Here is a 225,000-nt window from a genome sequence, read left to right as displayed (position 1 = left end):
CTGATCGACGAGCACTACTACCTGGCACCGTCCGCCGCCCAGGCGGCCACCCACAAGTACGACAACCGGGACCGCAACTCGACCAAGGTCTTCGTCGGGGAATGGGCCGCCCAGGAGGGCCGCCCCACACCCGACCTCAACGCGGCGCTCGGTGACGCCGCCTGGCTGGCCGGACTGATCCGCAACTCGGACCAGGTCCTCATGGAGTGCTATGCGCCGCTCTTCTCGCACGTCAAGAACAACGTCTGGGCCACCAACCTGATCGCCTACGACAACCTCAACAGCTATGTGTCGCCCAGTTACTGGGCCCAGCACATGCTGACGAGCAGGCTCGGCAGGACAGTTCTGCCGGCCACCGCACGTGCGCTGCCCGGCCTCGCCACCGTGGCCACCCGCTCCGGGAACCGCCTCTACCTCGCGGTCGTCAACTCCGGGACGCAGAAGCTGAACGTGCCGGTCGAACTCAAGGGGCTGGCCAAGGGGGTCAAGCGGCAGGCCACCGCGACGGTCCTGACCGGCACCTCGCGCACGGCCACCAACACGCTGACGGACCCCGACACACTGGCGCCCAGAACAAGCACCGTTACGGGCGCAGCAGCATCCTTCACCAGCATCGTGCCACCACTCTCGGTCACCGTACTCGAGCTCGTCCTGACCTGAGCGCACACTGCCCGGCGCCTGTGGGGCGCCGGGCAGTGCTGAGTTGCCCCGTCCTTGCGGCGTGGTCCAGGAGGTCGTGCCGCAGTTCCCGGGAGTGCCCGCGATGAGACCTGTCCTCCATCAGCCGGATCGTACGGTTGAGGATCGGCCGGCTCGGAACGGCGTCCCCTTGCCAGCGATCCGCGCCTCGTACGACATCACGCCGACCGGGCGGGCGGACCTGCTGCGCTCGATGCCCCGAGTCGCCGCGGTCGCCGGCTCCGGTGTGTGGATCACAGTGAGGTTCGCCCCGAAGTGTGGGGCGGCCTCGCTCACGGAGGGCGCGGCCCTGATTGTCATGGCAGAGCGGAAAGGTTGGCGGGCTGTGGCCTCGGAACGGTCCGGATCTGATTCCAGACGTGATCCGGCCGAGGGGTCGGTCTGCAGGGCCGCGGGGACGGCACAGCTTCAACCGGCCGTCCCCGCCCCGCCGCTCCTGGGCTTCCCGCCCGGCCGGAGCATCTGACTGGCGGCCAGTTCGCGGTAGAGGGGGCTGTCGGCCAGCAGTTCCTCGTGGTGTCCGCCGGCGGCGATGCGGCCGTCGTCCAGCACGATGATGTGGTCTGCGTGCTGCACGGTGGAGAGACGGTGGGCGATGACCAGCAAAGCGCACTCCTGGGCGACGTCCTTCATGACGGCGGTGAGCGCCGATTCATTGATCGCGTCGAGGTGGGAGGTGGGTTCGTCCAGCAGGAGCAGCGCAGGGCGGGCCAGCAATGCGCGGGCGAGGGCGACGCGTTGGCGTTCGCCGCCGGACAGGGTGCTGCCGCGTTCCCCGATGACGGCGCTCAGGCCGCCGGGCAGCCGGTCGACGACTTCCTCGAGTCGGGCCAGTTCCGTGACGCGCCGGATCTCCGCTTCCGTCGCGTCGGGCACGGCGTAGCCGATGTTGTCGCGCAGAGTGCCGTGGACGATGTGCGTGTTCTGGTCGACGATGGCGATGCGTCGGCGGCATGCGGCACGGGTGAGTTCGGTCGCGGACCGCCCGTCGAAGAGGACGTGGCCCGCGTCCGGCTCGTAGAACCTTGCCACGAGGGCGAACACCGTGCTCTTGCCGGCTCCGGAGCGACCCACCAGGGCTACGTGCTGCCGGTGCGCGACGTCGAACGAGACGCCGCGCAGGACCGGCCTGCCGGGGGCGTAGCCGAAGTGGACGTCGTGAAGAGCGAGGGCGGACTGCGTGGGAGCGGGCCGAGTGGGGGGCGCGGAAAGTACGGCCGGCCGGCGGCCGTGCGTGCGGTCTCCTGTGCTCCGGGGTGCGGTGGGTTCGACCGGCAGACGGAGCGCCTCGTCGATGCGCCGGTAGGCGCCCATCCCGCGTTGGATGAGGCCCACGGCACGGAAGACGGAGGACAGTGGCAGGACGAGAAACGAGGCGTACAGCAGGAAGGCGACGAGGTCGCCCAGAGAGCCGTCCCGGCTGTTGACGCGCAGCCCGCCGACGACCAGGACGATGAGGAAGGAGCCCTGGACGGCGAGTTCGACGGCGGGGCTCATGACGGAGGCGAGCTTCGCGGTGCGGACCCCCGCGCCGTAGGCCGCCTCGACACGTGCGCCGATGACCGCCGCTTCACGCTCCTCGGCTCGGTGCACTCGGACCATCGGCAGGGCGCCGAGGGCTCGTTCCAGGGCGGCGGCGATGGCGCCGACCGAGTCCTGCATCTGTTCGGACGCACACCTGATCCCGGTGAGCAGCGATGCCACGACCAGGGTCGCCCCGGCCACGGTGACCGAGACCAGGAGCAGCAACAGAGGGTCGAGCCACGCCATGAGGACGACCGCCCCGGCCGCGACGAGGCTGCCCGTCACCAGATCGACGAGGGCCTGCGACACGACTTCCCGGAGCAGTGTGGTGTCGGCCGTCACCCGGGAGATGAGGTCGCCGCACCGGCGGCGTTCGTATTCCCTCATCTCCAGCCGGAGCAGCCGCCCCACCAGTCCGTGCCTGAGCTGCCGGACGACGCCTTCTCCCATCCGCTCCAGAAGGAAGCGTCCCGCTGCTCCCGTCGCCGCCTCCGTGACGAACAGCGCGCCGAGGAGGGCCAACAGCGGCCAGATGACCTGCCCGTGGCCGCTCGCGTCCACGACGCGCTTGGCGACGAGCGGCTGGGCCAGTCCCAGGGCGGAGCCCACGAGGGTCAGTGCCGTGGCGACCGCGACGGCGCTGCGGTGGCCGGCGGTGAGCCGGTACATCGTGGCCACGGCCGCCCGAGTGGACTTGTTGCCCTCGGCGGCCGCGGCCCGGCCCCCCTTCACCGCCGCCGCGCCGGTCATCGGTCCGTCGGCCGTGGCCGTGGGTGGACGGCCACCAGCCGCGCGAAGTAGTCCTCCGGTACACCTTCGCCGACGGGACGGCCCTCCGCCTCGACCCAGGCGTGCGCGGTGAAGGGCGGGACGATGCGTACGCCGGTGCACCAGGTCGGCCATGTTCCGCCGAGCCGGCACAGCAGTGCCGCCCCCAGCGAGCGCGGCAGGCACCCTTTCGGTCCGGCGCAGCGCAGGCTGGCCGCGCACATGGCATCGCGCGCGTTCTGGGTCTGCGCTGCGGTGGCCGGGGCGGCGCCGCGCCGCAGGACGCCGAGCACCGCGCGGATCCGGCGGGGCGGCAGGAGGGCGAGGGCGATGGCGGGGAGCAGGACGAGGCGGGCGGCCAGACGCCGGACCAGGGGAACACCGGTGGGTCGTTGCAGCGCGCTGGGCGTCGTCATGAGGCGAGCCCCGACTTCCGCAGCTCCCGTACGAGCGCCTCGACGTCCTGCAGGGCCTGCTCCTGGTCGATGGCGAACTCCCGGACCAGGGCGGCGGCCGCGTCCGACTCCTCGCCGCCGTCGAGCAGGGTCCGTACGACCAGGGTGGCGGTCGGATTCAACTCCCAGTAGGCGCCGGCCCGTTCGTCCAGCAGCACCGTGCCGTAGTCGGTCTCGGCCGTGGAGACGTCGTCGCCGAACCGCAGGGGCATGTGGGGACCTTTCTGATGAGGGGGAGGTGGTCAGGGGTGTGGGACATGGATACGGCCGCGGGCAAGTCCCCGCAGCCACACCTCGGCGGCGATCGTGGAGTAGAGGATGGCGTCCGACAGTCCCGGAGAGGCCGGCCGCCGGGCGAGGCGGCGGAGTTCGGCGCCGTCCACCAGGCCCAGCTCCTCCAGCCGCGAGTCCTCCCACAGGGCCAGCAGGTCGGCGCGGTGTTCTCGCAGTCCGTTGGAGGCGTCCATGGCGGCCGTGGCCTTGTTGGCCCGCCGCAGACAGGCCTCGGGCGCGATCCCGCGCATCGCGGCGCTCAGGACGGGCTTGTACGCCCAGGGCGTGACGCGCTCGCTCGGACGTACGGCGAGACACGCCTCGATGACGCGGTCGTCGAGGAAGGGAGAGGCCATCGGCAGGCCGGCGCGGGCCGCCATCCGGTCCCACTGCCGGATGACGCGGGTGCACGAGCGGATCTGCTCCAGGTCGGCGTGCAGGCCACGGTCCGGATGCAGCGGCGAGACCGTCGCCGCGGCCGCGAGCAGCGCCCGACGGGCCATCCGTTCGGCGTCGGGGGTCACCCAGCCGAACAGACGCGGGGTCATCCCCCAGCCGAGACCCGTCGCGACGGACGGGGGCAACGGGCCACGCAGGTGACCGGCCGCGTCGGCGAGCCACTTCCCGTACGGCCGGGAGTCGGCGAGAGCGCGGGCCGTGCCGACGAGCGGCCACTGCCACAGTGCCCGGAACCCGCGCAGTTGGCGCAGAGCGAAGAACGGACGGGTGCGCAGCAGGCGGTGGTAGTACGCCTCGGAGCACCACGCCACGTGGTCGCCGCCGATGCCGGTCATGTGCAACCTGCTGCCGCGTGCGGCGAGGCCGGGCAGATGGTGCAGGACCCGGGAGCGGTCCATGACGCCGATGGTGGGCTCGTCGAGGAGGTCGTCGATGTCGAGCAGGTCCTCGTAGACCAGCGGCGATGCGTCGGCGTCCCAGACCACGTGCTCGACGTCCGGGAGATGGACCATCGCCTGTTCGGCCCAGTACAGGTCGGTGTCCGCCGGATCACGTCCCGGCCAGGTACTGGCCACCACGCGGGCGGGGGAGCGGTCGGCCAGGAAGCAGACGGAGGTGGAGTCCAGGCCGCCGGACAGGTCGCAGCTCACCACGCCGCCCTGCCGGGTACGCGCGCCGACGGCCTCCTCCAGCGCGGTCCGGATCAGGGGCGCCGCTTCGGCGAGCGGCCGGACCGGCTCCGGCGGGGTCCACCACCGGGTGTGCCGTACGTGGCGCCCGTCCGCGGCGACGATCACGGCGTCCTGCGGAGGAACGGCGGTGACCGCACGCCACAGAGACGTCTCGAACAGCGGATACGGGGCGGGCCACAGCAGCCTCACGGCCAGCTCTTCCGCGTCGGGGTCGACGCCCAGGACGGCGGCGAGTGTGTCGGCACGGGTCGCGGCCACCCGTACACCGTCGATCTGTGCGTGGAAGACCAGCCGCAGTCCGGAGGCGGTGCCCTGAACCCTGATCTGTCCGTCGAGGGCACCGATGAGGTGGAAACTGCCGGGCAGGGACCGGGCCAGCGCGTCGAGTTCCGTGAGATCGCGCAACCGACCGGCCTGGCGGCGCAGTTCTTCGGCGTCGACGGGGCAGCAGCCGACGACGGCGACGGCGGTGCCGCCGGCGGTCGCCGTGACCATGTCGTCGTCGTGCCAGCGGCCGACCAGCCAGGGCCGGCCCGACGCATGCGCGAGGATCCGGCTTCCGGGGTGGGCGAAGGAGCGGGCCACGGCGGCCGCGTCCGCATGGTCGGTGAAGACCGCGAAGTGCGCGTCGCCGGGGCCCGTCCCCGCACTTTCGTGCAGTTCAGTCATGACGTCGGGTCAAGGACCGTCGGACGTCAGTTCTTGCTCAGGATCAGCCGGTCGTTGCCGTGGCGCTGAAGCAGCCCCGTTTCCTTCCGGAAGGTGCCGAGCCTGACGAGCGTCGGTGCCTCGTATGCCTTTTTCATGACCACTCCTCGCGTGCGGGTTTCCCGACCACCTCCCTGACCGACGACCCAGGAACTGCCGGTCGGTCTGCCCAGGGTTCATCGGGAGCCCCGGGCGGAAGTGGGCGCAGTAACCAGGTAGGCGCAGAACGTGAGCACATGGGAAGGACATCTATAAAGGTCGTATAATGCGTTAAATCAAAATTCTTTGGAGTGCTTGCACCTCGCCTGGTTCTTCTCTTTGGCGCTGCGCTGTCGAGCGGCTCACCGGTGCACTGGCTGGAAGAAACGTTAGGAGCTGTGTTCCGGCAACTACCGGGCACTCCTCCCGGACGGGCCTGATGACAGCCACGGGCGAGCGCCGCCGGGCGCACTCCGCGCCCGTGGTCGTGCGCCGCTTCCCATGCCGGAACGGATGCGCGGCACCGCGGGCGGCGAAGGCGCGGGTTCGGTCGCGATGTCCCGGCCACCGAGCCGCACCGCGTTCCGGCGCTCTCTGCCCGACGAGGAGCGAGGGAAGCCAGGCCAGGCGCCGCTGCCCGTGCCTCTGGAAGAAGCCCAGCTTCTTCGGCGAGTGCGACACCAGCAGGTTCTTGGTCTGCTGGTCGTACGGCGCTTGCGAGCCCCTGAACTGCGGTGATGGCGGAAGAGGTGGTTATTGTGGCTAGATTGGTCCGGGTATGGTCTGGATCTTGCCTGTCCCCGTGCCTACGTGGCACCGGTCGTAACGGCCCTCCATCGGCGTCCAGTCCTTCCATCTCGAGCACGAAACCGCAGGTCATGGCCTTCACGTCCGGGAGGCGCCGCCCAGTGGGTGACAGCTGTGTGCCGGCGAGTGATACGGCGGAGCCCCGTCGGGAACCCATCCCGAAGGGGCTTTTGCGGGGTTCGTCGTGGCCGCCGTTGACCTGTCGGCCTACGCGGACGCCGGTCACCTGGCCTGCCGAGGCCGAGGCCGACGCCCGCGCCTTTCCCGGGAGCGGTGCAGGAGCGTCTGCGGGAGCAGCCGACCCGCCGCACGAAGGCACTCCCCGGTGCGAAATACTCTCCCGATGAGTTCACGCACTTCCCCGGTCAGCCAGCCGATCACGATCCGGAGGGCCGTCGCGCGGGATGCCAAACGGCTCACGAGGCTCGTGCGTGGCTCAGGCGCCTACGCGGGGAAGTATGCAGCCGCAGTCGCGGGCTACCGGGTCGGTCCTGATTACATCGAGGCCCACCGGGCCTTCGTGGCCGTCGGCGCCGACGAGCACGGCGGCCGGATCCTCGGGTTCTACTCGCTCGTCCTCGCTCCACCGGAGCTCGACCTGCTGTTCGTCGCCGACGACGTGCAAGGGCGGGGTATTGGACGGCTGCTCGTCGCGCACATGCAGTCCGAGGCCCGTGCCGCCGGGATCGACCGTCTCAAGGTCGTGTCACACCTTCCCGCCGCGGATTTCTACCACCGCGTCGGTGCGGTGCGGACCGGGACCGCGTTCGCGAACCCGCCCGCCGTGCCGTGGGACCGTCCCGAATTCGAGTTCCGCATTGCTTCGCGATGACGCGAGCCCAGCATCGAGGACCGTGTCGTCACGTGGCGAGTCCCGCTCGGCGAGGAATCCGTTCCGCACGCCGCTCTTGAAGACTGCGGATTCCATGTCCGTCGGCTCTTCGACAATCCGCAGCGGGCCGACGGCATGGACCTCGAAGCCGCCATCGAACACATGACCTGCACCGATATGGCTGCGGCATTCGAGAAGGTCACCGGGCATCCGGCGCAGTACATCGACACCGATCTGGACCTGGACGCGGTCACCGCCGTTTTCACCACCGACTGGAGCTCGGGAATCGTCGAAGGGCGCGTCAGCGAACTCAAGATGCTGAAGCGGCAGATGTTCAACCGGGCCGGCCTCCCGCTGCTGATAAAACGTGTCCTGCTCGTCGCTGCCTCCCGACGCTCACACACCGTGTCATACACACGAGCCGCGTGATCGCCTTCACGGAATGGGTGCCAGGACCGTCATTTGGGACCACGGAGGTGCCTCGAATCGGCCCTGCCTGGTGAAGATCGCTCCTCGTGAAGGAGGGCGGTTACGTGTCGATCAATTCCGCAGCGAAGACGTCTTCGATCCTCCACTGCCGGCTGGTCAGGCCCTGCTGCTGGTGATGGCGCAGGCAGGTGTCGAGGGCTGCGCGGTTGGCCGCGATGCCGTAGGGCCACCAGTCCTCGGGGAACTCTTCACCGTTGCGATCCACCAGGGCGTTCATCCAGGGAATCATGGTCTGGACCTGGTAGAGCCTGCGGCTTTGGCGGTAGCGTTCGGCAGCGGCGTCCTTCGCCCGGGAGAAGGCACGGTAGACGCCGTGCGCGAGTTCAGGATGGTCCCGCAGCAGTTCTTGCCGGATGACGATGGTGTGCATCATCGGGAAGATGCCGGTTCGCCGGTAGTAGTCGCGTTCCAGCGGCTCGAAGTCGGGGAAGAGCCGGATGACGTTCGGGGATCCGTCGAGCACGCACTGCGGGACGTTCGCCGAGAACAGCGCGTCGATCTCACCGGCGTCGAGCATCGCGCTCAGTGTCTTTCCCTCAGGCGCGACAGCCACGTCGACTTCGGCCGGATGCGGATGGGGGATGAAGTCGAAGGGGGGCGCGGGGTGTTCGAGGCCGCCGATCACCCAACGGCTCTCCTCGGGTTTGAAACCGTACTCGTCCATCAGGATCCCCTTGGCCCACACACCGGAGTCCTGACCGTAGACGCCGAACTCGCCGATGGTCCGGCCCGCGAGATCGCTCGGCTCCCTGATCCCGCTGTGGGTATTGACGAAGATGCACGAATGACGGAACACGCGGTTCGGGAAGACCGGCAACGCTACGTACGGCAGGCCGGTCTCCAGCAGCCGCAGGTAGAACGTGAGACCGAGTTCGGCGACGTCGAACTCGTTTCCGCGGATCAGCCGGTCGAAGAGCTCCGGCAGGGTCGCTGCGGTTTTCATTGTGATGCCGATGCCGTCGGTGCTTACGGTTCCATCGAACAGTGCCCGCGTCGTGTCGTACGGGAAGCACCCGACCGTGAGGGCAGGGGCGGCCATGAATACTCCTTCTCGTCGGCTCTGCTGTTTCCATCGTTGGCCGTCGCGCTGTCGGCTGTCCAAGACCCGTTGGGAACGTCCGATACCGCACGGGTATCGTGCTTGAGGTGGACCTTCGCTCGCTGCGGTATTTCGTCGCCGTCGCCGAGGAGTGTCACATCGGCCGGGCGGCGAACCGCCTGCACATGACGCAGCCGCCACTGAGCCGCGCGATCCGGCAGCTTGAGGACGAACTCGGCGTCCTGCTGTTCGAACGCACTCCCAAGGGCGTCACTCTCACGCCCGCTGGAGAGGTTCTGTACGGCGAAACGGGGGCGTTGTTGGGGCGAGTGGACGGGCTCCGCAGGCGAGTGGCCGCTGCGGCGGGTACGGCGCTCCTCGCCGTCGGGACCCTGGCGGACGCGGCCGAACAGGTCGGCGGCCGACTGGTCTCGCTCTTCCGGGCCCGCTATCCGCACGTCCACGTCACCATCCACGAATCCGACCTCGGCGACCCGACAGCCGGGCTCCGCGCCGGACTGGTCGATGTGGCCATCACCCGAACTCCCTTCGACGACACCGGCATCAGCACCCACGTCCTGCGCTCGGTACCCGTCGGCGTAGTCATGCGTGGCGATGATCCGCTCGCCGCCCATGCCTCTCTCTCGTCGACCGACCTCGCCGGCCGCCGATGGGTCCGGCTGCCGGAGGGCGCCGATCCGGCGTGGACGTCGTACTGGACCGGCAGCGGAGACAACGACGCATCGCCGGTCATGCGAACGATCCAGGAGTGCCTGCAAGCGGTCCTGTGGAACAACACATCAGCTCTCGCTCCCATCGGCCAACCGATGCCCGACGGCCTGGTCGTCGTCCCGCTCAGTGACCGCCCGCCCAGTGATCTCGTCGTGGCCTGGCCGAGGACAGCACGCAGCCCACTGGTACGTGGCTTCATCCAAGTCGCAGAGAACTGCCGGCAAACCTGACACAGGTACCGGTTGCTCCTGGACCCAGCTCCACCGCTGATGGCCGACTGCTGCACCGGGCGCGCCACCTGCCTGGGGGCGGGTGATCCAATCGACGACGGCGCGTACGGACGGCGTTGCGGCGGCGGGCTGCGGTGAGTCGGGCCGTTCCAGGTGGCTGCGGGCCGGATTCGGCGCCGGATTGACGGTGAACGCCTGCCCGTTCAGCGCGATGTACAGGCTCGCCGACTCCGGCGCGGTGGTCAGTTCCTTGACGTGCTCGATCTGACCGTCCGCCACGTCCCCGTCGGACGCGACCGTGGAGTAGGCCGTCCTGCCCTCCTTGCTGATCTGCGCCCGCCCGACCGCCGTGTAGGGGCTGATCACGGAGACGACACCCGGAGCGCGGGCGATCTTCCCGAGCGCGCCGGCCATCGCCCGCTCGGCCGCGGGCTCGGTGACCTTGCCGCCCGTCAGCTGCCAGACGACCCGGCCGCTCTTGCCAGCCGCGCTGTTCGAGGCGTGCTGCAACGGGTCCGGGGGAGTTGGCGACGCGCCGGAACGCATCGCCGGATTCTCGACGCGCTGCCCGAACGGTCGCGCGCGATCCTCGAACTGCGGTTCCTGCGGGGCTGCACGATCCGCCGGGCGGCCGCCGAACTCGGGGTTCCGTGGCGAACGCGAAGGTCCTGCAGCATCGCGTCCTGCACCATGCCGCGGGCCTGGGCAAGGAGAACGACCTGGAAGGGGACGCTGATGAAGTCCGCGGTGGACCGCTACGTCGAGCGCCTGCTCGGGCCGGCGCCGGCCCAAGCCGTTCGCCGTTCGCCCCCTCCCAGGAGGAACTGGCGATCACCCGCACGGCGATCGAGCTGCGGGCTGCGAGCCCGGACGCCGCCGGGCCACGGGAGGAATTCGTACAGGATCTGCAGCGTCGTATCGCAACTCTCGACACCACTGCCGAGCCGGCTCCCTCGCGCCCGGCGGCGTGGACTGCCCCAGGACCAGGCAGGTTCCTGGCGGCCACCGCGCTTGCGGCCACCGGCACCGCCGCCGGAGCGGCCGTCGATCATGCATTCACCGGACCTGTCCGTACAGCCAGCCGTCGAACCCCTTGACCAGGCCGTGTTCGCGCCGGCGGCGGAAGAACGCAACCACCCGGTCCCACGGCGGAAGTCTGCGGGCATCGCGCGCGGATGGGTTGGCCCGCCCTGTCCTACGGCGAGGTGGGCAGGTGCGGGGAGCGGAGCACGAGCAGGGTGATCTCGCTGGGGGCGAAGACGCGGAACGGCGGGCCCCAGAAGCCGGTGCCGCGGCTGGTGTAGAGGAGAGTGCGGGTGCCGTGGCGGCTGAGACCGGCGAGGGCGGGCTGGTCGATGCGGACCAGATGGTGGAAGGGCCAGATCTGGCCGCCGTGGGTGTGGCCGGAGAGCTGGAGGTCGATGCCGGCGGCTGCGGCCCGGTCGACGAACTTGGGCTGGTGTGCCAGGAGCAGGACCGGAAGGTCGGGGTCGGCGCCGTCCAAGGCTCCGGCGAGGTGGGCGCGGTGGCCTGCCAGGCCGGAGGACTCGGCGGTGACGTCATCCACGCCGGCGACCACGAGGGTGTCGCCTCCGCGCTCGAGCAGCAGATGGCGGTTGCGCAGCGGCTCCCAGCCCAGCTCGTCCATCAGGTCGACCCAGCCCTGGGCCTCGCTGTAGTACTCGTGGTTGCCGGTGACGTAGACCCTGGCGTGGGTGGCTCGCACGGTTCCGAGTGGGACGGCCTGGGCGCGGCGGCGTTCGGCGGTGCCGTCCGCGATGTCGCCGGTGTGGCAGACCAGGTCGGCTTCCAGGGTGTTCACCGTCTCGCACACCCGTGCCGACCAGCGGGCGCGATCGAGGGGGCCGTAGTGGGTGTCGGTGATGAGGGCGACGCGGGTGCCGTCCAATCCGGCGCCCAGCCGCGGGAGTTGCACGTCGAGTCGGCGCACGCGTGGCACGCGGCGGGCCTCGGCGTACCCCCAGGCGAGTAGGAGGGCTGTTACGCCGAGGACGGCCCACGTGACGATCCGGGCCCGGTCCTGGCTCTCGCCGACGCCGGCCACGGTCAGGGCGAGCCGCAAGAGGACACCGAGCAGGACAGCCCAGGTGAACAGAACCCAGCTCGTGCCCAGCAGGGCGTCACCGACGATCGCCGCCCCGTCCTGCTGGCGCCGGCCGTGGCCGCGCACCATCGCGAGCGGCATACCGGCGAGGCCGAGGACGAACAGGCCGGTGCCGACCAGCGTGACGGGCAGCGGCCAGCCCTGGCCGGTGTACAGGAGCACCCAGCAGGGCACGGTCCACAGCAGGACGGGGGCGACCAGGGGGAGGTAGCGCATCAGACGGTGCACTCGGCTCTGCCGCGGAGCTTGTACTTCGCGGTCGGCGGGTCGGGTGTTGCTGGTGTCGGTCATGCTTCCCCCATTTGACCAGGCTGCCGTCTCGCGCACTGTATCCGGTCGCTCTGGGGCCGGCCGGACCGGAGTTCATGGAAGTGGCCCGCCCCAACGTCTCCCACTACATGAATGAGGTGCACGGCACAGGGAACCATGCTGGCGTCCGGCGCCTCCTCCGGGTAGGCCGAGGGTCCGGGTGCCGTCTCGGGTCGACGCCGGATTCCACTGCGACCTCGCGGGTCCATGGCCACCTGCTGTGCCTGCGCCGGGCCATCGACGGGGCGGCACCGGGCACCGTCGTCCCCGTCACCGCCACCGACCTCGCCGCACCACTCGACCTGCCCGCCATGGGCCATCTGACCGGAGACCCGTGCCTCGGGCCCCTTTCCGCCGCCGATCGGGCCGGTCATCCCCGGTCAGCCATCCGCTGGTTGTCGGGAACGGCGGCAGGCACCCTGATCGAGGCCGGATCGACATGGGCGCTGCTCATGCCGGCGGGAGCGCCTTACCGATCGCACCGTACGATCACTGATCTCAGTTGCCGCACGTGACGTCGGTCCTCGGCAGGTGCCCGTCCGTGAGGTAGGCGTCGACGGTGCGGGTGACGCAGGGCGGGCCGCCGGGGAGGGCGTAGACGGTATGGCCGCGGCCGCCGCGGACGTACACCAGGCGTGACACGCGAGGGGTGGTCCGTGGCAGTGGGCCGGGCGGTGTGCACGGTTGCCCCATGGGCGACGGGCAGGGCGATGGCGGCGAGCACACCGGCGGCCGCCAGAGCGACCAGGCGGGAGGCACGGGGCATGAAGGCGTCCTTCTCGGGTACGGACCGCTGCGGACAGGAGGGGCGACGGCGCCGTCCCCCACTCTCCGATCACCCGGACCGGCGGCGCCTCGGCCGAACGGTCACAGCCCCCGGCGAAGTCCTCGGCCGAACGGCTGACCTCGTGCCCGTCACCTGCCGCTCACGACCTCAACGACCACGAAGAACCCGAACACCGCGCCGGGCCTTCGCCATGCCGTGAGGCAGAACGCAGGCGATGGGATGTTTGAGAGCCGCCCTCCGGAAATTCCCGGCTTCCGCCACGAGCGCGGAGATAACCTCAGCACGGTCGTCGTCCAACGGGGAGGGGCAGGGCATGCCAGGGCAGGACTGGATCGAACAGACGGGTGAGCTGTTCGAAGTGGCGATGTTCGGTGGGGACACCTCCGCGCTGGACCGCTCCGATGACGTGCTGGACGCGATCGAGGCGCCGCTTTCCATGGCGCGGGGCAAGGTCTTGCACGTCCGCTTCCTGAACGACCGTGAAGAGAACAGCCAGGAACTGGTGCTGTTCGAGCGGGCGGCCGAGTTGTACCGGCGTCTGGGGGACGCGTCGGGGGAGGCGGACGCGTTGTTCTGGATCGGCTGCTGGCACCAGGTGGTCAAGGGCGACGGCGCCGCCGCAAGCCCCTACCTGGAGAGGTCATACGCGCTGGCGAAATCCGTCGAGGACCGGATGACGATGTCCTATGCGATCCGCCATCTCGGCTTCGCCGACAAGGACGCAGGCCACTTCGATCTGGCCCGTGACCGGTTGACCGAATCGGTGACGCTGCGCCGGGCGATCGGATTCCGGCCCGGTGAAGCGGCCGGCCTGGTGGCGCTGGCCTACCTCGCGGCAGAGACCGGCGACCCCTCGACGGCGCTGCACCACCTCGACGAGGCTCAGTCGGTCGCTGAAAGCTGCGGTGCCAAGGCCGTTTCGGGGTGGATCGAGCAAGCCCGCACGCACATCCGCTCCTAGGCTCTGGCGGGAGGCTGCTGGTGACAGCCACTCGTTGAGGACTGCGACCACTACGGTCGCCTCGTAGCACGGTTGCGCCCTCACGGAGTTCCTCAGCCCCCGCGGCCTGCGGCCGGATGACAGCCGCGTAGTACCGCGGTACCACGTGCCCCGCCCGGGTCGGCCTCCCGGTACCACGGGATCGGGCGGATCGGCTCCTAGCGTTCCGGTGAGGCGTCGGAAGCGACGGACGCCGCAGGCCGACAGAGAGAACGCGCATGATCGACGCACGGCAGTTGACCAAGAGGTACGGCGACAAGACGGCCGTCTACGGGCTGGACTTCGTCGTGAAGCCGGGAACGGTGACCGGCTTCCTGGGACCCAACGGCGCGGGGAAGTCCACGACCATGCGGATGATCGTCGGGCTTGACGCCCCGACGAGCGGCTCAGTCACCGTCAACGGCCACCCCTACGCCCGCCACCGCGCCCCGCTCCAGGAGGTCGGGGCCCTGCTGGAGGCGAAGTCGATCCACCCGGGCCGCTCGGCTTACAACCACCTCCGGGCCCTCGCGCTGACCCACGGCATTCCGCGCGGCCGGGTCGACGAGGTCATCGACCTTGCCGGCCTTGCCAGTGTGGCGAAGAAGCGGGCCGGTGCCTTCTCCCTCGGGATGGGCCAGCGGCTGGGCATCGCGGCGGCGCTGCTGGGCGATCCGCAGACGGTCATGCTGGACGAGCCGGTCAACGGTCTGGACCCGGAGGGCGTGCTCTGGATCCGAAACCTGCTCAAGGCGCTCGCCGGAGAGGGCCGCACGGTGTTCGTCTCCTCGCATCTGATGAGCGAGATGGCCCTGGTGGCGGATCATCTGATCATCGTGGGGCGGGGCCGGCTGCTGGCCGACACGACCGTGGGGGAGCTGATCCGTGAGGCGGGCGGCGACACGGTGAAGGTCGCGACCCAGGACCCGGCGCGGCTGCGGGACGTACTGGCGGGACCGGGCGTCGACATCACGGGACGCGTCGGCAGCGAGGAACTGCAGGTGACCGGACTGACTGCCCGTCAGATCGGGCTGAAGGCGGCCGAGCACCAGATCCCGCTGTTCGAGCTGAGCGCGCGGACGGTGTCGCTGGAGGAGGCATTCATGGACCTGACCAGGGAGGCCGTGGAGTACCACGGATCCACCACCGGGATCGAGACCCTCGGGAGGCCGGCATGAGCACCCTCACCGCAACCGCCGAGGAACCCCGCACCGCCCAGGCTCGCCCTGCCTACCGGGTGACCGGACGGCGCGTGCTGTCCTCGGAGTGGGCCAAGCTGTGGTCCCTGCGCTCGACCTGGATCACCCTGGGGCTCGGCCTGCTGTTCCTGGTGGCGTTCGGGCTGATCGCCGCAAGCCGCTACAAGTCGGGGATCGATTCCGGCCACATCGACCGGGACTTCGCCGATTCGACGGCCGTGAGCCTGTCTCTGTTCGGCACGAACTTCGCCCAGCTGGCCCTGGGCGTACTCGGCGTGCTGGTCACGGCGGGGGAGTACTCGACCGGCATGATCCGGTCCACGCTGGCGGCGGTGCCCCGCCGGCTGCCGGTGCTGTGGTCCAAGGCGGCCGTGTTCGGGTTGGTCGCGCTGGCGGTGGGGACGCTGGGCGCGTTCGTCGCCTTCGGGTTCGGCAGCGGGATCGTCTCGGGCACTCCCGCGGCCATGGGCCTCTCGCACGCGGGTGTGCTGCGCAGTCTGCTGGGGGCCGGGCTGTATCTCGGCCTGGTAGGGGTGATCGGCACCGCGCTGGGCGCGCTGCTGCGCTCCGTGGCCGGCGGGATCTCGGTGCTGGTGGCCACCTTCATGCTGATCCCGGGACTGATCTCGCTGCTGCCGAGTTCCTGGCAGGACAACATCAGCCCCTACCTGCCGTCCAACGCAGGAGAGTCGATGTTCGCCCTGACCCACGACTCGACGACGCTGTCACCCAGCGCCGGGCTGCTGGTCTTCCTGTGCTGGACGGCGCTGGCCCTGGGCGGCGCGGCCTACCGGCTCGCGCGCAGCGACGTCTGACGCACCATGGACAGGTGACGTCCGTGACCACCGATGACATCAGCGGGATGGGACCGCTGGTCGCCCGCCTGTCCCGGGGCGGCCAGCGGCTCAGGCAGGCCGACCGGAACCGTCCGTGGGTGCTGGACACCGCGGTCGTGGTCCTGGTCTTCCTGATGTTCTGCCTGCCCGACCTGATCCACGACGGGGCCGGCGACGGCGACGGCCCGCCCCGCTTCCGGGTCGCCTTCACCCACCTGCCCGTCGCGGGCATGCTCGCGCTGCAGGCCGGACTCGTACTGCCCCTGCTGTGGCGGCGGCGCAGGCCCCTGGCGGCCTTCGGGGTCATCGCCGCGGTGTTCGTCCTGCAGTGGTCCCTGGACGCGGTGCTGCGCGCGGACATCGCCCTCTTCATCGCCCTGTACAGCCTGGCCCTGCACGGACGGCTGAAGCAGCTGCCCTGGGCCTGCGCCGCCATGGCGGGTGCCATGGTGCTGGTCGCCGTACGGGTGTCCGCGGCCATGTCCGTCTGGGACGCGCTGTTCTTCCTGCTGAGCACCACGACCGCGGCGCTCGCGCTCGGCCTGATGGTCCGCATCCGCCGGGCCCAGCTGGCCGGACTGCGCGAGCGGGCCGCCCGGCTGGAGATCGAGCGGGACCAGCGCAGCAGGCTGGCCACGGCCACCGAACGCACCCGCGTCGCCCGCGAGATGCACGACATCGTCGGCCACAACCTGTCCGTCATGATCACGCTCGCCGACGCGGGCGCCTACGCCACCGACCTCGCGCCCGAACGCGGCAAGGAGGCCCTCCAGCTCATCGGCGACACCGGACGCCAGGCCCTGGGTGAGCTGCGGCGCGTACTCGGTGTCCTGCGCGAGGCGGCGGACGGCCCTTGGACCGGGCCCGAGCTCAGTCCGCAGCCCGGCATCGCGGACATCGACGCCCTGTGCGCCAAGGTGCGCGCCGCCGGACTGGAGGTCGTCTACCGGACCTCCGGCGACGTGGACGCCCTGGACAGCGGGGTGCAGCTGACGGCGTATCGCATCGTCCAGGAAGCCCTCACCAACACCCTCAAACATGCCGACGCCGACACCCGGGTACACCTGGCGATCATCGAGGCGGACACCCGGCTGACCATCCGGGTCCAGGACACCGGCCCGGCGACGCCGCCGGGACTGCACGAAGAAGGGCACGGACTGGTGGGCATGCGGGAGAGGGCGGCGCTTTATGGCGGGACCGTCAGCGCGGGACCGGCGGGCGGCGGAGGCTGGAGCGTCGAGGCCGTCCTCGACCTCACGCCCCAAGGCGGTGTCCGGTGACCACGGTGCTCGTCGTGGACGACCAGCCGCTGCAGCGCTACGGATTCCGTATCCTCCTGGACTCCGTCCCCGAGACCGAGGTCGTCGGGGAGGCCGCCCACGGCGCCGAGGCCGTCCGCAAGGCGGCCGAACTGCGCCCGGACGTCGTCCTGATGGACATCCGGATGCCCGGCATGGACGGCATCGAGGCCACCCGCCGCATCGTCGCCGCCGGCGAGCGTTCGCGCGTCCTGGTGCTCACCACCTTCGACCTCGACGAGTACGTCCACGCCGCCCTGCGCGCCGGTGCCAGCGGCTTCCTCCTCAAGGACGCGCGCCCCGAGGAGCTGCTCGCGGGCATTCGTGCTGTCGCGCTCGGCGACGCGGTGATCGCGCCCGCGCTCACCCGCCGCCTCCTGGACGAGTTCACCCAGTACGTCCCCGCGCACCGAGGTGACCTCGCCGAGGACAAGAGGCTGAGCTCCCTCACCGACCGCGAGCGCGAGATCCTCGTCGCCGTCGGCAAGGGCTGGACCAACGGCGAGATCGCCGCACACTTCGTCCTGTCCGAGTCCACCGTCAAGACCCATGTGGGCCGCGTCCTCGCCAAGATCGGTGCCCGGGACCGCATCCAGGCCGTGATCTTCGCCTACGACCTCGGTCTCGCCCGGCCCAGCACGGACTGAACGAGCCCGGGGCCGCCCGGGCGACAGCCGCCCGGGCGGACCTCCACGGAGTCGATGTAGCCGCCGGGCCAGACGTCGGACATCCGCCACGGCGTGAGTGACTCGGGCGGGGCGAGACGGTCCTCGGGGCCACCCGCGACCGCGCTCGTGTCGAGGGCGGCCAGGTACCAGGCGCGGGCCCGGACGACCGGGCGGCCGGCGATCCGTACGACGGCTTCGAGGGGCTCGACGGTCCGGCCGGGGCGGACGCTCTCCACTTCGATCTCGCACTCGTCGAGGGCGAGCCGGCCCAGGATGTCGTAGCTGATCCGGGAGAGAACCAGCCCGTCGTCCGGGCGGCGGGCCCGGTGACGGTCGAGGGCGTGCACCACGAGCCCGCCCAGCGGACTGAAGTGCTGCTCGTCCGGGGCCCACGCTCCGCCTGCATGCGTCGTCGGCTTGTAACGGTGGTCGGCGACGGGCTCGTAGTAGCTGTCGGGGCTCAACGGGTGTTTCTCCTCGAGGAGTTCAGAAGGTACGGCGGATTCAAAGAGAGTTGAGCAGCACGACGTACACGGCCGTGCCGGCGCCGACGCTGAGGATGGTGCGACGGCCGAAGGCCAGATGCACGCCGATGGTGACGGCGACGGCGAGCAGCGCGTACCAGGCGCCTGCCAGCCGCCGCACGATCACCGAGCCGCGCAGCCGGCCCAGCACGGCGAAGGGCACGGCCCGCAGGGCGAGCGTGATGCTGAAGGCGATCGCCAGGACAGCGACGAGATACGAGGTGCCAGGCACCGGCGGCCTCCTGGACCGTGCGGCGGGCGGTGACGGCATGGCGGGCCAGCAGCAGGCCCACGAACAACAGCAGTGCGGTGAACATGGCCATGCCCGGGGTGACGACCAGGGCGACGGCGGCGCTCGCACCTGCAAGCAGCAGGGACGTCAGCTCCTTGCGGGAGCGGAACGCGTCCAACGTCAGCACGGTGAACAACGCGCACAGCGCGAACTCCAGGCCCTTGACGGGCGCCGGGAGAGCCGCGCCGAGGGCGACGCCGACCAGTCCGCCGCCGACCCAGTACGTCTCGCAGGCGATCTGCATGGCCAGCAGCCGGGGCGCCGACCGCTCCTGCTCGGGCAGGGAGGAGCTCACGGCGTACGCCTCGTCGATCATCGCGTAGACGGCGTACGCCTTGGCCACCGGATGCCTGACCAGGTGGAGCGGGAACGAGAAGGCGTAGAAGACATGCCGGAAGTTGACCACGAGCACGGTCAGGGCGACCGCGGCGAGCGGGGTGACGGTGGCCATCATGCCCACCAGCAGCAGTTCCAGTGAGCCGGCGAACGCGGCCAGGGACAGGGCGGGGGCGAGCCACCAGGGCAGTCCGGCCTGGATGATCAGCAGGCCGAGGGCTATGCGCAAGGCAATCATTGCCGAGCTGGAGCGGGACGGGCGGCTGACCAACGTGGAACTGGCCCAGCGTGTCGGGCTGACGACCGGGCCGTGTCTGCGCCGGGTCCAGCGGCTGGAGGCCGACGGCGTCATCCGGGGCTACCGGGCCGTGGTCGACCCGGCTTCCGTGGGGCGTTCGTTCGAGGTCCTGATCGACCTGAGTCTCGAAGCGCAGGACGCGGAGACGGTCGAGCGCTTCGAGGAGACCCTGGCGCAGGCGGAGGAAGTGCTGGAGTTGCGGAGGCTGTTCGGCAGCCCCGACTATTTCGTCCGCGTGGCCGTCGCCGATCTGCCCGCCTACGAGGCCTTCCTCAGCCGGCGGGTCATGACCATCCCCCGGATCAAGAACGTGACGTCGCATTTCACGATGAAGACCATCAAGCCGGGGTCGTAGCGGAGGACGGGCCGGCATGGTCTGGCTCAACGGTGGTCGGTGCCGGCACCTGCGGAGGCGGGCCCTGGGTCCACGCCACCCGCAGGCTCGAGGCGGAGATCCGCCAACCCTCGGCCGTCCTGACCAGCACGGCGTCGGCATGGCCGGCGGAGATGAAGACGGTGCCGGTGCCGTCTGCGAGGACGTGGGTGCTCAGCTGTGCGCCACGGGTGGTTGCCCGATCACCGTCGATCTCGATGACGGCGTTGGTGCCCAGATGCACGGTCCGGTCGAACAGCGCCATGCCTTGCCGGACCCGGGCCAGCAGAGCATCGCGACCATGGACGGTGCCGATGGGCATCTCCGCGGTGACGTCTTCGGTGTGGAACGCACGAGCCCATTCCTCGTCGAACACCCCCTCGTCCAGGGAACGCAGGTAGCGGTCCAACAGATCGGTGATCTCGGCGCGGTCGGTCAGGGCCTGCACCTGTTGCTGCATCTCTTCGATGTCCATGCCTGAAGGCTCCACCCTCAAGCGCACTTGAGGTCAACGTGTCTGATGGGATGCCGTGATGACGATGAGTCCTTCTCCTCAAAGGTGGGCGCGTGCCGAGCGGCTCGATGCCGCCCGCATGGTGGACGCCCTTCACGCGCGGGCCGGCGTCCGTTTGACTCTCGAAGGAGCCTGCCCGGGTGGACAGGTCGGTGCCGCCTACGTGCGCTGGACGGACGGTCACCGGTCCGTTCTGAAGTGGCGGCCCCACAGCCGGGCTGAAGAGATGCGGGCCGGACCCCTCGCCGTGACCGAGGCCCTGCGGCCGGCGGGCTATCCGGCTCCGGCCACCGAACTGGTGGCCCAGGTCGGCCACGCGGTGGTCATGGTGCAAGAGCTGCTGCCAGGACGGAAGATCGGCCGTCTCGACCACCGGAGCCTGGACCAGGTGCTTCAACTCAACGAGTTGCAGGCCGGCCGGCTTTGCGAGCGGCCGGACATCCCCGCCGTGGACCTCCACCTGCACGACGACGGCGCCGGGTACTGCCTGCACGGGCCATTGCGTGATCACAACCGCCGCAGTGCGGCGCTGGAACGCTGGATCACCGCCGTCGGTGCCGACAGCCCGCCCCGGTTGGCCGGGCCCGACGCGGTGCACATGGACTTCCATCCGGGAAACATGCTGGCGAGCGGCGGGGCGATCACCGGGATCGTGGACTGGGACGGCGCCGCCCGCGGTGATCGTCGCTTCGACCTGGTCACCCTGCGCTTCGGCATCCACGCGCAGGAAACCGACCCGGGGGTGACACGGCGTCTCGACGCCGTTCTCGACTCGCTGCCCAAGGACATCCTGCGGCCCGCATGGGCTCACATGAGCCTTCGCATGGTCGACTGGGCCATCAGGCACTTCACCCCCAGCGAAGTGGAGCACTGGCTTGACCTGGCCGAACAACGCGTGAGCTGAGGTTCCCGAGCGGGTCTGCGTAAGATCATGCAGTCCTGTTTCGTGTCGATGAGGAGGGCCAACGGCCATGACTGACAAGCGCGTTGTGGTGGTCACCGGCGGAGGTACCGGCATCGGCGCCGCAACCGCCCGGCTGCTGCGGGCCGGCGGACACGACGTCGTCATCGGTGGACGACGGCCCGAGCCGCTGCAGCGCGTTGCCGACGAGACCGGCGCCCTGCCGCACGCCGCCGATCTCACGGATGCGACCGCCGTGGGTGAGCTCGTCGAGGCCACGGTCTCGCGCTACGGCAGGCTCGACGGACTGGTCCTCAACGCGGGCGTCGGACGCAGCGGCGCGGTGGGAGATCTCTCGGACGAGACATGGGAGTTGGTGATGCGCACCAACCTGACGGGCCCCTTCCTGCTGCTGCGCGCCGCACTCCCGCACCTGTTGAAGACCCGCGGTTCGGTCGTTGCCGTCGCCTCCGTCGCGGCACTGCGCAACGGGGTCGGCAACGCCGCGTACGCCACCTCCAAGGCCGCGCTGCTTCAGCTGTGCCGCTCGTTGGCCGTCGACTACGGCAGCCAGGGGCTGCGCGCCAACACGGTGTGCCCCACCTGGGTACGCACCGAGATGGCTGATCGTCGTATGGCCCGCTTCGCCGAGGAATCCGGACTGGGCAACGGCGTGGACGAGGCCTACGAAGAGGCGACGAAGCTGGTGCCCGCGGGGCGCCCCGGCGACCCGTCCGAGGTCGCCGAGGCGATTGCCTGGCTGCTTTCGCCCGCCGCGTCGTTCGTCAACGGTGCGGTACTCACGGTGGACGGCGGAGTCTCGGCACGCGACGCGGGAACCCTGGCGTTCGACTTCAGCGTCGAGCGCCGCGACGCCGGTCGGTGACCGACAGGGCTTTCGCGTTCCATGGGGTCGCTGGTCGACCGGGCGAAGTCCATGAGGACCAGCCGGTCAGGATCTCTCCGTCGTCGCGCTCACCCGACCCGCACCGCCTCTGGAACGCTGGTGGTGATGGGTACGGCTCCCGTGGAGCAAGGTTCTCGTGAGCGGGACGATCAGTGAGGAGGGTGCGTGAGCACTCAGGACAACGCGCCGGACGGACGGTCCGGCGTTCTCGGCGGAGCCGGGCGTGGCGCGCTGGAGGGTCTGCGCATCGCCGACTTCTCCCGGGTCCTCGCGGGGCCCTACGCCACCATGCTGCTCGCCGATCTCGGCGCCGACGTGGTGAAGGTGGAGCGGCCGGGCACGGGGGACGACACCCGGGCCTGGCAGCCCCCGACGGACCAGGACGGCACGTCGACGTACTTCCTGAGCGTCAACCGCAACAAGAAGTCCGTCACCCTGGACCTCACGACCGAGGCCGGCCTCGAGCAGGCCCGTGCCCTGGTCGCCGAGTCCGACGTCCTGGTGGAGAACTTCCGTCCCGGCACGATGGAACGGCTCGGGCTCGGCCATCGCGAACTCCTCGCCCGGCACCCGGAGTTGGTCTACTGCTCGATCAGCGGCTTCGGGGCCGGTGCCGGCGCGACGATCCCCGGATACGACCTGCTCGTGCAGGCCGTCGGCGGTCTGATGAGCGTGACCGGGGACGCGGAGGGAGAGCCGACGAAGGCGGGCGTGGCACTCGTCGACGTGATCACCGGCCTGCACGCCACGCTCGGCATCCTGGCCGCCCTCCGGCACCGCGACGCCACCGGGGAAGGACAGCGGGTCGAGGTCAATCTGCTCGGCTCGCTGCTGTCGGCCATGGTCAACCAGGCGTCGGCGTTCGCCGTCGCCGGTGTGGTTCCGGGCCGCCTGGGCAACGCGCATCCGAGCATCGCGCCGTACGAGACCTTCCCGACCGCCGACCGTCCCCTCGCGATCGCGGTGGGCAACGACCGCCAGTTCGCGGCGCTCGCCGAGATCGTCGGCGAGCCCGGTCTCGCTCTCGACGACCGCTTCCGCACCAATGCCGACCGGGTCGCCCATCGCACCGAACTGAGGGACATCCTGAGCGAACGGCTGCACGCCGCCGGCGCAGACCACTGGTCGTCGGTCCTGCTGGCCGCGGGCGTGCCCGCCGGACCCGTCAACACCCTTGACGAGGCCTTCGATTTCGCCCGGAAACTCGGTCTTCCCGGCATCGTCGATGTTCCTGCCCCACCCGCCCAGGGGGCCGAGGGCACGCCCTCCCGTCAGATCGCGAACCCCATCGCACTGAGCAGGACACCCGCCCAGTACCGCCTGCCGCCACCGCGCCTGGGGCAGCACACCGAGGAAATTCTCCACCGCACTGCCGCCGGAGCCTCCACGCCGGACGAATCGGCCACCTGACGGTTCCCGGCGCAGGCGCCCACTCGGCCCGCGACGGCCACGACTTGACGTCCAACCGGTTCAGACGGCGCTGGGACGTGGAGAGCCCCGGAAGACCTGGCGGGTGTGCCAGGAGCGGTGGCCCGGCGCGACGGGCCGGACGCCGGGTTGCGGGCCGATGAGCGGACGGCCCGCGAGCGCGGTGACGTGCTCGCGGGCGACGGTGCTGCGGCCGACGAAGTGCTGTGAGACCAGGATGCGGTGGCCGTCGCCCATGCCGAGGACGCCCTTGTCGAAGAGCTTGTGATGGAGCGAGCACAGGCACAGCCCGTTGTCGACGTCGTCCGGGCCGTCGAACGCCCACCAGCGCACATGCGCGGCCTCCAGCCCGACGGGCACCGTGCCGATCATGCCGTCGTAGCCGCAGAAGGCGCATTGGTACTCGTAGGCGGTCAGCACCATCTCCCGCATTCGCCGGTCCCGCTGCCGCCGCTCGGGCGTCGCCAGGGCTGCTGTCTCCGCCAGCTCCAGTTCCAGGCCCACCGCGTCGCACAGGTCCTGGTGCAGCGACGGAGGGAAGTGCAGATCCAGCAGCACCCTGGCCATGCGGCCCAGCATCGAGGGCTCCCGCCGCAGCGCGGCCCGCAGGTCCGGGACCAGCCGCCCGGTGGCCCGGCCGGCCCGCAGTTCCCGCACCCCGGTCCCGGGGCTGCCGACGCCGTGATCGGTCCGCACCTCCCACACCCCGTCACTGACCAGATGGTGGAAGGGGTAGGCGGGCGTGCTCCCGCGGGCCGGACCGTACTCCGCCAGCAGCTGCTTCAGATCCCCTTCCACCTCGCTGTACCGCAACTCGCCCCCGGCATCCGCCTGAAACCGGCCCAGCGCGTACAGCAGCAGCAACGGCTTGTGCGGCGCCCGGACCCCGTCCCGACTCCACTGCCTCAGCTTCGCGGCACGCTCCAGCCAGTCCATGACCATGATCGTAGTCACGCCTCGCCGCACATCACCCGGTCCGGGCTGCGGCTCCCGCTGCACCGGCCGCGAGCGCACCGCCTTCTGCCATGCGTTGGCCGGCCCGCCATTCCAACGCCTGGGGTTCCTCGGTGAATTCGATCAGATGCTGTCCGGCGAAACGCTGCAGCGCGTCCCGTACCTCGGCCGGGGTGGCATAGAAGAATTCCTTGCGGTTGTTCACTTGATTGACCCGCTGCGAAGCGAACTGCCGGTGCAGTTCCGTCTCCAGGCCGACCGCGTCCTTGCTGAAGATCAGCGCGTGGACGTCGAAGCGGAAGGGGACCGCGGCTCCACTCAACTCATAGATGCGTTCCAGCGGTTCGAGCCGACGCGTCATGCCGATCTTCACCATGCGATCGCCGAAGGCGCCGATGTTCGAGATGACGTACACATAGCCGGTGCGGACGTTGGCTGCGCGGGACTCTACGTCCTGCAGCGCGTTCTCGATCTCGGCCAGTTTGGCCTGCATCTCCGCGACGCCCGCCTCGTCACCGCGCTCGCGCAGACGGTCGAGCGCCGCCTGGTAGTGGCTGAGCTCTTTGTTGAGTTTCTCGCGCTGCCGGTCGAGCTCCCGCTGGACCGCGGCCTCCTCGCGTTCCCGGGCACGTGCCTCGCGCTGGGCCTCCTTCTCCTCGTCCTTCTTCTGGAGATAGTCGGCGGTGAGTTCCAACTCCCGTACCCGCGCGTTGTGGTATTCGTCCGTGATGCGGATGTGCATGGTGGCGCCGAGCCGGGCGATCGTCTCGCGGCTCTTGTAGAGCCGGTCGACCAGGGAGCTCAGCCGGTGCGGCCGCATCGACCGCACCGCATAGTCGGCCTCGGCGTTGTAGGCGCGCAGCATGAGCTTGGAGAAGTCGCGGACCATCTTCTGGCCCTCGCGCTTGGAGCCGTTGACGGTCCAGTCGGTGGCCGCGTGGACGGCCCGGCCCGCGCGGGCGAGCGTCTTGATCTCGTTCTGCAGGGAGTCGAGCCGGCTGCGGTAGGCGATCGCGTCCTGCAGCGCATGCCGGTACGCATAGATCCCGGCCTCCTGCAGCAGGGCGGTCTCGTCGGTGACGACGATCCGGGCCTGGAGTTCGGCCAGCCGCCGCTCAGTGTCGAAGACGTCCTTGCGGCGACGCTCGGCCTCCCTGCGTATCCGCTCGGTCTCCTTCGCCGTCCGGCGCGCGTCGTCGAGGATCTCTTTTGCCGTCTCGCGCGCGTCCCTCAGGATCCCGTCGGCCTCTTCGGCGGCTTCGGCCGCCGCCTTCTCGCGCAGCGCCGCTGCCTCCGCTTCGACCTGCCGTACGAGGCCGGCGACCCGCTCGGCATCCAGCCCCTGCGTCCTGGTGATCCACGCCCGCAGTTCTTCGGCCTCGGAGACGGCATCCGCACGCCGCCGCCCGAACAGCCCGCCCTTGCGCGGCGCCGGCACCGCCGTCGTGCTCCCAGCAACCGTCGCGTCCGGCACCGGGAAGGCTCCTGCGGTGGCGCCGGTGGCGATTGCATCGGCGGAGGGTTCGGCCTCCGGAACCCACAACTGCCATCCCGCCGGCAGCGGAGGCCACGACGGATCGGGCCGCCAGTCCGGTGGCGGCATCCATCCCGCAGGCGGCACGGGCCAACCCGGCGGCGGATTGAAGCGATATGCAGTCATTCCCCATCCCCCCTTGCCCCTGGAGCGTCCCCAGCACCCAGGCCGCCGGACAAGTCCGGCAAAAAACGGAGAGCGACATTCTGTTCTTGATCCGTCACCGGGGGCACCCGCATATTCCACCTCGTGACCCGTTTGTGACCATCGGTCAGGTCGCCCTTGCGGTCAAGTGCACTCCAAGTCCTAGAGTCACGCTTCCGACCCGCCCCCGCCTGCGACGGAGCATCCCCATGCGCTATCGAGTCCTCGGCAAGACCGGCATCGAGGTCAGCACCCACTGCCTCGGCACGATGATGTTCGGTGCCGTCGGCAATCCCGACCACGAGGACGGCGCCCGCATCATCCATGCGGCGCTCGACGCCGGCATCAACTTCGTGGACACCGCCGACATGTACTCGGCCGGCGAATGCGAGGAGATCGTCGGCAAGGCTCTCAAGGGCAGACGCGACGACGTCGTGCTCGCCACGAAGGTGCACTTTCCCCTCGGGGAGGGACGCAACCGCAGCGGCAATTCGCGCCGCTGGATCCTCAATGCCGTCGAGGACAGCCTGCGGCGCCTGGACACCGACTGGATCGACCTCTACCAGGTGCACCGCCCCGACCACACCACCGACATCGAGGAGACGCTGTCCGTCCTCACCGATCTGGTGAGGGCGGGCAAGATCCGGACATTCGGCTGCTCCACGTTCCCGGCCGAGGACCTCGTCGAGGCCGATCATGTGGCGGAGCGGCGCGGGCTGATGCGGATGCGTACGGAGCAGCCGCCGTACTCGCTCCTCGCGCGCGGCATCGAACGGGCCGTGCTGCCCACCGCGCAGCGCCTGGGCATGGGCGTGCTGACCTGGTCGCCGCTGGCCTCGGGATTCCTGTCCGGCGCCTACCGCGCGGGCCGCCCCGTCGACCTCACGACCGGTCGCGCCAGACTGACCCCGCACCGCTTCGACCCCGACGCCCCGGGCAACCCGGCGAAGTTCGCCGCCGTCGAGCAACTCGTCGCCCTCGCCGAGGAGATGGGCCGCACCCTGCCGGAACTGGCCGTGGCCTTCCCGCTGGTTCATCCAGCCGTCACGTCGGTGATCATCGGTCCGCGCACCATGGACCAGCTCACCTCGCTGCTCGAGGGGGCCGACCTGCTGCTCGACGACGCGGTCCTCGACCGTATCGACGAGATCGTGGCGCCCGGCACCGATCTCTACAAGGCCGACGGCGTGTGGCAGCCGCCGTCGCTCACCGAGAGCGCGCTGCGCAGGCGCCCGGCCGGGGAGCGGGCGGCCGCGGACTGAGCCTGTCGTCCGAGGGCCGGAGCATGCCTTTGTCTGGACGGCTCCTGAGTGCATGCAGTCGTCCCGTACGCCACCTACCTGGAGGGTCGGGCGTGATCGACCTCGGACGCATCCACCTGTTCTGCATGAGCCTGGGGCCCGTTGCCGCCCCCGCCCTGCTGCTGGTGCACGGCTGGGGCGGCGGCGGCCGGGAGTGGTCGGTCCATGCCGAGACGCTGGCCGACCGCTTCCGTGTGATCGTCCCCGATCTGCGCGGCCACGGCCGCTCCGAGGTGCCGGAACAGGGCAACACACCGCGGGAGATGGCGGACGACCTGGCCGCCCTCGTCGAGGCCCTCGGTAACGGCCCGGTGATGGCCGTCGGCCACTCCATGGGCGGACAGGTGGTCAACCTGCTCGCCGTACGGCACCCGCAACTGGTCCGGTCGGTCGGCGCATTCGACCCCGCGCACGGCGCGCACGGCGTCGAAGTGGACGAGATCCCGGGGCGGTCGGCCGCCTACCGGGAGCAGGGCGCCCGGGCGGCCGCGGACTTCGTCGCCGCAGCGTTCTCTGCGCAGGCGCCGCCCGGGCTGCGCACCGCCCGCCTCCGCACCCTGCTCGGCACCCCGGACCACGTCATCGCCCAGGCGTACGCGGGCATGTACACCGACCCCGGCGCCGTCGGCATCCGCGCGCACAGCGAGGCGTACCTGCGTCGGCGACCGCATCCGGCCCTGACGGTGTGGACCTCGGCGGAGGCCGCCGACTGGGAGCGAAACACCCTGCATGTGCCCGGTTCGCGTGTGGATCACTGGCCCGGCGTCGGGCACTACCTCCACGAGGAATGTCCCGAGCGCGCCACGCGGCTCATCGGGGAGTGGTCGGGCACTGCATGACCGCCGCGCAGCGATCTAGTGGGCCCCGCCCGGGGACGATGACTGCGGCGTGCCGGGAAGCCGAATCGTGACGACGAGGCCGCCGCTGGGGCGGGGTGTGAGCTTGAGGGTTCCGTCGTGTGCCCGCACGATGCTGTGCACGATGGCCAGGCCGAGGCCGACGCCGGCATGCTCGTCGGTGCGCACGCGTTCCGTTCCGCGCTGGAAGGGTTCGGTGAGGGTCGGTACCAGCTCCGGCGGGAGCGCAGGGCCCGAGTTCTCGACCCGTAGCACGCTCGCGTCCTGCTGCGGTTCGGTGTGGACCGTCACGGTGCCCCCGGCGGGGAGGTTGTGGACGATGGCGTTCTGGACGAGGTTCGTCACCATCCGCAGGAGGAGCGCCGCGGAGCCGACGGTCTGCGTCGCCTCGCCGGTGACGTCGAGCGTGATCCCGCGCCTTTCGGCGAGAGGAAGCAGTGTTTCTGCGGCTTCTTCGGCCATGAGGGAGAGATCGACGGGCTCGCGGGTGAAGCTTTTGCCGTCGGCGCGGCTGAGCAGCAGGAGTGACTCGGTGAGGTTGATGGCCCGCGAGTTGACGGTGTGGAGGCGCTCGATCAGTTCGCCCTGGTCCCGCGTGGGGTCGTTGCGGGCGGCGTCGAGGAGTGTCTGGGAGATCGCCAGCGGGGTGCGCAGTTCGTGGGAGGCGTTCGCGGCGAACCTCTGCTGCTCGCCGACGTGGGACTCGAGTTGTTCGAGCATGGTGTCGAACGCGTCGGCGAGCTCGCGGAACTCGTCTTCGCGGCCTTCCATGTGGATCCGGTGGGACAGCGATCCGCTCGCGGCCATCCGTGCCGCGTCCGCGATCCGTGTCAGTGGTACGAGCATCCGGCCGGCGAGGATCCATCCTCCCAGGAGACCGAAGACGAGGAGGAAGGCCAGTGCCGCGGCCGCGGCGGGGACGAAGCCGCGCAGGGCATCGGAGCGGTCGAAGCCGGTGATGATCACGGCGCCGACTTTGTGCTGGATGGCTTTGGGGTCGTCGGTCCGGAGCCAGCGCAGCACGAAAACCCACACCACGGCCAGCAGGAGAGCACCGGCGAAGAGGAGGAATCCGGCGTAGCTGAGGGTCAGTTTCAGTCGGGCGCTGAGCCCTGGGCGTCTATTCATGAGGGCCGCCCGGGTGGGTGGCGGTGTCGATGCGGTAGCCGACGCCCGGCACCGTGGCGATGAGCCATGGTTCGCCAAGTCGTTTGCGCAGGGCGGAGACGGTGATGCGGACGGCGTTGGTGAAGGGGTCGGCGTTGTTGTCCCAGGCCCGCTCGAGTAGCTCTTCGGCGCTGACGACACCGCCTTCGGCGGCGACGAGGACCTCGAGCACGGCGAACTGTTTGCGGGTGAGCGCGACGTAGCGTCCGTCGCGGAAGACCTCCCGGCGGAAGGGGTCCAGGCGCAGGCCCGCGATCTCGCGGACCGGGGGCCGGGCGTGCGCGCGTCTGCGGTCGAGCGCCCGCAGCCGCATGACGAGCTCCCGCAGCTCGAACGGCTTGGTGAGGTAGTCGTCGGCGCCGAGCGCGAACCCGGAAGCCTTGTCGTCGATCCGGTCGGCAGCGGTGAGCATGAGGATCGGGATACCGCTGCCGGAAGCGACGATGCGCCGGGCGACCTCGTCACCGGACGGGCCCGGGATGTCCCGGTCGAGCACCGCGAGGTCGTAGGAGTTGACGCTGAGCAGCTCCAGGGCGGAGTCTCCGTCGCCGGCGATGTCGGCGGCGATGGCCTCCAGCCGCAGACCGTCACGGACGGCTTCGGCCAGGTAGGGCTCGTCCTCCACGATCAGCACACGCATGTGCGCAGCCTAAGCAGCGCAACATATCGCCCACGTATGCAAAGACGTGCCCACACGGGTCAAGCGTCCCGGCCCGCGGGCGCCGGCGCGGGGCCAGCCCGGTCCGACGGAGCTTCTGTCATGGCGCCACGGCACGGACGCCGACGCCGACAGCACGCCGTCGGCCGGCTGGCACCCGCACCCCCGCATCAAGGAACCGGCGCAAGCCGGCAGTAGCCGGGACCGACGGCTACAGCAGGACCTGTAGGGCACCGAAAGGCAGTAACAGCGTGGGGGCACCGAGGACGAGGCACGATTCCTGGACCGCTCGCGGACGCGTTCCTGGACGGTCGAAGTACGCGTCAGCCGACCTGGAGACCGACCGCCAGCGTCAGTTCAAGGACCCGGTGCGGCGATGCGAGATCCGGAAACAGCTCCCGCAGCTGCGACATCCGGTAGCGGACGGTCTGGGGATGGACGAACAACGCCGCCGCCACCTCGTCCCGCCTGCCCTGGTGCAGCAGCCACGCCCGCAACGTCTCCTCCAGCCGCCGCGCGGTCGCGACAGGCAAGGTCCGCAACGGTGCCAGGGCTCGGGCACGCAGGTCTGCGAACGCGTCCACGTCGGCGCTGAGCACCAGCTCGGGCAGATGGTCCTCGGTGTCGCGGATATCGCAGGAGAGGGAGCGCGCGCGTACGGCTCGTGCGTACGAGGCGGACGCACGAGTCCATGGCCGGGCCGGGCCGACCACGGCGGTGCGGTCGGTCAGCTGCCGCAGGAGATGTGATCGGTCGGCATCGGGGACGAGCAGCACACCGGTGGCGTCCGGCAGATCGTCGAGGACGAGGGTGCTCGGGTCGAGCGCACGGTAGGCAGGCCGGGCCTGGGCGGCGGGCAGCAGGACCGCGGTCAGCGAAACCGGAGGCTGCCACCCGGCCCGTTGCGTAGAGGCCAGCAGCACGTCCGGGCTCGCGCCGGCGAGGAGGTCGCGGGCCAGCTGTTCCAGGTGGCGCTCCTGGGCCCGGCCCTGGGCGGCCAGTTCGTCGGCGTGGCCCGCGGCGCTCGCGGCGGAGAGCTCGTCGATGTAGGCGAAGGTCAGCTCGGCGAACTTGGCGACCTCGGCGGCGGGCAGACCTGCGGGTACGGCACCCGCTGCCAGGCATCGCCAGGCCACGCGGGCGCCGACGCGGTAGGCGCTGAGCAGGGCGTCCATCGAACGGCCGTCGCGCACCTCGCCGCGGCCCAGCTCGTAGGCTGCGTCACCGGCGTCGCCGCCTGTGGCGTTCCCGCTCGCGAGGTCCAGGTAGTGCCCCAGGGCGGTGCGGACGGCTCGGCGGATGGTGGCGCCCATGTGGCCCGACAGGGCGTTGGCGTAGGGAGGGACCTCGTCGATGATCGCCTGGACGACCTCGTCGGCGGTGGTCTTCAGCGCGGCCCGCAGTGCGGTGACCGTCGTCTCGTCCAGGGTCAGTTCGCTGGCCCTTCGGATTGCATGGCTCATGTTTTTGTTCCCTGCGAACAATTCAGCCGACCAGATTCACATCCTGCGGTCAGGACTTTACGCCTCGAGGCACAGCAAGCTGGAGTCATGACGAGTGCAGCCCTCCGCAGCAGGGCGTGGAAAGTGCTGGAGATGGTCACGACGCCGCTGCTGCCGTCGGACTACCTCGACCTGATCAGCCCGCTGCGTGCGGGCGCTGACCTGCGGGGGCGCATCGAGGCCGTGCACCCCGAGACGGCTGACGCCGCGACCATCGTGATCAGGCCGGGACGGGGCTGGCGCGGCCACACGGCCGGTCAGTACGTGCGGATCGGGGTCGACGTCGACGGGGTGCGCCTGTGGCGTGCGTACTCGCTCACCTCACCGGCCAACCGCCAGGATGGCCGCGTCACGATCACCGTGAAGGCGATCCCGGACGGCAAGGTCAGCAACCACCTGGTCCGCAGGGCGAAACCGGGCACGCTGATCCAGCTCGACCAGGCGACCGGTGACTTCGTGCTGCCGCAGGCCAAGCCCGCCAAGGTGCTCTACCTGACGGCCGGCAGCGGCATCACGCCCGTCATGGGCATGCTGCGCGACACCGAGTTCAACGACGTCGTCATGGTCCACTGCGCGCCACGGCCGCAAGACGTGATCTTCCGCAACGAGCTGCACGACCTGGTCGCGGACAAGAAGCTGCAGCTCACCGAGGTGCACACCGACACCGACGGCATGCTCGACATCGCCCGTCTCGACGAACTCGTGCCCGACTGGGCCGAGCGCGAGACCTGGGCCTGCGGGCCCGCGGGCCTGCTCGACGCCGCCGAAAAGCACTGGAACGAGCACGGCATCCCAGAGCGCCTGCACACCGAACGCTTCCGCCCCAGCATCGTCGTCGCCGGCGACGGCGGCGAGGTCACATTCAGCGCCACCGGCAAGACAGTCGACGCGGACGGCGCCACGCCGTTGCTGGACGTCGGCGAGGAGGCCGGTGTGCTCATGCCCTCCGGGTGCCGTATGGGCATCTGCTTCGGCTGCGTCTCGCCGCTCAAGGCGGGCGCCGTCCGCGATCTGCGCACCGGCGAGATCACCGAGGCCGAGCCGGGCGTCCTCATCCAGACCTGCGTGTCCGCCGCGGCGGGCCCCTGCGACATCGAACGGTAGGAGCACCTTGACCGCCATCGACCCCACCGCCCACCTGACCGCGGAGCAGATCGAGGAGCTCGGCCGCGAGCTGGACGCGATCCGCGACGAGGTGATCGCCGGCCGCGGCGAGAAAGACGCCGCCTACATCCGTAAGGTCATCTCGGCGCAGCGCAAGCTCGAGCTGGTCAGCAGGGGCGTGCTGCTGTTCTCGATCTTCCCGCCCGCGTGGCTGATCGGCACCGCCGGTCTGTCCGTGGCGAAGATCATGGACAACATGGAGATCGGCCACAACATCCTGCACGGCCAGTGGGACTGGATGCGGGACCCGAAGATCCACTCCACCACCTGGGAGTGGGATCACGTCTCGCCGGCCGAGCAGTGGAAGCACTCGCACAACGAGCTGCACCATACGTACACCAACGTGATCGGCAAGGACAACGACCTCGGCTACGGCATCATGCGCGTCGACGAGGACCAGAAGTGGCACCCGTTCCACCTGGGCCAGCCGCTGTGGAACTTCATCAACGCCTGCTTCTTCGAGTACGGCATCGCAGCGTACGACCTGGAGCTCGGCAAGAACCTGCACAAGCGCCGCCGCAAGAACCCGGAGTTCCGCGCCCGGGCCAAGGAGGTGGGCCGCAAGATCCGCAAGCAGGTGCTCAAGGACTACGTGATCCACCCGCTGCTGTCGGGCCCGTCGTTCCTCCCCACGCTCGCCGCCACGTTCACCGCGAACCTGGTCCGCAACATCTGGTCCCACTCGGTGATCATGTGCGGGCACTTCCCCGAGGGCGTGCAGGTCTTCGAGCGCCGGTCGATCAAGGGCGAGACGCGCGGCCAGTGGTACCTGCGCCAGATGATGGGCTCGGCGAACATCAGCGGCAGCAAGGCCATGCACTTCATGACCGGCAACCTGTCGCACCAGATCGAGCACCACCTCTTCCCGGACCTGCCGAGCAACCGGTACGCCGAGGTCGCGGTGAAGGTGCGCGCGTTGTTCGAGAAGTACGAGCTGGAGTACGTCACCGGGTCGCTGCCCAAGCAGGTGTTCTCCGCGTGGCACAAGGTCTTCCGGCTCTCGCTGCCGAACAAGAAGCCCAAGGTCAAAACGCCGGCCCGCGAGCAGGAGCTCGTCGCGGCCTGATTCCCGGTATCGGTTCAGATCTGGCGCTGGGCCCCATCGAAGACGAGGCTGAACTGCCGGGCCAGCAGGTCGCGATCGCCCGCGCGGCCTCTGGCGGCCCCGGCGCGGAAGAAGCCCGCTGGATCCTCCTCGACCCGGTGGTCCACTCGGCCCGCTGGACGGCTCGGATACTTGAGCTCGATGAGCACAGCAAGGTACTGGCAGCCCTGGAACTCGGGCGCGCCCGCCTGCAACTCGACCTGCTCGAAGACGTGCAGAATCCGCTCCCGTGGCGAGCGTCCGCCGCGGGAACTGGATCGCCCAGTTCAAGCCGTGTTCACAAATCCTTTGTGGGAGGCCGGGGTCAGACCGACCTGCGTGTCCACAGAGCCAGATCGCTGCTCGTCGCAACGGCAATGGTCTGACCGGAGGGAGAAAAGCCGGCGGCTCGGAACTCGGAGTAGTCGGCGTGGATCGAACACCGTGCGGGTCACGGCGAGGATGCGTTCACGGTTGTCCCGGGCGTCAGGTGAGTTCCAGCAGGCCCCGGCGGACGGCCTCGGCGACCGCAGCCGCCCTGTTGTCGACGCCGAGCTTCCGGTAGATGCGCACCAGGTGTGTTTTGACGGTCGCCTCTGCCAGGTACAGAGCATCCGCGATGGAGCGGTTGCTGTACCCGTCGGCCATCAACCGGACGACCTCTCTCTCCCGATGCGTCAACTCCGGCGCGGGGCTGACAACCTGCCCCACGAGGTCGCCGACCACCTCCGGCGCGAGGCCCAGACCGCCCTCGGCGGCGCTGCGCACGGCCCGGAACAGGTCCTCGGGCGGACCCGCCTTGAGGACGTAGCCGCGCGCGCCGGCCTCCAACGCGCGCACGACGTCGGCCCGTCCGGAATAACTCGTCAGCATCACCACAGGCATGCCCGGAGCCTCGTCGGCCAGCCGGCGGATCGCCTCGACCCCGTCGATGCCAGAGATCGTCCCAGCGAACCGCAGGTCCATCAGCACCACATCGGGTACCAGCTCGAGGGCCAGCCGCACGGCTTCCTCCCCGCTGCCTGCCTCCGCGACCACGTCAAGATCGGATGCGCCCTCCAGCAGGGCCCGCAGCCCGGCCCGTACGACCGGATGGTCATCGGCGATCAGAACGCGCCGTGCTGCGCCGGTCATCGGGCCATCGCCACCGACAGTGGCACCTGCGGGCCGGGCCGCGACGGGTGGAAGGGGACGCTGGCCCGAATCCGCGTGCCCCGCCCCGGGGTGCTGTCGACAGCCAGGTCGCCGCCCTCTTGGCGCAGCCGCTCCCGGGCCGAGGGCAGACCGAACCCCCGGCCCGACCGGACCGACCCGCCGAGGCAGGCGGGATCGAAGCCGACACCGTCGTCGCACACCTCCAGCTCGACCCGGTCCGCGAGATGGCGCAGCGTCACCGACACGCTGGACGCTTGGGCGTGCTCGCGGACGTTCGCCAGCGTGCTCTGCGCCACCCGGAAGAAGGTGGTGGCGGCCTGTTCGTCCAGACCGAGGGCCGGGGTTCCCACCGTGTGGAACCGCACGGGCCCGGCCCCGCCCAGCTGCTGGGCCCGGGCACACAGCAACCGGAGGGAAGCCGCCAGGCCGTCTTCGGTGACCGTGGGCGGGGCAAGGTCCTGGATGATCCGCCGGGTTTCGGCGAGCCCCGCGTCCAGGCCGTCGGCGACGGCGCGCACGCGGGCCCGGGCGACCTCGGGCCGTTCCTCCCAGTCCCGCTCGGCCGCCTGCAGCAGCATCAGGCTCCCGGACAGTTCCTGGGCGAGCGTGTCGTGCAGGTCCCGTGCGATGCGCGCGCGTTCCTCGAGCGCACCGCTGCGGTGCCGCTCGTCCGCCAGTACGTCCCGCGTACTGCGCAGTTCCTCGACCAGCCGCTGACGCTGCGCGACGTTCCGCTGCTGTGTGCGGTACAGAGCCGCCGTGCCCCAGACGGCCGCCACCGGGATCAGCACCATCTCCGGGTCGAACCCGCCAGCGGTCCGGGTCAGCTGACCGGCGAGCAGGGCCGTGATGGCGGCCAGTGCCACACCGGCGGCACGGTCCCCGAGCGTGTACAGGGCCACGCACGCCAGCGGCACGGCGCACCAGACGTAGGCACCGGTCAGGGGTGGCGGGGTGAGCATGACGAGGATCGTCCACAGCAGGAGGAGGACGGCGACCCAGGCGTACCGGGCGCGCCGGTCCAGCCTGGGACGCAGCGCCAGCCCGGCCGCGTAGGTCACGGCCAGCAGCCCGCTGACGGTCACGATGTCCCAGCACAGCGAGATGTTCAGCCGGGCAAGACGGACCAGCGCGGCGCCGACCACGAGGAAGAACAACAGGTGCGGTATCTGCCTCGGAGCGAACCGTCTGCGGCCGGACGCCATGGAAGCGCGGACGGGGCCGGGGTCGGACACGACAAACCCCCTGGATGAAAGATCCATTGGGACAGGGGTTCGAGTCTATCCACGGTCTGTATGGCTCATGTGAAGAGCGGGGCTTCGCTTCCGCCCGCGAGGCGTACGGAGACGGCAGCCCCGCCGGCGGTCAGGCTCCCGGGTGCAGGCCGAGCCAGCCCGGTGTGGGGTCGCCCTTGACCTCGCCGAAGTACAGCGCGAACGTCTGCTTCCAGCGCTCGACCTCGGCGCGGTCCGCCATGAAGCGGGGGAAGCCGTCCACGTGCGCGTTGGGGTATTCCCAGATCTGCTTCAGACCGGCCGGGGGAGTGACGTCGGTACGTACCGACCAGCCGTTGAAGGACCCCTGCTGGTGCTCCTTGGACAACTGCCAGTTGAGGAACAGCTTGGCGGCCGTGGAGTTCCTGGCCTGCTCGAGGATCGCCGTCCGCTGGCCCCAGGCCATGAAGGGGTGCTGTGCGTCGATCACGAACTTCACCGGGGACGACCCGGCTGCCGACCCCGCGGTGCCGATGCCGATCGGCTTCTGGCCGCCGAAGACCGCGTCACCGGGGGAGTTGCTGCCGCGCGCGAACTGCACGTCCTGCGCGGCGAGTTCGGCCACCCACTCCCATCCGTACTTCTGGGCATACAGCGTGTAGAGGTACAGGACGGCGTCGTCGTCGTGCGGGTACGACGAGGCGATCCGGCCCTTCCACTTCGGGTCGATCAGGTCGCGCGGGGTGAGCTCGACGTCCGAGCCGAGCGCCGCTGTGCTGTACAGGAAGCTGAAGGCGATCGCACCCGTGGCAACCCAGGCGCCCTGCGGGTCCTTGAACTTGTCGTAGACCTTGGAGAACCCGGCGGGCTTGTAGTGCAGCAGGCGCCCCTGCTGCTTCCAGCGGTCGAAGTCCTGGAGGGTCTGGAACTGCACCACGTCCGGAACGAGGGTGCCGGTGGCGAACTGGTTGTCCACCCGCACGTCGTGGTACTTGCTGTAGTCGACGATCAGCGTCAGGTCGATGTCCGGGAAGCGGTCCTTGAAGGCGGCCTTGGTGCCGTCCTGCTGAGTCGGTGTGTCACCGCCGGCATAGACGACGAGCTTCCCGCCCTCTGCCAGAGCGGCCCGGTAGAGCTCGTCGAGCGACCTCGTCTCCTCCCGCCGGGACGATCGCCCCGACGCAGCGGGGGAGGCCGACGCCGGAAGCGCCGAGGCTCCGAAGGCACCGGCGCCGAGGGCGGCACCGGCACCCACGGCGAGGACACGTCGTCTGCTGGGGAAACTGGGCATGCCAGGAGACCTCTCTCAGGGGGTGGCGTAAAGGGCCCGGTGCGCGCCACGAGCCGTCGTCATTCTTGTGCGGCCCGACGAGGCTTCGCGTCGTCCGTGTGGACCGATGAGCTCTCTCAGAGATGGAAGCTGCGTTCAATCGATCGGTTGAACGCAGCTTCCAAGCCCAGCGGTTGCCGTGCCGTTGAGCGGGTCGGATCAGGGGCGCCTCGGGGCCGGGCCAGGTCGGGCCCGGTGGCGGGTGGACCGTGAGGGCTTGAGCAGGGTCTTGAATGTCCCCCAAAGGTTGTGCACTCTCTTGACGGCAGTAATAAAAGGGCCCTGCATTCCTCGACGCGTTCGCTCAGTGCGCTGAGCATCTGCTCCGGCCCCGCCCCGCACGCCCGCATCCGCCCTCAAGGAGCCGCACCATGCCTGCCGGAACCCGCACCCGCATTCCCCGCACTCGTCTGCGCATCGCCCTGACCGCCCTGGTCACGCTGGCCTCCGCGGCGCTCACCACCCTCCCGTCACCGGCCGCCCAGGCGGACACCCCGGCCACGACCCATCTCACCGGCATCCTCGCCGACGGTGCCACCTGGATCGCGGACGTACCCGAGCGCTGGAACGGCACGCTGCTGCTGTTCAGCCACGGCTTCGGCCCCACCGTCGCCAGGGACGCCCCCACCGACGCCGTACGCACCGAGCTGCTCGCCCAGGGCTACGCGATGGCCGGTTCGTCGTACGACCCCCACGGCTCGATGTGGGCCCTGAACAGCGCCGAACGCGACCAGTTCGCCACGCTCGGCGCCGTCACCGCGAAGATCGGAGCGCCGCGGCGCACCCTGGCCATCGGCCAGTCCATGGGCGGTCTCGTCAATGCGCAGCTCGCCCGCGACGGCGGCGGGCGCATCGACGGTGCGCTCGGCCAGTGCGGTCTGGTCGCGGGCGGCACGGATCTGGACAACTACCAACTGGACGCCGAGTACACCATTGCCCGCCTGCTGCTGCCTGAACAGGACGTGAAGCTGGTGCGGTTCGGCACCTCCGCCGAGGCGTCCGCCACCGCCGACCTGCTCACCAAGGCGGTCACCGCCGCGCAGTCCACCCCGCAGGGCCGGGCCCGGGTCGCGCTGGCCGCCGCCTTCCTCAACCTGCCGGCCTGGTCGCCGGGAAAGGACCGGCCCGCCGCGACCGACTGGGCGGGTCAGGAGGAGCAGCAGTACGACTGGTTCGCGCAGGGCATCCTGTCGTTCGTCGAGGGCGGCCGGTACGCCGTCGAGCAGTCCGTCGGCGGCAACAACTCCTGGAACCGCGGCGTGGATTACGCCCGTCTGCTGGCCGGCTCGGAACACGCCTCTCAGGTGCGTGCCCTCTACCGGGCAGCCGGTCTCGACCTGCGTGCCGAACTGCGCACGCTGACCGACGGCGCCACCATCACCGCCGACCCTGCCGCTGTCAGCACCGCGCAGCGGACGTCCTCCGCGGGCCAGGGACTTCAGGTGCCCTTGCTCGACGTGCACACCACCGCCGACAACCTGGTCCCGGTGCAGCAGGAGAACCGCTTCGCCGCCCGCGTGCGTGCCTCCGGCGACGGCGCGCTGCTGCGGCAGGCGTACGTCGAGCGGCAGGGCCACTGCACGTTCACCACCGCCGAGACCGTGGCCGCCCTGCATGCTCTCGAACACCGCGTCACCACCGGTCGTTGGGACGACGCGGCGACCCCGGCAGCGCTCCAGCGGTCCGCCACGGCGCTCGGTCTGGACGGGGCGGCATACGCCCCGTACCGCCCGGCCCGGCTGACGGTCGGCCGCGACCGCCCGTCGTACCCCACCGACCACTGACGTCGGGACCGCTCATGACGCTCGGGGCACGGCCGTGCCCCGAGCGACGCGCCGTGCCGAAATCCCTCGCACACGCGCCGGGAACCCCGGAAGCGAGCGGTCAGAGTCGTAGGCGGGCGTTGAGGCGGGCGGCCTGGCGGGTCAGATGGTCGCGTTCGGCGAGGTTGGATGCCTTGTGGGCCGCCTCGGCGTACAGCCGTGCCGCCGTCGCCAGGTCGCCGTCGCGCTCGTGGAGGTAGGCCGCCACCGCGGCGTGGCGGGGCAGCGCGGCGTCCAGCTCCGCCAGCGCGGCCAGGCCTGCGCGCGGGCCGTCGGCCTCGCCGACGGCCACCGCTCGGTTGAGACGGACGACGGGACTGTCGGTCAGGGCCGTGAGCTCGTCGTACCACTCGACGATCTGCACCCAGTCGGTCTCCTCGGCGGCGGGCGCATCCGCGTGGAGGGCCGCGATGGCGGCCTGGGCCTGATACGGGCCCAGCCGGTCGCGGGCGAGGGCGGCCTGCAGGATTGCCACGCCCTCGGCGATCATTTTCGTGTCCCACCGGTTACGGTCCTGCTCGGCGAGCGGCACCAGGCTGCCGTCGGGCGCGGTCCGGGCGCCGCGCCGGGCGTGGTGGAGCAGCATGAGAGCGAGCAGCCCGGCCACCTCCGGATGGTCCACCCGGGCCCTGAGCTGCCGGGTGAGCCGGATGGCCTCGGCGGCGAGGTCGACGTCGCCGGAGTAGCCCTCGTTGAAGACGAGGTAGAGGACGCGCAGCACGGTGGTCACGTCGCCAGGCCGGTCGAAGCGCACGCCGGAGACGGTGCGCTTGGCCCGGCTGATCCGCTGCGCCATGGTCGCCTCGGGCACCAGGTAGGCCTCGGCGATCTGGCGGGTGGTGAGCCCGCCGACGGCGCGGAGCGTGAGCGCGACCGCCGACGACGGTGTGAGCGAGGGATGGGCGCACAGGAAGTAGAGCTGGAGCGTGTCGTCCACCGCGGGCGCCGGCCCGGGCACCGGCTCCTCCTCGACGCGGTCCTCACGCCGGCGGCGGGCGGCGTCTGCGCGCGTGGCGTCGAGGAACTTGCGCCAGGCCACGGTGACCAGCCAGCCCTTGGCATCCCGCGGCGGATCGGCCGGCCACACGCGCAGTGCCTCGACGAGCGCGTCCTGTACGGCGTCCTCGGCCGCCGCGAAGTCGGCTCCGCGGCGGACGAGGACGCTGAGCACACTCGGCGTGAGGCTCCTGAGCAGGACCTCGTTCATCGATGAGGGCACTCCGTGGTGCTCGGGTTCGCGGCCAGGAACGGGCGCACCTCCAGCCACTCGTGGATCGGCTTGCCGCCCGCCCCAGGGGCGGCCGACAGCTCCCCGGCCAGCTCCACGGCGCGCTCGTAGCTGTCGACGTCGATCACCATCCACCCGGCGATCAGGTCCTTGGTCTCCGCGAACGGTCCGTCGGTGACCGGCGGGCGCCCCTCACCGTCGTAGCGGACCCACGCTCCCTCGGGGGCGAGCGCCTGGCCGCCGACGAACTCGCCGGTCTTCTCCAGCCGGGCCGCGAAGTCGTTCATGTACTGCAGATGCGCCGAGATCTCCTCCGGGGTCCACTGGTCCATCGGCACGTCGTTCACCGCAGCCGGGGCTCCGCGGTAGTGCTTCAGCAGCAGGTACTTGGCCATCGTGAATCTCCTCGGTGCTCGTGCGACCCATTGTGGTCGCGTTCACCCCGGGGACGGAGCCCGGCACGGGTTCTCGACACCGCCGTCCAATCTTTTTTCTGGCGGGTGGACAGTCCGCCCGGCGTGGCAGAGCGGATGCCCAGGATCGCCGGCATGGCACTGCGACCTGTTCAGGTGAACATCAAGGCTGTCGACGCCCCGGCGGTCGGCCGGTCCTGGGCGGAGGCGCTCGGCTGGAGTGCCTACAGCCCCGGCGTGACCACCTACGTCGGACCCGCCGGCGCCCTCGTCTGGCCGCACCCGGTCGCCGTCGGCATCGACGTCGTTCCTGTCCCGGAACCCAAGACGGCAACGAAGAACCGTGTACACCTCGACCTCGCCACCACGTCCACGGCCCATCGGGCGGAGCTGGCCGCGCGCCTGACGGCCCTCGGTGCGACGGACGCCCACGTGGGCCAGGGCCAGCTCCCGTGGACGGTCCTCGCCGACCCGGAGGGAAACGAGTTCTCCGTGCTGGAACCCCTGGACACTTACCGCGACACGGGGCCGATCGCCGCGGTGGTGGTCGACTGCGCGGACCCGCGGGCCATGGCCCGGTTCTGGGCTGAGGTGTTGGACTGGACCCTGCACGAGGTGAGCGACGACCATGCGTCGTTGCGCTCCGCCGAGGGTGTCGGCCCGTTTCTCGAGTTCCTCCGCACGCCCGACGTGAAAACCGTGCCGGACCGCGTCCACCTCGACCTGCTGCCATACGCCGGTGACGACAAGTCAGCGGAGGTGGCCCGGCTGCGGACCCTCGGCGCCACCGACCTCGACGTCGGCCAGGGTGACGTCCCGTGGACGTGCCTGGCCGACCCGGAGGGCCACGAGTTCTGCGTCCTCGCCCTGTCCTGACGCTGAGCCCTGACGACAGGCTGAGCCCTGACGACAGGGTGTGTGCAGCTCGTGGTCGGCCCTTGCCGTTGGGCGGTGGCGGTCTAGCTCGTCGGGCCGGGCTTCCAGTCCTGGACGAGAAGCCCGAGCAGCACCTCGTCCAGGAACTCGCCCATCACCCAGGCCGAGGAGCGCAGGACGCCCTCGCGGACGAAGCCGTTGCGCTCGGCCGAGCGCAGCATCGCGGCGTTGTCCGACAGCGTCTCGATCTGCAGTCGCTGCAGGCTACGCACGACGAAACCGTAGTGGCACAGCACCGCGACCACGTCGGTGCCGTAGCCCTTGCCGCGGGAGCACGGCAGCAGGCCCAGCCCGATGTGTGCGGACCGGTTGTGGTTGTCGATGCCCCACAGCGTCGCCGTGCCGACCAGGGCGTAACCCTCCAGCTCCACCACGGAGAACTGGACGCTTCCCTCATTCGTGTCGTCCACGAAGAGCCGCGGGTCCTTCGAACCGGGCGTGATCGGCCGCCACGGCCCGCTTTCGGCCCGCGAGGCGTTGACCACGTCGTCGTAGAGTTCGGCCCGCAGTATCGGGATGTCGTCCTCGTGCCGGGCCCTGAGCCCGACTTTGCTCCCTCTAAGCACGCAAGCTTCCTATCCGACCGGGCCGACCGGCGGCAAACCAATTACAGATCGCCTCAGTTGGTGGGGAGCGGTGAAGGTGCTCATGGGCCTTCTCCCCGCCGCCCGGCGAGCGGTTGCCATCGCGAACTCTGCCATGGTCAGCCGAGGGCCGAGGAGGGCGACAGGTCCTGGTCGGCGGCCCAGGAGGCGAGGATGCGCAGCCGCTCGTGGGTGGGGGAGCCGGGGGCTGCGGTCCACATGGTCAGGTGCTGGTCGGGGTCGGTGTTGGCGGTTTAGGTGTCCCAGTCCAGGACGAGTTCGCCGACGACCGGATGGTGGAGGGTCTTCGTGCTCACGGTGCGGGCGGCGACCTTGTGGTCTCCCCACCACTTGGCGAACTGCTCGTCGCGCGTGCACAGTTCAGCGACCAGCTCGATCAGACGCGGGTCTTCCGGGTACTTGGCGGCCTCCATGCGCAGCTGCGCCACGGAGATCTGCGAGGTCTCCCAGTCGGCGTACAAGGTGCGCATCGCCGGCTCGGTGAACTGGATGCGCGGGTAGTTGCGGTGCTTTTCCGGGATGCGGGAGAAATCGATGACGAGAGCGGCGGACAGCGCATTCCAGGCCAGGATGTCCCCCCGCCCGCCCTGCACGATGGCCGGGGTGGCGGTTAGGTCGTCCAGGACGCGCTGCAGCTGCGGCGGCCCTGGCCTCCCCGCTCGGCCTCACCGGCCCGCCCCTGGTCGGCACCACCCCGCGCGTCCCCCGCATCGTGGCCCGGCGCACCGCCCCAGCCCCGGCGCGGCCTGAGGAATCCGCCCAGGCCCCGGCACAGCGCTGAACCGGTCCCACAGGAGGAGACAGCCCGGCAAACGGAGAGCAGAAGACCAGCAGACTGCCAGACTTCCGCCGCACCACGTGGACCTCGTCGGTGCCGGTGGGCGTGAGCCGTCGTCGCTGGGGCCGTGTCAGTCGGCAGGCAGCGTCGGCTGGATGCGGCGCAGGAACGTCGCGTTGTCGGGGGTGTCCCGCATGCGCTCCAGCAGGGTTTCCAGGCCGGCCTGGCCGTCGCGGGTCTGCAGGGCGCGGCGCAGGCCGCGCATGGCGGTCAACTCGGCCGGGGGCAGCAGGAGTTCCTCGCGGCGGGTGCCGGACGGGTTGATGTCGACGGCCGGGAAGACGCGGCGCGCGGCGAGGTCGCGGCTGAGGCGGAGCTCCATGTTGCCGGTGCTCTTGAGCTCCTCGAAGAAGTAGTCGTCGGCGCGGGAGCCGGTCTCGACCAGCGCGGTGGCGAGGATCGTGAGTGAGCCGCCCTCTTCGGCCAGCCTGGCGGCGCCGAAGAACCGCTTGGGTCCGAGCAGCGCGGTCGCGTCGACGCCGCCGGTGAGTGTGCGGCCACCGGCGGCGGCCGCGTTGTTGTGCGCCCGGCACAGCCGGGTCAGTGAGTCGAGCAGGATGACGACGTCCTCGCCGGCTTCGACGAGGCGCTTGGCCCGCTCCACGACGAGCTCGGCCAGGGCGATGTGCTGCTTGGCCGGTCGGTCGAAGGTCGAGGCGTACACCTCGCCGCGCACGGAGCGCCGCATGTCGGTGACTTCCTCGGGGCGTTCGTCGAGCAGCACCACCATCAGGCGGCACTCGGGGTGGTTGCCGGCGACGGCGGCCGCGATCTGCTGAAGCAGCACCGTCTTGCCGGTTTTGGGCGGGGCAACGAGCAGGCCGCGCTGGCCCTTGCCGACGGGCGCGATCAGGTCGGCGACGCGCCCGGTCAGGCCGGCCGCGGGGTGTTCCAGGCGGAGCCGGTCGCGCGGATGCAGCGGTGTGAGGTCGCGGAAGTGAGGGCGGCCGCGCAGTTCGTCGGGCGTGCGCCCGTCGACCCGTACGACCTCGGTCAGGGCGCGTCGGCCGTCGCGTACGCCTTCGACGAAGTCGCCCTTGCGCAGGCCGTGACGGCGGATCAGCGCGGGCGAGACCGAGACGTCGGACGGCGAGGCCAGCAGGCCGGCGGCGCGCAGGTGCCCCTTCCCGCCCGCATCGATGTCGAGGACACCGGTGGCTACCTGGGTCGTGGGCTCCTGCTTGACAGGGGGGTGTTCGAGAGTGGTGGTCATGGGGATCGGTCCTTTCGAGGACGGATGGCATGAGACATGCGGAAGGAAGGGGTGGGAGGCCGCGGAACGGAGGCGGACAAAGCGCCTTCGGCGGCGGGAACAGCACCTCGGAGAGGGCACAGCCGTGCCGGTCGCGAGGCGGTGCTGGAAAGCCGGTGCGCCGACCGCGGACGGTGGGCGATACGGCGAACTGAAGAGGAACTGGCACCGGCGCCCTCAAGGGGGGCGTACACAAGTGCTGATTGGACGGTACCACAGCATGTACGGCGCCAAACCACTCTTCTGCAGCGGCCAACGCGGTGATGGCCTCGCTTATTCCGCGCTTCCGGCGGAACTCGACGAGATGCAGTCGGCCGCCGTCCTGCGCAGGCGGGAAGAACTCCGGATCGGTCACAGTTGGCGTGGGACGAGTGTCCGACGATGAGAAGGGCAAGTCATGCGCGCACTGATCGTGGACCCCGAGGCACCCGGACGGCTGCGCCTGGGGGAGGCCCCTGACCCGCGACCCGCACCGGGCCAGGTCCTCGTCGAGGTCCGGCACACCTCGCTGAACGCGGCCGAGCTGTGGTTCGCGCAGCAGGCGGCGCCGGGCGAGGTGATCGGCTTCGATGCGGCCGGCGTCGTAGTGGGCGCCGCGGCGGACGGCACCGGGCCGGCGCCCGGCAGCCGGGTCGTGGGATTCGCGGAGGGCGGCGGATTCGGGGCACTGCGGGCGATGGACGTGGCCGATGTCGCCGTCGTTCCGGCTGGCGTCGACCTCGGCGAGGCCGCCGCGCTGCCGGTCGCCGCGGGCACCGCGCTGCGGGCGCTCGACCAGGCGGGGGCGGTGCTGGGCCGCCGGGTACTGGTGACCGGGGCCTCCGGCGGGGTGGGCGGGTTCGCGGTCCAGTTCGCGAGGCTGGGCGGGGCGCAGGTCGTCGCGGTGGCCGGTTCCGAGGACGGGCGGCGGTGGGTTGCCGAGCTCGGGGCGGACGAGGTGGTGGGCGCGGCCGGTGAGGTGACCGGGCCGGTCGACGTGGTCATCGACACCGTGGGCGGTGACCAACTGTCCGCCGCCTACGGCCTGTTGGCGTCGGGCGGCAGCGTACAGAGCATCGGCTGGGCCTCCGGGCGGGAGGCCGTGCTGCCCGTCGGGTCGACGCTCGGCAGCCCGGCGCCCAAGACGATCGTGTCGGTCTACAACGGCGGCGGACTCACCGACCGGCAGGCGCAGTTGGAGCGGCTGCTGACCCTGGTCGCCGCCGGGAAACTGCGCGTGCCGGTCGGCTGGCGGGGCCCCTGGGACAAGATCGCGGATGCCGTGGAGGCACTCGGCAGCCGCAGTCTGCGCGGGAAGGCGATCCTCGACATCTTGTGAGTTCCGTCCGTCCCGCATACCAGCCGTACGAAGCCGTACGAACCCCCGATGGCCCTTCACTGACCTGTTTCTTGTTCCGGCACAGGCCCCTAGCTACGCTGCCACCACCGCACGTCGGCGGGCATGGGACAAGGGGCTTGGGCAATCATGGGTCGACTGGCCGGCGTGGTGATCTGCGGCTGCGCCTCCCTGCCGGCCGCCCTGGTCACGCTCCTGCTGGTTCGCAGGAACACCGGACGCCCGGCGGTGGGCGCGGGCGAGCCGACGGTGCGGACAGCGTCGGCATGACGGGCATGGTGGGGGAGAGGCCGGGATCCGTGACCCCGCCGATTCTCGTGAACGGGACTTGTCGCTCAGGCGTTGGGGTCGAACGGGATCCCGGCAGGCATGGAATGCGCAAGGGCGTAGGAGAAATCAGCGTCCTTGATCTTGATCGTGGCGGCTCCGAAGTCGGCGCTCAGGAGCTTGTCGCGGAAGCCGTCGGGATAGCCGTTCCAGCCGACCAGACGGGGGTAGAACCAGCCGCCGGTGGCGTTCTCCGGCGGCTCGTCGTTGGTGTTGGCGAAGCGGAAGCAGTGCGTCGAGACGCCGTCCTTGTGGTAGACGATCTTCGGGTGGGTGCCGTCGAAGCGAACGGATGAGCGGGCGGCCACCTGGTAACCGCTGTGCTGCGACACCGACACGTACTGGACCTCGTTGTTGCTGATCCACACCACGACGTGCTCCCAGTCGTGCCTGTGCCCGATGGCGGCCGGCCCCAGGGTGGCCTGGTCCTTCTCGAAGTAGCTGGCGTACATCACGGCGCACCAGCCGTTGTTGCACTTCTCGCGTGAGTAGGTGTTGGCGTTGGCCAGCTGGGCCATGTCGTGGCAGTGGCCGTTGACGTCACCGCCCAGCTTCAGCCCGGCGTTGACGGTGCCGTCGGCGCCGATGGCGGCCGTGGCGTAACACCCGTCGCCGTCGTAGTCGTAGGCCGGGGAGAAGGTCTGCTCCAGGCCGTCGGCGTTCTGCGGCAGCAGTTGCAGGACGTTCGCGTGGGCACTCGCCGGGATCGCCACGACGAGTGTCAGCGCGCCGAGAGTGCCGACGACGGCCTTCGTGAGGTCCTTGAGTGAGGTCGACTTGCCCATGGCAGCTCCTGGTTGGACGGTTTCGCGTCAGCAGTAGAGGTTGTTGCCGGGGGCGACGCCGAGGGCGGCGGTGATGCGTTGGTAGGCGTCGACGCGGCTTTGGACCTGGGCGGGGTTTTTGCCGTCACATTCCAGGGAGCCGTTGATGGAGCGGATGGTCTGGCCGAAGCCGGCGCCGTCGACCATGGCGTTGTGGGGGGTCATGGTGCCGGGGCCGGACTGGGTGTTCCAGTACCACAGGCCGGTCTTCCAGGCCACGGAGGCGTCGTTCTGCACCAGGTAGGGGTTGTCGAGGAGGTCGATGCCGAGGGCGTCGCCGGCGGCCTTGTAGTTGAAGTTCCAGGACAGCTGGAGGGGGCCGCGGCCGTAGTAGGCGGCCTGGCCGGCCGGGCAGCCGTAGGGCCGGCTCCAGTCGCAGTAGGTGGGGTAGTTGGCGGTGTTCTGCTCGACGACGTAGACCAGGCCGCCGGTCTCGTGGCTGACGTTGGCCAGGAAGGCGGCGGCCTCCTGCTTCTTGACGGTGTCGCTGCCGGTGGTGGCGAAGCCTGGGTAGGCGGCCAGCGCGGCGGTCAGTCCGCTGTAGGTGTAGAACGAATTCCGGTTCGGGAACATCTGGTTGAACTGCGACTCGCTCACCACGAAGCCTGACGGTGTGCCTCCGCCACCGCCGCTCGCGGGAGCGTTCCACTTCTGGTTCGCGGCACCCGAACAGGTCCAGATCTGCAGACGAGTGCCGTTGGCGCTGTTGTTGTCCCGCACGTCCAGGCACTTGTTCGCGGCCGGGTTCACGATGTCGTGCGCGCCGGTGACCACCCACTGCTGGTTGGCGCCGCCCGAGCAGTCCCAGAGCTGGACGGCGGCCCCGTCGGCGGTGCTCCGGTCGACCACGTCGAGGCACTTGCCGAGCGCCCGCAGGGTGCCGTCGCCCGGGTCGGACCAGAGTTGGGCGTTGGTGCCGTTGCAGTCGTAGAGCTGGACGGCGGTTCCGTTGGCGCTGTTGGCTCCCGCTACGTCGACGCACTTTCCAGCGAGGCCCGTGATCTGGCCGTCCGCCGCCGAGGCGGGCGTGACGTTCAGCAAGGCGGTGAGGAGGGCGGCGAGCACGGCCGCAAGGGTGAGGCGCTGGACGGTGGCATGTCTGTGACGGAACCAACGGGGGTGGGGGGTGGCCATGGTGGACCTCGCTCCTTGGCAGGTGCTGCGGAAGGGGAGAGTGATGCGAGCTGGTCCAGACCATGACAGGGTGGATGATGGCCGTCAATACTTAAGGAAAGAGGTGAAGTTGATGGCTGAAACCCTGGGTCTCATCGTGAGACTGGCTATCGTGAGGACATGAAACGGACGTCGTTCTCGAACTGGCCGTGCTCCATAGCCAGAACCATGGACCTGGTGGGTGACGCGTGGACACCCCTCGTGCTGCGCGAGGCCTTCTACGGGATCCGCCGTTTCGACGAGTTCCAGAAGGAGCTGGGCGTCGCCCGCAACACGCTGGCCGACCGGCTGCGCCTCCTCGTGGACGAAGGTCTGCTCGACAAGCGGCCGTACCAGGACGAACCCCTGCGCCACGACTACGTGTTGACTGAAAAGGGACGGGACTTCTTCGGCGTGCTCGCGGCGATGTCCCGGTGGGGCGACCGGTGGCTGGCGCAGGAGGCGGGCGCCCCGGTCGTCTTCCATCACGACCTGTGCGGCCACGACACGGAGGCCGAGGTGGTCTGCGCCGAGTGCCGGGAGCCCCTGCGGGCGGAGGACACCTCCATGCGGATGGGCCCCGGCTATCCCGAACGGCTTCGGCAACGGCCTGACATCCAGCGCCGGTTCGGCGCGGCCTGACGGCGCCGGCAGTGCCGGCGGCCCCCCGGTCACTCTTGACAGCCCAAGTTCTATAAAGCAACCCTGGTGGTCAGACCCCTTAATGGCGAGGAGGCTGACCGGTGTGAAGTGGACCGGCGCGCACTACACGGACAAACCCACCGTCGAGGTCCGGACCTGGATCGGTGCCCCGCCGGAGCGGGTGTGGGCGCTGGTCACCGACATCGGGCTGATGCCCAGCCTGAGCGACGAACTCCAGTCGGTCGAATGGCTCGACGGCGCCACCGGGCCGGTGGTCGGCGCCCGGTTCCTCGGCCGCAGCAAGCACCCCGCCTTCGGCGAGTGGTCCACCACCTCGTACGTCATCGAGTACGAGCCGGAGCGCGGCTTCGCCTGGGCCGTGCAGGATCCCGCGGAGCCCTCCGCGATCTGGCGCTTCCGGCTGCACCCGGGAGGCGGCGGCACCGAGCTCTCGCAGTGGATGCAGCTGGGACCCGGCCGCTCCGGTCTGTCCGTGGCGATCGACCGGATGCCGGAGAAGGAACAGAAGATCGTGTTCGTGCGGATGCGGGAGTTCGAGCACAACATGACCGTCACCCTCGAGCACATCAAGAAGCTGGCGGAGGCCCACTGATGCGTACCGCGACCACGATCGAGGCCTCCGCCGGTGAACACTGGTCGGGGCAGGCCGACTTCGTCGTCGAGGCCGAGAAGCTCGGCCTCGACATCTGCTGGGTGGCCGAGGCGTGGGGCTCGGACGCGCCCTCCGCCCTCGGGTACTACGCGGCCCGCACCGACCGGATGCTGCTGGGATCCGGCGTCATACAGGTGGGCACCCGCACCCCGGTGGCCGTCGCACAGACCGCGATCACACTGTCCAACCTCTCCGGCGGACGATTCCTGCTGGGCCTCGGGGCATCCGGCCCGCAGGTGATGGAAGGGCTGCACGGGGTCCCCTTCGCCCGGCCGCTGTCCCGTGTGCGGGAGACCGTGGAGATCGTGAGCCGGGTGCTCGACGGCAGCAAACTCTCCTATTCCGGAAGGGAGTTCACCATCCCGCTGCCCGGCGGCGACGCCGTCCCCATGCGCCTGTCGACGCGGGCCGAACACGACATCCCGCTCTACCTCGCCGCCCTGTCGCCGGCCATGCTGCGGCTGACCGGCGAGATCGCCGACGGCTGGCTCGGCACCAGCTTCGTACCCGAGGGTGCGGCGGGGGCGTACTTCGCACACCTCGACGAAGGTCTGGCCCTCGGCGGCCGCAGCCGCAGCGACCTGGACGTCTGCCAGGGCGCCGAGGTCGCCTTCGCCCCCGACGAGGAGGCACTCGGCGCGATGGTGACGGGCCGCAAGAAGGAACTGGCCTTCAGCCTCGGCGGCATGGGCTCGGCGTCGACCAACTTCTACAACCATGCCTACAGCCGCCAGGGCTGGGCGGCGGTGGCCGCCGAGGTGCGCGAGCGGTGGCAGGCGGGCGACCGGGACGGTGCCGCCGACCTGGTCAGCGACGAGATGGTGCTCGGTACGACACTGATCGGCACCGAGTCCATGGTCCGCGCACGACTGCGGGTGTGGCGGGAGGCGGGCGTGAACACCGTTCGTCTCTATCCCGCCGGGCAGACCCTGGACGACCGGCTCGCCACCCTGGGCCGGGCCATCGAACTCGTGCGGGAGCTCGACGGCCCTGAGTGAGCCCGTCCAGGGATGGTTCACCCGGGCTGTCGATTGCGGCGGCCCCCGTTCGTCGGTGGGGTGTAGGAAGCTCATGACGACCGGGAGGACCCATGAAGTACATGCTGCTCGTCTGCGGCGACGACACCGCCGACGCCTCGGGCATGGCACCCGTCGAACCCTGGGTGGAAGAGCTCGGCGACCGCAGCGTTCGGCTGCACGGCCACCGGCTGGCACTGCCCTCGGAGGCGGTCACCGTGCGGGTGCGCGGCGGTGAGGTGCTGCGCACCGACGGCCCGTTCGCGGAGACCAAGGAGTACGTCGCCGGATTCGACGTCCTCGAGTGCGACAGCCTGGAGGAGGCCGTCGAGGCCGCCGCCAAGCACCCGGTGGCCACCATCGGGGCCATGGAGGTACGCCCCTTCTGGCCGATGTGGGACGAGGAGGACGAGGAAACGTCGGTCCGTCGGCTCGACGCGGAGCTGACCGAGGCGGCCCGCGAGCGCGACGTGGAGCGGATGCTGGCCTGCTACGCACCGGACGTCGAGATCTTCCACCTTGCCGACGGCGGACAGCGGCAGGGCCTCGACGCCTTCCGCAAGGCGGTGGAGGACGAGTTCGCCACCGTCACCGGCCCCGTGACCCGCGAGGTCCTGGAGTTGCGGATCCACGTCGACGAGAGCATCGCGTTCGCCCACGCCCTCGTGCGGACGCGGGCCACCCGCACGGACGGCACCCACCTGGACGACGTGCTGCGCGTGACCACCGGCTACCGCAACGCAGGCCTGCGCTGGCTGATCACCCACGAGCACGTCTCGCCCGCCCCGGACGCCTACCCGGCGAAGGACAGGCCGTGAAGTACGTGCTGTTCGTCTGCGCCCCCGCGGACGAGGAGGAGCCCGCCCCCACACGGGTCACGGCCCGCCTTCGTCCGCCCGCCGATGCCACCACCGTGCGCGTCGCGGGCGACGAAGTCCTCCTCGGCGACGGGCCGTTCGCCCGCACCGAGGAGTACATCGCGGGCGTGGACCTCGTGGAGGCCGACGACCTCGACGAGGCCATCGCCCTCGCCGCCAAGCACTCCGCCGCCCTCGGCGGCGGCACCGTCGAGGTGAGGCCGGTCCGGGAATGAACGTGCCCGATGTCGAGGAGGCCGTCGCCGCCGCCTTCCACGAGGAGTGGGGCCAGGTCGTCGCCACCCTGATCCGGGTGACCGGCGACTGGGACCTCGCCGAGGAATGCGCGCAGGACGCCTTCGCTCAGGCCCTGGACCGGTGGCGGCGTGACGGAGTGCCGCGCCGCCCCGGGGCCTGGCTGACCACGACCGCCCGCCACCGCGCCCTCGACGTGCTGCGCCGGGAGGCGGTGGGGGCGGCGAAACTGCGGGAGGCGGCAGTGCTGGCGCGCGACGAGGGACCGTACGACCCGGACTACGACGGCGACGACAGCGGCGTCCAGGACGACCGGCTGCGGCTGATCTTCACGTGCTGTCATCCGGCGCTGGCCATCGAGGCGCGAGTCGCCCTGACCCTGCGCACCCTCGCGGGACTGACCACACCTGAGATCGCCCGCGCCTTCCTGGTCCCCGAGGCGACCATGGCGCAGCGCCTGGTGCGCGCCAAGAAGAAGATCCGCAACGCCGGCATCCCCTACCGGGTGCCGCCCGCGCACCTCCTGCCCGAACGCACCACGGGCGTACTCGGCGTGCTCTACCTGCTGTTCAACGAGGGGTACGCGGCCACGACCGGCGCCGACCTCGTCCGTACCAACCTGTGCGCCGAGGCCATCCGCCTCGCGCGCGTGCTGGCCCGCCTGATGCCCGACGAGCCCGAGACTCTGGGCCTGCTCGCCCTCCTGCTGCTGCACGACGCCCGCAGACACACGCGCGTGGACGCTGCCGGCGAGCTGGTGACCCTGGAGGACCAGGACCGCAGCGCCTGGGACCGCGCCGAGATCGACGAGGGCGCCGCCCTGCTGGAGACGGCACTGCGCCGCGGCAGCCCCGGCCCGTACCAGATCCAGGCCGCCATCGCCGCCTGCCACACCACCGCCGCCACGGCCGAGGACACCGACTGGGCCGATATCGCGGGCCTGTACGGCGAGTTGGCCCGCTTCGTGCCCTCCGCCGTGGTCCGCCTCAACCGGGCCGTGGCCGTCGGCATGTCCGAGGGCCCCGACGCGGGCCTCGCCCTGGTCACCGAACTGGAAGACGAAGGCGACCTGGACGGCTACCACCTGCTGCCCGCCACCCGCGCCGACCTGCTGCGCCGCAGCGGACGCAGGACGGAGGCCGCTGAGGCGTACGAGCGGGCGCTGGAACTCGTGGAGAACGACGCCGAGCGGAGGTTTCTGGAGAAGCGGCTCGCGGAGTGTCGATCCGCGTAGGGGCCGTTCGTCGGTGGGGTGAAAGCATCCTTACGACACTGGAGAACCCCGATGACGGCTCACCGGCATCCGCGCCGCACCACCAGGCTTCGCAAGGCACTCGCAGCGCTGCTGCGCAAACCCAGGACGCCCGGGGGCACACCGGACGTGTGGCTGGCCGGCCTCCGCCTGGGAGGCTGACCATGCCCGCCACCGACGCCCGCCGCTGGTATGCCCTCGCCCTGCTCTGTGTCGCCGGGTTCATGGTCATCCTCGATGCGCAGATCGTCCTCCTCGCCCTGCCATCGATCGCCGAGGGGCTCGACCTGTCGGCGGACGGCGCCCAGTGGGTGATGAGCGCCTACCTGCTCACCTTCGGCGGGCTGCTGCTCCTCGGGGGCCGCACCGCCGACCTGCTGGGCCGCCGCCGCGTGTTCATGACCGGAACGCTCCTGTTCGGGCTGTCCTCGCTGCTGTGCGGATGCGCCTGGAGTGCCGGAGTGCTGATTGCGGCACGCGCCGTCCAGGGCGTGTCGGCCGCCGTCATGGCGCCCAGCGCGCTCTCCCTCCTGGTGGACACCTTCGAGGAGGGCCACGACCGCAACAAGGCGCTCGCAATCTGGTCCGGCAGCGGCGGCTTCGGTGCCACCGCCGCCCTGCTGATCGGCGGACCCCTCACCGACGTCCTCGGCTGGGAATGGGTCTTCTTCCTCAACGTTCCGGTCGCACTGCTCCTGCTGGCCCTCAGCCCCCTCCTGCTGCGCGAGAGCCGTACCGGGACCCGCTCCCGCGCATACGACCCTGCCGGCGCACTCACCGCCACCGCCGCGCTCGTCGCCTGCGTGTACGCCGTCGTCGAGGCGCCCCGCGCCGGATGGCTGTCGGTGCGCACGACGGGCCTGCTGGCCGCGGCCGTGCTGCTCGCCGCGCTCTTCATCCGTGTCGAGGCCCGGTCCACGGCGCCCCTCGTCCCCCTGCGCCTGCTGCGTGCGCGCACGGTCAGCGGCGGCAACCTGGTCGTCTTCCTGCTCGGCGCCGCCGCCTTCGGGATGTCGTACACGCTGTCCCAGTACGGGCAGGGTGTCCTCGGCTATTCGCCGCTGCAGTTCGGTCTCGCCAACGTGGTGATGCCGGCCGGCGCCGTCGTCGGCTCCTACGCCGGCCAGGCCCTGGTGACCCGTATCGGCTCCCGCCCGGTCGCCGTCGGCGGACTCGCCCTGGTCGGCGCCGGCAGCCTGCTGCTGACCGGCGTTCCGGTGCACGGGGGCTTCGTCCGTGACCTGCTGCCCGGGCTGCTGCTCTTCGGGCCGGGCCTCGGTGCCTGCGCGGTGGCCGGTTCCATCGCCGCCCTGACCGGCGTGGGGGAGCGGGAATCCGGGGTTGCCGCCGGCATCAACACCGCGGCCTTCCAGATCGGCGGCGCCTTCGGGGTCGCCGTCGTCACCTCCGTCGCCGTTTCCTGGACCGATGGCCCGGAGCACCTCGTCGCCCTGACCAGGGGCTACCGCACCGCGTTCTCCGCCTGCGCGGCACTCGCGGCGACGGGGCTGGCGTGCGCCCTGGTCCTCCTGCACCGAGCGCGAGAGCAGTCGACGAAGGACCGGGCGCTCGTGGAGCACCGAGTGCGCACGTAATGGTAGTGCCGGAAGGGCAGGGACATGGTCCTGACCTTCGAGAGGAACCTCGTATCTAACCGCACTCAACCTCGCCTCCGACGCCGCCGTGAGGGTGCCGCGCGGAAGTCGGTGAAGATGAGGGTCGACGGCACCGAGACGGCCGTCAGCCTCCGGCAAGACGTACACGGGGGCGATCACCCTGGCCGTCGCCTGCCTCGACGGACCGGCCGGGGCCCGGTCGCCTCGGGTGCCCGCCGCTCCGGTCGGCACGCGGTGCTTGCCGTGGTGGATTTGCGGCTATATCTCCGGTGCGGGACTCGATCCGAGGAAGGCGGGCAGCATGGATCGCACGGATCCCTTCACCGGCGATGTGGTGGTCAAGGCGACGGTGGCCGGAAAGCGATGGGAGCTCCGGCAGGAGTTCTGCTACAACAACCCGGAGCATCTCGAACACGGGGGAAAGACCGACCGCATTACGGTCGCCGCCCACCTCGACACCGACTTCGCGTCGGTGCCGCGTGCCTTCGTCTGGCTGTTTCCGCGCTACGGGGTGTACACCCGCTCGGCCATCCTGCACGACTCCCTGTGCACGGACGAGTCGGTGCAGCGAGCGGAAGCCGACAGGATCTTCCGCGTCTCGATGAGGGAACTCGACGTGGCAGTCGTCCGCCGGTGGGTGATGTGGGCCGGGGTCCGTGCGGGTGGCATGTGGAAGGTCGTGCGAGCAGGTGGAATGTGGCGGGCGGTCCGCTCGCCTGCGGTCTTGAAGAGGGTCGCGGGATGGCTCCTGGTCGCCGTACCGGCCGCGGTGTTCCTGGCCGTCCCGGCCGTCGTGATCAGTGTCTGGCTCGTCCTGTTCTGGCTGATCGAGAAGTTCCTCTACCTGCTGCTGAAGGCCTTCAGGAAGGAACCGAACCACCCCAAGCTGCTCTTCAAGACGAGCTGAGCCGTCAGGACCGCGCCTGCGCCTCCTTCGCGATCCGGTCGAACTGTGCGCCCATGGCCGCTGCCAAAGCCTGCGCGGCGGACAGCGGGCGCACCATGACGGTCAGTTCGTCGATCAGGCCCTCCTCGTCGACATGGATGAAGTCGCAGCCGCTCAGCTCGCGGTCGCCCACCCGTGCCGCGAACACCAGCGCGTGGTCGCGGCCGTCGGCCCCGGCGAGCTCGCGCTCGTAGCGGAAGTCCTCGAAGACCTGCGAGACCGCGCGCAGGATCGCCGCGGTGATCGCCTTGCCCGGGTAGGGCTTGAACACCACCGGGCTGGTGAAGACGACGTCCTCCGCCAGCAGTGCCTCGACGGCGTCCATGTCGCCTGCCTCGACCGCCTCGCGGAACGCACGCATCCGATCACCTCATAGTGAATTAGTTGAGTAGGTGCCGATGAGAATAATCAGCCATGGAGGGCGTGTCCAGCGACGGTTCCCCTAAGCTGACGCTGATGTTCAGCCCCGAAGGTCCCAGTCTGCGCGAGCTCGCCGTCCAGGCGCTCTCGTCCGTCGAGCACGGCTACGACCTGCTCGCCCCGAAGTTCGACCACACCCCCTTCCGGACCCCCGACGCGGTGCTCGACGCCGTCGCCTCGGCGTTGGCGCGGACGGGGTCCTTCGACGCGGGGCTCGACCTGTGCTGCGGCACCGGTGCGGGAGTCGACGTGCTGGCCCGGGTGTGCCGGCGGAGCGTCACGGGGGTCGACTTCAGCGCGGGCATGCTCGGCATGGCCCGGCAGGGCGTACGGCCGGCCGGGCCGACCGTCTCCTGGGTGCGGGGGGATGCCCGCGCGCTCCCGTTCGCTCCCGGCGCCTTCGACCTGGTGGTGAGCTTCGGGGCGTTCGGGCACTTCGTGCTGGGGGAACTGCCGGGGCTGTTCGCCCAGGTCCACTCCGTGCTGCGTCGCGGCGGCCGCTTCGCCTTCCCCGTCCTGGCCCCGCCGAGGCCCACCTCCCCGGCGTACTGGACGCTGCTCGGCTTCGACACCGTCATGCGGGTGCGCAACGCCCTGTGGCGGCCGCCGTTCGTCATGTACTACCGGGCCTTCCGGCTCGGGGACGTGCGACGGGAGCTGGAGTGGGCCGGGTTCCGGGTGGGCCTTCAGGAGCTGCCGGAGTTCGGGCGGCGCGGCGACGGCAGCCCGCGCGTGCGGATGGTCACGGCCGTGCGGTCCTGACCGAGGCGAGGAGAGCGGTCACAGGCCGGAGACGTCGGCCACGCCGCCCAGCGCCAGTGCGATCGCCGCGTCCGGCCCCAACTCCCGCCCCTCGCGCACCGCTTCGGTGAACCGGGCGTCCCCCAGCGAGGCGCGCAGACGGCGCTCGAACTCGCGGTGGAAGACCGTGCGGTCGGGCCTGCCGAGCTGCGGCAGGCCCGCCGCGTGCCACAGGCGCCTGCTGATGCCCAGCAGGCGGGCGGCGAGCTCCTCCTCGCCCCGCGAGGCCTGCGCCACCACCAGAAGGTCGGCGACCGCCGCGGCGCCGATCCGGTCGTGCACCCGCCACTTGGCGGCCAGTGCCTCGCGCGCCGAGAGCACCGCCTCGTCCGGGTGTCCGAGACCGATCCCGGCGAGCGAGACGAAGAAGTCGCCCCAGGCCCGCATCCACAGCTCCCCGCGCTTGGCGCACTCGGCACGCAGCCGCTCCGCGACCGCCGCGCACCGCTCGAAGGCGGCCTGGCCGGCCAGCAGATACGCCTGCACGGCGAGCGTCAGCAGCTGGAAGAACTCGGCGCCCCCGTCCCCGGCAGGCGCCTGCCGGGCACTTCCGTACAGCACCGCCGACCGCGCCGACTCCCCCCGCACGGCCAGGCTCGCCCCGGTCAACGGCAGCGCGGGCACCGGCAGTCGACGCTCCTCGGCCAGCCACACATAGGCGGCGCTCACCGACTCGGCAGCCTCCAGGTCGTCCGGGACGACGGTGACCAGCCGGTGCGCCCACACCGCCAGGGTGTGCTCGGGCCCGCCACCCTCGGGGGAGTGGCGCAACGCCCGCTCCAGATAGGTGCGGCCCTCCTCGGCGAACCCGCAGGCGAACCAGAAGAACCAGAGCGTGCCGGTGAGTTCCAGCGCCGTCTCGGGCTCGGGCGCTGTCAGGCACTCCTCGATCGCCAGACGCAGGTTGGCGTGGTCCGCGGTCAGCCGTTCCGCCCACATCCGCTGGCCGGGCCCGAGCCACTCCGCCTCGCCCTGGCGGGCGATCCAGCGGAAGTAGTCCCGGTGGCGGCGGCGCACCGCCTCCGCCTCGCCCAGCCCGGTCAGCCATTCGGCGCCGAACGAGCGGACCGTGTCCAGCATCCGGTAGCGCACCGCCGCCCCCTCGCCGTCCCGGGTGACGATGGACTTCTCGGTGAGCGAGGCGAGCAGGGCGAGGATCTCCTCGGCGTCCAGGGGGCCGCCGTGGCACACGAATTCGGCCGCCTCCGCGTCCCAGCCGCCCGCGAACACCGAGAGCCGGGCCCAGAGCAGCCGTTCCAGCGGCGTGCACAGCTCATGGCTCCAGCCGATCGCGGTGCGCAGTGTCTGGTGCCGGGCAAGACGTGGCCGGGCGGGCGAGACGAGCAGGTCGAAGCGGGAGTCCAGGCCCTCCAGGAGCCGGTGCAGCGGGAAGCCGCGCAACCGTACGGCGGCCAGCTCCAGCGCCAGCGGGATCCCGTCGAGGCGGGCGCAGACCGCGGCCACATGCGCCCGGTTGGCGTCGGTGAGCGCGAACGACGGCACGGCGGCCGCCGCCCGGGCCGTGAACAGCGCCACCGCGTCGTCGGCTTCCCCGAGCGGCAGCGGCGCCACCGTCAGCAGATGCTCGCCCGGCACGCCCAGCGGCTGCCGGCTGGTGGCCAGAATGCGCAACTCCGGAACGCTCGCGAGCAGTTCCTGCGCGACCCGCGCGCACTCGTCGAGGACGTGCTCACAGGTGTCCAGCACGAGCAGCACGGGCGCCCCCGCGAGGTGTTCGCAGATCGCCTGCAGCAGTGGCCGCAGTGTCTGCTCGGTCAGCCGGGTCGCCTGCGCCACGGTGTTCGTCAGCAGATCCGGATCACTGAGCTCCGACAGCTCCACCAGCCATGTCCCGCCCGGGAAGCCGGCCTTCGCGGCGTGTGCGGCCCGCAGCGCCAGCCGGGACTTGCCCACACCTCCCGGCCCCGTCAGCGTCACCAGCCGCTCGGTCCCCAACAGCCCCGCGATCTGGGCGAGTTCGAGCCGACGGCCGACGAACGTGTTCGCCTCGGCGGGAAGGTTGCCGATCCTGCCGCCCTGCACAGAGGCCGCCATCGTCCCCCCTCACCCGGAACCGATGGCGGACACGATAACCCCTCACGGCAGGACTGCTTCCGGCGTAGCGTGGAAGCGGTCCGTCCACCGAGGGAGGTAGGGGGATGGCCGTCACACCCACCCTGAAAACCGTGGGGCAGATGCGCCAGGGCGACCACCTGTTCCTCGGCTACGACACGGACGAGGAGCGCGAGACCGTCCTCGTCGCCTTCCTGCTGGACGGCCTGGCCAGCGGGCAGCGCGGACTCCTGCTGCCGCCCGCCGACATCCCGGCCGGCGTAGCCCTGTCCTTCCTGGAGGCGCACGGCTGCCGGGTCGACGAGGAGCTCGCGGCCGGCCGACTGTGCGTCGACCCGCACCTCGCGGACGCCGAGGGACTGTGGGACCTGGACGAGGTGATCCGCCGTGAAACCCGCCGCGCCGTCGGCGACGGCTACCTCGGTCTGCGTGTGTGCACGGAGATCCTGCGCTCCCAGGCCGGCAAGGAACTCAAGACACTGCACGACAGCGAGCTGCTGCTCGACCCCGTCTTCTCCTCGCTGCCGGTCCTCGGCATCTGCCAGTACGACCGCCGCAACTTCGACGAGACGGAACTCGCCCCGCTCGCCGGGCTGCACCACGGCCGGGTCGGCGCCGACGACGTGTGGCGCGACGACCTCCTCACCATCACCCGCACCTTCGCACCCCCCGGCCTCGCCCTCGCCGGAGAGGTCGACGACACCAACGTCACGGCCGTTGCCCGCGCCCTGCGCGCCGAGACGGCCCGCGCCCGGGCACGCGCCGCGGACGGCGCCCGCACCCATCTCGACCTGCACGAGCTGCGTTTCATCGACGTCGGAGCGCTGCGCCTGCTGGTGTTCACGGCGCTCGGCCTGTACGCGGCGGGCGGCACCCTCGAACTGTCCGGCGTCGCCCCGCACGTCCGGCGGGTGATGCGGGTGACCGGCTGGGACCGGGTCCCGGGACTGCACATCGAGCCGGAAGGACAGGAAGGAGAAGGACCGTGACGGCCCGGCCCCCTCCTGCCCGCCGCCGCAGCCGGCATCCCCTTCGCCCGCGGCCGCACCGCCGCCGTTCGGCGCGCCCTCGCCGCGTACACCGGCCGCCTGGGCCTGACCGAGCAGCGGACGTACGACCTGGTGACGGCGGTGCACGAGACCGTCGTCAACGCCGTCAGCTACGGCGGCGGACACGGCGTGGTGCGGCTGCACAGCGACGGCGACCATGTGATCTGCGAGGTCTGCGACGGCGCTGCGCGCACCGCGCCGCCCCGCCCGCCCTTCCCCGGTCATCTGCCGCCCGAGCCGGCCGCCGTGAGCGGGCCCGGCATGTGGCTGGTACGGCAGTTGAGCGACCTGGTCGTCGACGGCCTCGATTCCTCGGGCTCTGTCGTACGGCTGTACTTCCGGCGTCCGGGGATGGTCATCCCGCGGCGGGCAGCGTGAACTCATAGACCAGGGCGTCCGGTTGGGCGTCCACCACCAGGTCGGTGATCTCCAGCGGCCGCGCGTACTGGTCGTGCACGCGCCGTCTGACCCGCACCGAGGGTGCGTCCGCCAGTGGGGTGATGGAGTCCCGATGGTGCAGGGTCAGGCCCGCCCTGCGCATCCAGTCGTAGGCGCGGCGCAGCTGGGCCGAGGCGGCGCCGTCGGCGCGGTCGCGGTAGCGGGCCAGCTCTTCGACCTCGGAGAGGGCCACGGCGGAGAACGAGGTCACGGCCGTGCGGCGCCCGCCTCCGTCGGCGCCGGCCGACTCGTAGCGGTGCACGAGCGTCTGCCGGTGCGGGGCGAGCCCCAGGGCCTCGGCATGCTCGGGCGGGGGAGTCTCCCAGGTGACCGTGGTCCGGTCGACGGCGTACGCGTCCGTGCTCCGGGCGCCGACCGGGAAGGTCAGCGAGGACGCCGTCTCCACCGGCAGGCCGGGCAGCGTGGCGTGGCTGCCCCGCCGGTCGGTGGCGACCAGACCGTCCCGGCGCAGCACCTCCAGCGCCTGCCGGACGGTCTCCCTGCTGACACCGAAGTGCCCGGCCAGCTGCCGTTCGCCCGGCAGCCGTTCACCGGGCGGGACCGTGCCGTCGCGCAGCTCGCCGAGCAGCCGTGTCGCGACGCGCCAGTACAGCGGATCCCCTCCGTGTTCGCTTTCGGGCAGGGGAAGGTCGTGCGGGGTGGTGCGGGCCATGCCGCGCCTCCTGTTGGTGACGGAACGTAGCCGTGCGGGCTCATTGCGCCACCAGATCTAGCATTGGTCTAAACCACCAGGGAAGACCGACCCGGTGGTTCGGCCGAAACCGGTCCGCGCCGAGCGGCGCTCACAGCGCCTGGTACACGGCCTCGATCAGGGCCATCTTCCGCGGGTCGTCCGCGATATGAGGCCCCATCCGGTTCATCACATACCCCACCGACACCCCCGCCTCAGGGTCGGCGAGCCCGCAGGAGCCGCCGAAGCCGTCATGTCCGAAAGCCCGCGGGTTGGGCCCGTACGATCCGTTCGGCCCGCTCAGCCACAGGCCCAGCCCGATCTCCGTCTCGTGCGCGAGCCCGGCGCCGAGCACCAGGTCCCGGCAGCTGCCCTGCCCCTCACGCACCCGTTCGGCGGCCTGGGGGGACAGGATGCGGCGGCCGTCGTAGGTCCCCCGGCCCGCGAAGATCCCGTACAGTGCGGCGACCGCCCGTGCGGTGCCGTGCCCGTTCGCGGCCGGGATCTCGGCGGCCCGCCACTTGGGAGTGTTGGCCTCGCTCGCGCCCACCAGGGGATTGGCCAGCGCGGCGATCGCCTCCGGCCCCAACTGGCCGAAGATCGCCGCCTGTTCGCTGCTGGACGCGGCCGGTGGATGGACCAGCTCGGCTGCCCGTACGGCGGCCTTCTCCGGCAGCCCGACGGTGAAGTCGATCCCCAGCGGCCCGGTCACCTCCCGCTCCAGAAAGGCACCCGGCAGCAGCCCCGAGACGCGTCGCACCACCTCACCCACGAGGAATCCGTAGGTGAGCGCGTGGTACCCCGACCGCGTCCCTGGCTCCCACCAGGGCTCCGTCGCCGCGAGCCGTTGCGTGGTCAACTCCCAGTCGTAGAGCTGCTCCAGCGAGTGCGGCTCCCGCAGCCCGGACAATCCCGCCCGGTGCGAGAGCAGATGCCGTACGAGGACCTTGTCCTTGCCGGCCGCGGCGAACTCGGGCCAGTAGGCGGCCACCGGCGCGTCGAAGTCCAGCAGCCCCCGGTCGGCGAGGATGTGCGCGCACAGCGCGACCGGGCCCTTGGTCGTCGACCACACATTGACCAGCGTGTCGCGCTCCCAGGGCCGGGTGCGCGCCGCGTCGGCCCACCCGGCCCACAGATCCACGACGGTCGTGCCGCCGACGGTGACGGCGACCGCGGCGCCGAGCTCCGCCCGGTCCCGGAAGTTCTCCTCCAGCGCCGTCCGTACCGCGGCGAACCGCTCGTCGCAGTAACCGTGCACCTCGGGCTCGTGCTCCGCCATGGGCCCTCCGTCGTCCGCCGGAAACCCGGCCGCGACACTGCGGCCCGGGCAACCTGAACGTACCGACTGGTCGGACTGGAGGGAAGGTCAGAGGAGGAACAGCTTCCCGGCGGGCTCCTGGTGACCGTCGGCCGTATGCCAGTAGTCCCGCGTCTCGACGGCCAGGCCCGCCCCGTCGAACCGCACGAACACGCAGCCTGCGAGGGCCGAGGCGACGCCGCCCTCCTCGGCCAGGACACGGAACTCGGCCACCGCCACCCCGTCCTGGCCGACGACCGGCGGCGAGAACCGCACGTCCGTCACCCGCTCCTGGGCGAACGACCACCGCAGATACCCGGCCAGCTGGCTCCGCCCCCGGTGCGGCTCGCGGAACGGCATCGAGCGGTGGACGCACTCCTCGGCATACAACTCCAGCAGCGCGTCCACGTCGTGCGCGGCCCATGCCCGCTCCCAGACACGCACGAAGCGTTCTGCGGCCTCACGCGTGTCCATGCCGCTCTCTCCTCACACGTACGACCGCAGCCACTTCAGCTTGGCCGCCTCCTGGAAAGGCCCACCGCCCTCGTGGTCGTTGAAGTCGTACACCTCGATCGCCTTGTCGTCGTGCGCCCAGGCGTTGAACGCGGCGAAGACGGTGGAGGGCGGGCAGGTCTGGTCCTCCAGGGCCGCCGAGAACAGGGCGGCGGCGCGGCCGCGGGAGGCGAAGTGGACGCCGTCGAAGTAGGACAGGGTGCGCAGGGCGTCCTCGGTGCGGCCGCGGTGGGTCTTGAGGAACAGGCCGATCTCACGGTACGGGTGCCGGTCCGTCACCGTCGCGGCGCGTGGGTAGTCGCACAGGAACGGCACGTCCGGGGCGATCGCGGTCAGGTCCGGGACCAGACCGCCCACTGCGATGGTGATGCCGCCGCCCTGACTGCCGCCGAGGGCGACCGTGCGGGCCGCGTCGGTCAGGGGGTGCGAGCGGGCCGCCTCGACGGCACGCACCGCGTCCGTGAACACCCGCCGGTAGTAGTAGTTCTCGGGCGCGTCGATGCCGCGGGTCATGAAACCCGGGTATGCGGGCGCACCGCCCACCGGGTCCGCGGTGCCGCCGCCCCCGCCCCAGCCGCTGCCCTGCCCGCGCGTGTCCATCACGAAGTGCGCCCGGCCCGTGGATGCCCACAGCAGGTGCTCGTGCGGGAGGCCGCGCCCGCCGCCGTATCCGATGAACTCCACGACCAGCGGTATCGGCTCCTCGGCCGCGGCGGGCAGCGTCAGCCAGCCCTTCACCGGGTGCCCGCCGAAGCCCGCGAACGTCACGTCGTACACGTCCACCGTCGTCAGGCCCGTGTCGACCGGTTCGAATCGGGCGTCCAGGTCGTGCTCGCGGGCCTCCTGCAGGGTCTTGGACCAGAAGGCGTCGAAGTCCTCGGGCTCGACGGAGGCGCTGCGGTACTCGCGGAGCTCGTCGAGGGGGAGGTCGAACAGGGCCATGTAGGACCGCCTTTGCGAAGTGACAGTTACCAAGGGGCAGTGCGGTGATCACACCGTACGTGGGTGGTCGGACGACTCGCCAGGTCTTTCCGGCCGTACCTGTCTACGATGGGCGCCATGACGTCAGCCGTGGATCTGCTGGTCAAGGACGCCGGTCTGCTGGTCGTCGACGGGGAGAGCGAGATCCCTGGCGGCTGGGTGGCCGTCACCAGTGGTCGGGTCACCGCGGTGGGTACTGCCGGGACCGAGCCCGAGGCCCGTACGACGGTCTCCGCGGCCGGACGACTGGTCACCCCAGGCCTGATCAACACGCACCACCACATCTACCAGAACCTCACCCGCGCCTATGCGCCCGCCGTGAGCGGCACCCTCTTCGACTGGCTGACCATCCTCTACCCGCTGTGGTCCGCTCTTGACGAAGAGGCCGCCTACGTTTCGGCGTACGTCGGCATGGCCGAGCTGCTGATGGGCGGCTGCACCACGTCCTGCGACCACCTCTACGTCCACCCCCGCCCGCACCTTGTCGACGCCGAGATCCGCGCCGCCCGTGACATCGGCTTCCGCTTCCACGCGACCCGCGGCTCCATGACCCGCTCCGTCGAGGACGGCGGACTGCCGCCCAGGAGCGTCACCCAGACCCTCGACGAGGTGCTCGCCGACAGCGAGCGGCTGATCAAGGCCCACCACGACCCGAAGCCGGGCGCACTGATCCGGGTCGCGCTCGCGCCCTGCTCGCCGTTCTCGGTGACCAAGGAGGTCATGACGGCGACCGCCGAACTCGCCGAGCACCACGACGTACGCCTGCACACTCACCTCGCCGAGGACCACGACGAGGACACCTATTGTCTCGAGACCTACGGCTGCCGGCCCGTGGAGCACTTCGAGGACTGCGGCTGGATGAGCGACCGCACCTGGGTCGCCCACTGCATCTACCCGAACGACGACGAGCTCGGCCGGCTCGCGGCAGCGGGCGTCGGCGTCGCGCACTGCCCCAGCTCCAACATGCTCATCGGCGGCGGCACCGCGCGCGTCAAGGAGATGCGCGAACTCGGCCTGCCCGTCGGCATCGGCTGCGACGGCTCCGCCTCCACGGACCACGCCTCCCTCTGGATGGAGACGCGCGGTGCCCTGCTGCTGGGCCGCTACCGCGGCGGACCCGGCGCGATGACCGCACGCGACGCCCTCGACATCGCCACCCGCGGCTCCGCCCGCTGCCTCGGCCGCGCCGACGAGTTGGGGCATCTGCGCCCGGGCGCCTGCGCCGACCTGGTCGTCTGGGATCTCCATGAGGTCGCCCTCGCGGGGGCGTTGAGCGACCCCGTCGAGGCGTGGCTGCGCTGCGGGCCGGCCCGTGCCTGGACGACAGTGGTCGGGGGCCGGGTCCTCGTCGACCGGGGCGAGCCGGTGCTGCCGGGGCTGGCGGAGGCACTGCGGGACCACGGGCGGATCGCGCGGAGGATGCAGCAGGAGGCGTAGCCCGCAAGCCCGGCTTGCTGCGACGGAGCCGGACAAGGGGGGCCGGAAACAGGCGGGGCGTGGACGACTTGGAGCGCCTGGGGCCGGCCGTACACAAAGCGGCGCCGGGCGACCGGCGGGAGTGGCGGCTGAGCCGCCGGCTGATCCTTCGCCCGCCGAACTGGGGCCTGTCGGACCTGAGTTGCCGACGACTGTGCCCGCCCGGTTGGCGCGCGCCGAGGCCGGTGGGGGCTGACGCGTTCCCCCGCGATCGGGGCGGGGGCGAAGCAGGCGTGGTGCCGGCTCGCCGGATCGCCGTCCTGGCAGGATGGCGGCATGGAACGTGTGCTTGGAATCGGTGGTTACTTCCTGCGCGCCGCCGATCCGGCGGCCCTGAGCGCTTGGTATCGCGACAGCCTGGGCCTCGACGCCGACGAGAACGGTCTGTGGCGTCCGGAGGCCGGGCCGACGGTGTTCGCGGCGTTCGAGTCCGAGACCGACTACTTCGGGTCCCGCACCCAGCAGACCATGCTCAACTTCCGGGTCCGCGACCTGGATGCGATGCTCGCTCAACTGCGCGCCAAGGGAGCGGTCGTGGCCGAGGAGACACAGGACATGGAGGGTGTCGGCCGATTCGGCTGGGTCACCGATCCTGAGGGCAACCGGATCGAGCTGTGGCAGCCCGAATGAGTGCGAGCGCGTCGTGTCCCTGAGGCCGGGCTGTGCATGAGGCCGGGACGGGGGCCGGATCTTTGTGGCTTCTGTCAGTACGACGGTCCGTCGGGGGCCTGGAGACTGCCGGTCGGTGGCTGCGGCGTGCCCAGGGCGCGGGGGGCCGGGGCCCACGGACATGACCAAGCACAGGGGAGAACAGCAACGTGAGTGTCCAGCAGTACGACAAGATCGGTGAGGCCTTCGAGGGCTTCAAGTCCCTGCCGCTGACGCAGTATGCGGAAGCGGCTTTCTCTGCGAACCGACCGGCGAGGAGACCGAGACCGGCCCGCGCGTCCGGGTCACAGCGCTGCTCGACCCGCCGATCGAGATCGTCTCCACCGCCCCGCGCCGCGAGGTCTACGAACACTGTCTGCGGACGGCCGGATTCGGCGAGCCGACCTGGGTCCCGCTGAAGGTGTCCGACGCCGGTGTACGCGCGTTCGGTGCGGACTTCTGGGCGGACTTCACCGCCAACGCCCCACTCGAGATGCTGCGCTGCCGCGCCTGACCACCGACCGGAGACCCGGTGGCCCTGCCCCCGTATGTCACCCGAAGGGGGCCGGGCCGCCGGCGGCAGCCACATCCGGACCTGCGGGTGCAGCCGCCGGCTGAACCCGAGAAGCGTGCCGCTCGATGAGACGGTCACGTCCGTCCACGGCTCCTGACATCGCCTGCCCTCGGCCGAATGGGGCTCGTGCTCTGTCGCGTCCGCCTGGCGGGGCATAGATCGCATTGCGCGCATGTCCCCGACGAGAGGCGTGTCATGAAGTTCGCAGTCATCGGCGGTACCGGGCTGATCGGTTCACAGGTCGTGAAGAACCTGAATGCCGTCGGGCACGAGGCAGTACCGCACTCGCAGTCCACCGGCGTCGACGTCATCAGCGGCCGGGGGCTGGACGAGGCCGTCGCGGGATCCGACGTCGTGGTCAACCTGACGAATTCCCCGACCTTCGACGGCGCCTCCCCGGCCTTCTTCCAGACCTCGATGGACAACCTGCTGGCCGCGGCCCACAAGGGCGGCGTCGGCCACTTCGTCATCCTCTCGATCGTCGGCACCGACCAGGTGCCGGAGCTGGACTACTACCGGGCCAAGGCGCTCCAGGAGAACATCCTCGAGGCCGGGCCGATCCCCTACTCGATCGTCCGGGCAACGCAGTTCATGGAGTTCATGGACGCCGTCCTGTCCTGGACCGCCGACGGCGACACCGTCCGGCTGCCCGCCACGCCCATCCAGCCGATCGCCGCCAAGGACGTGGCCGCCGCGGTGGCGGAGGTCGCCGTGGGCACCCCGCTGAAGGGCATTCGCAACATCGGCGGCCCCGAGATCTTCAGCCTGGACGAACTGGGCCGGATCACTCTGTCCCACAAGGGGGACAACCGCATCGTCGTCACCGACCCCACCGCCGGCATGTTCGCCGTCGTCAAGGGCGATGTCCTCACCGACAAGGAAGCTCACCTCGCGCCCACGCGCTACACCGACTGGCTCTCCGCCTGATACAGGCCATCACGCCCGACGCCGTGTCCACTCCGGCTCGGTCCGTGCCCACTCCCGCTCCCACTCGACCAGCCGGTGCCCGGTGGACACACGGCGTACGACCGTGCGCGCCAGCAGCACCCCGGCGACCGCTCCGCCTGCGGCGCAGATGCCGATGGTCACGGTGTGCTGCCAGACCTGCGTCTCGCCCGGCGGCGGTTGAACGGCCCTGCCCCCGGCGTCGAACCAGACGTCGACCCTGTCGCCGTGCTTGGAGCCCGCCGGGACGCGTGCGTTCGCGGTGTGGGTGCCGGTGGCGTCCGTCCAGCGGACATCCACGCGGTATGTGTGGTCCCGGCCGCCCTGCACCGACGGCAGCCTCTCGGGTGTCCTGCCGACGATCTCGGCCCGCACCCGGTGACGTTCGGCGCGCTGTGCCGCCGCCACGGCCCGCGCCTCGTCATGGGCCCACCAGCCCGCGACCGCCCCCGCCAGTGGCGCGCCCACGAACAACAGGACGGCCACGACCAGCGCCGTCCACGCCTCGACCACGTCCGACCGGCGCCGCAGCGGATTGCGCCGCCAGCGCCAGCCGTGCACCCGGGTTCGCATGTCGACCTCCTCGCCGTCGCCGGAGCCGGAGGGGCCGTATCGCTTTCGGTCCGTATTGTCCCTCCGCGCCGCGTATGCGCGCGAGTGCCCAGGAGGATCGAGTACCCCGCACACGGGAGATCGCTCCATCCGCCCGGTCCCCTTGTCGTGTCGGCAACATCGCGGGAGACAGACAGCCCCTTCGGAGCGTCAGCCGAAGCGTTCGATCCGGATCCGCTCCACCGGCTGGCCCGCCTCGACGAGCAGCTGCGAGGCGTGCTCGGCGAAGGCGTTCGAACCGCACACATAGGCCTCCCACCCACCGGGTGGCTGCTCGGCCAGGAGCGGCGCCACATGTGCGGCCGCCATACGTCCCACGGGCCCACCCGCCGGTGCGCGCCGCGTGAACACGGGCGTCGTCTCCGCGCCGAACTCCCGCGCGTAGATGAGCTCCTCGGGACTGCGCGCGGACACCAGCAGCCGCAGCGGCACATCCAGCCCGCGCGCCCGGTGGTGCCGCACCATCGACATCAGCGGTACGACCCCGGAGCCGGCCCCGACCAGCAGCGCGGGCCGGTCGCCCGGCCAGGCGAAGAAGCCGCTGAGCGGGCCGCGCACCTCGACCCGGTCGCCGGGCTCGGCCACGGTGTGGAACCAGCCCGAGACCTCGCCGCCCTCCACATGGTCCAGGGTCAGCTCGATGTGCCCCGGGTCGTCGGGCGCGGACGCGATCGAATAGTGGCGCTGGGCCACATAGCCGTCCTGTGCGGTCAGCCGCAGCATCAGGTGCTGGCCGGGCAGATGCCCCGCCCAGGCGGGCACCGCGAACCGGAAGGTGGCCGCGTGCGTGGTCTCCCGCCGGATCTCGGTGAGCGTGGCGGTCTGCCACTCGGCGGCCGCCCGGCTGCTCACGGCGATCCGGCCGGGCACGGCGAAGCGGGCCGGGGGAGTGAACCCGGGGGAAGGGGAGAGCTGCGTCAGTTGCTCAGTCACCGGAGTACCGCTGCTCCTGCCAGGGGTTGCCGCGCGCGTGGTAGCCGTTCTGTTCCCAGAAGCCCGGCTCGTCGTGGTCGAGGAGCGTCAGGCCCGCGATCCACTTGGCGCTCTTCCAGAAGTACAGGTGCGGCACCAGCAGCCGGGCGGGTCCGCCGTGCTCGGGGGCAAGGGGCTGCCCGTCGTACTCCCAGGCGATCCAGGCCCGCCCGCCGGTCAGGTCAGCGAGGGGGAGGTTGGTGGTGTAGCCGGTGTGCGAGTAGGCGACGGCATGGGTGGCCGAGCCGTGGGGCCGTGCCACGTCGAGGAAGGCGTCCAGGGACACGCCCGCGAACCGCACCCCGAACTTCGACCAGCTCGTCACGCAGTGGATGTCGCCCTCGTACGCCGATGCCGGCAGTGTGTGCGCCTGCTCCCAGTCCCAGGTGTGCGGGCGTTCCACCAGCCCGTCGACACGGAAGGTCCAGTCGGCGGGCGCCAGTTCGGGAGTGACCTCGGCGGACAGGACGGGCCAGTCGTCGCCCGCGTCGTACTGGCCGGGCGGCAGGCCCGGATTGTCGACGCGGGCGCGCCCGGTGAAGCCTCGGGTGACGTTCATAGGGATCCAGCGGGACGGAAGTGGTTGCTTACGCATTCAACCGTACGTGCTCGTCAGGCGTGCTCCGGCCCCGGGCCGGCCCGGGATCATTAAGGCCGTATGAAGACTCCGGCGGCCCGGGAATAGCCGGCCGCTGATCCTCCTTGCCGACTGGTGCCGGAACCGGTGCCCCGTACAACCGGTGACCAGCGGCAGCGAAGGAGAGTGGGAGCAGATGCCCAAGGCGTACGTCTTCACGCGCTACGGCGGACCGGAGGCCGAGGCCCTCGTCGACGTGGACCGGCCGAGCCCCGGCCCCGGTCAGGTGCTCGTCGCGGTGCGTGCCGCGGGGGTGAACCCCGTCGACTGGAAGCAGCGCACCGGCTACCGCCGCCCCGGCGAGAGCGGCGAGCGCGACTTCCCCTCCTTTTTCGGCAACGAGGTCTCGGGCGTCGTTGAGGAGGTCGGTGAAGGCGTCGAGGGGTTCACCGTGGGGGACGCGGTCTTCGGCCGCCCCGTCGTCGGCGGGTACTCCGAGTACGCGCTGCTGTCGGTCGACCTGATCGCGCACAAGCCCGCCGAGCTGTCCTTCACCGACGCCGCCACTCTGCCCGTGGCGGCCGTGACGGCGTACGACGGAATCCGCCAGCTCGGCCTGCCGGATGGCGCGACCGTTCTCGTGACCGGCGCGGGCGGCGGGGTCGGGGTCGCGGCGGTGCAGATCGCCCGCGCGCTCGGTCTGCGGGTCGCGGGCCTGGCGAGCGAGGCCAAGAAGGACTTCGTCGAATCGCTGGGAGCCGAGCACGTGGCGTCCGGACCGGGCTGGACCGGGCGGGTGCCGGGCGGTGTGGACGGCGTGTACGACCTGGTGGGCGGCGACGTCCTCGAGGAGGCGGCGACGCTGCTCACCGACCGGACCAGGCTCATCACGGCCGGGGCCCCGCCCGAGGTCGTGGAGAAGCTGGGTGGCTCCCGCGTCGCGCGGGTACGCACCTCCGACCGCCTCGCGGCAGTGGCCGACCTCGTGGTCCGCGGCGACCTGGACCCGCACGTGACGCAGACCTTCCCGCTGGAGCGGGCCGGCGAGGCGCTGCGCACCGTCGAGGAGGGCCACGCCCGCGGCAAGCTCGTGATCGAGGTCGCCCGGTGAGCCACGTCCTGGACAACCCCGCCCTCGCCTCGCTGACCGGACCGCACGCGCACTTCGCCGAACGGCGCGGCCGGGTGCTGCGCTATCCCGTCGACGTGTCGCCGTGGCTGGCCCTGCCCGAGGAGCTCGACGCCGGGGACTGGGCCGACCTGGCGGCCCTCGCGGGCCCCGGGGGCGAGGTCCCGCTGCTCGGCTTCCGCGGCGAGATACCCGACGACTGGGAGGTCACCTTCCAGATCGAGGGCGTGCAGTTCGTCGACGACGGCCTGGCCGCGGAGCCGGAGCCGGAGGCGGTCCGCCTCGGCCCCGCCGACGTGCCGGAGATGCTCGACCTGGTCGCGCGCACCCAGCCCGGCCCGTTCCTGCCCCGCACCATCGAAATGGGCACCTATCTGGGCATCCGGCGGGAGGGCGCGTTGATAGCGATGGCGGGGGAGCGGCTGCACCCGCCGGGCTGGACCGAGATCAGCGCCGTCTGCACCGACCCCGCCTTCCGCGGCGAGGGCCTCGCGACCCGGCTGATCCTGGCGGTGGCCCACGGCATCCGTGAGCGCGGCGAGACCCCGTTCCTGCACACCGGCGCGGGCAACACCAACGCCATCCGCCTCTACGAGTCCCTCGGCTTCCGGCTGCGCCGCACCACCGTCTTCGGCGGGGCCCGCGCACCCGAACACCTCACGGACGAGCGGGAGTTGGCCGTCCCCTAGTCCTCGCCCTCCGGCCGTACCCAGGCGTTGTACCGCACGAGATAGTCGGCGAACCGCTCCAGATCGTCCGCCGGCCAGTCCGCAAGCCGCTCCCGGAAGGCCGCTCGGCGGCTGTCGGTGACCTGGGCGAGGATCTGGCGCCCGGCCTCGGTCAGGTGCAGGACCTGGACGCGGTGGTCGTCCGGGTCCAGGCGCCGCTCGATGAGCCGGGCCTGCTCCAGGGCGGCCACCTGGCGGCTGACCGTGGACTTGTCCAGGGCGTAGTGCGCCGCCAGGTCGGTGGCCCGGCAGCCGCCGCTCTCCTCCAGATGCCCGAGCAGCGTGTACGAGACCAGCGACAGCTCGGGGTGCATACGGCCCGCCGAGGCACGGGCGCGGCGGGCGAAGGCCGTCATCTCGCGCTGGATCGTCTCCACGGTTTCGTCTGCTTCCACCGGACCTCCCTCATTCACCATGGAATACCACCCCACCCCGTTTGGTTGTATAGTACAACTTGAAGTGAGAGTTGTATAAGCCAACCATCTGGAGGTTGTGAGCGATGAGGTCCCCGGCCCTGCGCCATGTGATCACGCACCTGATCACCCCGCTGCTGATGTGCATCGGCATGGGACTCGCGTACATGGGGGCGTTTGTCACCCCGGAGCCCCACCACCTGCCCGTCGCCGTCGTCGGCTCCGGCCCGCAGGCGAAGGTGTTCGCGCAGACCGTCAAGGACAAGGCGGGGGACAGGCTCGACGTCCGCACGGTCGCCACCCGCTCCGAGGCCGTCGGGCTGCTCGACTCCCGTGACATCACGGGCGCCTACGTGCCCAGTGCGAAGACGCCGGAGCTGGTGGTCGCCAGCGCCGCCTCCGACATGGACGCCACGGCCGTCGAGAAGGTCTTCACACCCATCGCCGCCGGGCAGGGTGTCGCACTCAAGGTCACCGACGTGGCCGCACCGGTCGACGACGACCCCACCGGGCAGGGCCTGTTCTTCCTGCTGATCGCGCTGAGCATCGGCTCCTACGCCTCCGTCGCCGCGCTCGGCGCCGCCGGCGCGGGCCTGCCCATCCGGCTGCGTGCCCTGCTGGCACTCGGCGTCTCCGCCGTCGTCAGCGGTATCGGCGCGCTGCTCGCCGGGCCGGTCTTCCACCTCGCCCACCACGACCTCGCGAGCCTGTGGGGGATGGCCTGGCTCTACTCCGCGGGCATCCTCTTCGTCGGCGTCGGCCTGCACACCTTCCTCAAGCGCTGGACCACCCTCGCCATGATGGTGCTGTTCGTCATGCTCAACTTCACCAGCTCCGGCGGTCTGTTCCGCCCCGACCTGCAGAACGGCTTCTTCGGCACCCTGCACGCCTTCTGGAACGGTGCCGGATTCGTCGAGGGGGCCCGCAGCCTCCTGTACTTCCACAGCGACGGCCTGTCCCGCAACGTATGGACGCTCACCGCGTGGCTGCTGCTGGGTCTCGTCGTCACGGCGATCGCCGCCGCGTACGAGCGGGCGCGGGGCCGGGCCGAGACGCCCGTGGCCGCCGCCGCGGCAGTCCGTACGGCCGAGGAGCAGAAGCCCGGACTGAAGGCCGAGGAGGAAGCAGAGGAGGAGGTCGAGGAGACGGTCGGCGTCTGAAGCGTTGCGGTAGTGTTGGCGCCCGGCCGTGGAATCTCCAGGCCACCGAAGACCGAGGAGGTGAGACCCATTACCGCTGTGTCAGGTCGGGTGCTCACGCCTCGAGTCGACGCGGGCCGCCGGCAGTAGGCGACCGCGAGAGCGCCCTTCGACTTACCGAAAGGCTCTCGGCTTTCATGCCTCCCTTGTCTCCTTCACCTTCCTCCCTGCCGTCGTCCTCCATCCGTGAGGCCGTCGTCTCCGCGCTGCGCGCCGCGGGCTGTGTCTTCGCCGAGGACGAGGCGGAGTTGATCCTCGCCGCCGCGCGCACGCCGGAGGAACTTGCCGCCCTGGTCGACCTCCGAGTGACCGGGCTGCCGCTCGAACTCGTCGTCGGCTGGGCCGAGTTCCGGGGGCTGCGCATCGCGGTGGAACCCGGCGTGTTCGTGCCCCGGCGCCGTACCGAGTTCCTCGTCGAACAGGGCCTCGCCCAGGCCCCCGACGCATCCGTCGTCGTGGACCTGTGCTGCGGCTCGGGCGCCGTCGGCGTGGCCCTGGCCACCGCACTCGGCCAGGTCGAGCTGCACGCCGCCGACATCGATCCGGCCGCGGTGCGGTGCGCCCGCCGCAATGTCGGCGCCGTCGGCGGCCGGGTCCACGAGGGCGACCTGTTCGCGGCGCTGCCGGACGAACTGCGTGGCCGTGTCGACATCCTCGCGGCCAATGTGCCCTACGTTCCCACCGGCGAGGTCGGCCTGCTGCCCGCGGAGGCCCGCGACCACGAACCGCTGGTCGCGCTCGACGGCGGCGCTGACGGACTCGACGTCCTGCGCCGGGTCGCCGCCGAGGCGTCCCGCTGGCTCGCCCCTGGCGGCTGCCTCCTGGTCGAGACGAGTGAACGGCAGGCCGCGTCCGCCGTCGACGCCTTCACCACCGGCGGGTTGAGGGTACGGCTGGCGGCCTCCGAGGAGCTGTACACCAATGTCGTGATCGGCGTCCGCCCCTGAGCTCGCCTTTGCGGGCTGGACACCGCTCCCGGTCACGCGGAAGGTGAGAGCTGTTCGCGCACCCATTCCGGATCGGGGTTGACATGCGGCCGGCCCGCCACGAGGACAGTCGGTACGGTCTCGTTGCCGTCGTTGGCCGCCCTCACCGCCGCCGCACCGGCCGGGTCACGCCAGATGTCGACCCAGTGCAACTGACGGGCGCTGCGGCCCAGTCGGAGGCGCAGTCGCAGACAGTACTTGCAGCCGGAGCGCCAGAAGACGACCGGTCGGCCGTCTACCGCGCTGCGGCGTCGTGCCTCCACCGCACCGATCGACTTCGGGAAGGCCAGGGGCGAGTGCACGCCTGCGAGCACCACGAAGACCAGCAGGAGGGCTACTGCTGCGACCGGGCTGCCCCTGAGGAGCAGGGCAGTCGCAGCGACTGAGCCGCAGAGCACCAGCAGAAGCGACAGGTTCCAAGGGCGCATCATGATGACGCAGGTTATCGCTGCGTCAGGTAGTCGCGCCGCTGCCCGTCGGGCTCGGGGGACGACGTGGGGCATGCGCTGCGCCGCCGGGGGCGGTTCGGTGTCCGGTGATTGCACGCTTGCTCAGGCCCTGGGCCCGCTTGAGCCGGGGCTGATGACGTCGTGCGCCGATGCGGGCGGTGAGGTGCCCAAGACCCCGGGACGGCCCCGTGGAGCCGGCAGCCGGGTCACGTTGTCGCGCGCCATTGCCCGACGGGCTCGGTGATGGCGTATGGCATGCGCTGTGCCGCCGGGGGCGGTTTGGCGCGCGGTGATTGCATGTTCGCTCAGCCCTGGGTTCGTTCGAGCCGGGGCTCATGATCGTGCGCCGATCCGGCCGGTGACGTGCGCAAGACCCCAGGACAGCGCCGCGGAGCCTGCAGCCGGGTCAGGTTGTCGCGCCGTTGCCCGTCGGGCTCGGGGACGGTGGGTGGTTACGCCAGTCCCTGTTGCCTGGGCCCCGGAACCTGTCGTGCCGGTCGTCGGGTCCCTTGCGGTCGAAGGCGCCGGAGATCGCGCGGGAGGCGGTCCGGGTTCCGTCGTCGGAGCGGGTGCCGGCCAGGAGGGCCGTCTCGCCCTTCTTGAGGTCGCCGGCGCCCGAACCCTTCGTACCGTCGCGGAAGACCGTCGTGTCGGAGCTCACGGTCCAGGTCCACCGGGCGCCGTCTTCGCTCTTGAGCGTGACCTGGTCGCCGTCGATCTTCTCGACGGTGCCGCGCTGCCAGATCCGTACGACCCACTTGCCGGTGTCCTGGTCCTTGACCGTCGTCTCGCCGTGCACACCCATGCCGCCGAGGCCGAAACCGAACCAGGGGCCGACACCGTGCCGGCCGCCGGGGTGGTCCGGTGACGGGGAGGCGGTCCCGGACGCGGAGGGCGTGGCGCCCTGGCCGGAGCCGCCAGAGGTGGCGGCGTAGGCGACCGTGCCGCCGAGGGCGAGCACGGCGACCGTGGCTGCCGCGGCCACGGCGCGCGCCCGGCGGGACCGCCATCGCCCCGGCTCGCGGTCCGGGCCGCCCGGACCGGTCATGACTTCCATTCCCGGGGTCGTCTCGGAGTGCCCGTCAGGCCGCTCGCCCCCGGCAGTGGGTTCCTGTTCCGGCTCGTGCATCACGGCTCGCTCCCATCGGCCACGGCAGGCGGAGCCTGCATGCCATGCCTTGCTGTGATTGTCGAACGCGGACGATAAGGAACCCGTAATCAGAAGCTGTGAGAGCCCGGGCGCCACCCGTTGCCGCCCCGGGCGGTCAGCTCGGCTGCTGCACTCGCGCGATGAGCAGTGCCACGTCGTCGGAGTTGTCGGGCTGGTGCAGGGTCCGCAGCAGGAGGTCGCAGACCTCTTCCAAGGGGCGGTCGGGCCCTTCGAGGAGGGACAGCAGGGCATCCAGGCGCTCGTCGAGGGGATGCTGCCGGGTTTCGACCAGGCCGTCGGTGTAGAACACGAGACGGTCGCCGGGTTCCAGGTCGACCGTGGTGGTCGAGAAGGCGACCCCGCCCACGCCCAGCGGTACGCCCGTGGGCAGTTCCAGCAGCTCCGGGGGGCGCCCGGGCCGCAGCCGGGCCGGCGGCAGGTGCCCGGCATTGGCGATCCGGCACTGCCGCAGCTGAGGGTCGTGGACGGCGTACACACAGGTCGCGATCGAGTGGTCAAGGCCCTCGGTGATCTTGTCGAGGTGTTCGAGGAGCCGGGCCGGATCGAGGTCGAGGGAGGCCAGCGTGTTGGTCGCGGTACGCAGCCGGCCCATGGTCGCGGCCGCGTTGATGCCGCTGCCCATCACATCGCCGACCACCAGCGCCGTCTTGCCGCCCTCCAGCGGGATCACGTCGAACCAGTCGCCGCCGACCTCGCTGGTGGCTCCCGCGGGCTGGTAGCGGGAGGCGACCTCGAGACCGCCGGTCACCGGCGGGTGACTGGGCAGCAGGCTGCGCTGGAGGGTGAGGGCGGTGTCGCGGGCGTTCTGGTACCAGCGGGCGTTGTCGATCTGCACGGCCGCGCGGGATGCCAGCTCGCGGGCGAGCAGCAGGTCGTCCTCGCTGAACGGCTCCGGGTTGTGCGTGCGCTTGAGGTCGAGGGCGCCGAGCACCTCCCCGCGGGCGATCAGCGGGACGGCCAGATAGGAGTGCACGCCGGCGCGGGCCAGCAGCTCCGCCGCCTCAGGGGAGCGGGCGATGCGCGGCAGATCCGCGTTCTCGACCTCAGCCACCAGGACCGGCTCCCCCGTGCGCACGCACTCGGTGACCAGGCGGTCGGGGCCGTAGCGGGCGACCTGCCCCGGCGCGTCGGCCGCCCGCAGCGCCTCCGGGGCGTTGTGGGCCCGTACGGCCAGGGCCCGGATCACGGCCGGTTCCGTGGGGCCCAGGCTGCTGCGTCTGCCCTCCACCACCGCGTCGAGCAGGTCCACGGCCGCGATGTCGGCGAGCTCCGGCACGGCGACGTCGGCCAGCTCGAGCGCGGTGCGGTCCAGCTCCAGAGTGGTGCCGATCCGGGCGGAGGCGTCCGCGATGAGGGCCAGCCGCCGCCGCGCGGTCTCCGCTTCGATGCTCGCCCGGTGCTGTTCGGTGACGTCCACGACCGAGCCCGCGATGCCGAGGACGGTCCCGGTGGCGTCTTCCAGCCGGTAGAGCGAGATCGTCCAGGCGTGCTCGTCCTCCAGATCGGCAGGGGTCCGGCCGATGGTCTGCTGGTCGACGAGGGGATGTCCGGTCTCCAGTACGTGACGCATGGCGGACTCGATGGCGTCGACGTCGAGGTGCGGCAGGACCTCGCGGACGGAGCGGCCGATGTGGTCCTTGGCGGGGATGCCGTTGAGCCGCTCCAGTGCCGGATTGACCGACACGTACCGCAGATCGGTGTCCAGAACGGCCAGACCGATCGGGGACTGGGCGATGACCTGCGTGGACAGTGCCACGTCCCGCTCCAGCCGCCGTACGGTCGAGCGGTCGGCGCACAGCCCCAGCGCGTAGACGTCGCCGTGGTCGTCCAGCAGCCGCATGTTGCGGAACTCCACCAGGCGCGTGCTGCCGTCCTTGCGCCGAATGGGGAAGGCCCCGGCCCAGCTCTGACCGGTGACCATGACATCGGCGAACAGTTTGACCACCAGGTCGAGATGCTGCTCGTGCACCATGATCCGGGCCGCGAACTGTCCGAGGGCCTCCTGCGCGGGATAGCCGAACAGCTCCTCGGCCTGCGGGCTCCACAGCACGATGCGTCCCTCGGCATCCAGCACCACCGAGGCCACGCCGAGCACGTCGAGCAGCCCGCTCGGCCGTACCGACTCCTCGCCCTCGGCCACCGGAAACCCAGGTGCACTCATTCCACGCACCGCCTTCGCCCGCTCACGCGGCACGCCGTCCCCCGTGCCGACTCCCCAAGTTCTACCGCGCTCAACCGTCCCTGTGACGACCCCGTCGCCCACCTCCACCATCCCTCAACACGGCGGCGGCCGTCCCCCCGGAGCCGTGACGACAGTACCCGGTACGGACCGTCACCGAGCCGACAGCCCCCGTTACCGATTTGGTCTGTACATGACTACGTCACGGGGCCAGACTGTCCGCCGAGCACGCCCGCCCCCCATGGAGGAGCCCCCATGCCCCTACGCGCCCGGCAACGTTGTCACGCGGCCCTGACCGCGGCCCTCGCCCTCGCGGCCGCCACGATCCTGTCCGCCGCTCCGCCCGCGTCGGCGGCCGACACCTGGACGGAAGTGGGCTCGGACCGCGCCGATCCGCTGACCGAGAGCCAGGGCCTGACCTCCGTCGAGGTCCCGGCGAACAGCCCCAACCGGTACACCGGCATCGGCACGATCCCCGCCGGCGTCTCCAGCCGCGGCTGGAACCACGTCGGCGACCCCGACGCCTCCTACAACGGCTACTACGTCGAGCCCTACCAGGCGGACTCGGGCAACGCGAAGATGTTCCGGGTGCAGGCGCCGGGCGGGACCTGGTCGGAGTACGTCCACATGCTCAGCTCCGGCGAGGCACTGAACAACTCCTGGGTCGCGATCTCGCCCGACGGGCAGTGGATGCTGGCCGGCGAGTACGGCACCATGAGCCGCTTCCTGGTGTTCCCGACCCCGGGCGTCAACGCGAGCACCTCACCCGCGGCGAACCTCCCGCAGGCCTCCACCGTGAATCTCGACCACGCCGTGCGCGACGTGCAGGGCTGCGACTTCTCCGGCCCGACCACGCTGCTGTGCTCCTCCGACGACCCGGCCGGCTCGCTGTTCGGCATGACCAAGCCGCTCCTCCAGGTCGACCTGTCCGCCCGGCCGAACGGCACGTCGGACGTCTCCGGCCATGTCACGGCCCTGCGGCAGCTTCCGCTGCGCAGCTCCTGCTCGGGCACCTTCGAGGCCGAGGGCATCGACTACGACCGCCGGGACGGCACCCTGCGCGTGATCGTCGTGTCGCCGGGCTTCTGCGTCCTGACGGACAGCAAGACGTACCGCTTCACACGGAGCTGAGCCGCTCGCTGGTCCGGCCCGCGCAGTGGTGCTTTTCTAGGGATGTGGCGCGGTTCGCGGGAAATCCGTGGCGCCGCGCCGCCGCCACGAGAGGAGCGATCACGATGGACCGTGTGCGACCGCACGAGGAGCCCGTATCCCTCGAGATCAGCGGATGCAGCAAGGAGGACGCCCGCATCGTGTTCGACACCCTGTGTGCGTGTTTCGAGTCCGACCGGACCCCCGAAGAGGTGCCGCAGCAGCTCCACGAGACCCGGCCGATGGTGTGGCTCGGCACCTTCGAGGTGACCGACGCCCATGAGTGCCCGCCTCCTGCTGTTCTGTCGTCCTCGGTCGAGGTTGACGCGCAGGGCGGTTACTGGGCGATCGAGCGGCTGCGCAGCACGCTGGATCCCCTGTTCACGGTGCGTGACCTTGCGTCGGCATCGGGGGACCAGGAGCGGGAGTTGCACGTACGGCTCGAAAGCCGGTGAGTTTGTCGTCTGCGGCGCTGTTGTGGCTGGTCGCGCCCACGCGGCGGTAGCCGCATATTCAACACAGCCCGGCGCCCCTCAGAGGAGTGCAGGGCCGTCAGTCAGTAGCCGCAGCAGGGCCTTGCGGTAGACAGCGTGGACTATGGGCAGGTCCGCCAGATATGCACGCTCGTCCGTGCCGTGCAGGCCTTCGTACCGTACGCCGAAGCCCGCCGTGGCCGGGATGCCCTCGGCTGCCAGTAGGTTGCCGATGTTCGAGGGGCCCGCGGTCTTTGGCCGGACCGTGAGGCCCTCGCCGGTGGCGGCGGCCAGTAGTGCGGCGGCGGGCTGCTCGTCCTCCGCCAGGCGGTACGGCGGCCAGGAGGCCACCTGGGTGATGGCCGTCGGGGTCGGGCCGGGCAGCCGCCGGTCGAGTTCGGCCGAAGCCGCGCGGACCAGGTTCTCCGCCGCGCGGGCGTCGAAAGCCGGGGTGGTGCGGATGTCGACGCCCAGCTCGCACAGGCCGGGCACCACCGAGAAGCCCTCGCCGCCGTGGCAGGAGGTAACCGTCAGTTTCGGCGGGAGCGGAAACTCGCCTTCCACTCCTGGGAGTTGGGACTCCTCCAGCAGCTGCACCAGCCGCGCCGCCCGGGAGACGGCACCGAGCGCCGTGCGTCTCGACCCGGAGTGCCCTGACTCCGCGTGCACCGCGATCGTGGCCCGCCACAGCCCCCGCCCGCCGACCACCACCTCGTCCGGGCCGGGATAGCCGATCATCACTCCCGCCGGGCGCACCGCGGCCGTGTCCGCGAGATAGGCCCGGGCTCCGCCGAACCCGCCGGTGTGCTCGTCGGCGTCCAGCAGGACGGCGAGCCCGCCGCTCAGGTCCTGCGCCCGGGCGCGCAGCTCCGCCGCGATCCGGCAGAACATCGCCGCCGCCAGCTTGGAATCGGCCGCGCCGCGCCCCCGCAGCCACCCGTCCACGACGTCCCCGCAGTCCGGCGGGAACGACCAGGCGCCCTGGTCGCCGTAGGGGGCGGTGTCCACGCAGGCATCCAGCGCCCACCACGGCCCAGGCCGGCCACCCGCCACCTCCACCAGCAGGGCGACCGGCCGGCCCGCGTCGTCGTAAAGGCGGCGATAGGGCAGGTCACGGGTGCCGAGCCAGTCTTCGAGGACGGCGAGGACGGGACCGTAGTCGTCGATCCCGGCCCGGCTCGGGCGGCGGACCAGTGCCTGTGCGAGCTCGATCACCTCGGTGTCTTCGGGGCTCATGAGGCCACTGTGCCCGTGGGTGGTCCGTGTCACCCCTTCCCGCTTATGCAACTAGTTGCAAAACATGGCCGGGGTCCTCTACAACAGAGGCATCACACCGCGCATGGAGGGCCCGATGAGCCGTTACCCGCACCTGCTGAACCCGCTCGACCTGGGCTTCACCACGCTGCCCAACCGCGTCCTCATGGGGTCCATGCACGTTGGCCTGGAGGAGGCCGAGCGCGGCTTCGAGCGGATGGCGGAGTTCTACGCCGCCCGGGCGCGCGGGGGAGTGGGGCTCATCGTCACCGGCGGCATCGCCCCCAACGACGAGGGGCGCCCGGGCGAGGGCGGCGCCAAGCTCACCACCGACGCGGAGGCCGAGCAGCACCGGCAGATCACCGAGGCCGTGCACCGTGAGGGCGGCCGGATCGCCATGCAGATCCTGCACTTCGGCCGGTACGCCTATCACCAGGACCTGGTCGCCCCGAGCCCCCTCCAGGCACCGATCAGCCCCTTCCCGCCCCGCGAACTCACCGACGCCGACGTCGAGCGGACCATCGACGACTACGCCCGCGCCGCCCGCCTCGCCAGGCAGGCCGGCTACGACGGTGTCGAGATCATGGGCTCCGAGGGCTACCTCATCAACGAGTTCATCGCCGCCCAGACCAACCAGCGCACCGACCGCTGGGGCGGCTCGTACGAGAACCGCATGCGCTTCCCCGTCGAGATCGTGCGGAGGGTGCGCGAGGCCGTCGGTGAGGACTTCATCATCGTCTACCGGCTGTCCATGCTCGACCTGGTCCCCGGCGGCTCCACCCTCGACGAGGTGATCACCCTCGCCAAGGCCGTCGAGGCGGCCGGTGCGACGATCATCAACACCGGAATCGGCTGGCACGAGGCGCGCATCCCCACCATCGCCACCTCCGTGCCGCGCGGCGCCTACACCTGGGTCACCAAGAGGCTCATGGGCGAGGTGTCCGTCCCGCTCGTGACCACCAACCGCATCAACACCCCGGAACTGGCCGAGGAGTTGCTCGCCGAGGGGTATGCGGACATGGTCTCCATGGCCCGCCCGATGCTCGCCGACCCCGACTTCGTCAACAAGGCCGCCGAGGGCAAGCCGGAGGCCATCAACACCTGCATCGGCTGCAACCAGGCCTGCCTGGACCACACCTTCAGCCTCAAGATCACCTCCTGCCTGGTCAACCCGCGCGCCTGCCACGAGACCGAACTGGTCCTCTCGCCCACCCGGCTGAAGAAGCGCGTCGCCGTCGTCGGGGCCGGCCCGGCCGGGCTCGCCTGTGCGGTCTCGGCGGCCGAGCGCGGCCACGAGGTCACCCTGTACGACGCCGCTGGCGAGGTCGGCGGCCAGCTCAACGTGGCCCGCAAGGTCCCCGGCAAGCAGGAGTTCGACGAGACCCTGCGCTACTTCCGCCACCAGCTCGATGCGCACGGCGTGGACGTCCGCCTCAACACGCTGGTGACAGCAGGTGACTTGGCGGGCTACGACGAGGTCGTCGTCGCCACCGGCGTCACCCCGCGGACCCCCGACATCCCGGGTGTCGACCACCCGAGCGTCGTCGGCTACCTCGATGTGCTGCGCGACAACGCGCCCGTCGGCGACCGGGTGGCGATCCTCGGCGCGGGCGGCATCGGCTTCGACGTCGCGGAGTTCCTGACCGACGGCGGGGACAAGGCGAGCGAGGACCCGGCGACGTACTTCCGCCAGTGGGGCGTCGACATGGACTACCAGGCGCCCGGCGGACTCGCCGCCCCCGAGCGGCCCGCCCCGCCGCGCACCGTCCACTTGCTGCAGCGCAAGACCAGCAAGGTCGGCGCGGGCCTGGGCAAGACCACCGGCTGGATCCACCGCGCCGAGCTCAAGCACCGGGGCGTCACCATGGTCCCGGGCGTCCGCTACGACCGCATCGACGACGCCGGGCTGCACGTCACCGTCGGCGAGGAGAGCACGGTCCTGCCGGTCGACACGATCGTGCTGTGCACCGGACAGGAACCGCGCCGCGGCCTGTACGAGGAACTGGTCGCCGCCGGAGTCGGCGCCCATCTGATCGGCGGTGCCGACGTGGCCGCCGAACTGGACGCCAAGCGTGCCATCAAGCAGGGCACGGAGCTGGCGGCGGCCCTCTAGGGGGCCCTGCGGCCGTCCCTAGGATGACTCCATGTCACTCCCGCACGCGATCCTCACCGCCCTGCTCGAAAAGCCGTCCTCGGGGCTGGAGCTGACCCGCCGGTTCGACAAGTCGATCGGCTACTTCTGGTCGGCGACGCATCAGCAGATCTATCGCGAGCTGGGAAGACTGGAGGCCGACGGCCAGATCCGGGCGCTGCCGTCCGAGCAGCCGGCCCGCGGACAGAAGAAGAGCTACGAGGTCCTGCCCGCGGGCCGCGCCGAACTGGCCCGCTGGACCGCCGCGTCCCAGGACCCCAAGCCGCACCGCGATGTGATGCTGCTGCGGCTGCGGGCGGCGGCCGTGGTGGGCACCGCCGGCCTGGAGGCGGACCTGCGTCGCCATCTCGACCTGCACCGGCTGCAGTTGGCCGAGTACCAGGAGATCGAGCAGCGCGACTTCCCGCCAGGGAAGGACGCTCCCCAGGACCGGCTGCGGCACCTGGTGCTGCGAGCCGGCATCGACCTGGAGACCTTCTGGACGCAGTGGCTCACGCACGCCCTGGAGGAGTTCGCCGAACTGCCCGGTTCCGAACCGGCGTGAGCCATGGCTCGTGGGTCGGCCGCCTTCAGAGCCGGTTCGGCCGCGCACGCCGGCGCAGGTACCAGCCCGTCGCGATGACGCCCGTGCCCACCAGGGCGGCGCCCACCCCGACCGTCAGCGGGCCGTAGTCCTGGACGGCGCCGCCGACACCGCCCCTGACGCCGAGCGAGGGCGAGGGCCTGGTGGTGGCCGAGATGGTGGCCGTGGGCGTGGCGGTGGGAGTCGAGGCAGAGGAGACGACGACGCTCTGGGTGCCCGCAGGGGTGCCGTTCGCGCAGACCACCGTCACGGTGTACGTCCCGGGGCTCACATTCGACCAGGCCGCCGACTGCAGGGCGGCGGTGCCCGTCAGTGCCGTCTGACGGGCCGGCTGGCTGCTGCTGAGCAGCGTGGCGGTGCCCAGTGCCCCGCCGCCGCGTGGGGGGCACGCGCTCGTGGTCACCGAAACAGTGGACCCGCTGGTACTCACGGAGATCCCCGTCCCCTGCGCCGCGGCCGGCACGGCGGCCAGGGCGAGCGGGAGCGCGGCGGCGGCTGCCGCGGTCAGGGCGGAGCGAACGACTTGCTGAGAGTTGCGCATTGGACTGCCCTCCGACGGCACGGTTGGCGGTACATCCCTTGCGCCGCCGAAGTCGGGAAACGCCCGTGCTGCCTCAGGGGCAGCCAACGTCTCCGCGGCGCTCCCCGCATGCGGACCGCCTCCGGGCAGGTGACGGATTCCTCCGTCCGGCCCATGACGCAGGCCTGTCACGGCCGTCAGCCGCCGGCCGCCCCGGTGGTCACCGTCCGCTCGACCGAGAAGCCGCCCCAGGTGCCGTCGGGCAGTCTGGCCCGGATCCGTACGCGGAGGCGCACGCCGGGATCCCGCCCGACGTAGAAGGAGTACGACGCCCGGTCGCGCGGCGCGTCTCCGCCGTAGACCAGGGAGGTGGCCGCGCTGCCGTCGAGGCGGACCTGGTACTCCGTGACCACGCCGTCGGTGCGTGGTGGGATCCAGCGCAGGTCGAGGTAGTACGCCCCGCCGGCGCGGTGGCTCGTCGCCCGGAAGGCGGTGGGTGCCGTGCTGTGCCCGTCGTCGGAGCCCGGCGTGGTGAGGCGGACGGGGGTGCCGGGAGGCGAGAGGTTGTCGGCGGCGTCGCGGGCGCGGACGGTGAAGGCGTAGCGGGCGCCCGGCCGCAGCCCGGTGACCACGGTCGCCGTCTGTGCTCCGCCCACACTGTGGATCTTGGCGGTGCCCTGGTAGACGTCGTACGACACCACGGCCCGGTCGTCCCTCGACGCGGACCAGGACAGCTCGACGGCCCTGCTGCCGAGCGCCCGGCCGCGCACCTTTCCCGGCCGGGTCGGTGCCATGTCGTCGGCCGCCACGGTCGCCGGGGTCGCCGCCCGGACCGGGCGGCCGGGCGGCCCGAGCCGGCCCTCGCTGTTCCTGGCCCGCACGGTGAAGACGTACGAGGTGGACGGCCTGAGCCTGGTGACGTCCACCATGTGCCGGGAACCGGGCACCTCGTCGACCTTGGTGGTGCCGCGATACACCTCGTAGAGGCTGACGCGCGGGGCCGCGCGTACCGCGTTCCACATCACGTGGACGCTGGTCGAACTGCCCGCCGCCGCGGTCACTCCCGTGGGGGCCGCCGGCAGCCCGCCGTCGTCCTCCCCGGCGCCGCTCCCGCCGCAGGATGCGGCCAGGGCCAGTGCGGCACAGAGTGCGAGGGACCGGCACACGAGCACGGTGTCGTGACGCACTGCTCCCTCCCCGCACGGCACGGCGGTAATGGTCCGGACCAATATGGCGCGGCTGACGTGATCGCATCAAGGGGTTGGTTGCGGGCCGACAGCATGGGTGACGGCGTTGCGGACCGCCCGCCGGAGTTACGTATGCTGAAGCTCCTCACGGCTGAACTCTCCCTGAGGAACGGCGAGTTCATGCCGGTGGCGCGGACCGCTGTCGTCGCTGTTCCCGCGCCGGACGCGGGTGGCCGGGCCGCCGGAGCCGATACGGGCTCAGGCGCCCGGCACCCTGCCGGACGTCCGACGACACGCCACGCCGTGAGCTGCCTGGAGCTGTGCGCCGCCAGGTCCGCCTACGGTGGCCCCATGATCGCTACGGCGCCCGCCCGGGCTGAATGCCCGTCAGGGCCCCTTCGGGAAAGGGCTTCTCATGGTGCGTGTCCAGTCGCTGACCCTGGCCGTGGCCGGCGCCGTCTTACTGGCCCCGCCGATGCTGTCCGACGCCGCGACCCGCGGCCGGGCGGAGCCGGTGGCCTGGCGCGAGGGCGACGTCCGTGCCGCCGATCTGCTGGCCAGGGTGCGTGACTGCACCCGGATCTCCCGCGGCCGCTTCCGCAGCGACGCCGGCAGACCGGCCACGATTGCGGTGTGCGGCACCCGGCGCGCCGTCTTCTGGAAGGCCGACATGGACATCGACTGTGACGGACAGCCCGGTCCGCGCTGCAACCGCCGCACCGATCCTTCGTTCTCCGAGGCCACCGCCTACCAGCAGTCCGACGGGCGCTACCTGAGCGCCGAACGCCTCCCGTACATCGTCGTGCCCGCCCCGAGCCGCATCTGGGACCACCTGGACGACGGCGTCCGCGGCGGATCGGTCGCCGCCGTCGTCTACCGGGGCAGGGTGCAGTACGCGGTCGTGGGCGACATCGGCCCGGACGACATCATCGGCGAGGCGTCCTACGCCACCGCCAAGGGCCTCGGCATCCGCCCGGGCGCGAACGGCGGAACGCCCTCGGGCGTCACCTACATCGTCTTCAAGTACTCGCAGGTCAAACCGATCGAGAGCCATGCCGCCGCCGTCGCGGTGGGCCGGCGGCTGGCACAGCAGTTCGTGCGTGGCGGATAGACGCCCGGGGCGTCGTCAGACGGCCGCCCACCCGTTGTCGACCGGCAGGATCACACCGTTGACGTTGCTCGCCGCGTCCGAGGCGAGGAACACGATCGCGGCGGCCTGCTCCTCCGGCTGGGACACGCGTCCGACATTGCCCATGTACGGGCCGAGAGCCGCCGGGCCGTGGGCGCTCCCGTCGATGTCGGGGATCATTCCCGTGGCGGTGCCGCCCGGGGCGATGGCGTTGGTGCGGATGCCCTGGTTGCGGTACATCACCGCGAGGGACTTGGTCAGGCCCACCACTCCGTGCTTCGAGGCCGTGTACGCCGCGCCCGCCGCGCTGCCCCGGATGCCGGCCTCGGAGGCGGTGTTCACGATCGCGCCCCTGCCCGCCTGAAGCATGTGTGGCAGCACCGCTCGGGTGAGCAGGAAGGGAGCCGTGAGATTGACCCGTATGACCCGCTCCCACTCGGCGTCGCCGACGTCCGCGAGCGCCGACATCCGGTCCATGATCCCGGCGTTGTTCACCAGGACGTCCACGCCGCCGAAGCTCTCCACGGCCGTCCGGACCGCCTGGTCGACCACGGCCTGCTCACTCAGGTCGCCCACCACGGCGACCGCGGCGCCGCCCGCCTGCTCGATCTCCTTGACGACCGCGTCCGCGCCCTCGGCGTTGAGGTCTGCGACCACGACCCGCGCCCCCTGTGCCGCCAAGGCCAGAGCGGCGGCGCGCCCGATGCCCGAGCCCGCTCCGGTGACGATGACGCTGCGCCCGTCGAGTCCACTGGCCATGAGGTGCTCCTGTCCATGCGTACGAGGACCCGCGCAGATGCCCGCGAGCCCGGTGTGGGCACACCCTACGATTTAATGTCTGCGAGTGACATAAATGGGTGGGGGAGAATTCCGGGAGAGTGATCACCGGAGCCCGGAGGGACACATGACCGCAGCCCGCGGACGGACGGGACGACCGCCCCTGACCGAGGAGCGCAAGGCCGAGATCCGGCTGGAGATCGCCCGGGCCGCGGTGGACCTGTTCGTCACCCAGGGCGTCGCGGCGACCACCGGCGAGCAGATCGGGCAGGCCGTCGGCGTCTCCGCGCGCACCGTGTGGCGCTACTTCCCCAGCAAAGAGGCCTGCGTACGGCCGCTGTTCACGGCAGGCATCGACATGATCGCCGCCCGGCTGCGGGAATGGGCGAGCGGACAGCCCCTCGATGACATCTTCGCGCCGGAGTTGACCGCGGACCTGGGCGTCGTCGCCGGGCCCGACCGCGCGACCGTCGGTGCCCTGGTACGGCTGACCCGCACCGAGCCGGACCTGCGCGCCGTCTGGCTCCAGACCTACGACGAGGCGGAACCGGCGTTCGCCCGCGCCCTCGCCGAGCGCGCCGGGCTGCCTGCGGAGGACCTGAGGCCCACGATCCAGGCGGCGATGTTCAACGCGGCCCTGCGCGCGGCCGTCGAGCACTACGCGTGGCGCACCGCAGACGCGGAGACCGACCGCGTGACGGCGCAAGCCGAGCTGACGGCAACCATGCGCTCGGCCCTCGCCGTCGCTGCGGAGGGACTCGGGTGAGAGGTCTTCTCGGACCTTTCGGTGGCTTCAGACCTTCCGGTACGTGTACGCCTCCGCGGCGGCCGCCTCCACGGCCGCGAGGTCCGCGCCCGTGGCCGCCGTGACCACCGCGGCCACCGCCCCCTCCACGAACGGGGCGTCCACCAGCCGTGTCTGGTCGGGGAGTTCGTCGCCCTCGGCCAGCAGCGCCTTCACCGTGAGCACCGCACTGCCGAGGTCGGTGAGCACGGCAACCCCCGCGCCCCGGTCCACGGACGCGGCCGCGGCGGCGATCAGCTCCGCGCTCGTGCCGAGCTCGCCGCCCTCGGTGCCGCCCGCCGCGGCGACCGGCACCGAGACCCCGCCGCCCGCCAGCCCCTTCGCCAACTCGGCCACGGAGGAGGCCACTTCGGCGCTGTGCGACACCAGCACGATCCCGACCTGTTTCCCGTCACTCACCGTCGGCCTCCGCGAGGGCGGCGACGAGCAGCGCCGACGAGGTGGCGCCGGGATCCTGGTGCCCGATGCTGCGCTCTCCGAGATAGCTGGCCCTGCCCTTGCGAGCCTGCAACGGCGTGGTCGCGAGGGCGCCCTCTTCGGCGGCGGTGCGGGCCGCGGCGAACCCGCCGGCGTCGAGCGCGTCCACGGCCGGCACCAGCGCGTCGATCATGGTCTTGTCGCCGGGTGCGGCGCCGCCGAGCGTCATCACCGCCTCCACCCCGGCCCGCAGCGCCTCGGCGAACTGCGCCTCCGTGACCTCGCCGGCGTCCCCGAGCGCCTTGCCCGTACGGCGCAGCAGCGTGCCGTAGAGGGGCCCCGACGCACCGCCGACGGTCGAGATCAGCTGCCGCCCGGCCAGCGTCAGGACGGCACCGGGCGTGTCCGGCGCCTCCTTCTCCAGCGTCGCGGCCACGGCCCGGAACCCGCGCTGCAGATTGCTGCCGTGGTCGGCGTCCCCGATGGGCGAGTCGAGGGCGGTGAGCCGTTCCGCCTCGCGGTCCACGGACGCGGCGGTCGCCGTCATCCAACGGCGGAAGAAGTCGGCGTCGAGCACTGGATCTCCTTGCGTGGTAGGTACGTTGACACCTCGGCCCGCCGGTCTACATGCCCCAGCGCAGCCCGGGCGTCTTGACCGGCGCGTCCCACAGCCGCAGCAGCTCCTCGTCGATCTGGCACAGGGTGACCGAGGCACCGGCCATGTCGAGCGAGGTGACGTAGTTGCCCACCAGCGTCCGGGCGACCGCGACACCGCGCTCGGCGAGCACCCGCTGCACCTCGGCGTTGAACCCGTACAGCTCCAGCAGCGGAGTCGCACCCATGCCGTTGACCAGGACGAGGACCGGGTTGCGCGGGGGCATGTCCTCCAGGATCGCGTTCACCGCGTACTCGGCGATCTCACCCGAGGTCATCATCGCCCGCCGCTGCCGGCCGGGCTCGCCGTGGATGCCGATGCCCAACTCCAGCTCGCCGGAGGGCAGATCGAAGGTGGGGCTGCCCTTGGCGGGTGTGGTGCAGGCGCTGAGCGCGACGCCGAAACTGCGGGAGTTCTCGTTGACCTGCCGGCCGATCGCCTCCACCTGCTCCAGCGGCTGCCCCTCGTCCGCCGCCGCGCCCGCGATCTTCTCCACGAACAGCGTGCCGCCGACACCGCGCCGCCCGGCCGTGTAGAGGCTGTCGGTGACCGCCACGTCATCGTTGACCAGCACCTTGGCGACCTGGATGCCCTCGTCCTCGGCGAGCTCGGCCGCCATGTCGAAGTTCAGCACGTCGCCGGTGTAGTTCTTCACGATGAACAGCACGCCCGCCCCGCTGTCCACGGCCGCCGCGGCGCGCGCCATCTGATCGGGAACCGGGGAGGTGAACACCTCGCCCGGACAGGCCGCCGACAGCATGCCGGGACCCACGAATCCGCCGTGCAGCGGCTCGTGCCCCGAGCCGCCCCCGGAGATCAGGGCGACCTTTCCGGCGACCGGGGCGTCCCGCCGTACGATCACCCGGTTCTCCACGTCGACGGTCAGCTCGGGATGGGCGGCGGCCATGCCCCGCAGGGCGTCCGCGACCACGCTCTCCGGCACATTGATCAGCATCTTCATGGGTTCCTCCAGTTCCGCTCAGCGAACAGATCCGCAGCCACAGTCCGAAGTATCCGTTCTCGGGCGGCGCAGGTCACGTGTCCGGAGGATCGCGGCGCGGAGCGCACCGCTGCTTGGGCCGCGGATCGTTGTCTTTCGTCTGCGGCGCCGTTGTGGTCGGTCGCTCCCCCACTCCCGACTTCGCTCGAGCGGGGGACCCCCATCGCGGCGGAGCCGCTGATGTCACAGCCCCGCGCCCCTTTGGGGGCGCCGTCGAACCGCAGCAGACATCGCGCACCCTGCTCAGGCGTCCGTCGGCTCCGGTACGGTCGGTCGTCAGCCCGTCTTGTGCCCCCACCGCGGGCCGACCAGGTCCCACTCCCTGCCCCACTCGTCGATGCGCCGCCGGTCGAGCCACCAGCGTGCGGCGCCTCCGGCTCCGAACACGAGGCCGGTCACGGCGAGCGCCGACGCGGCTCCCAGGAGTCCCGCTTCCACTGCCGCATCGGTGCGGTTCGGCGGTCGGGTGGTGAGGTTCCCCTGCCTGTCGGTCCAGAGCACCGTCGTGGATCCGGCCCTGAGCCCGCCGTCCACCAGCGTCCTGCCGGTGCGGGCAGATCCGTCCCTTCCGGTCCAGCGGACCTGCGTGAACGCCCGGTAGCTCTTCGCCTCCGAGGGCGGGGTGTCCGTGAGGAGTACGGCCCTTACGGGGTTACGCTCGGCGCGCTGCTCCGTGAAGGCGTCGTCGGCGGCCCGGGCCGTCAGCACACCGGCGAGCGTTCCGCCCACGGCCACCAGCGTCCAGAGGGCCAGCACGAGCCAGGCCTCGAGAACGTCGTCGCGCCTGCGCAGCGGGTTGGCCCGCCACCTCCACAGCCACCTCTTGGTTCGCCTGCGGGTCCGCATCGGTCCGCACCTCCTCGTCGTCACTCCGAGCAAGGTGACAGCCGGGTGCGGGTCGTGGCATGGGCCGGGCAGAGGGAGTCATGGGGCCGACCGGGACCAAGTCTGCGACGGCCGTGGGCCCTTCAGCCCTGCGGCCGCCCGCCGGCCCGCAGCAGCCGTCCGTCCGTGCGCGGAGCGCTCCGTCCCCACGGCCGTCGTCATCGGTGGCCTGACCGGCCACCTGCCCGGGACCATCGGCCCCTCACCCGGAGGCCGCCGGGCGCCCACCCTCGAAGGACAACCACCTGTTCCGAAACCCGTGCGGGAGGAGGGCACCATGCCATCCGTGCCTCTCGACGCCGAGACCCTGGAAGCCTGCGTGGCGGCCGCCGTGGCCGCGCCCTCGTTCTTCAACACGCAGCCCTGGCGCTTCAGGCTGGACCCCGACACCGTCGCCTTCGAGGTGCGCGCGGACCCGCAGCGCGGCCTGCGGCATGCCGATCCGGCCGGCCGTGCCCTGCATCTGTCGGTGGGTGCCTCCGTCTTCAACCTCCGCATCGCGGTGTCCCACTTCGGCTGGACACCCGTCGTCCGGCTGCTGCCCCGCCCCGACGACCCCGGCCTGCTCGCCGTCGTCCGGCCCACCGGAGCCAGGGGCGGCCACGACACGGAACACCGCGGCGACCTCTACCCGGCGATCTGGCGCAGGCACAGCAGCCGCTTCCCGTTCTCCGCCAGGCCGCTGCCGCCGCAGGCACGCGCCGAACTCACCGAGGCCGCCCACGCGGAAGGCGCCTCACTGGTCTTCCCGGAGGCCGCCGAGACGGTCCGGCTGCTGCGGGTGACCGCGGAGGCCGAGCAGCGCAACCGCGCCGACGCCGACCGCGGCACAGAGAGCCGCCGCTGGGTGCACCGGGACCCGGACAGCCCGTTCGCCGCGGGCCTCCCGCAGACCGCACTCGGCCCGCAGGACGCCCGCGAACGCATCCCCATGCGGGACTTCACCGCCGCACGCCACCCCGGCCGCCTGCCCGCCCAGGACTTCGAGACCGCCCCGGCCCTCGCCTTGCTCAGGACCGAGCACGACCGTCGTACGGACTGGCTGCGGGCGGGAGAGGCACTCGAACACGTCCTGCTCGTGGCCACCGCCCTGGGGTTGCGTGCGTCGCTGCTGCACCAGCCGATGGAATGGCCCGACCTGCGCCGCTTCCTCAGCCCGGACCCTCACCACATCGGTCATGCTCAGATGCTGATCCGGCTCGGCTACGGCCCGGAGGGCCCCGCCACCCCGCGTCGCGTCCCCCGAGCGGTGCTGGATGCTCAGGTGCCGCACCGATAGCCGCGACGACCGGTTCCCGCCGGTCGCGGTCAGCGCGCCGCTGCCGTGGTACGGCGTGCGAAGGCGAGTCGGCCCAGGGCCCGCCAGTCCGTCGGCGGATTTGTCCGGGGCGGCCCCGGCCGGCCGCTGGGTACCCGTACGCGCAGCGAACCCGGCGCGATGCGGCAGGTGACGGGGGCGGGCAGGACGAGGGCTTCGCCGTCTACGCCGACCGGTATCTCGGCAGCATCGGCGTCCACGACCACGTCGGTCGCGGTCAGCGCGGTGAGCCCGCGGGCATGCGGGCCGCGCAGCAGGTCGACCGCCTGGGCCGCGTTGTCGACGTTGACACCGAGGACGCCGAGCGCGCCGGAATCCAGTTGCGTGCGGCGACCGAGGCCGGCCGCATCCCCCACCTGGTAGGGGTTGTTGCTGACCAGCACCGCCTGCGGGGCGTCCAAGAGCACGTGGCCGGCGCGCACGGTCAGCCGCGGGCCGGACCGGTGGGTCAGCAGCTCCGGGAGCCGCTGCAGGATCGTGCCCACCTTGTCGTCACGGTAGGCGTCGCTCTGCACGACCTGCGCATACACACCGAAGGACGCGTTGTTGACGAAGACCCGGTCGGAGACGAAGCCGAGGTCGATGCGGAGTTCGAATCCGTCGGTGAGGGCGTCGAGGCACCTCGAGGGGTCGGCACGGTCCAGGCCGAGATCCAGCGCGAAGTGGTTGCGGGTGCCCGCCGGGATCACCATGAACGGCACGTCGTGCTCTGCGGCGACCCCTGCGACCAGCGCCTGGGTGCCGTCCCCTCCGGCGACGCCCAGCAGGTCCGCGCCCTCGGCCACGGCTCGGCGGGCCAGTGCGGCGACGTCCTGCGGGTGAGCGGGGTCGAGTACGGCCACCTCGGCACCGAGTGCTCGGGCCCTCTCCACGAGGTGGAAGCTGCCGACCTTTCCGCCGCCCGAGCGAGGGTTCATGATCAGGAACGGCGCCTTCGGGGGCGGAGTTCGCTGCTGTGGCGGCCCCGCGGGACCCACCTCCGCGCCGAGGGCCACCCGTCCCGTCATCCTTGCCACGGCCGCCAGCGCCAGGGCCGACAGGGCGGCCCACAGCAGGTGCAGTGCGGCGTAGTACACCAGCACGGCGAGCGGCACCACCGAGGCCAGGGCGGAGGAAAGCGCCCGGAGCAGACCGTGATGGGTGAGCGCCCACCACGCGGCGGCCGCCGTGGCGGCGAGTCCCGCCAGACCGACGAGCAGCAGGGCCACGCTCCTGACCCCGGCAGCCGCCAGCAGCACCACGATCGCCGCGGTCGCGACCAGCAGCGCCAGACGAGCCGTCCACCTCTGCACCGTCCCGGGGCGGCGGTCGCCCGGGCCGGCCGTCCGAGCGGGGGTCTCGGCACTGCGCACAGGGGCATCACAGCGCCCCGCCCTGGCCGGCACATCACCTGCCCGGGGTGATCCCACGCAGCCGGCGAACCGCGACGATGCCAGAAAGGAGGGACGGTCATGGTCACGATGAACGAGAGTCCTTCGTCCTCGTCCGAGCGCGCGGCGCTGGGCAAGGAAACGCGGGCCTTGCTGCCGCGCTCCGCCCATGCCGTTTTCGAGCCGGACGCCAAGCGGCCCGATCCCGTCGACATCCTCGAGCGGCAGTCCGCCGCCCGGGTCCCGGAACTGGTCCCGGTCCGTTACGGCCGGATGCTCGAATCGCCGTTCCGCTTCTACCGCGGCGCGGCGGCGATCATGGCGTCCGATCTGGGCGCGTCCCCGCACACCGGGCTCATGGCCCAACTGTGCGGTGACGCCCATCTGCTGAACTTCCGGCTGCTCGCCTCCCCCGAGCGGCATCTGGTCTTCGACATCAACGACTTCGACGAGACCCTGCCGGGCCCCTTCGAGTGGGACGTCAAACGGCTCGCCGCGAGCCTGGTGATCGCCGGTCGCGCCAACTCGTTCCCGGCCGCGGACTGCGCCACGGTCGTGCGCGACAGTGTCCGGGCCTACCGCGAGCGGATGCGGGAGTTCGCGGGGATGCGCACCCTCGACATCTGGTACGCCCGCGACGACGCCGCCCAGGTCGAGGCGATCCTGTCCGAGCGGCTGAGCCGCAGCGAGCGCCGGCGGGTCGACACCGCATCGGCCAAGGCCCGTACCCGGACGAGTCGGCAGGCCGCCGGGAAGCTGACCCGGCTGGTCGACGGCCGGCCCCGGATCATCTCCGACCCCCCGCTCATCACACCGCTCGACGAGCTGCTGCCCGGCACCGAGGGCGACGAGCTGCAACAGACGCTGCGCGCCCTGGTGGCGGACTACGCGCGCACCCTGTCGTCGGAGAGGCAGCACCTCCTGGGTCGGTTCCACGTGGTCGACATGGCGCGCAAGGTGGTCGGCGTCGGCAGCGTCGGCACCCGCTGCTGGATCATTCTGCTACTGGGCCGGGACGACGAGGATCCGCTGCTGCTGCAGGCCAAGGAGGCAGGCAACTCGGTCCTCGCCCCCTACAGCGGCGCGAGCGTGTACGACAACCAGGGCGAGCGGGTGGTGGCCGGGCAGCGGCTGATGCAGGCCGCCAGCGACATCTTCCTCGGATGGAAGCACATGACGGGGATCGACGGCCGCGAACGCGACTTCTATGTACGGCAGTTGCGGGACTGGAAGGGCATCGCCCGGCCGGAGACCATGGATCCTGCGACCCTGGCGCTCTTCGGCCGGCTGTGCGGCGCCTCACTGGCGCGTGCGCATGCCCGTTCCGGCGATCCGATCGCCATCGGCGCCTATCTCGGTCGCGGCGACACCTTCGACCGGGCGCTGGCTCGCTTCGCGCAGGCCTACGCCGATCAGAACGAGCGCGATCACCGGGCGCTGGCCGATGCCGTGGCCGCCGGACAGGTGAGGGCGAGGACCGACCTCACCGCGTAGCACCGGGCCCAGCGGACAGCGCCGGCCTCTCCGGCGCCGCGGCGCCCTCCCGCAGCTCACGCCCGGCAGCGGCGCCCGCGCGCCGGAACCAGGCGCCGTACCGCTCGGCGAGCGCCACGGCCGACACGCCGTGCAGCAGGACGCTGAGCGCCACGGTTGCGGCGACCACCCGGCCGATCTCCTGCGTCCCCGGCACATGCTCCTCCACCACCAGCAAGGCCAGTACGACGGAGGCCAGACCGCGCGGCCCGAACCATCCGATGTAGGCGACCGTCGGCGGCCGCAGCCCGCTGCCGAGCAAGGAGACGGCCACGGGCAGCATTCTCACCACGGTCAGGCTGAGCACGGCGTAGAGCACGATCTTCCAGGTCAGGTGCTGCAGCGTAGGTCCCAGCAGCACCGCCCCGAAGAGCATCAGGCTGACCGACGCCAGCAGACCCGCCAGGTTCTCCGCGAACTCGGACGTGTCCTCCCCGCTCTCCGGCTCGGTGCCGGTGGCGAAGGGGAAGCGCCGAAGGGCGTATCCGAAGGCGAACCCGGCGACCCAGGCGGCGATGAAGCCGCTGCCGTCGGTGATCACAGCCAGTTCGTACGAGCCCGCGGCGACGGCGAGGACAAGGACCTGCCGCCACTCAGGAGCGACCCAGCCGCGGGCCCGGGCCGCCTGCAGCAGCCGCCCGCCGCAGCCGCCGACCAGCAGGCCCAGCGCGCTGCTGAGGAGCAGGGACCGCCAGAAGGTGCCCGCCACGCCCTCGTGCGCGTAGGACGTGCCGGGGATGGCCGCGAGGAAGACGACGAAGAACGGCAGCACCATCCCGTCGTTGAGGCCGCTCTCCACATTGAGGCCCGCGCGGACCAGTGCCGGCACCCGGGGATCGGACATGGCGCTCTTGCCCACAGCGGCGTCGGTGGGGGCGAGGATCACGCCCACCAGGGCCAGCTCCCATGCGGTCAGCCCCGGCAGCAGTGGCCAGGCCAGCAGCCAGCCCGCGGCGATGCTCAGCAGGAGGCCGATGCCCAGCAGCCGGCCGGGCAGGAAGCCGCCCGTGGCCAGGTCGCGTCGCCGTACGGTCATGGCGTCGGTGAACAGTACCAAGGTCAGGGCGGCTTCCAGCAGGGCCGTGAGGGGCGCGGAGTCATGTTCGATGCCGACGATGTCGAGGACGGCGGGACCGATGAGGATGCCGCATCCGGTGAACACGATCGCCGAGGTGACGGGTGTGGTCGACAGCCGACGCGAACCGAGGGCGTAGGCGGCGGTGACGCCCGCCACCGCCACCACGGTCCAGGCGCCACTGCTCATCGTGCCGTCCTTCTTCCGGCCGTCGTTGCATTCCCGCCCGCTAGTCGCGCATGAACGCGCCGCTGGCCTGCTTCTCCAGGTCGGCGAAGGGCTGACCGCTGACGTCGACCAGCACACGGCGGATGGTGCCGCCCAGGAAGTGGAAGGGCGGGTCGTATTCGGCGGAGACGGCCTGGCCGCTGTCGCGGCCCACGCACAGCCCCTCGCCGTCGCAGGCGAACATGCCGGGCTGGGTCCTGATCCGGATCGCCCTCACCTCACGGTCGTCGACGTGCAGAGTCAGGGTTCCCACCGTGAGGCCGTTGTCCTTGCGGTCGTCGGCGCGGAAGGCAGCGGACAGAATGTGGTCGCCCACCGGCACCCGGCCGGGCGAGACGACCTTCTGCTCCATCCGGCCCAGCCAGTTGTAGACGTAGTGCAGCCGTCCGTCGAGGAGATACAGGCTGTGCCCGCCGAACCGGCCGCCCTGCGCGAACAGCACACCGCGGGCTTCCGGGGTGTCGAGGCGGACATCGGCGGCGAGGGTGTAGGACCGGCCGCGGATGTTGACCGCCACCGACTCGGGCACGTCGGCGCAGTCGGGGTAGTACACGTACTGGTCGCGGGGCTCGGAGAGCTGAGGCCGTGGCGTGCTGAAGATCTCGATCGCCGTACGGTCGTCGAGCGGCAGCCCGTTGTGGCGCTCGGCCTCCTGCGCCCACAGCCGCTTCAGTTCCTCCACCTTCTGCGGGTGCTCGGCCGCCAGATCGCGGGCCTCGGAGCGGTCCTCCCGCAGGTGGTACAGCTCCCATGTGTCGTCGTCGAAGCTGCTCCAGCCGGACGGCGCCGGCGGATGCAGCGCCGAGGCGTGCCAGCCGTCGTGCCAGATGCCGCGGGTGCCCAGCATGACGTAGAACTGCGTGTCCCGGGGGTCGGGTGCCCCGGGGTTCTCCAGGACGCCGCGCAGACTCGCGCCCTGCAGCGGGGTCTGCCGGTAGCCCTTGACCGTCTCGGGCGGATCGACACCGAGCAGGTCGTACAGGGTCGGCACGATGTCGATGGCATGCGTGTACTGGTGCCGTATCCCGCCCGCGGCCCGGATCCCGGCCGGCCAGGAAAGGAACATGGGATCCGCGACGCCGCCCTCGTAGGAGGCCCACCGCTTCCAGTACTTGAAGGGTGTGTCGAAGGCCCAGGCCCACCCGGTCGGGTAGTGGTTGTAGGTCCTGGGGCTGCCCAGGTCGTCGAGGTGGCGCAGGTTGTCCGCCATGTCGTCGGGCACGCCGTTGAAGAAGTTGTTCTCGTTCAGGGAGCCGTTCGGGCCGCCCTCACCGCTCGCCCCGTTGTCGGACACCACCACCGTGATGGTGTTGTCGAGCTGTCCCGACTCCGTCAAGTAGTCGAGGACACGGCCGAGTTGGGCGTCGGTGTAGGAGACGAACCCGGCGAAGACCTCCGCCATGCGGGCGAACAGGCCCTTCTCGTCGTCGTCCAGGGTCTGCCAGGGGCGGACGAACTCGCCGGCCGGCCAGGGCGTCCCGGCGGGGCCGAGCGCGTACGGCTCGCCATGCGGATTGACCGGGGTGAGTTCGGTGCCCTCGGGCATGATCCCCAGCTCGATCTCACGCCGCAGGGTCAGCTCGCGGTAGACCTCGTAGCCGTCGTCGAACACGCCCCGGTACTTGTCGGCCCACTCGCGCGGCACGTGGTGCGGGGCGTGTCCGGCGCCGGGGCACAGGTAGGTGAACCACGGTTTGTCCGGCGCGATGACCTTGGCGTCGCGGATGAACTCGATCGTCCGGTCGGCCAGGTCCTTCGACAGGTGGTAGCCCTGGTCCGGGGTCTGCTTCACCTCGTACGGGTGGTTGTCGTAGACCAGATCCGGGTAGTACTGGTCGCTCTCGCCGCCGAGGAAGCCGTAGAACCTCTCGAAGCCGCGGGAGAGCGGCCAGTGGCGCTTGGTGGAGGCCATGTTCGCCTCCTCCGAGGGGCACAGGTGCCACTTGCCGACGCAGTAGGTGTTCCAGCCGCGCTCGACCAGCACCTCGGCGATGCCGGCGTTCTCCATCGGGATGCGGCCGTTGCTGTTGGGGTAGCCGTTGGTGATCTCGGTGACGCAGGCCATGCTGTTGCTGGTGGCGTTGCGGCCGGTCATCAGGCAGGACCGGGTCGGGGAGCACAGGGCGGTGGTGTGGAAGTTCGTGAAGCGCACCCCCGCGTCGGCGATGCGGCGCATTGCCGGGGCCCTGACCAGGCCGCCGAAGAAGTCGAACGTGCCGAAGCCGATGTCGTCCCAGACGATGTAGAGGACGTTGGGTGCCCCGTTTGGTGCCTGCGGCTCCCGGTACGGCTCCCAGTCGGGCACCGAGTCGCGGATGTCCTGCGCGATCCTGCCCCGGAACTCAGCAGCCATCTCAGCCTCCTCGGGCTGGTGGGAGTGCACTCCCAGCACAGCAGGGAGGAGACCGGCGCGACCTCACCCTCTCCGGGTGATCACGGCGTGGCGCGCCGGGTGCAGGCTCGGGGGTGAACGGCTGCGAGCAGCAGCCCCCGTGAGGAATGGAGGCCGGCCATGGCCAGCACCGTTACTCCTCCCCGGCACTCGCCCACTGCGATGGCCGCCGCTTCCGGCCTGACCGTGTTCGCCGCGGTGATGCTGTTCATCACCGGCTTCCTCGACATCTTCCGCGGCATCATGGCGGTCGCCGAGGACGATGTCTTCGTCAACACCCCCAACTACGTCTTCAAGTTCGACCTGACCAGCTGGGGCTGGATCCACATCGCCCTCGGGGCGGTCGCGGTGATCGTGAGCCTCGGCCTGTTCACGGCGGCCACCTGGGCCAGGGTCGGTGGTGTGGCCATAGCGGCGCTGCTGATCGTGGCCAACTTCCTGTCCGTCCCCTACTACCCGGTCTGGTCGCTGACGCTGATCGCGATGTTCTCGTTCATCATCTGGGCGCTGTGCGTGGTGCGGCGCGACGACGTCACCGATCAGCGGATGTGAGGCGCTCTCACCCGGCGCGGGTGATCACAGGGCCCCTACGTTCGACGTCGGAGGCGACACCATGACCTCGACACCCACGCCCGCACCGGCCGACGCCCAGGACATCCTGGCGGACATCGGGGATGCATGGCTGTGGGCGCTCGGCTGGGCCCTGGCGACCTTGGTCCCGGGCGTCGTCGTGCTCGTGTGGCCACAGGAGACGCTGCATGTGCTGGCCGTCGTGATCGGTCTGCACTTCCTGCTCGGGGGCGTCTTCTCGTTCGTGTCCGCCTTCTCGCGTTCGTACCGGGACAGCGGCAGCCGGCTGATGCGCATCCTCCTGGCCTTCGGTTCCGTGCTGGTCGGGGTGGTGTGCCTGCGCCATCCGCTGCAGACCATCGCCGCGCTGTCCCTCGTCGTGGGGGTGTTCTGGCTGCTGTCGGGGCTGGTGACCGTGTACATCGCGGTCGCGGACCGCGGCCGGGCACACCGCGGCCTCACGTTCGGCGTCGGAACCCTCGGTGTCGTCGCCGGCATCGTAGTGCTCGGCTACCCGGCCGAGTCGGCCGTGGCTCTCGCCCGGCTGCTCGGACTCTGGCTGGTGCTGCTCGGTGTCGCAGAGGTCGCCGTGGCGTTGGCATTGCGCTCGGCCGGCCGACGCGCCCGTCACGCCGCGGACACGGCAGCGACGTGATCGGCACCGACGTACTGGTCCCGAGACAAGCCATCAGCGCGGATCCTCACTCGTACGGACCTGCCCGGTGTGCGCTGTGCCGGATGCACGGCGGCAATGGAGAGGAGGCAGAAGAACGCCGCCGCAGAAGCTGGAGTTCGCATGAGCCCCGCACCCGGGAGGACCGTCCGCGCGACGGCCTCCGCCGTATTGATCGTGCTGACCTGCATCCTCGTCCCCGTCGCGCTGCTCACGGTGTGGGTGCACGACATCGCGCTCGACACCGACCGGTACGTGTCCACGGTCTCCCCGCTGGCCACCGACCCGGCGATCCAGGATGCGGCCGTCAAGCGGATCTCCAAGGCGGCGGACGTACGTGTCGACGGTAACCAGGCCGCCGCGGAGCTCGCCGGCTGGCTGCACTCCCAGGGTCTGCCGCCACGGGCCACCGCCGCGGTACGAGGGCTGGGACCGCAGATCGATTCCGCCACCGACAGCGCGGTCACGAAGGTCGTCACCAGGGTGGTGCACAGCGACGCCTTCGCCACGGTGTGGACGAACGCCAACCGACGCGCCCACAACGCGGTGGTGCACGCGCTCACCGGGGAGGGGCGCGGCGCCTTGGGCGTCAGTGACGGCACGGTCACACTCGACGTCGGAACCGTCGTCGACCAGGTGAAACAGCAGCTGGTCGACGCTGGTCTGTCCCCGGCCGAGAAGATCCCCGACGTCAACAAGCAACTGGTGCTGATCAAGTCCGACCAGCTCTCCAAGATCCGCAAGGGTGCCCATGCCCTGGACGTGGCCGGCAACTGGTTCCCCGTCCTCGTCGTCCTGATCGGCGCCGCCGGGGTGTTCCTGGCCCGCCGCAGGCGGCGCGCCCTGGCCCGTACCGCCCTGGGCGCGGCCTTCGCCTGCCTGGTGGTGGCCATCGTCCTGGTCGTCGCACGCCGCTACTACCTGGACCACCTCCCGCCCCAGGTGCAGTCGGAGGCGGCCGCGGCAGCCGTCTTCGACACCCTGCTGCACTTCCTGAAGGTCAGCCTGCGCACGGCGATCGTGCTGGGGATCGTGATCGCGCTCGGCGCCTACCTGATCGGTCCCGGACGGCTGCCGGTGGCCATCCGCAGTACCTCCGAACGCACCGCGGACTCCGCCGCCACCTGGGCATACGCGCATCAGGTCCGCACCGGAAAGATCGGCGTCTGGGCGCAGACCTACCGCCGGTGGATCGCGCTGGCCGCCCTGCTGATCGTGGCTCTGGTCTTCGCGCTGTGGAACCACCCCACCGCGCTCACCATCGTGCTGCTCTGCCTCGTCCTGCTCGTCGTCCTGGCGCTCCTGGCGCTCCTCGCAGCGGGCGGCCGCGCCACGCTGAACGGGGAGCAGACACCCCCACCGCAGCCGCATGACGCCTCTTGAGACTTCGCCGTCCCGGGCCCAGGTCCGTGGCCCACCCGCACGGGGTGATGCCGTAGGGGTGAGGCCCGGCGCACCGTATGAGGCGCAGGCCCTCACCGGTCGCGCAGCCGTCGTCGCGGCCACCGGCGTGCGGAGGCAACCATGGACTACCCCCTGCTCAACGTGTTCCTGACCATGCTCTGGTTCTTCCTGTGGATCATGTGGTTCATGCTGCTGTTCCGCGTGGTGGGGGACATCTTCCGGGACGACGCGCTCAGCGGCTGGGGCAAGGCCGGCTGGACCCTGCTGGTCTGCGCACTGCCGTACCTCGGCGTCCTCGTCTATCTGATCGCCCGCGGGCGCGGGATGGGCGAGCGCGAGATGCGCCGGGTGCAGGCCCAGGAACAGGCGTTCCGCACATATGTTCAGCAGGCCGCCGCCACAACCCCGACGGCCGGGGCCACCAAGGCGGACGAACTCGGCAGGCTGGCCGCCCTGCACGACCAGGGCGCCATCACCGACGCCGAGTACGAGCGGGCCAAGACCAAGGTGCTGGCCGTCTGACCAGTTGACGCGCGGCGGCGCGGACACGGTGCGGGTGCCGCGCCGCCGCCGAGGCGAGCGGGGTGCTCCGTGGACGGAATCAACGTACTGCCCCTGGCCGTGACGATGATGGTCGGACCGCAGATCATGTCGGCGATCATCTTCGTCACGGCGCCGCGAGCCGTCCGGGTGTCGGCCGGCTTCCTCGCCGGTGTCGCGCTCGCGACGACGATCGGCACGGCGATCACCTTCTCCATCGCCTCGGTGTTCAACCTGGGTGATCCCGGCGACTCGGGGTCGAGCGGCAGCATCGTCCAGTACGTGCTGGTCGGCCTGTTGGCCCTCGCCGCGATCAAGAACTGGGTGCGGCGGGAAACCGTCGAGCCGCCCAAGTGGCTGGGCACACTCATGTCGGCGGGGCCCAAGACGGCCTTCAAGACCGGGCTGTTCGTCATCTTCCTGATGCCGTCGGACATCGTCGTCATGCTGACGGTGGGAGTGAACCTGGCGCAGGCCAATGCGAATTTCGCCGAAGCGCTGCCCTTCATCGCGACGACCGTGCTCGTCGCGGCCCTTCCGCTGCTGTTCTTCTTGCTGTTCCACCACAGGGCGGTCGCGGCGATGCCACGGGTGCGGGACTGGATGGACACCCACAGCTGGCTGGTCAACATCGTAGTCTGCGTGATCTTCATCATCCTGATTCTCTGACCACGGCGTTCTCCGGCGGGGGGTCACCCACCACGGGTGACCCCCCGGCCGGATCGCGCCGCCACGCTGGGAGCCATGAGCACCGTATGGCTGCCCGCCCCCACTGTCCGGCGCCCCGACCCGGTGGCCCCTCGCAGCCCCTTCCATCTCTTGGCCAAGCCCACCGGAGCGATCTGCAACCTGGACTGCACGTACTGCTTCTTCCTCTCCAAGGAACTGCTGTACGAGGGCAGCAGGTTCCGGATGGCCGACGAACTGCTGCAGGAGTACATCCGCCAGCTGATCGAGGCGCACGGCCCGGCACCGGAGGTCACGGTGGCCTGGCAGGGCGGCGAACCCACCCTCATGGGACTCGATTTCTTCCGCCGCTCCCTGGAGTACGAACGCCTCCACGCCCGCGCGGGGCAACGCATCGTCAACACCGTCCAGACCAACGGCACGTTGATCGACGCCGAATGGGCGCGATTCTTCCGCGACAACGACTTCCTCGTCGGGCTGTCCATCGACGGGCCGCGCGCGATGCACGACGCCTACCGCGTCGACAAGGGCGGCAAGCCGACCTTTGACCGGGTCATGCGCGGGCTGGGCCACTTGCGTGCGGCAGGCGTGGACTGGAACGCGCTCACCACGCTGCACGACGCCAACGCCGGTCACGGCCGCGAGGTCTACGCCTTCCTGCGTGACGAATGCGGCGCACGGCACCTTCAGTTCATCCCGATCGTGGAGCGCACCATCGCACAGCACCTGCCGGCAGCGGACGCGGGCTGGGGCGCCCGGGCCAAGGACCGGCCGCTGTACCGGCAGGAGGGCGACCAGGTCACCCGGCGCTCGATCACCGGGGAGCAGTACGGCCGCTTCCTCGTCGACGTCTTCGAGGACTGGGTGCGGAGCGACGTCGGCACCGTCTACGTCCAGATGTTCGACGTGGCCCTGGCCAACTGGTACGGCGCGCCACCGTCGTTGTGCGTGCACTCCGAGACCTGCGGCCGCGCCCTCGCCCTGGAACACAACGGGGACGTCTACTCCTGCGACCACTTCGTCGAACCGCGCCACCTGCTGGGCAACATCGGGCAGCGGCACCTGCTGGAGCTGGTGGACTCGCCGGAGCAGCAGGAGTTCGGGCAGCACAAGCGGGACGGCCTGCCGCGCTTCTGCCGCGAGTGCGACGTACGGTTCGCCTGTCACGGCGGCTGCCCCAAGGACCGCTTCGACGTGACGCCGGACGGGGAGCCGGGCCTCAACCACCTGTGCCCCGGCTTCAAGGAGTTCTTCCACCACGTCGACCTGCCGATGCGCACCATGGCCGCGCTCCTGCGCCAGAACCTGCCGCCCGCCCTGATCATGCGGCAGTACGCGGCCGCCGACGCCCGGCGGCCCCACAACGCCCCCTGCCCCTGCGGAGGCGGGCGCAAGTGGGCGCGCTGCCACGGGCGCCGGCCGCACCCCACCCGCACCGGGTGATGTGTCCGCAGGTCGGCGGGCGCAGCGTGGAGCAGGTAAGGCCCTGGCACCGCCGCGGCAGCACGGCGGCCGATACGTGGAGGCAACCGTGGACTACCCCCTGGCAAGCGTGGACTACCCCCTCCTGAACGCGTTCATGACCATGCTCTGGTTCTTCCTGTGGATCATGTGGTTCGTCCTGCTCTTCCGGGTCATCGGGGACATCTTCCGCGACGACCGCATGAGCGGGTGGGGCAAGGCCGGCTGGACACTCTCCGTCTGCGTGCTGCCGTACCTCGGCGTCTTCGTCTACCTGATCGCCCGCGGGCGCGGCATGGGCGAACGCGACCGGCGCCAGATGCAGCGGCAGGAGCAGGCCTTCCGCTCCTACGTCCAGGAAGCCGCCGCCGAGACCCCCGCGGCCGGGCGGACCAGTACGGACGAACTGGCCAGGCTCGCCGGGCTGCACGACCACGGCGACATCACCGACACCGAGTACGCGCAGGCCAAGGCGAAGATCCTCGCCTCGCACTGACCGCGCACGGCATACAGCCCGAGGAAGAACGGAGCCCCGGCATGAGCATTCTCGGACCGATCGACCTGATCATTCTTTCGTTCCCGGCCGGTCAGCCTCCCGACTCCTTCCTGGCGGCAGTGCAGGAAATCGAACGCCGTAATGACGTCCGCATCCTCGATGCGCTGGTGGTGACGAAGGACCCCGACGGGCGCATCGGAAGGACCGAGTTGTCGGACATCGCGAACCTGGGTGACGTGGCCGCCGACATCGCCGCGCGCCGCACGCTCGGGATGGTCGGCCTCGACGACGTCAACGAGATCGCCATGGTGATGGACCCCGACACCAGCGTCCTCGCCCTGCTGGTGGAGAACGTATGGGCCCGCGAGGCCGCCGAAGAGGTCCGTCGTCACAACGGCCGTCTGCTGGCCACGGTGCGTATCCCCCATGAGCAGATCGCCGAGGTGGAGGCCGAACTGAGCGGCACGGCCACGCCGCAGACACTGACGTGACGGATCCCTGCAGACCGCAGCACAACCGCGGAACAGAAAGGACAGGACGATGCCTCTCGGACGACGCCGCCCCTTGCTGCGCGGCGCTCTGGTCGGCGGCACCGCATACGCCGCCGGACGCCGGGCCACGCAGGCCCAGCAGCACGAAGTGGACCAGCAGGCCGCCATCGACCAGCTCCAGGCTCAGCAGGCCTCCGCCGCACCTGCCGCGCCCGCTGCCGCCCCCCAGCCGTCCGCGGGCAGCGCCCTGCTCGACGAGCTCACGCGGCTCGGCGAACTGCGCGACCAAGGAGTGCTGACGGATGCGGAGTTCGCCGCAGCCAAGGCGCGGCTGCTGGGCACGTGACAGCCGACAGGGCCGGCCCCGCTCCAAGTCCTCGTCCCGGAGGATCAGGAGCGGGGCCGGCCCAGCCGTGCGTACGGCGTTCCTGCTTCTCACGCCGGGAGCCGGCGCATCTCCACCACGTGCAGACCGAGCGACTGGAACCGCGCCAACAGGCCGTACAGATGGGCCTCGTCGGTGACCTCGCCGGACAGCACGGTCTGGCGAGGTGCGAGGCTGGTGTCCAACTCGGGGAACGCCGCAGACAGCGTCTCCGACATCTGCCCCTCGACGCGGATCTCATAGCGCATGAGCAGGCTTCTCTCGACGTCGTCCGGTCCTTCGTGTCTCTGTGCCCCCATGCTGCGGCGGCGAGGGACGGGGGACATCACCCCGGACAGGTGAACGGGCCGCATTCGTCCGTCCGTGCTGCTCAGGGTCACAGCAGACCCAGTTCCCGGGCCCGGCGGACCGCCTCGCCCCGCCGGCTCACGGCCAGCTTGCTGTGGATGCTCTTCAGGTGCGTCTTGACCGTGTTGACCGACAGATGTAGATCGTCAGCGATCTCGTCGGTGGACATCAGCTGCGCCACCCGCCCGAGCACCTCCCTTTCCCGCTCACTGAGGGGCTCCCGGGAAGGGTTCAGGGATCCCTGCTTCGGACGCGGGGCAGGGGGGTGCCCCTCCGGCGGGATGGCCAGCCAGTCATGTCCCTGGGTGAGCGCGGGCCGGCGGCTCAGCAGCCGCCCGAGCCAAGGCCCGGCTTCCAGGAAGGGCCGCCGCAGTTGATGCGGCCGGGAGACCGCCAGGGCCCGTACAACCAGGCTCTCCGCGGCGGCGGCATCCCCCAGTGCGTCCACGGCCTGCGCCCGGGCCAGCAGAGCCCAGGCCGTGACGGCCGGTCCGCGGCGGGGGTCGTCGGAGAGTGCGTCGAGGATGTCCAGCGCCCGCTCGCCCGCACCGGCAGCCAGGTGCGCCCGGGCCTCGGCCACCAGGCCCTCCGGGGTGTGCGGCGGCTGGTCCTCGAAGACCTGCACCGCGGCCCGCGGGTCGTCCTCGGCCAGTCGAACGGCGGCCCGGGCCATCGCGATCCGGTCGTTCACCCAGGGGGAAGGGTCCGCAGAGGCCAACGGCTTCTCCGTCATCGCGTCGAGGTCTTGGAGCGCCCCCTGGGGATCCCCCTTCGCAAGCCGCATCCTGGAACGCAGCAGCGCCAGTTCGACGGCCGCGATGGGATCGCGGGACGCGGCGGACGAGGCGACGGCCTGCTCGAGGTGGCCGCGCGCTGCCACGAGGTCGCCCCGGTCGATGGCGACGGCGGCCAGTACGAGCTCGGCCACCCCCGTGCGCACGGCCGCCGGCAGGCCGGCGTGCTCAGCCTCGGAGATCGCCGCCCTGGCGTGCGACTCGGCGTGGCCGGGCCAGCCGTGCAGATAGTCGATCAGTGCCAGTCGGCCGAGGGCTTCATGCCGGGGGAAGGCCGTCGACGGCACCTCGGCGGCCTGGACGGCGGCGGACAGCGTCGAACGAGCGGCGTCGAAGCGGCCGGCCCACAGCTGGGCCGATCCGAGGTCGGTGAGCATGAGAGCCGTCAGCTCCGGGCGCTGCTCCAGCCGGTCGGCAGGCAGCGCACGCGCGGCTTCTCCTGCCGCCGCGGCCGCCGTCTCGGCCTTGTCCGCCGAGCCCGCCACCCGGGCGGCGAGCACCCGCAACACGGCACAGCTGAATTGCGCGGCCGCGGCCTCGCGCGGGTCGTCGGGCAGCTTCTCCTCCGCATCATGCAGGTAGGCGACACCTCGCTCCACGTCGTGGCGGGTCAGTTCGCGCGCCGCGCGCACCAGATCGGTGGCGAGCCCGGAGGCCTCCGGGTCCATCGGGGCGAAGAGACCGTCCAGACGCTCGGCCTCCAGGCCGGTGAGCATCCGGCCGATCGCCAGATCGTCGATGAACTCGGCGGCGGCCAGATCCCAGTCGCCCGCGTCCGCCGCATGCGGCAGGGCCTCGCTCAGCAAGCCCGCCCCGCTCAGCCAATGGGCGGCTACCCGGTGCAACTCCGGCTCCAGGCCGGGGTGGCGGACACGCAGATGGGCCCGCAGGATCTCGGCGAACAGCGGGTGCAGCCGGTACCAGGAGTGCCCGATGGGCTCGACGAATGCGTTTGCGCGCTGCAGCTCCGCCAGAATGGGTTCTGCGTCGTTCCGTCCGGTGAGGGCATTGGCCAGATCCGGATGGGTTTCCTCGACGATGCTGGTGCGCAGCAGCAGGTCCTGGGTCTCGGCCGGGCGGGTGCGGAGCACTTCGGCCAGGAGGAAGTCCGCGAGGGTGCTCTGACCGGCCTCGAAGTCCTTCAGGAAGCCTTCCGGGTCATCGGTGTGCTCGGCCGCCAAGGCGCACAGCCGCAGTCCGGCCGCCCAGCCGCCCGTGCGCTCGGTCAGCGCACGCGCCCCCTTCGCCGACAGCGGCAGCCCGTGGCGATCGATCAGAGTCGCCGTCTCCTCAGAACGGAACGCCAGGTCGGCGCTGCGGATGTCGACGAGTTCGCCGGCGGCCCGATAGCGGTGCAGGGGCAGCAGCGGCTCCGCACGGCAGATGATCACCAGGCGCAGGCCCTCGCCCGCGTGGCGGAGCACGAACTGCAGCTCATCGGCGACCTCGGCGGACCCGGGCGCCCCGTCGAAGTCGTCCAGGACGAGGATCACCGGCACGTCCCGCCCGTCCAGCCAGGCCGCGAGGCGGGTCAGCAGCGAGTGGTCCACCTTGCCGGCGCGGGCCGGGCTGCCGATCCGGTCGGGCAGGGCGATCCCATGGTGCCGGAAGGCCTGCAGCACATAGGTCCAGAAGACGCCGGGATCGCTGTCCTCGGGCTCCACCATCAGCCAGGCGGCGGGCCCCGGCAGGCCCCCTGCCGTGACCCAGTCCGCGACCAGCAGGGTCTTGCCCGCTCCGGCAGGCCCGTCGACCAGGGTCAGCGGCCCTTGGACTCCTGCATTCAGCTGCTCTGTGAGCCGGGGCCTGCGCACGAACGTCTTCGGGACCACCGGCACGCCGAACCGTGCGGCAAGCACCGGGTCGCCGTTGGGGGTCAGCGCCCCCACGGTGGGGCCCGGGCGACCGCCTTCAACGGAGTGTGATGTGGGACCCATCACGTGCCTCAGTGGTAGCGGAGCGGCAAAACACCCGCCCTCCGATCCTCGTCCCGGGCGGGAGCCGCTGCAAGCGAGGACTCCGCCACACAGGCCGATGGGGTCAGCCCGCCACAGCGCAGGCGGTCCCCTGTTCGGGAGCATCGAAGAGGTCCGTGTGCAGATCGGGGAGGATTTCGAAGACGCCCCCCAGCAGGGCGAGCCGCAGGATCCGTGGCACGCGATCGCTGTCGGCCACCAGCCGCAGCCTGCCCTGCCGGGCCAGGATCCGGTTCCGCGCCCGGCACAGCAGGCGCAGGCCGCTGCCGTCGATGAAGGTCACGGGGCGCAGGTCGAGTACCAGGTCGGGGCACGGCCCGGCGGTCAGGGTGTCGAGACGTGCCGAAAGCGGCGTCGCCGTGAGGATGTCGATCTCCCCGCGCACCTCCATCACGGTCGTGTCGCCGATGAGGCGTTCCGAGTGGCAGGGCGTGGGTCCGGCGTGGGTTTCGGACATGGCCCGAGCAAAGCGGGAGGGCCGGCCCGGCGCTAGGGCCGGTCGGCCCTCGGCGGACGTCCGGCGGGGACCTGGCGGCCCCGTGCGAGCGCGGACGCCGGGGCCAGGGCCGCTCGCCGGCAGGCGTGGGACCGATGGCCCCACTTCCTGCCCGACCGACCGCCGGAGCATGACAGGAGGGCCCTGCCATGCCCACCCGTCCGGCTGGGGCCCCAGGCAAGCACAGAACGGGAGCACAGAAGGGAACAGCGACATGACTGCCCAGTACGTCGTCGTCGGAGTCGACGGCACACTGACCGCCGTACGGGCGCTGGACTGGGCGGCGCAGGAGGCCGTACGCCGCCGCGCCGCCCTGCGCATCGTCCATGCCGTCCGCGACCGTGACGAGGCCGGACCGATCCTCGCGTCGGCCGCCGCACGCGTCCGCGCACACCATCCCGCCCTGCAGGTCGAGACCGCTTCGTCTGTGGGCGGCTCGGCGGAGGCCCTGATACGGGAGAGCGACGGCGCGGCCCTCACCGTCGTGGGCAACCGCGGGCTGGGCGGAATCACCGGACTGCTCTTCGGGTCGGTGAGCCTGCGCCTGGCCGCACACATCCGCAGCCCGCTGCTGGTCGTACGCGGTGACCACCGGTGCGACGACGGCCGCGAGGTGCTGCTGGGCCTGGCGAGCGACGCCGATGCGGACGCGGCGGCCTACGCCTTCGAGGAGGCGGAGCGGCGCGGCGCCCGGCTGCGCGTCCTGCATTCCTGGTCACACCGGCACGTCTCTCCCGAAATGCCGTCGCCGGTGGCCGCAACCAGCCCCGGACAACGGGAACTTGCCCAACGCGGCGCCACGGAGGAGGCAGTGCCCCGCTTCACCCTCGCCGAGTTGCGGGAGCAACACCCCGAGGTCGGCGTCGAGGCGCACACCGTCCCCGCCGGGCCGGCGCACACGCTGCTGGAAGCCACCCGCGAAGCCGGTGTCGTCGTCATCGGCGTCCACCGCCACGCAGACCGGCCCGGCCCGCACCTCGGCCCCGTCGTGCACACCCTGCTGCATCGGTCGCACTGTCCGGTGGCCCTTGTGCCCACCGGATGACCGAGACCGCAGCGGGCAGCTGAACAGGCCTTCACAGCAGGGACGTTCGGCCCTGCACCACGGGCCGCGCAGCCCCTGCGGCGTCGGCTGCCGGAGCGGGACATTCAAGGCGCAACGAGAGTCCTCAACCCGCGCGTCACCCCCAGAGAGAGATGAGCACCATGGCAATCCACGACCAACCGCACCGGCATGTGCGGTTCCACCTCCCGTCCGTGCGCAGGCCGGCGACGGCTCAGCGGCCCGTCGACGAGACCGGCGCTGTCGCACTCACGGCGACCAGCGCACAGGTCCTCGCCGGGCTTCGCCTGCTGACCGGGTTCGTCTTCCTGTGGGCCTTCCTCGACAAGACGTTCGGCTTCGGCTACGCCACCCCGTCCGGCAAGGGCTGGATCGACGGCGGCTCACCGACCAGGGGATTCCTCGGCTCCGTCGCCACCGGACCGATGAAATCCACCTTCCACGACTGGGCCGGCGCCGGCTGGGCGGACTGGCTGTTCATGCTCGGCCTGCTCGGCATCGGCCTCGCCCTGATCGCGGGCATCGGCCTACGGCTCGCGGCCGTGGCCGGCACCGCGATGATGGTGCTGATGTGGATCGCGGAATGGCCGCCCGCCAAGCACCTGTCCGACGGGTCGCCGAGCATGTCGACCAACCCGTTCGCCGACTACCACGTCATCTACGCCGTCGTCATCATCGCCCTCGCGGCAGCCGGCGCCGGCGCCACCTGGGGCCTGGGCAAGGTCTGGGCGCGACTGCCCTTCGTCAGCCGGAACCGCTGGCTGCTGTGACCGCAGCGTCCCCGACGGGGGGCACCGCCGCAACGATGCGGTGGTGCCCCCCTCTCGCGTATACCCCCGCGCGTACCCGGGCGGGGACCAATGAACCCTCACTGCGCCCCATCTCCCGTACGAGAGTGGGGGCCTGAGCAATCACATCGTGATTCTCGGCAGCGGCACCGCCGGCACCCTGACGGCGAACCGGCTGCGCCGGACCTACGACGAAGCCGAGTGCCGGATCACGGTCGTCTACGAGGGCGACGACCACGTCTGCCAGCCTGGCTGCTGTTCGTCCCCTTCGGGTTGGCTCAACCGCACGCACTGGTGCGGTCCCGGCCGCGCCGGCTGCACCACGGGATCGACCACCGGTGCGCGCGGATCGACCAGGTGGATCTGGACGCGCGGACCGTGCACTTCGCCGTCGCCGGCTTGCCGGCGTACGACGTCCTCTTCGTGGCCACCGGAGCCAGGCTCACGCCGGAGGAGACCGGGGGGTTCCCCGGCCCGGCAGGGGCAAGAAGGTCTTCACCTTCTACGACCTGCCCGGCGCGGTCGGCCTGCATCACGCGCCGGAGCGCTTCGACTGCGGCCGTGTTGTGATCGACTTGGCGAACCTGCCGCTCAAGTGCCCCGAGTCGACGAGTTCTACGAGCACCCGGCCGGCGGCCAGATCATCCACACCTGACCGGGGCGGCTCATAAGCGGTCCCGTCCGGCCTGGCAGTGAGGGCCGACCGGCCCAAGCCCGCCCCACCAGATCCGGACATGCTGGATCTAAAGGTCAATCCGGGTGCCGCGTGCGGCCCGGCCGGGCGAGAGGGAGTGAGGGGCCATGGCGGACAAGGCACCGTCTCGGACGGCCGAGGAACATGCGCTGGGCGATCTCGGACGTCGTCTCGTCGCACGGCGCGCGGAACTCGGACTGAGCCGGAGGGAGACGGCCACCCGCGCCGGCATGGCGCCGGGCTACCTCCAGTACCTCGAGGAGCACCCCGGCGCCGCACCGGGCCGGGGCGTCCTGCTCCGGCTGGCCGAGGTCCTGGAGACCACAGTGCGGTACCTCGCCGGTGGCGACACCGAACCGCCGAGCGGCCTGGGGCAGGCCTCCCGTAGTCCCGACTTCACGTCGCTGAGCGTCCCGGAGTGCAGGGCTCTGCTCTCCACGCACGGAGTGGGCCGGATCGCAGTGCCCACGGTCTCGGGGCCCGTCGTCGTGCCCGTGAACTACAGCGTCGTCGAGGGTGCGATCGTCTTCCGCACCGAACCCGGCAGCACTCCGTCGCAGGCGTCCGGCTGTCAGGTCGCCTTCGAGGTCGACCGCATCGACGACGCGTTCAGCAGGGGCTGGAGCGTGCTGGTGCGGGGTCATGCCCGGGCCGTGACGGACCCCGACGAGGTGCGCCGACTCGCCGAGGGCGCCCGCAGCGAGCCCTGGGCCGGCGGCCACCGCGACCAGTGGGTGCGCATCGATCCCCTCGCCCTCACCGGGCGACGCATCACGGTGTGAGGCGGGACGTTCTGCGGCCGGGCCGGGACCGATGGACCCTCACCCGCCGCCCCGACCCGACGGACGATGGACCGGACGCTCCAGCGTCGCATCCAGGTGAGAGACGGGCTGGCTCATGTATCCGAACGACGGTTTCCGCGAACTCGAACGGCAGGAGTGCCTGCGTCTCCTGGCGCAGGTGCCCGTCGGCCGCATCGTCCACACCCGGCAGGCCCTGCCCGCGGTACTGCCCGTCAACTTCTCCCTCGACAGTGACGGCGCGGTGCTGCTGTGCACCTCGGCGGCCTCCGAACTGGCCCGTGCCGTCGACGGCACGGTGGTCGCCTTCGAGGTCGACGAGGTCGATGCGGTGACGCACTCCGGCTGGAGCGTCGTCGTCACCGGGGCGGCCACGGTGGTGCGCGACCCCGACGAGCACGAGCGCCTGACCCGGACCGGCCCCCGCTCCTGGGCACCCTCACCCGAGGAGGTCTTCGTCCGCATCGAGCCCGAACTGATCACCGGCCGCGAACTCGTGGGCGGACGCAGCCTGTACGGGGTCCGTCTGTCGCCCTGAGCGCCGCCGCGCCCGATGCCGGCGAGGCACGAACCCGACAGGGCCGTCCGCCTCATCCGCACCCCGCGGACCAGGACCCCCGGGCCCGGCGACGAGGACTCTTGGCCCACGTTCCCACGACGCACCGCAGCAGATAGTGACAGCCGGCCACCGGCACGCGTCGTGCGGTCGGAGGGACTGCGGCCCCGAGATGATCATCGGGGCCGCACCACTGCGAGCGGAAGGAACGGGCGGCATGCTGCAGCCATCGAGGAAGCACAACGACGCACCGCCGAAAGACGCGGCCGTCACCCGCCGGTCGTGGTTGATGCCGGCGCTCGCCACCACGGGCTTCGCCGTCAACTTCTGGGCATGGGCGCTGCTCAGCGCGCTCGGCCCACGGCTCAAGGACAGCCTGGCCCTGACCTCCTTCCAGCAGTCCTTGCTGGTGGCGGTGCCGGTCGTGGTCGGTTCACTGGGCCGGATCCCCGTCGGTGCGCTGACCGACCGGTTCGGCGGGCGGGTGATGTTCCCGCTGGTGTCGGCCGCCACCATTGTCCCCGTGCTCTAGCTGGGCCTGGCCGGACACGACTCGCTGGCCGCACTGGTGGCCGGTGGCTTCTTCCTCGGCATCGGCGGCACCGCGTTCGCCGTGGGTGTGCCGTTCGTCAGTGCCTGGTTCCCGCCCGAGCGACGCGGACTGGCCATCGGGATCTTCGGAGCCGGAATGGGTGGCACCGCGATCAGCGCGCTCACCACGGTGAAGCTGGTCGATGCGCACGGCATGGCGAACCCGTTCCTGATCACCGCAGGTGTGCTCGCGGCCTACGCCGCGCTGGCCGCCCTGGTCCTGAGGGACGTACCCGGCCGCACCGTGCCCACCGAGCCGCTGACCCAGCGCCTGGCCGCCACCCTGAAGCTCGGCGTCACCTGGCAGGCATCCGCCCTGTATGCCGTCGCTTTCGGCGGCTACGTCGCCTTCTCCGTCTACCTGCCCACCTATCTCAAGACCGGCTACGGCCTCACCCAGGCCGACGCCGCGAACCGCATGGCCGGGTTCGTCCTGTTCGCGGTGGCGATGCGTCCGATCGGCGGCTGGCTGTCGGACCGCCTCGGCCCCGTGCGGGTCCTGGCCGCAGCGCTGGCCGTCGTGCTGCTCGGAGCCTGCACCCAGTCGTTCACGCCGTCCCTCGCACCAGTGGGCACGATCGCCTTCCTGGCGATGGCCGCCGCGCTCGGCGCGGGCAGTGGCGCCGTCTTCGCCCTGGTCGCGCTGCTGGCGCCGGCGAACAAGGTCGGTTCCGTCACCGGTGTCGTCGGCGCCGCAGGCGGCCTGGGCGGCTTCGTTCCGCCGCTGCTGATGGGCTCGCTGTACGGCGTCTACGGCTCCTATGCGGCCGGCCTGGTCCTGCTCGCCCTGGTCGCAGCCGCGGCGCTGACCTTCACGCAGACCGGCGTGCGCCACGCCGTCTCCCGTCGCAGGCCCGCGCAGCAGCACTGACACCCGCGTACCAGCACGGAGAAAGAGAGACGGGCATGTGTGAGTACTGCGGCTGCCAGGCACTGGAAACCATCGACGAACTCACCCAGGAACACGACAGGGTCGTGAAGCTGATCAGCCGGGTGCGCGACGCCCACCGCGACGGCAAGATCGCGTACATGGCGGATCTCGCCCACAAGATCTCCGCCGTGCTCGGCCCCACACCCAGGTCGAGGAGCACGGACTCTTCCCCGCGCTGGCCGTCGACTTCCCCGAGAAGATCGCCGCGCTGGAGGACGAGCACCGTCGTATTGAAGCGGCGCTCGCCGAAGCGAACGGACCGTACCTGGCCGACCCGACCTGGCCGGACCGGCCGATCGAGACCCTCGACCTGCTGCGCGAGCACATCCTCAAGGAACAGGACGGTGTCTTCCCCGCCGCCCTGGCACTTCTGGACGCCGGGCAGTGGGAGACGGTCGAGGCGGGACGCGCCCGGGTCGGCGCGGCCATGTCGGAGCCGCTGCCGCTGACCTGAGCGGCGGTGGTCTCGGGCTTGTCACGGCTCGGCGTCCTCGACGCGGAGGACCAGGCGGAGGCAGGCGCCGACGGCCCGGCGGGCATGGCTGTGCGGCCGGGCGGCGCCGCAGCGACCGGCTGGAAGCGTGGATCGTGCTCGCCGCCCGGACACTCGCCGTGCTCGGCGGTCTGCTCGCCGCGCTGGCGACGCAAGGGGCGGTGCAGGACGACCTCGCCGCACGACGCGCGGACGTGCACTCCGTCTCGGCGGAGCTGACCGAGGACGCGCCACGGATCCCGCCGGTTTCGACGTACGGGTACGGCGACGACAAGGTGTGGGCGAAGGTGCGCTGGGTCGCTGCCGATGGTTCGACACACACCGGCACCACGAGGGTCGAGCCCGGCACCGCCATGGGCACCCGGGTCACCGGCTGGACCGATCACTCCGGCAGGCTGGTCCTCGAACCCGCGAGCCCGTCCGAGGCATGGCTGCAGACGGCGCTCTTCAGCGCCGCGGCCACCGTGGGAGCCGGGGCCGTGGTCCTGGTCGGCGGGCAGCTCGTGCGCGGCCGGCTGGACCGGCGGCGCCTGGCGGAGTGGGACGCGCAGTGGGAGCAGGTCGGACCCCGATGGAGGAAGCGGATGCTCGGCTGACGGAAGCCGACCGGATCCCAGCCTGAGCAGGTCGGCCCGTGCGGCCGGTGTGCACTCCCGGCCGCGTACACAAGGCCCGCCGACCGACCCGAAACCGGTCACCGACGGTGCATCGTCTCCAGAGCCGCAGCCAGGACACGGGGATCGTGGTGACCCTTGTAGACCGCGGGAGGCTGCCGGTCGAGGTGCAGGAGCCGGGCCACCGAGGTCCACGCGGTGCGCACCGAGTACTCGACAGTGAAGACGACGTCGTCCGGTACCTCCGCGAACTGCCCGATGAAGGCGAGGTTGACCGATCCTTCGGGCACGACATGGGGCCGGTCCTCGCGGCGGCGGACCAGGAACTGGCTGGTGATGTACGGCATCAGGCAGGGCACGACGGTGGAGGTCTCCAGGACCCGGGCCGCCTGCGACTCGTCGAAGTGCAGATGGTGCAGCACCTCCTCGAGGATCTCCCGGCCGGAGCACATCGTCATCGGCTTGGGCGTGTGGTTGCCCGCGCGGCCGGGGAACAGACCGTAGCCCCACCACACGGAGACCCCCTCGGGCTGGTCGCGGTAGACCGGCTGGCGGTTGGCGACGATCGTCAGCAGCCAGTTGGAGTCGGTGAAGGTCATCAGCCCGCCCCTGCCGGTCTCACGGCCCGCGAACTCGGCCAGTGCGTCCAGGAAGACGGGATCTTTGGCGGTGACGGTGAACGACTCCCAGCGGGACTCCTTCACGTGCTTGTCGAAGACCGCCGGGTTGCCGAAGTCCTCGCGCCCGCGGGCGATGCGGTGCCACAGCAGCCACGCCTGCGAGCGGTGCCCGGGCGGGGGCGGCGCCGTGGTGTGCGAGCCGAGGCCGGAGGCGTCCGTCATGGAGCCGTTGGTGACCAGGACCAGGTCCTCGGGAGCCACGGTGATCTTCTCGTCGCGGCCGCCGTGGGAGACGCGGAGGGTCTCGACCGTGGTGCCGTGGTGCCCCGGCGTGAACCCGAGGTCGGTGACCCGGCTTCCGGTGTGCACGGTGACGCCGCGCTCGCGCAGCCAGGCCGTCAGGGGACGCACGATCGAGTCGTACTGGTTGTAGCGGGTGCGGTGGATGCCCGACATCGACGCGAACTCAGGGAAGAGATGAATGAACCGCCTCAGATAGCGGCGGAACTCGATCGCGCTGTGCCAGGGCTGGAAGGCGAACGTGGTGCACCACATGAACCAGAAGTTCGTGGTGAAGAAGTGCTCGCCGAAGCAGTCCGTGATGCGTTTGCCGTCCAGGTGCCCCTCGGGGCTCGCCAGGCAGCGGACCAGTTCCAGCCGGTCGCGCTCGGAGAACCCCATCGAGGCGGTGTCGACGATCTTTCCGTCCCCGTCGACGAGACGTGCCACGTCGTCCCAGGCGAACTCCTCGTGCCCCGCCAGGATCTCCTCGGTCACGGACACCGCGGGATCGTCGAGGGTGGGGATCGCGGACAGCAGGTCGTACGTGCAGCGGAACTCGGCCTCGAACATCCGCCCGCCGCGCATGCTGTAGCCGGCGTCCACGCTGCCGCCCGCGTCCAGGCTGCCCCCGACGGTGTGCTGTTCCTCGAAGAGGTGGATGTCCGCCCCGTCGAATCCACCGTCACGGATAAGGAACGTGGCCGCGGCGAGCGCCGCGATCCCGCTGCCCACCAGATACGCCTTCGCCATCACACAACTCCTCGTCCTCGCCGACCGATCGGGAACCACGGCGCCCACGTTTTCGTGCGCCCGGGGGCCTGGTCAGTGGGCCGTTGGTCACCTGTGCGGGCCGGTCGGCCCGCGTCCCGGCGAGGCAGCACATGACAGCGGCCCGACCGGTGGACCGTGACCGATCGGGCCGCTCGCACTGAGGCCTTACGCCGACTGCTGACCGCCGCCGCGCCACGGCGGCGCCTCGGTCCGGTGGCCGTCGTGCCAGGCGTGGGCGGCCTTGTCGGTCTGGCGGCGCAGCCGGTCCTGCAGCAGGTCCACGACCTCCCGGCCGCTGGACTCCTCTGCGAGGACCACCACCTGCCGGCCGCCGACGTGCAGGTCGGCCGTGGCCAGCCAAGGCCGGTCGGCATGGCGGATGGCCGCCCGTACGATCCGTACCTCACCGGTGATCGCGGGCAGGCCGGAACGGCCGACTACGGCGTCGATCTTCGTACGGGCGTAGGCGAGGGTCTCCTGGTCCACCGGGCCGTCGAAACGCAGCCGCACCGCGGCTGCGGACGGGGAGTTGTCGCTCGTCATCGTGGATCCTTTCCTGGAAGGTTGCAGTGCGGTTCAGGCCGCGCTGCCGGGCAGCCACAGGTCGGGGCCGAAGACCTCGTAGCGGATACGCCGTGCAGGAACCCCGGCGCCGAGCAACTGGGCGCGGACGTCGCGCATGAAGGGCAGCGGGCCGCACAGGAACACCGTGGCGCCCTCGGGGAGTCCGACCCCGGAGAGGTTCATCAGGCCCTCGCGGGCGTCGGGCTCCTCGGCTCCGGGACGCTCGTACCAGAAGAGCGCACGGGCGTGGGGCAGTTGCCCGACGAGCTCGCGGGTCTCGGCGCGCAGGGCGTGGTCGGCGGGGGAGAGGTCGGCGTGCAGGACCAGCACCGGGCGGGTGGAGCCGCCCGCCTCGAGATGGGCCAGGATGCCCGTCATGGGCGTGCAGCCGATGCCCGCCGAGACCAGCACCAGCGGATCGGTGCCGGCGGCCGGGCCGTCGAGGAACACGTCCCCGAAGGGTGCGGACAGGGTCAGTTCGGCTCCCTCGCGGACCTGGTCGTGCAGCAGGTTGGAGACCTCGCCGTCCGGGTCGCCGGCGACCCGCTTGACGGTGATGCGCCGCAGCTCCCGGTCCGGGTCCGAGGACAGGCTGTACTGGCGCAGCTGGTGGACCCCGTCCGGCATGAGCACCCGCACGCTCACGTACTGGCCCGCCCGCGCCCGCGGCGCCGGCCTGCCGTCCACCGGGCGGAGCAGGAAGGACACCACGTCGGCGGTTTCGGTGCGGCGCTCGACGACCGTCCACTGCCGCCAGGTCCGGCCCGGCTCGACGCCCGCGTCCTGGTAGAGGCGCGCCTCACGGCCGATCAGGGCGCCGGCCATCAGCCAGTACACCTCGTCCCAGGCGGCCGCCACTTCCGGGGTGACGGCGTCGCCGAGGGTCTCGGCTATGGCACCGAACAGGTACTTGTGCACGATCGTGTACTGGTCGTCGGTGACCCCGACGGCCGCGTGCTTGTGCGCGATCCGGGCCAGCAGGGCGTCGGGCCGTGCGTCCGGGTCGGCCAGCAGCGCGGTCGCGAACCCGGCGATGGAGCCGGCCAGTGCGCGCCGCTGGTCTCCGCTGGCCTGGTTGCCGCGGTTGAACATTCCGTCGAGCAGTTCCGGCCGGTCCCGGAACATCGCCCCGTAGAAGCGCGTCGTGATCTCGTCGAGCGCTCCGCCCACGGCGGGCAGGGTGGCACGTATCACGGCGGCGGATTCTGCGGACAGCATGGAGCCTCCCGGGCGCGGGGGATGGGGTGCGAAGATCGCCGCGTCGAATGCGCGGCGACCTTCTGTGTAGCAGTCGTCCCCCCGTGTTTCGGTGCCGTTTCGGGGCGTTGGGCGGAAGAGGGGCCACATGGCCCCATGGGTTGGGGAACTCCGGCCCCATGGCCCGCCCGGACCGTGGGGCCGTGCGGCGCCATGAACCTGTCCCTCCGGCCCTGTCCACCGTCGGGCCGGGGGACGTGCCCGCGCGGCTGCGCATCGCGCGGGCACGCGGCCGACGACCCACCTGCGGCCACGGCCCCTCGCAGGGCCGCCCCCTGGCGCGGACGCCGTTTCCGGCGGGGGCGGGGGAACCCCTTCGGATGCCTTGCTCGGCGTCCGCGCCCAACTCAATGATCACTCCGTGGCCGCGGGTGGAAGAGGGGCGACCGGACCTGTCCGAGGGACGGTCGGGTCCTTGCCGCGCAGGGCTCTCAGGGGGAGCGCGGCACGTGTGCGCGGCGGAGAGGCCGGAGGTGACTGTTCGGCCGGCGAGGTTCGGCAAGCTCCCATCGGGTGCCCGCTGCGCATGCCCCGGGCACGTCCGCGACCCAGTGACTCGCCTCTGCCCCGGCCTGGCGCAGCCGGGCGACAAGGTCCAGTAACCGGTCCTCGCGGCGGGCGGAAAGAACGACCGCGGCCCCTTGGCCGGCGAACACGCGCGCCGCGGCGGCGCCCGACAGGGGCCGAGCGGGGATCCGGCCAGGGGACCATCGGGTCCGTGCGGGGACCAGTGGCCGCTGACCCCAGGTCCCGGCCGCGCAGCAGGTTCGATCACGGAGAGACGGAACCGCAGCCACCCGCACAAGGAGCCCGCTCATGGTCACCACCAGACGGAGCGGGGCACTCCCAGTGCGGTACTCGGACGTGGGACGACGGCAGCAGCTTTCTCGCCCCGGCCCCTGAGTGGTCGTCGGCTACGAGCGCAACGTCACCACCAACACCTACCTGCGCAAGCAGGGCATCGAGATCGTCACCGTCGCCGGCGCCGAACTCGGCCGCGGCCGGGGCGGGCCCCGCTGCACCGGGTGGCGGCGCGTCGTCGCCTCCCCGGCACCCGCGCGCATCGCGGAGACCGACACCATCCACGAACTCCTCAGCAGCGGCACGCTGGTGATCTGCGCCGGCGGCGGAGGTGTCCCCGTCACCGCCGACCAGGACACCGGCGCCCTCAGCGGCGTCGAGGCCGTCGTCGACAAGGACCTGACGGCCGCCCTGCTCGCCGAGGACCTCAAGGCCGACTTCCTGCTCATCCTCACCGACGTGCCGAATGTCTACGCCGACTTCGGCACCCCGAAGCAGCGGCCCGTGCTCGACGCCACCCCCGCCGAGCTGCGCCGGGCCGGCTTCCGGGCCGGCTCGATGGGCCCCGAGGCCGAGGCGGCCGCCCGGTTCGTCGAACGCACCGGGGGCCCGGCCGCGATCGGCGCCCTGGATGCGGCCTACGAGATCGTGCACGGCCGCTCCGGCACGCTGGTGCGGCCCGCCCTGCCCGCAGCTTGAGAAGCGTCAGGCCGTAGTGGATGTCAATGCCCCGCAGTGCGTGGGCCGACCGGTCCCCTGCAGGGACTTGAGGCCCCTCCTACCTCAGCCACGCCGCCCGGAAACTGGCAGAGCAACCCCGAAGGAGGTCCCACATGCCCACCATCACCGTCGGCCTCGACGGCTCACCGCAGAGCCTCGCCGCCGCCGACTGGGCCGCCCGCGAAGCAGAGCGACGCGGGGCAACGCTGTGTCTGCTGCACGCCTGGGAACAGCAGTCCCACCTGATCCCGACCCTCGCCGGAGTTCCCGCCCCGGGCGCGATCGACACGCAGCACTCGTGGGCCAAGACCTTGTTGCACGATGCGCAGTCCCGGCTCGCGCGACGCCACCCCGGTCTGGACATCGGCATACAGCTGACCGGGGGCCAGCCGGTGGCAGCCCTCCTGGCCGCCGCAGAGGAGGCTGACCTGCTGGTCCTCGGATCCCGGGGTCTCGGCACGGTCGCCGGGTTCCTGGTCGGTTCCGTCTCCCTCGCCGTCGTGGCCCGTGCCGCGCAGCCCGTCGTTCTCCTCCGGGCCGGCGAGCGCGCCCAGGACGAGCATCTGCCGGACGCCTCGGGCGGCACGTCCACCACCACGCCGTACCGCGATGTACTGCTCGGGCTGGACCTGGACAACCCCGGCGACGCACTCATCGGCTTCGCGTTCGAGGCGGCCCTGCGCCGCGCAAGCGGCCTGCGGGTGGTCCACGGCTGGAGCCTGCCGACCTCCTACGGCTACGGCAACGCCATGGACGTCGGGCTCAACGAGGAACTGGCCGAGCAGGTGCGGCACGCGCTGACCGACACCCTGCGCCCGTGGCGGGACAAGTTCCCCGGCGTCGAGGTGCATGCACAGGCCGTGATCGGCAGCGCCGGCCGTCATCTCGTACAGGCCGCACGTGATGCTGCCCTGGTCGTCGTCGGCCGCAGTGAACGCCACACACCCGTCGGCGGCCACATCGGCCCCGTGGCCCACGCGGTGCTGCAACATGCCGCCGCACCGGTCGCGGTGGTGCCGCACGAATGATCCCCCGCAGCTCGCCCGCGGGCCGAGGACGTCAGTAGACGGAGGCGGGCCACGAACAGGCCACAGCGGTGATCACGCCCACGTCCAGCAGCACACCGACGCTCAGCCACGGGTCGAACCAGACCGCCTTGAGCACCAGGCCGCTCGACGCGGCGACAAGGGCGGCCGCGGGCCACCAACCGGCGCCCGCCAGCACTCCGGCGCCGGCGACGGCGTACACCACCGCCGTGTACCAGGCCAGCACGAGCGCCGCGGCCCAGGCCGGGGCAGGGCGGACGCCCACGGCCGTCAGCACCCACGAGTGCCCGGGAGTGAACGGGGCCGCCGTGCCGGGCTGCTGCGGCGCCGTCCACGCACCGGGGTGCAGCAGCCCGTGCACGATCAGGAACGCCCCCACCAGCAGGGTGGTCACGCCAGGTCCTCGGGCGCGAAGGGTTCGTGGGGCTCGGTGCCGCCCATGTCGAGCCTGAAGGGCGGATAGGTGTCCGTCATCAGGGCGGCATAGGCGGCCACCCGCAGCACCCACCGGTTGAGCCCGAGGATCAGGTCGAACAGGGCCCGCGGGTACTTCTCGGTGAAGGCCAGGGTCACAGCGGCGATCACCGCCAGCACGCCCACCAGCCCGCCGTCCCACCAGCCGAGGTGCCAGCCGCCGAGGAAGAACCCGATGACGATGTAGTGCGGGATGGCAAGCAGCCACCACTTCACCAGGACCAGTCCCCGGGAGAGCCGCTCGGGGTAGGCGATGTCGAGCCGAGCGGGGTAGTCGGGTTCCTCGCCCAGGCTGAACGGCGGATACCGGTCGGTGCCCAGGGCACCGTACGAGTAGTACGCCACCCGCCAACTCCAGCGCAGCACGCCCAGGTTGAAGTCGAACAGGGACCGCGGATAGCGCTCGGTGAACAGGATGCAGAAGAACGCGACCACGCTCACCAGGGTGAAGGCGATCCAGAGGCAACACAGGACCACGTAGTGCGGAATCACCAGGATCCACTTCACCAGCCACAGCCATCGGGACAGCGGTGCGTCGAGCACCGCGTTCACCCGTACAGGACGGTCAGGTGTTCCCACCAGGGTCGTCATGGCGATCAGCTCCTTCGGCCCGTGGCGCCGCCGCGGCGACCTGGGCCCAAGTCCAGCGTGGGCGCGAAGCCCCGGCACGGGCGAGGGCCTTTGGGGGTCGACCCGGGGGCCGTCTGTCCCGGTCGCTGGGCCCGCCTCAGCCGCCGTCCGGACGGCTTGCCCAGGTGTCCGTGAGACGGATGCCGGTGACCACGTCGGGCCGGATACGGACCGCGTAGTCCATGGTCTGCTGGACCCACGGATGCAGCAGCCGCCGATAGCGGGCCAGCTCCTCAGGCTCGGTCACCAGCTGGGCGTAGCCGGTGGCGACCACGCTCCAGCCGAGGTGCGTGGCCGGGTCGATGGTGTCGGCCTCGTAGGCCACGACCACGCCCGACGGGGCGGACTCGCGCGCTCGGGAGGTCAGGGCCGCGCCCTCATGGGTGCGGATGACGATGTCACCGCGGTCCAGGACATGGTTGACCGGGCGGATGGTCGGCAGCGCGTGCCGCGTGAAGACGATCCTCCCCACGGACACACTGCCCAGCAGGCGCAGCGCTTCATCGCTGTCGAGCTCGATGCTCCGGCGCGGCCCGACGGGGACCGGCTGGGTGTTGTCGAGGCGCATGGCGGGTTTCCGTACGGGTCGGCGGCTCATTGCTGACCGTCCATGCAACCGTCCTGCCGCACCAGGGGTAAGGGCCGTTCGGCCCTCTTCCGCGTCCGGTCGGCCCCGGGGCCTGGCGAGCGCGTCTGACGGTGGGGCGAACGGGTACCGGGGGGATGGAGACAGGCACAGAGGTCGGGGCCGTCCGGCCCTGGTCGTCCGGGCGCTCAGGGGCGAATATCTCGGAATCCGGCGCAGGCAATCAGGCGCGGAGCGCAGGACAAGGAGCATTCGATGGCGGACGGCGAGCGGCCGGGCCCCGACGGCCCGATCCGGGTCTTCCTGCTGGACGACCACGAAGTGGTACGCCGCGGGGTGCGCGACCTCCTCGACGACGAGCCGGACATCACCGTGGTCGGTGAGGGCTCCACCGCCGAGCATGCCCTGGTCCGTGTTCCGGCACTCCGCCCGCAGGTGGCGGTGCTGGACGTGCGGCTGCCCGACGGCGACGGCGTGACGGTCTGCCGGGAGCTGCGCTCACGCCTGCCCGAGCTGGCCTGCCTCATGCTGACCTCGTTCGACGACGAGGAGGCCCTGCTCGACTCGATCATGGCGGGTGCGTCCGGGTACGTCCTCAAGCAGATCCAGGGCTCCGACCTGGTGTCCGCCGTACGTACGGTCGCCGCCGGCCAGTCCCTGCTCGATCCGAGCGCCACCACCAGGCTGATGGCCCGGCTGCGCGGGGGGCAGCAGCAGGAGGAGGAACCCGACCCGCTGCCGGGCCTGACCGACCGGGAGCGGGAGATCCTCGCCCTCATCGGCGAAGGCCTGACCAACCGGCAGATCGGCCGGCGGCTGTTCCTCGCCGAGAAGACGGTGAAGAACCACATCTCCCGCCTGCTGGCCAAACTCGGCGTGGAACGGCGCATCCAGGCCGCCGTCATCGCCACCCAGGCCCAGGACCGGCTCCGGCAGCAACGCCGCTGAGACCCTGGGCCGAACGTCCCCCGCTCGCCCCCGTGCGGCCCAAGCCCCGCCCGGCCCGCCGCCAGCAGGCTGGCGGCAGACCCCGGACACAGCCGGGCAACGATCGGGAGGGCGACGGACATGAGCGTACGCGTGGGCATCAACGGCTTCGGCCGCATCGGACGCAACTACCTGCGGCTGGTGCTGGAGCGGGCCGACAGCGGCACCGGCACACCGGTCGAGGTCGTGGCGGTCAACGACATCACCTCACCGGCGGCGCTGGCCCATCTCCTGGAGTACGACTCCACGTACGGCCGGCTGCACCGCACCGTCGAGCACGACGACAGCTCCCTGACGGTCGACGGCCACCGCATCGCCGTGACCGCCGAACACGACCCGGCCGCCCTCGCCTGGGGTGGGCACGGCGTGGACGTCGTCATCGAGTCCACCGGCCGCTTCCGCACCCGCGAGCAGGCCGCAGCACACCTGAGGGCGGGCGCCCGCAAGGTGCTGTTGTCCGTGCCGGGCAAGGGCGTCGACGCCACCCTCGTGATGGGCGTCAACGAAGGCACCTACGACCCCGACAGTGACCACGTCGTCTCCAACGCCTCCTGCACCACCAACTGCGTGGCCCCCATGGTGAAGGTGCTGGACGAGTACTTCGGCATCGTCAAGGGCCTGATGACCACCATCCACGGCTACACCAACGACCAGGTGGTCCTCGACGGCCCGCACAAGGACCTGCGCCGCGGCCGCAGCGCCGCGGTCAACATCATCCCCACCAGCACCGGTGCCGCACGGGCCGTCGGCCTCGTCCTGCCGGAGCTGGCCTGCACCCTCGACGGCATCGCCGTACGCGTGCCCGTGGAGGACGGCTCGCTGACCGACCTGAGCGTGCTTCTCGAGCGGCCGGTGACCGCGGACGAGATCAACGCCGCATACCGGGAGGCCGCGGACGGTCCGCTCAAGGGCGTCCTGCGGGTCTCCGACGCCCCGATCGTCTCCCGCGACGTCGTCGGCGACCCCGCCTCGTGCGTCCTGGACGCCCCGCTGACCCAGGCGAACGGCGAGCTGGTCAAGGTATTCGGCTGGTACGACAACGAGTGGGGCTACACCAACCGCCTCCTCGACCTGACCGAGTACGTCGCCGCCCGCCTGCCGCGCCCCTGATCGGCGACGGAGCCCCCCGAACCCGAACCCGGACCGTCCCGTACCCTCCCCTGCCCTGGACCGTTACGGTGGCACATGACCGGGCGGTCGGCCGCCGGCATGGCACGGGGAGCTGGAGGATCTGCGGTGGGAAGCCCTGAGGAGTTCCAGGCGGCGCGGGTGCGCCTGCCGCAGCTGAGGCTGGACGACCTCCTGGAGGAGCTGCAGGCCCGCCTGGACGCGGCGCGCGGAACACGCGACCGGGTGCACAGCCTTCTGGAGGCCGTGCTCTCGGTGGGCCGGGAGCTCGACCTGGAGCAGGCACTGCGCAGCATCGTGGAGGCCGCGGCGACGCTGGTCGACGCGGAGTTCGCCGCCCTCGGCGTGATCGGAGCGGACGGCAAGACGCTGTCGGCATTCCACACGGTCGGGGTCACCGAGGAGCAGATCGCCAGGATCGGGCCGTTCCCCGAGGGACACGGCATCCTCGGGGAGCTCATCCGCCACCCCGAGCCGCTGCGGCTGGCCAAGATCTCCCAGCATCCGGCGTCGTACGGCTTCCCGGCCCACCATCCGCCGATGAACACCTTCGTCGGGGTTCCCATCCGGGTGCGCGACCAGGTCTTCGGCAACCTGTACCTGACCGAGAAGCGGGGCGGGGTGCAGTTCGACGAGGAGGACGAGTCGGTCCTGGCGACGCTGGCCGTTGCGGCCGGTGTCGCCATCGACAACGCCCGCCTGTACGAGGAGTCACGGCTGCGCGAGCGCTGGCTGCAGGCGAACGCGGAGATCGCGCACGACCTGATGTCCGGCCGTGCGCGCAGCGACATCCTCCGCCTCATCGCCGAGCGGGCCTCGGAGATCACGGGATCGGCCCTGGCTGCGGTCGCGCTGCCCATGGAGGACACCGCCTCACTCGCCGTGGAGATCGCCGTCGGGCTGGATGCCGAGGCGCATCGAGGCCTTGTGCTGCCCATGGACCGGAGCCTGATGGGGCTGGCGTTCTCCGAAGCGGCCCCGGTCACCAGCGCGGATGCCGCTCACGACGAACGGATCTCGCCGGAGCCGCCGCGTTTCGAGGGACTGGGCCCCGCCGTGGCGGTGCCCATCGGCACGGGCGAGGCGGGGGCCCGGGGCGTGGTCCTGCTGGCCCGCAAGGCCGGACGGCCGATGTTCACGGAGACGGAGACCATGCCCCTGCAGTCCTTCGCCGCACAGGCCGCCATCGCGATGGAACTGGCCGAACGCCGCCAGGACGCCGAGCAGATCGCGGTGCTCAAGGACCGTGACCGGATCGCCCGGGACCTGCACGACCTGGCGATCCAGCGGCTGTTCGCCACCGGTATGACGCTGCAGAGCGCGGGCCGGTTCATCGAGCACCAGGAGGCCGCCGAACGCGTGGTGCGGGCGGTCGACGACCTGGACGAGACAATCAAGATCATCAGGTCGACGATCTTCGGCCTGCGGGCGCGTGAGGGCGGTGCCGGAACCGGGCTGCGGGCGCGGGTGGTGCGCGTGGTCGGCGAGGCGGCCCCGGTGCTGGGCTTCGCACCCAGTGTCCGGATGGAAGGCCTGCTGGACACGGACGTGCCACAGGATGTCGCCGCCCATGTCGAGGCCGTCCTCTCCGAGGCCCTGACCAACATCGCCCGGCATGCCGGCGCCGGCCGTGCCGACGTCGTCCTGGAGACCGACGGCCGCGAGATCCGGCTGACGGTCACGGACAACGGCGTGGGCATCCCGCCCGGGGGCCGCCGCAGCGGTCTGCGGAACATGGCCGAACGGGCCGAGCAGCTGGGCGGAGCGCTGGACTTCGACACCGGGCCCGCGAGCGGCACCGTTCTGGCCTGGCACGTTCCGCTGCCCAGGGGCTGAGCGGGTCGGGCGAAGTCCGTCACGGTTTACCGTGCTCTGAAAGGGCGCGGGGCTGTGTCCATATGCGGCTCCGCCGCGTGGGCGCGACCAGCCAGGACGGCGCCGCAGCGGACCGACGCCACCAGCTGAAGGAAGATGGACGAGGTCAACCCCGAGTTCCCGCAGGCGGACGTCGCCCTCGTCATCGGCGCCGACGACGTCACCAACCCGATCGCCGGCCGTCCCGGCAACGCGATCTCGGGCATGCCGATCCTCGACGTCGACAGGCCAGCCAACAGCGTCGTCGTCATCAAACGCTCGATGGGCGACGGCTATGTCGGCATCGACAACGAGCTCTACACCGACCCGAAGACCGGGATGTTCTTCATCGACGCGAAGAAGGGACTGAACGAACTGAAGACGGCCGTGGGCGAGTTCGTCGGCTGACCACGGCCCGCGCGCCGGGACCGCTCTCCGGGCGGCCCCGGCGGCATGCCCGGTCAGGATGCCCGCAGCAGCGGGATCAGGTCGGCGATCCGCTCCATCTGGTCGCCCAGGGCGCGCAGACCGACGGCGGCCGGACGGCACACGAGGTGTCGCGCACCCGCGGCCACGTACCGTGCCAACCCCTCGCGCACCTGGGCGCCCGAGCCGGTGACGACGGCCTGGATCTGCTCCAGTTCCTCAAGCGGCATGCCGTAGCTGGCCCGTGCGTAGGCATCCAGCGCCCGCCGGCCGTGCTCGGCGTCCTCGTCGACGCGCACCGTGACGAACAGCGCCGCGGTGACGTCCTCGGGCGCACGGCCCGCGTCGGCCGCAGCCTTCCGGACGTCCAAGAGCCCGGTTGCGTAGTCGCCCGGGTCGGGCGGGTAGGGCAGCCAGCCGTCGTACATCCGGCCGGTGCGGGCCAGCGCCGCGGGGGTCGCGCCGCCCAGCCAGACGGGTGGCCCGCCGGGACTGTACGGTCTGGTCGCCGGCGGGATGTCGGCGTACTGGAGGATCTCCCCCTGGAAGGATCCGGCGCCGGCCCACAGCGCCCGCCACAGGGAGACCGTCTCGTCCAGCCGGTCGAAGCGCCGTGCCCACGGCACCTCGGACAGGGCGTAGAAGGGCCGCCCGAACCGGCCGGGGAAGCCGGCACCCACGGTCACGACGAGTCGGCCGCCGGAGAGCAGGTCGAGCGAGGCCAGGGACTGCGCGGCCTGGATCGGCCGGCGCAGGAACGGCAGCAGCGCGGCGGTGCCCAGGGTCACAGCGTCGGTCACCGGGGCGAGCGCAGCCAGCATCGTCAGGGCCTCGATACGCGGGCTGATCAGGGAGTCGTTGACGAAGAGCGAGGAGAACCCCGAGCGTTCCGCGCGACGCGCGAAGTCGATCAGTTCGCGGGGGTCGTCGGATGCGTCCCACTGGGCGTTGCCGGTCGGAAGAAGGATGCCGATGTCCATGCCGGCGATCCTGGCCCCGGGCCCGAACAGCGACAATTCCCCGCAGGGAATGGCAGCGACGCCTCGCGGCCGTTACAACAGGCCTGTGGACTTCCCCAGCGCGCTGCGCGAACGCCGTACCCGCCGCCGGATCAGCCAACTCGAGCTGGCGCTGCGGGCGGGTACCACCCAACGCCACCTCAGCTTCATCGAATCCGGCCGGTCCGCCCCGGGCCGCGCCATGGTCGTGCGGCTGGCCGAGTCGCTCGAACTGCCGCTGCGCGAGCGCAACGAGCTGCTGCTGGCCGCCGGCTACGCACCTGTCTACCCGGAGAGCTCCCTCGACGCCCCCGCACTGGCCCCCGTCCGCACGGCGATCGACCACATCCTCCGTGGGCACCTGCCGTATCCGGCGGTGGTCGTGGACCGAGGCGGTGACCTGGTCGCTGCGAACGCCGCCTTCGACCTGATCACCGAAGGCGCGTCGCCCGACCTGGTCGGTGCGGGCAAGAACGTCTACCGGCTCGCGCTGCACCCCGACGGTCTGGCGCCACGCATCCGCAACCTCGCCGAATGGGCCCGGCACATCCTGGCCGCCCTCGGCCACCTGCCCGAACTGCGCGCCGAACTCGCCTGCCACGTCCCCGACCTGCACCCCTCGGACGCACAGCTGGGCTTCGCGGTCCCGCTGCGCCTCGCGTCCTCGTACGGTGAGCTGCACCTGATGACGACGGTGACGACCTTCGCCACCGCCGTGGACGTGACGCTGGCGGAGCTGAGGCTGGAGGCCTTCCTGCCGGCTGATCCGGAGACCGCCGAGGCGCTCTCGGCGGCCGCCGGTGCAGACGCTCCGGTGACCCTCGCTCACGAGCCGGGGAACATGTAGTCCGTCCTGATCCGGCCCTCTTCGTCAAGCACGAGGATCTCCGAACCGCCGCCGACCACCTCTCCGGTCTCGACGGACACCGCCTCCCAGCCGAACCTGATCAGGTCGTCGAGGCGCACGGCGTCGGGGCGTGCCCGGAAGGTGATGCCCTGCTTCGCCACGAACTCCTCGTAGCTGCGCGCCATGCGGATCTCGATGGCGTCGTGCCCCCGGGCCTCCAAGACCGGGTGCCGGAAGCCGAGGCCCGCGGCGATCTCCCGGATCTCCACGGGCGGCTGGAGGACATGGGTGCCGTCCTCGGCCCACAGCCGCTCGATGGCCGTACGGCGTGCTGCGGCGTCCGGTTCCGTCCACTGGGCTGCGTAGCGGTGGGCCAGGTCCTGTGGGTCGATCTCGATCACGTGCGTCTCCTTGCCGGAAGGATGAAGGTCACTTCGGCTTGATCCTCCGACCCAAGGACAAGACCGACAATTCCCTCCGGGGAATGAGCGATCAGATGGGTCCGGCTCACTCCTCCGGCACCATGTCGATCGCCCCGCACGGGCACTCGGCCGCGCACAGCCCGCACCCCTTGCAGTAGTCGAGGTCGATGCTGAAACCCTTGCCCGGCCCCAGCTTGGTGATCGCGTTGTCCGGGCAGACGCCGTAGCAGTTGTCGCACTCGAAGCAGTGACCGCAGGACATGCAGCGCCGGGCCTCGAACAGTGCCGTGGACTCGTCGGGCCCCTGCACCACCTCGCCGAACGTCGAGACGTGGCGGGCGAGTTCGAGCGTCGGCCGTACGGAGGCCGGGGCGTCGGAGTAGTACCAGGTGTTGAGCCGGTCGGCCGACGCGAGGCCGTGCTTGGCTCGCGGTCGCCGTGTAGGTGCGGGCGCCCGCGGCCGAGGCCCCGATGCACATCGACATCGCGGCGAACTCCGACTCGACGTTGACGTACTCGCACGGTTTCAGGGCCCCGGACTTCACCAGGCGGCTGAGTTCCTCGACGATGTGTGTCTGCGGCGAGATCGGATACGCGGCGATCACTTCGGGCCGGCAGCAGGCGATGGTTTCGGCGACCGCACGAGACCCCTCAGTCTGCTTGAGCATGCGCCCGCTCCTCCCGCTGGGCCTTCCGGACGTGGTCGTATGCCTCCCGGGCCGCGGCCGCGTTGGCCTGCCCGAGCCCGCCGGCGAAGCGTTCGCGGACGGCGGCGGTGAGCGACTCGATGCTCACGCAGCCGGTGAGCGCGGCGAGCCCGCCGAGCAGGACGGCGTTCGGCACGGGCCGGCCGAAGTGGCGGACGGCGAGTGCGGTGGCCGGGACGGTGAGGGCATGGCCGACGAGGTCCTGGAGGCTCAACTCGCCCACGGACCGCGGCGAGTTGATCAGCACGGCGCCGCCGGGCCGCAGCCCTTCGAAGACGTTCACCTGGCAGCAGCGTGGGGTCCTGGACGACCAGAGCATCGGGTCGCATGACGGGCTCGCGCACCCGGATCGGCCGGTCGTCGATCCGGCAGAACGCCACCACCGGCGCGCCCGTCCGCTCTGATCCGAAGCTCGGGAACGCCTGCGCGTGGCGGTCCTCCATGAACGCCGCCGCCGACAACAACTCAGCGGCCGTGACGGCTGGGTTTTTCGTGTCTTCGGGCGAGTAAGTCCTGCGGGACGATCACGACCGGGCAGCGCACGTGGTGCATCACCGCGTGCACGACCGGCCCGGTGTGTGCGCCCAGCCGGGCCGGACGGTTCCTGCGGCCGACGACCAGCAGCCGGGCGTCCTGTGCCGCGCGCAGCAGCTGCTGGGCCGGGCGGTCGTTCTCCACCGGCGTCCGGATCTTCACCGCCGGGTACTTCTCCCGCCACGGCTGGAGCGCGCCGTCCAGTGCGGTTTCGGCGGCCTGCTGTGCAGCGCCACTCATCGTGGCCGCCGCTGCGGGCGGGGCATAAGGCACGTGCCAGGTGTGCAGCACCTGCAGCTGTGCGGAACGCAGGGTCGCGCTCTCGAAGGCGAACGCGAGCAGCTCCTCGCACGGGTGCGCGATGTCCACACCGACCACGACGTCGCGATACGGCGTGCGCAGCGACGGCCGGCCCTTCTCGTCCGGCAGATGGTCGTCCTCTGCGGTCCGGTCCGCCCGCACGAGCACCACGGGCCGCGCCACGCGGGCCACCGTCGCGAGCGCCACCGACCCGGCCATGAAGCCGCCGAAGCCACTGAACGCCCGGCTGCCCAGGACCAGCAGCTCGGCCTCGGCGCCCGCCTCGACGAGCGCGTCCGCCGCGGGACGGGCGATCTGCTCGGCACTGAGATACACCTGCGGGTGACGCTCGTTGAGCTGGTCCATGGCTCCGCGCAGGATCCGCCGCGCCCAATAATGGGGCGCCTCCGCCCCAGGCCGAGTACGTCCGGGTCCCTTACGCAGACCTCTCGATACATCCGCTCCGAGCGCGGTGGACAACGAGGACGTCGTCCTGCTGGCCGACATCTGGCCGCCAACAGGACGATGCCGGCGACGAACGAGCTGTACCCGAAGGTCAGGCACGCGCCTGGGCCGAGCGGCCCCGAGCCGGGGCCGATCCACCCCTGCTGAGGCCGGCCCGCCGGTGCCACGGTGGGAGTGGAGCTCCGTGCTGAGCTCCCGCACAGACCGACGAAAGGCGGTGGGGAAGATGGAGCTGCCCCTGGTCGTGGGCGTCGACGGATCCGACGGGAGTCTCGCCGCGGTCGACTGGGCCGTGGACGAAGCGGCCCGGCACGGCCTGCCGTTGCGGCTGGTGTACGCCTCGCTGTGGGAACGCTACGAGGGCACAGTGCCGGGCAGCAGTCTTGAACGTTCGTCCGAGCAGGTGATGGCGGAACACGTCGTCACCTCCGCCGCGGAACGTGCCGGGCGGCGCAACCCCGACGTGAAGGTCACCACCGACGTGCTCCCCGAGGAGGCGGCCGCAGCGCTCCTGCATGAGGGCAACAACGCCTCCGTACTGGTCACCGGCTCGCACGGCCGCGGCGAGCTGGCGGGCCTGCTGCTCGGCTCGGTCGGACTGGCCGTGGCCGCCCGCGCCCACGGTCCGGTGATCGTCGTCCGCGGCGACAAGGCCGGTCTGGCGGGCACCCATGAGCGGATCCTGCTCGGCGCGGGGGAGCCGGCGACCGGCGGCGAGGCCGTGCGGTTCGCCTTCCGCGAGGCCGAGGCGCGCGGATGCACCCTCGACGTCGTGCGCACCTGGCGCTGTCCCGCACACGAGACCGGCGACCACCCGCGGCTGGCGGACGACCCCGCGCACCGCCACGAGGAGCAGGCGTCCAGGCTGCTCGACGCCCTGCTCGCAGACGCGATCGCTGACCACCCCGGGGTCCTGGTGCGCCGCGTCACGGTCGAGGGGCCGGCCCGCAAGGTGCTGCTGCACCGCTCGGCCGCCGCGGACCTCGTGATCGTCGGGGCGCAGCGCCGTACAGGCCATGGCGGCCTCCAACTCGGCCGGGTGGCGCACACACTGCTGCACCACGCCGACTGCCCGGTGGCAATCGTGCCGCAGCAGGTGTGACCGTGCGCAGCCCCCTGAACGGCCTCGATGAATTCCGCTCCGGTTCGACGGCGCCCCAAAGGGGCGCGGGGCCGTATCCATTTGCGGCTCCGCCCGGGGGCACGTCCATCTGGCCGTGCTGCGCACCGAGTTCACGGCCGAAGGCTTTGCCGGCCGGCTCGACTTCGAGGCGGCCCTCGACGGCGGCGTCACCAACAGCGGCGTGCCCTGCTACCGGGACCTCGACGGCCGCCACCTCACCCACGTGCACACCGGAACCGCTGCCCGGACACCGTGTGGCTGCGCTGCCGTACCCGCACGTCGGACATCCGTATCGGCACGGCGGCCCGCCTGACGGCCGACGCACCCGCTACGACCGGCCACGAAGTACCTTCCGCTGTCCAGCGGTTGAGCCTGGATCGGCCGCCGGGCGCACCGCCGTCGTCGACAAGACGGTCGCCCTGCACACCTCGCGCGACCCGGCGATCGGCGACCCGCTCTTCGCCGCCGTCGACCGGGTGACCCGCGCGCCCGGCCTCGAACTGATGCAGTCGCTGCCCGAGCCACGGCGGCGCGAACCCGTCGAACGCACCGGGCTCGACGGTGGCGAACTCGAACAGTGGGAGGACGGCTCCCGCACCCTTCAGGTGCCCTTTCACGAAGGTGTCATCAGCCGGTTCGGGGGCTACCGCGACCTCGCCGAGCTCGACTGGGACGATGCTGGGCTATCTCTTCGCACCGGCCGAACTGCAGGGCTGTTCCGTCGGCTTGGGGCTGCGGCTCGACGAGGACATGTGGCTGGGGCCTGGCCCGGGCCCGGCGGGCGGAGGCGTGGAAGTTCCGCCTGGAAGCCCTCCTGGGCGACGTCGCCGAGGTCCAGGGCGGCACCACCGGTGAGGGGATCCACCTGGGCGCCATGGCCGGCACCCTCGACCTCGTGCAGCGCGGACTGACCGGCCTGGAGACGCAGGGCGGCGCGCTGTGGCTCGATCCGGTGCCGCTGCCCGAGCTGTCCTCGTACGGGTTCGCGCTGCGCCACCACGAGCACTGGGGCGTACGGCTGAGGCTGGAGCGCGGTCTGCTGGAGATCGCGGTGCCGTCGTCCGACGGCACGCCCATCGACGTACGGCTGCCGGACCGGGCGGTTTGTCTGCAGCCGGGGGAGACGGGCCGGCTGCTGCTCGGGGACTGAGGGCGAACGGGGCCCGGGCTTGGGCCGGATGGTCCCGGGTCGACACCGGGCGGCCCATACTCGCTGGTCGTGCTGCGTGTGAAGGTGGCCGTGAGAAGCAGTCCGAGACATCCGAGACAAAGGAAGCGGTCCGCGATGTACTGGAACGGTCACGACATGAACGGATGGGGCTGGTTCGCGATGTCGATCGGCACGGTCCTGCTGTGGGCCCTGCTCATCACTGTGGCCGTGCTGCTCTTCCGCACCCTGAACCGGGCCCCGGAGCCCCCGCGCACCCCCACCCCCTCCGCCGCCGCGCCCGAGCGACTGCTCGCCGAGCGCTTCGCCCGAGGGGAGATCGACGAGGAGCAGTACCGCCGAAGCCTGGCCGTGCTGCGCGGGGACGGCCCCACTCTCGCCAAACACTGACAGAACCGCCCCGCCTGCCCGAGGGGAGGTGCGCCCCATGCCGGCGCAACCACTCGACACGACGAACGTCACGGCCCTGGTGGCCGCCGCCACGGCCGCGCCCTCGCTGCACAACGCGCAGCCGTGGCGATTCCGCCATCACACCAAGGTCGGCACGATCGAACTGCGTGCCGACTTCGAGCGCGCCATGCCGCACACCGACCCCGACAACCGCGGCCTGCACATCGGCTGCGGCGCGGCTCTGTTCAACCTCCGTGTCGCCGCGGCCGACAGCGGCCTGCACGTCGATGTGCATCTGCTGCCCGATCCCGCCGACCGGGAGCTGCTCGCCGTCGTGCATCTCAACGACAGCGACCGGCCCGACCGCGACCTGGCGGCGCTGTTCCCGGCGATCGCCCGCCGGCACACCAGCCGCCATCCGTTCCAGGACAAGCCGATCCCTGCCGCACTGCGGGACGCCCTGCGCGACGCCGCCCTCAGGGAGGGCGCTCAGCTGGCCTTCCCCGACGCCTGGCACGTGGAGTCGCTGCTGGAACACGTCCGCGACGTCGAGGGGCGCGACAGCCTGCACCCCGAGCGTCTCGAGGACGTGCAGCGGTGGACCCGCATCGGGGCGGAGAGCGCCGGCACGGCCGTGGACGGCATTCCCGAGGGGGCCTTCGGGCCGCGCAAGCAGGGCGGCCGCGCTCCGGTCCGTGACTTCGCCGGCCGCCGGCCTGTGCCCGGCCGTCCGACGGCTGTCTTCGAGACCACCCCGCACCTGGCACTGCTGGGCACGCACAACGACCACCCCGACGACTGGCTGCGCGCGGGACAGGCGCTCGAGCGGGTCCTCCTGCTGGCCACGCTCGACGGCCTGGCCACCTCCCTCACCTCCCACGCACTGGAGCGGGCGGACCTGCGGGAGCTGGCCCGCGATCCACGATCGGCCATGGGTTTCGTGCACATGGTGCTGCGCCTCGGTTACGGGCCCGCGGGGACGGGGACACCACGCCGCCCCGTGCACGAGGTACTGGAGATCGGCTGAGCGCACGGCCGGGCCCACGAGAGGGCCGGTCGGCGCGTCCCCCGGGGCCCGTCGGCCCAGTGCGGCCAAGGCCGGGCAGGCGAAGGCTGACAACGGTGACAACCGCAGACGAGGGAGGGGCACCATGAACGGTCCGGTCGTGGTGGGAGTGGACGGTTCGCCGTCGGGTCTGGCGGCCGTGGAAGCCGCGGCGTGGGAGGCCGACCGGCGCGGAGTGGGCCTTGAACTGGCGCACGCCCTGACGTGGTCCGAGGAGCTGGTGCCGGCCGGTGCGGTGCCCTGGGACCCGGACGGCGGCGGGCTGCGGGACCGGGTGAACGAGGCACTGGCCGATGCCGAGTGGCGGGCCCGCCGGGTGGCGCCCGACTTGACGATCACACGCGAAGTCCTCGTCGGCGAGCCGGTGACGGTGCTCGGGTCCGAGTCGCGCGCCGCGTCCCTCATCGTGGTGGGCGGCCGCCCCGCGCACGGGATGCGAGGCCGCCTGCACGGCTCGGTCGCCGGCCATCTGACGGCCCGTGTGGGCTGCCCGGTGCTGGTGGTGTGCGGCAGACAGAGCCGGACCGGCCCCGTCGTCCTTGCGCAGGACGCGTCACCAGGGGCCCGCGAAGCCGCCGAGTTCGCCTTCGCGGCGGCCTCGGAGCGCGGGGCGGACCTGGTGGTCCTGCACCGGACAGCGGCCGTACGCCCCCTGGCCGGGCTGCGCGAGCAGTATCCGGACGTCGCCGTGCGCGCCCGCCCGGTCCGGGGCCGGTATCACCGCTCCCTGGTCGAGGCGAGCGTCGGCGCGCAGCTCGTCGTGGTCGGCGTACGACGGCGCAACGGCAGCGCGGCCGCACTGTCAGGCCCCGACGGCCGGGCGATCCTGCGGCACGCACACTGCCCCGTCGCTCTGGTCCCGTACGGCAAGGTGTGATCAGCGCGTGGGTCGGTCGCCCGTCTCCGGCTGGTCCAGGTGCGTGGCGAGGACCGCGGCCTGCACGCGGCGTTGCACTCCGAGCTTGGCCAGCAGTCGGGAGATGTGGTTCTTGACGGTCTTCTCCGACAGATAGAGCTGCTTGCCGATCTCACGGTTGGTGAGTCCGTCCCCGATCAGCGCGAGGATCTCCCGCTCGCGCGGCGACAGCCCCGCCAACTCGGGTGCCACTGCGGGGGCTTCGGCGGGTTCCGTGCGCAGGGAGCGCATGAGCCGGGCGGTGGTGGCCGGGTCGAGCATGGACTGGCCGGAGGCGACGGTGCGGACCGCCGAGATCAGGTCGGAGCCCTTGATCTGCTTGAGGACATAGCCGGAGGCGCCGGCCATGATGGCGTCGAGGAGGGCGTCCTCGTCGTCGAACGAGGTGAGCATGAGCACGGCGAGCTCGGGCATACGGCTGCGCAGGTCCCGGCAGACGGAGATGCCGTCGCCGTCGGGCAGACGGACGTCCAGGACGGCGACATGGGGGCGCACGGCGGGAGCGCGGACGAGGGCGTGCTCGACGTTCTCGGCATCGCCGACGACGCTGATGTCGGGCTCGGAGTCCAGCAGGTCGGCCAGCCCGCGTCGGACGACCTCGTGGTCGTCGAGCAGGAAGACGCGGATCGGGTCCTGCGCCGTGAAGGTACGTGCCTCGGTCATGTCGACCCCTCGTTCCCCGGATGTATGACGCACGGGCTGCGGGCCGCACGTCACGACGATCATCACCTGTCAGGACCGGACGCACTAGGGCCGACCGGCCCCACTCACCGCCACCGTACGCCGACCGGTCTCGTGGCCCGAAGAGGCGGCTGCCTCTCCCGTAGACGGCGATCTGGTGAGACCTTTTAGGTGTGTCCGTCCTCATTGCGCCCGTAAGGGGGTGTGACCGATGCGGAAGGTCAGACGCACGCAGGTCATGGGGTGGCGCTGGCGCAGCAATCCGCTGCGCAGGCACAGCGATGTGGTGGAGGCGTGGATCGTGCTGGCTGCCTGGACGGCCGCGACGGCCGGAGGGGTTGCCGCCGGGGTGGTCGGGGCGCAGGCCGCGGAGCACGTGGTGAACCAGGACCGGGCGGGCCGTCGGCCGGTGTCGGCGGTGGTCGTGAAGACCGTGCCCGGAAGCGGGCGGGACGTCGTCACCGGTGTGCGGTACGACCGGGTGCTGGCGACGGTGCGCTGGAGCGACGGGAAGGGGCCGGCCCGTGCGGGCACGGTGGACGTGAAGCCCACGGCGAAGCCGGGCAGTCGGGTCCGGGCCTGGACGGACGGGCGTGGCCGGCTGGTTGCGGCGCCGGTGAGTTCTACCGAGGCGGCAACGCGTGTGGTGCTGGCCGGAACCGGAGTGGGGCTGGCGACGGGGCTGACGGTTCTCGGCGGCGGAAGGCTGGTGCGGCTGCGCGTGCAGCGGCGGGCCACCGAGCGATGGGGAGCCGAATGGGAGCGGGTCGAACGGGAGTGGGGGCACAGGACAGGCTGAGACGCCTGGCCGACGGCCGGGATGGTGGCGCCGATCAGATCGCCGGGCGGTCCTGTCCGTCGTGTCCGTCGAGCCCGTCGCGTCAGTCGAGCGCGAACTCCACGTCCACGACCCCCTCGACCGCCCGGACCAGGCGCGCGGCCACCGGCACGAGGGAGGTGTCGCGGACCCGGCCGCCGAGCGTCACGACCCCGTCGCGGACCTCGACCCGTACCTCCGAGAGCGGTGTGGTGAACAGATACGAGACGATCTCCCGCCGGACCTCCTCGGCGATCTCGTCGTCGTCCCGCAGGAACACCTTGAGCAGGTCCGCCCGGCTGACGATGCCCTCCAGCCGCCCGCCGTCGTCGACCACCGGCAGACGCTTGACCCGGGCCCGGGCCATCTCCCGCGCGGCCTGCGCGAGAGTGGCGTCCGCTCGGATGGTGAGGGCGGGTGAGGTCATCAGCTCGCCGGCGGTGACCGAGCCCGCCTTCGCGAGGTCCGACAGCCGCCGCAGCTGCGTGTACCGGTCGGGATCGCTGTCGCGGAACTCCTCCTTGGGCAGCAGATCGGCCTCGGAGACGACCCCCACGACCCGGTTCCCGCCGTCCACCACGGGTACCGCACTGACCTTCCGGTCCTGCATGGTCCGCACGATGTCCTTGAAGGCGGCCTCGCGGCCGACTGCGGCGACGGTGCGGGTCATCACGTCACTCACGATGTGCGGGAACGCGTGCACGGCGCCTCCTTGATCGCTTCGGTCCTCGCGGCCGCGGGCGGGTTCACCGCCCGTTGCCGCTGCCGTAGGGGGCGTACAGGTCGAGCAGCCGCACCCGGGCCGCCTGCAGCCGGTGGGCCACGACCTCGCCCACCCAGCGGGCGATGGTCCGTCCGAACGCGGGATCCTCCTCACAGATCGTCCGCACGGTCGTGGCGTCGAACTCGTACGCCCGCACCGGCGAAGCCGCCTCGGCCCCGAGGTGCCAGACGTGAGGGGCGAACAGCCAGGACCAGCCGAGCAGTTCGTTGTGCCCGAGGGACTCGATGACGGCGGCCCGGCGGCCGGGCACGCGCATGTCGAGATCGACGGTGCCGGTGCGGATGATCCAGAACCGGTCGGCGTGGCCGCCCTCCTCGAAGAGCCGGGTGCCCTCGGGGAACGACACCTCCCGGGCGGTCTGCATCAGCCGCTGCCGGTGCTCGGCAGGCAGCGCCCGCGGCAAGCTTGTGGTTGCGGGAGCGTTCATGGCGTGCCTCCACTCAGGCGTACGGAGCTACCACTCCCAGCGTGTGCGCGCGCCCCGGAACGGACCAGGGGCCACCCGGCCCCACGACCGGGCCGACCGGCGGCGCGCTCCACCCCTGTGGCACCCTGTGCCTACCCGCCCGCCCGCAGTTCGATGGTGGTGAGAGAGCCACCCGACAGAGCGGAAAGGGGGAACACCATGCGTACGAGCCTGACTCCGGAGTTCTGGCGGCAGTCCGCCCTTCTCCTGGTGATCGCCATGGCCGTCACCTTCGTGCTCAGCGCGGCACTGGACGCGCTGGTCCTGCGGGCGCAGCAGCGCCGTGCCGCACGGCGGCCGTCGGGCCCGGGGACGAACGGAAGGGCCGGAGCGGCCCGGACGGCCCCGCGCCGGCCGGAGCGGACCGTCATGCGCACGCCCGTGAAGAGCTGACACGGTCTAGCCTCCGCGGCACCACTCCCGATAGGCGGCCACGGCGGTCGGCAGGGTGGGAAAGATCAGGTCCCTGCCCACTGCTTCGGCCAGCCCGTACGCCTCCAGGTCGTCCAGGAGGTCCTGCTTGACCCGCGCGAGGGCGAACACGATGCCGCGCCGGGTGAGTTCGCGGCGCACCTCGTCGACCGCGTCCAGGGCGGTGATGTCCACCTCCACGTTCGCCTCGGTGTTGAGGACGAACCAGCGGACCGGGGTGGTCTGTTCGTCCACCGCGGCCAGGGCCCGGCGGTGGAAGTCCTGCGCGTTGGCGAAGAAGAGCGGGGAGTCGTAGCGGTAGACGAGCAGGCCCGGGACGGTGCGGGCCTGCGGGTAGTCGTCCACGTCGTGCATGCCGGCGACGCCCGGCACCAGCCCCTCGACGGCGTCGTGCGGGCGCGCCACCCGGCTCAGCAGCTCCGCCACGGACAGACCGACGGCTACGATCACGCCGTAGAGAATGTCCAGGGTCAGCACCCCGGCCAGGCAGCCCAGCGCCAGCAGCAGTTCGCGCCGCCGGAAGGAGGCCAGCCGGCGAAAGCCCGCGAGATCGATCATGCGGACGGCGGCGTACACCACGATCGCGCCCAGCACGGCCGACGGCGTGTGGGTCAGCAGCGGGCTGAGGAACAGCAGCACGGCGACGACCGCCAGACCCGCCACCAGCGAGTACGCCTGGCTCCGTGCCCCTGCCGAGGAGGCGAGCGCGGTGCGGCTGGCGCTGCTGCTCACCGGAAAGCCGTGCAGACAGGCGGCCCCGAGATTGGCCGCGCCGAGGGCCAGGAACTCCTGGTTGGCATCCAGTTCCGAGCCGTCGTCGTCGGCAGCGGTGAAGCCTCGGGCGGTGAGGATGAAGTCGGTGTAGGCGACCAGGAGGACGCCGAGGGCGGGCAGCACCAGGTCCGGCACTTCCGTCAGGTCCGGAAGGGCGAAGTCGGGCAGGCCCGCCGGGACCGCGCCGATCACCTTGATGCCGTGCCGGCCGTCCAGGTCGAAGACGGCCACTGACGCGGTGCCCAGCACCAGGACCAGCAGCGGTCCGGGCGCCAGCGGGAGCCATCGCCGGACCGCGAACAGGAGCACGATCGTGACGGCGGAGAACACCACCGTGGCCGGGTGGGCCTGCCCCAGGTGCCGCAGGAAGGACCACAGCAGGGGGAAGAACGTCGAGCCTGTTGTCGGTACCCCGGTCAGCTTGGGCAGCTGGTCCACGACCATGATCAGGGCCACACCCGCCAGATAGCCGATCAGGACGGGACGGGACAGCAGGTCGGCGACGAAGCCCAGGCGCAGTACCCGCGCGGCCAGGCACAGCAGACCGACCGTGGCCGCGAGTGCGGTGGCCAGCGTGGCGTAGCGGCCCGGGTCGGAACCGGCGAGGGGAGCCACCACGGTGGCCGTCATCAGCGCGGCCGTCGTCTCGGGGCCCACCGACAGCAGCCGTGACGTGCCCAGCAGGGCGTACAGCGCGAGCGAGGGCAGGATCGACCACAGCCCCACAACCGGCTGCAGTCCGGCCACGCTTGCGTACGCCATCACCTGCGGCACGAGATAGGCGGCCACCGTCACCCCGGCCAGCAGGTCGCCGCGCAGCCAGGAACGGCGGTATCCGCTCAGCGCGGCGATCCCGGGCGCCGCACGGCGCCACCGCGAAGCCTGCGCCATGGATCTCCTCTCGCCGCCTGCCTCAAGAATCCACTGCGGTGCCGCCGACCGCGAGAGTTTCCGCCCCGGTGGTCCAACAGGACATATGGAAGGGGCCGTTCAGCCCCCTCGAGACCGACCTTCGGCCTCGGGCCACGACGGCGGGTCGGTAGCAGGGTGGACGTGGCGGTGGCAGAGCATGCCGACCGCGGGAGCGTGGCGGACCCCGTGCAGGGGCCCGCCACGCGAGGGCGTTGGGCCGCTCGGCCCCGGCCGGGGACATGCGGCCCCTGCAGCACCGACCACCACTGATCCGACGATGGATGCGGATCCCCGATCAGGAGGAAGAATCATGGCGCGCACCGTTGTCGCAGGCCTGGACGGCTCGCCCGAGAGCCGCGCCGCGGTGGAGTGGGCGGCCCGCGAGGCGAAGCTGCGCGGCCTGCCGTTGAAGATCGTCCATGTGTGGGAGCCGGTGCCGGAGCCCATGGCCCAGGCCCCGCTGCTCGGCCCGGAGACGCTGCAGCACTGGACCGAACGGATCCCGCGCGAGACCGCCGAGGGCGCCCGGATGCGCCACCCCGGAGTGCAGGTGACCGTGGAGCAGCTGACCGGCCGGCCCGCCGACGTGCTGGCCAAGGAGGCCGAGGACGCCGAACTGCTCGTGCTCGGCTCCCGCGGACTCAGCGGCCTCGGCGGGTTCCTGATCGGCTCCGTCGGCCACTCCGTCCTCGCACACGCCCGGCGTCCTGTGGTGCTGGTCCGGGCCGGCGAACAGGCCGCCGACGAGCACGAGCCGGACCCGGTAGGCATCCCTTCGGCGGCCACCGGGTACCGGCCCGTCGTCCTCGGCCTCGACCCCACCGACCCGGACGACTCGGTGATCGGATTCGCCTTCGACGAGGCGACCCGGCGCTCCGCCGTACTGCGGGTCCTGTACGGCTGGAACCTGCCGCCGTACTACACCTACGGCCTGGCCGCCGACCCGGACTACCACAACGAGATCATCCGGCAGCAGTGCGCCGCCCTGGCCGAGGCCCTGCGCCCCTGGCGCCAGAAGTACCCGGACGTGGACGTGGTGGAGGAGTCCCGGGCCGGCAGCGCCGCCGACCACCTGACCGACGCCTCCCGGGACGCCTCGCTGGTCGTCGTCGGCCGCCGCATCCGCCGCGGGCCGGTCGGCCTCCACATCGGCCCCGTCACGCACGCCGTCCTGCACCACGCCGCCGCCCCCGTCGCGGTCGTGGCCCACAACTGACGTCCGTCACTGAGGAGTTGACCCCATGAAGGCAGCGGTCGTACGAGCCTTCGGCGAGCCCCTGGTCATCGAGGAGCGCCCCGACCCCGAACCCGGCCCCGGCCAGGTCCGCATCCGTGTCGAGGTCTCCGGGCTGTGCCACACCGACATCCACGCGGCGCACGGCGACTGGCCGGTGAAGCCCACCCCGCCGTTCGTGCCCGGTCACGAGGGCGTCGGCCTGATCGAGAAGCTCGGCGACGGCGTCACCCACCTGAGCGTGGGGGACCGGGTCGCCGTGCCGTGGCTCGGGAGGGCCTGCGGGCGGTGCGAGCACTGCCTGTCCGGCTGGGAGACGCTGTGCGAGCACCAGATCAACACCGGCTACGGCTGCGACGGCGGATACGCCGAGAAGATGCTGGCCTGGGCCGACTTCGCGCAACCGGTGCCCGAGGGCGTCGGCGCCGTCGAGGCCGCCCCACTGACCTGCGCCGGCGTCACCACGTACAAGGCACTCAAGGTCGCAGGCGTCCAGCCGGCCCAGCTCGTCGCGATCTCCGGGATCGGCGGCCTCGGCCACCTCGCCGTCCAGTACGCGAAGATCGCCGGAGCCACCGTCGCGGCGATCGACGTCACGGACGAGAAGCTCGAACTCTCCCGGGAACTCGGCGCGGACCTCGTCATCGACGCCCGCAAGCAGGACGTGGGCGAGGTGCTGAGGCAGCACGGCGGCGCCCACGCGGCGATCGCCCTGGCCGTGAACGAGGCCGCGTTCACCGCCGTGAACTCCGGGTTGCGGCGGGGCGGGAAGCTGGTGATGGTGGCACTGCCGGCGCACGGCACCATCCAGGTCCCGATCTTCGACACCGTCCTGAACGGCACCTCGGTGATCGGCTCGATCGTGGGCACCCGTCAAGACCTCGCCGAGGTCTTCCAACTGCATGCGGCGGGCCGCACCAGGGTCATCCACGAGACCCGCCCGCTGGCCGCGGTCAACGAAGCCATCGACGAGGTGCTGCGCGGGCAGGTCAAGGCCCGCATCGTGTTCGACCTCGGTACGGGAAGGTGAGGACGATGGATCTCCCTCTGGTCGTGGGCGTGGACGGCTCCGAGCCGAGCCTGCGTGCCGTCGACTGGGCGGCCGACGAGGCCGTGCTGCGCGGGGTGGAGCTGCGGGCCGTGTACGCCTCGCTGTGGGAGCGCTACGAGGGCACCGCCCTCGCCACGGACCTCGGGAAGCCGTCCGAGGCCGTGCTCGCCCAGGACGTCGTCGACCTAGCGGCCCGGCGGGCGCACGAGCGCCATACGGACCTGAAGGTGACGCCGGCGGTGCTGGCGGAGGAGCCCGAGTACGCCCTGGTGCACGAGGGGCGTCAGGCCTCCGCGCTGGTGGTGGGCAGCCGTGGCCGCAGCGGCGTCGCGGAGTTTCTGCTTGGTTCCGTCAGTCTGTCCGTGGCCGCGCACGCCGACTGCCCGGTGATCGTGCTGCGCGGCAGCCACGACAAGCAGGCGGTGCCGGGCACTCAGCGCCGTGTCCTCCTCGGCGTCGGCGAGGACGGGGCCGAGTCGTCGGCCGTGCGCTTCGCCGTCGACGAGGCGCGCCGCCGCGGTGCGCGCCTGGAGGCCGTACGAGCCTGGCGGTGCCCCGCGCACGAGAGCACCGACCACCCGCTCATGGCCGGGGAACCCGCCCGGCTGCACGAGGAGCGGGCCGTGGCCGCGCTGGAGAAGGCGCTGCTCGACGTGCCGGCGGACGCCGACGTGCACCGCCGCACCGTCGAGGGCCACGCCCGCAGGGTCCTGGCGGACCTCTCGCACGGCGCCGACCTGCTGGTCGTGGGGGCCAAGCGGCGCGAGGGGCGCTTCGGGCTCCAGCTCGGCCGCGTCGCCCACGCGGTACTGCATCACTCCGCCTGCCCCGTCGCCGTCGTACCGCAGCGGGCGTGAGCGCCGTGACCGGTTTACAGGTTCGCTGCGTGATCGGGGACGTACGTCTGCAGGTCACGCGGCGAGCGCTGGTAGCCGGTCGAGTCCGGCCGGTCCGGCAGCTCCAGCACCGGGGGCGGCACATCGTGGTACGGCAGGGAATCCAGCAGATGGGCGATCATGTTCAGCCGTGCCCGGCGCTTGTCGTCGCTCTCCACGACGAACCAGGGCGCCTCGGTGATGTCGGTGTGCACCATCATCTCGTCCTTGGCCCGGGAGTACGCCTCCCAGCGGGTGATCGACTCCAGGTCCATCGGCGACAGCTTCCAGCGCCGCAGCGGGTCCTCCAGCCGGCGCCGGAAGCGCTCCTGCTGTTCGGTGTCGCTCACCGAGAACCAGTACTTGCGCAGCACGATCCCGGCCTCCACCAGCATCCGCTCGAAGATGGGGCACTGCCGCAGGAAGAGCTGGTACTCCTCCTTGGTGCAGAAGCCCATCACATGCTCGACCCCGGCCCGGTTGTACCAGGACCGGTCGAACAGCACGATCTCCCCGGCGGCCGGCAGATGCTCGATGTACCGCTGGAAGTACCACTGGGTGCGTTCACGCTCGGTCGGTTTCGGGAGGGCCGCGATCCGGGCGACGCGGGGGTTGAGGTGTTCGGCGACCCGCTTGATGGTGCCGCCCTTGCCGGCCGCGTCCCGTCCCTCGAAGACGACGACGAGGCGGGCGCCCTCCGCACGCACCCACTCCTGCAGCTTCACCAACTCCGTCTGCAGGCGGAGCAGTTCCTTCTCATACGTCTCGCGCGGCACCTTCGCCGCCTTCTTGCCGGCCATGCCGCCTCCACTGCCCCGTTGACCTACGCCGATGACTTCCGGAGCCCCTGATGCCCAAGGTCGAACACCAGAACAGCAGCACCGTACTGACCGACGACGAACTGCGCACCCTGGACGCGCGCTGGCGTGCCGCCAACTACCTGTCCGCCGGACAGATCTACCTCATGGCCAACCCGCTGCTGCGCGAACCGCTGCTGCCGGAGCACATCAAGCCGCGGCTGCTCGGTCACTGGGGCACCTCGCCCGGTCTGAATCTCGTCTACACCCACCTCAACCGCGTCATCAAGGCCCGCGGCATCGACGCTCTGTGCATCTGGGGGCCCGGCCACGGTGGGCCGTCCGTGCTGGCCAACTCCTGGCTGGACGGCACCTACAGCGAGACGTATCCGGACGTCGGCCGCGACGGGGCCGGCATGGACCGCCTGTTCCGCCAGTTCTCCTTCCCCGGCGGTGTGCCGAGCCATGTGGCGCCGGAGACCCCCGGCTCGATCCACGAGGGCGGTGAACTGGGCTACTCGCTCTCGCACGCCTACGGGGCGGCCCTGGACAACCCGAACCTGCTGGTCGCCTGTGTGATCGGCGACGGCGAGGCGGAGACCGGACCGCTGGCCGCCTCCTGGCACTCCAACAAGTTCCTCGACCCGGTCCACGACGGGGCCGTGCTGCCGATCCTCCACCTCAACGGCTACAAGATCGCCAACCCGACGGTGCTCGCGCGGCTGCCCGAGTACGAGCTCGACGAGCTGCTGCGCGGCTACGGCCATGCGCCGATCCATGTCAGCGGCGACGACCCGGCCACCGTCCATCGCGCGATGGCGGAGGCAATGGACGACGCGCTGGACCGCATCGCCGCGCTCCAGCAGTCGGCCCGCGAGGACGGCGTGGCGGAGCGCTCGCACTGGCCGGTGATCGTGCTGCGCACCCCCAAGGGCTGGACCGGGCCCGCCGAGGTCGACGGGGTGCCGGTCGAGGGCACCTGGCGTGCCCACCAGGTGCCGCTGGCCGGCGTACGCGAGAACCCGGAGCACCTGCGGCAGCTGGAGGCGTGGCTGCGCTCGTACCACCCGGAGGAGCTCTTCGACGCCGACGGCCGGCCGGTCGCCGACGCCCTGGCCTGCGTCCCCGAGGGGGCCAGGCGTCTGGGCGCCACCCCGCACGCCAACGGCGGCCTGCTCCTGCGCGACCTGCCCGTCCCGTCCCTCGACCGGTTCGCTGTGCCGGTGGACAAGCCTGGCGCGACCCTCCACGAGCCCACCCGGATCCTCGGCGACCTCCTCGCACAGGTCATGCACGACACCTCGACCCGCCGCGACTTCCGGGTCGTGGGCCCCGACGAGACCGCCTCCAACCGGCTGCAGGCCGTCTTCGACGCCAGCGGAAAGGCCTGGCAGGCCCAGCTCCTCCCGGTCGACGAACACCTCGACCGGCACGGCCGCGTGATGGAGATCCTCTCCGAACACACCTGCCAGGGCTGGCTGGAGGGCTATCTGCTCACCGGCAGGCACGGCCTGTTCTCCTGCTACGAGGCCTTCGTGCACATCGTCGACTCGATGGTCAACCAGCACATCAAATGGCTGAAGACATCCAGGCAGTTGCCGTGGCGCGCACCGATCGCCTCCCTCAACTACCTGCTCACCTCGCACGTGTGGCGCCAGGACCACAACGGCTTCTCCCACCAGGACCCCGGCTTCGTCGACCACGTCCTGAACAAGAGCCCCGAGGTCGTACGGGTGTACCTGCCACCGGACGCCAACACGCTGCTGTCCGTCGCGGACCACGCACTGCACAGCCGCGACTACGTCAACGTGATCGTGGCCGGCAAGCAGCCCTGCTTCGACTGGCTGTCCATGGACCAGGCCCGCACCCACTGCGCACGCGGAGCAGGCATCTGGGAGTGGGCGGGCACCGAGAACGGAGGCGAACCGGACGTCGTCCTCGCCTGCGCCGGGGACGTCCCCACCCAGGAGGTGCTCGCCGCCGCCCAGCTGCTGCGCCGGCACCTGCCCGCCCTCGCGGTCCGCGTGGTCAACGTCGTCGACATGGCCCGCCTGATGCCGCGCGAGGAGCACCCGCACGGCATGAGCGACTTCGAGTACGACGGCCTGTTCACCAAGGACAAGCCGGTGATCTTCGCCTACCACGGCTACCCGTGGCTGATCCACCGGCTCGCCTACCGGCGCACCGGCCACCAGAACCTGCACGTGCGCGGCTACAAGGAGTCCGGCACCACGACCACGCCGTTCGACATGGTCGTCCGCAACGACCTGGACCGTTACCGGCTGGTCATGGACGTCATCGACCGCGTGCCCGGGCTGGCGGTGCGCGCAGCGGCCGTGCGCCAGCGCATGGAAGACGCGCGCCTGCGCCACCACGACTGGATCCGCATCCACGGCACCGACCTGCCGGAGGTCGCGGACTGGACCTGGAGCGGCTGAGCGGGGACTTCTCGACAGGGACCGATCGGCCCATGCGTTCCCGGCCGCCGTGACCGAGCCTGGAAGAAGGCGACGTCCCTCCGTGACGTCCGCCGCGTCGGCGCGAGGCACGAGGAGGCGCAGTCACCGCACGGGAGATCTTCGAGTCGAGAGACAAGAGAGACAAAGGGGTGTCGGGCCATGGCACTGACGCGTCCCACCCGGTTGATGAAGGTGCGGTTCTGGCGGTGGCGGAACAATCCGCTGCGTCGGCACAGCGACGTCGTGGAGGCCTGGATCGTCCTGGCCACCTGGATCATCGCCCTGGTGGGCGGCCTGCTCGCGGGCTTTGCGGCGGATGCGGCCATGCAGGACAGCCTCGCCGTACGACGCGCTGAAGTGCACGCCGTGCCGGCCGAACTCACCCGGAATGCGGACAGGACCGCGTACGTGTCGACAGACGGTGGTGACACGGTGTGGGGGAAGGTGCGCTGGAGGGCCGCCGACGGGACCACGCACACCGGCCTGACAAGGGTCGACCCGAGCAGCACCGCGGGCACCTCGGTCTCCGTGTGGATCGACAGCCGGGGCGGCTTGGCCGTCAGGCCTCCCACCGAGGGGGCGGCGCGCCTGCAGTCGGCGCTGACGGGTGCGCTGGCCGCGGCGGGTGCCGGAGGCGCAATCCTGTGCTGCGGACGACTGACACGGCAGCGGCTCGACCGGCGGCGCCTGCGCGCCTGGGAGGCCGAGTGGGAGCGCGTCGGACCCCAGTGGCGGAAGAAGATGACCGGATGACCGGATGACCGGGGCCTGTGGCCGCCGAGGGCTGGACGGTCTCCCGCCAGGACCGCCAGGACCGCCAGGACCGCCAGGACCGCCGGGAGTCGCCGTGGAACAGTGGAAGAGCGGTCACGGGGGGTGCCGGATCCGCCCGCCGGGGTGCACGGCGGGCGAAGGAGGACGACATGAGTCTCCCTGTCATGGCGGGCATCGACGGGTCCGAACGCAGCCTGGAAGCGGCCGACTGGGCCGCACGGGAAGCGGCGCTGCGTGACGTTCCGCTGCGTCTCGTGCATGCCTCCCCACCGCTTCCGGGCGATGCGGTCCCGGCCTCGGCCGTGGAAACGTTGCACCACGTGGGGGAGCGCATGCTCCAGCGGACCATCGCCGACCTCGCCGCCCGGCACCCGGACCTCCAGGTACAAGGAGAGCTGACCGCCGACGGCCCGGCCGTGGCACTGCTCGCCGCTGCGCGCAGCGCCGGGCTCCTGGTGTGCTGATCCCCGCACAGCCCGCAGGGGGCTTCGGCGACGGGACGCGGGTGCCGGGTGGTCCCGCCGAGGTGGTGGTGGGCCTGGACGCGCACCGCCCGGCCGGTGAGGTGGCCGATTTCGCGTTCGCAGCCGCCGAGGCGCGTGGGGCGCGGCTGCGGGCCGTGCAGGCCTGGGCCTTTCCCGCCGAGGCCGTGTCGCCCCGCATGCTGTTCGTGACCGGGGAGGACCGCGCCGGCTGGGAGGACCAGGAGGTCCTGCGGCTCTCCGACGCCCTGCGGGTATGGCAGGACAAGTATCCGTAGGTGACGGCCCGCACCGATGTGGTCCTGCTGCATCCCGCGCAAGCACTTCTGAACGCGTCTCGGGGCGCGGAGCGGCTCGTGGTGGGCCGCCGCACCGATTCGCGGGCGTCCGAGGGCCGACTGGGGCCGGTCGCCGACGCCGTGCTGCACCACTGCCGCTGCCCCGTGGCGGTCGTCCCGCACACCGGCTGACCGGGCAGGGCCTCAGCCGAAGAACACCTGGAACTCGTCGTACAGCGAAGGATCCACCAGCTTGGTGCGCGCGGTGGCCTCGGCGAGGGGAATACGGGTGATCTCGGTGCCGTGCAGGGCCACCATCATGCCGAAGTCACCGTCGTTGACCGCGTCGACGGCGTGCAGCCCGAAGCGCGTGGCGAGCCAGCGGTCGAAGGCGCTGGGGGTGCCGCCGCGCTGGATGTGACCGAGTACCGTGGTGCGGGCATCCGTGCCCGTGCGCTGCTCGATCTCCTGGGCCAGCCACTCGCCGATGCCCGACAGCCGCACATGGCCGAACTCGTCCAGTGTCCGGTCCTTGAGGATCATCCGTCCGTCCTTGGGGACGGCCCCCTCGGCCGCCACGACGATCGGCGCGTAGTTGATCCTGAACCGGCTCTTCACCCATGCACACACCTGGTCGATGTCGAAGGGCCGCTCCGGCACGAGGATCACGTTGGCTCCGCCCGCCACACCGGCCTGCAGCGCGATCCACCCGGAATGCCGGCCCATCACCTCCACCACCAGGGTTCGCATGTGCGACTCGGCAGTGGTGTGCAGACGGTCGATCGCCTCCGTCGCGATCCCGACGGCCGTGTCGAAGCCGAAGGTGTAGTCCGTACCGGACACGTCGTTGTCGATGGTCTTCGGCACGCCCACCAGATCGATCCCGTGACGGCTCAGTTGGGTGGCCACACCGAGCGTGTCCTCACCGCCGATCACGACGAGCGCGTCCACATCGTGCGCGGCCAGGGTCTCCTGGATGCGCTGCACCCCGTCCTCGTGCTTGAACGGGTTGGTGCGGGAGGAGCCGAGGATGGTGCCCCCGCGGGGAAGGATCCCGCGCACTTCGGGGATGCCCAGTGGCACCACGTTGCCCCGCAGCGCACCGAGCCAGCCGTCGCGGAGACCGACGAAGTCGAAGCCGTACTCCTGGACGCCCTTGCGGACGACGCTGCGGATCACGGCGTTGAGACCGGGACAGTCGCCGCCGCCGGTCAGCACTCCCACCTTCATGGCTTTGCTCACCTCTGCAGACGTGAACTCCAAGCGTGGTTCGGCTCCCTCTCCATCATGAGCGACGGTGGTCCGTTGACGCACCTGCACAACCTCGATGACGGGGACCAGGCTGTTCGCCTCGATGGACCCTGCTCTGGCAGCAGGTGCAGGAACGCGACCTGACCGTTGGCCGGGTCACCCACGTCTCGCCGGTGTATCTGATGGCGGCCGCCACTCACCCGTACGCCGGACGCGACTCGATCCGGCTGGAGGACCTCGGCGACCACTGCTCCTTCCCTCCCCGGCAGCTCCCTGCCGGGGAGGCCTCGAAGCGTCCTTCCAGCCGTTCCACACCCCCGCGGGCCGTCCGATCCCGCGCGGCCCCGTGCCCACCACCCGGCACGAATCGCCGGCCATCGAGGCCGCGGACAGGGGAGTGGTCGGCGTCGCAGCCGAAGCCGTCCGCTTCCACCCATGGCCCGGCCTCGCCTTCATACCCGTCGAGGACGCCGAACCCGTCCCCTGGGCCCTCGTCCGGCGCACCGCAGACCCCATACCCCTGGCCCGAGCTTCGCTGAAGCCGTGGAGGCGGCCACGTGCGGTTGCGGTAGCTCGGACGAGGCGACGCCGTAGTGGCGAGCCAGAACTATGGCCTGCCCGGCAGATCTTGTGACTGTCAGGCGATCGGATCACCGCATATGACCTTCACTCGGGCCGGGGGTCACGGTGGAGCCGGTGAGGTGCCTGCTATGTGTCCGAGGCCCTGATCTGGGAGGTCGGGCCGTGGAGGTCGGTGTGCGGGGTGTGGGTTCTACCGGTCCAGGAGTCGTGCGCGCCAGTGGGTGAGGCTTTGTGACAGGTCGCTGTCTGCGGGAGTCAGTCTGGGAAGGCAGCTGTCGATGTAGTGGAGGTAGAGCGGAACGAGCTCGGCGTGGAGGAGTTCGGTGAGGTGCTCTGCCGAGGCCGGCTGTCCGTGGCGTGCGTCCGTCGCGGCACGGACGAGCTCCACGGCTACCGGTGAGGGGTGTGCGAGGTGGTGACGGATCGCGTCGTCGGTGGATCCGGGATCCGCAGTGGCGGCGGTGTAGAGGAACCTGAGGGGGAGCAGGACAGCCTTGGTGAACCGTCTGATGTCGTTCGCCAGGCGCGCGGGGTTGTGGAACTCGGCCAGTACGGGGCCCGTCGCGAGCACCTCAAGCGCGAAGCGGACGCTGTCGGTCAGCAGCGTGTCGGCGCCCGGTTGTTTCACATCCTGGCGTACATCCTCGCCCAGGAGCAGCTTGCCGCTGGTCTTGAGGTCTAGCCGGTCGACAGCTGGGAATCTGCCGTCGTCCCGGTTCGTGCGCAGGGCCGGCAGAGAGCTCCAGAACACCGACAGGCGCTGGTGGGAGCTGTCCTTCTCCTGGAGGTCGCGGGTTGCACGGTGGATGGTCCGGTCGTCGTCGTGATGGCGGTCCGTCAGAACCAGTCCGAGGTCGATGTCGCTGACGGCGGGTGCGAACCCTCCGTGCGCGAGGCTTCCCAGGGCGTAGGCCGCGACGAGGCGGCTGCCGAGGGCTTGCCGGAACAGCCTCGCGCAGCGTTCGGCGATCCTTGTGGCGGAGCCTGCGTCGAGGGCCTCCTGGGGGAACGTGCTCATGCTGGGGCGGCGGTGTCGCGGCGCGCCAGCTCGGCGATCCGGTCGGAGACCATGGTGATGATCTGCCAGGCGCGGTCAAGGAGTTCAGTGACATCGCCGAGCTGCCACTCCGGGCGCTCGGAGAGCAGACGGTAGCCCATCTCGATGTGCTCCTCGTCCGCTTCGTCGTGCAGCGCGAAGTAGGCGTTGCCGGGGAATGCCAGGGAGCCGGCATTACTGAAGGTGAGGCTGCCGGCCTCCAGCACGAGGTGGGCCAGGACGACACGCTGCAGTCCGGGCAGGGTGCGGAACTGGTCGACGAACCAGGCGGCTCCGGCTTCGACGACCGGGTCCCAGTCGGCGGTCCGGCTGGTGCGGCGGCTGTCCGCCAGGATGTCGTTGTGGCCGAGCTCCTCCTGCTGGTGCTGCAGGGCGAGTTCCTTGAGCTGCGGGTCGGTCTCGAACGCGACCCGGGCACTGATCATCCGTTGGAACGCGTCCGACCACGGTGCCACGTGTGCCAGTACGGCGTCCTTGGTGGCTGACGGTGTTGTGGGGTCCTCCAGCAGGACGATCAGGTCACTGGCGCGGTAGTCGCGGACGTGCTGTTCGTTCCTGTCGGCGACTTCCCGTAGGGGCGCGGGCATGGTGGTCATAGGGATTCGTCCTCCAGGAGGGCGCTTTGGGACGGCTGTGGCGGCGGGCTGGGCTCGTCGGCCTGAAGGGGGTAGACCGGAAACCTGAAGTAGACGGACACATCGCCGTCATGGCCGAGCGAGCGGTAGCTGACCAGCTCCTGGAGGCCCCGGCTCTGGTTCAGCGGCCGTGGCGCCACGGCGTGGAGGAGGGCGTGGTGACGTTGCGAGTCGAGGCCCTCGTGCACCATCAGTGCGCCGATCCTGGCCGCGGCTTCCTCATCGGACGCGGTGAAACTCGACACCCGGAAGTAGGTGGTCGACTCGTCGGCGCATGCGGCGTCCGGCCGAAAGGCCAAGCAGGTCAGCGGGGCTTTCCCGGCGGCTTCGGGGCCTGTGCCGAGCAGAGTCCGGAAAGCCGAGCGAGCCCTGTCCGGTTCATGGGCCCGGGCGAGCGAGGCCATCTGTTCAAGGACCGCGACGCTGCTGGTGTGATTGCGGTAGTAGACCTTGGCCCGAGCCCGCGCGCTGGTGTCCAGGTCGAGGGCGAAGAACTCCAGTTCGCGCTCGGCTCCGTCCGTCTGTGTCCCTCGGGCCACCCGTGCGCAGGTATCGGCCCACGCGGCGCCCATCGCGAGGCGTTCCATCGCCTCGCTCACCAGAGCGTAACGTTCCTGCAGGGACACGGCGTACAGCCCGAAATAGATCTTGAAGGCCGGAGGGCGCCCTGGCTGCCAGGCCAGGGAGTGCCACACGGGTACTGGCACTGTCCCCGGGCCGGCGCCCGGCGCGAACACATCGGCTACCTTCCCGTAGCGGTCGAGACTGACCAGCGGCTCCCCGGCCAACCGGTCCGTCAGCGCCGCCGCGGCGGTCCGGTTGGAAGCCGCGGTGATGGGCCTGTTGGCGCCCAGCGCCTCGAACAAGATGCGCAACTCCGGTCTCCCCTGGGACCACTTCACCGACATTTCTGCGGGGAAACCGTCACCGGCGACGTACGAGGGGAACGGGCACGCCTGCCCGACGGGCATGTCGGCCCATGGCCGCAGAAGATCGTGGACCTGGTCCGTCACAGGCCCGCTCATGGCCTCCGGCAGGCCGAGCCCGTCGCACATTTCGGTCCAGCGTTCGCAGAGGAACCCGCCGATGGAATGCCCTTCACCTGAGAAGATGCTGTCCACTCACCCATCCGTTCTCCAAGCGTTCCGCCCCCTCCCACACCGGCGATTGACCGCTCATCGCACGCGGGACGAAGCCATCGACCCTGAGGGGATGTGCAGGCATTTCACGCAAGGACTGCGCGATCGCCTTTACAACCCCGCAGTTGTCCCCGCGGAAATGGCGCACACGAACCGCTTCACCGCCGGTGTCGACAGATCTCGCTGCGTCTGAGGCGAGCACCACTCTGCAGGCGCTCAAGCGGGCGATCCAGCTATTCGACGAGGATCGAAAGGGTGGCCTTGAGCGTGGCGCGACAACGCCCCAAAGGCCTCCGCCGGAGCTCCCGATGGGAGTGTCAGGAACAGGATCTGACCTTGAGTTTCAACCTCCGCGCCGGTGCGGAGGAGGCTGTCGTAGCGCCCCTGGCAGACTCTGCCCGCCATGGGCACCGAAGCGTTCTGGCGCGCTCGATGCCGCCAAGGGCAGTGACCAGTTGCACGATGTCGCCGTCCTCGACCATCGGTCGGCCCCGCCCGCGGAAGAGATCCTCGCCTTCGAACACCGCCTCTTCTCCCGTCTGCGCGAGGCGGTCTACCGCTGGGACCTGTGGGAGGCTGCCTGCCTCATCGGCGGGGCTGCTCCGATGACCGGACCTGGGCTCCGAGGCGCTCGCCATTCGCACGAGCCCGGCAGGCCTCCTCATGCCGGCTGAGGGCGAGCTGCTCGGCCTGCTGCTGCTCTGCCCGGCGGTGGTGCAGCAGGACCTGCAGGTGTCCGCCCCGCCTCCGGGACAAGCCCAGGTCGGTCCCATTCCCAGCCACGTGATCACGACACCGAACGGGCCCATGCGGTTGCTGACGCAGAGCGCGTCTCGTATTCGCATCCGCAAGGAGAGCTTCAGGTCTTCCCGGTGCCCTCCCACACGTGGTCACCCGCGGGCCAGGCAAACGCCAGCCGGAGGTGTGGGATCAGATGGAAGGAGTCCTGACGCCCCGCAGCTACCCCGCGCCAGCGACTTCCCCACAACTGCCGGTGCCTCACCGGCCGTCCGTGGCCGGCGAAGCCAGAGAACGCCAGTAAAGAGCGCGTCGCATGCAATCAGCACGGGGGCTCTCCGCATACCGGCACATCGGCGCTCCATGCCCGCTGCTGAAATTCCGTTCGGGTCCCAATGGAGTCAGCAGCCTGCGGCGGCCAATTGCGGCTGCCGCCGACAGGAGTCCGTCCAGGTCCATCCTTTCGATGCTCTTCGAAAAGATGGACCGTGTGTTGCTGAGGTCGCAGAGTGGTGTGGGCATGACGGGATGAGAGAAACACACGGGCTTACCGGTCACAGGTGAATGGTTCGTGACCTGATGGCCCGCCAGGCATGCCGCGACAGAACAGCGACACAACGGCCCACCCTCGTAGGCGCTCCCTGATCTCACCATGCGTGGGGGGCAACGACCAGCCGTCCCGGTGGCATTGACCCACATGACACCTCGTCGAACACATCAGCAGGGGGAACACCATGAAACTGTCCCGTCGCGCCGTCACCGCCACCGCCCTGGCTGCGCTGGCCCTCGGAGGCACCCTCGCCGCGACCACTCCGGCTTCGGCGGCCACCACCAAGCCCACCGCCAAGGCGGCGGCCGCGGCGACGTACAACGGTGCCTGCGGCTCCGGCTACACGGTCATCGACTCCACGCCGGTCGGGAACTCCGGCAAGGTGTTCCTGACCTGGAACGCATCGACCGGCAAGAACTGCGCCGTCACCGTCCGCAACGCCGTGGGCAGCAGGATCAACATGAGGGTGACCCTGGACGCCCTCGGCGACTCGGACGAGCCCGCCGTGGACTCCGGCACGTACACGAGCTACGCCGGCCCGGTCTACGTCGAGGGCCGCGACTCCTGCGTCGCCTGGGGCGGCACCATCGGCAACGCCTCAGCCGAAGACTCCGGCCACTGCAGCTGATCCAGGGCCCGGGGGGCCGGCGACCTCCCGCCCCCGGCACCATCGAACCGCCTAAGGCAGCACGCCCGCCCCGCAGCGAGAACGCCCCCCGCGGTGTCGCCGGCACCGCCTGGTCCAGCCGGTGATCCAGAATGATTGGATGGTCACGCTTGAGACTCCCCGGTTGATCCTGCGTCGCTGGCGCGAGGAAGACGTTGCGCCCATGGCTGCCATCAATGCCGACCCCGAAGTCATGCGGTGGATCCGTGACGGCAGTGTCCGTGACGAACAGCAGACTCGCGGCGGGATCCAGGCGTGGGAGAGCGAGTGGGAGTCACAGGGCTTCGGCCTGTTCGCCGTGGAGATCCGGTCCACTGGCGAGCTGGCCGGGTTCACCGGCCTTTCGGTGCCCGACTACTTGCCGGAGGTGCTACCGGCGGTTGAGGTCGGCTGGCGGCTGGGGCGTTCTCACTGGGGGCAGGGCTTGGCCACCGAGGCCGCTGCAGTCGCCGTACGGTTCGGGTTCGAAGAGCGAGGGCTGGACCGGATCGTCAGCATCGCTCAAGTGGGCAACGAGGCCTCCGAACGGATCATGACCAAACTGGGGATGCATCCCGTTCGCGAGACCGTCAATCCCACCGGGGGTCGGCGAGTCCGGGTGTTCGAGTTGTCGTCGGACCAGTACGTCACAACCACTCGTTGATGGCGGCTACGAGGCCGGTAGCCTCGTAGCGGCCGACGCGTTTGTGGTACCTGGTGGCCACGGCTCGATGTCTCTTGAGGCGATTGATGCCGCACTCGACCGCGTGCCGGGTCTTGTGGTCCTCTGGGGCGCACTTCGGTGGCCGGCCACCGCTCGGACGCTCGCTTCCTGCGGTTGTGTATCTGGTCGGCCTTGTCCGGAATGTTGAATGGTGAGCATCAGCGCGATGAGCGCTCCGGCCAGGTACTCGTGCACGAGCAAAGGGCCGCCGAGTGCCAGCACAGCGATCACGTCGACGCCGGCGTGGCCGCGCCGCAGGTCGGCCGGCACCCAGCCGAGCGCCGGGCCCACGGCGGCGACGGTGCCCAGAGCCCAGCACAGATCGGCGAGACCGGGAGCGCCGGCGAGCCGGCCGACGCCGCCGGCGACGAGTGCGGCCGCCGTCACGGTCAGCAGGACGGGTTCGAGCCCCGCCGCGCCGAACAGCCGGCACTGCTGCTGTTTCCCCATGGTGCTTCGGTCCATGACAAGCCTCGATCGGGCGGCTGGTTGCGGGTCAGTCGTGCGTTACCACGGCGACGGGGCACGGCAGGTGGTGCAGGGCCGCGTGTGCGACGGGGCCGAGCTTCCAGGTGAGCGGCGAGGGATGGCGTCGGCGGCCCACCACGGTGAGCCTGCTGCGCGCGGATGCCGCGAGCAGAACCTGTGACGCAGAACCCCGGGCGACATGGTCGACGACCTCGACGCCGGGGAACTTCTCCTGCCACGGCGCGAGGTCGGCGGCGAGCCGTGTGCGTTCGTCCGCCTCGTAGCCGTCCCCGGGACTGGGTGCGTGCGGATGCGTCACCAGCGACGACGGCGGCAGCGCCCGGACCGCGCGCACCCGGACTCCGTGGGCCTCGGCTGCCGTGAAGGCGAACTCCAGCAGCGCATCCGCGGTCGGCGCGGGTTGCTGGACACCGACGACGACCTCCTGCCGGTCTATCGCCGCCGGGTGGCTCCAGCCGTGCGCCACGGCGGGATCGCCGGCCCGCACGGTCACGGAGGGGCACTGGGCCAGACCGAGGACGTGCAGGCTGACGGAGCCGAGCAGGAAGCCGGCCACGGAGCCGTGGCCTCGGGAGCCGAGCACCAGGAGCGTCGCGGTCTCGCCCGCGTCCACGAGGGCCTTCGAGGCGGGCTCCGAGACCAGTTCCGTGACCATGGAGAGGCCGGCGTGCCGGTGCAGCAGCTCGGCCTCCGTCCGCTGCAGCACCCGTCCTCCGTGGCGCTGCTTGCTGAGGGCTTCCTGCGCGACGGGCACGTCGAGCGGCTGGGTGGTCCAGGAGTGCAGCAGCAGCACGGGCAGGTGCCGGACCACGGCTTCGTGTGCCGCCCACCATGCGGCTGTCACGCTCGCGGGAGAGCCGTCGAGCCCGACGACGACAGGTCCGGCCATGGCGCACCTCCGGTGTCGGCACGGCGAATGCCGCGCGTATACCTCCCACTCTCAAGGCTGGCGGCCGCACGACCGGCGAGGGAGGGCCGGACGGTGCGTCCCTTGGGCCCGTATGGCCCCCTGCGAGGCGATGCCGTGCGACGGACGCCGGCTTTCGAAGGCGAGAGGGGGGCCGCCCGGACGACGGCGCCGGACACGGTCGCACATCCTGGACGCCCGGAGGCTGTCCGTCATCGGCCGGACCGGCGCGGTCATGGCCGCAGGCACCGTCGCCCTGCCGGCCCCGGCCCGTCCTCTCGGCGGCACGGACACCGCCCTGACCATGGCGTTCACGGCGGTCGTCCGGTATCAGCTGTGTGCCGCCGACCATCTGCCTGGGCACGCACCGTCTTCGGGACCATGCCCCTCTATGCGGCGCGGTGGGCGGTGCTCCCGGGCACCGCGTCCACGGTGCCGCTCGCCGAACCGGCCGTGCGCGCCGTACAGACGGTCCTGCGAGGCCGGGCGAACGGTGGAGCAGCCGGCACCGAGGGCCGACCGGCCCCCGTGTCACCGCCGGTCAGCCCATGGGACCTCGCCCCGTTCCGCTGGACGCTCGAGGTGGAGAGAAACCTGGAGGAGACCGCGATGACGGACCACACGACCAGCGCGCCCCCGGTCCATGCCCTGCTCGCGGACGGCACCACGGTGTGCATCCGTCCGGCGGTGGCAGCCGACCATGAGCAACTGCAGGGGCTGTACGAGGAGATGTCCCCGGAGAACCTGCGGCTGAGGTTCTTCGGTGTCAGCCCGCGTTCCGCCGAGATGGCCGCCGACCGTGCCTGTGCCGCACCCCGCCGGGGATACCGTGCGCTGCTGGCCGAGCGGGCGGGCCAGGTGATCGGTCTCGCCGAGTACGATTCCGGCGGCGTCGGCACCGAGGCCGACATGTCCATTGCGGTCGCCGACGGGCTGCACCACCGCGGCGTCGGCACCCTCCTCGTCGAACACCTCGTCTCCGCCGCACGCGCGGAGGGCATCACGTCGTTCACCGCAGACGCGCTCAGCGAGAACCGCGAGGTGCTCCGGCTCTTCGCCGACCTCGGCCTGCACCTCGGCCGGCGCTTCGAGGGCCCCGAGATGCGCTGCACCATCGCGCTCGACGAGGACGACACCTACTTCTCGGCGGTCGAGGAGCGTGGCCGGGCCGCCGACGTGCTCAGCCTGCGCCCCCTGCTGCGGCCGCAGGTGATCGCCGTCATAGGGGCCGGGCGCAAACCGGGCTCCGTGGGCCGGGCGATCCTGCACCATCTGAAGGCCGGCGGCTACACCCGCCGCATGTTCGCGGTGAACCCCGCCGCGACCTCCCTCCTCGGCGTGCCCTGCCACCCCTCGGTCAGCGCCCTGCCCCTGCCCCCTGACCTCGCCGTCGTCGCCGTACCCGCCGCCGCGGTCCCCGCCACCGCCGAGGAGTGCGGCAAGGCGGGCGTACGGGCCCTGCTCGTGGTCACCGCCGGGCTCGACGCCGACCAGGCGCAGGCGCTCCTGACGGCGTGCCGCACCTACGGCATGCGACTGGTCGGCCCCAACTGCCTGGGCCTGTCCAACACCGACCCGGAGCTGAGCCTGGACGCGACCTTCGCCGCGAACCACCCACGCCCCGGCACGGCCGGCGTCGCCGTGCAGTCCGGCGGGGTGGGCATCGCCCTCCTGGACGGGCTGTCCCGGCTGGGCATCGGTGTGTCGTCCTTCGCGTCGCTCGGCGACAAGTACGACGTCAGCGGCAACGACATGCTCCAGTGGTGGGAGAGCGACGGCCGCACCCGCCTGGCGCTGCTGCACCTGGAGTCGTTCGGCAACCCCCGGGCCTTCTCCCACACCACCCGCCGTGTCGCACGCCGTATGCCCGTGCTCACCGTCGACGCGGGGCGCACCGACGCGGGCCGGCGCGCCGCCGCCTCGCACACCGCCGCGGCAGCCACCCGCACCATGACCCGCGCGGCGCTCTTCACCCAGGCCGGCATCACCGCCACCCGCTCGGTCGGTGAACTCCTCGACGCCGCGGCCCTGCTGCACTCCCAGCCGCTGCCCGCCGGACCCCGGATCGCGATCGTCACCAACGCCGGCGGAGCAGGAGTCCTCGCCGCGGACGCCTGCGCCGAGGCCGGACTGACGGTGCCCGCGCCCACCCCGCAGCTGGTCGACGACCTGCTCGCCCTGCTGCCCGGCGGCGCCGCCGCCGGCAACCCCGTCGACGCCACCGCGGCCGTCACGGAGGACCAGCTCGCGCAGTGCGTCGACCGTCTCATGCGGCACGGGGACGCCGACGCTGTCCTGGTCGCCCTGGTACCCACCGCCGTGGCCGCGGCCACCGGTGACGACCTCGTACGGGCCGTGACCCAGGTGTCCGGACCCCGGCCGAAGGCGGTGGTCGCCGTACGCCTCGAACAGGCACTGCCCGTGGAGCTGCTGCCCGCAACCGACGGCAGCACCGTCCCGTCGTACGCCGAACCCCAGGCGGCGGCACGAGCGCTGGCCCATGCCGTTCGCCGCACGGAATGGCTCGCCCGTCCCGCCGGGACGGTCCCCGACCTCGACGGCGTCGACACGGCACGTGCCCGATCCGCCGTCGAAACCTACCTCGAAGCCCTCCCGGACGGCGGCTGGCTCGGTCCGCGGGAGTGCGCCGCACTGCTCGACTGCTACGGCATACCCCAATTGCCGTGGGCCTGGGCCGAGACCGAGGACGATGCCGTCCTTGCCGCCGACCGGCTGCGCGGCGCCGACGGCCGGGTGGTCATGAAGGGCCACTGGCCCGGTCTGCTGCACAAGACCGCCGAACACGCCGTCCATCTCGACCTGCGCGGCGACTCCCAAGTGCGCGCCGCCTTCCGGGACTTGGAGACCCGGTTCGCCGGCCTGCTGACGGGTGTGGTGCTGCAGCCGCTCGCCGACCGCGGCACCGAACTGTTCGCGGGCGTCGTCCAGGACGAGGTCTTCGGCCCGCTCGTGCTGTTCGGCCTCGGCGGCACCGCGACCGAGGTGCTCGCCGATCATGCCGCGCGCCTCGCCCCGCTCACCGACCACGACGTGCACGACCTGATCACGGTGCCGCGCTGTGCTCCGCTCCTGTTCGGCGCGAACGGTGCGCGGCCCGTCGACCTCGAAGGCCTCGAACAGCTGCTGCTGCGCCTGTCCCGGATGGCGAGCGACCTGCCGCAGCTCGCCGAGGCCGACTTCAACCCCGTACTCGCGACACCGGGCGGAGTGACCGTGCTCGATGCACGGGTGCGCCTGCTGCCGCGCAGGCCCCACGACCCGTATCTGCGCCGCCTGCGCTGAGGAGGAACGTCATGAAGCACAACAAGGTCGGCTCCGTGATGACCACGGAGGTCGTCCGCGCCGAGTACGGCACCCCGTTCAAGGAGGTCGCACGGCTGCTCGGCGAACACCGCATCAGCGGACTGCCGGTGGTCGACGAGGACGAGAAGGTCATCGGGGTCATCTCCGAGACGGATCTCATGGTCCGCCAGGCCGAGACGCCGGACCCGTTCGAGCCGAAGAAGCGCCACTGGCCGGCCTCGGTGACGCGTGCGTCCCGGCAGCGGGCCACGAAGGTCAGGGCCCGCACCGCCGGTCAGCTGATGACAGAGCCGCCCCTGACGGTGCAGGCCGACAACACCATCGTCGAGGCGGCCCGCACCATGGCACAGCACCACATCGAGCGGCTGCCCGTCCTCGACGAGGAGCACAGGCTGGTCGGCATCGTCACCCGCCGCGACCTGCTCCAGGTCTTCCTGCGGCCCGACGCTGACATCCGCACCGAGGTCGTCGAAGAGGTGCTGGTGCGCACGCTGTGGCTGCCGCCGCGCAGCATCGACGTCCAGGTGGTGGAGGGCGTGGTCACGCTCTCCGGTCACATGGAGCGCAAGAGCGAGACGGAGATCGCCGTCTCCATGACCCGTCAGATCGACGGAGTCGTCGCTGTCGTCGACAAGCTCACCTACCGGCTGGACGACGCCAGGATCCAGCCCCAGGAGCAGGCCCTGCACGGCGTGGCCGACGACTGGCTGCGCAAGCTGTGAGAGGAGGCGGACCGCCATGCCGGTCAACGTGCTGGTCGCCTACGGGACGACGAACGGATCGACCGCGCAGATCGCCGAGGCCGTGGCCGAGGTCCTGCGCAAGGAGGGACTCACGGCCGCCGCACTGCCGGCCGGGGCCGTCGTGGACCTGACGGGGTACGACGCCGTCGTGGTCGGCGGCGGACTGTACGCCGGACGCTGGCACAAGGACGCCCGCCGGTTCGTGCGCCGGCACCGCCGCGCACTGGCCGAACGCCCGCTGTGGTTCTTCAGCAGCGGCCCGCTCGACCCCTCGGCCTCGGAGCGGGACATCCCGCCCGTGCCGGGTGTGCGCCGAGCGATGACCCGGCTCGACGCCAGGGGACATGTCACCTTCGGAGGCTGCCTGCAGGAGGGTGCCAAGGGCCGCATCGCCACGATGATCGTGCGCAACGGAAAGGGTGGGGACTTCCGCAACTTCCCCGAGATCGAGGCATGGTCGGCGCGTGTCGCCGGCGAACTGGTGGCGGAACGGGCGAATAACTGAACAGCGGGCTGCGCACTGAACGCGGTGCGGGCAGCTGAGGGGCACGGCTTCGTGGCGCGTGGCCGGCGGGAGCCGCGCGCCATCAGGTCAAGCGTCCCGGACCCTTGACTCGGAAGGTGCCCGCACCCATCCTCGTCCCATATCTTGCGCAGGTCATGACAACCTCATGGGTTGGTCGACCGCGCGATCCCGCCGACCGAGGGACGTGGGCCGTGACGCCGACTCGACGCTCGTATCGCAAGCGCAAGAACGTCACCGTGGTGTCGCTGCTTCTCCTTCTCCTGGCCCTGGTCCTCGGCCCCGCGCCGAGTTCCGCGGCCGGCAACGACTGGTGGATCCCGGCCTCACGCCCAGCCCCGGACGCCCAGGTCAACGTCACCGGCGAGCCGTTCACCGGCACCGATTCCGCGGGCGACGTGCGCGGATTCGTCGACGCGCACAACCACCTGTTCTCCAACGAGGCCTTCGGGGGCAGGCTGATCTGCGGCAAGGTGTACTCCGAGGCCGGGGTCGCGGACGCGCTCAAGGACTGCCCCGAGCACTACCCCGACGGCACCCTCGCGATCTTCGACTACATCACCCACGGCGGCGACGGCAGGCACGACCCGGTCGGCTGGCCGACCTTCAAGGACTGGCCGGCGTACGACTCGATGACCCATCAGGCGAACTACTACGCCTGGCTGGAGCGGGCCTGGCGCGGCGGACAGCGGGTGCTCGTCAACGACCTCGTCACCAACGGCATGATCTGCTCGGTCTACCCCTTCAAGGACCGCAGCTGCGACGAGATGACCTCCATCCGGCTGCAGGCGAAGCTGACGTACCAACTGCAGGACTACATCGACAAGATGTACGGAGGCCCCGGCAAGGGCTGGTTCCGGATCGTCACCGACAGCGCGCAGGCCCGTGAGGTGATCAAGCAGGGCAAGCTGGCCGTCGTCCTGGGCGTGGAGACCTCCGAGCCGTTCGGCTGCAAGCAGATCCTGGACATCCCGCAGTGCAGCAAGGCCGACATCGACAAGGGGCTCGACGAGCTGTACGCGATGGGCGTGCGCTCGATGTTCCTGTGCCACAAGTTCGACAACGCGCTGTGCGGCGTCCGCTTCGACTCGGGGGGCCTCGGAACGGCCATCAATGTAGGGCAGTTCCTCTCCACCGGCACCTTCTGGCAGACGGAGAAGTGCACCGGCCCCCAGCACGACAACCCCATCGGCACCGCCTCCTCCGCCGCGGAGAAGGACCTGCCGGCGGGCGTGGACGTCCCCTCGTACGACTCCGACGCCCAGTGCAACAAACGCGGCCTCACCGACCTCGGCGCATACGCCGTGCGCGGCATGATGAAACGCAAGATGATGCTGGAGATCGACCACATGGGCGTCAAGGCGGTCGGCCAGGCCCTGGACATCTTCGAGGCCGGGTCCTACCCCGGCGTGCTCTCCTCGCACAGCTGGATGGACCTGAACTGGACGGAGCGGGTCTACTCCCTCGGCGGCTTCGTCGCCCAGTACATGCACGGCTCCCAGGGGTTCGTCGCGGAGGCCGGCCGCACCAAGGCGCTGCGCGACAAGTACCACGTGGGCTACGGCTACGGCACCGACTTCAACGGCATCGGCGACCATCCGGCCCCGCGCGGCGCCGACGCCCCCGACAAGGTCACCTACCCCTTCAAGAGCGCCGACGGCGGCTCGGTCATCGACCGGCAGACCACCGGTGAGCGCACCTTCGACTTCAACACCGACGGCGCAGCCCACGTCGGCATGATCCCCGACTGGATCGAGGACATTCGACTCAACGGCGGCCAGGCCGTGGTGAACGACCTGATGCGGGGCGCCGAGTCCTACCTCGACACCTGGGGAGCGACCGAGCAGCACCAGGCATCGGTCAATCTGGCCAAGGGTGCGAGTGCCACCGCCAGTTCGTCCGAGTGGAACCCGTTCACCAGCTACCAGCCGGGCCGGGCCGCCGACGGTGACGAGGGCACCCGCTGGGCCAGCGACTGGAGCGACGACCAGTGGTGGCAGGTCGACCTGGGCGCAACCCACCGGGTCAGCCGGGTCACGCTGGACTGGGAGCGCGCATACGGCAAGTCGTACCGCATCGAACTCTCCACCGACGGCACCGACTGGCAGACCGTCTGGTCCACCACGTCCGGCGACGGCGGCCTGGACACCGCCCGCTTCACCGGCACACCGGCCCGCTACGTCCGCATCCACGGCCTCGGCCGCGGCACCGACTGGGGATACTCGCTCTACGAGGTGGGCGTCCACAGCGCCTGAGGCCCGTCACCACAACCGAGGACACACATGGCACGCATGCCGTCGGCCGAGCGGCGCAGACAGCTGACGGAAGCGGCGATCAGGGCGATGGCCCGGGACGGCGTCGCCAGAACGACGACCCGGTCCATCGCCGCCGAGGCGGGCGTGTCCCTGAGCGTCTTCCACTACTGCTTCGACTCCAAGCAGGCCTTGGTCGAGGCCGTCATCACCACCCTCACCGACCACTCGGTGACCGTGGTGAAGCAGGCCCTGCGGCCCAGAGCCACGCTCGTGGAGACCGTCCGGGCCGGCTTCCAGGCGTACTGGGACCATGTGCGCTCCCACCCCGACGAGCACATGCTCACCTACGAACTCACCCAGTACGCCCTGCGCGAGCCGGGTTTCGAGCACCTGGCGCGACGGCAGTACGAGCTGTACGGCGCCGCCTACGCCGAGCTCATCGACGGGTTGCGCCGCACCATGGATCTCCAACTCGCCGTCCCCGCCTCGGTGCTGGCCCGCTACCTGGCCGCCATGACCGACGGGCTGACCCTCAACTACCTCGTCCTCGGCGACGAATCGGCCTGGACCGACATCCTCGACACGGTCACCACCCACATCGCAGGCCTGGTCCACGACGACGCTCGCCGGGCCTAGCCTCAGCAGATCCGCGGCAGCTGCTCGCCGAGCGGCATGTCCACGATGCGGCGGGCGCCGACCAGCGTCCGCAGGGTGACCCGCCCGCGCGGCCCCTCCCGCAGCACCTCGCCGATCTGCACCGCCTGCGCCCCCTCCGGCAGCGACCGCAGGGCGGCCAGCGCCCGTTCGGCCGCGCCGGCGTCGACGAAGGCGACCAGGCAGCCCTCGTTGGCGACGACCAGCGGGTCCAGACCGAGCAGGTCGCAGGCGGAGGCCACCGCCTGGGGCACCGGGACGGCACTCTCCTCGATCTCCACGGCGACGGACGAGTCCCGGGCGATCTCGTTGAGCGCGGCGGCCAGCCCGCCCCGGGTCGGGTCGCGCAGCACGTGGATCGCGGCGCCCAGCGGCGCCAGGGCATGCACCAGCCGGTGCAGTGGCCGTGTGTCGGACGAGATGTCGCTCTCGAAGCCGAGCCCCTCACGGGTGCTCAGCACGGTCGTGCCGTGCAGCCCGACCGGCCCGGACAACAGCACCACGTCGCCCGCGCGGGCCAACGCGGCCGACGGGCACAGCAGCTCGTGCCGCTGCCCGACGCCGGTGGTGTTGATGAACAGACGGTCGGCCGCACCACGGCCCACCACCTTGGTGTCCCCGGTGACCACGGGCACGCCCACGTCCTGCGCCGCCTTGCCCAAGGAGGCCATGACCGACCGCAGTTCGGCCAGCGGCAGGCCCTCCTCGACGATGAGGGACACGGACAGGGCTTGCGGCCATGCGCCCCGCATGGCGAGGTCGTTGACCGTGCCGTGCACGGCGAGGGATCCGATGTCCCCGCCGGGGAAGAACAGCGGGCTGACGACGAAGCTGTCCGTGCTCATCACCAGGCCGGGATGACCGGGCAGCAGTGCGGCATCCTCCAGCGGGCCCGTGCCGCCGCCCACGGCGGGCAGCACGAGTTGGTCGAGCAGCTCCGCGGTGAGGCGTCCGCCGGCACCGTGGCCCAGCAGGACGACCTCGTCCTCGTGGTTCGGGGTGGGGCATTGGATGCTCATGCCGTGCTCCTCGTCGGAGTGCGTCCGGCCGCGTGGAAGGCGGCGCAGGTGCCCTCGGACGACACCATCGGTGCGCCCAGGGGGTGGCGGGGGGTGCAGCGGGTGCCGTACGCGGCGCAGTCGGTCGGCAGCTTCGCCCCGGTGAGGATGGCGCCCGCGATGCACTCCGCGTCCTCGACGGGGCACAGCCCGGTCACGTCGAAGCGGCGGGCCGCATCGAACTGCCCGTACTCCTCGGCCAGTTCGAGACCGCTGTCGGGCAGTGCCCCGATGCCGCGCCAGGCCCGGTCGGTGACCCGGAAGACCCCGCGGACGGCGTCCTGCGCGTCGGTGTTGCCGGTCCGCCGTACGGCCCGCACGTACTGGTTCTCCACCTCGGCCCGGCCGGCCTCCAACTGCCGCACGGCCATCAGGATGCCCTCGAGCAGGTCCAGCGGCTCGAAGCCGGTGACCACGATCGGTACCCGGTAGCGGGAGGCGATCGGCTCGTACTCGGTCCAGCCCATCACCGCACACACATGCCCGGCCGCGAGGAAGGCCTGCACCTCGCAGTCGGGGTCCTCGAGCAGCGCCGTCATGGCGGGCGGCACGAGGACATGGCTGACCAGCATCGAGAAGTTCGTCAGCCCGAGGCGGGCCGCGTGCAGCACCGCCATCGCGTTGGCCGGGGCGGTCGTCTCGAAGCCGACCGCGAGGAAGACCACCTCCCGGTCGGGCTGCTCGGCGGCCAGGCGCACGGCGTCCATCGGGGCGTAGACCACCCGTACGTCCGCGCCGCGCGCCCGCAGCGACAACAGGTCGGTGTCCGTGCCGGGCACGCGCAGCATGTCGCCGAAGCTCGTGAGGATCACGCCGGGCCGGGCGGCGATCGCCATGGCCCGGTCCAGGGTCTCCAGCGGGGTGACGCACACCGGACAGCCGGGCCCGTGGATCATGCGCATCCCGGCGGGCAGCAGTTCGTCGATGCCCTGGCGCACCAGCGTGTGGGTCTGCCCGCCGCACACCTCCATGATCCGCCAGGGCCGCGTGGCGGTCTGCCGCAGCTCGTCCAGCAGCCGCCGGGCGAGGACGGGATCGCGGTATTCGTCGAGGTACTTCATCGGCCCTCCGCGTCCGTCATCGATGCGTGAGGTCGAGCCGGATGTCCACGACCCCCTCCACCGCCCGCACAGCCCGCGCCACCACGGGCACGAGCATCCGGTCGGGCAGGGAGCCGGCCAGCGTCACGACGCCCTCCTTCACGCTCACGGTCAGGGGAGTGGTGACCGGCAACTGGCCCAGCACGCTGTGCCGGATCTCCTGGGCGATCTCCTCGTCGTCACGGAGGAAGACCTTCAGCAGATCACTGCGGCTGACCACACCCTGCAGCAGGCCGACCCCGTCCACGACGGGCAGCCGCTTGACGTGCCGACGGGCCATGATCCGGGCGGCCTCCGCCAGCGAGGCGTCGGCGTGCACGGTCACGGCCGGGGCGCTCATCAGCTCGCCCGCGGTGATCGCGCCGGCCTTCCTCCGAGCGGCCGGATCACCCTCTTCGGTGTCCCGGAACTCCTCCTTGGCCATCAGATCCGCCTCGGAGACCACCCCCACGACGCGGCCCTCGCCCGCCAGGACCGGCAGGGCGCTGACCTTCCACTGGTCGAGCAGTTCGACGATCTCCTTGAAGGGCGCCTCACTGCCGACGGCGACGACGGTGTGCGTCATCACATCGCTCACGGTGTACGGAGATTCAGGCATCACAGCCTCCCGAAATGTCTTCCGAGGTGTCTGACGAGGTACGCACGACCGTCAGGTCGAGGAAGTGGGTGGAGCACGAGATGCACGGGTCGTGGTTGCGGATCGCCCGCTCGCACAAGGCCGTCAACTCGGCGTCGTCCGGGTCGCGTTCGCCGATCGCCCGCTGGGCCAGCCGACGCAGGTCGTCCTCGATCGCACCCTGGTTCTGCGCCGTCGGCGGCACCAGCAGCGCACTGGTCACGAGACCGTCCGCGTCCAGTTCGTAGCGGTGATAGAGGAGTCCGCGGGGCGCCTCGGTGGCGCCGTGGCCGACGCCCGCGACCGGGGGCACATCCATGTACGGCTGTGTGGGCGGCTCGTACGCGTCGATGATCCGCAGCGCCTCCGCGACGGCGTACACGCTCTCCACCGCCCGCACCAGGATCGACCGGAACGGATTGCGGCACACCGCGCCTTCGCGCGGATCGCCCAGCCCCGCCTCCACGGCCGCCTCCAGCGCAACCGGCGACAGCCGTGCACCGCCGATCGCGAACCTGGCGAGGGAGCCAGTGAGATGCAGCCGTCCGTCCAGCCGCGAGTGCAGCGCGGTGGAGTGCTCCACATGGGTCTCGGCGACATGCCCGGTGAACTCACGCACCGGGAAGGAAGCAGTGGAGCCGTCCGTGCGCAGCACCGTCGGCGTACCGCCTTCGATGGCATACGTGTCCGGGGCGGCCAGCGCCAGCAGATCGGCCTCGACCTCGGCATCCGGGAACTCAAAGCCGGCCACCCAGCGCACGGTCTCCCACGCGTCGTCCAGCGCCTGCTTCAACTGCTCGGCGAGCGGCCGTAGTTCGGCACGCGTCGGCACCCGGTGGAAGCCGCCCAGCCGTACGTTGACGGGGTGCACGGCCCGCCCGCCGATCAGCTCCATCAGGGAGTTGCCCGCCTTCTTGAGCCTGAGCCCGCGCTCGACCTCTGCCCGGTGAGTGCGGGCCAGCTCGATCGCGCTCGCACGTCCCAGGAAGTCCGGGGCGTGCAGCAGGTAGATGTGCAGGACCTGGCTCTCGATCCACTCCCCGCAGTACAGCAGCCGGCGCAGATCCCGGATCACCGGGTCGACCGCCACCCCGCACGCGTCCTCGATCGCCGCGCACGCGCTCATCTGGTACGCCACCGGGCAGATCCCGCACACTCGCGCCGTGATGTCCGGCGGTTCGGTGTACGAACGTCCGCGCAGGAAAGCCTCGAAGAAGCGCGGCGGTTCGTAGATCTCCAGCCGTGCGTCGGTGACGGTGCCGTCGTGCACCTTCAGACGCAGGGCGCCCTCGCCCTCGACCCGGGACAGCGAGCCGACGTGCAGGACACGGGATCCGCGGTGCGTCACTTGCCCAACTCCTCTTCGAAGGCCGCCGTGTTGAAGGTGTGCAGGAACCGCTCGACGTCGTCCTCGTCGAGGCCGTCGCGGCGCAGCAGCGGGATCAGTGCGGGCAGGTTCACCGACCCGGACGGGCCGAAGCAGCCGAAGCAGCCGCGGTGGTACGCCGGACAGAGCGCACCGCACCCGGCGTGTGTGACCGGACCGAGGCACGGCGTGCCATGGGCGACCGTCACACAGACCGTGCCGCGCCGCTTGCACTCGAAGCACACGCTGTGGTTCGGCACGTCCGGCTTGCGGCCGGCGAGGAACGCGGTGATCACCTCTATGAGCTGCCTGCGGTCGATCGGGCAGCCGCGCAGCTCGAAGTCGACGTCGACATGGGCCGACACGGGGGTGGAGGTGGCGAGGGTGGAGATGTACTCGGGATGTGCGTAGACCGTGCGCCGGAACTCGTCGACGTCCGCGAAGTTCCTCAGGGCCTGGATGCCGCCGGCCGTGGCGCATGCCCCGATGGTCACCAGGTGGCGCGAGGCGGCGCGGATCGTCCGGATCCGTTCGGCGTCCTCGGCCGTGGTGATCGAACCCTCGACCAGGGAGAGGTCGTAGGGACCCGCTTCCACCGCGCTGGACGCCTCCAGGAAGTGCGAGATGTCCACCTCGCCCGCCAGCGCCAGGAGTTCGTCCTCGCAGTCCAGCAGGGTGAGCTGGCAGCCGTCGCAGGAGGCCAGCTTGAACACCGCGAGCCGGGGCTTGGTCTTCGTGGCGGTCATCTCACAACTCCCTTACGGAGAGCAGCGGTTCCGCACATTCCCAGTCCACGACGGGTCCCGCCCGGCACACCAGCAGGGGACCGAGCTGGCAGTGGCCGCAGTGACCGGTCGCGCATCGCATGTTGCGCTCCAGCGAGACCTGGATGCGGTCGCGGGGCACACCGCGGTGGGCGAGTTCGCGGGACGTGGCCCGGATCATCGGCTCGGGACCGCACACATACGCCGTCGTCTCCTCCGGCTCGAACTGCGCCCGCCCGAGCAGCTGGGTGACCACGCCGACGTCGCCCCGCCAGTCGACCTCGGGCTGGTCCACCGTCACGCCGGTGTACGCGGTGGCCCAACTCGCCACCTCCGCCCGGGCGATCAGATCGCTCGGGGTGCGCGCGCCGATCAGGACGTTCACACGCCCGTACGCGGCCGGCTCGGCCAGCACTGCCAGGATCAGCGGCCGCAGCGGGGCGAAACCGATGCCGCCCGCCACGATCACGACGTCACGGCCACGCGCCCGCACCGACTCCCAGCTGGTGCCGTAAGGACCGCGGATGCCGACGACGTCGCCGACCCGGGCCGCGCACAGCCCGTCGGAGACCGCCCCCACGGAGCGAACCGTGTGCGCGAGACCGCCGGTGGCCTGCACGGAGCTGACGGACACCGGAATCTCGCCACGCCCGAAGGAGTGCACCATCGCGAACTGCCCCGGCAGGAAGTCGGGGAGCGCCGAGCCCACCGGTTCGAACCGAAGCGTGACCGTGTCGGCGGATTCCGCCCGGCGGGCGACCACCCGGTGGGGCACCGGCACCGCGGTCATCGCTCGGCCTTCGTGTCGTAGCCGCCGTACAGGTCGACCAGCCGGGCGCGGGCCGCATCCAGCCGGTGGGCCAGCACCCGGCCGACCCAGTGCTCCACGGCACGCCCGAACTCGGGGTCGTCCAGGCACATCAGACGGACGGCGACGGCGTCGAACTCGTAGGCCTGCAAGGACGTCACCGCCCCCGCGCCGAGCTGCCACACGAACGGCTCGTACAGCCAGGACCAGCCGAGGAGATCGCCGATGCCGAGCGTCTCGACGACCGGCGGACGGCGGCCGGGGACGTGCATGTCGAGGGCGGCCGTCCCACTGCGGATGATCCAGAACCGGTTCGCGTGCCCGCCCTCCTCGAACAGTCGGCTGTCCTGCGGGAAGGCGGCCTCGCGGCCGACACGCAGCAGCCGCTCGCGGTGCTCGGCGGGCAGGGCGTGGTTCATGCGCAGGGCGATCGAGGGGGGCATCAGTTTGACTCCGTTCCGCGTTCGGCCTGCAGTGCGGCCACTTCCTCCGTGATGTCGATGCCGGCCGGGCACCAGGCGATGCAGCGCCCGCAGCCCACGCATCCGGTCGTGTCGAACTGGTCGTGCCAGGTCGAGAGCTTGTGGGTGAGCCACTGCCGGTAGCGGCTGCGGGGCGAGTGGCGCACCGAACCGCCGTGCAGATACGAGAAGTCCAGGTCGAAGCAGGAGTCCCAGCGCTGCCAGCGCTCGGTGTGGTCACCGGTCAGATCGGTGACCTCCTCCGTGGTGGTGCAGAAGCAGGTCGGGCAGACCATGGTGCAGTTGCCGCAGGTCAGACAGCGCTCGGCGACGTCGTTCCAGCGTTCGGCGTCCAGGCTCGCGCCCATCAGGGAGCGCAGGTCGACCGGGGGGAGCGAGCGGCCCATCCGTTCGCGGGCTGCGTCCACCGAGGCGCGGGCGGTGGCTTCCGTGACCAGGTCTGCGCCGTGGTGGGGGACCTGCTCCAGCAGCCGGGCGCCTTCCTCGCTGCCCACGCGCACCAGGAACCGGTGCCCGTCCTCGTCGACCACCTCGGTGAGCGCTAGGTCGTAGCCGGGGTCGGCGGCGGGTCCGCCGCCGGTGGAGACGCAGAAGCAGGTCGCCCCGGGCTCGGTGCACTCGGCGGCGATCAGCAGGGCGCCGGACCGCCGCCTCCCGTAGCCGGTGTCCTCGTACCGGCCGCCGGTCAGCACACGGTCTTGGATGGCGATGGCCCGCAGGTCACAGGGCCGGACACCGAGGAAGGCATACGCCGGGGCGGCAGGCTCGTGCGCGGTGAACGTCACCTCGCCCTCCGCCGTCCGGTCGGCACTCCACAGCCGCTCCCGGGACGGATGCAGGAAGTTCTTCCAGGACTGGGGGCCCGCGCTGTGCGCGAAGGCGGCGCCGTCCTCGCGTGGCACCAACCGGTACCGCCCGGCGTCCAGTTCGACACCCCAGCCGTAAGGCAGCGCATCCGCCGAGGTCAGCTCGGACAACACGATCGCACCGTCGCGGACGATCGGCCCGACGACGGTCCGTCCGTCCGCCACCAGCACCGCGACCAGGGCACGAAGCCCGTCCCGATCGAGGACGGCCGGGGCTGCGCTCATGTCGCTCCTCCTCGTCGCTGGCTCCACTTTCAGCTTCGGCCCGGGCTCACGCCGGTCGGCAGGGGCCAACCGGCCCTGGCAAACATGCCGACCGGATCCCCAACGCCCTAAGGGGCGCGGGGCTGCGTCGATATGCCGCTCCGCCGTGTGGGCGCGACCAGCCACAGACGGCCCGCACTGTGAGGACGGACTGTCGCCTTTGGACCAGCACCGGCGGAACGTCATGGCAGGGGCTCGCCCAACTCGCCCTCGACGGCGCTGGCCATCGCTCGCAGCACGTCAAGCGTCCGCCCGGCCTCCGCTTCGTCGACCAAGGTGATCGCAAACCCGACATGCACGATCACGTACGACCCCACGTCGGCCTCCGGCGTACAGCTGAGACACACCTCGCGCCGTATCCCGCCGAAGTCCACCGTCGCCATCCGCAGCCCCGCATCGTCGTGGATCTCCACAACCCGTCCCGGGATGCCCAGGCACATACGCGCTCACCTCTCCCCGGCCAGTCGTGCGGCCGCAACCGCCGCCTGCCCGTAACTGATGCCGCCGTCCCCGACCGGAACCTGACCGCCGACCAGCACGCGCAGCCCCTGCGCGTGCAGCCGCCGCCTCACCTCCGTCAGCAGACGGCGGTTGACGAAGCAGCCACCGCCGAGGCACACCGTGCGCGGCGCGCCCTCGGCCACGGCCCGCGCGACGAGCTCCGCGGTGACGATCCCGAGGGTCAGATGGAAGGCCGCGGCCAGCCGGGCCACCGGCTCCCCGGCCAGCCGCCGCTCCAGCAGATCGGCCAGCGTCGGCGCGGAGTCGTACACCCACAGGCCCTGCGCGCGTACCACCCGATGGGTCAGGGCCGCGGCGTGCTCGGCGCCCGCGGCCGCTTCGAGCAGGACGGCCGCCTCGCCCTCGTAGCCGACCCGGTCGCACAGCCCCAGAAGCGCGGCGACCGTGTCGAAGAGCCGTCCGGCGCTGGAGGCGCGGGGGCAGTTCACGCCCTTGGCGACCATCGCCCGCACGGCGGCGACCTCGGCCGGATCGAGCCGGTCCGTGAAGGCCCGGGTGAGCCAGGGATACGGGCGCGGGGAGCCCAGCGTCTCCGCGCCGAACAGATGGCCCAGCGCCGTGCGGGAAGGATGGCGTACCGCCGCGTCGCCGCCGGGCAGGGGCGCGGTCGCGAACCTGCCCACGCGACGGTATCCGCTCAGATCGGCGACGAGGATCTCGCCGCCCCACAGGGTGCCGTCGTCGCCCAGCCCCAGGCCGTCGTAGGCGACACCGAGGAAGTGCCCCTGCACGCCGTGCTCGGCCGCGCAGGCGGCCACGTGTGCGTGATGGTGCTGCACCGCAATGCGGCGCAGCGGCTGCGCCTCGGCCCACTGCGTGGACAGATAACCGGGGTGCAGGTCGTGGGCGAGGACCGCGGGTTCGATGCCGGTGAGCCGCTTGAGGTGCGTATACGACGCCAGGAACGCTTCGTGGGCCGCCAGGTCGGCCAGGTCTCCGGTGTGCGGGCCGAGATGGGCCCGGCCGTCCGCGGCCAGGGTGAAGGTGTGCTTGAGCTGCGCACCGGCCCCGGCGACCGGCTCACGGACGGACAGCGGCAAGGGGGCGGGAGCGAGCCCGCGCGCCCGGCGGACCGTGATCCGGATCCGTCCCGCGAACTGCACCACCGAGTCGTCGTAGCGGGAGCGGATCGGCCGGTCGTGGGTGAGGAAGCCGTCCGCGACATCAGTCAGCGTGCGCCGGGCCTCGGCGTCGTCGACGGCGATCGGCTCATCGCTGAGGTTGCCGCTGGTCACCACGAGAGGGCGGGCCAGCTCGTCGACGAGGAGGTGGTGCAGGCCGGTGGTGGGCAGGAACAGGCCGATGCGGGTCAGACCGGGGTGCACCTCGTGGGCGAGCGGGGCAGCGCCGTGCCACCGGCGCCGGGCGAGCAGCACCACCGGGCGCTCCGGGGACACCAGAGACTGCCGCTCGGTGGCGCCGATCTGCGCCAGGCGGGCGGCCGTGACGAGGTCGCGGACCATGACGGCGAATGGTTTTGCCGGACGGTGCTTGCGGCGCCGCAGCTCCGACACGGCCGCCGGATCGCCCGCGTCGCACACGAGCTGGTAGCCGCCGAGACCTTTCAGCGCGACGATCCCACCCGCCTCGACAGCCTTCACCGCTGCCCGCAGCGCCTCTTCTGCACGCAGGTCCTCCCAGGCCAACCGGGGACCGCAGGAGGGGCAGGCGACGGGTTCGGCGTGGAAGCGCCGGTCGCCCGGATCGGCGTATTCGGCGGCGCACCGGGCGCACAGCGGGAAGCGGCGCATGGTGGTGCGGATCCGGTCGTAGGGCAGGTCCTCGATGATCGTGGCGCGCGGCCCGCAGTCCGTGCAGTTGATGAACGGGTAGCGGTGGCGGCGGTCGCGGGGGTCGTGCAGCTCGGCCAGGCAGGCGTCGCAGATCGCCGCGTCGGGCGGGATCTCGCGCGGCGCGGTCTCCGCACCGGCCGGCGCGCTGTGCCGTACCTGGAAACCCCGGCCGTGCGCCGGCTGGGGGGTGCCGCCGGCCAGCCGGACGCGGCGCACCCGGGCCAGGGCCGGAGCGTCGGTGCGCAGCCTGGCCGCGAACTCGTCGATGGTGCCGAGCGGTCCGGAGACCTCGCCCTCCACATGCCCGTTGACGTTGGCCACCCAGCCGTCCAGGCCGAGCGCGGACGCGGTGCGGTACACGAACGGGCGGAAGCCGACGCCCTGGACGATCCCCTCCACATGGAAGCGCCGCACGGTCATGCCGGCCTCCTGGCCGCGGTCTCACGGTGCCGGGCGAGCTCGGACTCGACGGCCCGGACGAGGGGTTCCACGGCGTCCTGGACCGCGGGGGAGAGGCCGTTGCCCAGCGCGCTCTCGGCGCCCTCCACCGCGTACACGACGAGGTGGACGGGCAACACGCCCAGGACGCGGGCGAGTTCGACGGCCTCGCCGAGGCCGAGGCCGTGCGAGCTGGTCGTCTGCGGCTGCGCGATGAGGCCGTTGTCGAGTTCGAGGCGGTGTACGCGGCCGGGCACGCCCGGGTGCGCATGGGCGGCGTCCACGACCACCGCGAGATCCGCGCCCTCCCACAGCCCGATCAGCCGCCCGGGGTCACCGTCGCAGGTGGCTAGTGCGGTGCCCGGCGGCAGCGGCCGCTGCCCGGCCCGCTCCCGCAGCCGGGCGAGGACGGCCCAGCCCACGCCGTCGTCGCGCCGGAACTCGTTGCCGACGCCGATGACGGCGATCCGAGTGCGCGTCCTCATGGTCCTCACCGTGCGCCGCCGCCATCCGGCCCCACAGGGGCCGAACGACCCAAGTGCCGGGGCCGACCCTCCCCTGATCATGCGGGGACGACGGCGACCGGGCAACGGGAGTGCTCCAGCAGTTCTGGGAGCTTGGCACCCGGGGCGGAACGCCGCCCGACCACCACCAGTTCGGCACCTTCCGAGGCGTGCACGAGGGCCTCCACCGGGGGGAACAGCACGACGTCCTCGAGGACGTCGACGTCCGGGTACTTCGTGCGCCACGGCCGCAGCACGTCGGACAGCAATTGCACCTCGTGGTCCTCCCAGGTGGCGCGGTCCTCCTCCAGGACGGGGAAGGGCGAAGCGGCGGCGGATGCGGGCAGCTTCCACGCGTACACCGCATGCAGCCGTGCACCGCGCAGCCGGGCCGCCTCGAAGGCGAAGTCCAGCGCGCCGCCGACCGGGTCCCGGACGTCGACGCCGATGGTCACTCCGGCGGACGGGCGCGGCGGACCCTGGCCGACGATCGGTCCGGGGACCAGGACCACCGGCCCGGGGGACCCCTCTGCCAGGGCCGCAGCGGTGGCGCCCACCGTGATCCCCGCACGGCCGCCCTCGCCGCGCAGGCCGAGCACGACCAGCTCCGCCCCCTCGCCCACCGCCCGCAGCACCGGGGCCGGCATCCCGGTGTGGCTCTCGCCGCGCACCCGCAACGCCGGGTGCCGCTCGACGAGTTCGGCCACCACATGCTCCGCCACGGCCGCCGGACGGTACGGCCACTGCTCCACCGGGTCCAAGGAGGCCGCCGGCACCACATGCACCACTCGCAGCGGCAGCCCGCGCAGCAGCGCCTCGCGTGTGGCCCAGTCGGCGGCGGCACGACTGCGTGCCGACCGGTCGACACCGGCGATGATCACTCGTTGCATGGCGTGCCGCCTTCCGGGCCGGGGTCCTTCCACACTCGCCGTCCGTCCCCGCCGTGCGCAGGGGCCGAACGGACCCGGTTGGAGACCTGGCGGCCCATGCCTGCCGGTGGGCCGCGGGACGAAGCTGGTGGTGAGGAGCAGACCGAGCGCAGGAGGTGCGCACCATGCTTCCGCCCGTCATCGCCGGAGTCGACGGATCGAGCGAGAGCCTCGCCGCGGCCGAGTGGGCCGCCCGGGAGGCGCTGCGCCGCGACCGGCCGCTGCGGCTCGTGCACGCCTGGAACTGGCACCCCCGTCAGCAGGACGGCGAGATCGCCACGGCCGCCCAGAGGCACCTTGCACAGCGGTCGCTGCGCCAGGCGGAGGACCGCATCCGCCGCACCTGCCCCGCCGTCAAGCTCGACCAGGAGCAGGTCGAGGGCCCTGCGACCGCCGCCCTGCTGAAGGCGGCCGAGCAGGCCGACCTGCTGGTCCTGGGTTCGCGCGGTCTCAGCGGCTTCACCGGGTTCCTGGTCGGTTCGGTCGCACTGGACGTGGTGGCGGGGGCTGGCCGGCCGGTCGTCCTCGTGCGGTCCGGGGAGGAGGCCGCCGACGAGCATCTGCCGGACGACGACGGCGCTGAGTCCACCCGCACCGGGTACCGGGACGTCGTCCTCGGCATCGACCTCGCCGACCCCTGCGACGAGGTGATCGAGTTCGCCTTCGAGGAGGCCCGGCTCCGGCGCTCACGGCTGAAGGCCGTGCACGCCTGGCAGCAGCCCTCACCGATCGGCCTCGGTGCCGGGGACATCGGCCTGGTGAAACGTCCGGACCGGGCCGAGGAGTGGCTCGGCTTCCTGAGCGCCGTACTGCAGGTGTGGCGCGAGAAGTACCCCGAGGTCGAGGTCGTCGAGACCGTGACCGAGGGCCGGGCGGCCTCCGTGCTGGTGCGGGCCGCGTCCGGGGCGGGCCTGCTCGTCGTCGGCCGCCGCAGGACCGAGCGGCCCACCGTCCCTCGTACCGGCCCCGTCGCCCACGCCGCCATCCACCACGTCGGCTGCCCCGTGGCCGTCGTACCCCACGACTGAGAGGCCGCAATGACCAAGCCGACGAAGTACGTGTACGGATTCGCCGAGGGCGGCCGCGGCATGGCCGCCCTGCTCGGCGGCAAGGGTGCCGGACTCGCCGAGATGACCCGGATCGGCCTGCCCGTCCCGCCCGGATTCACCGTCACCACCGACGCCTGCAAGGTCTACCTGGCCACGGGCGAGGAGCCGCCCGAACTCGGCGTCGAGGCGGCCCAGGCCCTGGCCGGTCTGGAGCGGGTCATGGGACGGACCCTCGGCGCCCCCGACGACCCCCTGCTGGTGTCCGTGCGGTCGGGCGCCCGCTTCTCCATGCCCGGCATGATGGACACCATCCTCGACATCGGGCTCAACGACCGGTCCGTCACCGGGCTCGCCAAGGCATCAGGGCAGGAACGCTTCGCCTGGGACTCCTACCGGCGCCTCATCCAGATGTTCGGTCACACCGTGATGGGCGTGGACGGCGACCTGTTCGAGCAGGCCATCTCCGCGCACAAGACGGACGACCACGACCTCGACGTCGGCGAACTCACGGCACTCACCGAGGAGTTCAAGGCCATCATCCGCAAGGAGACCGGCGAGGACTTCCCGCAGGACCCGGCCCACCAGCTCGCCCGCGCCGTCCGCGCGGTCTTCGACTCCTGGAACACCGAACGCGCCCACGTCTACCGCCACCGCGAACACATCCCGGAGGACCTCGGCACCGCCGTCAACGTGCAGGTCATGGTCTTCGGCAACCTCGGCAGCACTGTGACATCCGAAAGCAGCGGCACCGGCGTCGCCTTCACCCGCGACCCCGCCACCGGAGAACGCGGCATGTACGGCGACTATCTGCCCGACGCGCAGGGCGAGGACGTCGTCGCAGGCGTGCGCGACGCGCTGCCCCTGAGCGAGCTCAAGTCGCTCGACCCCCGCGCCTACGTCGAGCTCGGCGACCACCTGCGCACCCTGGAGCAGCACTACCGCGACCTGTGCGACGTCGAGTTCACCGTCGAACGCGGCAAGCTGTGGATCCTGCAGACCAGGGTGGGCAAGCGCACCGCCGAGGCCGCCTTCCGCATCGCCCACGACCTGCGCGAGGAAGGGACGATCAGCGCCGACGAGGCGCTGGGGCGTGTGAACGGCGCCGAACTGAGCCGGCTGATGTTCCCCCGCTTCGACGTGAAGACCACCGACGTGCCCCTCGCCCACGGTGTGCCCGCCTCGCCGGGCGCCGCGGTGGGCGCCGTCGTCTTCGACTCCACCGAGGCCGTACGGCGTGCCGCGGCCGGCGAGCAGGTGGTCCTCGTCCGCCGCGAGACGACCCCCGACGACCTGCCCGGCATGATCGCCGCACAGGCCGTCCTGACCAGCCGGGGCGGCAAGACCAGCCACGCCGCGGTCGTCGCACGCGGCATGGGCAAGGTGTGCGTGTGCGGCGCGGAGGAGTTGGCCGTGGACCCGGTCGCGCGGCAGTTCACCGCTCCGTCCGGAGCCGTGGTCCGCGAGGGCGACGTCGTCTCCGTCGACGGCTCGGCGGGCACTGTGCACCTCGGTGCCCTGCCGCTCACCGCGTCCCTCGTCGGACGCGCCCTGGAGACCGGAACCGCCACGGACCCGCTCACCGACGCCGTGCTGGGCGCTCTCGCCCGCGCGGACTCGGGGCGCCGCCTGCAGGTGCGGGCCAACGCCGACACACCCGAGGACGCCGTCCGCGCCCGCGCGCTCGGGGCGCAGGGGATCGGTCTGTGCCGCACCGAGCACATGTTCCTCGGTGAGCGAAGGGAACTCGTCGAGGCGATGATCCTGGCCCGTGACGACGTCGCACGCGAACGGGCCCTGGACGCCCTGCTGCCGCTGCAGCGGGCCGACTTCACCGCCATCCTCGAGGCGATGGACGGGCTGCCGGTGACGATCCGGCTGATCGATCCGCCGCTGCACGAGTTCCTGCCCGACCGCACCGAACTGGCCGTCCGCCTGGCCCGCACCGAGCACCCGGACCCGCACGAGAGGGAACTGCTCGCCGCCGTGGAGCGGATGCACGAGCAGAACCCGATGCTGGGCCTGCGCGGAGTCCGCCTGGGCCTGGCCGTGCCGGGCCTGATGGCCATGCAGGTGCAGGCGATCGCCGAGGCCGTGGTCGAGCGGCTGCGCGACGGCGGCACTCCGCGCGCCGAGATCATGATCCCGCTCGTCGCCACGGTCGAGGAACTGAAACTGGCCCGTGCTGAGGCGGAACTGGTGCTCGGCGAGGTGGAGACCGAGACCGGTCTGACCCTCGACTGCCCGATCGGCACGATGATCGAGCTGCCGCGCGCCGCGCTCACCGCCGGACGCATCGCCCGGGCGGCCGACTTCTTCTCCTTCGGCACCAACGATCTCACCCAGACGACCTGGGGTCTGTCCCGCGACGACGCGGAAGCGTCGTTCTTCCCGCTCTACATCGACAAGGGTGTCTTCTCCGTGTCGCCCTTCGAGACGATCGATCAGGAGGGCGTCGGCCGGCTGGTGGAGCTGGGCGTTGAGGCGGGCCGTGCCGTCAATCCCCGCCTGGAGACCGGGGTCTGCGGGGAGCACGGCGGCGACCCCGACTCGATCCACTTCTTCCACCGCGTGGGACTGGACTACGTCTCCTGTTCCCCGTTCCGGATCCCGGCGGCACGCCTCGAGGCGGGCCGCGCGGCCCTGACCGAGACCACCGCGACCAGTGACACCAGGTGAGCCGTCTCCGGGGGCGGGTGCCTCCGCCGCCGCGGGCAACCCGCTCGCGCAGCCCGTCCGGGGCTGCCGTTGTTCAGCGAGCACCGGAGCAGCCGGCTGTTCACCATCCACAGCGCGGTGCCCGGGAGCCGGTCGCCCTGCGCGTGCGCGTGGGTGATCAGCTCCTGGACCCCTCCTCGGGGGTCAGGGGCACGACGTCTCGAGCCCGCCGCTGGGCGGCACCTTGCCGCTGCCCGACCACGACCACCTGCGGGCGAGGGCAGCGATGGCTCGCACTTCCTCCCGGTGCCGGTGGACGCGGTCGGCGTCAGCGGCTCCCGGGCCCACCACTGCCGAACGCCCCGCTGCTGCCCTCGCTCCAGCGCCGCCGCTGCTGCGACGCACTGGTCCGGCTCGGCGAGTTGCCGTGCCCGGGCAGCTCGTGCGGGGTCAGCCGGTGCTCGCTGCGGGGTATCTCGGCGGGCTCACGGTTCTCCCGTACCTCGCGGACCGGGCCGTCCTCCGGCAGCTGCGGCTGCTCCTCCGGGCGTGGCGGAGCAGGTTCGCGGCGACGGATGCGGGCGCCCAGCAAGAAGGCACCGATCAGCAGGGCCACGACCGCCACCCCCACGACGACCAGGCCGATCCCGAGTGCGCCGCGGCCTGCGGCGATGTCCATCCATGAGGTGCTCATGGGCTCGCGGGTACCCATGGGACCCGGCGCGAACCGATCCGTCCCGGCCCGATCGGGCCGGACCGCGGTCACCGGTGTTTGAGGCGATCGACGACGGCAACCCGCCAGGTGTGACTTCGACGACCCAGCAGGAGCTCTTCCGGTTCCTGGAGGACCGCTTCGCCTGCGCGCAGGCGTGCACCGAGTGCGCACGCGCGTGTGCTCTGCGCGCCAGCCTCGTGGACCCGGACGGCACGGAGGAGCAGGAACTCGTACGACGCAAGGGCATCATGTGCGCGGAGGTGTGTGACGCGACCTGCCGTGTGCTGTCCGAGCAGAACAGCTTGGACGAGGCCGCCATCCGCATCCAGGTGGAGTGGTGCCGCACCGTGTGTCTGGAGTGCGCGCATGCCTTCGACCGGCTGCCGGGCGCCGAGGACGGCGCGAAGGCGGGCCGGGAGTGCGCACAGGCGTGCACGGACTTCCTCGCCACGCTGAACTGAGGCTCACAGCGAGGCACCGAGCGGCTGCCCGAGCCGTACGTTCCACCGCCCCGACCTGCCGCTGAGTTCGACCGCCGTCAGCGGCGGGACATCCGCGCGCCAGAACGCCGACTCCGGCGCCCCGAGCGCCCGGATCACCGCTGCCCGTACGGCCTCGGCCTCGACCACGGCGAGGGTGCGGCCCGGCGTCTGCGCGACCGTCTCCAGCCAGCCCGCCACCCGGTCGCACAGCGCCGCCACCGACTCCCCGCCGTGCGGCGCGGCCCCGGGGTCCGAGAGCCAGCGGGCCAGCGCCTCCGGCTCCCGCCCGCTCACCTCGGCCAGCGTCGCACCGCGCCAGCGGCCCGTATCCAGTGCTGCCAACTCCGGCGCGTCCACGGCATCGAGGCCGAGGGCCCCCGCCGTCTCGCGGCAGCGCACGGTGGGGGAGACCCAGACCCCTTCCGCCGCCGGGAGCGTGCCGGCGGCCGCCCGTGCCTGCCGCAGCCCGGAGGCGTCCAGCGGGCAGCCGTCGTCGAAGCGGGCCTCCCTGAGGGCCGCGGTGATCGCGGGTGAGATCAAGATCACTCGGCTCGTCATGTGTCCACTCCCGCGCTCGAAATCGCTTCGAAATCCTTGAACTGACCATGATCGGGCGGCGAAAACGGCTCACCAGGGGCGCTCACGGCCGCCCCGTGCGCCCTTGGCCACACCTCTGCTTCGCGGTACCTTCTCGTGGATATTGACGACGGCACAGCGGAAGCCGGTGGAACTCCGGCACGGTCGCGCCACTGTATGCCGGGCATGCACCCTGGGTGCGTGCCGGGTGAGTCAGACCCGCACCCGTCGTCGTGTGCACCACCGAGACGGGACGCGAGTTCCCCAGGAGGGCCTGCCATGGCGCAGTCTGTCGCTCAGCCGACCACCACCCCCACCGTCGTACCGGCAAAGCTGCCGATCGGCGCGATCGTCCCCTGGGCGGTCTTCTTCGGCATCCTGATGCTGGTTCTGCTCTACTTCGTCGGCGCCGAGCAGGGCGCCACCTCCGTGATGAACGGAGACAACGTCCACGAGTGGGTGCACGACGCCCGCCACCTGCTCGGCTTCCCCTGCCACTGAGGACGGCGAGAAAACACCACCGCCCATGAACTCGGCAACCGTCCGCAACCTCCTGGTGCGTGGCATGCTCGCGGGACTCGCCGCGGGCCTGCTCGCCCTCGTCGTCGCCTACTTCCTCGGTGAACCGCGCGTCGACGCGGCCATCGCCTACGAGGAGGCGCACTCCCACGAGCACGGCGTCGAAGCCGTCAGCCGCACGATGCAGTCCACCGCGGGCCTGTCCACCGGTGTCCTGGTCTACGGCGTCGCGTTCGGCGGCATCGCCGCCCTCGCGTACTGCTTTGCGCTCGGCCGCATCGGCCGCTTCGGGCCGCGCGCGAGCGCGCTGCTCCTGGCGGCCGCCGGTCTGATCACCGTGTACGTCGTGCCGTTCCTGAAGTACCCGGCCAACCCGCCGTCCGTCGGTGACCCCGACACCATCGGCAAACGCACCACGCTCTATTTCCTGATGGTGGTGCTGAGCGTGCTGCTGGCCGTCGCCGCCGTCATCCTGGGCAAGCGCCTCGCACCACGCCTGGGCAACTGGAACGCCACGCTCGCTGCGGGCGCGTTCCTCGTCCTTGCCATCGGGCTCGCGTACGCGTTCCTGCCATCCTTCAACGAGGTCCCCAAGGACTTCTCCGCCACCCTGCTCTGGCAGTTCCGACTGGCGGCCCTGGCCGTCCAGTTGACCCTGTGGACCTCCTTCGGGCTGGTCTTCGGGGTGCTGGCGGAGCGGGTGCTCGTCCCGAAACCGGCGCGGGCGAACGGCGCCACCCGGCCAACTCCCGTCACCCACTGATCGGTTCCACCCGTTCACACGGCAAAGGGCCCCCGGTCGACGACCGCGGGCCCTTTCCATGCCCCTCGCCATTCCCAATTTCTGAAACACGTTCTACGGTGTGCGCCGTCAGGACCGGCCTGGGAAGCCTGGAGGCGCCGTGCACCTCGAATACACGCCCGAGCAGCAGCGGCTGCGCACCGAACTGCGCTCGTACTTCGCCGAGTTGGTGCCGGACAACGCCTACGCCCGGCACGGCGACCCGGCCGCCCAGAAACGCTTCTACCGCGAGACCATCCGGCGCCTGGGCAGCGACGGCTGGCTCGGCGTGGGCTGGCCGAAGGAGTACGGCGGGCGCGGTCTGACCGCGATGGAGCAGTTCATCTTCTTCGACGAGGCCGCCCAGGCCGGCGTACCGCTGCCGCTGATGGCGCTCAACACCGTCGGACCGACCATCATGCAGTTCGGCACGGACGAGCAGAAGGCCTACTTCCTGCCCAAGATCCTCGCCGGCGAGATCGACTTCGCGATCGGCTACAGCGAACCCGACGCGGGCACCGACCTCGCGTCCCTGAAGACGCGTGCCGTACGGGACGGCGACGAATACGTCGTCAACGGCCAGAAGATCTGGACCACCAACGGCGACACCGCGGACTGGGTCTGGCTGGCGACCCGCACCGACCCCGACGCCCCACCCCACAAGGGCATCACCATGCTCCTCGTCCCCACCACCGACCCCGGCTACTCCTGCACCCTCATCAACACCCTCGCCTCGCACGACACCACCGCCAGCTACTACGAGAACATCCGCGTCCCCGTCTCCCGCCGCGTCGGCGCCGAGAACCAGGGCTGGCGCCTGATCACCAACCAGCTCAACCACGAGCGCGTCACCCTCGCCGCTCACGGCACCATGGCCATCCGCGCCCTGCAGGACGTCCAGCGCTGGGCCACGGAGACCAAACTCGCCGACGGCCGCCGCGTCATCGACCTGCCCTGGGTGCGCCGCCGCCTCGCCCAGACCCACACGAGGCTGGACGCGATGAAGCTCCTCAACTGGCGCATGGTGCACGCCGTCCAGAACGGCACGCTCACCCCTCAGGACGCCTCCGCGGTCAAGGTCTACGGCTCCGAGGCGCGCCGGGACGCCTACGCCTGGCTGATGGAGATCGTCGGCGCGGCGGGCGTGCTGAAGGAGGGCTCGGCGGGCGCGGTGCTCCACGGCGAACTGGAGCGCGGCTACCGGTCCGCCGTGATCTTCACCTTCGGCGGCGGCAACAACGAGATCCAGCGGGAGATCATCTCGTGGATCGGTCTGGGGATGCCGAGGGTGCGGCGTTAGCCTGCAGAGGTGACGGACATCCAGGCAGGTGACCCCGGGCTCTTCGGGCCGTCCTCGGTGACCTGGCAGATGCACGGCGACCCGATGATGTGGGTCGCCGGCGTCCGCGCGCTCTACCTCCAGGCCCTGCACCCCCGAGCCGTGCGCGGCGTCATGCAGAACTCCGACTTCCGGCGCGACGCGTGGGGCCGTCTCATGCGCACCGCCAACTTCGTCGGCACCATCACCTACGGCACCACCGAGGCCGCCGAACGGGCCGGCGCCCGCGTCCGGAAGATCCACACGATGCTGTCGGCGACCGACCCGGACACGGGGGAGCGGTACGGCGTCGACGAACCGGACCTGCTGCTGTGGGTGCACTGCGCCGAGATCGACTCCTATCTGCAGGTCGCGCGCCGCTCCGGCTTCCCGCTCACCGACGCGCAGGCCGACCGCTACATCGGTGAACAGCGCGCCGGCGCCCGACTGGTGGGCCTCGACCCCGACGCCGTACCGGCCGATCAGGAGGAGATGGCCGCCTACTTCGACAAGGTGCGGCCCGAACTCGCCGTCGGACCCGAGGCACGCGAAGTGGACGACTTCCTGCTCCGCCCGCCGACGCACCCCCTCCTCGTCCCCGCGCGCGAGGTGCTGTGGCGGCGCGCGGCCCGACTGGCGTACGCCGCCCTGCCGCCGTACGCCCACGAGTTGTACGGCAGGCCTGCCCCGAAACCCGACACCGTCACCCTGCAACTGCGTGCCACAGGCAACGTGCTTCGCTGCATTCCCGCACGTCTGCGCTGGCAACTCCCGCCCAAACACATCCTGCGCGCCATGTCACGGCTCGGCCCCGGGTCCCGCCCGGCACCGTACAAACTCGGACGATAGCTCGCCATACTGGACGAGCCAGGGGTGGGCGGGCGAAAAGTTACGGGGGCGATCGCAGCAGATGGGGGACAACAGGCTGATCCAGGGCCGGTACCGGCTGCTCGACCTGATCGGGCGGGGCGGGATGGGCGAGGTGTGGCGTGCGCGCGACGAGTCGCTCGGCCGTCATGTCGCCGTGAAGTGCCTCAAGCCCCTCGGCCCGCACCACGACCAGTCCTTCACCCGCGTGCTCAGGGAACGCTTTCGCCGCGAGGCCCGCGTGGCCGCAGCCCTCCAGCACCGCGGGATCACCGTCGTGCACGACTTCGGCGAGTCCGACGGCATCCTCTACCTGGTCATGGAACTCCTGGAGGGCCGCAACCTCTCCCAGCTCCTGGAGGACAACAAGCACCACCCGCTGCCGGTCGGCGACGTCGTCGAGATCGCCGACCAGGTCGCCTCCGCCCTCGCCTACACCCACCAACAGAGCATCGTGCACCGCGACCTGAAACCCGCCAACATCATGCGGCTGGCCGACGGCACGGTGAAGATCTGCGACTTCGGCATCGCCCGCCTCGGCGCCGACATCGGCTTCACCTCCCGGCTGACGGGCACCGGCATCGCGATGGGCACCCCGCACTACATGTCGCCGGAGCAGATCGGCGGCTTGGAGGTCGACCAGCGCAGCGACCTGTACTCGCTGGGCTGCGTCCTGTACGAGATCGCCACCGGCGCACCGCCGTTCGACCTCGACGACGCCTGGGCGATCCTCGTCGGCCACCGCGACACCCCGCCCCGCCCGCCGCGCAGCCGGCGGGCCGAACTGCCCGATTACCTCGAGAAGATCATTCTGGATCTGCTGGCCAAACTCCCTGAGCAACGCCCGCACGACGCCCGGGAGTTGGGCCGCCGGATCAGCACGGGCCGCACGACACCGGCGTACGTACCGACCGTCGTGACCCCGCAGCCGGTGCTCCGACCGCCCGAGCAGGTCCCCTCCCGCGAGGCCCGGCTGCCCTCCTGGACCCGCGGCATGACCACCGGGCACAAGGCCACCGGCGCCGGCCTCGGCACCACACCCCCGGACGCCGGAGCGGCCCTCACCGGCGAATGGATTCCTCGTCCCGCGAACGGACACAGCGAGGAACCCGCCCCCGACCGGCCTCCCGCGCCCTCCGCGGAGATCCTCACTGCCCTCGCCGGGCGGCACAACGCCGGGCTCAGCCTGGGACGCCTCGGCCGCTGGGCAGAGGCGGGCGAAGTGCACCGCGCGGTCGCCGCCGAACGCGCCCATCTGCTCGGCCCCGACCACCCCGACACCCTCGCCAGCCGCTACGAGGTCGCCTTCACCCTCAGCCGCACCGGCCGCGCCGCCGACGCCCTGCAGGAGTACAAGTTCGTGGCCGCCGCGAGAACCCGCGCCCTGGGCGCCGACCACCCCGACACGCTCGCAGCCCGGCAGGAAATGGCATACGTGCTGGGCCAGTTGGGCCGTCACTTCGACGCCCACCAGGTGTACACGTCCGTGCTCGCAGCCCGGGAGCGCGTCATGGGCCCCGACCACCCCGACACCCTGCGCTGCCGCCACAACCTCGCCTTCAACCTCAGCAGACTCGGCCGCCTCGAGGACTCGTACCGCATGGCCTGCGACGTGGCCGCAGCCCGCGCCCGCGTGCTCGGCCCCGACCACCCCGACACCCTCGTCACCCGCTACGAAGTGGCCTATGCGCTCGGCCAGTTGGGTCGCTGGCCCGAGGCCCTGCAGACCTACCGCGAGGTCGCCGAGGCCCGCGCCCAGGCCCTCGGCCCCGACCACGCCGACACCCTCGCCGCCCGCTACGAGGTCGGCATCAGCCTCGGCCGCCTGGGACGCAGCGGCGAGGCACTCACCCTGTACCGCGACCTGATCGACGACCGCACCCGCGTCCAGGGCCCCACCCACCCCGAAACCCTGCGCGCCCGCCACGGCCTCGGCGTCAACCTCGGCCGCCTGGGCCGCTGGGAGGAGGCCCTCGCCGAGTCCCGCGACGTCTGCGCGATCCGCGAGCGCGTGTTGGGCCCCGACCACCCCGACACCCTGGTCAGCCGTCGCGAGGTCGCCGTCGGCCTCGGCTGGCTGGGCCGCTGGTCCGACGCCCTCACCGAATACCGGCGCGTCGCTGCGGCCCGCGAGCGCGTGCTGGGCCCCGACCACCCCGACACCCTCGCCAGCCGCAGCGACGAGGCCCACTGCCTGGAACAGCTCGGCCGGGGCGCCGAGGCCGTCGAGCTGTACCGCCGGGTGGCGGTACTGCGCCGGCAGCGCGGGACCGGCGGGCGCTGACGCGCGTCGCGATCCTCGTGGCCGGTTGTCGATGGTCGCCTGGGCAGCCGTGGGCCTTGGCCGGCGGGGTCGTGGGCGCGATGGGTGGGCCGTGCAGCGTGGTGTGGCTGCCGTCCGCGAACATGTTCAGGGCCCTGGCCACCCCGCATGCTCGCCAGCCGCATCGACGAGGCCCACTGCCTGGAACAGCTCGGCCGGGGCGCCGAGGCCGTCGAGCTGTACCGCCGGGTGGCGGTACTGCGCCGGCAGCGCGCGTCCGGGCGGGCGCTGACCCCGTCGCCGTACACCCCTGGCCGCTGACGATCATCGCGTGTTACCAAGAACCATGGCTGCACACGAGGGACACCGGACTTACGACGCTGTGATCGTCGGCGGAGGCCACAACGGCCTGGTCGCCGCCGCCTACCTGGCCCGGGCCGGACGGTCGGTACTGGTCCTGGAGCGGCTGGACCACACCGGAGGAGCCGCGGTCTCCACCCGCCCCTTCGCCGGCATCGACGCACGGCTGTCGCGCTACTCCTACCTGGTCAGCCTGCTGCCGAAGAAGATCGTGCGCGACCTCGGGCTGGACTTCCGTGTCCGCGCCCGCACCATCTCCTCGTACACCCCCGTGGAACGGGACGGGCAGCCCACCGGACTCCTGGTCGGCGGCGGCGAGCGGCGGACCCGGGAGGCCTTCGCCCGGCTCACCGGCTCCGACCGCGAGTACGAGGCCTGGCAGCGCTTCTACGGCATGACCGGCCGCGTCGCCGAGCGGGTCTTCCCGACGCTCACCGAACCGCTGCCCGCCCGCGACGAACTGCGCCGCCGCATCGACGACGAGGAGGCCTGGCGGACGCTGTTCGAGGAGCCCATCGGCACCGCGGTCGAGAGCCGTTTCGCCGACGACCTCGTGCGAGGCGTCGTCCTCACCGACGCCCTCATCGGCACCTTCGCCGACGCCCACGACCCCTCACTGGCCCAGAACCGCTGCTTCCTCTACCACGTGATCGGCGGCGGCACCGGCGCCTGGGACGTTCCTGTCGGCGGCATGGGCGCCCTGACCGACGCCCTGGCCGGGGCCGCCCGGGACGCGGGCGCCGTCCTCGCCACCGGCCACGAGGCCGTACGCATCGACACGGACGGCCGAATCGCCGAGATCACCTACCGCACGGCGGACGGGGAAGGCGTCGCAGCCGCCCGGCACGTCCTCGTGGGCGCCTCCCCGCAGGCCCTCGCCGAACTGACCGGCGACACGCCCCCGGCCCCTGCCGAGGGCGCCCAGCTCAAGGTGAACATGCTCCTCAAGCGGCTGCCGAGGCTGCGCGACAGCTCCGTCGACCCGCGCGAGGCGTTCTCCGGCACCTTCCACATCGCGGAGGGCTACCAGCAACTCGCAGCCGCCCACGCCCAGGCCGCCTCCGGCCAACTCCCCGCCGCGCCACCCTCGGAGATCTACTGCCACTCCCTCACCGACCCGACGATCCTCGGCCCCGACCTCGTCGAACAGGGCTACCAGACGCTGACGTTGTTCGGCCTGCACACCCCGGCCCGGCTCTTCGAGCGGGACAACGACTCCGTACGGGAGGAACTGCTCAAGTCGACCCTCGCCCAGCTCGACGCCCACCTCGCCGAACCCCTCGCCGACTGCCTGGCGACCGACGCCGACGGCCGCCCCTGCATCGAGGCCAAGACCCCGCTCGACCTGGAACGCGACCTGCGCCTGCCCGGCGGCAACATCTTCCACCGCGAACTGACCTGGCCCCACGCCCAGGACGGCACCGGCCGCTGGGGCGTGGAGACCCGGCACGCGAACGTGCTGCTGTGCGGGGCGGGCGCGGTGCGGGGTGGGGGCGTGAGCGGGGTGCCGGGGCACAACGCGGCGATGGCGGTGCTGGAGGCGACGGGCGAGTGAAGGACTCGGCGCGGGACTTCTACGACTCACTAGCCGCCGACTACCACCGCATCTTTCCCGACTGGGATGCGAGCATGACCCGCCAGGCCGCGGCCCTGGACGCTCTCGTCCGCAGGGAACTCGGCGCCGGACCGCACCGGTTGCTCGACTGCGCCTGCGGCATCGGCACCCAGGCGATCGGGCTCGCCCGCGCCGGACATCGGGTGGCCGGCAGTGACGTGAGCCCCGTCGCAGCCGCGCGGGCCGCGGTCGAGGCCGCGGCCCGCGGCGTCGCCCTGCCCGCGGTGGCGGCGGACATGCGTCGACTCCCCTTCGGACCGGGCGCCTTCGACGTGGTCGTGTGCGCCGACAACTCGCTCGCCCACCTGCTGACGGCGCGGGACGTGGCGGCGGCCCTGCGCGAGATGCGACGGGTGCTGACGGACGGCGGCCTGCTCCTGCTCACACTCCGGGATTACGACGACCTCCGCCGGACCCGCCCCGCCTCCGCACCGCCCCAGGTCTCGCACGGCACGGACGGCCGGTCGATCACCTTCCAGCTGTGGCACTGGCACGACGACGGCGAGCGCTACGACCAGGAATACTTCCAGCTCGTGCCCGAAGGAGACGGCTGGGAGGTGCGGGTCCGCCGCACCGCCTCCTGGGCGCTCACTCGCAGCGAGGTGACCGAAGCCGTGACCGCGGCCGACTTCACCGACGTCACATGGCAGATGCCGGAAACCAGTGGTTTCTATCAACCTGTCCTGGCCGCGAGGGCTCGGCCCCGATGACTTGTTGATCAACCGCGATGGCCCGCGGGCGCCGTCCCGTCGCTGACCGCGGGCCCTTGTGGTGTCGGCGTTCACCGCCACGGTTGTGCTGTCTGACGGCCTCCATGGAAGGTGCGTCGGGCATCCTGTGCCAGGGCCATTGGACCCTGGTCATCAGCCGGGCGTGCTGACTTGACTCGTTTCGTGGCCTCGCCCCTGCCGCTCGGATCCCGTCTTCGGACTCGGTCGGGCGGTCCTCTCCGCAGGCGGTGGCACATCCCTGGCCCGCTCCGTCGGCTCGCGCCGGGTCGAGAGCAATGGGGCACCCGAGGCCGGGACAGGGCGGAGCCGCACATGCGGGAACGAGCCCGGAATCACCGTACGGCGGGAAGGGACAAGGGGTGACCGCAGCGGTGGGGTACTCGGAGCTGACCCCGGACATGTTGACGGTGGCGGAAGCCGATCTGCGTGCCGCGCTGGAGCGTCTGCCGGAAGGCCTGCCCGGGCTGGTACGCGCGGGGCAGGGGTGCCGGTGGCCTTCGGCCGGGCCGTGCGGGCGGCAGGGCGGGAGCTGATCGTGGTCGCCCCGACGCAGGGTGACGCAGATCCACATCCTGGACCGGGTTGCCGGCGGTCCGTCGCGCCGGGTGGGTCGAAGGTCCCGGCAGGCCCGTGCCGGACGGGACCGGCCGGTGCCCTGTACGGCACTGCTCACGATCAGCCCGGACGAGGAACCTTGATGGCGAGATACAGGTACAGGAGAGGATCCGTGATGACCGCGACCGTGACAGCCGGCCCCCGGACCGCCGACGCCTGGCGGGAGTTCGCCGGGACGGGGTGGCGTGAGCGCATCGACGTGCGTGACTTCATCCAGGCCAACTACACGCCCTACGAGGGCGACGCGGCCTTTCTGGCCGGCCCCACCGAGCGCACCCGGACCGTCTGGGAGAAGGTCAGCGGACTGTTCCCCGAGGAGCGCACGCGCGGCATCCTCGACGTGGACACCGCGACCCCGTCGACAATCACCTCGCACGCCCCCGGCTACATCGACCGCGAACGTGAGCTCATCGTCGGCCTGCAGACCGATGCTCCGCTCAAGCGCGCCATCATGCCGGGCGGCGGTCTGCGGATGGTGGAGAACGGGCTGAAGGCGTACGGCTACCAGCCCGACCCGTTCGTGACGAAGGTCTTCGGCACCTACCGCAAGACGCACAACGACGGCGTCTTCGACGCCTACACCCCCGAGATGCGAGCCGCCCGGAAGGCCGGCATCATCACCGGCCTGCCCGACGCCTACGGCCGCGGCCGGATCATCGGCGACTACCGGCGCGTCGCCCTGTACGGCACCGACCGCCTCACCGAGGCCAAGCGCGCCGAACGCGCCCGGCTCGACACCCGGCCCTCCACCGCGGACGTCATCCGCGACCGCGAGGAACTCGCCGAGCAGATCAAGGCGTTGGGGGAGCTCACCCGCATGGCGGCGGCCTACGGCTGCGACGTCTCCCGGCCCGCCGCCACCGCGCAGGAGGCCGTGCAGTGGCTGTACCTCGGTTTCCTGGCGGCCGTGAAGGAGCAGAACGGCGCCGCCATGTCCCTGGGCCGCACCTCCACCTTCCTGGATGTCTACCTCCAGCGCGACCTGGCGGCGGGCGTCATCGACGAGACCCTCGCCCAGGAGCTGATCGACGACTTCGTGATCAAGCTGCGGATCGTACGGTTCCTGCGGACACCCGAGTACGACACGCTCTTCTCAGGCGACCCGACCTGGGTGACGGAGTCGATCGGCGGCATCGGCACGGACGGCCGCCCGCTGGTCACCCGCACCTCCTTCCGCTTCCTGCAGACCCTGTACAACCTCGGCCCCGCCCCCGAACCGAACATGACCGTGCTGTGGTCCCCCCGACTGCCCGCGGGATTCAAGGAGTTCTGCGCCCAGGCGTCCATCGACACCAGTGCCGTCCAGTACGAGTCGGACGACCTCATGCGCCCGCGCACCGGCGACGACACCGCGATCGCCTGCTGCGTCTCGGCGATGGCGGTGGGCAAGCAGATGCAGTTCTTCGGCGCCCGCGTCAATGTCGCCAAGGCCCTGCTCTACGCCGTCAACGGCGGCCGCGACGAGATGACCGGCGACCGGATCACCCCCGAGATGCCCCCGCTGACCGGCGAGTACCTGGACTACGAGGAGCTGTCGGCGGCGTACGACCGGGTCCTGGACTGGCTGGCGCAGACCTACGTCAACGCACTCAATGTCATCCACTACATGCACGACAAGTACGCCTACGAGCGCATCGAGATGGCCCTGCACGACCACCCCGTGCACCGCTTCATGGCGTGCGGCATCGCCGGTCTCTCGGTCGCGGCCGACAGTCTCTCGGCCGTCAAGTACGCGCGCGTGAAGGTCATCCGGGACGCGACCGGACTGGCCGTCGACTTCGAGACCGAGGGCGACTTCCCGGCGTACGGCAACAACGACGACCGCGCCGACGCCCTCGCCGTCGACCTCGTGGAGTCGTTCATGGCGAAGGTGCGCAAACACCCCGCCTACCGGGACGCCGAGCACACCCAGTCGGTGCTGACGATCACCTCCAACGTCGTCTACGGAAAGCACACCGGCAACACCCCCGACGGGCGCCGCGCCGGACAGCCCTTCGCGCCCGGCGCCAACCCCATGAACGGCCGGGACCGGCACGGCGTCGCAGCCTCCGCGCTGTCGGTGGCGAAACTGCCGTACGAGCAGGCCCGCGACGGCATCTCGCTGACGACCACCATCACCCCGGAGGGCCTGGGGCACGTCCCCGAGGAACGCGCGGGCCACCTGGCCGGCATCCTCGACGCCTACATGGCATCCGGCGGATTCCACATGAACGTCAACGTCCTGAACCGGGCGGTCCTCGAGGACGCCATGGAACACCCGGATAAGTACCCGCAGTTGACGATCCGGGTCTCCGGCTACGCCGTCAACTTCGTCCGCCTGACCCGCGAGCAGCAGCTCGACGTGATCAGCCGCACCTTCCACGGATCGCTGTGACCACCGCGACCGACCGGTCGACTGTCCCGGGGCCCGAACGGGAAACCGGCCTCGCCCGGACAACGGGCCGGATCCACTCCTGGGACCTGTCCACCGGCGTGGACGGTCCCGGGACCCGGTTCGTGCTCTTCGTCAGCGGCTGCCCACTGCGCTGTCTGTACTGCGCCAATCCCGACACCTGGCACATGCGCGACGGGCGGGAGGCCACGGTCGACGAGGTGATGGCGGAGATCGGCAAGTACCGGGCGTTCCTCACGACGGCCGGGGGAGGGGTGACCATCACCGGCGGCGAGGCGCTCCTCCAGCCGGCCTTCACGGCCGCCGTGCTGCGCCGCTGCAAGGAGGCCGGACTGCACACAGCCCTGGACACCTCCGGCTTCCTGGGCGCCCGCGCCACCGACGCACTGCTCGCCGACACCGACCTGGTCCTGCTGGACATCAAGTCCTTCGACGTCCGCACCTACCGGGAGCTGACCGGCGGCGAACTCGCCCCCACCCTGGAGTTCGCCGGGCGCCTGGACCGGCTCGGCAACCGGATGTGGATCCGGTACGTACTGGTGCCCGGCTGGACCGACTCACCGGACGCGGTGTATGGCCTCGCCCGCTTCCTCGCCGGCCTCGGCAACGTCGACCGCGTCGACGTCCTGCCCTTCCACAAGCTCGGCGCGGCGAAGTACGACGCACTCGGCATCCCCTTCCGCCTGCGCAACACGCCCACCCCGGGGCCCGACCTGGTCGGGCGGGTCCGGGACCAGTTCCGCGAGCTGGGCCTGGACGCGTACTGACCGCTCGGGCCGAACGGCCCGCCCTTGTGGGACCAGTGGCCCTGGCGGCGCAGAACACCGGATGGTTCGCTGGATACAGCGGGAAGGACCTGAAAAGGGGCGTGGAGCAGCGGCGGGCGGAACGCACCGCGCAACCGGAATTCGCGAGAAGCGAATGGGTCCTTCCCGCTCCGGCTGTGGGCGACCGCATACCCGCCCTTGAGCCTCGAGAATGGCGTCAGGACCGGCCTGGCCTCCAACCGCCCTGTTTCTCAAGGTGGTTGGGGGCCAGGCCGGTGTCACGCCACCGGTCGCCGTCCGGTGCTCCTACGCTTGCGATCCGTCTCCCTCGCCGCCGTAGTAGGCCGTGCGCATGAGCCTCTGCATGTCGTCGAGCATCGGCATCCGCGGGTTGGCGGGTGCGCACTGGTCCTCGTAGGCGTTCAGGGCCTGCTGCGGCAGCCCGTCGAGGAAGGTGCGCTCGTCGACCCCGAGGGCCTGGAACGTCGGCTCGATGCCGACCGCGGCGCGCAGCTCCTCAACCGCGCGGGCGAGGGACTCCATTCCCTCGGCCGGGGTCGCGGCCGGCAGTGCGAGCATGCGCCGCGACGCCGGACTCGGCACCCGGCCCCCACGTCGCGGTGGGCAACGGACGGGTTCGTAGCCGCCGCCGACGGCCTGTGGGCGCAGGCCGCCGTCTCCGTCCTAAGGGACTGTTAGGACTTGGTTCCCGATGTTGAGCGCCCCTGTGTTGCCGTCGAGCCTGTGAGCTCCCGGGCCGCAGACAAGGGAGTTCCGATGGCCACACAGAGCATGACCGGGCGCGCGCAAAAGCAGCGCCGTGATGAACGCAGGGTCGTCAGCAACATCCTGCGCGGATCGATCGGCAACCTGATCGAGTGGTACGACTGGTATGCGTACACCGCGTTCAGCGTCTACTTTGCCGCCGTCTTCTTCCCCTCGGGCGACCAGACCGCCCAGCTGCTGAACACCGCCGCGGTGTTCGCCGTCGGCTTCCTGATGCGGCCGATCGGCGGCTGGGTGCTCGGCCGCTACGCCGACCGCCGTGGCCGGCGCGCGGCCCTGACCCTGTCGGTGACCCTCATGGCCGCCGGTTCGCTGATCGTCGCACTGACCCCGTCGTACGGCTCGATCGGGGCCGTCGCGCCGGTGTTGCTGGTGACTGCGCGGCTGCTGCAGGGCCTCTCGGTCGGCGGTGAGTACTCGACCTCGGCCACCTACATGTCCGAGGTGGCCTCGCCCGGCCGCCGTGGCTACTACTCCAGCTTCCAGTACGTCACCCTCATCGCCGGCCAGCTGACGGCCCTGGGCCTGCAGATCATCCTGCAGCAGGTGCTCAGCACCGCTCAGCTGGAGGCCTGGGGCTGGCGGGTCGCGTTCGTCGTCGGCGCCGCGGGAGCGGTCGTCGTGCTCTGGCTGCGGCGCGGCATGGACGAGTCGGAGAGCTTCGAGCGCGCCGCCGCCGAGGGTGCGGAGAAGGAGAAGGGCAACGGTGGCCCGGCGCGGGGCAGCGTGCGGCTGCTGCTGTCCTACCCGCGGCAGTGCCTGGTCGTCGTCGGACTGACCATGGGCGGCACGCTGTTCTTCTACACGTACACCACGTACCTGCAGAAGTTCATGGTCAACACCAGCGGCATCGCCAAGCCGACGGCGGCCTGGATCAACTTCTTCGCGCTGCTCGTGTTCGTCGTGCTGCAGCCGGTCGTGGGTCTGCTGTCCGACCGGCTGGGGCGCCGTCCGATGCTGATCGCCTTCGGGGTGCTGGGCGCCGCCGTGGTGGTGCCCTCGCTCACCCTCCTTTCCCACACCAGCGATCCCGTGTACGCGTTCCTGCTCATGGTTGTGCCACTGGCCGTCAGCTCGCTGTACACCTCGATCAGCGCGGTGGTGAAGGCCGAGCTGTTCCCGACCTCGATCCGGGCGCTCGGGGTCGGCCTGCCCTACGCGCTGACCGTGGCCGTGTTCGGCGGGAGCGCCGAGTACGTCGCCCTGTGGTTCAAGAACGCCGGACACGAGAGCTGGTACTTCTACTACGTCACCGCCTGCGTTCTGATCTCGCTGGTCGTCTACATTCGGATGCGCGAGACGTCGGACGGATCGCCGCTGGACGAGGATGTCTCCCGGTCGTAAGGCCGACGGGACGAAAGGAGGTGACCGTGCGCGTGCTGCTGGCCGAGGACGACGACGGTGTGGCCGGTGCGCTGACCGAGGTCCTCTACGAGCACGGTCACCTGCCCACCCGGGTGCGGCGCGGCGAAGAGGTCCTCGTCCGCCACCGCCAGGCCGACCTGCTGCTGCTCGACCTCGGTCTGCCCGATCTCGACGGCTTGGAGGTGCTGCGCAAGCTGCGCACCGTGAGTGGCCTTCCGGTCGTGGTCCTCACCGCGCGGGGCGACGAGCGGTCGGTGGTGCGCGGTCTGCGGCTGGGCGCCGACGACTACCTGGTCAAGCCGGTGCGGCTCGCCGAGCTGCTGGCCCGTATCGAGGCCGTCACCCGCCGCGCCACGACACCGGCCGCTCCCGCGCCGCGCACGGTCCGCGCCGCCGACGTCGAGGTCGACCTCGACGCGCGCCGGGTGACGGTCGGCGGCGGCGAAGTGCGGCTGACCACCAAGGAGTTCGCGGTCCTCGCCGCGCTGGCGGCCCGGCCCGGTACCGCGGTCAGCCGTCAGCAGCTGATGGACGAGGTGTGGGGTGACGCCTACCTCGCCGTGTCCCGCTCGCTCGACGTCCACCTCACCCAGCTGCGGGCCAAACTCGGCCGTCCCGAGGTGCTGACCACCATCCGGGGCTTCGGCTACCGGTTCGGCGGTTGAGCCGGCCGGGTCCTGCCATGCGTACCCGGGTACTGACGGTCGTCCTGGCCTTCGCCGTGCTCGCGGTGGCCGGTTTCGCCGTACCACTGCTGGGCGTCACGGCGTCCCAGCGCACCCAGCAGCTCGTCGCGGCGCGCACCGCCGATCTCGACCGCTTCGCCTCGCTGGCCGAGCACGCCGCCGAGGGCGGCGACACCGGCACGCTGACCGCCGAAGTGACCCGCTACACCGAGCTGTACGGCGAGGCGGTGGTGGTCGTCGACGCCCGCCGCGCCCCGGTGGTGCAGACGGGCGGCATGCGCGCGGCCGACCCCGCCGTCGCCCGCCTGGTCGACGCGGCGCTGCGCAACCAGCGCGTCTCGCCCGGGGGCACACTGCGCCCCTGGTCCCACGGCGCGGACCTGCTGGCTCGCCCGGTGGGCACCGGCACCCGGGTGTCCGGGGCCGTCGTCCTGCGCGCCTCGGTCCAGGCCGCCGCCGCCGACATCGCCCTGCGCTGGGCGCTGGTCCTCGCGGGCGCGGGCCTGGTCGCCGTGGCCTGCGTGCTGCTCGCCCGCGCCGCCACGCGGTGGGTCGTACGCCCCCTGCATCGCCTCGACCGTGCGGTCGGCGCGCTGGCGGCCGGGTTGCCGGCCGAGCACGCACGGACCGGCGGGCCACCAGAACTGCGCCAACTGGCCACCGGCTTCAACCGCATGGCCGACGCAGTGACCACGGCACTGGAACAGCAGCGCCGTCTGGTGGCCGACACCTCGCACCAGCTGCGCAATCCGCTCGCCGCACTGCGCCTGCGCATCGACTCGCTCCAGTCCCGCCTTCCCGCCTCCGCGACCCGCACCTACCGCGGAGTCACCGCCGAACTCGAACGCATGGAGCATCTCCTCGACGACCTGCTGGCGCTCGCGAACGCCGAACACCGCGCCGGCGAACTGTCCGTCACGGATGTGCGGGGAGCATGCTGCGACGCGACGGCGGTCGCTGCGGCCCAGGCGCGGCTGTGGCAGCCGGTGGCCGAACAGGGCGGAGTGCGCCTGGAGTTCACCCCCGGCCCGTCCGTCCTCATGACCTGCACGGAGGGCGAACTGGCCCAGGTGGCCGACATCCTCCTCGACAACGCGATCAAGTACGCCGGCGACGGCGCCCGCGTCGAGACGCGCTGCTTCACCCGGGGCCCGGACGCGGTGTTCGAGGTACGGGACGACGGGCCGGGCCTTGCCGACGGGGAATTCGCCCGGGCGGGCACCCGCTTCTGGCGTTCGGAGCGCAACCGCGACGTACGCGGCAGCGGCCTCGGGTTGGCGATCGCCGAGCAGCTGGTGGGCGGCCGCGGCGGACACGTCGAGTTCGCGGCGGCCGAGCCGCACGGCCTGGTGGTCCGGGTCGTGGTCCCCAAGGAGCAGAGGGGGGCCACGAGATGAGCGCAGAGCGAGGACACGGCATACCCGGCGCGCAGGCGGCCTACGCCCGCACCGCCCGCCGCACCGCTCTGCGGGCCGCGCTCGGCACGGCATGCACCGGACTGCTGGCAGGCGCCGCGGCAGCCGACGCACGGCACGCCGACCGCGGCGCGGAAGGCGGTCTGCGGATCGCGACCGGTGAGGCGGACGGGTTCTACGCGGCCTTCGGCCGACTGCTCGGCGAGCAGGTCACGGCGGCCCATCCCCGGCTGTCCTGTGAGGTGATCCGCAGCGAGGGCAGTGTCGCCAACGTACGGCTGCTTCAGTCACGCCGGACCGAGGTGGCCCTGGCCCTGGCCGACATCGCGTGGGCCGCGTACGAGGGCTCCGCACCATTCGGCCGCCGTGTCCCGCTGCGCGCGATCGGCCGGGTCTACGAGAACTACGTCCAGCTGGCCGTGCGCGCCGACGCGAGCGTCCGCAGCGTCGCCGAGCTGGCGGGGCGCACCGTCTCACTGGGTGCGCCCGCATCCGGCGGAGCCGTGCTCGGCGACCGCCTGCTGCGCGCCGCGGGCCTCGTCCCGGGCACCGACGTACAGGTCCGCCACCTGCTGATGCCACAGGCGGCGCGCGCGATGCGGGACGGCGTCGTCGACGCCCTGCTGGTCGCAGGCGGGGTACCTCTGCCAGTGCTGACCCGCCTCGACACGCTCCCGGGCATCCGCCTCCTGCCGCTGGCCGGTCTGCTGCCGCGACTGCGCACCGGCCCGGGACGGGCCGGCTCGGGTCTGGAAGCGGTGACGGTGCCGGCGGGGGCTTACCGGGGAACGCCCGAGGTGGCCACCATCGGCGTGGCCAACCTGCTCCTGTGCCGCCCCGATCTGCCCGCGCCCGTCGCCGCCGCCCTCACCCGCGTACTGGTCCGCCGGGCCACGCGCCTGGTCCCCACCACGGCGCTCGGCACCCAGTTCCTCGACGTCCGCAGCCTGATCTCCACCGGCGTGGTTCCCCTGCACCCCGGGGCCGTCGCCGCCTATCGGGAACTGCACGGTTAGCGCGTCGCGGAGGAAGCAGGCGTACGACGGCCGCGACATGGTCAGCCAGACCAGGTAGTGCCGACTGGCAGCGGGAGCGTCGGCCCCTACAGGCTGTTGATCATGAGTGTGTGAGTGAGATCTCGTTGTCCGTGGACAGCGGATCTGCCTAGGCTCCGGGGGTCCGTCCCGGGTGGCCTTCGCCGCCGGAACGCCGAGTCCTGCGGGACACGACAGCGGTCCGCCCAGGACAGCTCATCTCGCAGGCGCCGTTGAGGAAGCCCCCCACCATGCGCCAGTTCATCTCTCCTGCCCGCTTGGGTGTCGTCGGTGCAGCCGCCGCACTGCTGCTCCTTCCGCTCGCCGGCCAGGCCGCCGCCGCCCCTTCCGTCACCCAGGACAGCCTGACGCCGGCCACCATGACCGCGGGCGTCGCCGCGTCGGCCAAGCTGACCGTGCACTCCTCCAGCTGCTTCACGGCCAAGACCCTCGGTGTCGGCGTCCGGGACGCGGCCGGAAAGAACCTGGACTTCCCTGGAAACGCCTCGAATGTCCGGATATGCCCCGGCGGTGCGAAGTTCACGAGCTCCCCGCGCACACTGCCGGCAGGTTCGTACACGATCTTCGGCTTCTGGCAGGAGTCCGGCGGGGCCTGGCACAACCTGCCCTCGCACAAGCTGACCGTCGCGGCGGCCTCGACCGCGACGTCGAGCAGCGGCGGCTCGCCGGTCTCCGGTCAGTCCGTGGTCTGGTCCGACGACTTCTCGGGCAGCATCGCCTGGGGCTCGAAGTGGGTCGGCGACAAGAGCTCGTCCTACCGCTACGGCAACCACAACCCGGACGACAACAAGCTCGACTGGCTGGACCAGAGCAAGGTCACCACCTCGGGTGGCATCGCGACCTTCACCGCCCAGCCCTCCTCGCACACCCTGGAGAGCGGCAAGCAGGCCTGGACCACCGGCCTGCTCACCACCGAGGGCTCCAGCGGCGGCTTTCAGGTGAAGACCGGCGACTACGCCGAGACCCGGGTCAAAATGCCCTCCGGCAGCGGCGCCTGGCCCGCGCTGTGGACCTGGAAGGACGGCAACGGCGAGATCGACTCCTTCGAGTACCACCCGGACAACCCGAACCTGCTGGAGCTGACCAACCACGTCACCTCCGGCTCCAAGTACTACACGGACTCCGCCGCCGTCGCTCCCGGGCAGTGGGTCACCATCGGCACCCACTACGGCGCGAGCTCGGTGGACTGGTACGTCAACGGCAAGAAGGTCTACTCCGACGGCCACGGTGTGGGCAGCGACTTCTCCGCGTACCTGATCCTCAACCTGTCGGTCAGCGCCGGCCAGTACCACCCCGCGCCGAGCGGTTCGACGCCGCTGACCATGCAGGCGGACTACGTGAAGGTGTACCGCTGATCAGCAGTCGACGGACAGGGTGAACGGCGTACGGTCGTTGCGCGGATCGCGGTCGTCGACGCTCATCACCTGGACGTGCCCCTCGGTCTTGGTGCCGGGGGGCATGTCCGCGTCCACCCGGACCGGAACCAGTGCGGTGGCCGTCCGCAGTAGCGCCAGACCGGGCCCGAAGGTGCAGCGCACCAGGCGGCCGCGGGCCTCGGCACGGCAGTCCTCGGGGAAGTACGGTCCCCGGGCGGTGAAGCCCGGTGGCAGCCGCACCACCACGGTGAACGGCGAGGCGGTCTGCTCCGGGCCCCTGTTGGCCACGAAGGCGTGCACCACGGTACGGCCGCCGGGCGGCGCGGCGGCGGGGTCGAGCCGGACCACCTCCAGGTCGGAGTTCGGGGGCGTGGCCGCTGCCCCGGTCGCGCACATCACCGCCACGCCGACCGCGAGTGCGGGCGTCACCCTTCTGGCCATCCGGTGCCTCCCACGTTCCGTGCGTTGATCGACACTCACGGTAGCGGGATGGCGTGCGATTCCCGGTGAGCACCCTGTCTCGATGCGTGTTGTACGAGGGACGCCATCAGTCGGTCGACTTCACCCACCCCGCCGCCACGATCCGCGCCGAGTCCGCCGGACGCGCCTCGTCGAACAGGACGGCGCCCGGCGTCCCGACGCGGATTCCGTCGACGTATGCGCCGCGGCCGACGTAGAGCTTGTCGGTCGTGTACCGCCAGTGCAGGGTCAGCTGTCCGTGCGCCGGCAGATCGGCTGCCAGCCGGTGCCAGACGCGGCCCGACCAGCCGGTGACCGAGCCCGACGGGTGCTCCTGCGGCTCCTCGCCGTGGCGCCCGGTCGTGAAGGGCAGCGGCTGCCAGGTCGTGCCGCCGTCCGTTGTTGCCTCCAGGACGAGGACGTCCGATGCGGGTTCGGTGTCCCACCACAGGGCGCAGGCCAGCCGTGCTTCGCCGTCCGTCGTGTCGAGCGTGGGCAGTGCGAGCGTGGCGGTCGTGGTGTTCGCCATGCCCGAGAACCACGCCGTACGTCCGTACGCCGGGCGTACCGGCACGGCGCGCGCCAGGTTGTTGCCGGCAGCGACCCGGGGAGCAGAGCCCGAGCGCCAACTGCGCACTGGATGAACCGAGTTGCCGAGCACGACGAGGAACGAGTCGGTCGTCGGGTCGAGCACCAGGCAGGTGCCGGTGAAACCGGTGTGCCCGGCGGTGCGCGGGGTGGCCATGGCGCCCATGTACCAGTGCTGGTAGAGCTCGAAGCCCAGGCCGTGCTCGTGACCGGGGAACGCGGTGTTGAAGTCGGTGAACATCAGCTGCACGGACTCCGGCCGCAGGATGCGCGCCCGGCCGTAGCAGCCGCCGTTGAGCAGCGTCCGCCCGAGCACGGCCAGGTCCCAGGCGCACGAGAACACCCCGGCGTGTCCGGCGACCCCGCCGAGGCTGTAGGCGTTCTCGTCGTGCACCTCGCCCCACACGAGCCCCCGCTCCAGACCGGACCAGGGCCCGCGCTCGTCCTCCGTGGCCGCGATCTTCGGCTTCCAGGAGGCGGGCGGGTTGTAGCGGGTGCGGTTGAGTCCGAGCGGCCCTGTGATCTCGTCGCGCAGGAGGGTGTCGAGCGTGCGGCCCGTGACCCTCTCCAGGACCAGCTGGAGCGAGATCAGATTCAAATCGGAGTAGAGGTACTTGGTGCCGGGAGGATTGATCGGGGCTTCGTCGAAGACGAGCTGAAGTCTCGCCTCGTGCGTCGGCGCCTTGTACAGCGGGATCCAGTCACGGAACCCCGAGGTGTGGGTGAGGAGCTGACGGATCGTGATGTCCTGCTTGCCCGCCGCGCCGAACTCCGGGAGGTACGAGGCGACCGTCCCCTCCAGCTCCAGTGCACCCCGTTCCAGCTGCTGCACGGCCAGCAGCGAGGTGAACAGCTTGGACACCGAGGCCAGGTCGAAGACGGTGTCCTCGGCCATGGGGATCTGCCGGTCGGGCGGGAACTCGACACCGGTGTCGGTCTTCTCGTCGTACGCCGCATAGCGCACCGCCATCCCGATGGGCCGGTGCAGTGCCACGGTGCCGCCCCGGCCGGCGAGCAGCACGGCGCCCGCGTACCACGGGTGCTTGGGGGAGGGGCCGAGGAACGCCTCGGCGTCGGTGACCAGTTGACGCAGGTGGGCGGCGAGCAGGCCGGCGCGTTCCGGGGTGCCGTGGCGCAGTATCGGGTGCGCCGAGGCCGTGGCCGCACCGGCCGGTCCCGCGGGGAAGGGGGCGATGGTCAGGGCGCCGCCCAGGGCGAGGGCGGCTCGTCCGATCTGGCGACGCGTCGGCATCCGGCGGTCGCTCACGTCTCCTGGCGCTGCGTCGTCGGTCACTCGGGAAACACTCGTGTCGGTTGTGAACCATGTCAACAAGGCCTGCCGTTCAATAAATCTGACGGTGTATCAGAAAAGCTCTTCCGTCGGCCGGAGGACTGCGGCATTCTGCGCCCATGCAGACGGAGCTGAGCAAGAAACTGGGAGTCGAGCACGCCATTTTCGGCTTCACGCCGTTCCCCGCCGTCGCCGCGGCCATCAGCCGGGCCGGAGGTTTCGGAGTGCTCGGCGCGGTCCGCTACACCGCCCCCGACGAGCTCAAGCGCGACCTCGACTGGGTGGAGGCGCACGTCGACGGCAGGCCGTACGGCCTCGATGTCGTCATGCCCGCCAAGAAGGTGGAGGGCGTGACCGAGGCCGACGTCGAGGCGATGATCCCCGAGGGGCACCGGCAGTTCGTCAAGGACACCCTCGCCAAGTACGGCGTCCCGGAACTGGCCGAGGGCGAGGCGTCCGGCTGGCGCATCACCGGGTGGATGGAGCAGGTCGCCCGGGGCCAGCTCGACGTCGCCTTCGACTATCCGATCCGGCTGCTCGCCAACGCCCTGGGCTCTCCGCCCGCCGACGTGGTCGCCCGTGCCCACGAACAAAACGTGCTCGTCGCCGCCCTCGCGGGCAGCGCGCGGCACGCCGTCAAACACCAGGAAGCCGGCATCGACATCGTCGTCGCGCAGGGCTACGAGGCCGGCGGGCACACCGGTGAGATCGCCTCCATGGTGCTCACCCCTGAGGTCGTCGACGCCGTCGATCCACTGCCCGTCCTGGCGGCCGGCGGCATCGGCAGCGGGCAGCAGGTGGCCGCCGCACTCGCCCTCGGTGCCCAGGGCGTGTGGCTGGGCTCCCTGTGGCTGACCTGCACCGAGGCAGACATGTCCTCGCCCGCGGTGACCCGGAAACTGCTCGCCGCCGGCTCGGGCGACACCGTCCGCTCCCGCGCCCTGACCGGGAAACCCGCACGCCAGCTCCGTACCGAATGGACCGACGCCTGGGACGACCCGGCCGGACCCGGCACCCTCCCCATGCCCCTGCAGGGCCTGCTGGTCGCCGACGCCCTCACTCGCATCCAGAAGTACGAGGTCGAACCCCTGCTCGGTACCCCCGTGGGCCAGATCGTCGGCCGCATGACGAGCGAGCGCACCGTCCAGGCCGTCTTCGACGACCTGACCCGCGGCTTCGAGCAGGCCGTCGACCGCATCGACCGCATCGCCGGAAGGAGCGGTGAATGACGAGCACGACGAGTACGCCCCCGGCCGGATTCTGGGCCCAGGCCGCCGCCGACCCCGAGCGCACGGTGCTGATCGCACCCGACGGCGAGCAGTGGACCGCCGGACGCCTGCACGCCGCCGCCAACCGTCTGGTGCACGGACTGCGCGCCGCCGGACTGAAACGCGGCGACGCCTTCGCGGTGGTGCTGCCCAACGGCATCGAGTTCTTCACCGCGTATCTGGCCGCCAGCCAGGCCGGCTTCTATCTCGTCCCGGTCAACCACCACTTCGTCGGTCCGGAGATCGGCTGGATCGTCGCCGACTCCGGCGCCAAGGTGCTCATCTCCCACGAACGGTTCGCAGGCCCCGCCCGCCACGCCGCCGACGAGGCCGGCCTCCCGGCCACCCACCGGTATGCCGTCGGCGCGGTCGAGGGCTTCCGCCCGTACCCCGAACTCCTCGACGGCCAACCGGAGTCGGCGCCCTCGGGCCGCGAGCTCGGCTGGGTCATGAACTACACGTCTGGCACCACCGGCCGCCCCCGCGGCATCCGCCGCCCGCTGCCCGGCAAAACCCCCGAGGAGGCCTATCTCGGCGGCTTCCTCGGCATCTTCGGCATCAAGCCGTACGACGACAACGTCCACCTTGTCTGCTCCCCGCTCTACCACACCGCCGTACTCCAGTTCGCGGGCGCGTCCCTGCACATCGGCCACCGTCTGGTCCTGATGGACAAGTGGACGCCCGAGGAGATGCTCCGGCTGATCGACCGTGAGAAGTGCACCCACACCCACATGGTCCCGACCCAGTTCCACCGCCTGCTCGCGCTCCCGGAGGACGTGCGTCGCTCGTACGACGTCTCGTGCATGCGGCACGCCATCCACGGCGCCGCCCCCTGCCCCGACCACGTGAAACGGGCGATGATCGACTGGTGGGGTCACAGCGTGGAGGAGTACTACGCGGCCAGCGAGGGCGGCGGCGCCTTCGCCACCGCCGAGGACTGGCTGAAGAAGCCCGGCACCGTCGGCAAGGCCTGGCCCATCAGCGAGCTCGCGGTCTTCGGCGACGACGGAAACCGGCTGCCGCCCGGCGAACTCGGCACCGTCTACATGAAGATGAACACCGGCGGCTTCGCCTACCACAAGGACGAGGCCAAGACGAAGAAGAACCGCATCGGCGACTACTTCACCGTCGGCGACCTCGGCTACCTCGACGAGGACGGCTACCTCTTCCTCCGCGACCGCAAGATCGACATGATCATCTCGGGCGGGGTCAACATCTACCCGGCCGAGATCGAGTCGGCCCTGCTGGCCCACCCCGCCGTCGCCGACGCAGCCGTCTTCGGCATCCCGCACGACGACTGGGGCGAGGAGGTCAAGGCGGTCGTCGAACCGGCCCCGGGCCATGAGCCGGGCCCCGCCCTGGCAGCCTCCGTCCTCGACCACTGCGCCGAGCAGCTCGCGGGCTACAAGCGGCCCAAGAGCGTCGACTTCATCGCCGAGATGCCCCGCGACCCCAACGGGAAGCTGTACAAGCGGCGGCTGCGGGACCCGTACTGGGAGGGGCGCACCCGCCCCGTGTGACCCCGGGAACGACTGACGGCGGACGGATCGAACGCGACGCGGTGCCGGCGCGTCACAGGAACGGCACCGCGTTCGTCACCGTCACCATCAGCCCTGGGGGACCCATGCGCAGGCACACCGCACGCGCCGCAAAACTGCTGGCCGTACTCGCCCTGTTCACTGTCGGAAGCGGAGCCGCCGTCGGCTGCGGCAGCGAGAAGCCCGTCGGCCACGGCGTCGACTCGGACCGGGCTTCGCACGCCCGCGCCCGCGCGGTCGCCGACGCCTGGCACGATTCCGAGGCCGCGGAGGCGATGGCAAAGGGCTACTACCCCATGGACGACGTGATCCAGTTGCCCGAGGACGCTTTCCACACACACGCCGACGAACGCGCCTACACGACCCAGAACTTCGTGCTGCAGACGACCCTCCCCGGCACCCCGGAGCGGAACGGCGTGGTGAAGTGGGACGGCGGCGACTCGCTCACACTGCCGCTGATGGGCGCACGCAAGGCATACGACAGCGTGGCTCGTGGCGGCAACGACGGACCGCACCTCACCGTGACCGGTGCCAAGTTGGGCGAAACGACGGTGCTGACCGGCCGCGGCGCGGCGACCGTCCCGGCCTGGCTGTTCAAGCTCAAGGGCTACGACACCCCGCTGAAGCGGGTGGCCTTCACCCCGTCGAAGCCGCCCAAGCCTCCGATCGCCCCGGCCGCGGATTCGCCGAGTGACGAACTGTGGCCGCTGGAACGGTTGGTGGAGGTGGCCGGCGACGCCCGGTCCTTCACCGTGCTCGCCGGACACGGAGCCTGCGACGACGGTGCGGCCGTCGACGCCCTGGAGACGGACGACAGCGTCGTGCTCTCCGCGTCGATCACCGGAAGCAAGGACGGCCCCTGCACGGGCCAACTGCTCATGCAGAAGGCGACGGTGAAACTGCGCCGGCCGCTCGGCGGCCGCATCCTCCTGGACGCGTTCACGGGCCGGCCGATACCGCCCGCGCAGCGGCAGTACTGAACCTGAACCCTGTCCCGCGCATGCCGCGCGGGACAGGGCCGTGCGGCGGTCAGCGGTGTTCGCCGACCCGGATCACCCGCAGCGCGGGCGAGGACAGGATGTCCTTCTCGCAGAAGCGGGCCGTCACCCACCGCTCGTCGGACAGCAACCGGGTCTGGTCGCTGTAGTGCGGCGAGTCCGGGTTCGACGACTGGGAGTACGTCAGCAGGGTGCGGGCCACCGGGCAGCCGGTGCCGTCCCAGCCGACGGCCTGCAGGTGGCTCGATCCGAACGGCACCTGCGTGTACGCCCCGCTCGCCGCGTCCCACGTCGGCTCGATCACGTTCCACACGCCGAGCCTGTTCGAGCCGCCCGGTATCGCGATGCGTTCGCCGCCTCGGACGACGTACTGGTGGTCACCGAGCCGGGCGTCCAGCGGTGTGCCCGAGCCGTGCAGTTCCGCCACCGTGTCGGCGAGGGCCGTGGCGAAGCCGGGCGCGGCGGTGTCGAGCGTGTTCGGTGTGTGGACCGGGTCCGCGGCCGAGAACGGCACCTTCCAGAGGCGGCCGGCCGGCACCGCGGTGGTCATCTTCCGCCAGAAGCGGTCGAAGAACAGGGCACCCCGGCTGTCGGTGTCCATCGTCCGGTCCCAGGCGGCGATCACCTTGCAGGCCTGCGTGACGTCGACCGGTTTCCCGTCGCTCGCGGTCGCCGTGCCACCGGGCAGCGCGGCACACGCCTTCGCCGCGTCGGCCGCGGCCAGTGCTCCCGCTGGCACCCGGTTCGCGAACTGCTGCTTCTGCAGGTCGCGGACGGTCAGCCCGCCGCGCTCGGCCATCGCCGCCACGTCCTCGATCGCGCCGCGGGTCCGCAGCGAGCGCGGTGTCCCGACATCGCCGAAGATCCGCTCGTACCCGGTCAGCGGCCGGTCGGTGTTGGCCAGCCAGGCGCTGTCGTTGGAGTTCTCCGCGTACGGGGCGTCCTTGAGCGTGGGCATGCGGGCGGGCCCGAAGACGCCTGGCTGCACGGCGTCGGCATCGCTGCCGATCGCGCAGTCGCCGCGCGAGCCGTCCAGGACCGCGAGACCCGCCTGCGGGTAGGTGAGCCTGCCGAGGTCGGTGGAGCACCGGGCCGCCAGGTCGTCGGTGATCCGGGGCAGCACCTGCGACTGGGTGTAGAGGGAGTGCCCGGCGGAGTCCGCGGCGATGGTGTTCACCCACGGCAGGCCCTGGTGCCGGTCGAGGGAGGTCAGCACGTCCGCCGTGGAGCGCGACTTGGCGAAGCCGAGCGAGGTGTCGGCGAAGCGGAAGTTGACGGCGTTCGGATCGTTGAGCGCGTACGCCGTCGTCGCCGTCCACGGCAGCGGCGGATCACCGTCGGGATCGGCCACGACCGGGCCGTAACGCGTCCACCACTGGGTGCGCGTCACCGTGGCGCCGTCCTGGACTGCCACGGTCACGGTCCGCTTCGTCATCCGCTCCCGCTTGCCGTCCACCAGATAGACGGTGGGGTCGGCGGGATCGAGGGTCAGCCGGGTCAGGCTGAACGGGACGCCCGTCGCGACGGTGTGGCTCCACGCCACACGGGAGTTGTAGCCGATCGACACGGTCGGCGAGCCGAGGAGCGAGCCGCCCGCGACATCCAGCGCGCCCGGGATGGTCTGCTGCGACTGCCAGAAGCGGCGCCCGCCCTGCCACGGGTAGTGCGGGTTGCCCAGCAGCAGACCGCGGCCGTTCGCCGTCGTGGCGCCGCTGAACGCGACCGCGTTGGACCCCATGTCCGCGCTCGCGGACCGTTCCCGCACCGCCCTGATCAGGGCCTTGGCGTCGACTTCCGTGCCTGGTGCCGTGGAGCCGGTGGGCGGCTTGGCACCGGTGATCTCGTCCACCGAGCCGCCCTGGCCCCCGAGGATCACGATGGCGTAGAAACGGGCGGCCACGTCCGTCGCGGAGATCGGCCGCACCCAGGCCTTGCCCCGGCACGCCGGGTCGGTGATCCGGTTCTGCGCCAGCCAGGCGTTGTACCCGGCGGCGAAGCCCCGCAGCATGTCCTTGACCTGGCGGCTCGGGCCCCGCGGCGCCGGTTCGGCGAGGAGCTTCTCCACCGTCCGCGTCTGCCGTACGCCGCGGAAGTACAGGTCGCTGGAGAGATTGGTGGAGGCCGACGACAGTGAGCGGTCGGTCACCGCGCCGGGGCCGAAGTAGCGTGAGCGCTCGCCGCGCACGGTCACGAAACCGTCGGCGAGCAGACACACCTGGTCGGTGGCCTGCGCCCAGCCGGTGCCGAAGCCGAGGTCCGCGTAGTTCTTCGCAACGATGTGCGGAATGCCGTACTCGGTGTAGCGGATGACGGCGGACAACCCGCCGTGCGAGGGATGGTCCTGGCGGCTCGGGCGCTCGGCCGCGGTGGCCTGCAGCGCGGTCGAGGCGGTGAGTAACGCGACGGCCGCCACGACCAGTCGTCTGATACGGGTGCGCAAAGGTGCCTCCCAACGTGGATGGGGGAAGGAGCGGTTGAGCGTGCGACGGGCGGGTGCGTGAGCCTCCCGGTGCTTGACCTGCCCCGGCCACGGACCGAGGATCACCAGTCATGACGCAGGGACACGGCAGCACGGTTGACGGGGTGCTGCGGCGCAGCGCCCGACGCACCCCCGCGCGCGTCGCGGTGGAGTACGGCGACCGCAGGTGGACGTACGAGGAACTGGACGAGGCCGTCTCCCGCGCGGCGAGCGTCCTGCTCGAGCAGGGACTCGCTCCCGGCGACCGGGTCGGCGCCTACGGCCACAACTCGGACGCCTATCTGATCGGCTTCCTCGCCTGCGCCCGCGCGGGCCTCGTCCATGTGCCGGTCAACCAGAACCTGACCGGCGACGACCTCGCGTACATCGTCGGCCAGTCCGGCAGCTCGCTGGTCCTCACCGACCCCGACCCGGCAGGTCGACTCGCCGACGACGTACGGACGCTGCCCCTGCGCGACGCCGACGGTTCACTGCTGGACCGCCTGGCTGCGGCCCCCGCATACGACGGACCCGAGCCGCGCACCGAGGACTTGGTGCAGCTGCTGTACACCTCGGGCACCACCGCCCTGCCCAAGGGCGCGATGATGACGCACCGCGCCCTGGTGCACGAGTACCTGAGCGCGATCACCGCCCTGGACCTCAGCGCCGGTGACCGCCCCGTGCACTCGCTCCCGCTCTACCACTCCGCGCAGATGCACGTGTTCCTGCTGCCGTACCTCGCGGTCGGCGCAACGAACATCATCCTCGACGCCCCCGACGGCGACCGGCTCTTCGACCTCATCGAAACCGGCCGCGCGGACAGCCTGTTCGCCCCGCCCACGGTGTGGATCGGCCTGTCCAACCGCCCCGACTTCGCCACCCGCGACCTCGGCGGACTCCGCAAGGCCTACTACGGCGCCTCGATCATGCCGGTGCCCGTTCTGGAGCGGCTGCGCGAACGACTGCCCGGGCTCGCCTTCTACAACTGCTTCGGCCAGAGCGAGATCGGCCCCCTGGCCACGGTCCTGGCACCCGACGAGCACAAGGGCCGCATGGACTCCTGCGGCCGTCCCGTCCTCTTCGTCGACGCCCGCGTGGTGGACGAGGACGGCAAGGACGTCCCCGACGGCACACCCGGCGAAATCGTCTACCGTTCCCCGCAGTTGTGCGAGGGCTACTGGGACAAACACGAGGAGACCGCCGACGCCTTCCGGGACGGCTGGTTCCACTCCGGCGACCTCGCGGTGCGGGACGCCCACGGCTACTACACGATCGTCGACCGTGTGAAGGACGTCATCAACTCCGGTGGTGTACTGGTCGCTTCACGCCAGGTCGAGGACGCCCTCTACACCCACGAGTCCGTCGCCGAGGTCGCCGTGATCGGCCTGCCCGACGAACGCTGGATCGAGGCGGTCACCGCGGTCGTCGTCCCGCGCGGCGAGGTGACCGAGGACCAACTGATCGCCCACGCCCGGGAGAAGCTCCCCCACTTCAAGGCCCCGAAGCGGGTGGAGTTCGTCACGGAACTGCCCCGCAACGCCAGCGGAAAGATCCTCAAGAGGGAACTGCGGGGCCGGTTCGCAGCGCCCTGAAGGGGCGCGGGGCCGTATCGATGTGCGGCTCCGTCGAGCGGGCGCGACCAGCCACGACGGAGCCGCAGACGACCGACGACATCCCGCGGCACAACCAGCGGGGCATCACCGCAGGTCCACGATCCGCCGGATCTTCCCCACCGACCGCTCCAGCGACTCCGGCTCGACGATCTCCACCGCCACCGAGACGCCGATTCCGTCCTTCACGGCCGCCGTGATCGACCGCGCGGCGGCTTCCCGCACCTCGGGTGCGGCATCGGGACGGGCCTCGGCCCGCACCGTCAGGGCGTCCAGGCGCCCCTCGCGGGTGAGCCGCAGCTGGAAGTGGGGGGCCACCCCGGGCGTGCGCAGCACGATCTCCTCGATCTGCGTCGGGAAGAGATTGACGCCCCGAAGGATCACCATGTCGTCGCTGCGCCCCGTGACCTTCTCCATCCGCCGGAACACCCGCGCCGTGCCCGGCAGCAGCCGCGTCAGGTCACGCGTGCGGTACCGCACGACCGGCATCGCCTCCTTGGTCAGCGAGGTGAAGACGAGCTCGCCCTCCTCGCCGTCCGGCAGCACCTCACCGGTGATCGGATCGACGACCTCCGGGTAGAAGTGGTCCTCCCAGATGTGCAGCCCGTCCTTCGTCTCCACGCACTCCTGCGCCACACCCGGGCCGATCACCTCGGACAGCCCGTATATGTCCACCGCGTCGATCGCGAACCGCTCCTCGATCTCCCGCCGCATCTGCTCGGTCCACGGCTCGGCACCGAAGATCCCCACGCGCAGGGAGGTGCCGCGCGGATCGACGCCCTGGCGCTCGAACTCGTCGAGGAGCGTGAGCATGTACGACGGCGTCACCATGATGATCTGCGGCTCGAGGTCCTGGATCAGCTGCACCTGGCGGGCCGTCATGCCGCCGGAGGCGGGGATGACCGTACAGCCGAGGCGTTCCGCGCCGTAGTGTGCGCCGAGGCCGCCGGTGAACAGGCCGTAGCCGTACGCCACATGCACCTTGTCGCCGGGCCGGCCGCCCGCCGCGCGGATCGAGCGGGCCACCATGTCGGCCCACAGGGAGAGGTCGTTGTCCGTGTAGCCGACGATGGTAGGGCGCCCGGTGGTGCCGCTGGAGGCGTGGATACGGCGGATGCGGTCCTGCTCCACGGCGAACATGCCGTACGGGTAGTTCTCGCGCAGATCCGCCTTCGTGGTGAACGGGAAACGGGCCAGGTCGGCCAGGGACCGGCAGTCGTCCGGGCGGACGCCGGCCTTGTCGAAGGACTCCCGGTAGAAGGAGACGTGCTCGTACGCGTGCCGCAGCGAGGCCCGCAGCCGCTCCAGCTGCAGCGCCCGCAGCGCACCGGCGTCGAGCCGTTCCCCCGCGTCCAGCAGCTCCGTCGCATCCACCATGGGGACGTCTCCTCCGCCAACCATATCAATACGGGCGACCGATCATTCGGTCGTGCTGTTCGGGATCAGTAATTCAGGCCACGTCGGGGCAGGCAAGAGGGCGGCCCGCATTTTCTGCAGCGCCCCCAGAATCGCGTTGCGGCCGCGAGCCGGGGGACAGGAAGATCGGCGCATGCCGACCTTCACCGCAACCGACGGGACCGAGCTCGCCTACCACGTCCGGGGCGACGGGGACCCGCTCGTCGTCCTGCCGGGAGGCCCGATGCAGGCCTCCTCCTACCTCGGAGACCTGGGCGGGCTCGCGGCGCACCGCCGGCTGGTCCTGCTCGACCTGCGCGGTACCGGCGACTCCGCGGTACCGGAGGATCCCGCCACCTACCGGTGCGACCGGCTCGTGGACGACGTGGAGGCGCTGCGCGCCCACCTGGGCCTGGAACAGATGGACCTGCTCGCCCATTCGGCCGGAGGCAGCCTGGCGATGCTGTATGCCGCCCGGCACCCGGTGCGGGTGGCGCGACTGGTCCTGGTCACCTGCATCCCGTGGGCACTGGGGAGGCAGCCCAGCGCCGAGGACCGGCTGGCCGCGGCACGGCTGAGGAGCGGCGAGCCGTGGTTCGAGGATGTGTTCCCGGCCTTCGAGGACTGGCTGGCGGGGAAGGCCGACTTCGACCCGGCGTTCGCTCCCTTCTTCTACGGTCGCTGGGACGACGCGGCGGCGGAGCACGATGCCGGTGCCGAGTTCAACGACGATGCCTTCGACGTCTACGGCTCCGACGGCGCCTACGACCCGCCGGCGACCAGCGCGGCACTCGCCCAGGTGGCCGCACCGGTCCTCGTCCTCGCCGGCGAGCTCGACGGCGGCCCCAGCCCCGAACTGGCGCGCACCGTGGCTGACGTCTTCCCGAACGCCGAATTCACCGTCCAGCCAGGTGCGGGGCACTATCCGTGGGTGGACGGCCCCGAGTGGTTCGCACGCCGGGTCGCCGGGTTTCTGGACCGGGACGGTGCCGTTTTGCCGTCGGCGAAGTAGCAGCCCGGCCCGGGGAGCGCCCGGCTCGAGTTGCGGGATGCGTCGGCTGCCGTGACATTTGAGGTGGAGTGAAGAGTGCGAGGGGCCCTGTCCTCCCCCGAGAGGACAGGGCCCTGCGCGTGCCCGCTTCGCTCAGTGGTGCGAGCTCGGCAGGTGCTCGTAGCAGCCCGAGCGCCAGCCGCCGTCGCCCTGGAGGTTGTCCAGGAGGCTGTCGCCGGTGTTCTTGCCGACCACGCCGTCGACGTGCAGGCCGGACTTCTGCTGGAAGAGCCGGACCGCGCTGTAGGTGCCGGAGCCGAAGATCCGGTCCTCGCCGATCGTGTGGTGATGGGTCCGCTTGGCCCAGTCGTTGTACCCGTGCTGGACGCACAGCACGGGCACGCCCGTGTCGCCGCGGCTGATGTTCGGCACGTCGGGCCGCGCGGAGGCGCTGCCGACCGAGCCCAGCACCAGGCCGGCGCCGAGCGCTCCGGTGACGGTCGCGAGTGCAAGGGTCCTGCGCATGGTCATGGCCGGTTCCTTTCCGGTGAGTTGAGGGGCCGTATCGCTTCCGTTGGAATGCGAGGGCCCGGGAGGAGGCTCCCGGGCCGTGCCCCTCGGTGGCACCACCGACGTTGCCCGGCCGGATCCGGTAGGGGCCAGGCCAAGCGGCAGGACCGGTGGCAAGCGGCACGGCCCACGCGCTGACCTGCTGGGACGCCGTGTCCCCTGACAAAACAGTGGGACGGTGGGCGGGGTCGGGAAGCGGTCATAGTGGACGGGACCCGCAACCGCAGCCCCGGAGGAACCGCGTCCTCCTCCACGACGGCGACTGCGCACGCGTACGGGGAAGTGACATGACGCGCTGGAAGGAACTGCCCGCCGGGCTGGACGAGGCGGAGCGGCAACTCGTCGCACAGCTGCGGCGGTTGAAGGACCGTGCGGGCCTCAGCCTGGCCGCGCTCGCGGCCAAGACGTCGTACAGCTCCTCGTCCTGGGAGCGCTATCTCAACGGGAAGAAGCCGGTGCCGCGCGCCGCGGCCGAGCAACTCGCCGAAGTCTGCGGGGCGCCGCCGGAGCGGCTGCTGGTGCTGCACGAGGTCGCCGAGACGGCACGGGCACAGCGAACGGCGGCAGTCGAGGACGAGCCCCGGGCCCCACGCCGCGCGCCCCGATCACGGCGGACCGCTCACGCCCTTCCGGCCGTCGCCGTCGCAGCGGTCCTGGTGGTGTTCGGCGCCGGATTCCTGAGCGGAGCCGCCTGGCACCGAGACGACGGCAGCAGGGCGAAGCAGCACGCCGCGTCCGGCGCCTCCGCCTTCCCCAGCGGTCACACGTACGGCTGCGACCGGATCCGGCGCGAGCACGGCGTCATCACCGCGGGCTACTCCACCAGCCGCGACGTGCTCCTGGACCGGGGCAGCACCGGCTGGGACGTGGTGGAGACGCAGTGCCTGCTGCGACGGCACGGGTTCGACAGCGGGCGGATCGACGGGGTGTACGGCGAGAAGACCGGGCGTGCCGCGCGCGCCTTCCAGAAGCGGCACGGGCTCGCGCCGGACGGCATCGTCGGCCCTGACACCTGGAAGAAGCTGCGCACATGAGCCCGGAGACGGCGCAACTGGCCGCGAGCATGCGCGAGGTGCGCGCCGCGGCGGGACTGAGCCTGGCCCAGCTGGCCCGGCGCACGCCCTACAGCAAATCCTCCTGGGCGCGCTATCTGGCGGGTACGCAGCCGGTGCCCCGCCGCGCCGTGGAGGCGCTGTGCGAGGTGGCGGGTGTACGCCCCGAACGGCTGCTGGCGTTGTGGGAGCTGGCCGACGCCCGCTGGAGCGGGCGGGCCCGGGCGACGCCTGAGCCGCGTCCCGAGCACCGGAGCGTCCGCAGTACGCCGTACGTGTGGGGCGCCGCGGCCGGGCTGGCGGCGGCCGCGGTGGCAGCCGTCGCGGTACTGCTGTCCGGGCCGTACGGGTCGTCGTCGGCGACCACCGGCACCGCCCCGGCGACCTTCACGCCCGGTCCCGGCTGCTCGGGCCGTACCTGCGAAGGGAAGAACCCGGTCGACATGGGATGCGGCGGCCGGCAGATGGTCAGGACCCTGGCGGCGCGTACCGCCGCCGACGGACGCAGCGTGCAGTTGCGCAACGGCACGGCCTGCCACGCCGTCTGGGCCCGCGCCTCCCGTCTTCACCTCGGCGACCGGGTCGAACTCACCTTGCCGGGCGCACCCCGCAAGGAGATCCACGTCGACACCGACAAGGAGCGCAACGCCTACCTGGCGACCCCGATGACGGCTCTGACACCGCCGCACGACCCGGGCGACGCCCGCGTGTGCCTGATCCCGGCCGAAGGCCGGCGCGTGTGTTTCACCGGCGGATCCGGCAGCAGGTGAGCAGCACAGCGGCCGGGGTCACGGCCTTCGCGGCCCGGCTCCGGCAGCGGCTCGGCGCCGCCGCAGCACGACATGACCGCCGACCAGGCTCAGCGCGAGGACGGTGAGTCCGACACCGCCCGCCACCTCGAAGCCGGCCGGTCCCGTGCCGCCACCGACGCCTGCGTTCATCCCTCGCTGCGGAACCGGCGTGGAGGTGGCCGGGGCCGGGGTGAGCGTGGCGGGGGTGACCGGCGTGGAGGTGACCGTGGCCGAGGGCGAGGGTCTGTGCGGCAGTTCCTCGCAGGCGATGCCGTCGTGGTCCGCGTGCAGGCGGAACGGATCGCTCGGATTGCGGTTGAGTACCGCCTGCGCGTCTTCCTGGAACGTGAAGTCGCGGCAGTCCAGGTCGGTCTGTGCATGTGCCACGACGGCCGTCGGGCCGGTGGTCACGAGGAGGGTCAGTGCAGCTGTGCTCAGCACGCGCGTACGTATGTGCATGTGGGGTCCCCTTCAGGGCCGGTGATCCGATCACCGTCACTGCGACCCTGGGGACGGCTTCCCGCCCCGGCGCGTCGTGCTGAGTCGTCCGAAGGACCCCTGCCGATCAGCTCACCCGCCTTGCGGTCCGTATGCCGTCATGAAGCGGTCCCGGAACTTGTTCATGGTCCACTCCGGGGCGTTGTCCGCGGGCTTGATCCCGTCCGTCCAGCCCCAGTTCGAGACGCGGTCCAGGACCTTCGGGTCGCGCGCGACGATGGTGACCGGCACGTCCCGGTTGCTGGTGCCCCCGGTGACCGTCGGGACGGGCTGGTGGTCGCCGAGGAAGACGAGGACGGTCTTGTCGTCGCCGTAGCGCTGCATCCACTGGGTCAGGCTGTCCAGGGAGTACTGGATCGCCTTGCGGTACTCGGTGCGCACGCGCTGCGCGCTCTTCCAGACCTCCGTGGGGTTCGTGCCCTCCTTCTTGATCTTGTAGAAGACCTTGCCGTTGCCGAGGTCCTTCCAGTCGATCATGTGGGCGATGGGTGACCAGGGATTGTGGCTGGAGGCCAGGATGATCTCCGCCATGATCGGGTCGCGGTTCTTCTTGCTGTGCTCCAACTTCTGGAAGGCTTCCAGGCTGAACTGGTCCGGGACCGGCGTCCAGCTGAAGTACGGGCCCTGGTAGCCGAGGTGCGTGGAGTCGTAGATGTGGTCGAGGCCGAAGTACGTGCCCTCGGGCCAGGCCTTGCGCACGCCCGGGACGATGCCGACCGTGCGCCAGGCGCCGGTCTTCTGGAAGTAGCTGGTGAGGGTCGCGCGGTCACTGGTGGTCAAGGTCCGGTACCGCTGCTGGTTCTTGATCCACAGGCCGGACAGGAACGTCGAGTGAGCCAGCCAGCTGCCGGCACCCGTCACCGGTGACTTGAGCCAGCCGCTGCGCGCCGCGAAACCGGCCGCCCTGAGCCTGGCGTCGCCCGCCTTGAGCGTGGCGTCGACCTCCGGACCCATCGTCGGATCGTCGATCGCCACCCGGCCGTAGCTCTCGATGAAGGTGAACATGACGTCCTTGCCGCGCAGCCCGGTCAGCAGCTGGCCGGGCGGTGTCTTGGCGTAGGCGTCGACGGCCATCTCCTTCTTGAAGACGTCGGCGTCACCGAGGCCGTCGCGGACGTACTGCACACGGTTGGCGAGGTACTGGGCATAGCCCTTGGTGGCGACGGGGACACCGCCGAACTGCACGCCCAGCGTGAAGCAGATGATCCACACGACGCCGAGGACCAGCGTGGAGCGGACGGCGACGGGGCGGTGCCGGGCCAGCACGTTCGCCAGCCGCACCATCGCGAGCGCGCTCAACGTGAGCACGGCGATGACCAGGACGATCACCCCGACCACCGCGAGCACCTCACCCGAGCGCCCGAACGAGTCCTTCACCCAGTCCGCGCCGTCGCTCAGCAGTACCCAGTCGAAGACCAGGTCGAACGGCCGGGCCAGGGTCTGACGGAAGCCCATGTCGAGGCACTTCAGAACCCCGGACAGCCCGACGAACGCCCCCAGCACGACGGCCGTGATCCGCCGTCCCCTCGACGGCAGTGCGAGCAGCGCGGCCGCGAGGAAGATCGCCTCGACGGGGAGACGGAGGAACGACTGGACAGTGATCCAGTCGAGGCGGTTGGGCACGAGGAGCACGACGAACACCAGCGCAGCGGCCAGGACGGTCGTGCCCACGTGTACGGCCATTGCCGTGCGGGGGTAGCGACGGCGCCAGCCGAACCAGCCGGGGCGGGTGGGGGAGGAGCCGGCCCCCAACGGGTCGGGTTCGTCGGTGTTTGCGGACATGGAAGCGGCCGCCGCCTCGTCGGCGGAACCGTCGCTGGTGGAAGCCGCGTCCGGGACGACGGCCCCGCTCGGCGCCTCCCCGTCCTCCGCGCCTTCTGCCGTCTCCTCCGCCGCAGAGTGTCCGCCCGGCTCGTCCGCTTCCTTCGCCGCCGGCTTCGTCGTGGGCCCGGTCGCTTCGTCCGCCGCGCCGCTCGCCACCAGCTCCGCCGGCTCCCCGTCCGCCGAGGTGCCCGGCTCCGGGTCGGTCACCACGGGAGCGGTCGAGGCCTCCTCGGCTCTGGTCCTGTCCGGTGCGTCCGCGTCCGTCTCCGGCAGTTGACGAGGGGGCGTGAGGTGCGACACCCGTGGGTCCTTCCGTGCGAAACCGCTGATGGCACGGCGGACCGGGCCCGCAGGGCCGAGCCGCCAACCTCGCGTACGGCCCTACGCCACCCTCCGTTCAAACTCCCGGGTCAACCGCGCGCAAAGAGTACGCCCGCCGCCCACGGCCGGCCCACTGCGGGGCCCCGGCCTTCCGTCTAGCGGTCCGCCGCGACCGCCACCTCCCGGGCCCAGCGGTAGTCGGCCTTGCCGCTGGGCGACCGCCGTATCGCCTCGGTGATCACCAGCTGCCGCGGGATCTTGTAACCGGCGAGTTGGGTACGGCAGTAGGACTGCACGTCCTCCAGCGAAGGCCGGGGCGCGCCCTCGCGCAGTTGCAGCACCGCCGCCACGTGATTGCCCCACTTCGCGTCCGGCACCCCGGCCACCAGCGCGTCGTACACGTCGGGATGGGACTTCAGCGCCTGCTCGACCTCTTCGGGATACACCTTCTCGCCCCCGGTGTTGATGCACTGCGAGCCACGGCCGAGGACCGTGACCACGCCCTGCTCGTCCACGGTTCCCATGTCGCCGAGCAGCACCCACCGCTCGCCGTCCTTCTCGAAGAAGGTCTCGGCGGTTTTCTTCGGGTCGTTGTAGTAGCCGAGCGGCACATGACCGCACTGTGCGACCCGGCCCACCTCGCCCACCGCGACCGGCTCGTGGGTGGCAGGATCGACCACCTGCGTACGGGAGTTGACGCGGATGCGGAAGGACTGCCCGGCCCCGGAGTCGGCTGTCGCCGTGCCGTTGAAGCCGGACTCGGAGGAGCCGTAGTTGTTGAGCAGCATGGCGTTCGGAAGCAGCTCCTGGAACTGCCGGCGCACCGTCTCCGACAGCACCGCGCCGGACGAGGACACGCTGAACACCGACGAGCAGTCCGTGCCCTTCATGGCGCCGGCCAGAGCGTCGATCAGCGGCCGCAGCATCGCGTCGCCGACCAGCGAGATGCTGGTGACCTGCTCCTTCTCGATCGTCCGCAGCACCTCCTCGGGCACGAACTTGCGGTGGATCACGACCCGCTGCCCGAAGTTGAAACCGATGAACGAGGTGAGGGTGGAGGTGCCGTGCATCAGCGGGGGAGTGGGGAAGAAGGTGATCCCCGAGCCGCCGGCCGCGACCCGCTCGGCGAGCTCCTGCGGCTTCTTGACCGGCTCACCGGTCGGCGCGCCCCCGCCCAGACCCGAGAAGAACAGGTCCTCCTGACGCCACATCACGCCCTTGGGCATCCCGGTGGTGCCGCCGGTGTAGATGATGAACTGGTCGTCGCCCGAGCGCGCCGGGAAGCCGCGCTCCGGCGACCCGCCCGCCTCGGCCTCGGCGAACGGCACGGCAGCGACCCCGTCCTGCGCCCCGCCCACCCGTACCAGGTGCCGCAACTTCGGACACTGCGGCAGCGCCGTCGCCACCCGCCCGTCGAACTCCGCGTCGAAGACCAGCGCCACCAGATCGGCGTCCCGGTAGAGATACACCAGCTCATCTTCTACGTAACGGTAGTTGACGTTGACCGGGACGATCCGCGCCTTCAGGCACCCGAACACCGTCTGCAGATACTCGATGCCGTTGTAGAGGTGCAGCCCGAGGTGCTCGCCGGGTCGGATCCCGGCGTCGATCAGATGGTGGCCGATGCGGTTGGCCGCCGCGTCCAGCTCCTCGTACGTCAGACGCCGCTCCGCGCCCGTGCCCGGGTGGTCGACATAGACCAGGGCCTCTCGCTCCGGCACCACGTCGACGACCGACTCGAACAGGTCGGCAAGGTTGTACTCCACCGCTCCTCCTGACGCCGGCAGCCATGACGAAGAAAGGCGCATCCGTCGGTTCGCCGGTCATCAGAGCAAAGGGGACGACAACTGTGAAGGGTCCGCGCGAAGAAATCTGACTGTCTGTCAGAAAACTCTTGAAGTGGCTCCCCGCCTACTGCAACCTGTTCTCGTTCTTTGAGAGGGGAGATGGGTGATGGGTGGGACCGAACACCTCACCGTGCAGCGCGAAGGCGCCACACTGGTGCTCACGCTCAACAGGCCGGACGCCAAGAACGCGCTCTCGCTGTCCATGCTCGTCGGCCTGTACGACGGCTGGATCGAGGCCGACGAGGACGACGCCGTCCGCTCGATCGTGCTGACCGGCGCGGGCGGCGCGTTCTGCGCCGGCATGGACCTCAAGGCCCTCGCAGGCAGGGGCATGGAGGGAGAGCAGTACCGGGACCGCCTCAAGGCCGACCCGGACCTGCACTGGAAGGCGATGCTGCGCCACCACCGCCCCCGCAAGCCGGTGATCGCCGCCGTCGAGGGCTACTGCGTGGCGGGTGGCACCGAGATCCTCCAGGGCACCGACATCCGCGTCGCGGGCCAGTCGGCGACCTTTGGACTCTTCGAGGTCAAACGCGGGCTGTTCCCCATCGGCGGCTCCACGGTCCGCCTGCAGCGGCAGATCCCGCGCACCCACGCGCTGGAGATGCTGCTCACGGGGCGCCCCTACACCGCCCGGGAGGCCGCCGACGTGGGCCTGATCGGGCATGTCGTGCCCGACGGCACCGCCCTCGCCAAGGCCCTGGAGATCGCCGAACAGATCAACGCCTGCGGCCCGCTCGCCGTGGAGGCCGTCAAGGCGTCCGTCTACGAGACCGCCGAGATGACGGAGACGGACGGGCTCGCCTCCGAACTCAAGCGGGGGTGGCCGGTCTTCGACACGGCCGACGCCAAGGAAGGGGCCCGTGCCTTTGCGGAGAAACGGCCGCCCGTTTACCGGCGCGCGTAGCGCTGCGTCGGCTCAGGCCGGTTCGGGCACTGCGGGCCGGATGCGGCTGGTCGCGCCCACGCCGCGGAGCCGCACATGTCACAGCCCCGCCCCTGACAGGGCGCGTCCTCACCGTCGACTTCTCAAGGAGGTAGCCCGGTGGCCGAAGTCCTCAAGGCTCCCCTCGCCGTTGAATTCCCCTTCACCCGCTCCCTCGGCCCAGTCCAGAGTGCCTTTCTGACCGGTCTGCGTGAGCGTGTCGTCCTCGGGGTGAGGACCGGTGACGGCCGTGTCCTCGTCCCACCCGTCGAGTACGACCCCGTCACCGCCGAGGAGATCCGCGACCTGGTCGAGGTCGCCCCCACCGGCACGGTCACCACCTGGGCCTGGAACCACGCCCCCCGCCGCGGCCAGCCCCTCGACACCCCCTTCGCCTGGGCCCTGGTCCGCCTCGACGGCGCCGACATCGCCCTCCTGCACGCCCTCGACGTCCCCGGACCGGACGCCGTGCACACCGGCATGCGCGTCCGCATCCGCTGGGCCGAAGCGCGCGAGGGAGCCATCACCGACATCGCCTGCTTCGAGCCGTACGACGGCGAACCGGCCCAACCGACGGGTCACACCGGCGAGTTCGAGGACGCGATCAGCGGCATCGTTGCCCCCGCCCGCCTCGACTACACCTACTCGCCCGGCCGAGCCCAGACCGCCTACATCAACGCCCTCTCCGAGCGCCGCACGGTCGGCGAACGCTGCCCCTCCTGCCGCAAGGTGTACGTCCCGCCCAGGGGCGCCTGCCCCACCTGCGGCGTCGCCACTTCGGAGCAGGTCGAGGTGGGGCCGCGCGGCACGGTCACCACATACTGCATCGTCAACATCAAGGCGAAGAACCTGGACATCGAAGTCCCGTACGTCTATGCCCACATCGCCCTCGACGGCGCCGACCTCGCGCTGCACGGCCGTATCGGCGGCATTCCCTACGACCAGGTGCGCATGGGGCTGCGCGTCGAACCGGTGTGGACCGACGGGGCCCGCTATCCCGACCACTACCGGCCCACGGGAGAGCCCGACGCGGAGTACGACGCCTACAAGGAGCTGCTGTGATGCGTGACATAGCACTGGTGGCCTTTGCGCAGACCGACCACCGGCGCACCAGCGAGGAGCTCTCCGAGGTGGAGATGCTCATGCCGGTGCTGCACGACGTCCTCGCCCAGACCGGGCTGAAGACCGCCGACATCGGCTTCACCTGCTCCGGCTCCAGCGACTACCTGGCCGGGCGCGCGTTCTCCTTCACCCTCGCTCTCGACGGCGTGGGCGCCTGGCCGCCGATCTCCGAGTCGCACGTGGAGATGGACGGCGCCTGGGCCCTGTACGAGGCGTGGACGAAACTCCTCACCGGGGACGCAGACACCGCCCTCGTCTACTCGTACGGCAAGTCCTCACCCGGCTCCGTACGCGACGTCCTGACCCGGCAGCTGGACCCGTACTACGTGGCGCCCCTGTGGCCCGACTCCGTGGCTCTGGCCGCGCTGCAGGCACAGGCCCTGATCGACGCGGGCGACACCGACGAGCCCGCACTCGCCGCCGTGGCCGCCCGCAGCCGTGCGGACGCCGCCGCCAACTCCCACGCGCAGCTGCGCGGTTCGGTGCCGCAAGGGGACTACCTCGTACGGCCCCTGCGTACCGGTGACTGCCCGCCGATCGGCGACGGGGCGGCCGCCGTGATCCTCGCGGCGGGGGAGCGGGCTCGGCAATTGTGTGAACGGCCCGCCTGGATCCGCGGCATCGACCACCGCATCGAAGCCCACGGCCTCGGCGTCCGCGACCTGACCGACTCGCCCTCCACCCGCCTGGCCGCCGAGCAGGCCGGCGCCTTCGAACGGCCCGTCGACACCGCCGAGTTGCACGCACCGTTCACCTCGCAGGAGGTCGTGCTGCGCAAGGCGCTGCGGCTCGGCGACGACGTGCGGGTCAACCCGTCCGGCGGGGCTCTCGCGGCCAACCCGATCATGGCCGCCGGGCTCATCCGCATCGGTGAGGCCGCCGCCGGCATCCACCGGGGCGAGTCCGACCGGGCGCTCGCCCACGCCACCTCCGGGCCCTGTCTGCAACAGAACCTGGTCGCCGTACTCGAAGGGGATCCGCGATGAGCAAGGAGCCCGTGGCCGTCGTAGGCATCGGCCAGACCAAGCACGTGGCGGCCCGGCGGGACGTGTCGATCGCGGGACTTGTCCGTGAGGCGGCCGGGCGGGCGCTCGACGACGCGGAGTTGACGTGGGCCGACATCGACGCCGTGGTCATCGGCAAGGCGCCCGACTTCTTCGAGGGCGTGATGATGCCCGAGCTGTACCTCGCCGACGCGCTCGGCGCGGTGGGCAAACCGATGCTGCGGGTGCACACTGCCGGATCCGTCGGCGGCTCGACCGCACTCGTCGCCGCCAACCTGGTCGCGGCCCGCGTCCATGGCACCGTGCTGACACTGGCCTTCGAGAAGCAGTCCGAGTCCAACGCCATGTGGGGCCTGTCCCTGCCGATCCCCTTCCAGCAGCCGCTGCTCGCCGGGGCCGGCGGCTTCTTCGCCCCGCATGTGCGCGCGTACATGCGACGCACCGGCGCGCCCGACACGGTCGGCTCGCTGGTGGCCTACAAGGACCGGCGCAACGCCCTGAAGAACCCCTACGCCCACCTCCACGAGCACGACATCACCCTGGAGAAGGTCCAGGCCTCGCCCATGCTGTGGGACCCGATCCGCTACTCCGAGACCTGCCCGTCCTCCGACGGCGCCTGCGCCATGGTCCTGACGGACCGGGCGGGCGCGGCACGCGCGCCCCGGCCGCCCGCGTGGATGCTCGGCGGCGCCATGCGCAGCGAGCCCACCCTCTTCGCCGGCAAGGACGCCGTGTCGCCGCAGGCCGGCAAGGACTGTGCCGCCGACGTGTACCGGCAGGCCGGTATCGCCGACCCGCGCCGCGACATCGACGCCGTCGAGATGTACGTGCCTTTCTCCTGGTACGAGC

The 225,000-nt window shown here is 71.3% G+C and carries 215 protein-coding genes, 9 pseudogenes and 1 riboswitch (2 of these 225 running past the window's edge); of the genes and pseudogenes, 123 read left to right on the top strand and 101 right to left on the bottom strand.

Annotated elements, in window-relative coordinates; genetic code table 11:
- Positions 1–660, top strand: the 3' portion of a protein-coding gene (locus EDD92_RS04215) for a LamG-like jellyroll fold domain-containing protein (protein ID WP_123963054.1). It extends 1,959 nt beyond the left edge of the window; 660 of the gene's 2,619 nt are visible here — the last part of the coding sequence; the start codon falls outside the window, past its left edge; it ends in the stop codon at positions 658–660.
- Positions 661–1,107: 447 nt separating this feature from the next.
- Here EDD92_RS04215 and EDD92_RS04210 read toward each other — a convergent pair whose 3' ends face one another.
- The 5 genes from EDD92_RS04210 to EDD92_RS04190 are packed head-to-tail and all read right to left on the bottom strand — an operon-like array spanning position 1,108 to position 5,676.
- Positions 1,108–2,973, bottom strand: coding sequence for an ABC transporter ATP-binding protein (locus EDD92_RS04210; protein WP_123963053.1), 1,866 nt, complete (start codon positions 2,971–2,973; stop codon positions 1,108–1,110).
- Positions 2,970–3,407, bottom strand: a complete 438-nt coding sequence (locus tag EDD92_RS04205) for a lasso peptide biosynthesis B2 protein (protein WP_123963052.1) — start codon at positions 3,405–3,407, stop codon at positions 2,970–2,972. Before EDD92_RS04205 ends, EDD92_RS04210 begins: the two co-directional genes overlap by 4 nt.
- Positions 3,404–3,658: a lasso peptide biosynthesis PqqD family chaperone gene (locus EDD92_RS04200; protein ID WP_123963051.1), complete on the bottom strand. Its 255-nt coding sequence runs from the start codon at positions 3,656–3,658 to the stop codon at positions 3,404–3,406. Before EDD92_RS04200 ends, EDD92_RS04205 begins: the two co-directional genes overlap by 4 nt.
- A gap of 30 nt (positions 3,659–3,688) precedes the next feature.
- On the bottom strand, positions 3,689–5,539 hold the full coding sequence (locus tag EDD92_RS04195) for a lasso peptide isopeptide bond-forming cyclase (protein ID WP_123963050.1): 1,851 nt from the start codon (positions 5,537–5,539) through the stop codon (positions 3,689–3,691).
- Between the two features lie 26 nt (positions 5,540–5,565).
- A complete protein-coding gene (locus EDD92_RS04190; protein WP_107407388.1) occupies positions 5,566–5,676 on the bottom strand; it encodes a keywimysin-related RiPP in 111 nt (36 codons plus the stop codon).
- Positions 5,677–6,707: 1,031 nt separating this feature from the next.
- On the opposite strand from EDD92_RS04190, the gene EDD92_RS04185 reads away from it, so the two are divergent.
- On the top strand, positions 6,708–7,196 hold the full coding sequence (locus EDD92_RS04185; RefSeq protein WP_185123928.1) for a GNAT family N-acetyltransferase: 489 nt from the start codon (positions 6,708–6,710) through the stop codon (positions 7,194–7,196).
- 12 nt (positions 7,197–7,208) lie between these two features.
- Positions 7,209–7,625 (top strand): NmrA family NAD(P)-binding protein, encoded by a 417-nt coding sequence (locus EDD92_RS49755; RefSeq protein ID WP_185124392.1) that lies wholly within the window; start codon positions 7,209–7,211, stop codon positions 7,623–7,625.
- Positions 7,626–7,725: 100 nt separating this feature from the next.
- Here the strand turns inward: EDD92_RS49755 and EDD92_RS04175 are convergent, their stop codons facing one another.
- A complete protein-coding gene (locus tag EDD92_RS04175) occupies positions 7,726–8,724 on the bottom strand; it encodes a 4,5-dihydroxyphthalate decarboxylase (RefSeq protein ID WP_123963048.1) in 999 nt (332 codons plus the stop codon).
- Positions 8,725–8,831: 107 nt separating this feature from the next.
- Between EDD92_RS04175 and EDD92_RS04170 the strand changes: the two genes are divergently transcribed.
- Positions 8,832–9,686 (top strand): LysR family transcriptional regulator, encoded by an 855-nt coding sequence (locus EDD92_RS04170; RefSeq protein WP_123963047.1) that lies wholly within the window; start codon positions 8,832–8,834, stop codon positions 9,684–9,686.
- A gap of 153 nt (positions 9,687–9,839) precedes the next feature.
- A complete protein-coding gene (locus tag EDD92_RS52340; RefSeq protein ID WP_399181808.1) occupies positions 9,840–10,928 on the top strand; it encodes a sigma factor-like helix-turn-helix DNA-binding protein in 1,089 nt (362 codons plus the stop codon).
- Here EDD92_RS52340 and EDD92_RS04150 read toward each other — a convergent pair.
- On the bottom strand, positions 10,882–12,102 hold the full coding sequence (locus EDD92_RS04150; protein WP_123963046.1) for a metallophosphoesterase: 1,221 nt from the start codon (positions 12,100–12,102) through the stop codon (positions 10,882–10,884). The genes EDD92_RS52340 and EDD92_RS04150 overlap by 47 nt on opposite strands.
- A gap of 516 nt (positions 12,103–12,618) precedes the next feature.
- On the bottom strand, positions 12,619–12,762 hold the full coding sequence (locus EDD92_RS04140; RefSeq protein WP_260326307.1) for an alpha/beta hydrolase: 144 nt from the start codon (positions 12,760–12,762) through the stop codon (positions 12,619–12,621).
- Between the two features lie 458 nt (positions 12,763–13,220).
- On the opposite strand from EDD92_RS04140, the gene EDD92_RS04135 reads away from it, so the two are divergent.
- The 5 genes from EDD92_RS04135 to EDD92_RS04115 all read left to right on the top strand — a co-directional run bounded on the left by EDD92_RS04135 (position 13,221) and on the right by EDD92_RS04115 (position 17,866).
- Positions 13,221–13,868 (top strand): tetratricopeptide repeat protein, encoded by a 648-nt coding sequence (locus tag EDD92_RS04135; protein WP_123963043.1) that lies wholly within the window; start codon positions 13,221–13,223, stop codon positions 13,866–13,868.
- A gap of 257 nt (positions 13,869–14,125) precedes the next feature.
- Positions 14,126–15,064: an ATP-binding cassette domain-containing protein gene (locus EDD92_RS04130; RefSeq protein WP_123963042.1), complete on the top strand. Its 939-nt coding sequence runs from the start codon at positions 14,126–14,128 to the stop codon at positions 15,062–15,064.
- Complete coding sequence (locus EDD92_RS04125; protein ID WP_123963041.1) at positions 15,061–15,900, top strand: ABC transporter permease; 840 nt, start codon at positions 15,061–15,063, stop codon at positions 15,898–15,900. Before EDD92_RS04130 ends, EDD92_RS04125 begins: the two co-directional genes overlap by 4 nt.
- A 23-nt stretch (positions 15,901–15,923) precedes the next feature.
- Entirely contained in the window at positions 15,924–17,201 is a 1,278-nt protein-coding gene (locus tag EDD92_RS04120) for a sensor histidine kinase (RefSeq protein ID WP_260326306.1), read from the top strand.
- Complete coding sequence (locus tag EDD92_RS04115) at positions 17,198–17,866, top strand: response regulator transcription factor (protein ID WP_123963039.1); 669 nt, start codon at positions 17,198–17,200, stop codon at positions 17,864–17,866. Before EDD92_RS04120 ends, EDD92_RS04115 begins: the two co-directional genes overlap by 4 nt.
- A 14-nt stretch (positions 17,867–17,880) precedes the next feature.
- Here the strand turns inward: EDD92_RS04115 and EDD92_RS04110 are convergent.
- Both EDD92_RS04110 and EDD92_RS50860 read right to left on the bottom strand, forming a co-directional pair.
- Positions 17,881–18,351, bottom strand: a pseudogene (locus tag EDD92_RS04110) (acyl-CoA thioesterase domain-containing protein); the annotation flags it as partial.
- A complete protein-coding gene (locus tag EDD92_RS50860; RefSeq protein WP_260326305.1) occupies positions 18,348–19,268 on the bottom strand; it encodes an AzlC family ABC transporter permease in 921 nt (306 codons plus the stop codon). The pseudogene EDD92_RS04110 and the gene EDD92_RS50860, both read right to left, overlap by 4 nt.
- Here EDD92_RS50860 and EDD92_RS04095 point away from each other — a divergent pair.
- Entirely contained in the window at positions 19,261–19,692 is a 432-nt protein-coding gene (locus EDD92_RS04095) for an Lrp/AsnC family transcriptional regulator (protein ID WP_123963038.1), read from the top strand. The genes EDD92_RS50860 and EDD92_RS04095 overlap by 8 nt on opposite strands.
- Here EDD92_RS04095 and EDD92_RS04090 read toward each other — a convergent pair.
- Positions 19,676–20,185, bottom strand: coding sequence for a nuclear transport factor 2 family protein (locus EDD92_RS04090; protein WP_123963037.1), 510 nt, complete (start codon positions 20,183–20,185; stop codon positions 19,676–19,678). The genes EDD92_RS04095 and EDD92_RS04090 overlap by 17 nt on opposite strands.
- Before the next feature lie 58 nt (positions 20,186–20,243).
- Here EDD92_RS04090 and EDD92_RS04085 point away from each other — a divergent pair, with 58 nt between their 5' ends.
- The 3 genes from EDD92_RS04085 to EDD92_RS04075 all read left to right on the top strand — a co-directional run bounded on the left by EDD92_RS04085 (position 20,244) and on the right by EDD92_RS04075 (position 23,442).
- Positions 20,244–21,128, top strand: coding sequence for a phosphotransferase (locus EDD92_RS04085; RefSeq protein WP_311736754.1), 885 nt, complete (start codon positions 20,244–20,246; stop codon positions 21,126–21,128).
- 67 nt (positions 21,129–21,195) lie between these two features.
- Complete coding sequence (locus EDD92_RS04080) at positions 21,196–22,011, top strand: SDR family NAD(P)-dependent oxidoreductase (RefSeq protein ID WP_123963035.1); 816 nt, start codon at positions 21,196–21,198, stop codon at positions 22,009–22,011.
- A gap of 186 nt (positions 22,012–22,197) precedes the next feature.
- The gene (locus EDD92_RS04075; protein WP_123963034.1) at positions 22,198–23,442 is read left to right on the top strand and encodes a CaiB/BaiF CoA-transferase family protein; all 1,245 of its coding nucleotides are present in this window, start codon (positions 22,198–22,200) and stop codon (positions 23,440–23,442) included.
- A 60-nt stretch (positions 23,443–23,502) separates the two neighbouring features.
- Here the strand turns inward: EDD92_RS04075 and EDD92_RS04070 are convergent, their stop codons facing one another.
- Entirely contained in the window at positions 23,503–24,396 is an 894-nt protein-coding gene (locus EDD92_RS04070; RefSeq protein WP_123963033.1) for a phosphorothioated DNA-binding restriction endonuclease, read from the bottom strand.
- Positions 24,397–24,427: 31 nt separating this feature from the next.
- Positions 24,428–26,074: a DUF4041 domain-containing protein gene (locus tag EDD92_RS04065; protein ID WP_260326304.1), complete on the bottom strand. Its 1,647-nt coding sequence runs from the start codon at positions 26,072–26,074 to the stop codon at positions 24,428–24,430.
- 227 nt (positions 26,075–26,301) lie between these two features.
- Between EDD92_RS04065 and EDD92_RS04060 the strand changes: the two genes are divergently transcribed.
- A complete protein-coding gene (locus tag EDD92_RS04060; RefSeq protein ID WP_123963032.1) occupies positions 26,302–27,354 on the top strand; it encodes an aldo/keto reductase in 1,053 nt (350 codons plus the stop codon).
- A 92-nt stretch (positions 27,355–27,446) separates the two neighbouring features.
- Complete coding sequence (locus tag EDD92_RS04055) at positions 27,447–28,232, top strand: alpha/beta fold hydrolase (protein WP_260326303.1); 786 nt, start codon at positions 27,447–27,449, stop codon at positions 28,230–28,232.
- A gap of 15 nt (positions 28,233–28,247) precedes the next feature.
- Here the strand turns inward: EDD92_RS04055 and EDD92_RS04050 are convergent, their stop codons facing one another.
- The 3 genes from EDD92_RS04050 to EDD92_RS04040 form a co-directional block, all read right to left on the bottom strand.
- The gene (locus tag EDD92_RS04050) at positions 28,248–29,378 is read right to left on the bottom strand and encodes a HAMP domain-containing sensor histidine kinase (RefSeq protein ID WP_123963030.1); all 1,131 of its coding nucleotides are present in this window, start codon (positions 29,376–29,378) and stop codon (positions 28,248–28,250) included.
- Positions 29,371–30,057 (bottom strand): response regulator transcription factor, encoded by a 687-nt coding sequence (locus EDD92_RS04045; RefSeq protein WP_123963029.1) that lies wholly within the window; start codon positions 30,055–30,057, stop codon positions 29,371–29,373. The genes EDD92_RS04050 and EDD92_RS04045 overlap by 8 nt, the downstream gene beginning before the upstream one ends.
- Before the next feature lie 341 nt (positions 30,058–30,398).
- A complete protein-coding gene (locus EDD92_RS04040) occupies positions 30,399–31,538 on the bottom strand; it encodes a CdaR family transcriptional regulator (protein WP_123963028.1) in 1,140 nt (379 codons plus the stop codon).
- Positions 31,539–31,625: 87 nt separating this feature from the next.
- Between EDD92_RS04040 and EDD92_RS04035 the strand changes: the two genes are divergently transcribed.
- Together EDD92_RS04035 and EDD92_RS04030 are read left to right on the top strand one after the other, a co-directional pair.
- Positions 31,626–32,681: a ferredoxin reductase gene (locus EDD92_RS04035; RefSeq protein WP_123963027.1), complete on the top strand. Its 1,056-nt coding sequence runs from the start codon at positions 31,626–31,628 to the stop codon at positions 32,679–32,681.
- A gap of 7 nt (positions 32,682–32,688) precedes the next feature.
- Positions 32,689–33,807 (top strand): acyl-CoA desaturase, encoded by a 1,119-nt coding sequence (locus tag EDD92_RS04030; RefSeq protein ID WP_123963026.1) that lies wholly within the window; start codon positions 32,689–32,691, stop codon positions 33,805–33,807.
- 29 nt (positions 33,808–33,836) lie between these two features.
- Here the strand turns inward: EDD92_RS04030 and EDD92_RS50855 are convergent.
- The 4 genes and pseudogenes from EDD92_RS50855 to EDD92_RS04010 all read right to left on the bottom strand — a co-directional run.
- Positions 33,837–34,088 (bottom strand): annotated as a pseudogene (locus EDD92_RS50855) (TetR/AcrR family transcriptional regulator); the annotation flags it as partial.
- A 223-nt stretch (positions 34,089–34,311) separates the two neighbouring features.
- The gene (locus EDD92_RS04020; protein WP_123963025.1) at positions 34,312–34,959 is read right to left on the bottom strand and encodes a response regulator transcription factor; all 648 of its coding nucleotides are present in this window, start codon (positions 34,957–34,959) and stop codon (positions 34,312–34,314) included.
- Positions 34,956–36,215 (bottom strand): sensor histidine kinase, encoded by a 1,260-nt coding sequence (locus tag EDD92_RS04015; RefSeq protein ID WP_260326302.1) that lies wholly within the window; start codon positions 36,213–36,215, stop codon positions 34,956–34,958. The genes EDD92_RS04020 and EDD92_RS04015 overlap by 4 nt, the downstream gene beginning before the upstream one ends.
- Positions 36,216–36,345: 130 nt before the next feature.
- Positions 36,346–37,485 carry an ABC transporter substrate-binding protein gene (locus EDD92_RS04010; protein ID WP_123963023.1) on the bottom strand — a complete coding sequence of 380 codons (1,140 nt, stop codon included), beginning with the start codon at positions 37,483–37,485 and terminating at the stop codon, positions 36,346–36,348.
- Between the two features lie 410 nt (positions 37,486–37,895).
- On the opposite strand from EDD92_RS04010, the gene EDD92_RS04005 reads away from it, so the two are divergent.
- Complete coding sequence (locus EDD92_RS04005) at positions 37,896–39,308, top strand: alpha/beta hydrolase (RefSeq protein ID WP_123963022.1); 1,413 nt, start codon at positions 37,896–37,898, stop codon at positions 39,306–39,308.
- A gap of 100 nt (positions 39,309–39,408) precedes the next feature.
- Here the strand turns inward: EDD92_RS04005 and EDD92_RS04000 are convergent, their stop codons facing one another.
- A complete protein-coding gene (locus EDD92_RS04000) occupies positions 39,409–40,554 on the bottom strand; it encodes an RNA polymerase sigma factor (protein ID WP_123963021.1) in 1,146 nt (381 codons plus the stop codon).
- On the bottom strand, positions 40,551–40,970 hold the full coding sequence (locus EDD92_RS03995) for a YciI family protein (RefSeq protein WP_030926839.1): 420 nt from the start codon (positions 40,968–40,970) through the stop codon (positions 40,551–40,553). Before EDD92_RS03995 ends, EDD92_RS04000 begins: the two co-directional genes overlap by 4 nt.
- A 153-nt stretch (positions 40,971–41,123) precedes the next feature.
- Here EDD92_RS03995 and EDD92_RS03990 point away from each other — a divergent pair, with 153 nt between their 5' ends.
- Positions 41,124–41,864: a VOC family protein gene (locus tag EDD92_RS03990; RefSeq protein ID WP_123963020.1), complete on the top strand. Its 741-nt coding sequence runs from the start codon at positions 41,124–41,126 to the stop codon at positions 41,862–41,864.
- Positions 41,865–41,947: 83 nt separating this feature from the next.
- Here EDD92_RS03990 and EDD92_RS03985 read toward each other — a convergent pair whose 3' ends face one another.
- The 3 genes and pseudogenes from EDD92_RS03985 to rho form a co-directional block, all read right to left on the bottom strand.
- The gene (locus tag EDD92_RS03985; RefSeq protein ID WP_123963019.1) at positions 41,948–42,490 is read right to left on the bottom strand and encodes a GNAT family N-acetyltransferase; all 543 of its coding nucleotides are present in this window, start codon (positions 42,488–42,490) and stop codon (positions 41,948–41,950) included.
- Positions 42,491–42,627: 137 nt separating this feature from the next.
- Positions 42,628–43,170, bottom strand: a pseudogene (locus EDD92_RS03980) (transcriptional regulator); the annotation flags it as partial.
- Between the two features lie 267 nt (positions 43,171–43,437).
- Entirely contained in the window at positions 43,438–44,580 is a 1,143-nt protein-coding gene (rho, locus tag EDD92_RS03975; protein WP_123963018.1) for a transcription termination factor Rho, read from the bottom strand.
- A gap of 436 nt (positions 44,581–45,016) precedes the next feature.
- On the opposite strand from rho, the gene EDD92_RS03970 reads away from it, so the two are divergent.
- On the top strand, positions 45,017–45,937 hold the full coding sequence (locus EDD92_RS03970) for a zinc-binding dehydrogenase (protein ID WP_123963017.1): 921 nt from the start codon (positions 45,017–45,019) through the stop codon (positions 45,935–45,937).
- Between the two features lie 147 nt (positions 45,938–46,084).
- Positions 46,085–46,225 carry a hypothetical protein gene (locus EDD92_RS49745; protein WP_185123926.1) on the top strand — a complete coding sequence of 47 codons (141 nt, stop codon included), beginning with the start codon at positions 46,085–46,087 and terminating at the stop codon, positions 46,223–46,225.
- Positions 46,226–46,290: 65 nt separating this feature from the next.
- Here the strand turns inward: EDD92_RS49745 and EDD92_RS03965 are convergent, their stop codons facing one another.
- Positions 46,291–47,067 carry an NPP1 family protein gene (locus EDD92_RS03965; protein WP_123963016.1) on the bottom strand — a complete coding sequence of 259 codons (777 nt, stop codon included), beginning with the start codon at positions 47,065–47,067 and terminating at the stop codon, positions 46,291–46,293.
- 27 nt (positions 47,068–47,094) lie between these two features.
- On the bottom strand, positions 47,095–48,240 hold the full coding sequence (locus tag EDD92_RS03960) for a chitinase (protein ID WP_123963015.1): 1,146 nt from the start codon (positions 48,238–48,240) through the stop codon (positions 47,095–47,097).
- A gap of 159 nt (positions 48,241–48,399) precedes the next feature.
- On the opposite strand from EDD92_RS03960, the gene EDD92_RS03955 reads away from it, so the two are divergent.
- The 8 genes from EDD92_RS03955 to EDD92_RS03920 all read left to right on the top strand — a co-directional run bounded on the left by EDD92_RS03955 (position 48,400) and on the right by EDD92_RS03920 (position 55,476).
- Positions 48,400–48,900: a helix-turn-helix domain-containing protein gene (locus tag EDD92_RS03955; protein WP_123963014.1), complete on the top strand. Its 501-nt coding sequence runs from the start codon at positions 48,400–48,402 to the stop codon at positions 48,898–48,900.
- A gap of 103 nt (positions 48,901–49,003) precedes the next feature.
- The gene (locus EDD92_RS03950; protein ID WP_123963013.1) at positions 49,004–49,513 is read left to right on the top strand and encodes an SRPBCC family protein; all 510 of its coding nucleotides are present in this window, start codon (positions 49,004–49,006) and stop codon (positions 49,511–49,513) included.
- Positions 49,513–50,571 carry an LLM class flavin-dependent oxidoreductase gene (locus EDD92_RS03945; RefSeq protein WP_123963012.1) on the top strand — a complete coding sequence of 353 codons (1,059 nt, stop codon included), beginning with the start codon at positions 49,513–49,515 and terminating at the stop codon, positions 50,569–50,571. Before EDD92_RS03950 ends, EDD92_RS03945 begins: the two co-directional genes overlap by 1 nt.
- A gap of 92 nt (positions 50,572–50,663) precedes the next feature.
- Complete coding sequence (locus tag EDD92_RS03940; RefSeq protein WP_123963011.1) at positions 50,664–51,407, top strand: SgcJ/EcaC family oxidoreductase; 744 nt, start codon at positions 50,664–50,666, stop codon at positions 51,405–51,407.
- Positions 51,404–51,682: a YciI family protein gene (locus EDD92_RS03935; RefSeq protein ID WP_099926486.1), complete on the top strand. Its 279-nt coding sequence runs from the start codon at positions 51,404–51,406 to the stop codon at positions 51,680–51,682. Before EDD92_RS03940 ends, EDD92_RS03935 begins: the two co-directional genes overlap by 4 nt.
- Positions 51,679–52,935 carry an RNA polymerase sigma factor gene (locus EDD92_RS03930; RefSeq protein WP_123963010.1) on the top strand — a complete coding sequence of 419 codons (1,257 nt, stop codon included), beginning with the start codon at positions 51,679–51,681 and terminating at the stop codon, positions 52,933–52,935. The genes EDD92_RS03935 and EDD92_RS03930 overlap by 4 nt, the downstream gene beginning before the upstream one ends.
- A gap of 182 nt (positions 52,936–53,117) precedes the next feature.
- Complete coding sequence (locus tag EDD92_RS03925) at positions 53,118–54,548, top strand: MFS transporter (protein WP_123963009.1); 1,431 nt, start codon at positions 53,118–53,120, stop codon at positions 54,546–54,548.
- A gap of 322 nt (positions 54,549–54,870) precedes the next feature.
- Positions 54,871–55,476 carry a DUF1353 domain-containing protein gene (locus tag EDD92_RS03920; protein ID WP_123963008.1) on the top strand — a complete coding sequence of 202 codons (606 nt, stop codon included), beginning with the start codon at positions 54,871–54,873 and terminating at the stop codon, positions 55,474–55,476.
- A 4-nt stretch (positions 55,477–55,480) separates the two neighbouring features.
- On the opposite strand, the gene EDD92_RS03915 is transcribed toward EDD92_RS03920, so the two are convergent.
- On the bottom strand, positions 55,481–55,876 hold the full coding sequence (locus EDD92_RS03915) for a nuclear transport factor 2 family protein (protein ID WP_123963007.1): 396 nt from the start codon (positions 55,874–55,876) through the stop codon (positions 55,481–55,483).
- Positions 55,877–55,971: 95 nt separating this feature from the next.
- Between EDD92_RS03915 and EDD92_RS03910 the strand changes: the two genes are divergently transcribed.
- Positions 55,972–56,697, top strand: coding sequence for a class I SAM-dependent methyltransferase (locus tag EDD92_RS03910; RefSeq protein ID WP_123963006.1), 726 nt, complete (start codon positions 55,972–55,974; stop codon positions 56,695–56,697).
- 18 nt (positions 56,698–56,715) lie between these two features.
- On the opposite strand, the gene EDD92_RS03905 is transcribed toward EDD92_RS03910, so the two are convergent.
- Positions 56,716–58,791: an AAA family ATPase gene (locus EDD92_RS03905; RefSeq protein WP_123963005.1), complete on the bottom strand. Its 2,076-nt coding sequence runs from the start codon at positions 58,789–58,791 to the stop codon at positions 56,716–56,718.
- A gap of 104 nt (positions 58,792–58,895) precedes the next feature.
- On the opposite strand from EDD92_RS03905, the gene EDD92_RS03900 reads away from it, so the two are divergent.
- Both EDD92_RS03900 and EDD92_RS03895 read left to right on the top strand, forming a co-directional pair.
- Positions 58,896–59,798, top strand: coding sequence for an MEDS domain-containing protein (locus tag EDD92_RS03900; protein ID WP_123963004.1), 903 nt, complete (start codon positions 58,896–58,898; stop codon positions 59,796–59,798).
- A 15-nt stretch (positions 59,799–59,813) separates the two neighbouring features.
- Positions 59,814–60,236: an ATP-binding protein gene (locus tag EDD92_RS03895; protein WP_123963003.1), complete on the top strand. Its 423-nt coding sequence runs from the start codon at positions 59,814–59,816 to the stop codon at positions 60,234–60,236.
- Here EDD92_RS03895 and EDD92_RS03890 read toward each other — a convergent pair.
- The 4 genes from EDD92_RS03890 to EDD92_RS03875 all read right to left on the bottom strand — a co-directional run bounded on the left by EDD92_RS03890 (position 60,214) and on the right by EDD92_RS03875 (position 63,739).
- Positions 60,214–60,969, bottom strand: coding sequence for a GntR family transcriptional regulator (locus EDD92_RS03890; protein WP_123963002.1), 756 nt, complete (start codon positions 60,967–60,969; stop codon positions 60,214–60,216). The two genes, EDD92_RS03895 and EDD92_RS03890, sit on opposite strands and share 23 nt — an antisense overlap.
- A gap of 130 nt (positions 60,970–61,099) precedes the next feature.
- Positions 61,100–62,266 (bottom strand): serine hydrolase, encoded by a 1,167-nt coding sequence (locus tag EDD92_RS03885; RefSeq protein WP_123963001.1) that lies wholly within the window; start codon positions 62,264–62,266, stop codon positions 61,100–61,102.
- Positions 62,267–62,353: 87 nt separating this feature from the next.
- Positions 62,354–62,758, bottom strand: a complete 405-nt coding sequence (locus tag EDD92_RS03880; protein ID WP_123963000.1) for a nuclear transport factor 2 family protein — start codon at positions 62,756–62,758, stop codon at positions 62,354–62,356.
- 12 nt (positions 62,759–62,770) lie between these two features.
- Complete coding sequence (locus tag EDD92_RS03875; RefSeq protein WP_123962999.1) at positions 62,771–63,739, bottom strand: acetylxylan esterase; 969 nt, start codon at positions 63,737–63,739, stop codon at positions 62,771–62,773.
- Positions 63,740–63,856: 117 nt separating this feature from the next.
- Here EDD92_RS03875 and EDD92_RS03870 point away from each other — a divergent pair, with 117 nt between their 5' ends.
- The 3 genes from EDD92_RS03870 (at position 63,857) to EDD92_RS03855 (ending at position 67,403) form a co-directional block, all read left to right on the top strand.
- Positions 63,857–65,215 carry an 8-oxoguanine deaminase gene (locus EDD92_RS03870; RefSeq protein ID WP_123962998.1) on the top strand — a complete coding sequence of 453 codons (1,359 nt, stop codon included), beginning with the start codon at positions 63,857–63,859 and terminating at the stop codon, positions 65,213–65,215.
- Positions 65,216–65,530: 315 nt separating this feature from the next.
- On the top strand, positions 65,531–65,884 hold the full coding sequence (locus EDD92_RS03865) for a VOC family protein (RefSeq protein ID WP_123962997.1): 354 nt from the start codon (positions 65,531–65,533) through the stop codon (positions 65,882–65,884).
- Positions 65,885–66,671: 787 nt separating this feature from the next.
- Complete coding sequence (locus EDD92_RS03855; protein WP_123962996.1) at positions 66,672–67,403, top strand: SDR family oxidoreductase; 732 nt, start codon at positions 66,672–66,674, stop codon at positions 67,401–67,403.
- Between the two features lie 9 nt (positions 67,404–67,412).
- On the opposite strand, the gene EDD92_RS03850 is transcribed toward EDD92_RS03855, so the two are convergent.
- From EDD92_RS03850 to EDD92_RS03840, 3 genes are all read right to left on the bottom strand, one after another.
- On the bottom strand, positions 67,413–67,994 hold the full coding sequence (locus EDD92_RS03850) for a DUF3592 domain-containing protein (RefSeq protein WP_185123925.1): 582 nt from the start codon (positions 67,992–67,994) through the stop codon (positions 67,413–67,415).
- A 189-nt stretch (positions 67,995–68,183) separates the two neighbouring features.
- Entirely contained in the window at positions 68,184–68,903 is a 720-nt protein-coding gene (locus tag EDD92_RS03845) for a ferredoxin reductase (RefSeq protein WP_123970257.1), read from the bottom strand.
- Between the two features lie 55 nt (positions 68,904–68,958).
- Entirely contained in the window at positions 68,959–69,564 is a 606-nt protein-coding gene (locus EDD92_RS03840; protein WP_123962995.1) for a sulfite oxidase-like oxidoreductase, read from the bottom strand.
- 214 nt (positions 69,565–69,778) lie between these two features.
- On the opposite strand from EDD92_RS03840, the gene EDD92_RS03835 reads away from it, so the two are divergent.
- Both EDD92_RS03835 and EDD92_RS03830 read left to right on the top strand, forming a co-directional pair.
- Positions 69,779–70,693, top strand: a complete 915-nt coding sequence (locus EDD92_RS03835; RefSeq protein WP_123962994.1) for an NADP-dependent oxidoreductase — start codon at positions 69,779–69,781, stop codon at positions 70,691–70,693.
- Positions 70,690–71,400 carry a GNAT family N-acetyltransferase gene (locus EDD92_RS03830; RefSeq protein ID WP_123962993.1) on the top strand — a complete coding sequence of 237 codons (711 nt, stop codon included), beginning with the start codon at positions 70,690–70,692 and terminating at the stop codon, positions 71,398–71,400. Before EDD92_RS03835 ends, EDD92_RS03830 begins: the two co-directional genes overlap by 4 nt.
- Here EDD92_RS03830 and EDD92_RS03825 read toward each other — a convergent pair.
- The gene (locus tag EDD92_RS03825) at positions 71,397–71,855 is read right to left on the bottom strand and encodes a MarR family winged helix-turn-helix transcriptional regulator (protein ID WP_123962992.1); all 459 of its coding nucleotides are present in this window, start codon (positions 71,853–71,855) and stop codon (positions 71,397–71,399) included. The two genes, EDD92_RS03830 and EDD92_RS03825, sit on opposite strands and share 4 nt — an antisense overlap.
- 83 nt (positions 71,856–71,938) lie before the next feature.
- Between EDD92_RS03825 and EDD92_RS03820 the strand changes: the two genes are divergently transcribed.
- Together EDD92_RS03820 and EDD92_RS03815 are read left to right on the top strand one after the other, a co-directional pair.
- Positions 71,939–73,012 (top strand): hypothetical protein, encoded by a 1,074-nt coding sequence (locus EDD92_RS03820; RefSeq protein WP_123962991.1) that lies wholly within the window; start codon positions 71,939–71,941, stop codon positions 73,010–73,012.
- A gap of 176 nt (positions 73,013–73,188) precedes the next feature.
- Positions 73,189–73,998 (top strand): putative protein N(5)-glutamine methyltransferase, encoded by an 810-nt coding sequence (locus tag EDD92_RS03815; RefSeq protein ID WP_123962990.1) that lies wholly within the window; start codon positions 73,189–73,191, stop codon positions 73,996–73,998.
- Between the two features lie 32 nt (positions 73,999–74,030).
- Here the strand turns inward: EDD92_RS03815 and EDD92_RS03810 are convergent, their stop codons facing one another.
- From EDD92_RS03810 to EDD92_RS03800, 3 genes are all read right to left on the bottom strand, one after another.
- On the bottom strand, positions 74,031–74,468 hold the full coding sequence (locus tag EDD92_RS03810; RefSeq protein WP_123962989.1) for a glutaredoxin domain-containing protein: 438 nt from the start codon (positions 74,466–74,468) through the stop codon (positions 74,031–74,033).
- A gap of 424 nt (positions 74,469–74,892) precedes the next feature.
- The gene (locus EDD92_RS03805; RefSeq protein ID WP_185123924.1) at positions 74,893–75,534 is read right to left on the bottom strand and encodes a DUF5666 domain-containing protein; all 642 of its coding nucleotides are present in this window, start codon (positions 75,532–75,534) and stop codon (positions 74,893–74,895) included.
- A 217-nt stretch (positions 75,535–75,751) separates the two neighbouring features.
- Positions 75,752–77,818 carry a SpoIIE family protein phosphatase gene (locus EDD92_RS03800; protein ID WP_123962988.1) on the bottom strand — a complete coding sequence of 689 codons (2,067 nt, stop codon included), beginning with the start codon at positions 77,816–77,818 and terminating at the stop codon, positions 75,752–75,754.
- A gap of 273 nt (positions 77,819–78,091) precedes the next feature.
- Here EDD92_RS03800 and EDD92_RS03795 point away from each other — a divergent pair, with 273 nt between their 5' ends.
- Together EDD92_RS03795 and EDD92_RS03790 are read left to right on the top strand one after the other, a co-directional pair.
- Positions 78,092–78,967 carry a hypothetical protein gene (locus EDD92_RS03795; protein WP_123962987.1) on the top strand — a complete coding sequence of 292 codons (876 nt, stop codon included), beginning with the start codon at positions 78,092–78,094 and terminating at the stop codon, positions 78,965–78,967.
- Between the two features lie 104 nt (positions 78,968–79,071).
- The gene (locus EDD92_RS03790; protein ID WP_123962986.1) at positions 79,072–79,440 is read left to right on the top strand and encodes a hypothetical protein; all 369 of its coding nucleotides are present in this window, start codon (positions 79,072–79,074) and stop codon (positions 79,438–79,440) included.
- Between the two features lie 78 nt (positions 79,441–79,518).
- Here EDD92_RS03790 and EDD92_RS03785 read toward each other — a convergent pair whose 3' ends face one another.
- Entirely contained in the window at positions 79,519–80,694 is a 1,176-nt protein-coding gene (locus tag EDD92_RS03785; RefSeq protein ID WP_123962985.1) for a M20 family metallopeptidase, read from the bottom strand.
- A gap of 115 nt (positions 80,695–80,809) precedes the next feature.
- Between EDD92_RS03785 and EDD92_RS03780 the strand changes: the two genes are divergently transcribed.
- Complete coding sequence (locus EDD92_RS03780; protein WP_123962984.1) at positions 80,810–82,825, top strand: NADPH-dependent 2,4-dienoyl-CoA reductase; 2,016 nt, start codon at positions 80,810–80,812, stop codon at positions 82,823–82,825.
- Between the two features lie 31 nt (positions 82,826–82,856).
- Complete coding sequence (locus EDD92_RS03775; protein WP_123962983.1) at positions 82,857–83,408, top strand: PadR family transcriptional regulator; 552 nt, start codon at positions 82,857–82,859, stop codon at positions 83,406–83,408.
- Positions 83,409–83,433: 25 nt separating this feature from the next.
- On the opposite strand, the gene EDD92_RS03770 is transcribed toward EDD92_RS03775, so the two are convergent.
- A complete protein-coding gene (locus EDD92_RS03770; RefSeq protein ID WP_123962982.1) occupies positions 83,434–83,988 on the bottom strand; it encodes a hypothetical protein in 555 nt (184 codons plus the stop codon).
- A 176-nt stretch (positions 83,989–84,164) separates the two neighbouring features.
- Positions 84,165–85,154 (bottom strand): fibronectin type III domain-containing protein, encoded by a 990-nt coding sequence (locus tag EDD92_RS03765; protein WP_123962981.1) that lies wholly within the window; start codon positions 85,152–85,154, stop codon positions 84,165–84,167.
- A 418-nt stretch (positions 85,155–85,572) separates the two neighbouring features.
- Between EDD92_RS03765 and EDD92_RS03760 the strand changes: the two genes are divergently transcribed.
- Positions 85,573–86,265, top strand: coding sequence for a glycoside hydrolase family 75 protein (locus tag EDD92_RS03760; protein ID WP_123970256.1), 693 nt, complete (start codon positions 85,573–85,575; stop codon positions 86,263–86,265).
- Positions 86,266–86,280: 15 nt separating this feature from the next.
- Here the strand turns inward: EDD92_RS03760 and EDD92_RS03755 are convergent, their stop codons facing one another.
- Complete coding sequence (locus EDD92_RS03755) at positions 86,281–87,042, bottom strand: SDR family NAD(P)-dependent oxidoreductase (RefSeq protein ID WP_123962980.1); 762 nt, start codon at positions 87,040–87,042, stop codon at positions 86,281–86,283.
- A 145-nt stretch (positions 87,043–87,187) separates the two neighbouring features.
- Here EDD92_RS03755 and EDD92_RS03750 point away from each other — a divergent pair, with 145 nt between their 5' ends.
- On the top strand, positions 87,188–87,826 hold the full coding sequence (locus tag EDD92_RS03750; protein WP_123962979.1) for a TetR/AcrR family transcriptional regulator: 639 nt from the start codon (positions 87,188–87,190) through the stop codon (positions 87,824–87,826).
- Between the two features lie 27 nt (positions 87,827–87,853).
- On the opposite strand, the gene EDD92_RS03745 is transcribed toward EDD92_RS03750, so the two are convergent.
- From EDD92_RS03745 to EDD92_RS03730, 4 genes are all read right to left on the bottom strand, one after another.
- Entirely contained in the window at positions 87,854–88,264 is a 411-nt protein-coding gene (locus EDD92_RS03745) for a PTS-dependent dihydroxyacetone kinase phosphotransferase subunit DhaM (protein ID WP_123962978.1), read from the bottom strand.
- Positions 88,257–88,859 carry a dihydroxyacetone kinase subunit DhaL gene (gene dhaL / locus EDD92_RS03740; RefSeq protein WP_123962977.1) on the bottom strand — a complete coding sequence of 201 codons (603 nt, stop codon included), beginning with the start codon at positions 88,857–88,859 and terminating at the stop codon, positions 88,257–88,259. Before dhaL ends, EDD92_RS03745 begins: the two co-directional genes overlap by 8 nt.
- A gap of 46 nt (positions 88,860–88,905) precedes the next feature.
- Positions 88,906–89,898, bottom strand: a complete 993-nt coding sequence (gene dhaK / locus EDD92_RS03735; protein ID WP_123962976.1) for a dihydroxyacetone kinase subunit DhaK — start codon at positions 89,896–89,898, stop codon at positions 88,906–88,908.
- Positions 89,899–90,213: 315 nt separating this feature from the next.
- Positions 90,214–90,783 (bottom strand): hypothetical protein, encoded by a 570-nt coding sequence (locus tag EDD92_RS03730; RefSeq protein WP_123962975.1) that lies wholly within the window; start codon positions 90,781–90,783, stop codon positions 90,214–90,216.
- Between the two features lie 316 nt (positions 90,784–91,099).
- Between EDD92_RS03730 and EDD92_RS03725 the strand changes: the two genes are divergently transcribed.
- Positions 91,100–92,101, top strand: a complete 1,002-nt coding sequence (locus tag EDD92_RS03725; protein WP_123962974.1) for an Acg family FMN-binding oxidoreductase — start codon at positions 91,100–91,102, stop codon at positions 92,099–92,101.
- 29 nt (positions 92,102–92,130) lie between these two features.
- Here EDD92_RS03725 and EDD92_RS03720 read toward each other — a convergent pair whose 3' ends face one another.
- Entirely contained in the window at positions 92,131–93,492 is a 1,362-nt protein-coding gene (locus tag EDD92_RS03720) for a diacylglycerol kinase family protein (protein WP_399181763.1), read from the bottom strand.
- Positions 93,493–93,591: 99 nt separating this feature from the next.
- Here EDD92_RS03720 and EDD92_RS03715 point away from each other — a divergent pair, with 99 nt between their 5' ends.
- Positions 93,592–95,004 (top strand): DUF2252 domain-containing protein, encoded by a 1,413-nt coding sequence (locus tag EDD92_RS03715; RefSeq protein ID WP_123962972.1) that lies wholly within the window; start codon positions 93,592–93,594, stop codon positions 95,002–95,004.
- Here EDD92_RS03715 and EDD92_RS03710 read toward each other — a convergent pair.
- Together EDD92_RS03710 and EDD92_RS03705 are read right to left on the bottom strand one after the other, a co-directional pair.
- Complete coding sequence (locus EDD92_RS03710) at positions 94,994–96,307, bottom strand: sodium:proton antiporter (RefSeq protein ID WP_123962971.1); 1,314 nt, start codon at positions 96,305–96,307, stop codon at positions 94,994–94,996. The genes EDD92_RS03715 and EDD92_RS03710 overlap by 11 nt on opposite strands.
- 40 nt (positions 96,308–96,347) lie before the next feature.
- Positions 96,348–98,699, bottom strand: a complete 2,352-nt coding sequence (locus tag EDD92_RS03705) for an arylsulfatase (protein WP_123962970.1) — start codon at positions 98,697–98,699, stop codon at positions 96,348–96,350.
- 159 nt (positions 98,700–98,858) lie between these two features.
- Here EDD92_RS03705 and EDD92_RS03700 point away from each other — a divergent pair, with 159 nt between their 5' ends.
- The 9 genes from EDD92_RS03700 (at position 98,859) to EDD92_RS03660 (ending at position 105,406) form a co-directional block, all read left to right on the top strand.
- Complete coding sequence (locus tag EDD92_RS03700) at positions 98,859–99,290, top strand: hypothetical protein (RefSeq protein ID WP_123962969.1); 432 nt, start codon at positions 98,859–98,861, stop codon at positions 99,288–99,290.
- Positions 99,291–99,351: 61 nt separating this feature from the next.
- Positions 99,352–99,963: an HdeD family acid-resistance protein gene (locus EDD92_RS03695; protein ID WP_123962968.1), complete on the top strand. Its 612-nt coding sequence runs from the start codon at positions 99,352–99,354 to the stop codon at positions 99,961–99,963.
- Between the two features lie 141 nt (positions 99,964–100,104).
- Positions 100,105–101,364 (top strand): hypothetical protein, encoded by a 1,260-nt coding sequence (locus EDD92_RS03690; protein ID WP_123962967.1) that lies wholly within the window; start codon positions 100,105–100,107, stop codon positions 101,362–101,364.
- 141 nt (positions 101,365–101,505) lie between these two features.
- Complete coding sequence (locus tag EDD92_RS03685) at positions 101,506–101,907, top strand: SHOCT domain-containing protein (protein WP_123962966.1); 402 nt, start codon at positions 101,506–101,508, stop codon at positions 101,905–101,907.
- 69 nt (positions 101,908–101,976) lie between these two features.
- Positions 101,977–102,594 carry a GAP family protein gene (locus EDD92_RS03680; protein ID WP_123962965.1) on the top strand — a complete coding sequence of 206 codons (618 nt, stop codon included), beginning with the start codon at positions 101,977–101,979 and terminating at the stop codon, positions 102,592–102,594.
- A 75-nt stretch (positions 102,595–102,669) separates the two neighbouring features.
- Positions 102,670–104,055 (top strand): anaerobic sulfatase maturase, encoded by a 1,386-nt coding sequence (locus EDD92_RS03675; protein WP_123962964.1) that lies wholly within the window; start codon positions 102,670–102,672, stop codon positions 104,053–104,055.
- Between the two features lie 136 nt (positions 104,056–104,191).
- Positions 104,192–104,569: an SHOCT domain-containing protein gene (locus EDD92_RS03670; RefSeq protein ID WP_123970255.1), complete on the top strand. Its 378-nt coding sequence runs from the start codon at positions 104,192–104,194 to the stop codon at positions 104,567–104,569.
- Positions 104,570–104,610: 41 nt separating this feature from the next.
- Positions 104,611–105,060, top strand: coding sequence for a DUF6325 family protein (locus EDD92_RS03665; RefSeq protein WP_123962963.1), 450 nt, complete (start codon positions 104,611–104,613; stop codon positions 105,058–105,060).
- Positions 105,061–105,109: 49 nt separating this feature from the next.
- On the top strand, positions 105,110–105,406 hold the full coding sequence (locus EDD92_RS03660) for an SHOCT domain-containing protein (protein ID WP_123962962.1): 297 nt from the start codon (positions 105,110–105,112) through the stop codon (positions 105,404–105,406).
- An 89-nt stretch (positions 105,407–105,495) separates the two neighbouring features.
- On the opposite strand, the gene EDD92_RS03655 is transcribed toward EDD92_RS03660, so the two are convergent.
- The 3 genes from EDD92_RS03655 to EDD92_RS03645 all read right to left on the bottom strand — a co-directional run bounded on the left by EDD92_RS03655 (position 105,496) and on the right by EDD92_RS03645 (position 109,020).
- On the bottom strand, positions 105,496–105,693 hold the full coding sequence (locus tag EDD92_RS03655; RefSeq protein ID WP_123962961.1) for a hypothetical protein: 198 nt from the start codon (positions 105,691–105,693) through the stop codon (positions 105,496–105,498).
- A 128-nt stretch (positions 105,694–105,821) separates the two neighbouring features.
- Complete coding sequence (locus tag EDD92_RS03650; protein WP_260326301.1) at positions 105,822–108,476, bottom strand: LuxR C-terminal-related transcriptional regulator; 2,655 nt, start codon at positions 108,474–108,476, stop codon at positions 105,822–105,824.
- Positions 108,477–108,627: 151 nt separating this feature from the next.
- On the bottom strand, positions 108,628–109,020 hold the full coding sequence (locus EDD92_RS03645; protein ID WP_260326300.1) for an STAS domain-containing protein: 393 nt from the start codon (positions 109,018–109,020) through the stop codon (positions 108,628–108,630).
- A gap of 253 nt (positions 109,021–109,273) precedes the next feature.
- Between EDD92_RS03645 and EDD92_RS03640 the strand changes: the two genes are divergently transcribed.
- From EDD92_RS03640 to EDD92_RS03605, 7 genes and pseudogenes are all read left to right on the top strand, one after another.
- Complete coding sequence (locus EDD92_RS03640) at positions 109,274–110,104, top strand: universal stress protein (protein ID WP_123962959.1); 831 nt, start codon at positions 109,274–109,276, stop codon at positions 110,102–110,104.
- Between the two features lie 161 nt (positions 110,105–110,265).
- Positions 110,266–110,892: a DoxX family membrane protein gene (locus EDD92_RS03635; RefSeq protein ID WP_123970253.1), complete on the top strand. Its 627-nt coding sequence runs from the start codon at positions 110,266–110,268 to the stop codon at positions 110,890–110,892.
- Between the two features lie 819 nt (positions 110,893–111,711).
- Positions 111,712–112,386 carry a pyridoxamine 5'-phosphate oxidase family protein gene (locus tag EDD92_RS03625; RefSeq protein ID WP_123962958.1) on the top strand — a complete coding sequence of 225 codons (675 nt, stop codon included), beginning with the start codon at positions 111,712–111,714 and terminating at the stop codon, positions 112,384–112,386.
- Between the two features lie 115 nt (positions 112,387–112,501).
- Positions 112,502–112,942 carry a pyridoxamine 5'-phosphate oxidase family protein gene (locus EDD92_RS03620; protein WP_123962957.1) on the top strand — a complete coding sequence of 147 codons (441 nt, stop codon included), beginning with the start codon at positions 112,502–112,504 and terminating at the stop codon, positions 112,940–112,942.
- Positions 112,943–113,177: 235 nt separating this feature from the next.
- A pseudogene (locus EDD92_RS03615) lies at positions 113,178–114,422 on the top strand (MFS transporter).
- A 46-nt stretch (positions 114,423–114,468) separates the two neighbouring features.
- Positions 114,469–114,936, top strand: a complete 468-nt coding sequence (locus EDD92_RS52055) for a hemerythrin domain-containing protein (RefSeq protein ID WP_311736811.1) — start codon at positions 114,469–114,471, stop codon at positions 114,934–114,936.
- Between the two features lie 134 nt (positions 114,937–115,070).
- Positions 115,071–115,571, top strand: coding sequence for a hypothetical protein (locus tag EDD92_RS03605; protein WP_260326299.1), 501 nt, complete (start codon positions 115,071–115,073; stop codon positions 115,569–115,571).
- A 98-nt stretch (positions 115,572–115,669) separates the two neighbouring features.
- Here the strand turns inward: EDD92_RS03605 and EDD92_RS03600 are convergent, their stop codons facing one another.
- The 3 genes from EDD92_RS03600 to EDD92_RS03590 all read right to left on the bottom strand — a co-directional run bounded on the left by EDD92_RS03600 (position 115,670) and on the right by EDD92_RS03590 (position 119,044).
- Entirely contained in the window at positions 115,670–117,280 is a 1,611-nt protein-coding gene (locus tag EDD92_RS03600) for an oleate hydratase (RefSeq protein ID WP_260326298.1), read from the bottom strand.
- 147 nt (positions 117,281–117,427) lie between these two features.
- A complete protein-coding gene (locus EDD92_RS03595; RefSeq protein ID WP_123962955.1) occupies positions 117,428–117,805 on the bottom strand; it encodes a hypothetical protein in 378 nt (125 codons plus the stop codon).
- A gap of 33 nt (positions 117,806–117,838) precedes the next feature.
- Positions 117,839–119,044: a globin domain-containing protein gene (locus EDD92_RS03590; protein ID WP_123962954.1), complete on the bottom strand. Its 1,206-nt coding sequence runs from the start codon at positions 119,042–119,044 to the stop codon at positions 117,839–117,841.
- A gap of 904 nt (positions 119,045–119,948) precedes the next feature.
- On the opposite strand from EDD92_RS03590, the pseudogene EDD92_RS03585 reads away from it, so the two are divergent.
- Positions 119,949–120,583, top strand: a pseudogene (locus EDD92_RS03585) (arginine deiminase family protein); the annotation flags it as partial.
- A gap of 134 nt (positions 120,584–120,717) precedes the next feature.
- On the top strand, positions 120,718–121,632 hold the full coding sequence (locus EDD92_RS03580) for a universal stress protein (protein WP_123962952.1): 915 nt from the start codon (positions 120,718–120,720) through the stop codon (positions 121,630–121,632).
- Between the two features lie 31 nt (positions 121,633–121,663).
- On the opposite strand, the gene EDD92_RS03575 is transcribed toward EDD92_RS03580, so the two are convergent.
- From EDD92_RS03575 to EDD92_RS03565, 3 genes are all read right to left on the bottom strand, one after another.
- Complete coding sequence (locus EDD92_RS03575; RefSeq protein WP_123962951.1) at positions 121,664–122,044, bottom strand: hypothetical protein; 381 nt, start codon at positions 122,042–122,044, stop codon at positions 121,664–121,666.
- The gene (locus tag EDD92_RS03570) at positions 122,041–122,715 is read right to left on the bottom strand and encodes a DUF4389 domain-containing protein (RefSeq protein WP_123962950.1); all 675 of its coding nucleotides are present in this window, start codon (positions 122,713–122,715) and stop codon (positions 122,041–122,043) included. The genes EDD92_RS03575 and EDD92_RS03570 overlap by 4 nt, the downstream gene beginning before the upstream one ends.
- A 136-nt stretch (positions 122,716–122,851) precedes the next feature.
- Positions 122,852–123,352: a pyridoxamine 5'-phosphate oxidase family protein gene (locus EDD92_RS03565; protein WP_123962949.1), complete on the bottom strand. Its 501-nt coding sequence runs from the start codon at positions 123,350–123,352 to the stop codon at positions 122,852–122,854.
- Between the two features lie 243 nt (positions 123,353–123,595).
- On the opposite strand from EDD92_RS03565, the gene EDD92_RS03560 reads away from it, so the two are divergent.
- The 4 genes from EDD92_RS03560 to EDD92_RS03545 all read left to right on the top strand — a co-directional run bounded on the left by EDD92_RS03560 (position 123,596) and on the right by EDD92_RS03545 (position 127,717).
- Entirely contained in the window at positions 123,596–124,288 is a 693-nt protein-coding gene (locus EDD92_RS03560) for a response regulator transcription factor (RefSeq protein ID WP_123962948.1), read from the top strand.
- A 120-nt stretch (positions 124,289–124,408) separates the two neighbouring features.
- Positions 124,409–125,437 (top strand): type I glyceraldehyde-3-phosphate dehydrogenase, encoded by a 1,029-nt coding sequence (gene gap, locus EDD92_RS03555; protein WP_123962947.1) that lies wholly within the window; start codon positions 124,409–124,411, stop codon positions 125,435–125,437.
- Positions 125,438–125,563: 126 nt separating this feature from the next.
- Complete coding sequence (locus EDD92_RS03550) at positions 125,564–127,291, top strand: GAF domain-containing sensor histidine kinase (RefSeq protein WP_185123923.1); 1,728 nt, start codon at positions 125,564–125,566, stop codon at positions 127,289–127,291.
- 135 nt (positions 127,292–127,426) lie between these two features.
- The gene (locus EDD92_RS03545; RefSeq protein WP_260326297.1) at positions 127,427–127,717 is read left to right on the top strand and encodes an NAD(P)(+) transhydrogenase (Re/Si-specific) subunit beta; all 291 of its coding nucleotides are present in this window, start codon (positions 127,427–127,429) and stop codon (positions 127,715–127,717) included.
- A gap of 53 nt (positions 127,718–127,770) precedes the next feature.
- Here the strand turns inward: EDD92_RS03545 and EDD92_RS03540 are convergent, their stop codons facing one another.
- On the bottom strand, positions 127,771–128,715 hold the full coding sequence (locus tag EDD92_RS03540; protein ID WP_123962946.1) for an LLM class flavin-dependent oxidoreductase: 945 nt from the start codon (positions 128,713–128,715) through the stop codon (positions 127,771–127,773).
- Between the two features lie 85 nt (positions 128,716–128,800).
- Between EDD92_RS03540 and EDD92_RS03535 the strand changes: the two genes are divergently transcribed.
- A complete protein-coding gene (locus EDD92_RS03535; protein WP_123962945.1) occupies positions 128,801–129,580 on the top strand; it encodes a helix-turn-helix domain-containing protein in 780 nt (259 codons plus the stop codon).
- On the opposite strand, the gene EDD92_RS03530 is transcribed toward EDD92_RS03535, so the two are convergent.
- The 6 genes and pseudogenes from EDD92_RS03530 to EDD92_RS03510 form a co-directional block, all read right to left on the bottom strand.
- Positions 129,559–129,981 carry a hypothetical protein gene (locus tag EDD92_RS03530; protein ID WP_123962944.1) on the bottom strand — a complete coding sequence of 141 codons (423 nt, stop codon included), beginning with the start codon at positions 129,979–129,981 and terminating at the stop codon, positions 129,559–129,561. The genes EDD92_RS03535 and EDD92_RS03530 overlap by 22 nt on opposite strands.
- 106 nt (positions 129,982–130,087) lie before the next feature.
- Positions 130,088–130,315 (bottom strand): 4Fe-4S binding protein, encoded by a 228-nt coding sequence (locus tag EDD92_RS50455; protein WP_260326296.1) that lies wholly within the window; start codon positions 130,313–130,315, stop codon positions 130,088–130,090.
- 169 nt (positions 130,316–130,484) lie between these two features.
- Positions 130,485–130,670 (bottom strand): annotated as a pseudogene (gene porA / locus EDD92_RS03520) (pyruvate ferredoxin oxidoreductase); the annotation flags it as partial.
- A complete protein-coding gene (locus EDD92_RS03515) occupies positions 130,654–130,992 on the bottom strand; it encodes a 2-oxoacid:acceptor oxidoreductase family protein (protein WP_260326295.1) in 339 nt (112 codons plus the stop codon). The pseudogene porA and the gene EDD92_RS03515, both read right to left, overlap by 17 nt.
- Before the next feature lie 61 nt (positions 130,993–131,053).
- Positions 131,054–131,152, bottom strand: a pseudogene (locus EDD92_RS50830) (2-oxoacid:acceptor oxidoreductase); the annotation flags it as partial.
- Between the two features lie 22 nt (positions 131,153–131,174).
- The gene (locus EDD92_RS03510; protein WP_123962943.1) at positions 131,175–131,909 is read right to left on the bottom strand and encodes a universal stress protein; all 735 of its coding nucleotides are present in this window, start codon (positions 131,907–131,909) and stop codon (positions 131,175–131,177) included.
- A 325-nt stretch (positions 131,910–132,234) separates the two neighbouring features.
- Between EDD92_RS03510 and EDD92_RS03505 the strand changes: the two genes are divergently transcribed.
- The 5 genes and pseudogenes from EDD92_RS03505 to EDD92_RS03485 all read left to right on the top strand — a co-directional run bounded on the left by EDD92_RS03505 (position 132,235) and on the right by EDD92_RS03485 (position 136,632).
- Positions 132,235–133,110 carry a universal stress protein gene (locus EDD92_RS03505; protein ID WP_123962942.1) on the top strand — a complete coding sequence of 292 codons (876 nt, stop codon included), beginning with the start codon at positions 132,235–132,237 and terminating at the stop codon, positions 133,108–133,110.
- Positions 133,111–133,616: 506 nt separating this feature from the next.
- Positions 133,617–134,281, top strand: a pseudogene (locus tag EDD92_RS52335) (glycosyl hydrolase family 65 protein); the annotation flags it as partial.
- Positions 134,282–134,416: 135 nt separating this feature from the next.
- Positions 134,417–134,689: an SHOCT domain-containing protein gene (locus EDD92_RS03495; protein WP_123962941.1), complete on the top strand. Its 273-nt coding sequence runs from the start codon at positions 134,417–134,419 to the stop codon at positions 134,687–134,689.
- Between the two features lie 37 nt (positions 134,690–134,726).
- Positions 134,727–135,716 (top strand): Acg family FMN-binding oxidoreductase, encoded by a 990-nt coding sequence (locus EDD92_RS03490; protein ID WP_123962940.1) that lies wholly within the window; start codon positions 134,727–134,729, stop codon positions 135,714–135,716.
- A 124-nt stretch (positions 135,717–135,840) separates the two neighbouring features.
- A complete protein-coding gene (locus EDD92_RS03485; protein WP_123962939.1) occupies positions 135,841–136,632 on the top strand; it encodes a universal stress protein in 792 nt (263 codons plus the stop codon).
- On the opposite strand, the gene EDD92_RS03480 is transcribed toward EDD92_RS03485, so the two are convergent.
- Positions 136,633–137,334 carry a response regulator transcription factor gene (locus EDD92_RS03480; RefSeq protein ID WP_123962938.1) on the bottom strand — a complete coding sequence of 234 codons (702 nt, stop codon included), beginning with the start codon at positions 137,332–137,334 and terminating at the stop codon, positions 136,633–136,635.
- Between the two features lie 229 nt (positions 137,335–137,563).
- Here EDD92_RS03480 and EDD92_RS49740 point away from each other — a divergent pair, with 229 nt between their 5' ends.
- Positions 137,564–138,151, top strand: coding sequence for a hypothetical protein (locus EDD92_RS49740; protein WP_185123922.1), 588 nt, complete (start codon positions 137,564–137,566; stop codon positions 138,149–138,151).
- An 82-nt stretch (positions 138,152–138,233) separates the two neighbouring features.
- Here the strand turns inward: EDD92_RS49740 and EDD92_RS03470 are convergent, their stop codons facing one another.
- Together EDD92_RS03470 and EDD92_RS03465 are read right to left on the bottom strand one after the other, a co-directional pair.
- On the bottom strand, positions 138,234–138,872 hold the full coding sequence (locus EDD92_RS03470; RefSeq protein ID WP_123962937.1) for a CBS domain-containing protein: 639 nt from the start codon (positions 138,870–138,872) through the stop codon (positions 138,234–138,236).
- A gap of 43 nt (positions 138,873–138,915) precedes the next feature.
- Positions 138,916–139,380, bottom strand: a complete 465-nt coding sequence (locus EDD92_RS03465) for a cyclic nucleotide-binding domain-containing protein (protein WP_123962936.1) — start codon at positions 139,378–139,380, stop codon at positions 138,916–138,918.
- A 198-nt stretch (positions 139,381–139,578) separates the two neighbouring features.
- On the opposite strand from EDD92_RS03465, the gene EDD92_RS03460 reads away from it, so the two are divergent.
- Positions 139,579–139,812 carry a hypothetical protein gene (locus tag EDD92_RS03460; RefSeq protein ID WP_123962935.1) on the top strand — a complete coding sequence of 78 codons (234 nt, stop codon included), beginning with the start codon at positions 139,579–139,581 and terminating at the stop codon, positions 139,810–139,812.
- Positions 139,813–139,818: 6 nt separating this feature from the next.
- On the opposite strand, the gene EDD92_RS03455 is transcribed toward EDD92_RS03460, so the two are convergent.
- Positions 139,819–141,516 carry a SulP family inorganic anion transporter gene (locus tag EDD92_RS03455; RefSeq protein ID WP_123962934.1) on the bottom strand — a complete coding sequence of 566 codons (1,698 nt, stop codon included), beginning with the start codon at positions 141,514–141,516 and terminating at the stop codon, positions 139,819–139,821.
- A 331-nt stretch (positions 141,517–141,847) separates the two neighbouring features.
- Between EDD92_RS03455 and EDD92_RS03450 the strand changes: the two genes are divergently transcribed.
- The 3 genes from EDD92_RS03450 to EDD92_RS03440 are packed head-to-tail and all read left to right on the top strand — an operon-like array spanning position 141,848 to position 144,679.
- Positions 141,848–142,753: a universal stress protein gene (locus EDD92_RS03450; protein ID WP_123962933.1), complete on the top strand. Its 906-nt coding sequence runs from the start codon at positions 141,848–141,850 to the stop codon at positions 142,751–142,753.
- A gap of 25 nt (positions 142,754–142,778) precedes the next feature.
- Complete coding sequence (adhP, locus tag EDD92_RS03445; protein WP_123962932.1) at positions 142,779–143,801, top strand: alcohol dehydrogenase AdhP; 1,023 nt, start codon at positions 142,779–142,781, stop codon at positions 143,799–143,801.
- 5 nt (positions 143,802–143,806) lie between these two features.
- The gene (locus EDD92_RS03440) at positions 143,807–144,679 is read left to right on the top strand and encodes a universal stress protein (RefSeq protein ID WP_123962931.1); all 873 of its coding nucleotides are present in this window, start codon (positions 143,807–143,809) and stop codon (positions 144,677–144,679) included.
- Positions 144,680–144,693: 14 nt separating this feature from the next.
- On the opposite strand, the gene ppk2 is transcribed toward EDD92_RS03440, so the two are convergent.
- Positions 144,694–145,497: a polyphosphate kinase 2 gene (gene ppk2 / locus EDD92_RS03435; protein WP_123962930.1), complete on the bottom strand. Its 804-nt coding sequence runs from the start codon at positions 145,495–145,497 to the stop codon at positions 144,694–144,696.
- Between the two features lie 50 nt (positions 145,498–145,547).
- Here ppk2 and EDD92_RS03430 point away from each other — a divergent pair, with 50 nt between their 5' ends.
- The 5 genes from EDD92_RS03430 (at position 145,548) to EDD92_RS50815 (ending at position 149,679) form a co-directional block, all read left to right on the top strand.
- Positions 145,548–147,932, top strand: coding sequence for a phosphoketolase (locus EDD92_RS03430; protein ID WP_123962929.1), 2,385 nt, complete (start codon positions 145,548–145,550; stop codon positions 147,930–147,932).
- Positions 147,933–148,112: 180 nt separating this feature from the next.
- Positions 148,113–148,706 (top strand): hypothetical protein, encoded by a 594-nt coding sequence (locus EDD92_RS03425; protein WP_185123921.1) that lies wholly within the window; start codon positions 148,113–148,115, stop codon positions 148,704–148,706.
- Positions 148,707–148,876: 170 nt separating this feature from the next.
- Positions 148,877–149,191 carry a universal stress protein gene (locus tag EDD92_RS50825; RefSeq protein WP_260326294.1) on the top strand — a complete coding sequence of 105 codons (315 nt, stop codon included), beginning with the start codon at positions 148,877–148,879 and terminating at the stop codon, positions 149,189–149,191.
- Positions 149,185–149,487, top strand: coding sequence for a hypothetical protein (locus tag EDD92_RS50820; RefSeq protein WP_260326293.1), 303 nt, complete (start codon positions 149,185–149,187; stop codon positions 149,485–149,487). Before EDD92_RS50825 ends, EDD92_RS50820 begins: the two co-directional genes overlap by 7 nt.
- Positions 149,488–149,679, top strand: a complete 192-nt coding sequence (locus EDD92_RS50815; protein WP_260326292.1) for a universal stress protein — start codon at positions 149,488–149,490, stop codon at positions 149,677–149,679.
- 12 nt (positions 149,680–149,691) lie between these two features.
- Here the strand turns inward: EDD92_RS50815 and EDD92_RS03415 are convergent, their stop codons facing one another.
- The 4 genes from EDD92_RS03415 to EDD92_RS03400 all read right to left on the bottom strand — a co-directional run bounded on the left by EDD92_RS03415 (position 149,692) and on the right by EDD92_RS03400 (position 154,133).
- Positions 149,692–150,717, bottom strand: a complete 1,026-nt coding sequence (locus EDD92_RS03415) for a 6-phosphofructokinase (RefSeq protein ID WP_123962928.1) — start codon at positions 150,715–150,717, stop codon at positions 149,692–149,694.
- Between the two features lie 793 nt (positions 150,718–151,510).
- Positions 151,511–152,338 carry a hypothetical protein gene (locus EDD92_RS03410; protein ID WP_123962927.1) on the bottom strand — a complete coding sequence of 276 codons (828 nt, stop codon included), beginning with the start codon at positions 152,336–152,338 and terminating at the stop codon, positions 151,511–151,513.
- Positions 152,335–152,973, bottom strand: a complete 639-nt coding sequence (locus tag EDD92_RS03405) for a hypothetical protein (RefSeq protein ID WP_221268076.1) — start codon at positions 152,971–152,973, stop codon at positions 152,335–152,337. Before EDD92_RS03405 ends, EDD92_RS03410 begins: the two co-directional genes overlap by 4 nt.
- Positions 152,970–154,133: a tryptophan dimethylallyltransferase family protein gene (locus tag EDD92_RS03400; protein ID WP_123962926.1), complete on the bottom strand. Its 1,164-nt coding sequence runs from the start codon at positions 154,131–154,133 to the stop codon at positions 152,970–152,972. The genes EDD92_RS03405 and EDD92_RS03400 overlap by 4 nt, the downstream gene beginning before the upstream one ends.
- Before the next feature lie 1,490 nt (positions 154,134–155,623).
- On the opposite strand from EDD92_RS03400, the gene EDD92_RS03395 reads away from it, so the two are divergent.
- Both EDD92_RS03395 and EDD92_RS03390 read left to right on the top strand, forming a co-directional pair.
- Positions 155,624–156,067 carry a spore-associated protein A gene (locus EDD92_RS03395; RefSeq protein ID WP_123962925.1) on the top strand — a complete coding sequence of 148 codons (444 nt, stop codon included), beginning with the start codon at positions 155,624–155,626 and terminating at the stop codon, positions 156,065–156,067.
- A 139-nt stretch (positions 156,068–156,206) separates the two neighbouring features.
- Complete coding sequence (locus EDD92_RS03390; protein WP_123962924.1) at positions 156,207–156,749, top strand: GNAT family N-acetyltransferase; 543 nt, start codon at positions 156,207–156,209, stop codon at positions 156,747–156,749.
- A gap of 6 nt (positions 156,750–156,755) precedes the next feature.
- On the opposite strand, the gene EDD92_RS52330 is transcribed toward EDD92_RS03390, so the two are convergent.
- Positions 156,756–157,274, bottom strand: a complete 519-nt coding sequence (locus EDD92_RS52330) for a hypothetical protein (protein WP_399181727.1) — start codon at positions 157,272–157,274, stop codon at positions 156,756–156,758.
- Between the two features lie 31 nt (positions 157,275–157,305).
- On the bottom strand, positions 157,306–158,187 hold the full coding sequence (locus EDD92_RS03380; RefSeq protein ID WP_123962923.1) for a universal stress protein: 882 nt from the start codon (positions 158,185–158,187) through the stop codon (positions 157,306–157,308).
- Positions 158,188–158,814: 627 nt separating this feature from the next.
- On the opposite strand from EDD92_RS03380, the gene EDD92_RS03375 reads away from it, so the two are divergent.
- The 5 genes from EDD92_RS03375 to EDD92_RS03355 all read left to right on the top strand — a co-directional run bounded on the left by EDD92_RS03375 (position 158,815) and on the right by EDD92_RS03355 (position 165,686).
- Positions 158,815–161,508 carry a bifunctional GNAT family N-acetyltransferase/acetate--CoA ligase family protein gene (locus EDD92_RS03375; protein WP_123970247.1) on the top strand — a complete coding sequence of 898 codons (2,694 nt, stop codon included), beginning with the start codon at positions 158,815–158,817 and terminating at the stop codon, positions 161,506–161,508.
- An 11-nt stretch (positions 161,509–161,519) separates the two neighbouring features.
- Complete coding sequence (locus EDD92_RS03370) at positions 161,520–162,251, top strand: CBS domain-containing protein (RefSeq protein WP_123962922.1); 732 nt, start codon at positions 161,520–161,522, stop codon at positions 162,249–162,251.
- 16 nt (positions 162,252–162,267) lie between these two features.
- Positions 162,268–162,777: a flavodoxin domain-containing protein gene (locus EDD92_RS03365; RefSeq protein ID WP_123962921.1), complete on the top strand. Its 510-nt coding sequence runs from the start codon at positions 162,268–162,270 to the stop codon at positions 162,775–162,777.
- 212 nt (positions 162,778–162,989) lie between these two features.
- Positions 162,990–165,050 carry a discoidin domain-containing protein gene (locus tag EDD92_RS03360; RefSeq protein ID WP_260326291.1) on the top strand — a complete coding sequence of 687 codons (2,061 nt, stop codon included), beginning with the start codon at positions 162,990–162,992 and terminating at the stop codon, positions 165,048–165,050.
- Between the two features lie 27 nt (positions 165,051–165,077).
- Positions 165,078–165,686, top strand: coding sequence for a TetR/AcrR family transcriptional regulator (locus tag EDD92_RS03355; RefSeq protein WP_123962919.1), 609 nt, complete (start codon positions 165,078–165,080; stop codon positions 165,684–165,686).
- Between the two features lie 2 nt (positions 165,687–165,688).
- Here EDD92_RS03355 and hypE read toward each other — a convergent pair whose 3' ends face one another.
- From hypE to EDD92_RS03295, 12 genes are all read right to left on the bottom strand, one after another.
- Positions 165,689–166,723: a hydrogenase expression/formation protein HypE gene (gene hypE, locus EDD92_RS03350; protein WP_123962918.1), complete on the bottom strand. Its 1,035-nt coding sequence runs from the start codon at positions 166,721–166,723 to the stop codon at positions 165,689–165,691.
- Entirely contained in the window at positions 166,720–167,823 is a 1,104-nt protein-coding gene (gene hypD, locus EDD92_RS03345) for a hydrogenase formation protein HypD (protein ID WP_123962917.1), read from the bottom strand. The genes hypE and hypD overlap by 4 nt, the downstream gene beginning before the upstream one ends.
- A gap of 16 nt (positions 167,824–167,839) precedes the next feature.
- Positions 167,840–168,460, bottom strand: coding sequence for a CBS domain-containing protein (locus EDD92_RS03340; protein WP_123962916.1), 621 nt, complete (start codon positions 168,458–168,460; stop codon positions 167,840–167,842).
- Entirely contained in the window at positions 168,453–169,826 is a 1,374-nt protein-coding gene (locus EDD92_RS03335) for a Ni/Fe hydrogenase subunit alpha (RefSeq protein ID WP_123962915.1), read from the bottom strand. Before EDD92_RS03335 ends, EDD92_RS03340 begins: the two co-directional genes overlap by 8 nt.
- Positions 169,823–170,590, bottom strand: coding sequence for an oxidoreductase (locus tag EDD92_RS03330; RefSeq protein WP_123962914.1), 768 nt, complete (start codon positions 170,588–170,590; stop codon positions 169,823–169,825). Before EDD92_RS03330 ends, EDD92_RS03335 begins: the two co-directional genes overlap by 4 nt.
- 1 nt (position 170,591) lies before the next feature.
- On the bottom strand, positions 170,592–171,398 hold the full coding sequence (locus EDD92_RS03325) for an FAD/NAD(P)-binding protein (protein ID WP_123962913.1): 807 nt from the start codon (positions 171,396–171,398) through the stop codon (positions 170,592–170,594).
- Positions 171,395–171,859, bottom strand: coding sequence for a Crp/Fnr family transcriptional regulator (locus tag EDD92_RS03320; protein ID WP_123962912.1), 465 nt, complete (start codon positions 171,857–171,859; stop codon positions 171,395–171,397). Before EDD92_RS03320 ends, EDD92_RS03325 begins: the two co-directional genes overlap by 4 nt.
- A complete protein-coding gene (locus EDD92_RS03315; RefSeq protein ID WP_123962911.1) occupies positions 171,859–172,989 on the bottom strand; it encodes a 4Fe-4S dicluster domain-containing protein in 1,131 nt (376 codons plus the stop codon). The genes EDD92_RS03320 and EDD92_RS03315 overlap by 1 nt, the downstream gene beginning before the upstream one ends.
- 221 nt (positions 172,990–173,210) lie before the next feature.
- Positions 173,211–173,468, bottom strand: a complete 258-nt coding sequence (locus EDD92_RS03310) for a HypC/HybG/HupF family hydrogenase formation chaperone (protein WP_123962910.1) — start codon at positions 173,466–173,468, stop codon at positions 173,211–173,213.
- Between the two features lie 6 nt (positions 173,469–173,474).
- Positions 173,475–175,763 (bottom strand): carbamoyltransferase HypF, encoded by a 2,289-nt coding sequence (gene hypF, locus EDD92_RS03305; protein WP_123962909.1) that lies wholly within the window; start codon positions 175,761–175,763, stop codon positions 173,475–173,477.
- The gene (locus EDD92_RS03300) at positions 175,760–176,266 is read right to left on the bottom strand and encodes a hydrogenase maturation protease (protein ID WP_123962908.1); all 507 of its coding nucleotides are present in this window, start codon (positions 176,264–176,266) and stop codon (positions 175,760–175,762) included. The genes hypF and EDD92_RS03300 overlap by 4 nt, the downstream gene beginning before the upstream one ends.
- A 77-nt stretch (positions 176,267–176,343) precedes the next feature.
- Complete coding sequence (locus EDD92_RS03295) at positions 176,344–177,174, bottom strand: universal stress protein (protein WP_123962907.1); 831 nt, start codon at positions 177,172–177,174, stop codon at positions 176,344–176,346.
- A gap of 164 nt (positions 177,175–177,338) precedes the next feature.
- On the opposite strand from EDD92_RS03295, the gene EDD92_RS03290 reads away from it, so the two are divergent.
- Both EDD92_RS03290 and ppdK read left to right on the top strand, forming a co-directional pair.
- Positions 177,339–178,241 carry a universal stress protein gene (locus tag EDD92_RS03290; RefSeq protein WP_123962906.1) on the top strand — a complete coding sequence of 301 codons (903 nt, stop codon included), beginning with the start codon at positions 177,339–177,341 and terminating at the stop codon, positions 178,239–178,241.
- Between the two features lie 9 nt (positions 178,242–178,250).
- The gene (gene ppdK, locus EDD92_RS03285; protein WP_123962905.1) at positions 178,251–180,938 is read left to right on the top strand and encodes a pyruvate, phosphate dikinase; all 2,688 of its coding nucleotides are present in this window, start codon (positions 178,251–178,253) and stop codon (positions 180,936–180,938) included.
- 307 nt (positions 180,939–181,245) lie between these two features.
- On the opposite strand, the gene EDD92_RS03280 is transcribed toward ppdK, so the two are convergent.
- Positions 181,246–181,611, bottom strand: a complete 366-nt coding sequence (locus EDD92_RS03280) for a DUF6479 family protein (RefSeq protein ID WP_123962904.1) — start codon at positions 181,609–181,611, stop codon at positions 181,246–181,248.
- A 110-nt stretch (positions 181,612–181,721) separates the two neighbouring features.
- On the opposite strand from EDD92_RS03280, the gene EDD92_RS03275 reads away from it, so the two are divergent.
- Entirely contained in the window at positions 181,722–182,093 is a 372-nt protein-coding gene (locus tag EDD92_RS03275) for a ferredoxin (RefSeq protein ID WP_099933893.1), read from the top strand.
- Positions 182,094–182,096: 3 nt separating this feature from the next.
- Here the strand turns inward: EDD92_RS03275 and EDD92_RS03270 are convergent, their stop codons facing one another.
- The gene (locus EDD92_RS03270) at positions 182,097–182,672 is read right to left on the bottom strand and encodes a histidine phosphatase family protein (RefSeq protein ID WP_123962903.1); all 576 of its coding nucleotides are present in this window, start codon (positions 182,670–182,672) and stop codon (positions 182,097–182,099) included.
- 158 nt (positions 182,673–182,830) lie between these two features.
- Positions 182,831–182,909, top strand: a riboswitch (cobalamin riboswitch).
- A gap of 60 nt (positions 182,910–182,969) precedes the next feature.
- On the opposite strand from EDD92_RS03270, the gene EDD92_RS03265 reads away from it, so the two are divergent.
- From EDD92_RS03265 to pflA, 11 genes are all read left to right on the top strand, one after another.
- Positions 182,970–183,191 carry a CbtB domain-containing protein gene (locus EDD92_RS03265; protein WP_123962902.1) on the top strand — a complete coding sequence of 74 codons (222 nt, stop codon included), beginning with the start codon at positions 182,970–182,972 and terminating at the stop codon, positions 183,189–183,191.
- A gap of 25 nt (positions 183,192–183,216) precedes the next feature.
- Positions 183,217–183,972: a CbtA family protein gene (locus tag EDD92_RS03260; protein ID WP_123962901.1), complete on the top strand. Its 756-nt coding sequence runs from the start codon at positions 183,217–183,219 to the stop codon at positions 183,970–183,972.
- A 139-nt stretch (positions 183,973–184,111) separates the two neighbouring features.
- Positions 184,112–185,290, top strand: coding sequence for an acyl-CoA dehydrogenase family protein (locus EDD92_RS03255; protein WP_123962900.1), 1,179 nt, complete (start codon positions 184,112–184,114; stop codon positions 185,288–185,290).
- 69 nt (positions 185,291–185,359) lie between these two features.
- Positions 185,360–186,157, top strand: a complete 798-nt coding sequence (locus EDD92_RS03250) for an oxygenase MpaB family protein (protein WP_123970246.1) — start codon at positions 185,360–185,362, stop codon at positions 186,155–186,157.
- A 61-nt stretch (positions 186,158–186,218) separates the two neighbouring features.
- Positions 186,219–188,459 (top strand): serine/threonine-protein kinase, encoded by a 2,241-nt coding sequence (locus EDD92_RS03245; RefSeq protein WP_123962899.1) that lies wholly within the window; start codon positions 186,219–186,221, stop codon positions 188,457–188,459.
- Positions 188,460–188,606: 147 nt separating this feature from the next.
- Complete coding sequence (locus tag EDD92_RS49735) at positions 188,607–188,759, top strand: hypothetical protein (RefSeq protein WP_185123919.1); 153 nt, start codon at positions 188,607–188,609, stop codon at positions 188,757–188,759.
- Between the two features lie 25 nt (positions 188,760–188,784).
- Positions 188,785–190,353, top strand: a complete 1,569-nt coding sequence (locus tag EDD92_RS03240) for an NAD(P)/FAD-dependent oxidoreductase (RefSeq protein ID WP_185123918.1) — start codon at positions 188,785–188,787, stop codon at positions 190,351–190,353.
- Entirely contained in the window at positions 190,350–191,123 is a 774-nt protein-coding gene (locus EDD92_RS03235; protein WP_260326290.1) for a class I SAM-dependent methyltransferase, read from the top strand. The genes EDD92_RS03240 and EDD92_RS03235 overlap by 4 nt, the downstream gene beginning before the upstream one ends.
- Before the next feature lie 380 nt (positions 191,124–191,503).
- Complete coding sequence (locus EDD92_RS49730; RefSeq protein WP_185123917.1) at positions 191,504–191,677, top strand: hypothetical protein; 174 nt, start codon at positions 191,504–191,506, stop codon at positions 191,675–191,677.
- 197 nt (positions 191,678–191,874) lie between these two features.
- Complete coding sequence (gene pflB, locus EDD92_RS03230; protein ID WP_123962897.1) at positions 191,875–194,133, top strand: formate C-acetyltransferase; 2,259 nt, start codon at positions 191,875–191,877, stop codon at positions 194,131–194,133.
- A 71-nt stretch (positions 194,134–194,204) separates the two neighbouring features.
- Entirely contained in the window at positions 194,205–194,918 is a 714-nt protein-coding gene (gene pflA / locus EDD92_RS03225) for a pyruvate formate-lyase-activating protein (protein WP_260327270.1), read from the top strand.
- A 306-nt stretch (positions 194,919–195,224) separates the two neighbouring features.
- Here the strand turns inward: pflA and EDD92_RS03220 are convergent.
- Positions 195,225–195,500, bottom strand: a pseudogene (locus tag EDD92_RS03220) (hypothetical protein); the annotation flags it as partial.
- A 195-nt stretch (positions 195,501–195,695) separates the two neighbouring features.
- Here EDD92_RS03220 and EDD92_RS03215 point away from each other — a divergent pair.
- The 5 genes from EDD92_RS03215 to EDD92_RS03195 all read left to right on the top strand — a co-directional run bounded on the left by EDD92_RS03215 (position 195,696) and on the right by EDD92_RS03195 (position 201,580).
- Positions 195,696–197,048 carry an MFS transporter gene (locus EDD92_RS03215; RefSeq protein WP_123962895.1) on the top strand — a complete coding sequence of 451 codons (1,353 nt, stop codon included), beginning with the start codon at positions 195,696–195,698 and terminating at the stop codon, positions 197,046–197,048.
- A 26-nt stretch (positions 197,049–197,074) separates the two neighbouring features.
- Positions 197,075–197,734 carry a response regulator transcription factor gene (locus EDD92_RS03210; protein WP_185123916.1) on the top strand — a complete coding sequence of 220 codons (660 nt, stop codon included), beginning with the start codon at positions 197,075–197,077 and terminating at the stop codon, positions 197,732–197,734.
- 17 nt (positions 197,735–197,751) lie between these two features.
- Positions 197,752–199,152 carry a HAMP domain-containing sensor histidine kinase gene (locus tag EDD92_RS03205; RefSeq protein WP_123962893.1) on the top strand — a complete coding sequence of 467 codons (1,401 nt, stop codon included), beginning with the start codon at positions 197,752–197,754 and terminating at the stop codon, positions 199,150–199,152.
- Positions 199,149–200,186, top strand: coding sequence for a TAXI family TRAP transporter solute-binding subunit (locus EDD92_RS03200; RefSeq protein WP_123962892.1), 1,038 nt, complete (start codon positions 199,149–199,151; stop codon positions 200,184–200,186). Before EDD92_RS03205 ends, EDD92_RS03200 begins: the two co-directional genes overlap by 4 nt.
- 269 nt (positions 200,187–200,455) lie before the next feature.
- Positions 200,456–201,580 carry a glycoside hydrolase family 16 protein gene (locus EDD92_RS03195; RefSeq protein WP_123962891.1) on the top strand — a complete coding sequence of 375 codons (1,125 nt, stop codon included), beginning with the start codon at positions 200,456–200,458 and terminating at the stop codon, positions 201,578–201,580.
- Here the strand turns inward: EDD92_RS03195 and EDD92_RS03190 are convergent, their stop codons facing one another.
- Both EDD92_RS03190 and EDD92_RS03185 read right to left on the bottom strand, forming a co-directional pair.
- A complete protein-coding gene (locus EDD92_RS03190) occupies positions 201,581–202,042 on the bottom strand; it encodes a hypothetical protein (RefSeq protein ID WP_123962890.1) in 462 nt (153 codons plus the stop codon).
- A 106-nt stretch (positions 202,043–202,148) separates the two neighbouring features.
- Positions 202,149–203,900, bottom strand: coding sequence for a serine hydrolase domain-containing protein (locus EDD92_RS03185; RefSeq protein WP_123970244.1), 1,752 nt, complete (start codon positions 203,898–203,900; stop codon positions 202,149–202,151).
- Between the two features lie 158 nt (positions 203,901–204,058).
- Between EDD92_RS03185 and EDD92_RS03180 the strand changes: the two genes are divergently transcribed.
- The 3 genes from EDD92_RS03180 to EDD92_RS03170 all read left to right on the top strand — a co-directional run bounded on the left by EDD92_RS03180 (position 204,059) and on the right by EDD92_RS03170 (position 207,725).
- The gene (locus EDD92_RS03180) at positions 204,059–205,168 is read left to right on the top strand and encodes a nitronate monooxygenase family protein (protein WP_123962889.1); all 1,110 of its coding nucleotides are present in this window, start codon (positions 204,059–204,061) and stop codon (positions 205,166–205,168) included.
- Positions 205,165–206,727 (top strand): acyl-CoA synthetase, encoded by a 1,563-nt coding sequence (locus EDD92_RS03175; RefSeq protein ID WP_123962888.1) that lies wholly within the window; start codon positions 205,165–205,167, stop codon positions 206,725–206,727. The genes EDD92_RS03180 and EDD92_RS03175 overlap by 4 nt, the downstream gene beginning before the upstream one ends.
- Positions 206,728–206,831: 104 nt before the next feature.
- Complete coding sequence (locus tag EDD92_RS03170) at positions 206,832–207,725, top strand: hypothetical protein (RefSeq protein ID WP_123962887.1); 894 nt, start codon at positions 206,832–206,834, stop codon at positions 207,723–207,725.
- 49 nt (positions 207,726–207,774) lie between these two features.
- Here the strand turns inward: EDD92_RS03170 and EDD92_RS03165 are convergent, their stop codons facing one another.
- Entirely contained in the window at positions 207,775–210,183 is a 2,409-nt protein-coding gene (locus tag EDD92_RS03165; protein ID WP_123962886.1) for a penicillin acylase family protein, read from the bottom strand.
- Between the two features lie 110 nt (positions 210,184–210,293).
- On the opposite strand from EDD92_RS03165, the gene EDD92_RS03160 reads away from it, so the two are divergent.
- Positions 210,294–211,793, top strand: a complete 1,500-nt coding sequence (locus EDD92_RS03160; protein ID WP_123962885.1) for an acyl-CoA synthetase — start codon at positions 210,294–210,296, stop codon at positions 211,791–211,793.
- Between the two features lie 105 nt (positions 211,794–211,898).
- On the opposite strand, the gene paaK is transcribed toward EDD92_RS03160, so the two are convergent.
- Positions 211,899–213,188 carry a phenylacetate--CoA ligase PaaK gene (gene paaK / locus EDD92_RS03155; protein WP_123962884.1) on the bottom strand — a complete coding sequence of 430 codons (1,290 nt, stop codon included), beginning with the start codon at positions 213,186–213,188 and terminating at the stop codon, positions 211,899–211,901.
- Between the two features lie 172 nt (positions 213,189–213,360).
- Between paaK and EDD92_RS03150 the strand changes: the two genes are divergently transcribed.
- Positions 213,361–214,218: an alpha/beta fold hydrolase gene (locus tag EDD92_RS03150; RefSeq protein ID WP_123962883.1), complete on the top strand. Its 858-nt coding sequence runs from the start codon at positions 213,361–213,363 to the stop codon at positions 214,216–214,218.
- Positions 214,219–214,350: 132 nt separating this feature from the next.
- Here EDD92_RS03150 and EDD92_RS03145 read toward each other — a convergent pair whose 3' ends face one another.
- Positions 214,351–214,728 carry a peptidoglycan-binding protein gene (locus EDD92_RS03145; protein ID WP_123962882.1) on the bottom strand — a complete coding sequence of 126 codons (378 nt, stop codon included), beginning with the start codon at positions 214,726–214,728 and terminating at the stop codon, positions 214,351–214,353.
- 326 nt (positions 214,729–215,054) lie between these two features.
- Here EDD92_RS03145 and EDD92_RS03140 point away from each other — a divergent pair, with 326 nt between their 5' ends.
- Positions 215,055–215,801 carry a peptidoglycan-binding protein gene (locus EDD92_RS03140; RefSeq protein ID WP_123962881.1) on the top strand — a complete coding sequence of 249 codons (747 nt, stop codon included), beginning with the start codon at positions 215,055–215,057 and terminating at the stop codon, positions 215,799–215,801.
- A complete protein-coding gene (locus EDD92_RS03135; protein ID WP_123962880.1) occupies positions 215,798–216,589 on the top strand; it encodes an XRE family transcriptional regulator in 792 nt (263 codons plus the stop codon). The genes EDD92_RS03140 and EDD92_RS03135 overlap by 4 nt, the downstream gene beginning before the upstream one ends.
- An 18-nt stretch (positions 216,590–216,607) precedes the next feature.
- On the opposite strand, the gene EDD92_RS03130 is transcribed toward EDD92_RS03135, so the two are convergent.
- From EDD92_RS03130 to EDD92_RS03120, 3 genes are all read right to left on the bottom strand, one after another.
- Positions 216,608–217,069 (bottom strand): hypothetical protein, encoded by a 462-nt coding sequence (locus tag EDD92_RS03130; RefSeq protein WP_123962879.1) that lies wholly within the window; start codon positions 217,067–217,069, stop codon positions 216,608–216,610.
- Positions 217,070–217,180: 111 nt separating this feature from the next.
- Entirely contained in the window at positions 217,181–218,890 is a 1,710-nt protein-coding gene (locus tag EDD92_RS03125; protein WP_399185367.1) for a sulfatase, read from the bottom strand.
- 518 nt (positions 218,891–219,408) lie between these two features.
- Positions 219,409–221,019: an acyl-CoA synthetase gene (locus EDD92_RS03120; RefSeq protein WP_123962878.1), complete on the bottom strand. Its 1,611-nt coding sequence runs from the start codon at positions 221,017–221,019 to the stop codon at positions 219,409–219,411.
- A gap of 187 nt (positions 221,020–221,206) precedes the next feature.
- Here EDD92_RS03120 and EDD92_RS03115 point away from each other — a divergent pair, with 187 nt between their 5' ends.
- The 4 genes from EDD92_RS03115 to EDD92_RS03100 form a co-directional block, all read left to right on the top strand.
- Entirely contained in the window at positions 221,207–222,007 is an 801-nt protein-coding gene (locus tag EDD92_RS03115; protein ID WP_123962877.1) for a crotonase/enoyl-CoA hydratase family protein, read from the top strand.
- A gap of 138 nt (positions 222,008–222,145) precedes the next feature.
- Positions 222,146–223,087 (top strand): Zn-ribbon domain-containing OB-fold protein, encoded by a 942-nt coding sequence (locus EDD92_RS03110; protein WP_123962876.1) that lies wholly within the window; start codon positions 222,146–222,148, stop codon positions 223,085–223,087.
- On the top strand, positions 223,087–224,133 hold the full coding sequence (locus EDD92_RS03105) for a thiolase domain-containing protein (RefSeq protein WP_185123915.1): 1,047 nt from the start codon (positions 223,087–223,089) through the stop codon (positions 224,131–224,133). Before EDD92_RS03110 ends, EDD92_RS03105 begins: the two co-directional genes overlap by 1 nt.
- Positions 224,130–225,000: the 5' portion of a thiolase domain-containing protein gene (locus tag EDD92_RS03100; protein ID WP_123962874.1), read on the top strand. The gene runs 296 nt beyond the window's last position; 871 of the gene's 1,167 nt are visible here — the first part of the coding sequence; its start codon is at positions 224,130–224,132; the stop codon falls past the right edge of the window. The genes EDD92_RS03105 and EDD92_RS03100 overlap by 4 nt, the downstream gene beginning before the upstream one ends.

The sequence above is a fragment of the Streptomyces sp. TLI_185 genome (assembly GCF_003814765.1).
GTDB lineage: Bacteria > Actinomycetota > Actinomycetes > Streptomycetales > Streptomycetaceae > Streptomyces.
This window is presented reverse-complemented; position numbering and strand designations above follow the sequence as displayed.

Coding starts and splice junctions, on each gene's coding strand:
- EDD92_RS03940 (WP_123963011.1), top strand. CDS start 50,664: ATGAAGTACATGCTGCTCGTCTGCGGCGACGACACCGCCGACGCCTCG.
- EDD92_RS03855 (WP_123962996.1), top strand. CDS start 66,672: ATGAAGTTCGCAGTCATCGGCGGTACCGGGCTGATCGGTTCACAGGTC.
- EDD92_RS03485 (WP_123962939.1), top strand. CDS start 135,841: ATGAACGGTCCGGTCGTGGTGGGAGTGGACGGTTCGCCGTCGGGTCTG.
- EDD92_RS04080 (WP_123963035.1), top strand. CDS start 21,196: ATGACTGACAAGCGCGTTGTGGTGGTCACCGGCGGAGGTACCGGCATC.
- EDD92_RS03960 (WP_123963015.1), bottom strand. CDS start 48,240: ATGGCCACCCCCCACCCCCGTTGGTTCCGTCACAGACATGCCACCGTC.
- EDD92_RS03145 (WP_123962882.1), bottom strand. CDS start 214,728: ATGACCATGCGCAGGACCCTTGCACTCGCGACCGTCACCGGAGCGCTC.
- EDD92_RS03795 (WP_123962987.1), top strand. CDS start 78,092: ATGCCCCTACGCGCCCGGCAACGTTGTCACGCGGCCCTGACCGCGGCC.
- EDD92_RS03150 (WP_123962883.1), top strand. CDS start 213,361: ATGCCGACCTTCACCGCAACCGACGGGACCGAGCTCGCCTACCACGTC.
- EDD92_RS03280 (WP_123962904.1), bottom strand. CDS start 181,611: ATGAGCACCTCATGGATGGACATCGCCGCAGGCCGCGGCGCACTCGGG.
- EDD92_RS03715 (WP_123962972.1), top strand. CDS start 93,592: ATGGTCACGATGAACGAGAGTCCTTCGTCCTCGTCCGAGCGCGCGGCG.
- EDD92_RS03195 (WP_123962891.1), top strand. CDS start 200,456: ATGCGCCAGTTCATCTCTCCTGCCCGCTTGGGTGTCGTCGGTGCAGCC.
- EDD92_RS04050 (WP_123963030.1), bottom strand. CDS start 29,378: ATGAATAGACGCCCAGGGCTCAGCGCCCGACTGAAACTGACCCTCAGC.
- EDD92_RS03315 (WP_123962911.1), bottom strand. CDS start 172,989: ATGAGCGCAGCCCCGGCCGTCCTCGATCGGGACGGGCTTCGTGCCCTG.
- EDD92_RS03800 (WP_123962988.1), bottom strand. CDS start 77,818: ATGAGTGCACCTGGGTTTCCGGTGGCCGAGGGCGAGGAGTCGGTACGG.
- EDD92_RS03490 (WP_123962940.1), top strand. CDS start 134,727: ATGCCGGCGCAACCACTCGACACGACGAACGTCACGGCCCTGGTGGCC.
- EDD92_RS03190 (WP_123962890.1), bottom strand. CDS start 202,042: ATGGCCAGAAGGGTGACGCCCGCACTCGCGGTCGGCGTGGCGGTGATG.
- EDD92_RS03130 (WP_123962879.1), bottom strand. CDS start 217,069: ATGCACATACGTACGCGCGTGCTGAGCACAGCTGCACTGACCCTCCTC.
- EDD92_RS03750 (WP_123962979.1), top strand. CDS start 87,188: ATGACCGCAGCCCGCGGACGGACGGGACGACCGCCCCTGACCGAGGAG.
- EDD92_RS03780 (WP_123962984.1), top strand. CDS start 80,810: ATGAGCCGTTACCCGCACCTGCTGAACCCGCTCGACCTGGGCTTCACC.
- paaK (WP_123962884.1), bottom strand. CDS start 213,188: ATGGTGGATGCGACGGAGCTGCTGGACGCGGGGGAACGGCTCGACGCC.
- EDD92_RS03820 (WP_123962991.1), top strand. CDS start 71,939: ATGAGGTCCCCGGCCCTGCGCCATGTGATCACGCACCTGATCACCCCG.
- EDD92_RS03205 (WP_123962893.1), top strand. CDS start 197,752: ATGCGTACCCGGGTACTGACGGTCGTCCTGGCCTTCGCCGTGCTCGCG.
- EDD92_RS03495 (WP_123962941.1), top strand. CDS start 134,417: ATGTACTGGAACGGTCACGACATGAACGGATGGGGCTGGTTCGCGATG.
- EDD92_RS03325 (WP_123962913.1), bottom strand. CDS start 171,398: ATGACCGCGGTGCCGGTGCCCCACCGGGTGGTCGCCCGCCGGGCGGAA.
- EDD92_RS04125 (WP_123963041.1), top strand. CDS start 15,061: ATGAGCACCCTCACCGCAACCGCCGAGGAACCCCGCACCGCCCAGGCT.
- EDD92_RS03770 (WP_123962982.1), bottom strand. CDS start 83,988: ATGCGCAACTCTCAGCAAGTCGTTCGCTCCGCCCTGACCGCGGCAGCC.
- EDD92_RS03775 (WP_123962983.1), top strand. CDS start 82,857: ATGTCACTCCCGCACGCGATCCTCACCGCCCTGCTCGAAAAGCCGTCC.
- EDD92_RS03955 (WP_123963014.1), top strand. CDS start 48,400: ATGAAACGGACGTCGTTCTCGAACTGGCCGTGCTCCATAGCCAGAACC.
- EDD92_RS03250 (WP_123970246.1), top strand. CDS start 185,360: ATGCACGGCGACCCGATGATGTGGGTCGCCGGCGTCCGCGCGCTCTAC.
- EDD92_RS03905 (WP_123963005.1), bottom strand. CDS start 58,791: ATGGCGGCCTCTGTGCAGGGCGGCAGGATCGGCAACCTTCCCGCCGAG.
- EDD92_RS03730 (WP_123962975.1), bottom strand. CDS start 90,783: ATGCGGACCCGCAGGCGAACCAAGAGGTGGCTGTGGAGGTGGCGGGCC.
- EDD92_RS03835 (WP_123962994.1), top strand. CDS start 69,779: ATGCCCAAGGCGTACGTCTTCACGCGCTACGGCGGACCGGAGGCCGAG.
- EDD92_RS03865 (WP_123962997.1), top strand. CDS start 65,531: ATGGAACGTGTGCTTGGAATCGGTGGTTACTTCCTGCGCGCCGCCGAT.
- EDD92_RS03900 (WP_123963004.1), top strand. CDS start 58,896: ATGGCCGTCACACCCACCCTGAAAACCGTGGGGCAGATGCGCCAGGGC.
- EDD92_RS04190 (WP_107407388.1), bottom strand. CDS start 5,676: ATGAAAAAGGCATACGAGGCACCGACGCTCGTCAGGCTCGGCACCTTC.
- EDD92_RS03115 (WP_123962877.1), top strand. CDS start 221,207: ATGGGTGGGACCGAACACCTCACCGTGCAGCGCGAAGGCGCCACACTG.
- hypF (WP_123962909.1), bottom strand. CDS start 175,763: ATGACCGTGCGGCGCTTCCATGTGGAGGGGATCGTCCAGGGCGTCGGC.
- EDD92_RS03655 (WP_123962961.1), bottom strand. CDS start 105,693: ATGCGCTATGAGATCCGCGTCGAGGGGCAGATGTCGGAGACGCTGTCT.
- rho (WP_123963018.1), bottom strand. CDS start 44,580: ATGACCACCACTCTCGAACACCCCCCTGTCAAGCAGGAGCCCACGACC.
- EDD92_RS03870 (WP_123962998.1), top strand. CDS start 63,857: ATGACGTCAGCCGTGGATCTGCTGGTCAAGGACGCCGGTCTGCTGGTC.
- EDD92_RS03590 (WP_123962954.1), bottom strand. CDS start 119,044: ATGCTGTCCGCAGAATCCGCCGCCGTGATACGTGCCACCCTGCCCGCC.
- EDD92_RS03480 (WP_123962938.1), bottom strand. CDS start 137,334: ATGACCGAGGCACGTACCTTCACGGCGCAGGACCCGATCCGCGTCTTC.
- EDD92_RS03685 (WP_123962966.1), top strand. CDS start 101,506: ATGGACTACCCCCTGCTCAACGTGTTCCTGACCATGCTCTGGTTCTTC.
- EDD92_RS52330 (WP_399181727.1), bottom strand. CDS start 157,274: ATGGACCGAAGCACCATGGGGAAACAGCAGCAGTGCCGGCTGTTCGGC.
- EDD92_RS03215 (WP_123962895.1), top strand. CDS start 195,696: ATGGCCACACAGAGCATGACCGGGCGCGCGCAAAAGCAGCGCCGTGAT.
- EDD92_RS03410 (WP_123962927.1), bottom strand. CDS start 152,338: ATGAGCACGTTCCCCCAGGAGGCCCTCGACGCAGGCTCCGCCACAAGG.
- EDD92_RS03565 (WP_123962949.1), bottom strand. CDS start 123,352: ATGAGCCGCCGACCCGTACGGAAACCCGCCATGCGCCTCGACAACACC.
- EDD92_RS03700 (WP_123962969.1), top strand. CDS start 98,859: ATGGCCAGCACCGTTACTCCTCCCCGGCACTCGCCCACTGCGATGGCC.
- EDD92_RS03140 (WP_123962881.1), top strand. CDS start 215,055: ATGACGCGCTGGAAGGAACTGCCCGCCGGGCTGGACGAGGCGGAGCGG.
- EDD92_RS03440 (WP_123962931.1), top strand. CDS start 143,807: ATGGATCTCCCTCTGGTCGTGGGCGTGGACGGCTCCGAGCCGAGCCTG.
- EDD92_RS04045 (WP_123963029.1), bottom strand. CDS start 30,057: ATGCGTGTGCTGATCGTGGAGGACGAGCCCTACCTGGCCGAAGCCGTC.
- ppk2 (WP_123962930.1), bottom strand. CDS start 145,497: ATGGCCGGCAAGAAGGCGGCGAAGGTGCCGCGCGAGACGTATGAGAAG.
- EDD92_RS04130 (WP_123963042.1), top strand. CDS start 14,126: ATGATCGACGCACGGCAGTTGACCAAGAGGTACGGCGACAAGACGGCC.
- EDD92_RS03200 (WP_123962892.1), top strand. CDS start 199,149: ATGAGCGCAGAGCGAGGACACGGCATACCCGGCGCGCAGGCGGCCTAC.
- EDD92_RS49745 (WP_185123926.1), top strand. CDS start 46,085: ATGGGTCGACTGGCCGGCGTGGTGATCTGCGGCTGCGCCTCCCTGCCG.
- EDD92_RS03340 (WP_123962916.1), bottom strand. CDS start 168,460: ATGCCTGAATCTCCGTACACCGTGAGCGATGTGATGACGCACACCGTC.
- EDD92_RS04150 (WP_123963046.1), bottom strand. CDS start 12,102: ATGACCGACACCAGCAACACCCGACCCGCCGACCGCGAAGTACAAGCT.
- EDD92_RS03645 (WP_260326300.1), bottom strand. CDS start 109,020: ATGTCCGAAACCCACGCCGGACCCACGCCCTGCCACTCGGAACGCCTC.
- EDD92_RS03370 (WP_123962922.1), top strand. CDS start 161,520: ATGAAGCACAACAAGGTCGGCTCCGTGATGACCACGGAGGTCGTCCGC.
- EDD92_RS03595 (WP_123962955.1), bottom strand. CDS start 117,805: ATGACGAGCGACAACTCCCCGTCCGCAGCCGCGGTGCGGCTGCGTTTC.
- EDD92_RS03175 (WP_123962888.1), top strand. CDS start 205,165: ATGACGAGCACGACGAGTACGCCCCCGGCCGGATTCTGGGCCCAGGCC.
- EDD92_RS03320 (WP_123962912.1), bottom strand. CDS start 171,859: ATGCCCCCCTCGATCGCCCTGCGCATGAACCACGCCCTGCCCGCCGAG.
- EDD92_RS03930 (WP_123963010.1), top strand. CDS start 51,679: ATGAACGTGCCCGATGTCGAGGAGGCCGTCGCCGCCGCCTTCCACGAG.
- EDD92_RS03725 (WP_123962974.1), top strand. CDS start 91,100: ATGCCATCCGTGCCTCTCGACGCCGAGACCCTGGAAGCCTGCGTGGCG.
- EDD92_RS03545 (WP_260326297.1), top strand. CDS start 127,427: ATGGACGAGGTCAACCCCGAGTTCCCGCAGGCGGACGTCGCCCTCGTC.
- EDD92_RS03925 (WP_123963009.1), top strand. CDS start 53,118: ATGCCCGCCACCGACGCCCGCCGCTGGTATGCCCTCGCCCTGCTCTGT.
- EDD92_RS03620 (WP_123962957.1), top strand. CDS start 112,502: ATGTATCCGAACGACGGTTTCCGCGAACTCGAACGGCAGGAGTGCCTG.
- adhP (WP_123962932.1), top strand. CDS start 142,779: ATGAAGGCAGCGGTCGTACGAGCCTTCGGCGAGCCCCTGGTCATCGAG.
- EDD92_RS03825 (WP_123962992.1), bottom strand. CDS start 71,855: ATGGTGAATGAGGGAGGTCCGGTGGAAGCAGACGAAACCGTGGAGACG.
- EDD92_RS03330 (WP_123962914.1), bottom strand. CDS start 170,590: ATGACCGCCACGAAGACCAAGCCCCGGCTCGCGGTGTTCAAGCTGGCC.
- EDD92_RS03875 (WP_123962999.1), bottom strand. CDS start 63,739: ATGGCCCTGTTCGACCTCCCCCTCGACGAGCTCCGCGAGTACCGCAGC.
- gap (WP_123962947.1), top strand. CDS start 124,409: ATGAGCGTACGCGTGGGCATCAACGGCTTCGGCCGCATCGGACGCAAC.
- hypD (WP_123962917.1), bottom strand. CDS start 167,823: ATGAAGTACCTCGACGAATACCGCGATCCCGTCCTCGCCCGGCGGCTG.
- EDD92_RS04200 (WP_123963051.1), bottom strand. CDS start 3,658: ATGCCCCTGCGGTTCGGCGACGACGTCTCCACGGCCGAGACCGACTAC.
- EDD92_RS03430 (WP_123962929.1), top strand. CDS start 145,548: ATGCCCAAGGTCGAACACCAGAACAGCAGCACCGTACTGACCGACGAC.
- EDD92_RS03675 (WP_123962964.1), top strand. CDS start 102,670: ATGAGCACCGTATGGCTGCCCGCCCCCACTGTCCGGCGCCCCGACCCG.
- EDD92_RS03640 (WP_123962959.1), top strand. CDS start 109,274: ATGACTGCCCAGTACGTCGTCGTCGGAGTCGACGGCACACTGACCGCC.
- EDD92_RS03390 (WP_123962924.1), top strand. CDS start 156,207: ATGGTCACGCTTGAGACTCCCCGGTTGATCCTGCGTCGCTGGCGCGAG.
- EDD92_RS03660 (WP_123962962.1), top strand. CDS start 105,110: ATGCCTCTCGGACGACGCCGCCCCTTGCTGCGCGGCGCTCTGGTCGGC.
- pflB (WP_123962897.1), top strand. CDS start 191,875: ATGACCGCGACCGTGACAGCCGGCCCCCGGACCGCCGACGCCTGGCGG.
- EDD92_RS03915 (WP_123963007.1), bottom strand. CDS start 55,876: ATGCGTGCGTTCCGCGAGGCGGTCGAGGCAGGCGACATGGACGCCGTC.
- EDD92_RS04035 (WP_123963027.1), top strand. CDS start 31,626: ATGACGAGTGCAGCCCTCCGCAGCAGGGCGTGGAAAGTGCTGGAGATG.
- EDD92_RS04040 (WP_123963028.1), bottom strand. CDS start 31,538: ATGAGCCATGCAATCCGAAGGGCCAGCGAACTGACCCTGGACGAGACG.
- EDD92_RS04210 (WP_123963053.1), bottom strand. CDS start 2,973: ATGACCGGCGCGGCGGCGGTGAAGGGGGGCCGGGCCGCGGCCGCCGAG.
- EDD92_RS03710 (WP_123962971.1), bottom strand. CDS start 96,307: ATGAGCAGTGGCGCCTGGACCGTGGTGGCGGTGGCGGGCGTCACCGCC.
- EDD92_RS04095 (WP_123963038.1), top strand. CDS start 19,261: ATGCGCAAGGCAATCATTGCCGAGCTGGAGCGGGACGGGCGGCTGACC.
- EDD92_RS03450 (WP_123962933.1), top strand. CDS start 141,848: ATGGCGCGCACCGTTGTCGCAGGCCTGGACGGCTCGCCCGAGAGCCGC.
- EDD92_RS03850 (WP_185123925.1), bottom strand. CDS start 67,994: ATGCGAACCCGGGTGCACGGCTGGCGCTGGCGGCGCAATCCGCTGCGG.
- EDD92_RS03990 (WP_123963020.1), top strand. CDS start 41,124: ATGGCACTGCGACCTGTTCAGGTGAACATCAAGGCTGTCGACGCCCCG.
- EDD92_RS03375 (WP_123970247.1), top strand. CDS start 158,815: ATGACGGACCACACGACCAGCGCGCCCCCGGTCCATGCCCTGCTCGCG.
- EDD92_RS04060 (WP_123963032.1), top strand. CDS start 26,302: ATGCGCTATCGAGTCCTCGGCAAGACCGGCATCGAGGTCAGCACCCAC.
- EDD92_RS03105 (WP_185123915.1), top strand. CDS start 223,087: ATGCGTGACATAGCACTGGTGGCCTTTGCGCAGACCGACCACCGGCGC.
- EDD92_RS03670 (WP_123970255.1), top strand. CDS start 104,192: ATGACCATGCTCTGGTTCTTCCTGTGGATCATGTGGTTCGTCCTGCTC.
- EDD92_RS03260 (WP_123962901.1), top strand. CDS start 183,217: ATGAACTCGGCAACCGTCCGCAACCTCCTGGTGCGTGGCATGCTCGCG.
- EDD92_RS03920 (WP_123963008.1), top strand. CDS start 54,871: ATGGATCGCACGGATCCCTTCACCGGCGATGTGGTGGTCAAGGCGACG.
- EDD92_RS03705 (WP_123962970.1), bottom strand. CDS start 98,699: ATGGCTGCTGAGTTCCGGGGCAGGATCGCGCAGGACATCCGCGACTCG.
- EDD92_RS03185 (WP_123970244.1), bottom strand. CDS start 203,900: ATGCCGACGCGTCGCCAGATCGGACGAGCCGCCCTCGCCCTGGGCGGC.
- EDD92_RS03625 (WP_123962958.1), top strand. CDS start 111,712: ATGGCGGACAAGGCACCGTCTCGGACGGCCGAGGAACATGCGCTGGGC.
- EDD92_RS49735 (WP_185123919.1), top strand. CDS start 188,607: ATGCTCGCCAGCCGCATCGACGAGGCCCACTGCCTGGAACAGCTCGGC.
- EDD92_RS03690 (WP_123962967.1), top strand. CDS start 100,105: ATGAGCCCCGCACCCGGGAGGACCGTCCGCGCGACGGCCTCCGCCGTA.
- EDD92_RS03180 (WP_123962889.1), top strand. CDS start 204,059: ATGCAGACGGAGCTGAGCAAGAAACTGGGAGTCGAGCACGCCATTTTC.
- EDD92_RS03395 (WP_123962925.1), top strand. CDS start 155,624: ATGAAACTGTCCCGTCGCGCCGTCACCGCCACCGCCCTGGCTGCGCTG.
- EDD92_RS04010 (WP_123963023.1), bottom strand. CDS start 37,485: ATGCCCAGTTTCCCCAGCAGACGACGTGTCCTCGCCGTGGGTGCCGGT.
- EDD92_RS03880 (WP_123963000.1), bottom strand. CDS start 62,758: ATGGACACGCGTGAGGCCGCAGAACGCTTCGTGCGTGTCTGGGAGCGG.
- hypE (WP_123962918.1), bottom strand. CDS start 166,723: ATGAGCATCCAATGCCCCACCCCGAACCACGAGGACGAGGTCGTCCTG.
- ppdK (WP_123962905.1), top strand. CDS start 178,251: ATGACCAAGCCGACGAAGTACGTGTACGGATTCGCCGAGGGCGGCCGC.
- EDD92_RS03135 (WP_123962880.1), top strand. CDS start 215,798: ATGAGCCCGGAGACGGCGCAACTGGCCGCGAGCATGCGCGAGGTGCGC.
- EDD92_RS03425 (WP_185123921.1), top strand. CDS start 148,113: ATGGCACTGACGCGTCCCACCCGGTTGATGAAGGTGCGGTTCTGGCGG.
- EDD92_RS03885 (WP_123963001.1), bottom strand. CDS start 62,266: ATGGCGGAGCACGAGCCCGAGGTGCACGGTTACTGCGACGAGCGGTTC.
- EDD92_RS03560 (WP_123962948.1), top strand. CDS start 123,596: ATGGCGGACGGCGAGCGGCCGGGCCCCGACGGCCCGATCCGGGTCTTC.
- EDD92_RS50825 (WP_260326294.1), top strand. CDS start 148,877: ATGAGTCTCCCTGTCATGGCGGGCATCGACGGGTCCGAACGCAGCCTG.
- EDD92_RS04175 (WP_123963048.1), bottom strand. CDS start 8,724: ATGGCCGCCCCTGCCCTCACGGTCGGGTGCTTCCCGTACGACACGACG.
- EDD92_RS03245 (WP_123962899.1), top strand. CDS start 186,219: ATGGGGGACAACAGGCTGATCCAGGGCCGGTACCGGCTGCTCGACCTG.
- EDD92_RS03465 (WP_123962936.1), bottom strand. CDS start 139,380: ATGAACGCTCCCGCAACCACAAGCTTGCCGCGGGCGCTGCCTGCCGAG.
- EDD92_RS04020 (WP_123963025.1), bottom strand. CDS start 34,959: ATGACCGGCGCAGCACGGCGCGTTCTGATCGCCGATGACCATCCGGTC.
- EDD92_RS03240 (WP_185123918.1), top strand. CDS start 188,785: ATGGCTGCACACGAGGGACACCGGACTTACGACGCTGTGATCGTCGGC.
- dhaK (WP_123962976.1), bottom strand. CDS start 89,898: ATGAAGATGCTGATCAATGTGCCGGAGAGCGTGGTCGCGGACGCCCTG.
- EDD92_RS03890 (WP_123963002.1), bottom strand. CDS start 60,969: ATGGCCCGCACCACCCCGCACGACCTTCCCCTGCCCGAAAGCGAACAC.
- EDD92_RS03380 (WP_123962923.1), bottom strand. CDS start 158,187: ATGGCCGGACCTGTCGTCGTCGGGCTCGACGGCTCTCCCGCGAGCGTG.
- EDD92_RS03295 (WP_123962907.1), bottom strand. CDS start 177,174: ATGCAACGAGTGATCATCGCCGGTGTCGACCGGTCGGCACGCAGTCGT.
- EDD92_RS03415 (WP_123962928.1), bottom strand. CDS start 150,717: ATGAAGGTGGGAGTGCTGACCGGCGGCGGCGACTGTCCCGGTCTCAAC.
- EDD92_RS03695 (WP_123962968.1), top strand. CDS start 99,352: ATGACCTCGACACCCACGCCCGCACCGGCCGACGCCCAGGACATCCTG.
- EDD92_RS03945 (WP_123963012.1), top strand. CDS start 49,513: ATGCGTACCGCGACCACGATCGAGGCCTCCGCCGGTGAACACTGGTCG.
- EDD92_RS03840 (WP_123962995.1), bottom strand. CDS start 69,564: ATGAACGTCACCCGAGGCTTCACCGGGCGCGCCCGCGTCGACAATCCG.
- EDD92_RS03785 (WP_123962985.1), bottom strand. CDS start 80,694: ATGAGCCCCGAAGACACCGAGGTGATCGAGCTCGCACAGGCACTGGTC.
- EDD92_RS04085 (WP_311736754.1), top strand. CDS start 20,244: ATGACGATGAGTCCTTCTCCTCAAAGGTGGGCGCGTGCCGAGCGGCTC.
- EDD92_RS03580 (WP_123962952.1), top strand. CDS start 120,718: ATGCCCACCATCACCGTCGGCCTCGACGGCTCACCGCAGAGCCTCGCC.
- EDD92_RS04195 (WP_123963050.1), bottom strand. CDS start 5,539: ATGACTGAACTGCACGAAAGTGCGGGGACGGGCCCCGGCGACGCGCAC.
- EDD92_RS03505 (WP_123962942.1), top strand. CDS start 132,235: ATGGAGCTGCCCCTGGTCGTGGGCGTCGACGGATCCGACGGGAGTCTC.
- EDD92_RS03355 (WP_123962919.1), top strand. CDS start 165,078: ATGGCACGCATGCCGTCGGCCGAGCGGCGCAGACAGCTGACGGAAGCG.
- EDD92_RS49740 (WP_185123922.1), top strand. CDS start 137,564: ATGCGGAAGGTCAGACGCACGCAGGTCATGGGGTGGCGCTGGCGCAGC.
- EDD92_RS04135 (WP_123963043.1), top strand. CDS start 13,221: ATGCCAGGGCAGGACTGGATCGAACAGACGGGTGAGCTGTTCGAAGTG.
- EDD92_RS03300 (WP_123962908.1), bottom strand. CDS start 176,266: ATGAGGACGCGCACTCGGATCGCCGTCATCGGCGTCGGCAACGAGTTC.
- EDD92_RS03365 (WP_123962921.1), top strand. CDS start 162,268: ATGCCGGTCAACGTGCTGGTCGCCTACGGGACGACGAACGGATCGACC.
- EDD92_RS03265 (WP_123962902.1), top strand. CDS start 182,970: ATGGCGCAGTCTGTCGCTCAGCCGACCACCACCCCCACCGTCGTACCG.
- EDD92_RS03755 (WP_123962980.1), bottom strand. CDS start 87,042: ATGGCCAGTGGACTCGACGGGCGCAGCGTCATCGTCACCGGAGCGGGC.
- EDD92_RS04070 (WP_123963033.1), bottom strand. CDS start 24,396: ATGGACTGGCTGGAGCGTGCCGCGAAGCTGAGGCAGTGGAGTCGGGAC.
- EDD92_RS03405 (WP_221268076.1), bottom strand. CDS start 152,973: ATGACCACCATGCCCGCGCCCCTACGGGAAGTCGCCGACAGGAACGAA.
- EDD92_RS03995 (WP_030926839.1), bottom strand. CDS start 40,970: ATGGCCAAGTACCTGCTGCTGAAGCACTACCGCGGAGCCCCGGCTGCG.
- EDD92_RS03810 (WP_123962989.1), bottom strand. CDS start 74,468: ATGATGCGCCCTTGGAACCTGTCGCTTCTGCTGGTGCTCTGCGGCTCA.
- EDD92_RS03460 (WP_123962935.1), top strand. CDS start 139,579: ATGCGTACGAGCCTGACTCCGGAGTTCTGGCGGCAGTCCGCCCTTCTC.
- EDD92_RS03635 (WP_123970253.1), top strand. CDS start 110,266: ATGGCAATCCACGACCAACCGCACCGGCATGTGCGGTTCCACCTCCCG.
- EDD92_RS03290 (WP_123962906.1), top strand. CDS start 177,339: ATGCTTCCGCCCGTCATCGCCGGAGTCGACGGATCGAGCGAGAGCCTC.
- EDD92_RS04205 (WP_123963052.1), bottom strand. CDS start 3,407: ATGACGACGCCCAGCGCGCTGCAACGACCCACCGGTGTTCCCCTGGTC.
- EDD92_RS03815 (WP_123962990.1), top strand. CDS start 73,189: ATGCCTCCCTTGTCTCCTTCACCTTCCTCCCTGCCGTCGTCCTCCATC.
- EDD92_RS03270 (WP_123962903.1), bottom strand. CDS start 182,672: ATGACGAGCCGAGTGATCTTGATCTCACCCGCGATCACCGCGGCCCTC.
- EDD92_RS04090 (WP_123963037.1), bottom strand. CDS start 20,185: ATGGACATCGAAGAGATGCAGCAACAGGTGCAGGCCCTGACCGACCGC.
- EDD92_RS03455 (WP_123962934.1), bottom strand. CDS start 141,516: ATGGCGCAGGCTTCGCGGTGGCGCCGTGCGGCGCCCGGGATCGCCGCG.
- EDD92_RS03510 (WP_123962943.1), bottom strand. CDS start 131,909: ATGGACCAGCTCAACGAGCGTCACCCGCAGGTGTATCTCAGTGCCGAG.
- EDD92_RS03160 (WP_123962885.1), top strand. CDS start 210,294: ATGACGCAGGGACACGGCAGCACGGTTGACGGGGTGCTGCGGCGCAGC.
- EDD92_RS03910 (WP_123963006.1), top strand. CDS start 55,972: ATGTTCAGCCCCGAAGGTCCCAGTCTGCGCGAGCTCGCCGTCCAGGCG.
- EDD92_RS03665 (WP_123962963.1), top strand. CDS start 104,611: ATGAGCATTCTCGGACCGATCGACCTGATCATTCTTTCGTTCCCGGCC.
- EDD92_RS03170 (WP_123962887.1), top strand. CDS start 206,832: ATGCGCAGGCACACCGCACGCGCCGCAAAACTGCTGGCCGTACTCGCC.
- EDD92_RS03790 (WP_123962986.1), top strand. CDS start 79,072: ATGGACCGTGTGCGACCGCACGAGGAGCCCGTATCCCTCGAGATCAGC.
- EDD92_RS04000 (WP_123963021.1), bottom strand. CDS start 40,554: ATGAACGAGGTCCTGCTCAGGAGCCTCACGCCGAGTGTGCTCAGCGTC.
- EDD92_RS03970 (WP_123963017.1), top strand. CDS start 45,017: ATGCGCGCACTGATCGTGGACCCCGAGGCACCCGGACGGCTGCGCCTG.
- EDD92_RS03570 (WP_123962950.1), bottom strand. CDS start 122,715: ATGACGACCCTGGTGGGAACACCTGACCGTCCTGTACGGGTGAACGCG.
- EDD92_RS03310 (WP_123962910.1), bottom strand. CDS start 173,468: ATGTGCCTGGGCATCCCGGGACGGGTTGTGGAGATCCACGACGATGCG.
- EDD92_RS04065 (WP_260326304.1), bottom strand. CDS start 26,074: ATGACTGCATATCGCTTCAATCCGCCGCCGGGTTGGCCCGTGCCGCCT.
- EDD92_RS03805 (WP_185123924.1), bottom strand. CDS start 75,534: ATGACCGGTCCGGGCGGCCCGGACCGCGAGCCGGGGCGATGGCGGTCC.
- EDD92_RS04185 (WP_185123928.1), top strand. CDS start 6,708: ATGAGTTCACGCACTTCCCCGGTCAGCCAGCCGATCACGATCCGGAGG.
- EDD92_RS03125 (WP_399185367.1), bottom strand. CDS start 218,890: ATGTCCGCAAACACCGACGAACCCGACCCGTTGGGGGCCGGCTCCTCC.
- EDD92_RS03965 (WP_123963016.1), bottom strand. CDS start 47,067: ATGGGCAAGTCGACCTCACTCAAGGACCTCACGAAGGCCGTCGTCGGC.
- EDD92_RS04005 (WP_123963022.1), top strand. CDS start 37,896: ATGCCTGCCGGAACCCGCACCCGCATTCCCCGCACTCGTCTGCGCATC.
- EDD92_RS03540 (WP_123962946.1), bottom strand. CDS start 128,715: ATGGACATCGGCATCCTTCTTCCGACCGGCAACGCCCAGTGGGACGCA.